This is a genomic window from Acidobacteriota bacterium, from assembly GCA_033549365.1.
Lineage (GTDB): Bacteria > Acidobacteriota > Aminicenantia > Aminicenantales > Saccharicenantaceae > JAWSUF01.
The window spans coordinates 1-230,686 of sequence record JAWSUF010000001.1 but is presented as its reverse complement, the minus strand read 5'-3'; the positions used below and the strand labels follow the sequence as shown (position 1 = coordinate 230,686).

The 230,686-nt window shown below is 58.6% G+C and carries 182 protein-coding genes, 3 tRNA genes, 1 other RNA gene and 1 pseudogene; 94 read left to right on the top strand and 93 right to left on the bottom strand.

Annotation, left to right across the window (positions count from 1 at the left end):
- Positions 1 to 87: 87 nt before the first annotated feature.
- Positions 88 to 1,356: a hypothetical protein gene (locus tag SCM96_00935; protein ID MDW7759186.1), complete on the bottom strand. Its 1,269-nt coding sequence runs from the start codon at positions 1,354 to 1,356 to the stop codon at positions 88 to 90.
- Positions 1,357 to 1,520: 164 nt separating this feature from the next.
- On the opposite strand from SCM96_00935, the gene SCM96_00930 reads away from it, so the two are divergent.
- From SCM96_00930 to SCM96_00920, 3 genes are all read left to right on the top strand, one after another.
- Positions 1,521 to 2,549, top strand: coding sequence for a deoxyguanosinetriphosphate triphosphohydrolase (locus tag SCM96_00930; protein MDW7759185.1), 1,029 nt, complete (start codon positions 1,521 to 1,523; stop codon positions 2,547 to 2,549).
- 130 nt (positions 2,550 to 2,679) lie between these two features.
- The gene (locus SCM96_00925) at positions 2,680 to 3,594 is read left to right on the top strand and encodes a class I SAM-dependent methyltransferase (GenBank protein ID MDW7759184.1); all 915 of its coding nucleotides are present in this window, start codon (positions 2,680 to 2,682) and stop codon (positions 3,592 to 3,594) included.
- A 121-nt stretch (positions 3,595 to 3,715) separates the two neighbouring features.
- On the top strand, positions 3,716 to 5,620 hold the full coding sequence (locus SCM96_00920) for a TonB family protein (GenBank protein MDW7759183.1): 1,905 nt from the start codon (positions 3,716 to 3,718) through the stop codon (positions 5,618 to 5,620).
- Between the two features lie 7 nt (positions 5,621 to 5,627).
- On the opposite strand, the gene SCM96_00915 is transcribed toward SCM96_00920, so the two are convergent.
- From SCM96_00915 to SCM96_00880, 8 genes are all read right to left on the bottom strand, one after another.
- Positions 5,628 to 6,962, bottom strand: coding sequence for a hypothetical protein (locus SCM96_00915; protein ID MDW7759182.1), 1,335 nt, complete (start codon positions 6,960 to 6,962; stop codon positions 5,628 to 5,630).
- Positions 6,959 to 8,407 (bottom strand): sodium:solute symporter, encoded by a 1,449-nt coding sequence (locus SCM96_00910; protein MDW7759181.1) that lies wholly within the window; start codon positions 8,405 to 8,407, stop codon positions 6,959 to 6,961. The genes SCM96_00915 and SCM96_00910 overlap by 4 nt, the downstream gene beginning before the upstream one ends.
- Before the next feature lie 95 nt (positions 8,408 to 8,502).
- Positions 8,503 to 10,182, bottom strand: coding sequence for a carbon starvation protein A (locus tag SCM96_00905; protein ID MDW7759180.1), 1,680 nt, complete (start codon positions 10,180 to 10,182; stop codon positions 8,503 to 8,505).
- Between the two features lie 94 nt (positions 10,183 to 10,276).
- The gene (locus SCM96_00900) at positions 10,277 to 11,227 is read right to left on the bottom strand and encodes a glycosyltransferase (protein MDW7759179.1); all 951 of its coding nucleotides are present in this window, start codon (positions 11,225 to 11,227) and stop codon (positions 10,277 to 10,279) included.
- A gap of 9 nt (positions 11,228 to 11,236) precedes the next feature.
- The gene (locus SCM96_00895) at positions 11,237 to 12,025 is read right to left on the bottom strand and encodes a sulfotransferase (protein ID MDW7759178.1); all 789 of its coding nucleotides are present in this window, start codon (positions 12,023 to 12,025) and stop codon (positions 11,237 to 11,239) included.
- Entirely contained in the window at positions 12,022 to 12,882 is an 861-nt protein-coding gene (locus SCM96_00890) for a sulfotransferase (protein MDW7759177.1), read from the bottom strand. Before SCM96_00890 ends, SCM96_00895 begins: the two co-directional genes overlap by 4 nt.
- Position 12,883: 1 nt before the next feature.
- Positions 12,884 to 14,764, bottom strand: coding sequence for an ABC transporter ATP-binding protein (locus tag SCM96_00885; GenBank protein MDW7759176.1), 1,881 nt, complete (start codon positions 14,762 to 14,764; stop codon positions 12,884 to 12,886).
- The gene (locus SCM96_00880; GenBank protein MDW7759175.1) at positions 14,698 to 16,131 is read right to left on the bottom strand and encodes a glycosyltransferase family A protein; all 1,434 of its coding nucleotides are present in this window, start codon (positions 16,129 to 16,131) and stop codon (positions 14,698 to 14,700) included. Before SCM96_00880 ends, SCM96_00885 begins: the two co-directional genes overlap by 67 nt.
- A 178-nt stretch (positions 16,132 to 16,309) precedes the next feature.
- On the opposite strand from SCM96_00880, the gene SCM96_00875 reads away from it, so the two are divergent.
- From SCM96_00875 to SCM96_00850, 6 genes are all read left to right on the top strand, one after another.
- A complete protein-coding gene (locus SCM96_00875; GenBank protein MDW7759174.1) occupies positions 16,310 to 17,101 on the top strand; it encodes an ABC transporter ATP-binding protein in 792 nt (263 codons plus the stop codon).
- Positions 17,098 to 17,892 (top strand): ABC transporter permease, encoded by a 795-nt coding sequence (locus SCM96_00870; protein ID MDW7759173.1) that lies wholly within the window; start codon positions 17,098 to 17,100, stop codon positions 17,890 to 17,892. The genes SCM96_00875 and SCM96_00870 overlap by 4 nt, the downstream gene beginning before the upstream one ends.
- Before the next feature lie 47 nt (positions 17,893 to 17,939).
- Entirely contained in the window at positions 17,940 to 19,772 is a 1,833-nt protein-coding gene (locus SCM96_00865) for a transketolase (GenBank protein ID MDW7759172.1), read from the top strand.
- Positions 19,772 to 20,620 (top strand): thermonuclease family protein, encoded by an 849-nt coding sequence (locus SCM96_00860; GenBank protein ID MDW7759171.1) that lies wholly within the window; start codon positions 19,772 to 19,774, stop codon positions 20,618 to 20,620. The genes SCM96_00865 and SCM96_00860 overlap by 1 nt, the downstream gene beginning before the upstream one ends.
- A 33-nt stretch (positions 20,621 to 20,653) precedes the next feature.
- On the top strand, positions 20,654 to 22,081 hold the full coding sequence (locus SCM96_00855; protein ID MDW7759170.1) for an FAD-binding oxidoreductase: 1,428 nt from the start codon (positions 20,654 to 20,656) through the stop codon (positions 22,079 to 22,081).
- A gap of 157 nt (positions 22,082 to 22,238) precedes the next feature.
- A complete protein-coding gene (locus SCM96_00850) occupies positions 22,239 to 22,625 on the top strand; it encodes an ACT domain-containing protein (GenBank protein ID MDW7759169.1) in 387 nt (128 codons plus the stop codon).
- Positions 22,626 to 22,635: 10 nt separating this feature from the next.
- Here the strand turns inward: SCM96_00850 and SCM96_00845 are convergent, their stop codons facing one another.
- A complete protein-coding gene (locus SCM96_00845) occupies positions 22,636 to 24,018 on the bottom strand; it encodes a hypothetical protein (protein MDW7759168.1) in 1,383 nt (460 codons plus the stop codon).
- Positions 24,019 to 24,149: 131 nt separating this feature from the next.
- On the opposite strand from SCM96_00845, the gene SCM96_00840 reads away from it, so the two are divergent.
- The 3 genes from SCM96_00840 (at position 24,150) to SCM96_00830 (ending at position 28,600) form a co-directional block, all read left to right on the top strand.
- Positions 24,150 to 25,517 (top strand): M24 family metallopeptidase, encoded by a 1,368-nt coding sequence (locus SCM96_00840; protein MDW7759167.1) that lies wholly within the window; start codon positions 24,150 to 24,152, stop codon positions 25,515 to 25,517.
- A 100-nt stretch (positions 25,518 to 25,617) separates the two neighbouring features.
- Complete coding sequence (locus SCM96_00835) at positions 25,618 to 27,123, top strand: insulinase family protein (GenBank protein ID MDW7759166.1); 1,506 nt, start codon at positions 25,618 to 25,620, stop codon at positions 27,121 to 27,123.
- 19 nt (positions 27,124 to 27,142) lie between these two features.
- Entirely contained in the window at positions 27,143 to 28,600 is a 1,458-nt protein-coding gene (locus SCM96_00830; GenBank protein ID MDW7759165.1) for a pitrilysin family protein, read from the top strand.
- A 45-nt stretch (positions 28,601 to 28,645) separates the two neighbouring features.
- On the opposite strand, the gene SCM96_00825 is transcribed toward SCM96_00830, so the two are convergent.
- On the bottom strand, positions 28,646 to 29,959 hold the full coding sequence (locus SCM96_00825) for a hypothetical protein (protein ID MDW7759164.1): 1,314 nt from the start codon (positions 29,957 to 29,959) through the stop codon (positions 28,646 to 28,648).
- 72 nt (positions 29,960 to 30,031) lie between these two features.
- On the bottom strand, positions 30,032 to 31,591 hold the full coding sequence (locus SCM96_00820) for a WD40 repeat domain-containing protein (GenBank protein ID MDW7759163.1): 1,560 nt from the start codon (positions 31,589 to 31,591) through the stop codon (positions 30,032 to 30,034).
- Between the two features lie 119 nt (positions 31,592 to 31,710).
- Between SCM96_00820 and SCM96_00815 the strand changes: the two genes are divergently transcribed.
- A complete protein-coding gene (locus tag SCM96_00815; GenBank protein ID MDW7759162.1) occupies positions 31,711 to 32,868 on the top strand; it encodes an anaerobic sulfatase maturase in 1,158 nt (385 codons plus the stop codon).
- Position 32,869: 1 nt separating this feature from the next.
- Positions 32,870 to 35,155, top strand: coding sequence for a prolyl oligopeptidase family serine peptidase (locus SCM96_00810; protein ID MDW7759161.1), 2,286 nt, complete (start codon positions 32,870 to 32,872; stop codon positions 35,153 to 35,155).
- Here SCM96_00810 and SCM96_00805 read toward each other — a convergent pair.
- From SCM96_00805 to SCM96_00795, 3 genes are all read right to left on the bottom strand, one after another.
- Positions 35,145 to 36,005 carry a dienelactone hydrolase family protein gene (locus tag SCM96_00805; protein MDW7759160.1) on the bottom strand — a complete coding sequence of 287 codons (861 nt, stop codon included), beginning with the start codon at positions 36,003 to 36,005 and terminating at the stop codon, positions 35,145 to 35,147. The genes SCM96_00810 and SCM96_00805 overlap by 11 nt on opposite strands.
- Before the next feature lie 85 nt (positions 36,006 to 36,090).
- Positions 36,091 to 38,697 carry a M14 family metallopeptidase gene (locus tag SCM96_00800; GenBank protein MDW7759159.1) on the bottom strand — a complete coding sequence of 869 codons (2,607 nt, stop codon included), beginning with the start codon at positions 38,695 to 38,697 and terminating at the stop codon, positions 36,091 to 36,093.
- A 22-nt stretch (positions 38,698 to 38,719) separates the two neighbouring features.
- Positions 38,720 to 39,403 carry a zinc metallopeptidase gene (locus SCM96_00795; GenBank protein MDW7759158.1) on the bottom strand — a complete coding sequence of 228 codons (684 nt, stop codon included), beginning with the start codon at positions 39,401 to 39,403 and terminating at the stop codon, positions 38,720 to 38,722.
- Between the two features lie 122 nt (positions 39,404 to 39,525).
- Here SCM96_00795 and SCM96_00790 point away from each other — a divergent pair, with 122 nt between their 5' ends.
- Complete coding sequence (locus tag SCM96_00790; protein MDW7759157.1) at positions 39,526 to 40,785, top strand: hypothetical protein; 1,260 nt, start codon at positions 39,526 to 39,528, stop codon at positions 40,783 to 40,785.
- Positions 40,786 to 40,834: 49 nt separating this feature from the next.
- Positions 40,835 to 41,101, top strand: an RNA gene (ffs, locus tag SCM96_00785) — signal recognition particle sRNA large type.
- A 26-nt stretch (positions 41,102 to 41,127) separates the two neighbouring features.
- On the opposite strand, the gene SCM96_00780 is transcribed toward ffs, so the two are convergent.
- The 3 genes from SCM96_00780 to SCM96_00770 are packed head-to-tail and all read right to left on the bottom strand — an operon-like array spanning position 41,128 to position 42,915.
- Positions 41,128 to 42,015 carry a dihydrodipicolinate synthase family protein gene (locus tag SCM96_00780; GenBank protein MDW7759156.1) on the bottom strand — a complete coding sequence of 296 codons (888 nt, stop codon included), beginning with the start codon at positions 42,013 to 42,015 and terminating at the stop codon, positions 41,128 to 41,130.
- Complete coding sequence (locus SCM96_00775) at positions 42,005 to 42,370, bottom strand: metallopeptidase family protein (protein ID MDW7759155.1); 366 nt, start codon at positions 42,368 to 42,370, stop codon at positions 42,005 to 42,007. The genes SCM96_00780 and SCM96_00775 overlap by 11 nt, the downstream gene beginning before the upstream one ends.
- Positions 42,367 to 42,915, bottom strand: coding sequence for a cob(I)yrinic acid a,c-diamide adenosyltransferase (locus SCM96_00770; GenBank protein MDW7759154.1), 549 nt, complete (start codon positions 42,913 to 42,915; stop codon positions 42,367 to 42,369). The genes SCM96_00775 and SCM96_00770 overlap by 4 nt, the downstream gene beginning before the upstream one ends.
- A 331-nt stretch (positions 42,916 to 43,246) precedes the next feature.
- On the opposite strand from SCM96_00770, the gene serS reads away from it, so the two are divergent.
- Entirely contained in the window at positions 43,247 to 44,530 is a 1,284-nt protein-coding gene (gene serS / locus SCM96_00765) for a serine--tRNA ligase (protein ID MDW7759153.1), read from the top strand.
- On the opposite strand, the gene SCM96_00760 is transcribed toward serS, so the two are convergent.
- Entirely contained in the window at positions 44,531 to 45,325 is a 795-nt protein-coding gene (locus tag SCM96_00760) for an NYN domain-containing protein (GenBank protein MDW7759152.1), read from the bottom strand.
- 215 nt (positions 45,326 to 45,540) lie between these two features.
- Here SCM96_00760 and SCM96_00755 point away from each other — a divergent pair.
- The 5 genes from SCM96_00755 (at position 45,541) to SCM96_00735 (ending at position 51,725) form a co-directional block, all read left to right on the top strand.
- Positions 45,541 to 45,626: transfer RNA gene (locus tag SCM96_00755), tRNA-Ser, on the top strand.
- Positions 45,627 to 45,691: 65 nt separating this feature from the next.
- A tRNA-Ser gene (locus SCM96_00750) sits at positions 45,692 to 45,785 on the top strand.
- A 26-nt stretch (positions 45,786 to 45,811) separates the two neighbouring features.
- Positions 45,812 to 48,970 (top strand): glycosyl hydrolase, encoded by a 3,159-nt coding sequence (locus tag SCM96_00745; protein MDW7759151.1) that lies wholly within the window; start codon positions 45,812 to 45,814, stop codon positions 48,968 to 48,970.
- Positions 48,967 to 50,487 carry a DUF1846 domain-containing protein gene (locus SCM96_00740; protein ID MDW7759150.1) on the top strand — a complete coding sequence of 507 codons (1,521 nt, stop codon included), beginning with the start codon at positions 48,967 to 48,969 and terminating at the stop codon, positions 50,485 to 50,487. The genes SCM96_00745 and SCM96_00740 overlap by 4 nt, the downstream gene beginning before the upstream one ends.
- A 59-nt stretch (positions 50,488 to 50,546) precedes the next feature.
- The gene (locus tag SCM96_00735) at positions 50,547 to 51,725 is read left to right on the top strand and encodes an FprA family A-type flavoprotein (GenBank protein ID MDW7759149.1); all 1,179 of its coding nucleotides are present in this window, start codon (positions 50,547 to 50,549) and stop codon (positions 51,723 to 51,725) included.
- Here the strand turns inward: SCM96_00735 and mutY are convergent.
- The 6 genes from mutY to SCM96_00705 form a co-directional block, all read right to left on the bottom strand.
- Positions 51,722 to 52,819, bottom strand: a complete 1,098-nt coding sequence (gene mutY / locus SCM96_00730) for an A/G-specific adenine glycosylase (protein ID MDW7759148.1) — start codon at positions 52,817 to 52,819, stop codon at positions 51,722 to 51,724. The genes SCM96_00735 and mutY overlap by 4 nt on opposite strands.
- A 231-nt stretch (positions 52,820 to 53,050) precedes the next feature.
- Positions 53,051 to 54,427, bottom strand: a complete 1,377-nt coding sequence (locus tag SCM96_00725; GenBank protein MDW7759147.1) for a DUF4340 domain-containing protein — start codon at positions 54,425 to 54,427, stop codon at positions 53,051 to 53,053.
- Positions 54,424 to 55,980 (bottom strand): Gldg family protein, encoded by a 1,557-nt coding sequence (locus tag SCM96_00720; protein MDW7759146.1) that lies wholly within the window; start codon positions 55,978 to 55,980, stop codon positions 54,424 to 54,426. The genes SCM96_00725 and SCM96_00720 overlap by 4 nt, the downstream gene beginning before the upstream one ends.
- Before the next feature lie 4 nt (positions 55,981 to 55,984).
- Positions 55,985 to 56,752: an ABC transporter permease subunit gene (locus tag SCM96_00715; protein MDW7759145.1), complete on the bottom strand. Its 768-nt coding sequence runs from the start codon at positions 56,750 to 56,752 to the stop codon at positions 55,985 to 55,987.
- Complete coding sequence (locus tag SCM96_00710; GenBank protein ID MDW7759144.1) at positions 56,749 to 57,675, bottom strand: ABC transporter ATP-binding protein; 927 nt, start codon at positions 57,673 to 57,675, stop codon at positions 56,749 to 56,751. The genes SCM96_00715 and SCM96_00710 overlap by 4 nt, the downstream gene beginning before the upstream one ends.
- Before the next feature lie 48 nt (positions 57,676 to 57,723).
- The gene (locus SCM96_00705; GenBank protein MDW7759143.1) at positions 57,724 to 59,661 is read right to left on the bottom strand and encodes an arginine--tRNA ligase; all 1,938 of its coding nucleotides are present in this window, start codon (positions 59,659 to 59,661) and stop codon (positions 57,724 to 57,726) included.
- Here SCM96_00705 and gcvT point away from each other — a divergent pair.
- From gcvT to glyS, 6 genes are read left to right on the top strand one after another with little or no spacing between them, the layout of a single operon-like run.
- Positions 59,660 to 60,853, top strand: coding sequence for a glycine cleavage system aminomethyltransferase GcvT (gene gcvT / locus SCM96_00700; GenBank protein MDW7759142.1), 1,194 nt, complete (start codon positions 59,660 to 59,662; stop codon positions 60,851 to 60,853). The two genes, SCM96_00705 and gcvT, sit on opposite strands and share 2 nt — an antisense overlap.
- Before the next feature lie 39 nt (positions 60,854 to 60,892).
- The gene (gcvH, locus tag SCM96_00695; protein ID MDW7759141.1) at positions 60,893 to 61,282 is read left to right on the top strand and encodes a glycine cleavage system protein GcvH; all 390 of its coding nucleotides are present in this window, start codon (positions 60,893 to 60,895) and stop codon (positions 61,280 to 61,282) included.
- 10 nt (positions 61,283 to 61,292) lie between these two features.
- Positions 61,293 to 62,639, top strand: a complete 1,347-nt coding sequence (gcvPA, locus tag SCM96_00690; GenBank protein ID MDW7759140.1) for an aminomethyl-transferring glycine dehydrogenase subunit GcvPA — start codon at positions 61,293 to 61,295, stop codon at positions 62,637 to 62,639.
- A complete protein-coding gene (gene gcvPB / locus SCM96_00685) occupies positions 62,636 to 64,093 on the top strand; it encodes an aminomethyl-transferring glycine dehydrogenase subunit GcvPB (GenBank protein ID MDW7759139.1) in 1,458 nt (485 codons plus the stop codon). The genes gcvPA and gcvPB overlap by 4 nt, the downstream gene beginning before the upstream one ends.
- A 1-nt stretch (position 64,094) precedes the next feature.
- The gene (locus tag SCM96_00680; protein ID MDW7759138.1) at positions 64,095 to 64,943 is read left to right on the top strand and encodes a glycine--tRNA ligase subunit alpha; all 849 of its coding nucleotides are present in this window, start codon (positions 64,095 to 64,097) and stop codon (positions 64,941 to 64,943) included.
- Positions 64,943 to 67,006: a glycine--tRNA ligase subunit beta gene (gene glyS, locus SCM96_00675; protein MDW7759137.1), complete on the top strand. Its 2,064-nt coding sequence runs from the start codon at positions 64,943 to 64,945 to the stop codon at positions 67,004 to 67,006. The genes SCM96_00680 and glyS overlap by 1 nt, the downstream gene beginning before the upstream one ends.
- A 29-nt stretch (positions 67,007 to 67,035) precedes the next feature.
- On the opposite strand, the gene SCM96_00670 is transcribed toward glyS, so the two are convergent.
- From SCM96_00670 to SCM96_00660, 3 genes are read right to left on the bottom strand one after another with little or no spacing between them, the layout of a single operon-like run.
- Positions 67,036 to 67,470: a PilZ domain-containing protein gene (locus SCM96_00670; GenBank protein ID MDW7759136.1), complete on the bottom strand. Its 435-nt coding sequence runs from the start codon at positions 67,468 to 67,470 to the stop codon at positions 67,036 to 67,038.
- A gap of 53 nt (positions 67,471 to 67,523) precedes the next feature.
- Complete coding sequence (locus tag SCM96_00665) at positions 67,524 to 68,609, bottom strand: hypothetical protein (GenBank protein ID MDW7759135.1); 1,086 nt, start codon at positions 68,607 to 68,609, stop codon at positions 67,524 to 67,526.
- Positions 68,599 to 69,516 (bottom strand): hypothetical protein, encoded by a 918-nt coding sequence (locus SCM96_00660; GenBank protein MDW7759134.1) that lies wholly within the window; start codon positions 69,514 to 69,516, stop codon positions 68,599 to 68,601. Before SCM96_00660 ends, SCM96_00665 begins: the two co-directional genes overlap by 11 nt.
- Before the next feature lie 225 nt (positions 69,517 to 69,741).
- Here SCM96_00660 and SCM96_00655 point away from each other — a divergent pair, with 225 nt between their 5' ends.
- Positions 69,742 to 70,674 carry a DUF6599 family protein gene (locus SCM96_00655; protein MDW7759133.1) on the top strand — a complete coding sequence of 311 codons (933 nt, stop codon included), beginning with the start codon at positions 69,742 to 69,744 and terminating at the stop codon, positions 70,672 to 70,674.
- Between the two features lie 6 nt (positions 70,675 to 70,680).
- On the opposite strand, the gene SCM96_00650 is transcribed toward SCM96_00655, so the two are convergent.
- Positions 70,681 to 71,343: a hypothetical protein gene (locus tag SCM96_00650; protein MDW7759132.1), complete on the bottom strand. Its 663-nt coding sequence runs from the start codon at positions 71,341 to 71,343 to the stop codon at positions 70,681 to 70,683.
- Positions 71,344 to 71,404: 61 nt separating this feature from the next.
- Here SCM96_00650 and SCM96_00645 point away from each other — a divergent pair, with 61 nt between their 5' ends.
- From SCM96_00645 to SCM96_00635, 3 genes are read left to right on the top strand one after another with little or no spacing between them, the layout of a single operon-like run.
- Positions 71,405 to 71,746: an STAS domain-containing protein gene (locus tag SCM96_00645; protein MDW7759131.1), complete on the top strand. Its 342-nt coding sequence runs from the start codon at positions 71,405 to 71,407 to the stop codon at positions 71,744 to 71,746.
- Positions 71,747 to 71,786: 40 nt separating this feature from the next.
- Positions 71,787 to 74,246: an MFS transporter gene (locus SCM96_00640; protein MDW7759130.1), complete on the top strand. Its 2,460-nt coding sequence runs from the start codon at positions 71,787 to 71,789 to the stop codon at positions 74,244 to 74,246.
- Between the two features lie 48 nt (positions 74,247 to 74,294).
- Positions 74,295 to 76,403 (top strand): SpoIIE family protein phosphatase, encoded by a 2,109-nt coding sequence (locus tag SCM96_00635; protein MDW7759129.1) that lies wholly within the window; start codon positions 74,295 to 74,297, stop codon positions 76,401 to 76,403.
- On the opposite strand, the gene SCM96_00630 is transcribed toward SCM96_00635, so the two are convergent.
- Genes SCM96_00630 through SCM96_00620 form a run of 3 tightly spaced genes read right to left on the bottom strand, consistent with a single transcriptional unit; the run spans position 76,397 to position 79,941 of the window.
- A complete protein-coding gene (locus SCM96_00630) occupies positions 76,397 to 77,221 on the bottom strand; it encodes a hypothetical protein (protein MDW7759128.1) in 825 nt (274 codons plus the stop codon). The genes SCM96_00635 and SCM96_00630 overlap by 7 nt on opposite strands.
- Positions 77,218 to 78,084, bottom strand: coding sequence for a hypothetical protein (locus SCM96_00625; protein ID MDW7759127.1), 867 nt, complete (start codon positions 78,082 to 78,084; stop codon positions 77,218 to 77,220). Before SCM96_00625 ends, SCM96_00630 begins: the two co-directional genes overlap by 4 nt.
- Positions 78,085 to 78,099: 15 nt before the next feature.
- Positions 78,100 to 79,941 carry a metallophosphoesterase gene (locus SCM96_00620; GenBank protein ID MDW7759126.1) on the bottom strand — a complete coding sequence of 614 codons (1,842 nt, stop codon included), beginning with the start codon at positions 79,939 to 79,941 and terminating at the stop codon, positions 78,100 to 78,102.
- An 86-nt stretch (positions 79,942 to 80,027) separates the two neighbouring features.
- Between SCM96_00620 and SCM96_00615 the strand changes: the two genes are divergently transcribed.
- From SCM96_00615 to SCM96_00605, 3 genes are all read left to right on the top strand, one after another.
- A complete protein-coding gene (locus SCM96_00615) occupies positions 80,028 to 81,356 on the top strand; it encodes a DUF1343 domain-containing protein (protein ID MDW7759125.1) in 1,329 nt (442 codons plus the stop codon).
- Between the two features lie 102 nt (positions 81,357 to 81,458).
- Positions 81,459 to 83,027 (top strand): glutamine synthetase family protein, encoded by a 1,569-nt coding sequence (locus SCM96_00610; GenBank protein MDW7759124.1) that lies wholly within the window; start codon positions 81,459 to 81,461, stop codon positions 83,025 to 83,027.
- Positions 83,028 to 83,037: 10 nt separating this feature from the next.
- Entirely contained in the window at positions 83,038 to 84,096 is a 1,059-nt protein-coding gene (locus tag SCM96_00605; protein ID MDW7759123.1) for a uroporphyrinogen decarboxylase family protein, read from the top strand.
- 15 nt (positions 84,097 to 84,111) lie between these two features.
- On the opposite strand, the gene SCM96_00600 is transcribed toward SCM96_00605, so the two are convergent.
- Genes SCM96_00600 through SCM96_00590 form a run of 3 tightly spaced genes read right to left on the bottom strand, consistent with a single transcriptional unit; the run spans position 84,112 to position 88,221 of the window.
- Positions 84,112 to 85,884, bottom strand: coding sequence for a sodium:solute symporter family protein (locus SCM96_00600; GenBank protein ID MDW7759122.1), 1,773 nt, complete (start codon positions 85,882 to 85,884; stop codon positions 84,112 to 84,114).
- A gap of 16 nt (positions 85,885 to 85,900) precedes the next feature.
- On the bottom strand, positions 85,901 to 86,767 hold the full coding sequence (locus tag SCM96_00595; protein MDW7759121.1) for a PIG-L family deacetylase: 867 nt from the start codon (positions 86,765 to 86,767) through the stop codon (positions 85,901 to 85,903).
- Positions 86,764 to 88,221 (bottom strand): ROK family protein, encoded by a 1,458-nt coding sequence (locus SCM96_00590; GenBank protein MDW7759120.1) that lies wholly within the window; start codon positions 88,219 to 88,221, stop codon positions 86,764 to 86,766. Before SCM96_00590 ends, SCM96_00595 begins: the two co-directional genes overlap by 4 nt.
- Positions 88,222 to 88,341: 120 nt before the next feature.
- Between SCM96_00590 and SCM96_00585 the strand changes: the two genes are divergently transcribed.
- The 3 genes from SCM96_00585 to SCM96_00575 are packed head-to-tail and all read left to right on the top strand — an operon-like array spanning position 88,342 to position 92,140.
- On the top strand, positions 88,342 to 89,838 hold the full coding sequence (locus tag SCM96_00585; protein MDW7759119.1) for an MFS transporter: 1,497 nt from the start codon (positions 88,342 to 88,344) through the stop codon (positions 89,836 to 89,838).
- 16 nt (positions 89,839 to 89,854) lie between these two features.
- Complete coding sequence (locus SCM96_00580) at positions 89,855 to 91,720, top strand: hypothetical protein (GenBank protein MDW7759118.1); 1,866 nt, start codon at positions 89,855 to 89,857, stop codon at positions 91,718 to 91,720.
- Positions 91,721 to 91,729: 9 nt separating this feature from the next.
- Complete coding sequence (locus tag SCM96_00575) at positions 91,730 to 92,140, top strand: DUF2177 family protein (protein MDW7759117.1); 411 nt, start codon at positions 91,730 to 91,732, stop codon at positions 92,138 to 92,140.
- A gap of 15 nt (positions 92,141 to 92,155) precedes the next feature.
- On the opposite strand, the gene SCM96_00570 is transcribed toward SCM96_00575, so the two are convergent.
- Positions 92,156 to 93,136, bottom strand: a complete 981-nt coding sequence (locus SCM96_00570) for a class 1 fructose-bisphosphatase (GenBank protein ID MDW7759116.1) — start codon at positions 93,134 to 93,136, stop codon at positions 92,156 to 92,158.
- Between the two features lie 108 nt (positions 93,137 to 93,244).
- On the opposite strand from SCM96_00570, the gene SCM96_00565 reads away from it, so the two are divergent.
- Together SCM96_00565 and SCM96_00560 are read left to right on the top strand one after the other, a co-directional pair.
- Positions 93,245 to 94,429 (top strand): MFS transporter, encoded by a 1,185-nt coding sequence (locus SCM96_00565; protein MDW7759115.1) that lies wholly within the window; start codon positions 93,245 to 93,247, stop codon positions 94,427 to 94,429.
- A gap of 24 nt (positions 94,430 to 94,453) precedes the next feature.
- Positions 94,454 to 95,056: a nitroreductase family protein gene (locus SCM96_00560; GenBank protein ID MDW7759114.1), complete on the top strand. Its 603-nt coding sequence runs from the start codon at positions 94,454 to 94,456 to the stop codon at positions 95,054 to 95,056.
- 11 nt (positions 95,057 to 95,067) lie between these two features.
- Here the strand turns inward: SCM96_00560 and SCM96_00555 are convergent, their stop codons facing one another.
- From SCM96_00555 to SCM96_00545, 3 genes are read right to left on the bottom strand one after another with little or no spacing between them, the layout of a single operon-like run.
- Positions 95,068 to 96,420, bottom strand: coding sequence for a TldD/PmbA family protein (locus tag SCM96_00555; protein MDW7759113.1), 1,353 nt, complete (start codon positions 96,418 to 96,420; stop codon positions 95,068 to 95,070).
- Entirely contained in the window at positions 96,417 to 97,850 is a 1,434-nt protein-coding gene (locus SCM96_00550; protein ID MDW7759112.1) for a TldD/PmbA family protein, read from the bottom strand. Before SCM96_00550 ends, SCM96_00555 begins: the two co-directional genes overlap by 4 nt.
- Positions 97,847 to 98,887 (bottom strand): lysylphosphatidylglycerol synthase transmembrane domain-containing protein, encoded by a 1,041-nt coding sequence (locus tag SCM96_00545; protein ID MDW7759111.1) that lies wholly within the window; start codon positions 98,885 to 98,887, stop codon positions 97,847 to 97,849. The genes SCM96_00550 and SCM96_00545 overlap by 4 nt, the downstream gene beginning before the upstream one ends.
- A 148-nt stretch (positions 98,888 to 99,035) precedes the next feature.
- Here SCM96_00545 and nadC point away from each other — a divergent pair, with 148 nt between their 5' ends.
- The 8 genes from nadC to SCM96_00505 all read left to right on the top strand — a co-directional run bounded on the left by nadC (position 99,036) and on the right by SCM96_00505 (position 110,480).
- Complete coding sequence (gene nadC, locus SCM96_00540) at positions 99,036 to 99,881, top strand: carboxylating nicotinate-nucleotide diphosphorylase (GenBank protein MDW7759110.1); 846 nt, start codon at positions 99,036 to 99,038, stop codon at positions 99,879 to 99,881.
- A complete protein-coding gene (gene nadB, locus SCM96_00535) occupies positions 99,878 to 101,461 on the top strand; it encodes an L-aspartate oxidase (protein ID MDW7759109.1) in 1,584 nt (527 codons plus the stop codon). Before nadC ends, nadB begins: the two co-directional genes overlap by 4 nt.
- Positions 101,462 to 101,588: 127 nt before the next feature.
- A complete protein-coding gene (gene ileS, locus SCM96_00530; protein ID MDW7759108.1) occupies positions 101,589 to 104,366 on the top strand; it encodes an isoleucine--tRNA ligase in 2,778 nt (925 codons plus the stop codon).
- Positions 104,363 to 104,869 carry a signal peptidase II gene (gene lspA, locus SCM96_00525; protein ID MDW7759107.1) on the top strand — a complete coding sequence of 169 codons (507 nt, stop codon included), beginning with the start codon at positions 104,363 to 104,365 and terminating at the stop codon, positions 104,867 to 104,869. Before ileS ends, lspA begins: the two co-directional genes overlap by 4 nt.
- Entirely contained in the window at positions 104,836 to 105,636 is an 801-nt protein-coding gene (gene lgt, locus SCM96_00520) for a prolipoprotein diacylglyceryl transferase (protein MDW7759106.1), read from the top strand. Before lspA ends, lgt begins: the two co-directional genes overlap by 34 nt.
- A complete protein-coding gene (locus tag SCM96_00515) occupies positions 105,629 to 106,549 on the top strand; it encodes an RluA family pseudouridine synthase (protein ID MDW7759105.1) in 921 nt (306 codons plus the stop codon). Before lgt ends, SCM96_00515 begins: the two co-directional genes overlap by 8 nt.
- Before the next feature lie 100 nt (positions 106,550 to 106,649).
- Positions 106,650 to 108,743: an elongation factor G gene (gene fusA / locus SCM96_00510; GenBank protein MDW7759104.1), complete on the top strand. Its 2,094-nt coding sequence runs from the start codon at positions 106,650 to 106,652 to the stop codon at positions 108,741 to 108,743.
- A gap of 252 nt (positions 108,744 to 108,995) precedes the next feature.
- Positions 108,996 to 110,480, top strand: a complete 1,485-nt coding sequence (locus tag SCM96_00505; GenBank protein ID MDW7759103.1) for an MFS transporter — start codon at positions 108,996 to 108,998, stop codon at positions 110,478 to 110,480.
- A 10-nt stretch (positions 110,481 to 110,490) separates the two neighbouring features.
- Here the strand turns inward: SCM96_00505 and SCM96_00500 are convergent, their stop codons facing one another.
- Positions 110,491 to 111,819, bottom strand: a complete 1,329-nt coding sequence (locus SCM96_00500; protein ID MDW7759102.1) for a pyridoxal-phosphate dependent enzyme — start codon at positions 111,817 to 111,819, stop codon at positions 110,491 to 110,493.
- 122 nt (positions 111,820 to 111,941) lie between these two features.
- On the opposite strand from SCM96_00500, the gene SCM96_00495 reads away from it, so the two are divergent.
- Positions 111,942 to 113,201 carry a ChaN family lipoprotein gene (locus tag SCM96_00495; GenBank protein MDW7759101.1) on the top strand — a complete coding sequence of 420 codons (1,260 nt, stop codon included), beginning with the start codon at positions 111,942 to 111,944 and terminating at the stop codon, positions 113,199 to 113,201.
- A complete protein-coding gene (locus tag SCM96_00490) occupies positions 113,201 to 114,901 on the top strand; it encodes a M14 family zinc carboxypeptidase (GenBank protein ID MDW7759100.1) in 1,701 nt (566 codons plus the stop codon). Before SCM96_00495 ends, SCM96_00490 begins: the two co-directional genes overlap by 1 nt.
- A 30-nt stretch (positions 114,902 to 114,931) precedes the next feature.
- Here the strand turns inward: SCM96_00490 and SCM96_00485 are convergent, their stop codons facing one another.
- Entirely contained in the window at positions 114,932 to 115,888 is a 957-nt protein-coding gene (locus tag SCM96_00485) for a hypothetical protein (GenBank protein ID MDW7759099.1), read from the bottom strand.
- Between the two features lie 237 nt (positions 115,889 to 116,125).
- On the opposite strand from SCM96_00485, the gene SCM96_00480 reads away from it, so the two are divergent.
- Complete coding sequence (locus SCM96_00480; GenBank protein ID MDW7759098.1) at positions 116,126 to 118,285, top strand: VWA domain-containing protein; 2,160 nt, start codon at positions 116,126 to 116,128, stop codon at positions 118,283 to 118,285.
- Positions 118,286 to 118,298: 13 nt separating this feature from the next.
- Here the strand turns inward: SCM96_00480 and SCM96_00475 are convergent, their stop codons facing one another.
- The 6 genes from SCM96_00475 to mdh all read right to left on the bottom strand — a co-directional run bounded on the left by SCM96_00475 (position 118,299) and on the right by mdh (position 128,131).
- Positions 118,299 to 119,672 (bottom strand): S41 family peptidase, encoded by a 1,374-nt coding sequence (locus SCM96_00475; protein ID MDW7759097.1) that lies wholly within the window; start codon positions 119,670 to 119,672, stop codon positions 118,299 to 118,301.
- A 35-nt stretch (positions 119,673 to 119,707) separates the two neighbouring features.
- Entirely contained in the window at positions 119,708 to 121,252 is a 1,545-nt protein-coding gene (locus tag SCM96_00470) for a hypothetical protein (GenBank protein MDW7759096.1), read from the bottom strand.
- Positions 121,253 to 121,303: 51 nt separating this feature from the next.
- A complete protein-coding gene (locus SCM96_00465; protein MDW7759095.1) occupies positions 121,304 to 122,896 on the bottom strand; it encodes a C69 family dipeptidase in 1,593 nt (530 codons plus the stop codon).
- A 70-nt stretch (positions 122,897 to 122,966) separates the two neighbouring features.
- On the bottom strand, positions 122,967 to 126,014 hold the full coding sequence (locus SCM96_00460) for a DUF5107 domain-containing protein (protein ID MDW7759094.1): 3,048 nt from the start codon (positions 126,012 to 126,014) through the stop codon (positions 122,967 to 122,969).
- Entirely contained in the window at positions 126,011 to 126,907 is an 897-nt protein-coding gene (locus SCM96_00455) for an MBL fold metallo-hydrolase (GenBank protein MDW7759093.1), read from the bottom strand. The genes SCM96_00460 and SCM96_00455 overlap by 4 nt, the downstream gene beginning before the upstream one ends.
- 291 nt (positions 126,908 to 127,198) lie before the next feature.
- Entirely contained in the window at positions 127,199 to 128,131 is a 933-nt protein-coding gene (gene mdh / locus SCM96_00450; GenBank protein ID MDW7759092.1) for a malate dehydrogenase, read from the bottom strand.
- A 301-nt stretch (positions 128,132 to 128,432) separates the two neighbouring features.
- Here mdh and SCM96_00445 point away from each other — a divergent pair, with 301 nt between their 5' ends.
- Genes SCM96_00445 through SCM96_00435 form a run of 3 tightly spaced genes read left to right on the top strand, consistent with a single transcriptional unit; the run spans position 128,433 to position 132,708 of the window.
- Positions 128,433 to 130,976: a bifunctional aconitate hydratase 2/2-methylisocitrate dehydratase gene (locus tag SCM96_00445; GenBank protein MDW7759091.1), complete on the top strand. Its 2,544-nt coding sequence runs from the start codon at positions 128,433 to 128,435 to the stop codon at positions 130,974 to 130,976.
- Between the two features lie 13 nt (positions 130,977 to 130,989).
- Complete coding sequence (locus SCM96_00440) at positions 130,990 to 131,751, top strand: SDR family NAD(P)-dependent oxidoreductase (protein MDW7759090.1); 762 nt, start codon at positions 130,990 to 130,992, stop codon at positions 131,749 to 131,751.
- A 57-nt stretch (positions 131,752 to 131,808) separates the two neighbouring features.
- Positions 131,809 to 132,708, top strand: coding sequence for a peptidoglycan DD-metalloendopeptidase family protein (locus SCM96_00435; GenBank protein ID MDW7759089.1), 900 nt, complete (start codon positions 131,809 to 131,811; stop codon positions 132,706 to 132,708).
- A 61-nt stretch (positions 132,709 to 132,769) separates the two neighbouring features.
- On the opposite strand, the gene SCM96_00430 is transcribed toward SCM96_00435, so the two are convergent.
- The 4 genes from SCM96_00430 to SCM96_00415 form a co-directional block, all read right to left on the bottom strand.
- Positions 132,770 to 135,223, bottom strand: coding sequence for a PKD domain-containing protein (locus SCM96_00430; protein MDW7759088.1), 2,454 nt, complete (start codon positions 135,221 to 135,223; stop codon positions 132,770 to 132,772).
- 13 nt (positions 135,224 to 135,236) lie between these two features.
- Positions 135,237 to 137,195, bottom strand: a complete 1,959-nt coding sequence (locus SCM96_00425) for a hypothetical protein (GenBank protein ID MDW7759087.1) — start codon at positions 137,193 to 137,195, stop codon at positions 135,237 to 135,239.
- Between the two features lie 176 nt (positions 137,196 to 137,371).
- On the bottom strand, positions 137,372 to 137,740 hold the full coding sequence (locus SCM96_00420; GenBank protein MDW7759086.1) for a DUF4870 domain-containing protein: 369 nt from the start codon (positions 137,738 to 137,740) through the stop codon (positions 137,372 to 137,374).
- A 377-nt stretch (positions 137,741 to 138,117) separates the two neighbouring features.
- Complete coding sequence (locus SCM96_00415) at positions 138,118 to 138,735, bottom strand: hypothetical protein (protein ID MDW7759085.1); 618 nt, start codon at positions 138,733 to 138,735, stop codon at positions 138,118 to 138,120.
- 75 nt (positions 138,736 to 138,810) lie between these two features.
- Here SCM96_00415 and SCM96_00410 point away from each other — a divergent pair, with 75 nt between their 5' ends.
- Positions 138,811 to 140,649: a hypothetical protein gene (locus SCM96_00410; GenBank protein MDW7759084.1), complete on the top strand. Its 1,839-nt coding sequence runs from the start codon at positions 138,811 to 138,813 to the stop codon at positions 140,647 to 140,649.
- Positions 140,650 to 140,674: 25 nt separating this feature from the next.
- Here the strand turns inward: SCM96_00410 and SCM96_00405 are convergent, their stop codons facing one another.
- Positions 140,675 to 140,938, bottom strand: coding sequence for a hypothetical protein (locus SCM96_00405; protein ID MDW7759083.1), 264 nt, complete (start codon positions 140,936 to 140,938; stop codon positions 140,675 to 140,677).
- A gap of 134 nt (positions 140,939 to 141,072) precedes the next feature.
- Here SCM96_00405 and SCM96_00400 point away from each other — a divergent pair, with 134 nt between their 5' ends.
- Positions 141,073 to 142,776, top strand: a complete 1,704-nt coding sequence (locus tag SCM96_00400; protein MDW7759082.1) for a D-aminoacylase — start codon at positions 141,073 to 141,075, stop codon at positions 142,774 to 142,776.
- 29 nt (positions 142,777 to 142,805) lie between these two features.
- Positions 142,806 to 143,714 (top strand): hypothetical protein, encoded by a 909-nt coding sequence (locus SCM96_00395; protein MDW7759081.1) that lies wholly within the window; start codon positions 142,806 to 142,808, stop codon positions 143,712 to 143,714.
- Here the strand turns inward: SCM96_00395 and SCM96_00390 are convergent.
- From SCM96_00390 to SCM96_00380, 3 genes are read right to left on the bottom strand one after another with little or no spacing between them, the layout of a single operon-like run.
- Positions 143,708 to 144,664: a 6-phosphogluconolactonase gene (locus tag SCM96_00390; GenBank protein MDW7759080.1), complete on the bottom strand. Its 957-nt coding sequence runs from the start codon at positions 144,662 to 144,664 to the stop codon at positions 143,708 to 143,710. The two genes, SCM96_00395 and SCM96_00390, sit on opposite strands and share 7 nt — an antisense overlap.
- Before the next feature lie 27 nt (positions 144,665 to 144,691).
- Positions 144,692 to 146,041 (bottom strand): phosphoglucosamine mutase, encoded by a 1,350-nt coding sequence (gene glmM, locus SCM96_00385; GenBank protein ID MDW7759079.1) that lies wholly within the window; start codon positions 146,039 to 146,041, stop codon positions 144,692 to 144,694.
- A 17-nt stretch (positions 146,042 to 146,058) separates the two neighbouring features.
- The gene (locus SCM96_00380; GenBank protein ID MDW7759078.1) at positions 146,059 to 147,285 is read right to left on the bottom strand and encodes a UDP-N-acetylglucosamine pyrophosphorylase; all 1,227 of its coding nucleotides are present in this window, start codon (positions 147,283 to 147,285) and stop codon (positions 146,059 to 146,061) included.
- A 194-nt stretch (positions 147,286 to 147,479) separates the two neighbouring features.
- Here SCM96_00380 and mscL point away from each other — a divergent pair.
- A pseudogene (gene mscL / locus SCM96_00375) lies at positions 147,480 to 147,605 on the top strand (large conductance mechanosensitive channel protein MscL).
- Between the two features lie 21 nt (positions 147,606 to 147,626).
- Here the strand turns inward: mscL and fmt are convergent.
- The gene (gene fmt, locus SCM96_00370; GenBank protein ID MDW7759077.1) at positions 147,627 to 148,646 is read right to left on the bottom strand and encodes a methionyl-tRNA formyltransferase; all 1,020 of its coding nucleotides are present in this window, start codon (positions 148,644 to 148,646) and stop codon (positions 147,627 to 147,629) included.
- A 7-nt stretch (positions 148,647 to 148,653) separates the two neighbouring features.
- Positions 148,654 to 149,169: a peptide deformylase gene (def, locus tag SCM96_00365; GenBank protein ID MDW7759076.1), complete on the bottom strand. Its 516-nt coding sequence runs from the start codon at positions 149,167 to 149,169 to the stop codon at positions 148,654 to 148,656.
- A 178-nt stretch (positions 149,170 to 149,347) separates the two neighbouring features.
- Between def and SCM96_00360 the strand changes: the two genes are divergently transcribed.
- Together SCM96_00360 and SCM96_00355 are read left to right on the top strand one after the other, a co-directional pair.
- The gene (locus tag SCM96_00360; GenBank protein MDW7759075.1) at positions 149,348 to 150,334 is read left to right on the top strand and encodes an esterase-like activity of phytase family protein; all 987 of its coding nucleotides are present in this window, start codon (positions 149,348 to 149,350) and stop codon (positions 150,332 to 150,334) included.
- A gap of 129 nt (positions 150,335 to 150,463) precedes the next feature.
- Positions 150,464 to 152,563 carry a DUF2961 domain-containing protein gene (locus tag SCM96_00355; GenBank protein ID MDW7759074.1) on the top strand — a complete coding sequence of 700 codons (2,100 nt, stop codon included), beginning with the start codon at positions 150,464 to 150,466 and terminating at the stop codon, positions 152,561 to 152,563.
- A gap of 451 nt (positions 152,564 to 153,014) precedes the next feature.
- On the opposite strand, the gene SCM96_00350 is transcribed toward SCM96_00355, so the two are convergent.
- Entirely contained in the window at positions 153,015 to 154,253 is a 1,239-nt protein-coding gene (locus SCM96_00350) for an Nramp family divalent metal transporter (protein MDW7759073.1), read from the bottom strand.
- Positions 154,254 to 154,399: 146 nt separating this feature from the next.
- On the opposite strand from SCM96_00350, the gene SCM96_00345 reads away from it, so the two are divergent.
- From SCM96_00345 to SCM96_00335, 3 genes are all read left to right on the top strand, one after another.
- The gene (locus tag SCM96_00345; protein MDW7759072.1) at positions 154,400 to 156,877 is read left to right on the top strand and encodes a penicillin acylase family protein; all 2,478 of its coding nucleotides are present in this window, start codon (positions 154,400 to 154,402) and stop codon (positions 156,875 to 156,877) included.
- Entirely contained in the window at positions 156,874 to 157,227 is a 354-nt protein-coding gene (locus tag SCM96_00340; GenBank protein MDW7759071.1) for a hypothetical protein, read from the top strand. Before SCM96_00345 ends, SCM96_00340 begins: the two co-directional genes overlap by 4 nt.
- Before the next feature lie 69 nt (positions 157,228 to 157,296).
- A complete protein-coding gene (locus SCM96_00335) occupies positions 157,297 to 158,982 on the top strand; it encodes an amidohydrolase family protein (protein MDW7759070.1) in 1,686 nt (561 codons plus the stop codon).
- Between the two features lie 212 nt (positions 158,983 to 159,194).
- Here SCM96_00335 and SCM96_00330 read toward each other — a convergent pair whose 3' ends face one another.
- From SCM96_00330 to SCM96_00285, 10 genes are all read right to left on the bottom strand, one after another.
- Positions 159,195 to 159,698 carry a hypothetical protein gene (locus SCM96_00330; GenBank protein ID MDW7759069.1) on the bottom strand — a complete coding sequence of 168 codons (504 nt, stop codon included), beginning with the start codon at positions 159,696 to 159,698 and terminating at the stop codon, positions 159,195 to 159,197.
- Between the two features lie 101 nt (positions 159,699 to 159,799).
- Positions 159,800 to 160,534 (bottom strand): ribonuclease III, encoded by a 735-nt coding sequence (gene rnc / locus SCM96_00325; protein MDW7759068.1) that lies wholly within the window; start codon positions 160,532 to 160,534, stop codon positions 159,800 to 159,802.
- The gene (locus SCM96_00320; GenBank protein MDW7759067.1) at positions 160,531 to 161,814 is read right to left on the bottom strand and encodes a dihydroorotase; all 1,284 of its coding nucleotides are present in this window, start codon (positions 161,812 to 161,814) and stop codon (positions 160,531 to 160,533) included. The genes rnc and SCM96_00320 overlap by 4 nt, the downstream gene beginning before the upstream one ends.
- Positions 161,815 to 161,824: 10 nt before the next feature.
- Positions 161,825 to 162,391, bottom strand: a complete 567-nt coding sequence (gene pyrR / locus SCM96_00315; protein ID MDW7759066.1) for a bifunctional pyr operon transcriptional regulator/uracil phosphoribosyltransferase PyrR — start codon at positions 162,389 to 162,391, stop codon at positions 161,825 to 161,827.
- A 32-nt stretch (positions 162,392 to 162,423) separates the two neighbouring features.
- A complete protein-coding gene (locus SCM96_00310; protein MDW7759065.1) occupies positions 162,424 to 163,362 on the bottom strand; it encodes a bifunctional riboflavin kinase/FAD synthetase in 939 nt (312 codons plus the stop codon).
- Positions 163,363 to 163,368: 6 nt separating this feature from the next.
- Positions 163,369 to 163,644, bottom strand: coding sequence for a DUF1844 domain-containing protein (locus SCM96_00305; protein ID MDW7759064.1), 276 nt, complete (start codon positions 163,642 to 163,644; stop codon positions 163,369 to 163,371).
- Positions 163,637 to 164,747 (bottom strand): peptide chain release factor 2 gene (gene prfB / locus SCM96_00300; protein MDW7759063.1). Its coding sequence is split into 2 segments (ribosomal slippage): positions 163,637 to 164,674 and positions 164,676 to 164,747, totalling 1,110 coding nucleotides; the frame shifts between segments, so codons are not numbered across the junction. Before prfB ends, SCM96_00305 begins: the two co-directional genes overlap by 8 nt.
- A gap of 18 nt (positions 164,748 to 164,765) precedes the next feature.
- Positions 164,766 to 165,368, bottom strand: a complete 603-nt coding sequence (locus SCM96_00295; GenBank protein ID MDW7759062.1) for an SPOR domain-containing protein — start codon at positions 165,366 to 165,368, stop codon at positions 164,766 to 164,768.
- On the bottom strand, positions 165,365 to 166,135 hold the full coding sequence (locus tag SCM96_00290) for a slipin family protein (protein MDW7759061.1): 771 nt from the start codon (positions 166,133 to 166,135) through the stop codon (positions 165,365 to 165,367). Before SCM96_00290 ends, SCM96_00295 begins: the two co-directional genes overlap by 4 nt.
- Before the next feature lie 43 nt (positions 166,136 to 166,178).
- Positions 166,179 to 167,456, bottom strand: coding sequence for a nodulation protein NfeD (locus SCM96_00285; protein ID MDW7759060.1), 1,278 nt, complete (start codon positions 167,454 to 167,456; stop codon positions 166,179 to 166,181).
- Between the two features lie 107 nt (positions 167,457 to 167,563).
- On the opposite strand from SCM96_00285, the gene SCM96_00280 reads away from it, so the two are divergent.
- Positions 167,564 to 167,845: an HU family DNA-binding protein gene (locus SCM96_00280; protein ID MDW7759059.1), complete on the top strand. Its 282-nt coding sequence runs from the start codon at positions 167,564 to 167,566 to the stop codon at positions 167,843 to 167,845.
- Positions 167,846 to 167,879: 34 nt separating this feature from the next.
- The gene (locus SCM96_00275) at positions 167,880 to 168,800 is read left to right on the top strand and encodes a hypothetical protein (protein ID MDW7759058.1); all 921 of its coding nucleotides are present in this window, start codon (positions 167,880 to 167,882) and stop codon (positions 168,798 to 168,800) included.
- Here the strand turns inward: SCM96_00275 and coaE are convergent.
- The 5 genes from coaE to SCM96_00250 form a co-directional block, all read right to left on the bottom strand.
- Entirely contained in the window at positions 168,757 to 169,419 is a 663-nt protein-coding gene (coaE, locus tag SCM96_00270) for a dephospho-CoA kinase (protein ID MDW7759057.1), read from the bottom strand. The genes SCM96_00275 and coaE overlap by 44 nt on opposite strands.
- Position 169,420: 1 nt before the next feature.
- On the bottom strand, positions 169,421 to 169,831 hold the full coding sequence (locus SCM96_00265) for a PilZ domain-containing protein (GenBank protein MDW7759056.1): 411 nt from the start codon (positions 169,829 to 169,831) through the stop codon (positions 169,421 to 169,423).
- A gap of 169 nt (positions 169,832 to 170,000) precedes the next feature.
- Entirely contained in the window at positions 170,001 to 170,690 is a 690-nt protein-coding gene (locus SCM96_00260) for a response regulator transcription factor (protein MDW7759055.1), read from the bottom strand.
- 83 nt (positions 170,691 to 170,773) lie between these two features.
- Positions 170,774 to 171,160, bottom strand: a complete 387-nt coding sequence (locus tag SCM96_00255) for a hypothetical protein (GenBank protein MDW7759054.1) — start codon at positions 171,158 to 171,160, stop codon at positions 170,774 to 170,776.
- Between the two features lie 123 nt (positions 171,161 to 171,283).
- Complete coding sequence (locus SCM96_00250) at positions 171,284 to 171,646, bottom strand: PilZ domain-containing protein (protein ID MDW7759053.1); 363 nt, start codon at positions 171,644 to 171,646, stop codon at positions 171,284 to 171,286.
- 196 nt (positions 171,647 to 171,842) lie between these two features.
- Here SCM96_00250 and proS point away from each other — a divergent pair, with 196 nt between their 5' ends.
- The 4 genes from proS to SCM96_00230 are packed head-to-tail and all read left to right on the top strand — an operon-like array spanning position 171,843 to position 176,337.
- Positions 171,843 to 173,291: a proline--tRNA ligase gene (proS, locus tag SCM96_00245; GenBank protein ID MDW7759052.1), complete on the top strand. Its 1,449-nt coding sequence runs from the start codon at positions 171,843 to 171,845 to the stop codon at positions 173,289 to 173,291.
- 39 nt (positions 173,292 to 173,330) lie between these two features.
- On the top strand, positions 173,331 to 173,993 hold the full coding sequence (locus tag SCM96_00240) for a protein-L-isoaspartate(D-aspartate) O-methyltransferase (GenBank protein ID MDW7759051.1): 663 nt from the start codon (positions 173,331 to 173,333) through the stop codon (positions 173,991 to 173,993).
- A complete protein-coding gene (locus tag SCM96_00235) occupies positions 173,990 to 174,487 on the top strand; it encodes a DUF192 domain-containing protein (protein ID MDW7759050.1) in 498 nt (165 codons plus the stop codon). Before SCM96_00240 ends, SCM96_00235 begins: the two co-directional genes overlap by 4 nt.
- The gene (locus tag SCM96_00230; GenBank protein MDW7759049.1) at positions 174,484 to 176,337 is read left to right on the top strand and encodes a bifunctional homocysteine S-methyltransferase/methylenetetrahydrofolate reductase; all 1,854 of its coding nucleotides are present in this window, start codon (positions 174,484 to 174,486) and stop codon (positions 176,335 to 176,337) included. Before SCM96_00235 ends, SCM96_00230 begins: the two co-directional genes overlap by 4 nt.
- A gap of 6 nt (positions 176,338 to 176,343) precedes the next feature.
- Here SCM96_00230 and lpxB read toward each other — a convergent pair whose 3' ends face one another.
- The 7 genes from lpxB to SCM96_00195 form a co-directional block, all read right to left on the bottom strand.
- Complete coding sequence (gene lpxB / locus SCM96_00225; protein MDW7759048.1) at positions 176,344 to 177,486, bottom strand: lipid-A-disaccharide synthase; 1,143 nt, start codon at positions 177,484 to 177,486, stop codon at positions 176,344 to 176,346.
- Positions 177,483 to 178,022 (bottom strand): hypothetical protein, encoded by a 540-nt coding sequence (locus tag SCM96_00220; protein MDW7759047.1) that lies wholly within the window; start codon positions 178,020 to 178,022, stop codon positions 177,483 to 177,485. Before SCM96_00220 ends, lpxB begins: the two co-directional genes overlap by 4 nt.
- On the bottom strand, positions 178,016 to 178,432 hold the full coding sequence (locus tag SCM96_00215; GenBank protein MDW7759046.1) for a prepilin-type N-terminal cleavage/methylation domain-containing protein: 417 nt from the start codon (positions 178,430 to 178,432) through the stop codon (positions 178,016 to 178,018). The genes SCM96_00220 and SCM96_00215 overlap by 7 nt, the downstream gene beginning before the upstream one ends.
- 4 nt (positions 178,433 to 178,436) lie before the next feature.
- Positions 178,437 to 178,940 carry a type II secretion system protein gene (locus SCM96_00210; protein ID MDW7759045.1) on the bottom strand — a complete coding sequence of 168 codons (504 nt, stop codon included), beginning with the start codon at positions 178,938 to 178,940 and terminating at the stop codon, positions 178,437 to 178,439.
- 14 nt (positions 178,941 to 178,954) lie between these two features.
- Positions 178,955 to 181,135, bottom strand: a complete 2,181-nt coding sequence (pnp, locus tag SCM96_00205) for a polyribonucleotide nucleotidyltransferase (GenBank protein ID MDW7759044.1) — start codon at positions 181,133 to 181,135, stop codon at positions 178,955 to 178,957.
- A gap of 18 nt (positions 181,136 to 181,153) precedes the next feature.
- Positions 181,154 to 181,420 carry a 30S ribosomal protein S15 gene (rpsO, locus tag SCM96_00200; GenBank protein ID MDW7759043.1) on the bottom strand — a complete coding sequence of 89 codons (267 nt, stop codon included), beginning with the start codon at positions 181,418 to 181,420 and terminating at the stop codon, positions 181,154 to 181,156.
- A 70-nt stretch (positions 181,421 to 181,490) separates the two neighbouring features.
- The gene (locus SCM96_00195) at positions 181,491 to 181,670 is read right to left on the bottom strand and encodes a hypothetical protein (protein MDW7759042.1); all 180 of its coding nucleotides are present in this window, start codon (positions 181,668 to 181,670) and stop codon (positions 181,491 to 181,493) included.
- Between the two features lie 189 nt (positions 181,671 to 181,859).
- Between SCM96_00195 and SCM96_00190 the strand changes: the two genes are divergently transcribed.
- Together SCM96_00190 and SCM96_00185 are read left to right on the top strand one after the other, a co-directional pair.
- Complete coding sequence (locus tag SCM96_00190) at positions 181,860 to 183,095, top strand: 3-deoxy-D-manno-octulosonic acid transferase (GenBank protein ID MDW7759041.1); 1,236 nt, start codon at positions 181,860 to 181,862, stop codon at positions 183,093 to 183,095.
- Entirely contained in the window at positions 183,092 to 183,946 is an 855-nt protein-coding gene (locus SCM96_00185) for a phosphatase PAP2 family protein (GenBank protein ID MDW7759040.1), read from the top strand. Before SCM96_00190 ends, SCM96_00185 begins: the two co-directional genes overlap by 4 nt.
- On the opposite strand, the gene SCM96_00180 is transcribed toward SCM96_00185, so the two are convergent.
- The gene (locus SCM96_00180) at positions 183,943 to 184,413 is read right to left on the bottom strand and encodes a hypothetical protein (GenBank protein MDW7759039.1); all 471 of its coding nucleotides are present in this window, start codon (positions 184,411 to 184,413) and stop codon (positions 183,943 to 183,945) included. The genes SCM96_00185 and SCM96_00180 overlap by 4 nt on opposite strands.
- A 134-nt stretch (positions 184,414 to 184,547) precedes the next feature.
- On the opposite strand from SCM96_00180, the gene SCM96_00175 reads away from it, so the two are divergent.
- The 7 genes from SCM96_00175 (at position 184,548) to SCM96_00145 (ending at position 192,008) form a co-directional block, all read left to right on the top strand.
- Positions 184,548 to 185,495 carry a M23 family metallopeptidase gene (locus SCM96_00175; protein MDW7759038.1) on the top strand — a complete coding sequence of 316 codons (948 nt, stop codon included), beginning with the start codon at positions 184,548 to 184,550 and terminating at the stop codon, positions 185,493 to 185,495.
- Positions 185,496 to 185,536: 41 nt separating this feature from the next.
- Positions 185,537 to 187,150, top strand: coding sequence for an alkaline phosphatase family protein (locus tag SCM96_00170; protein MDW7759037.1), 1,614 nt, complete (start codon positions 185,537 to 185,539; stop codon positions 187,148 to 187,150).
- 61 nt (positions 187,151 to 187,211) lie between these two features.
- Positions 187,212 to 188,123: an ABC transporter ATP-binding protein gene (locus SCM96_00165; GenBank protein ID MDW7759036.1), complete on the top strand. Its 912-nt coding sequence runs from the start codon at positions 187,212 to 187,214 to the stop codon at positions 188,121 to 188,123.
- On the top strand, positions 188,123 to 188,995 hold the full coding sequence (locus SCM96_00160; GenBank protein MDW7759035.1) for an ABC transporter permease subunit: 873 nt from the start codon (positions 188,123 to 188,125) through the stop codon (positions 188,993 to 188,995). Before SCM96_00165 ends, SCM96_00160 begins: the two co-directional genes overlap by 1 nt.
- A complete protein-coding gene (locus tag SCM96_00155) occupies positions 188,992 to 189,918 on the top strand; it encodes an ABC transporter ATP-binding protein (protein MDW7759034.1) in 927 nt (308 codons plus the stop codon). Before SCM96_00160 ends, SCM96_00155 begins: the two co-directional genes overlap by 4 nt.
- Positions 189,915 to 190,688 carry an ABC transporter permease gene (locus SCM96_00150; protein MDW7759033.1) on the top strand — a complete coding sequence of 258 codons (774 nt, stop codon included), beginning with the start codon at positions 189,915 to 189,917 and terminating at the stop codon, positions 190,686 to 190,688. Before SCM96_00155 ends, SCM96_00150 begins: the two co-directional genes overlap by 4 nt.
- An 18-nt stretch (positions 190,689 to 190,706) precedes the next feature.
- Positions 190,707 to 192,008 carry a right-handed parallel beta-helix repeat-containing protein gene (locus tag SCM96_00145; protein MDW7759032.1) on the top strand — a complete coding sequence of 434 codons (1,302 nt, stop codon included), beginning with the start codon at positions 190,707 to 190,709 and terminating at the stop codon, positions 192,006 to 192,008.
- 3 nt (positions 192,009 to 192,011) lie between these two features.
- Here SCM96_00145 and SCM96_00140 read toward each other — a convergent pair whose 3' ends face one another.
- Positions 192,012 to 193,025: a DUF3352 domain-containing protein gene (locus tag SCM96_00140; protein ID MDW7759031.1), complete on the bottom strand. Its 1,014-nt coding sequence runs from the start codon at positions 193,023 to 193,025 to the stop codon at positions 192,012 to 192,014.
- A gap of 155 nt (positions 193,026 to 193,180) precedes the next feature.
- Here SCM96_00140 and SCM96_00135 point away from each other — a divergent pair, with 155 nt between their 5' ends.
- Genes SCM96_00135 through SCM96_00125 form a run of 3 tightly spaced genes read left to right on the top strand, consistent with a single transcriptional unit; the run spans position 193,181 to position 197,009 of the window.
- Positions 193,181 to 195,250, top strand: a complete 2,070-nt coding sequence (locus SCM96_00135) for a DUF4910 domain-containing protein (GenBank protein ID MDW7759030.1) — start codon at positions 193,181 to 193,183, stop codon at positions 195,248 to 195,250.
- Positions 195,251 to 195,266: 16 nt separating this feature from the next.
- The gene (locus SCM96_00130) at positions 195,267 to 195,824 is read left to right on the top strand and encodes a nitroreductase family protein (GenBank protein MDW7759029.1); all 558 of its coding nucleotides are present in this window, start codon (positions 195,267 to 195,269) and stop codon (positions 195,822 to 195,824) included.
- Positions 195,825 to 195,854: 30 nt separating this feature from the next.
- Entirely contained in the window at positions 195,855 to 197,009 is a 1,155-nt protein-coding gene (locus SCM96_00125; GenBank protein MDW7759028.1) for a metallophosphoesterase, read from the top strand.
- A 31-nt stretch (positions 197,010 to 197,040) separates the two neighbouring features.
- On the opposite strand, the gene SCM96_00120 is transcribed toward SCM96_00125, so the two are convergent.
- Positions 197,041 to 200,232 (bottom strand): glycoside hydrolase family 2 TIM barrel-domain containing protein, encoded by a 3,192-nt coding sequence (locus SCM96_00120; protein MDW7759027.1) that lies wholly within the window; start codon positions 200,230 to 200,232, stop codon positions 197,041 to 197,043.
- A gap of 436 nt (positions 200,233 to 200,668) precedes the next feature.
- Between SCM96_00120 and SCM96_00115 the strand changes: the two genes are divergently transcribed.
- The 5 genes from SCM96_00115 to SCM96_00095 all read left to right on the top strand — a co-directional run bounded on the left by SCM96_00115 (position 200,669) and on the right by SCM96_00095 (position 206,737).
- On the top strand, positions 200,669 to 202,708 hold the full coding sequence (locus SCM96_00115) for a sulfatase-like hydrolase/transferase (GenBank protein ID MDW7759026.1): 2,040 nt from the start codon (positions 200,669 to 200,671) through the stop codon (positions 202,706 to 202,708).
- Complete coding sequence (locus tag SCM96_00110) at positions 202,705 to 203,490, top strand: arginine deiminase family protein (protein MDW7759025.1); 786 nt, start codon at positions 202,705 to 202,707, stop codon at positions 203,488 to 203,490. Before SCM96_00115 ends, SCM96_00110 begins: the two co-directional genes overlap by 4 nt.
- A 228-nt stretch (positions 203,491 to 203,718) precedes the next feature.
- Positions 203,719 to 204,573 (top strand): hypothetical protein, encoded by an 855-nt coding sequence (locus SCM96_00105; GenBank protein ID MDW7759024.1) that lies wholly within the window; start codon positions 203,719 to 203,721, stop codon positions 204,571 to 204,573.
- 23 nt (positions 204,574 to 204,596) lie between these two features.
- Complete coding sequence (locus tag SCM96_00100) at positions 204,597 to 205,235, top strand: methyltransferase domain-containing protein (protein MDW7759023.1); 639 nt, start codon at positions 204,597 to 204,599, stop codon at positions 205,233 to 205,235.
- 23 nt (positions 205,236 to 205,258) lie between these two features.
- Entirely contained in the window at positions 205,259 to 206,737 is a 1,479-nt protein-coding gene (locus SCM96_00095; protein MDW7759022.1) for an aminopeptidase P N-terminal domain-containing protein, read from the top strand.
- Here the strand turns inward: SCM96_00095 and SCM96_00090 are convergent.
- Positions 206,731 to 207,831, bottom strand: a complete 1,101-nt coding sequence (locus SCM96_00090; protein ID MDW7759021.1) for a 4Fe-4S dicluster domain-containing protein — start codon at positions 207,829 to 207,831, stop codon at positions 206,731 to 206,733. The two genes, SCM96_00095 and SCM96_00090, sit on opposite strands and share 7 nt — an antisense overlap.
- Positions 207,832 to 207,966: 135 nt before the next feature.
- On the opposite strand from SCM96_00090, the gene SCM96_00085 reads away from it, so the two are divergent.
- Positions 207,967 to 209,115 carry a hypothetical protein gene (locus SCM96_00085; GenBank protein MDW7759020.1) on the top strand — a complete coding sequence of 383 codons (1,149 nt, stop codon included), beginning with the start codon at positions 207,967 to 207,969 and terminating at the stop codon, positions 209,113 to 209,115.
- Between the two features lie 355 nt (positions 209,116 to 209,470).
- On the opposite strand, the gene SCM96_00080 is transcribed toward SCM96_00085, so the two are convergent.
- From SCM96_00080 to SCM96_00060, 5 genes are read right to left on the bottom strand one after another with little or no spacing between them, the layout of a single operon-like run.
- A complete protein-coding gene (locus SCM96_00080) occupies positions 209,471 to 210,301 on the bottom strand; it encodes a hypothetical protein (GenBank protein ID MDW7759019.1) in 831 nt (276 codons plus the stop codon).
- An 8-nt stretch (positions 210,302 to 210,309) separates the two neighbouring features.
- On the bottom strand, positions 210,310 to 210,501 hold the full coding sequence (locus SCM96_00075) for a hypothetical protein (GenBank protein MDW7759018.1): 192 nt from the start codon (positions 210,499 to 210,501) through the stop codon (positions 210,310 to 210,312).
- Positions 210,502 to 210,505: 4 nt separating this feature from the next.
- A complete protein-coding gene (locus tag SCM96_00070; GenBank protein MDW7759017.1) occupies positions 210,506 to 212,494 on the bottom strand; it encodes an alkaline phosphatase family protein in 1,989 nt (662 codons plus the stop codon).
- Entirely contained in the window at positions 212,491 to 214,626 is a 2,136-nt protein-coding gene (locus SCM96_00065; protein MDW7759016.1) for an alkaline phosphatase family protein, read from the bottom strand. Before SCM96_00065 ends, SCM96_00070 begins: the two co-directional genes overlap by 4 nt.
- Positions 214,626 to 215,921: an alkaline phosphatase family protein gene (locus SCM96_00060; GenBank protein MDW7759015.1), complete on the bottom strand. Its 1,296-nt coding sequence runs from the start codon at positions 215,919 to 215,921 to the stop codon at positions 214,626 to 214,628. The genes SCM96_00065 and SCM96_00060 overlap by 1 nt, the downstream gene beginning before the upstream one ends.
- A gap of 154 nt (positions 215,922 to 216,075) precedes the next feature.
- Between SCM96_00060 and SCM96_00055 the strand changes: the two genes are divergently transcribed.
- The gene (locus tag SCM96_00055; GenBank protein ID MDW7759014.1) at positions 216,076 to 217,500 is read left to right on the top strand and encodes an aminotransferase class III-fold pyridoxal phosphate-dependent enzyme; all 1,425 of its coding nucleotides are present in this window, start codon (positions 216,076 to 216,078) and stop codon (positions 217,498 to 217,500) included.
- Positions 217,501 to 217,508: 8 nt separating this feature from the next.
- Here the strand turns inward: SCM96_00055 and SCM96_00050 are convergent, their stop codons facing one another.
- The 4 genes from SCM96_00050 to SCM96_00035 are packed head-to-tail and all read right to left on the bottom strand — an operon-like array spanning position 217,509 to position 223,654.
- Positions 217,509 to 218,984: an HD domain-containing protein gene (locus SCM96_00050; protein MDW7759013.1), complete on the bottom strand. Its 1,476-nt coding sequence runs from the start codon at positions 218,982 to 218,984 to the stop codon at positions 217,509 to 217,511.
- On the bottom strand, positions 218,981 to 220,789 hold the full coding sequence (locus SCM96_00045; GenBank protein ID MDW7759012.1) for a HEAT repeat domain-containing protein: 1,809 nt from the start codon (positions 220,787 to 220,789) through the stop codon (positions 218,981 to 218,983). Before SCM96_00045 ends, SCM96_00050 begins: the two co-directional genes overlap by 4 nt.
- A 51-nt stretch (positions 220,790 to 220,840) precedes the next feature.
- On the bottom strand, positions 220,841 to 222,109 hold the full coding sequence (locus SCM96_00040; GenBank protein ID MDW7759011.1) for an L-rhamnose isomerase: 1,269 nt from the start codon (positions 222,107 to 222,109) through the stop codon (positions 220,841 to 220,843).
- A gap of 51 nt (positions 222,110 to 222,160) precedes the next feature.
- On the bottom strand, positions 222,161 to 223,654 hold the full coding sequence (locus tag SCM96_00035; protein MDW7759010.1) for a rhamnulokinase family protein: 1,494 nt from the start codon (positions 223,652 to 223,654) through the stop codon (positions 222,161 to 222,163).
- Positions 223,655 to 223,748: 94 nt separating this feature from the next.
- On the opposite strand from SCM96_00035, the gene SCM96_00030 reads away from it, so the two are divergent.
- The 6 genes from SCM96_00030 (at position 223,749) to SCM96_00005 (ending at position 228,956) form a co-directional block, all read left to right on the top strand.
- Positions 223,749 to 224,168, top strand: a complete 420-nt coding sequence (locus SCM96_00030) for a secondary thiamine-phosphate synthase enzyme YjbQ (GenBank protein MDW7759009.1) — start codon at positions 223,749 to 223,751, stop codon at positions 224,166 to 224,168.
- Positions 224,169 to 224,202: 34 nt separating this feature from the next.
- On the top strand, positions 224,203 to 225,519 hold the full coding sequence (locus SCM96_00025) for a ribonuclease H-like domain-containing protein (GenBank protein MDW7759008.1): 1,317 nt from the start codon (positions 224,203 to 224,205) through the stop codon (positions 225,517 to 225,519).
- A gap of 57 nt (positions 225,520 to 225,576) precedes the next feature.
- Positions 225,577 to 225,653 (top strand) — tRNA-Arg (locus SCM96_00020).
- 263 nt (positions 225,654 to 225,916) lie between these two features.
- Positions 225,917 to 226,996 carry a hypothetical protein gene (locus SCM96_00015; protein ID MDW7759007.1) on the top strand — a complete coding sequence of 360 codons (1,080 nt, stop codon included), beginning with the start codon at positions 225,917 to 225,919 and terminating at the stop codon, positions 226,994 to 226,996.
- A gap of 377 nt (positions 226,997 to 227,373) precedes the next feature.
- On the top strand, positions 227,374 to 227,589 hold the full coding sequence (locus tag SCM96_00010; protein ID MDW7759006.1) for a helix-turn-helix domain-containing protein: 216 nt from the start codon (positions 227,374 to 227,376) through the stop codon (positions 227,587 to 227,589).
- Between the two features lie 8 nt (positions 227,590 to 227,597).
- Positions 227,598 to 228,956: an AAA family ATPase gene (locus tag SCM96_00005; protein ID MDW7759005.1), complete on the top strand. Its 1,359-nt coding sequence runs from the start codon at positions 227,598 to 227,600 to the stop codon at positions 228,954 to 228,956.
- Positions 228,957 to 230,686: the final 1,730 nt, after the last annotated feature.

Genomic DNA, 230,686 nt, shown 5'->3' with positions numbered 1-230,686 from the left:
CCTCGACGCTCGATATCTTGTCACAGCCGTCTTTCGCCTCCGGCATGACTCTGTCCGGAGTCGAGCTTTGATATCCGTGAACTTTCGTCATCCGTCACTCTCCGCGAATGACTCCGCCTCCTCGACGGCGATCCTTGCCCATTCCCACAATCTTCGCGGCTCGTGATGGACGGTGCTGATGTCCTTCATGATGATCTCGACGGCCAGCCCGCGTGTCCGCTGGAGGGCATCGCGGATCTCCGCCCGCGCCCGTTCCGGGTCCCAGCGTTCCTCGGCCAGAATGGCCGGGTTGGGCTTCCAGGAGAAGACGAAGTCCGTTCCGATCGCCGCCGCCCCCTTGTCGATATCGGCCCAGGGGCTCATGGAGATTTTCCGGAGCCTCGGGATCGACTTCAGAATATCGATCTTGTTGTGCAGCGCGTCGCAGCATCCGTAGTAGTTCAGCCCGAAGCGCTCGAGCCAGCGTCTCTCATAGCGCAGGGCGAATTCCTCGTGCATGGCAGGAGAGACGTCGGAGAAAATCTGGGCCGCCGCGCATCCCCACTGGTCGATCGGCCGGACGCGCCGCGCGTCGAAACCCGGCGCCGGAAGATCGCTCGCGTAACCCAATCCACCCGAACCCACCCGGTGATTCCCCTCGCTCCAGGCGAGCAGATTCAGATTCTCCCACTGATCCAGCCGGGAAAGATACGCATCGACAAGTCGGGATACGGCTGCGTGAACAAGCTCGGGGCGTAACACGAGATCGGTCAACACCGGCTCGACACCCCACCAGGTAACGAGGATGTCCCACGGCGCGGTCCAGGCGTGAACGATGCCTCGCATCTCGGCGGGAAGACACCCGCCCAGAAGCTGTCGCGTCTTCGCCAAATCGGCTTCGCTCCTTGCGGCGTCATATTCGATTTTCGGCGTCATGATCTTTGCGATGTCCGCCTCATTGCGGAATTGGGATGTGAAGGCCCGGCTGACCACGGTGTTTTCCGGGTCCGTCTTGACGATGCGGACCTTTTCCTCGATTCCGAACCCCGAATCCGAGACGGCGGGCGGCGCGTAATAAACCGGATCGACGGCCATGTCGCCCGGCATGTGACGCCAACTGTAGATCGTCCGCCGCAGAGAAAGCTCGATGTTGCGGGCGAAGGGATCCTCACAACGGAGCGTCAATTCCCTTTCGACATCCATTTCGTTCCAGGGCACCTCGTCCATCCAGACCATGGGCTTGACCGGCCGTAAATCATTCAGAGCTCGCCACCTCTCTGCGGTCATCTTGTGGACGGGAAGCGCTGCGATTTCGGCCGTCTCCGCGGCCAGCCGCCGGATCACCTCGGCGTCTTTTAGGTTGATCGTGTCACTCATGGTCCCTTATTCATACTGGAAATCGTCCCGGCTTTCAATTCCGGGATCTTCCCGAACCTCGAACGCCGCCGCTCCGGCCGGAAGGCCGTCGATATCTTCCGGATCCAGGATGGCCTTGAAATTCCCGCCGCATCGGCCGATAATGAACCGGACCGGAGGACGGCATGACCATCAGGGAAAAACTTGAAGAGCTCGAAAAGCGGACGCTGGCGCCCCAGGCCTGCCTGAGCGCCCGGTCCCGGGGCCGCTCCCGAACCGAAACGCCCCATTCCATCCGGACGGCCTTTCAGCGCGACCGCGACCGGATCATCCATTCGAAATCCTTCCGCCGTCTCAAGCATAAAACCCAGGTTTTCCTTTCGCCCTTCGGCGACCACTACCGGACGCGCCTGACCCACACTCTCGAAGTTTCGCAGATCGCCCGGACAATCGCCCGGGCTCTGCGCCTCAACGAGGACCTGGCCGAGGCTGTCGCGCTCGGCCACGATCTGGGGCATACCCCCTTCGGGCATTCGGGAGAGGCCACTCTCAACAGCCTCGTCGAAGGCGGCTTCCGCCACGCCGAACAGAGTCTGCGGGTCGTCGAAAAGCTCGAACACGACGGCAGAGGGCTTTTCCTGACCTGGGAGGTCCGCGACGGCATCATCGGCCATTCCAAGGGTCGGGGCGAGATTCTGGGCGAAGGCGCCAAGAACATGCCGGCCACCCTCGAGGGCCAGGTCGTCCGCGTCTCCGACGTCATCGCCTATGTCAATCACGATCTTGACGACGCCATCCGGGCGGAGATCATTTCCCAGGGCGAGATCCCGCCTCACATCATCCGAATTCTCGGCAAGTGGCCGGCCACCCGGATCGACCGGCTGGTCATGGATGTCGTTGAGGCCAGCCTGTCCTGCGGCCTGGAAAGGATCGCCATGACCCCCAGGATCATGAAGACCATGACGGAACTCCGCGACTTCCTTTATGACCGGGTTTATTTCGGGGGTGGGGCGCGGGAGGAGCTGGCCAAAACGGAAAAAATCGTCCGCGAACTCTATGCCTGGGCGCTCGACCATCCCAAAGGACATGTCAAGGACTTCCCTCCGGGCGATCTGCCGGCGACGCGCGCTGCCGATTTCATCGCCGGGATGACGGACCGCTTCGCCCTCGATCTCTACGAATCGATCTTTCTCCCGCGCTCCTGGCGCGTTTAGCCCGCCGGTTCCGGATTTCGGCGTTTTCGCAGTGATCTGCGATGAATCGCATGCGCCGCGCTTGACAGTTCCTGAATCTTCATCTGTTAGGCTTTTGACATCCGTCCCCGAGAGGCGTATGATTTCTCTCATGAAAACACGTCATAACACCAGTTATCCCTCCGCGCGGGCCCGCGGCCTGCGTGCCGCAAAGGTCCCGGCTTTTGCCGCCATCCTGGTCGTGGCCCTGGGGGCGAGCCTCTTCAGTCAGTACGACGTCCCTTTCGTCCCCACGCCGCACGAAGTCGTCGATGAAATGCTCCGAATGGCCGGAGTGAAAAAGGGCGACATTCTCTACGACCTGGGCTGTGGAGACGGCCGGATCGTCATAAAGGCCGCCACAAAATTCGGGGTCAAAGGAACGGGAATCGACATCGATCCCGAGCGCATCGCCGAGAGCATCGCCAATGCGAGGGCGGCCGGGGTTTCCGACATGGTCCGGTTCCTCAACCAGGATCTCTTTGAAGCGGATTTCTCCGACGCCACTGTCGTCACGCTTTATCTTCTGACTTCGGTCAATCTCAGGCTGCGTCCCAAACTTCTCAGGGAACTCCAGCCGGGAGCGCGCGTCGTCTCCCATTACTTCGAAATGGGCGATTGGGAACCGGAGCAGTCCTCCGAAGTCAGCGCCACCTACGACGATCACGGCGTTTATTTCTGGATCATTCCGGCGAATATCACGGGTGTCTGGGACTGGACCATGGTCGGTCCGGCCGGAAGCCAAAAGACCACCCTGGATGTCAAGCAGAGGTTCCAGAAGTTTTGGGGCACGGCCGAAACATCGGGCGGCCAATTGACGCTCATGGACCCCCAACTGAAGGGTGCCGATGTGCGATTTGTCCTTCGGCACGACACTCCCGCCGGAGTCGCTCTTCACACATTTGAGGGCGTTGCCAAGGGCGATGTCATCGAAGGCACGGTCACAATTTCCGGAGTCGGAGCCAAGAGCAAACAGCCTTGGAAGGCCGTCAGGCGGCCCGATACCAAGGTCAGCATCGTCGAGTAATATCAGAGAATCGGCGCCGGGTGGACCGTCGGCCGATTTGATGATCTCCCGACAAGTCTCGGCGCGTGATCGAAGATCGGGGCTTCTGTCCGAACGGATTTGCCATTATAATAAGATCCGGATGACCATGAAGTCTGATTTTCCCCGCATTCCCGGCTACTGGATCGAGCGGGAACTGGGCCGCGGGGGAATGGGCATTGTTTATCTGGCCCACGAAGGGAAGCTGGACCGCATGGTTGCCATCAAGGTGGTCGAGCTTCTCAACATGCAGGCCGGCGAACAGGCCGAGCGTTTCATCAACGAATCGCGGACGGCGGCCCGGCTGCAGCATTCCAACATCGTCCCTATCTATGATGTCGGATTGGAGGGAAACCTCTACTACATGGCTGTGGAATACTTCCCGGGCGGCACGCTGCGCGATCTTTTGAACGCCGGGCCGATCCCCGGAGGGGCGCTTCTTGTGGTCGAGAGGCTGGCCGATGCGCTCCATTACGCTCATAGCCTGGGATTCATTCACCGCGATGTCAAACCGGAAAACATCATATTCCGCCGGGACGGCACGCCCGTGCTTTCGGATTTCGGAATTGCCCGGGCCGTGGACGCCATAACGCGGTTGACCCAGGCGGGAAAGGCAGTGGGAACGCCCCACTATATGAGCCCGGAACAGGCCCGGGGTTTGGATCTGGACGGCCGGGCGGATCTCTATTCCCTGGGCGTTGTTTTTTATGAAATGCTGACGGGGGATGTCCCCTATGAAGCCCAGGACAACATCGCCGTGGCCATCAAGCATATCCAGGAACCGATTCCCGGGCTTCCTCCCCACCTGTCCCATTTCCAGTCTCTTCTCGAGAAGATGATGGCCAAGGACCGGGAGGCGCGGGTGCAGACGGGCGAGGAGCTTTCCCGGCTCATCCAGGAGATGCAGGACAAGGAAAAGGCTTGGCCTTTTTTGACGGCGGGGCGGGAGACAACGGCGGATCCGGCAGGGGATGGCCGCCGGGCTGGACGGGCGAAAAAAGCCGGCAAAAAAAAACTCACCGGAAAAACGGCGAAGCAGGGAACCTATGGGGCGATCCTGAAAAAAATGAAGTTCCTGGTGTCGTCGCTGGCCGGCGCCCTGGTCTTTGCTCTCGTTCTGATCGTCATTCTTCTTGCCAGGGGAGGCCGGGAAGTGGCCAAGGATTCCGTCCTGCGACCTTCGGGAAGTGACGCGGTTTTGACGGAAGATTTGTCGGCCCTTTCGGATCGCGAATACCATGACTATCTTTCCAAAGCGAGGGCGTCGCTGGACAGGGGAGATTTGGAGGATGCCGGGATGAAAATCGCCTTGGCGGAAACGATCGTCAAGGGAGGCGTCGAGTCGGAATCGCTCAAAACCCTGATCGAGCAGGCTGAGACGGCCAGACGCGCAGAGAAGCGAAGGCAGGACCAGGCCCGCCGGACCGCGGATAAGCCCGTCCGCGTGGAGGAACCCAGACAAGAGGATCTTAAGGCGCATGAGGCGGACGACGCGGCCTGGAGTATGGCCGCAGCCGTCGGAACGGAAGAGTCTCTGAAAAGCTATATCGAGAACTATCCGGCCGGTCGATATGTCGCCGATGCCTGGAAAAGGATCGAAGATCTTCGGACCGCCGCCCGTGAACGGACGAAAGAAGAGGAAAGGAAGAAATCGGAGGATGCCGATCGTTCCGTCGAGGATCTTCCCGAGACCAAAGCTTCCCGCGGGGATCTCGTTCCTCTGGCGGATGTCGATACCGAACCTCTCGCGATCACATCCCCTGAGCCGGCTTATCCGGAATCCGCCCGGCGGTTCCGCATTGAAGGCGCGGTCGTCGTCGATATGCTTGTTTCCGAATCGGGAGACGTCATCGATGTGCGTACGATCAAGGGCATTGACGGTTATACCGCTTTCGAAAGAGCCGCCGAAAGTGCCGTCCGGAAATGGCGCTTTCGTCCGGCTATAAAGGACGGCGTTCCCGTCAAAGTCTGGAAATCCCAGACTTTTGTCTTTAAGACCGGTGGATAAGAGGACGTTAAATTCGGTAGAGGAGTTCGAAGCGAAGCCAGCCGGCGGATGAGGCGCCCGGCCGATAAAAGTCCCCGGGCCGGAAGTGCTCGAAAATGAGATGGCCGGTCAGGCCGGTGAAGACTTCGAAGTCGGTCCGGGCGATAACCAGAGTTCCCCGGTCCCGGCCCGTTCCGCTCAGAAACGCCGACGGCCGTCCCGGCTTGTCGGCCCACATCCTGTGAGCCGTGAGCGACAGCCGGACCTTCGGGTGCAGTGAGACGGCCAGGGTCGCATTCGGCGAGATGAAATTGCTCCAGTAGGCCACCCGGTCCTCGCGGATCATGGTGTAGATCAGCGAATCACTCCATTTCGGCCAGCGGCTGAAGACCGGGTCCCAACCCTCATGACGGTCCGTCGTTGTGTCGTCGCCGCTCAACCAGATGGCGCCCAGACTGAAGTCGACGGGTGCGGGAAGCCCTTTTTCCGCATGAAAATCGGCGAAGACATAGCCGCCGAAGGCCGAGACTCGGGCGTCCCCCCGGGTTCCGGTCTGGCAAGCGGCTTCTCCGCGGGCTTTGATCCCGGGAACCAGGGGGATCGTTGCCCGGAGTCCGCCCGTTGCAACGGCGGCCTCCGGATTCATTTCAACAGCGGCCGAGCGCTTATAAAGAAGATAGGGCTCCCAAGTCCCTTTTCCCGAAGCTGCGGTCAAGTAAAGACCGGCCCCCGTTTCCGGCTGTTCCACCATGGCCTGAGGTTTGGGATCCAGAACAGGCAGGCCGTCTGTTTCCGGTTGATGGACGACGAAGGCCGTGAGCGTCGTCCGGTCGGCAACAAGATCCCAATCGGTCCGAAGACCGTTGAAATAGACGGAACGCGAACCGTCGAGGGGCCCGCCGTCGGCGACGACAAATCCTTCGCCGAGCATCATGTTCCATCGTCCGGCCGTCAGACGGAGCGGAAGTCCCCCCGGACGGTTCCAGGCGAGATAAAGATTGTCGATGAAAATTTCGTCCGTTTGGAAGGGAATGTTTTCCGGGGCGAAATAATAACGGTTTTCGTTCGTGACCTTGACGGTGAATTCCAGCCCGGATGAAACCGCGGCCGTCAAGTTCAGGGAGGTCCGAACTCTCGTGTAGACACGGGCCTCACCGGCCGTATTATCGAGACTGACGGTGTTGTTCCAGCCTTCGATCCGGACCCGCTCCATGAACCCGAGCCGAATCCGAGGCGGGGGTTTGTCTTCGGTTTGAGCGGAGTCGGGCGGCCCGGAGGCTTCGGGTTCGGCCGGAAAGGCGCTTGCGACAATCCAACAAACCGCCAAAGAAAAAAGAAATGGGAAAACAATCCGCCGTGTCATGTGACATCTCCCGAGTGAACCTGCCGTCTTCCCGCCAGACTGACGAGCGGCGTCAGAGCAAGCGAGACCAGCATGCCGATCGTCCCGGCTTCGGGCGGGGGATAGGCGGAGAGAAAGAGACCGAGGGTCACGGTCAGGGCGCCGATCGATCCCGCCACGGCGCCGGCCCGGGTCGTTCCCTTCCAGAAAAGACCCCACAGGAACGGACCGAGAAAGGTCGCTCCGATGGCGCCCCAGGAAATGGCCAGGATGGAGACGATGGTCGCCGGCCGGACGAACGCCAACAGAACGGAGATCACCACAAAAATCGCCATCAGCACCCGCATCATCAGCGTCAACCCGCGGTCGGAGATATCGGGCTTGACGAAGCCGGCATAAATGTCGCGGGCCAGGGCTGAGCCGGCCATCAGGACAAGAGCCGCCAATGTGGACATCGAGGCCGAAAGGATGAGAAGCATGATGACCACGAGCAGGCCTTCGGGGACGATGCGGAGGAAAAGCTCCGGGATCAGGGCGTCGAAATCGGGCGTCCCGCCCGGAAAAGCGCGCGGCGTACCCTCAGGTGTGAGAAAGACGCGCGTTGTCGCCCCGATAAAGTAGGCCGTTCCCGTGACCAGGACGGCGAAGGCCGTCGAGGCGATCATGCCCAGCCGGATGGCTTTCCGATCCCGGATGGCATAGAATTTCTGGACGAGCTGGGGCATTGCAAACGGTGCGATGCTGGTCAGAAAGACAAGGGAAAAAAGCGGCCATAATCCCGGTGGTCCGACGGCCGAGGCCAAGTCCGGATCGACGGCCCGGAGGCCGGCCAGGATGGCCGCAAGTCCTCCGCCCTTGGACAAGGCGCCGTGGAGAAGGAGAAGAACGCCTCCGGTCATAACCATGCCGAAGACGACGTCGATCATGACCATCGAACGGTAGCCGCCCATGGTCAGGTAGAGGGCCGTGAACAGGCCCATGAAAATCAGCGCGGCCTCATAGGGGATGCCGAAGGTTGTCAGAAAAAGATAGGACAGGCCTATGAAGACCGCGGCCGTGTAGGGGATGAAAAAGACAAAGACGGCCGATCCCGCAAAAAACCTCAAAAAGCGGCTTTTAAAGCGTTTTTCCAGAAATTCGGCCATGGTGGCGACGCCGTAGGAGCGGGACATGTCGTGGACGCGGGGCGCAAGAAACAGCCAGACGCCGAGAACGCCGACAAGGGAGTTTCCCAGGGCGATCCACAGACCGGACAGGCCGAAAGACCAGCCGATTTTCCCGGCGAAACCGATGAACAGGACGGCCGAGAAATAGGCCGTGCCATAAGTGAAGGCGGTCATCAGGGGCCCGACTTTTCCGCCGCCGAGGAAAAAATCGGCGAACGTCCGTGTCCGGCGCAGGCCGGCCAGACCGATCCAAACGATAAGTCCGGCATAGAGGGTAAGAACAATGATTTTCAAAACCATAGCGGGCGCCTCATTCGAGGTTTTTCCGGATTCCGGGACATTAACACAGGGCGTCTTGACATGTCAAACAGCCGCCCTGAGAAATCAGCCTCGGCTCAGGCCGTCGGCTTCGGATCGCCGGGCGGAGCGGAGATTCCGAGGAGGATTTTGCGGGCATCGGCAAATATGACGGCCGCGAGAACGACCAGCACGAGGCTGATACCGCCCAACAGAAATCGTCCGGCCTTCAGAAAGCTGATCCCCTGGTAGAGAAGCGCGGCGACCGTCGTCACCAGCATGAACAGGGCGGGGTAGAGGGTTGCCTTGCGCGGCCGTTTCAAGCCGACCAGCCAGGCGGTGACCACGATCAGGGACAGGGCTGCGACGAGCTGATTCGAGGCGCCGAAGACCGGCCAGATGGCCTTATAGCCCTCCGTCGCGCCGAGGACGGCGGCGAAGACGATCATGACGATGGACGCCACCCAGCGATGGTTGAAAACGGCGGCTTTTTTCCCCAGAAGTTCCGAAAGGATAAACCGGCCCAGGCGGGCGCCCGTGTCCAGAGATGTCAGCACAAAGGCGTTCAGCATGATCATGCCGAAAAAGAGGCCCATGGTCAGGCTCATGCCGGGAAGGGAAGAGGTGATCCGGCCGTATCCCGTGGCGAAGGCCTTGACGGGATCGCCGGCTTCAGTCATCAGATATTGGAATCCGAATTGCGAGGGCGTTTTTGCAGGGTCCCAGACCAGAGCCGCGGCGGCGATCAGCACAACCAGGCCGGCCAGGGCCGCCTCGGTCAGCATGCCGCCGAAGGCGATAAGACGGCCGCTCCGCTCGTCCGGAAGCTGCTTGGCCGTCGTTCCTCCGGCGACGACGGAGTGGAAGCCGGAGATCGCGCCGCAGGCGATGATGACGAACAGCATGGGCCAGAGCGGCCCTCCGGCGCTCGAAAAGCCGGCGAAAGCCGGCGCATTGAGCTCCGGCCGGGCGACCACCAGTCCGAGATAACCGAGGCCCAGGCCGACGAAGAGAATCCACGTCGTGATGTAATCCCGGGGCTGGAGAAGGAACCAGACGGGCAGTGACGATGCGAAGTAGCTGTAAATGAGAAGCGCGAAAAACCAGATGGTCGGAGCCGGCAGGCCGAGTACGGATTCCGGAAGCGAGACGGGCAGATGGGCGCCCGCCCAGATAAGAAACGCCAGGACGGCCAGGGCCATAACGGTGCCGGGAAGGACGCCGAGACCTTTGCGATAGACGGCCCAGCCGAAGACCATGGCGACGAGAATCAGTCCGAAGGTCGGAACGACGATTTCGGGCTGGGAGACGAGGGTCTGGGAGGCGACGACGGCGAAGACGGCGATGACCAGGGTCAGGGCGAACCACAGGAACAGGGACAGAATGGTCTTGGACCGTCCGCCCAGAACACGGCCCGAGATGTCGGCGATCGAACGGCCGCTGTTTCGAACCGAGGCCATGAGAGATGTGTAGTCGTGAACGGCACCGAGGAAAACGCTGCCGAGCGCGATCCAGAGAACGGCGCCGAGCCAGCCGAAATACATGACGGCGAGAAGCGGCCCGAGGATCGGGCCGGCGCCGGCGATCGAGGAAAAGTGATGACCGAAGAGAAGCATCTTCTTGGCCGGGGAATAATCGACGTTGTCGCAGTTTTCGCAGGCCGGGGTGGCCCGAGCCGGATCCATCCGGATAATCTTTTTTTCGATGAATGCGCCGTAAATCCGGTAAGCGACAAAAAGCCAGGCTAAGAGAAGTCCCGCAATGAGCAGCGTATCCATGTCAGCCTCTCACGATGGCGATTCCGGTCTTCGGATAATATACAACAATCTCCCGGCAATTCCGAATGCGGTGGGGTTGAACGGAATCGTTCTTTCAGGATATCCGATCGACGAGATGCCGTAACTTTTCATAATAACGTCCGGCCCGGTGGATGACTTGGCCGGCGGTGATCAGGGCGATGACGTTGGGCCGGGTCCGTCCTCGGATCAAGTCCGACCAAAGCGCCCAAGGATAGAAGCGTGGACCGTTCGGCCTGATGACGACATTTTTGCGGGTGCCCGCCCGCCTAATCTTGCGGTGAAAGTGGAAGGAACCCCGGCCGTAGCGAAATTGAATGCGAAGATAATTCCAGGCGCTGGATTTTGTCTGATGATGCCAGACCCGGGCCTCCGGGCAGAAAGTTTGGCGATAGCCTGAGGCGATCAATCGAAAACTGAATTCCCGATCTTCCGAAGACAAGATGAATTTTTCGTCAAAACCGCCCAGAGACAGCCAAACATCCCGTTTGACAGCCGCATTTGCGGTCACGACAAGAATGACATTCCCTCGACTGTCGAGGCGATACCTGTAAAGAAATGCGAGGATGGAATTCCAGGCATCCCCGGCCGTGTTTCCTGGATATGGGTTCAGGGTCAGGCCGCCCGCGGCATCCCATTCTTGCGTTTGAAAGAGCCGGGCGAAACCGGTTAGCCAGTCCGGGGCCACGCGGCAATCGTCGTCGGTGAACGCCAAGTATTCGCCTCGGGCCTCGCGGGCGCCGAGGTTGCGGGCGTAGCCCGGGCCCCCGGATCGCGGGGCGTTCAAGAATCTGAGGGGGAGCCCGGCCCGGACTTCCGGAGTGATGGCTGAAAATGTCCAGCGACCGCCGTCGTTGACTAGAATGAGTTCCCACCGGTTGGCTGGGTAATCGAGCCGCAGGAAACTTTTCAGGCAGGCGCGAAGAGACTTCGGGCGGTTTTTTGTCGCGATGACGACACTGAATGTTGGATCCTCTGCAGAGAGGACGTTTCTCGTGTCGGACGGGTTTTGAGGGAATGCGCTCATTTTAGCCTGTCATGCGGTGTACCCCCAGCGCCGCATGGTTGGGCCGGCGATCTCTTCGATGGCATGGATTTGTTCCCGGGTGAGTTCATCCCGGTGTTTGCCGATGCTGGAATCGTGAATTTTTGACGTTGTGAAGCCATCAGGATCGACCCCGAGGTAACGGCCGAGGGTGCTCATTGCGGTTCGGGGATCCCGAATGAGCGATTCATAACGGAGCGTATGAACACGAGGGGCATATCGTTCCATCATATCCATGGATTTCACCCAGTGAGTTGCCACCTTCCAGGCCGTGTCGAGGCTTTTTCCAAAAGGCTTGCCCTTCCAGTCCGTGGCGGCTTTTTCGAGGGCCGATCGGGCCACATCGCGGGGGTCGCGGTAAATGATGATCCTCCGCAGATCGGAATAAGCGGCCAGTTTGTCCAGATGAAACACATACCGGGGATACTTGTCTCCGATGACGCGCGCCTCGGGAAACGCCGACTGATAAATGCCGATGACGTCTTGAAGCCGGACTATCTCAGGGGCCGCATTCTTCAGTTGGGTGGTCATGTGTTCATGAAAGTGAATTCCGGCTTCCCTGTCGGCTGACTTGTTCCCATTTGATTTTTGAAGGAAAGGCTTTTTCTTGCTCGGATCTCCGAGGCGTTTTAGGTAAATGGGAAGCGTCATATCGAGGGCGACAAAGCTTCGGTACTCGAAAGACATGACGATGTCCGGATGCGTATTGCATAGGGTGTTCAACAGTGTCGTTCCGGAGCGGGGGTGGCCGCCGATGATAACCGCCGTCGGATGGTTCATTTCGCGACTCCTCGTTTTCGGGGGGATGTTCGTACCCAGTCCATGCTGTGTTCGTAGCCCAGTTCGATCAGGAGGGTTCCGGCGACGGCCTGAAAGACCAAGGCGTCTTTTCGGGAGAAGGTGGTTTTCCAATCGCCGGCTCGGCCGCCGCGCCGGAATTTCCCCGCCCCGCCCCGATAATTCTTTGAAAAATCCGTTTTGTCTTCAATGATCTTCAGAAGCGCATCGTCGTAAGGGATGCCGCAGAAATCGAACATCTCCCGAAACTGGGATAGAGGATCATTCCTGAGAGTCTCATAACGGATTTCGAGAAAACGATCGGGTCCCAACTCCCGGCCGTAACGTTGTGCGCGCCGGACGGCATCGCCCCAAGCCTTAGCCGACGAGGCGATGGACCGGCCGAAGGACGACTTCCAAATCGGCACCCAAGATGCGGCGGCGTCCAGAACTGAGACGGCGACGTCGCGGCCGTCCCGCACGACGTGAATGAACCGGGACGCGGGAAAAATTTCCCCAATGAAGGGGATATGAAAGAGGTGGGACGGGCTCTTTTCGACGAGATAACGGTGTTCGTCCCCGACGGCGTGTCCCAGAATGGTTTCCGCGAATTCCCGGGCGTGGCGGACGAGTTCCTCCCGACGAAGCAGGCGACCCAACCCGGAAAATTTGGGCGGCCAGTGGGCTTCCGTAAAAAGGCTGCCGAGACCGTCTTTGGGCGTGAACAGCCACGATTCGAAAACCCCGGCAACCTTGGGATGGGCGTTGAAGATGTCGTAGACCCATGTTGTCCCCGACCGGGCGGCGCCGACGATGAAGATCGGGCCCGCGGCGAGCCGGGAAAGGGGAAGGTTTCTCATGTCATCCTTTCATCTGTTTCATATGAAGGTCGTAGAGTTCGGCGTAGCGACCCTTTTTCCGGATCAATTCCTCTTGGGTTCCCGTTTCTGCGATGCGTCCCTTATCGAGGACGATGATCCGGGCGGCCAGCCGCACCGTCGAGAACCGGTGTGAAATCAGGATGGCCGTCCGGCCGCGGGCCAGATTTGCGAACTGCCGAAACAGCTCGAATTCCGCCCGGGCGTCAAGCGCGGCGGTGGGTTCATCCAGGATCAAGAGCGCGGCCTGATCGCGGGCGAAGGCGCGGGCCAGGGCGATTTTCTGCCACATGCCGCCCGAAAGATCGAAGACGCCGAAACGCCGCCCCAGCATCGTTTCGTAACCCCGGGGCATGTCCTCGATGAGACGGCGGATCCCGGTTCTTTCGACGACACGGTCGACGTCCTCGACGGTCATGCCCTTGGCGATATTCCCGAACGCGATATTGTCGAAGGCCGAGGCTTCGTAACGGTTGAAGGTCTGGAGCACAAAGGCCAACTGCCGCTGAAGACATTCGGGGGAGATGCGCCGCGTGTCGATGCCGTCGATCAAAACCGCGCCTTCGGTGGGATCGTAGAGCCGGGCGAGAAGCTTAACCAATGTGGATTTTCCGGCCCCATTCTCCCCGACGAGAGCGACGGTTTCCCCCGGCTCAATCGTGAAAGAGATACCGCGGATCACGTCGCCGTCCGAACCCGGGTAGGCGAAGCGGACATCCCTGAACTCGATCTTTCCCCGGATCGCGTGTTCCAGGCTGTCATCTTTTTTCGCGATGTTCGGTTGAACGGCAAAAAACATGTTGAGATCGGCGATGTACAGGAGTTCGGCGACGGCGCCGGAGGCGGACTCGGCGACCTGGCTGAGCACCGCGCGGAGCCGGGCCGAAACCGCGATGAACAGCGTCAAATCGCCGATGGTCAGGGCTTTAGAAAAAATCTGTCCGACGATCCGCCCCATGAGGAGATACGTGACGATTCCGAGGACCATGGCATACGTCATCTCCATGATCGTCCGGCCGAGAAACAGTTTGCGGTCTTCCTTCACGAATTCCCGAAGCAGATTTCCATACTGGTCGATCAGCTTCGGCGACAATCCCAGAATCTTGACTTCCGGAGCCGAATGGCGTCCTGTCAATGTCGACGTGAAATACCCGGCCCAGCGGCGCTTGGTGGCCCGGGAATACTCCTTCTTGTAGACCTTTCGGGAATGCCGCCATTTCGAATACATGTAAGGGAGAAGGATGGGAAGCAACAGGACCAGGATCAGAGGTTCGACCGCATAGAGGATGATCACAAGAGAGAGCATCTGGACGAGGCCGGCGAAGAGATTGATCAGTCGGGACAGGAACTGCGAAAAGTGCATCGCCGGATTTTTTTGAACCCGTTCGAAAACGTCTTGAAGTTCCAGATCCTCCAATTGGCTGACATCGAGAGTTGCGGCATGTTCGAGGATGTCGCGGGACAGACGGAGAAGCAGGTTCTCTTCCAGACGATGTTTGAGGAAAGACGTGAGCGAACCGAGAATCTCCGAAGCCGCGGTGACGGCGAAGCCGAGAACAAGCCAGGGAATGACCGTCTGAATCCCGCCGGAGCCTCCGGCGATCAGACCGGCGACGGCATTGATGATTTGCTTGCCGATCCAGGCCAGGGCCGCCGGCAGCAGGTTTGTCAGGAAACTCAGAAACAGGATGCCGATCAGAAGATTCGGGCAGATAGCCCAGGTTGTTCGAACCACCCAGGCCGCCTGGGCCCGAAAGTTGCGGATTTGCCTGTTGCCGCCGGGCTTGGCTCGGGGATTCATTTCCCGTTCCTTCTCCATCGGGTTTTCAAGGCCCGCCAGGCCATGGCCATGGTTTTTAGCCACGGTCGGAATGTCCTCGGGGCCGCGCCGCAGACGATGATCCCGGCGATGCTGCCGAGAAAATCACGGATTCCGCGCTCATAGAGCTTTCTTGACGCCAGGGTCAGATAAAGGGCGGAAATGTCCGGCGATTTTCGACCTTTGAGAAACCCCGCATCCTGGAGGGACCGGTGAACTCTTTTGACGTCGGCGGGACGGGTCCACGGCGCGACGAAGATGACCGGGGCGCCCACCTCAGAAATTTCGGCCGGCGACATGCTTTTATGCGCGGCCAAGGCGGCGGCGTCACGGAAGGCCCGGTGTTGCCAGACATCCAGATGAAAGGCGAGGGAGGCTTTTGCTGATTCCCAGTCCCCGTCCTGCAGATCGGAGGCCTCGCGCATGGCCGGCCAGAGAGAACGGACGATATCTGGAGAACATCCGGCGTTCAGAGCGTGTTCGACGATCTTGATCTGCCAATCCGTGACGGTCAGTACCGAAGTCGGCCGGAAGGGTGAGACCGGATGCGATTTCCGAAGATACCGGGGAACGGCTTCAGTATGGCCGGTTTGATGAAGCCTCCAGATCAGCCACATGAGCGTATTGTAGCGTACCCGCCGCTCGATTTTCCGGATTTTCCGGGGAAGGTCCGGCCGCGAAAAAAATTTGTCCAAGACTTTGTCTAGATTGACGGCCTGTTTCATACCATCCAGAATGGCGTTTTCCCCATGCTGGCGGTAGAGAACGGTCGGCCGGTAAAGCCAACGGGCCCGGCTGCCGCCTGCGGACAGGCGCAAAATCAAATCGACGTCTTCGGCCTGGGTGAGGCTCTCGTCGAATCCTCCGGCATCGCAGACGGCCCGCCGATCCAACATCAAGGCACCGGGAAAAACCGGCTTTCGGAGCAACCATGTCTCCAGGTTAAGGTCGGGCGCGGTTTCCCAGGGCTTGATGGTCGTGAGCTCTGAGCCGTCGGCTGCAGCCAGCGTCCAGCCGCTGTGGATAATGTCAAGACGCGGGATATGAGGACGGAAGGCGTCGAAGAGAGCGAGTTGCGCCCTGAGTTTTCCGGGCAGCATGACGTCATCCGCGTCCATAAAGACCACGAACTCCCCGCGGGCTTCACGAAGGCCGAGGTTTCTTGCTGCGCAAACGCCGCGGTTCACCTGGTGGAACACTCGGATCCGCGAATCATCGAAGGACTGCAGAACATCGGGTGTCGCGTCCGTCGATCCATCGTTGACGATGAGAATCTCGAAACCGGCGGCACCCTGGTCGAGAACGCTGCGGACCGCTTCTCCAATGAAGCGTTCGGCGTTGTAGGCGGGGATGATGACGCTGATCCGGATTTCGTTTTGACGGCTCTTGAGGCCGGTTATGATCGGACTCACTCGATTCTCCCATTTAAGGCATATCAAGCGCTTAAACTCCAAGAATACTTGAGTGGTTGTTTGCGTGTCAACGAAAAAACCTTGGACTGAAGATCCGCCGGTGAGGGAATGGCGTTGAGGTTGGCGCCGAACTGGGATTCCTGTTATCATGAACAACCTCACGGCGGAGATAAGGCGCATGACTACGACAGAACGGATCTTCGATCCCGAATCGGCGGCCGATCTCTGCGCCTATTCGGGACCGGTCATCGAGGTCCGGGACCTGGTCAAGGTCTTCAATGGGAAGTACCGGGCCGTCGACGGCGTCTCCTTCGATGTCCGGCCCGGGGAAATCCTCGGTCTTCTGGGTCCCAACGGAGCGGGCAAGACGACCATGATCCATATGCTCCTGGGGCTGACGACGCCGACTTCGGGATCCATCCGGATGTTCGGGCTCGATTTCCCGGCTCATAGGGAGCGCATTCTCAGCTGCGTCAACTTTTCCTCGACCTACGTGGCCATGCCCTATTCCCTGACCGTCAACGAATGCCTTAAGGTTTTCGCCATGCTCTACGGCGTCAAAATCACCCGGGAGAAAATCGCCGAGCTTCTCGATCTTTTCGAAATGAGCGATGTCGGCGGCCGCCATGTCCGGCAGCTTTCGACGGGCCAGATGACCCGGCTCAATCTGGCCAAGGCTTTCATCAACGACCCCAAGATCCTGCTTCTCGATGAACCCACGGCCAGCCTCGATCCCGACATCGCCGACAAGACGCGCTCTCTCCTGCGCCGGACGGCGGAGACGCGCCGGATCGCCATCCTCTACACATCGCACAACATGAAGGAGATGGAGGATATCTCCCACCGCATCGTCTTCCTTGACCGGGGAAAAGCCATCGCCTCGGGGAAGCCCAGCGAAGTCGTCCGGATGTTCCAGGGAACGGATCTGGAATCCGTCTTCCTGAAGATCGCCCGGGAGGTGAAGACGTGAAGTTTTACCGGGTCCGGGCGCTTTTCCTCCGCCACATGTATCTCTACAGGCGGAGCCTTCCCCGTCTCATGGAAATATTTTACTGGCCCTTTCTCGATCTTCTCGTCTGGGGATTCGTCAGCCTCTATCTCGCCCGCATGGGCGGCGAAGGCCTGCCGAACTTCGTCGCCTTCTTTCTCGGCGCTCTCATTCTCTGGGATATTCTCTTCCGGTCCCAGCAGGGGATTTCGGTCTCTTTTCTCGAGGACGTCTGGTCGCGAAATCTCCTCAATCTCTTCGTCAGCCCTCTCCGCCCCATCGAGTACATCCTGTCGCTCATGCTGGTCAGCGCGGTCAAGATCGTTCTGGTCGGCGTCGTTCTGGCGGGTTTGGCCTGGCTGTTCTATTCCTTCAATGTCTTCGTCATCGGGATTTCCCTGATCCCCTTCATCCTGAGTCTTGTCGCCCTTGGATGGGCCATCGGCATCGTTACAACCTCCCTTATCCTTCGTTTCGGCCAGCAGGCCGAGGTTCTGGCCTGGGGCATCGCCTTTCTGTTCCAGCCGGTTTCGGCCGTATTCTATCCGGTTTCCGTCCTGCCGCCTTTCCTCCAAGCGATCGCCAAGTGTGTTCCGTCGGCTCATGTTTTTGAGGGCATGCGGGCCGTTCTCTCCGATGGTGTTTTTCCCCTGGAGCGGCTGGCTGGGGCCTTCGGACTCAATGTCATTTATCTGGTCGTGTCCTTCATCTTCTTCTACCGCGTCTTCCGAACGGTGCGGAGAAAGGGGCTTCTGGCCAAAATCGGAGAATAATGTGATATCATGGGCGCCGAATTGATAACAACGAGGAGGCAAACCCCATGACCCGAAAGGACGCACTCGAAAAGATCGCCCGGAGGCTTCGCATTCACTCCCTGACGGCGACCACGGCGGCCGGATCCGGCCACCCGACGACCTGCCTGTCCTCGGCCGATCTCATGGCCTGCCTGTTTTTCGATGTCATGCGCTTCAATCCCGGCAAACCGGGCGATCCGGCCAACGACGAACTTGTCCTGTCGAAAGGCCATGCGGCGCCCCTTCTCTGGGCGGCTTTCGCCGAGGCGGGGATCATCCCGATCCGGCGTCTTCATGATCTGAGAAAAGTCACAAGCGAGCTCGAAGGGCATCCGACTCCGCGCATGAAATGGATCAAGGCGGCGACGGGCTCTCTGGGTCAGGGCCTCTCGGTCGGCGTCGGCCTGGCTCTGGCCCGCAAGATCTCGGGTTCGCCGGCTCGAACCTATGTCCTCATGGGTGACGGCGAATGCGCGGAAGGCTCGGTCTGGGAAGCCGCCGCCGCGGCCTCCCATCTCGGCCTTGCCAATCTCTGCGCGGTCGTCGATCTCAACCGGTTGGGCCAGTCCGATCCGACCATGCACGGCCATGACACAGCCGCTCTGGCGAAAAAATTCCGGGCTTTCGGCTGGGAAACCGTGGTCGTCGACGGACATCACATCGAAAAAATCACGACGGCTTTCAGTGCCGCCGCCAAGGCGCGCAACCCGGCCGTCCTGATCGCCAAAACTCTCAAGGGAAAAGGCGTGTCTTTTCTGGAAGACAAGAACGGCTGGCACGGCAAACCCTTGAATGTGGCCGAGCTCGAGAAAGCCCTCGCTGAGATCGGCGCCATGCCCGAAGTCGATTCCCGAAAATTCGTCCGGATGCCCCGGGCCTTCAAAGCGCCCCGCCTCAAAACGAAAACGTCTTTCCCCCGGACGCCCTACAAAGACAAAACGGCAACGAGGCTGGCTTATGGCAATGCGCTGGCCGCGCTCGGCCGGGTGAACGAAGCCGCCGTGTGTGTCGACGGCGATGTCAAGAATTCAACCTATGCCGACAAATTCTTCGCCGCTTTCCCCAAACGGTCGTTCCAATCCTTTATCGCCGAGCAAAACATGGTCGGCATGGGCATGGGGCTGGCTGCCGGCGGTTACCTGCCTTTCTTGGCGACCTTCGCCGCTTTTCTGACGCGGGCTCACGACCAGATCCGCATGGCCGCCTATTCTCTCTCCAACATCAAGCTCTGCGGCTCCCATGTCGGAGTCAGCATCGGAGAGGACGGGCCCTCCCAGATGGGACTCGAGGATTTGGCCATTTTCCGGTCCATTCCGGATTGTCTGGTCCTTTATCCGAGCGACGCCGTCTCGGCCGAGGCCTGCGTCGAAACCATGGCTGCTCATAAAGGCATGGCTTACATCCGGACGACGCGGCCGGCCACTCCCATTCTTTACGGACCCGAAGAGGCGTTTCCGGCCGGAGGATCCAAAATCCTGAAGTCGAGCGCCTCGGACACCGTGGCCGTTATCGCCGCGGGAATTACGGTCCACGAGGCCCTCAAGGCCTGCGATCTTCTGGCTGCGGAAGGAATCGCGATCCGCGTCTTGGACGCCTATTCCGTCCAACCTCTGGATGTCGAAGGCCTCCGAGCCGCCGCCGCGGCGGTCGGCGGCCGGGTCGTTGTCGTCGAGGACCATTATCCCGGCGGAGGACTGGGCGAGGCCGTGGCCGCGGCCCTGGCCGGAGGAGCCGTCCTGAAACACCTATGTGTCCGCGAGCTGCCGCGTTCCGGGAAGCCCGATGAGCTTATGGAGATTTTCGGAGTCAGTGCCCGGCGCATCGTCGAAGCCGTCCGGCAAATGCTCACGGCGGCCTGATGCCGGAACGTCGCCGCTCGTCCGGCGCCTTTCAATGTGCGGCCGGCCGCAGCCCCATCCATCGAACGGCATTTGTTCTGGCTTTTGTTCTTCACCTCGCCGCAATTCCGGCGGCCGGGAATCCCGAAGCCCGGCAACGCGTCCGGCATTCCCTGGAAGAGGCCCATGAGGTCGTCGTTCGGACGGTCCTTGACGGCGACACCGTATCCGTAAGATTTTCCGACGGCAAGACCTGCCGCGTGCGTCTTCTCGGCGTGGATGCGGCCGAAATCACCGGGGGGACCGATATAACGCGTTTTCGCGGCGAGACGGCCCGCCGGTTCGCCTATCTGACCCTCTTCAACAAGACGGTCCGGCTGACTTATGATTCCGAGCGCACCGACAAATACGGCCGCATTCTCGCCTACATCTGGATGGATGACGGGACGCTCTTCAACGAACTCATCGTCCGCGAAGGCTTCGCCTCCGTGCTGCGTTGGTTTCCGTTACGGGACGATCTCATGTCCCGCCTGAGAGATGCGGAGAAAAAGGCGAGAGCCGGGAAAAGGGGATTGTGGAGGGGACCGCCGTTTCCCGCCGTTGCCGCCGGCCGGGCCGGCCGCGCGGTCGGACGCCTGGCTTCGGTGTCCTTCGTCTGCCGCGGTGTTGTCCGCCGGGGAAGCGTCACCCTGATTGAAGCCCGGGGAACCTCCTTCCAGGCCGTCATTCCGAAGAACAGACTATCCGCGTTTCCGAACTTGGAAAACCTGGCGGGCGTCCGGATCGAGGTTTTCGGACTGATCGAGGATTACAGAGGCACACCCCAGATCATGCTGTTTTCCCCGTTTCAGGTCAAAACCGCCTTTTGACAACCCGTTGCGGAAAGGATATAACCCGGGGTGATGAATCCGGCGGAAAAAAACATCGGTCCTGAAATGATCGGGGCTTTGGCTGCGATTGTCGGCGAATCCGCCGTCATCGCGGATTCCGATGCTCTGGTCGACTACGGCCATGACGAATTCTCTCTCCGGGAAATCGCTTGTGAGCCCGGGGCCGTCGTCAAGCCGGCCTCGACGGAGGAGACGGCGGCCGTTTTACGTCTGGCTGCATCCTGGAGTGTCCCCATAACCCCACGAGGCGGAGGCACCGGGCTCTGCGGCGGCTGTGTCCCCGCGCCCGGCGGACTTGTGCTTTCTCTCGAACGCATGAACCGCGTCGTCGAGATCGACACTGACAACCAGGTTGCCGTCGTTGAAGCCGGAGTCCGCCTGGGAGAATTCGCCCGGGCCGCCGAAGAGGCCGGCCTCTATTTTCCGCCCCATCCGGGTGATGAGAGCGCGATGATCGGGGGACTCATCGCCACAAATGCCGGGGGCAGCCGGGCCGTCAAGTACGGCGTCATTCGAAATTATGTCCGCGGTCTGGATGTCGTCCTGGCCGGCGGCGACGTTCTCCGTCTCGGCGGAAAATATGTCAAGAGCAGTGCCGGATACAATCTCATCCACCTCTTGATCGGATCCGAAGGAACGCTGGGCGTCATCACCCGGGCGGTCATTCAACTCATGGTCAAACCTTCTCACACAAGATCTCTCGTCATTCCTTTCGATGATTTGGCTCCGGCGCTGGAGGCCGTTCCCCAAATGCTCAACCGGGGCATCGTGCCCATGGCCGTCGAATTCATGGAAAGGGACGTCCTCGCCCTGGCTGAAGAACATCTCAACAGGCGCTGGCCGTCCGATATCGGGACGACTCATCTTCTGGTTATCCTCGATGCGCCGTCGGCCGGGGAAATGGAGAGGGTCTCCGAAGCCGTCGCCGAAGTCTGTCTCGAAAGCGGGGCGCTCGACGTTTTCGTGGCCGATACGCCCGCCCGGCAGGACAATGTTCTGGCCATCCGGTCCAGAATGTACGAGGCCGTCAAGGCGCTGACCGTTGAAATTCTCGACATCTGCCTGCCGCGGGCCGAGGTCGCCGCCCATGTCGAGAAGGTGCGGGAGCTGGCCGGCGAGCTGGATATCTGGCTGCCGACATTCGGCCATGCCGGGGACGGCAACATCCACACCCACATCATGAAGGCCCGGATCCGGGACAACCGGGTCGTTCCCATGGCGGAGGGTGAATGGCAACCCAGGGCGGAGCAGGTCCGCGAGGCGCTCTTCCGCGATTGCCGCGAAAGGGGCGGCGTTGTCTCCGGAGAGCACGGCATCGGCCTCGTCAAAAAGCCGTATCTTTATCTCACCGCGGGCGACCGTCAGATTGGGCTCATGAAGGGCATCAAAACCGTCTTCGATCCCGGCGGCCTCCTCAACCCCGGTAAAATTTTCGAATGAACCCGCCGGGCGGTTCCGCAACATTCGCTTTTTGCTTGACAGGGGTTGATATGGTATATTGCCATCATCAGGCATTAACCGCCCATGACGGAAACATTCCTTTTTGCATGGGTCTTGAAATGCGTAAAATCCTTGAACCGGAAGACAGGAGGAAGGCATGGAGAGAATCACGGAAATTTTCGTCGTCCTGGAAAACAAGCCGTCCATGCTCGGCGAGCTGTGCAGCCACCTGGCCGAGCAGGGGATCAACATCGAGGCGATCGGAGTTTTCCATGACACGGCCAAGCTCTGCGTCCAGAACCAAAACCTCAACAAGGCGCTCAAGCTTCTCAGCAAGTTGAACTACATAGCGGACGTTCGCGATGTTTTAAAGATTGATCTCGAAAACAGGCCCGGAGCATTGGCCGATCTGACGACCCGGCTGGGCGACGAGGGCATCAACATCGAATACTGCTACGGCACTCTGGCCCGCAAGGGCGACAAAGTCTCCGTGGTGATGGATGTCAGCGACATCGCCAAGGCGGAAAAAGCGCTCAAGTCCTGAATCGCCGGAATCAACGGACCGTTTCGGCCAGGGGTTCGGAAATCACCTCAGGCTCATCCGGAGTTCCGGCGGCCCGGATATCCCGGACGACCCGTCCGACGGAAAACCCGAGAATCACCGTGCCGACGGCGTATCCGGCAAGCTGGGCGACGGCCGCGGCCGTCGCTCCGACGAAGCGCAGGGGGCCGACGGTCAGCAAAAGCGTCCCCAGAACGGCCGCAATCTGGGCTGCGACGCCCCCCACAAGAGGCCATGTCCTTCCGGCCTTGACCAGGTGGCCGCGCATGAAAGCCAGAAACACCTCGGTTGCCGGAAGGATAAACAGGATTCGGAGTGGAACCAGGGCGAACCGGGCCAGTTCGGGGGACAGCCCCGAAACGTCTCTCAGCCAAACCATGGCCAGGGGCGAGTAGGCGACGAGAGCCAGGGCGCCCGCGGCACAAGCGGCCGCGATTTTGGCGAAGCGTTTCAGGCGGGCATGGTTTTCGAAATTGTCGCCCAGGAGAGCGATGACCACTTCCTGGTAGGCGATGCCCGGCGTTCGGAAAAGGAAAACCAGCGCGCCCATGACCGGAATGACGGCGAGCGATTCCAGGGGATAACGGCTCCGGCTCATAAAGAACGTGGTCATGGGATAGATGGCCAGGGCCAGAAACGACATCAAGGCCATGGGCGCATAGAATTGCCAGATTTTTCCTGAAGTCAGGTTACGCCCATAAGTGCAGAGATCGTCCGCCTGGGCCAGGAGCCTTTGGACCGGGCGGCGGGCCATGATCCAGCTGGCCGCGGCTTCCCCGAAGACACCCGCGCCCAGCGCTCCGGCGCCGACGAGAGCCCCCGGAAGCCTGAGGCCCAACCCGAGACCTAACCCCGCTGCGGCCATTGTCGCCAGGCGGATGACTGTTCCGGCCGTGACGGCCTGGGGACGGCCTTCCCGGATCAGGATGCCCTGGTAGAACCGCCTGAATCCGATGGCGCCGGGCCAGACGATCATGAAAAAAATGGCCCGGCCGGCCATCTCGGCGACATCGGGAGGGAGAGCGATCCAGCGGCGGGCGACAAGGTCGAAAACCGGTGGAACCACAAGAAGAAGCATCACGGCGGTCACGGCCACATTGAGTCTCATGGCGAAACGGCGGAGCTTCAGAAAGGCCAGTTTGTCGCGCACAAGAGCATTTGAGGCCGAAAGCATGAGAATGACGGGGGCCTCGACGATCCAGCCCAGGGACATGACGACGCCATATGCGGCCAGGTTGATCTTGGGGTCGGCCAACCGGGCGATCAGAGCCGCGAGAAACGGCCCCTCGACGGCCATCATCAACCAGGTGGCGACGAGGGGGAGGTAGAACCGCAGGAGCGTCCTGTCGGTCAAGGGTCGGCTTTGGTCGATCATTCCTGTCTCCAAGCGATGCAGGATACCATGATCCGACCGCGGAGGAAAGCGGCGGTTTGCCTTGACAGAAGAAGCCGGGACTGGGTATAACGACGGGGAGACAGACACTGTCGACTTGAAAGGAGTGGATCATGAAAAGAACCCGGATTTTCGCCGCCGCCCTGATTTTTCTTTCGGTTTTCGGAGGATCGGTCTTTGCGGCGGAGCGCAATTGGGCGTTGGCCGCAGCCCGGGACATCGAAAACATTCTTCCCGAAAGAGAACGGGCGGCCGTCGTCAACCAGATTCTTGAGTGGCGTCTGGACAACATCATCCCCGAAATCATGCGAAGCGAGGGAATCGACTTTTGGATGGTCATCAACCGGGAATACAACGAGGATCCCGTTTACATGTCCATGGTTTCCGAGCCCGCCATGAACGCCCGCAGGCTGTCCATTCTCATTTTCCACGACCGGGGCGCCGAAGGCGTCAAACGGCTGACCGCCAATTGGCACGGCGCGGGATCGAGCGGACCGCTCTATGAACCGATTTTCAAGGACCGGTCCAAGGGATGGAAGGGCCAGTTCGAGACCGTGGCCGCCTACATCCGCGAGCACAAGCCCGAAAAGATCGGCCTCAACTTTTCGGAGCACTGGGCGTTCGGCGACGGCCTGACCGTCGGCTTGATGAGGGAACTCGAAAAGGCTCTGGACCCGGCCGACCGGGAGAAGATCGTCTCGGCCGAAAAACTCTGCATCCGCTGGCTGGAAACCCGTAGCCCCGTGGAAATCCGCCTTTACCGCTATCTGAACGGCATCGCCCACGACATCATCGCCGAATTCTATTCCAACAAGGTCATCATTCCCGACGTCACCACGACGGCCGACGTCGTCTGGTGGATCCGCCAGAAATTCACGGATCTCGGGCTGCAGACGTGGTTTCAACCCTCCGTCAGCATCCGGAGATCGCCCCGGGATGAGGCCGCGTACGGCAAAGGGGACCGGACCATCCGTCGCGGCGACATTCTTCACTGTGACATCGGCATCAGTTATCTCGGTCTCAGCACGGACACCCAGCAGAACGCCTATGTCCTGAGATTGGGCGAGACGGATGCCCCGGCGGGACTCAAGGAACTTCTCCGGCGGGGGAACAGGCTCCAGGAGATCTTCATGGATGAATTCCGGGCCGGCCGGACCGGAAACGAGATTTATCTCGCCGCCCTGAAAAAAGCCAAGGCCGAAGGCATCGAGGGCATGATCTACACCCATCCGCTCGGCATCCACGGTCATGGGGCCGGGACGACCATGGGATTGACGGAAGCTCAGGCCGGCGTTCCGGTTTGGGGCGATCATTCCCTCTATGAAAACACCTGCTATGCCATCGAACTCAATGTGACGCATGCCGTTCCCGAATGGGACAACGCCCGGGTCACGATCGGCCTCGAGGACGGCGCCGCTTTCACGAAAGACGGCTGCCGGTGGCTGGACGGATATCCCCGATCGTTTTACTTGATCAAATGAGGCTTTGACATCCGGGCTCGCCCATGATCGGGAAGTCCCGATTCGAATTGACAGTCCCCCATCGGGGGTGTATATAAAAGACATCTTTCGGGAGGTGAATATGACAAGCCGCAAGAGAATGATCCGTGCGCTCGCGATAGCGCTCCTGGCCGTCCTGCCGGCGGCACCGTTTATCGCCGGCCAGAATCTTGAGGACAAAGTCCATGTCCGGACGCTGAAAAACGGGCTGACCGTCCTTCTCGTCGAACGCCACGGCGCGCCCGTCTTCAGCACGGTCTACGGTTTCAAGGTCGGATCCGTCGACGAAACGCCCGGGATCACCGGAACGGCCCATCTGTTCGAGCATATGGCCTTCAAGGGGACGCCTCGCATCGGCACGACCGATTACGAACAGGAGAAGGCGATCCTGGCCGAGGTCAACCGTGTCGGCCGGGAATGGAGTCTGGAGCTCGCCAAGGGCGACCGGGCCGACAAGGACAAGCTGGAACGCCTGAGGCGGGAGTTGACGGAACTCGAAAAAAAGCAGGCGGAATTCATCGTCAAGGACGAAATCGACGTCATTTACTCGAACGTCGGCGGCGTCGGTCTCAACGCCGGGACGGGAACGGACCAGACTTCCTACATCATCAGCCTGCCCTCGAACCAGCTCGAACTCTTCTGTCTTGTGGAGTCGGAGCGGATCCGCAACACCGTCCTCCGCGAATTTTACATCGAGCGGAGCGTCATCCAGGAGGAACGCAAGCAGACCACGGACGCCGTGCCGGCCCGTCTTCTGAACGAGATGTTCATGGGTGCGGCTTTCATCGCCCATCCTTACGGGAATCCCGTCGTCGGATGGGCCTCGGATATCGATTCCGTAACCCTGGAAGAGGCCGTCGAATTCAAGAACAAATATTACACGCCCAACAATTGCGTCCTGACCATCGTGGGCGACGTTTATCCCGATCAGGCCTGGCCGCTCATTGAAAAATATTTCGGCGACATCCCCCGGGGACCCGAACCCCCCGTTCTGCGGACCCGCGAGCCCAAGCAACTCGGCGAACGGCGGGTGCGCTTCGAATTCGAGGCCGAACCCATGCTGATGATGGGATTTCACAAACCGACATTTCCGGCCCGGGAAGACGCGGCGGCCGCCGTTTTGGCCCAGATTCTGACGTCGGGACGGACCTCCCGGCTCTACCGGGATCTCGTCCAGGACAAGCAGATCGCGGTTTCGGTGAACGCCTATTCTTCACCGGGCGTGCGTTACCCGAACCTCCTGGTCTTCAACGCCGTCCCCCGCCATCCGCACACCGTGGAGGATTTGGAAAGAGCCGTCCTCGAACATCTTGAGAAGATCAAAACCGAGCCCGTATCGGATCGCGAACTCCAGAGAGTCAAAAACGCCATCGAAGCCCAATACGTCCGGTCCATGAGTTCGAACATGGGACTGGGATTCACGCTCCTGCGCTACGAGCTTCTTTTCGGCGACTGGAAACTCTATCTCGCCTACAAGGATCTGGTGACGGGCGTCACGGCGGCCGATATCATGGAATTCGCCAAAACCTATCTGACGCCTGAAAACAGGACCGTGGCCGTCCTGGTCAGGAAATCGGCGGCATCCTGAAGACATGAGGAGACGACAGATGAAAGCCAAAACAATATTCCGCATCGCGACGGCCTGCGCCGTCCTTGCCTGTCTCGGCCTGACCGCGGCGGGGCAGAAGCATCCCCGGGATCTGGGACCGGCGCCTGACCTGGAATTCAAACTCGTCCCTCCGGTTGAGTTCACTCTGAGCAACGGCATTCGATGCCTGTTTATCGAAGATCGGGAGCTTCCGCTCGTGTCGCTCAGGGGTGTTTTCAAAGGCGGGAGTCTTTACGAACCGGCCGAAAAGTCCGGATTGGCGTCCTTGATGGGCACCGTGCTTAGAACCGGAGGCACGAAAAAGCTCACCGGCGATCAGATCAACGATGAGCTGGAGTTTATCGCCGCCTCCATCGAATCGATGGCCGGTTCGGAGACGATTTCCGTCGTCGGCAGTGCTCTCCGGAAGGATTTCGACAAACTCGTCGAACTCTATGCCGATATCGTGAGGAATCCGGAGTTTCGTCAGGACAAGATCGATCTGGCCCGCAATCAGTCTTTGGAAAGCATGCGGCGCCGGTGGGATCAGCCGATGTTGGTTGCGCGTCTCCTTTTTTCCGAGAAGCTTTACGGATCCGACACGCCGTTCGGACGAAGAGCCACGCCGGCGTCCCTGGCGTCCATTGCTCGGCAGGATCTTCTCGACTTCCATGCCGGGTTTTTCACCCCCGGCAACATGATCCTGGGAATCGTCGGCGACCTTTCCGCCGAGGAGGCCCGGGAGGCCTTCGAGAAGGCCTTCGGAACATGGCCGGCCAAGCCGGTGGTTCTTCCGGATATCCCCCGTCTCGAGGAAAGGGCGGACGGGACAATCACCCATGGTTTCCGGGATACGCCCCAAGGGAACGTCATCATGGGCCACTTGGGCGTCGAAAGGGGCCATCCTGACGAATTCAAGATTCTGGTCATGAACGATATCCTCGGCGGCGGCGGGTTCACGGCCCGTTTGATGCGGGAACTGAGATCGAACCGCGGACTGACCTACGGCATTTACGGCGGCGTTTTTGAGGGGCCGGCGGGGAATAGAGGTGTCTTCCAGATCGCCTCCCAACTCAAGGCCGACAAGTTCGTCGAAGCCCTCGAAATCGTCAAAGACATCATCCGCGACATGCAGAACAACCTTGTGACCGACGAAGAGATGGCCGTCTCCAAAAACTCGCTCATCAACAGTTTTGTCTTTCGCTTCCAGGAAAAAAGCCAGGTTCTGGCCCAGTTCATGGGGCTTAAGGTGCAGGGCTTCCCCGACGACTATTTCGACACCTATATCGACAATATCCGAGGAATCACCAAGGAGGATATCCGGGCCGCCGCGCGGAAGCACATGGATCCCGACAGAATGATCATCGTAGTCGTGGGCGACGAAAAACGGTTCGACAAACCGCTGGCCGAATATGGAAAGGTCGAGTCGATCGACATCAAAGCCCTTCAGGAGGCGGAGAAAGTCCCCGCCAAATAACGCGGGTTTTCACGTACGACCCCCGGGTCCGGAGGTGTGCGCGGGTCAGGAGAGGGAGAGGGTGCGGGATGACACCGTCAAAAACGCGGCCAGCGCGGGATCGACATCCCGGATCTTCCGCCGCCCGTTCAAGAGCGATTGAGGCAGAGTCCTTCCGGCTTTGCGGAGATAGGAGAACCGGACGGGAAAGCGCGCCTGGCAGGCGCGCAGAAAACCGCGGCTGAAATATTCCGGCCTGCGGCCGGCCGATCCGATGTTCATGAGGAAACAGGAACGCCGGATCAAAGCCGCCAAGAATTCCATACGGTCGGGGTGAAGACCGGAATTTCTCCCTAAAACCAATCGGATGTATCCTTGGAGCTTGAGGATCAGGCCATCCAGGACGCCCTGGCCGGCCGCTTCCGTAAACAATGTCCGGTGGCCGCTCCGGATATCCTCAGAGACGTCCTGGAGGTCGTCGGCCAGCTGAAGAAACGTTCCGAATCCGAAGCAGAAATCCTCTTCGGCCGGGTCAAGACGCCCGGCCGTCAGATACCCGTCGGCCAGGACGGACGTCCCGCCTTTTTCCAGGCTGATCTCCAGAATGTCGGCCCGACCCGGAGAAAACCCGTTGTGCTGTTGGGAGAGGCTTCGAACCTGCGCATTGAATATCGCCAACATGGACCGGAAGACGCCGGGAACGTCCTTTCTGTCAAACATGTTTTCGATGCGGGCGATCAACCGCCGGATCTTGTCCTCGACCGGAGTTTCCGGCGATGGATTTGAGCCCTCAAGCCAGTCCTTGATCTTGGCGACCGTCGCCGCTTTCACCGCCGGAGACGCTCTGGGATCGTCCAGAAGATTGTCCAGATAGGGATAGATCATGCTGTAACCGAAGATCGCATCGGTATGCTCGATCGAACGGTCCAGGACGAACTGCAGGGTATTCATGATCCAGACATTGCGCAGGGCCTGGTAGACTTCGGGAATTCCGAGGTCGGGATCGAAGGATCGGACCTCGGTGATGAAACTTCGGGTGGATTCCACAAATCGGGCGTTATAGACGGTTTCGAGGGGCAGATCGAGCTCACCGAGAAGGCGGCCGAACAGGGGGCGAAGCCTGTCTGCAAAGCGGTCCAGGCCGTCGGCATCCGTTTCACATTCCGGATGCGCGTGCATTTCCGCCGCGCTTGAAATCTCCCCGGCAAGCTTTGAGAATTCTTTTTCAAAGGATCGGCGTTCCCCGCCGGAATAAATCCGTTCTTTTTCTTCCGGGTCAGGCGTTGCTTCCCGCCAAAGATCCGCGTATTCGCGGACCAGGGATTCCACGCGTGGACCCAAGGGTCCGGTTTCGCCGGAAAGCGCATGGGGTCTCTTCATGGCGGAGATATTCCGTCCGAAAATTTTGGTGTCGCGATTCGCGCGGCGACCGGTCGATGCGCTACGAACCGGCTAGTCGATCGTGACTTCCCAGATTCGGACTTGTCCGTTTTCACCGGCCAGCACGACGAGTTTGCCATTGGGCTGCCAGTCTGCTCCCCGGAGAGCGCCGCCGGGATGCGTGAGAGTCATCAGGCGTTCCCGGGTTTCCACATTGTAGATGGCTCCCTGTCCGTCATGCCCGACGACGATATAGCGTCCGCTGGGATCAAATGCGGCGGCGTATCCCGGGCCTTCGTCCCACTGCCGGAACTGGCCTCCGGTTGTGTTCCAGACCCGGACCGTGCCGTCCCGGCTTCCGGTCACCATGCGGTTTCCGTCCTGAGAAAAACGGATGCTGTAGACCGCCAGGGTATGGCCGCGGAATTCCCGGACCGAGCTGCCGGTGTTGACATCCAGAATGGCGACGCGGCCGTTCGTCCCGGCAGCGGCCAGCCAGCGGTTGTTGGGGTGAAAGGCCAGGGAATTCACGGCTTCGCCGGCGAAATCGAAGTTGTTGAGTTCGCTTCTGTCGTCCGTATTCCAGATCCTGATGGTCCCATCGTTCGATCCTGTGGCGACCTGATTGCCGGACCGGCGGAATGCCGCGGACAGGACTTCGCGGGTGTGTCCGGCCAACCGCGTCTTCAGCCCGCCTCCGGGAACTTCCCAAATCCGTGTGGTGGTGTCTCCGCCGGCCGTGGCCAGAAGACGGCTGTCCGCGGAAAATGCAGCGGCGAACACATGGGCCGAATGGCCGGACAGGGTCGCGACCTCGTCTCCCTCGGGCACGCGCCAGATCTTGGCGAGCTGCTCGGCGGAAGCCGTGGCGATGAACCGGCCGTCGGGACTGAAAACGGCGTCATAGATTCGGGCGCCGTGGGCGCCGAAGGATTTCAGGAGTTTCAGAGGTTCCGCTTTCGCCGGCGGTTCAGGCGTGACCGGGGCCTTGGGATCGGACTCGATCCGGGCCTCGGTCCACACCGCCCAATCGGAATCGGCGCTGGTGCCGGCTTCGGCCGTCAGATAGATGTCTCCGGTTTTTCCCGCATAGGCGGAAATATCCAGCTCTGCCCGGTCGATGCGTCCGTTATAGCGAATGTCGAGCGCAACGAGGACTCTTGATGAGGCCTCTTCCTGCGGCGTTCGCCCCTTGATCCGGGCCAGAAGCTCCTCTCTCAAGGGCTGTGTCCTGGCCGCCTTTTCCTGTTGGGGATCGATCCAGACAACGGCCAAACGAACGCCGTCCGATTTCTGGGCGTTCTGGATGAATCCGCCGGCGATCACCAGCCGCGGCCGGCCCTCGGGGACTGTGATATTGGCCAGGCGGCCCTCGATTCGTCCCAGCGATTTCCATTGGGGATGGGTATAGAGGATTCGTCCATAAGTTTTCCCATCTTCGAGGACGACGTCGTTTTTATACATGACGCTGCCGGGTTCACCTTCCTCTTTGCCGAATGTCAAAGTCCGGCCGTCTCCATTCCGCCAGAAACCGTCCTTGGCTTTGTCGACGAGATCGATGTTTTGCGCGGTGAGGGAAACCGCGAAAAACAAAACGCACGAAATCATAAAAAAACGTTTGAGGATAACCATGGAAGCTCTCCTTCTGACTTTGTATATATAAAGATAAAGAAATGTCCCCCAACTTGTCAAGGGACTTGTCATTCTGAACATGTTTGTTAGTCCGAGCCCTTTATGGTATTTTCGAAGTCGTGACTCCGACTTCACGGGATTTCCAGGTCTTCGCCAAGCCGGTCGGAGGCGCGTGTAATCTGGCCTGCCGATATTGTTACTACCACGAAAGCCTTTCGGGAACCCCGTCTTTCCGGATGCCCGGGCACGTGCTGGAGGCCTATATCCGGCAGCACATCTCCGCCTCTCCTGAGGAAACCATCAGGTTTTCCTGGCACGGCGGCGAACCGACACTCCTGGGTTTGGAGGGCTTTCGGAAAATTATCGCCGTTCAAAAAGCTCATTGTCCGGCGGGACGGCTTATCGCCAACGGCCTGCAGACAAACGGAACCCTGATCAACGAAGACTGGGGCCGGTTTCTGGCCGACGAGGGTTTTTCCGTAGGCCTCAGTCTGGACGGCCCCCGCGAACACCATGACCGCATGCGGACGGGCGGTGACGGAGCGGGCTCTTTCGATGCGGCCATGCGCGGTTATGACATCCTTCGGCGCTTCGGCGTTCTGACGGACGTCTTGTGTGTCGTGGGTGCCTGGAATGCCGGAGATCCGGCCGCAGTCTATCGTTTTTTCCTGGACATCGGCGCGCCCTTTGTCAGTTTTCTTCCTCTTGTCGAGAGACGGCCGGATCTTCCGGACGGCCCCGGTCCAGATTCCGTACCGGCCGAAGCCTGGGGTGATTTTCTCTGCGCCGTTTTCGACATGTGGACGGCCGGCGGCATTGGAAGGATCAAGATTCAGATCTTCGAGGAAGCTCTCCGCACGGCCTTCGGACAGGACCATTCGCTCTGCATTTTCCGCCCGATTTGCGGCGATATTCCCATTATTGAAAAAAACGGCGACGTTTTTTCCTGCGACCATTTTGTCGATCCGGAACACCGCCTCGGAAACATTATGGAGACGCCGCTTGCCGATCTCCTGGACAGCCCGCGGCAGAAAGCGTTCGGGTCGGCCAAGCGGGACGATCTGCCTCGTATCTGCGCGACCTGCGAAGTCCTGGACATGTGCCATGGGGAATGCCCGAAAAACCGTTTCCTCAAGTCACCGGACGGCGAGGACGGCTGGAATTACCTGTGCCGGGGATACAAGCGTTTTTTCAACCACTGCGGGCCGTTTGTCGCCCAGGTCGCCGAGGTCTGGCGGCGGCGGACCGGAAAAGTCTTGTCTGAAAGAGAGGTTTAAAATGCGCCGTTCCATGAGAGGGATTGTCATTGCGGTCCTGATCCTGTCGGGTTTTGCCGTCCGGAGTGCGGCCCAGGGCCGCGTCATCGATTACGAACGCGCCGACGGGTTAAGGAAAAAGTTCACCGAAGCGGTGGCCGATCTTCCCGAACGGGCCGTTTGGATCGAAGACACACCCCGATTCTGGTACAGGAAAACGGTCAAAGGCGGGAACGCCTTCGTGCTCTGTGACGCGGCAACTCTGAGTGTTGGTCCGGCCTTCGATCATGACAAGCTTGCCGCCTCTCTGTCCGCGGCGTCCAAGGCGGAATACACGGCCGTGACGTTGCCCTTTAACAGAATTTCGTATGTTGAAGAAGAAAAATCCATGGAATTCGAGGCCGCGGATTTCCGATGGCGCTGCAACCTGGAAACTTATGTTTTGGAAAAGATCGGACCGGTCGAACGCCGCCGAGACGGCTGGCAGAGGGTCGGCTGGCCCAAAGCCCGGGCCGCCTCCGAGGAATCCAAAACCTCTCCCGACGGAAAATGGGAGGCGTTCATCGAGAACTTCAATGTTTTCGTCCGGTCCATGGAAACGCGGGAGAAAACCCCGCTGAGCTTTGAGGGGAGTGAGGGCGATTATTATGCCTTCGAATCCCTGGCCTGGTCTCCCGACTCGAAAAAAATCGCGGCCTATCGTATCCGGCCCGGTTTTACGCGCGTTATTTCCTATGTGGAGTCCTCGCCGGCGGACAGACTTCAACCCGTCTCCGGAACCCTCGAATACACGAAACCGGGCGACCCCCTGGATATTCCGCAACCGGTGCTTTTCGAAGTGGAAAGCCGGGTCCGCCACGAAGTCGACGACGGCCTGTTTCCCAACCCCTACAATCTCTCTCTTCCGGTCTGGCGGAAAGACGGCCGGGGCTTCACCTTCGAATACAACGCCCGCGGCCATCAGCTTTTCCGCGTCATCGAAGTCGCCGCCGGAATGGGAGAACCCCGGGCGCTCATCAGCGAGGAGACGGAGACATTTTTCAATTATTCCGGAAAAAAATTCCGCCACGATGTCGACGACGGCCGCGAAATCATCTGGATGTCGGAGCGGGACGGATGGAATCATCTGTATCTCTATGACGGCGCCTCGGGCACCGTCAAGAATCAAATCACGGCGGGGGAGTGGGTGGTGCGCGGCGTGGACAAAGTCGACGAGGAGAACCGCATTATCTGGTTCCACGCCGGCGGCATGAATCCCGGTATCGATCCTTACTTCGTCCATTATTACCGGATCGATTTCGACGGACAAAATCTCGTCGCCCTGACCGAGGGCGATGCCCACCACACGGTCAGCCTTTCTCCCGACCGGAAATTCTATGCCGAAATCCGTTCGCGCGTCGATCGGCCGCCCGTCATGCGGCTCCGGCAAACGGAGAACGGAAAGATCCTTCGGGAGCTTGAACATGTCGACATCTCCGGCCTGAAAAAGGCCGGCTGGCGGGCTCCCGAAGTTTTCAAGGCCAAAGGACGGGACGGGGCAACGGACATTTGGGGCGTCATCGTCAGGCCGACGAACTTCGACCCGAAACGGAAATATCCGGTCATCGAAAACATCTACGCCGGACCGCACAGCGCCCATGTTCCAAAGGTATTCCTGCCCTACAGCGGCATGATGGCGGTCGCCGAACTGGGTTTCATCGTCGTCCAGATCGACGGCATGGGAACCAGCCACCGTTCCAAGGCCTTTCACGATGTCTGCTGGCAAAATCTCGGCGATGCCGGTTTTCCCGACCGCATCCTCTGGCACAAGGCCGTTGCGGCGAAATACGCGCATTATGACCTGCGCCGCGTCGGAATCTATGGAACCTCGGCCGGAGCCCAGAACGCCATGGGGGCGCTTCTCTTTCACCCGGAGTTCTACCACGCCGCCTATGCCTCCTGCGGCTGCCACGACAACCGGATGGACAAAATCTGGTGGAACGAACAGTGGATGGGCTGGCCCCTGGGGCCCCACTATGCGGCGTCCTCAAATGTCGACAACGCTCACCGCCTCAAGGGCAAGCTTCTTCTTGTCGTCGGGGAAATGGACACCAACGTCGATCCCGCATCCACAATGCAGGTCGTGGATGCCCTGATCAAGGCCGGAAAATCCTTCGATCTTCTGGTCCTGCCGGGGGCCAATCACACCGGAGGCGGCGCTTACGGCGAGAGAAAGAGAAACGACTTCTTCGTCAGACACCTTCTCGGAGTCGATCCTCCCGATTGGAACAGGCTCGAACCGAAAACCCGGACGGGCCTCAGGCCTTGAGTTTTTCCTTGAAAAAGTCGAGCGTTCTCTCCCAGGCCAGCCGGGCCGCTTCCTCATTGTAACGGGCGCGATTCGCGTCGTTGAAGAAGGCGTGCTGGGCGCCCTCGTACATGAAGATCCTGTAGTCGATGCCGGCTTTTTTGAGGGCCTCCTCGAAGGCCGGAATGCCGGCGTTGATGCGCTCATCGTCCCCGGCATAGTGAAGAAGAAGCGAGGCCTGGATGCGCGGAACGTCCTCGGCGGCCGGTTGGCTTCCGTAAAAGGGGACGGCCGCGTCCAGGTCCGGAGAATGGACGGCCACCTGGTTGGTGACGGCGCCTCCCCAGCAAAAGCCCACGCAGGCGACCTTGCCGGTCGAAAGCGGATGGGTCTTCAGGTAGGCGACGGCGGCGGCGAAGTTTTTCGTCGTTTCCGAGCGGTCGAGCTTCTGCATCAGGCCGCGGGCCTCATCCACGTCTTCGGGCGTGCCTCCGAGAGGCGACAGCGCATCCGGAGCCAGGGCCTGGTAGCCCTCGAGAGCGAAGCGCCGGGCGACGTCTTTTGTGTGAGGGTTCAGGCCGCGGTTTTCATGAATGACGACAACGCCGGGGAACTTGGCCTCGTCCGCCGGCCGGGCGAGGTGGCCTTTCATTTCTCCCGATGGAGCGGGGTAAGAGATGTCCTCAACATGAAGGCGCTTGTCGTCAGCGGCGACGAATTGAATGGAAGATGCCGCGCCGACCCGAGCGGGCAGACCTGCCGCCGCCGCCGCCGTTCCTCCGGCGATGAGGACCAGTCTCGAAAGAAATTCCCGGCGGTCGATCCGGCCCTCCGAAAAAAGGTCGAACAATTCACCGACTTGCTGATTCATGGAAAGTCCCTCCTTTTTTAGCCGGGACTCTGTTCCCGGCCGTCCTATCAAGCGATCTTTACGCTTGTTTTGATTCGTCCTGCGATCAATTCGCTTGCGGATAAAGCAGGCTGTTCAACAGGAACTTGAAGGTCCCGTGGGACTGGCCGCGGTGGTGCCCGGCGATGCCGATGAGGATGATCCGCCCGTTCTTGTGGGAAACGTCGACGACGGCCGCCTTGCGGGCGATTTCCTCCTCCCCGAGCAGCCAGCCGCTGAGCAGGATGTTTCTCTCCGGGAAGGAGGCCACGACCTTGCGGTCCCATCCCATGGGCGGGACCCAGGTGTCCAGGGCCAGGCTTCCGGAAAAAACGGCGGGCGTCATTTCGGCCAGCCCGTAGCCGATCGGCGTTGTCGGATCGACGTCGAGTTTCAGGATCGACGTCGGGCAGAAGAACCGCGTCCGGTCGATCCGCTCGACGGCGTTGCGGGCCGGAACCGGGAATTCCCGAAGAATAAAATTCGAGGCCTGATTGTTGGCCACCAGAATCCCGCCCTTTTCGACAAAGGCCTTGAGGGCGTCGACACCCTCTTTTTCGATGCCGCCTTCATATTCGGGGGGCATCGGCGTCATGAAACGGGCAAATTCGCTGCCGGCGCCGGGGCGTCCGCTCTTGATGATATCGGGGTTTTCGGAGGCAAAGATGATGACGTCGTAAGAGGCCCTGAGGTCGACCTTTTTCCCCTTCTCACTTTTGAAATCGCTGTTACGGAGCGTGGTGTAAGAAACGCCCATGTCGTCGAAAATATAGCGAACCCAACCTTCGTCCATATTGGAGCGCCAGGACCGGTAGACTCCGATCCGGGGATTCTTAACCGCGGCCTTGCTCAGGCCGTCGATGGACTTCAACGCGCGGGGTTCGATGGGCCATTTTTCGAGAAGCCCGGAAAGGGCTTTCCCGATTTCCGGAGTGTTTCCGACGATGAAACTTCCCGGGGCCGCTTCGAAGCCGTCCGCCACGACGCTTCCTGCGGTCCGCCAGACTTCGGCGTTTTTCTTGAGAAGTTCGAAAACGACGGCATACGAGGCGTTGGACCGGGCGTCAAAAAGAAGGTACGGTGGGCCGTCCGGGACTTCCGGGATGTTTGCGGGCGCGGATTCGAGTTTTGTCAGCCTGGCTTCGAACGGCGTTTTGATCTCGTCGCAGGCGACGCCCATCTGGAGCGGAAGCGTCCAGCCGGCGTTGTCGTAGGGAGGGATGGGGGGGCCGCCCGGATATTCACGGAGATCGGGATATCTCTGTTTTTCGAGCAGGCTGCGGGCATAAGGCTTGAAGGGTTGAGCCATCAAAACGACAAACGAACCGGCCGGGTAGTACCGTCCGCCGGCGATGAAGGGTTCTTCGGCTTTGTGAATTTCGATGCCGCCGAACATCAGGATGCCGAGCATGCGCCGGGTGGTCGGCGTGTCGCGCTGTTCGGCCGGGATGACGAAGGCGAAGGGCTGATCCTTATCGGTCGTCTCAATGCTCAGTTTGGAGGCCAGGTAGGAGTTGTAAAGGAAGTCTTCCTTGTAGAGTGCGGCCGTCCGGACGAGGCTTTTCGTCAAGGTGAGCTCATAGTCCACGAGGTCGCGCAGCCGCCACCAGCCGCCGGGCCAGGGATCGAGGAAATGCATGCGGCGTTCGACATAGGATTGCGGCACCTCGGTGGGGTCGATATAGATCGGGGAGGCGATGCGCACCGACGCCATTTCGCTCAGGATGCCCACGGTGTTGTGAAGCCATGACGTGTCGTTGCAGGCTCCGATCCACCATCCCGTGAAATTCCGGCTGTTCTCGATCCCCTGGAAACCGGCGCTCTGAAGATCGTAGGCCATGGTCGTTCCCAGGAGGTTGATGCCCCGCCAGATGAGGGGATGGACATTCGGAAGCGGGGGGTCCTGGTAGGGCGGGATGAAGAGCCGAGCGCCCGTCGAGCCCATCTGGTGTTCGTCGATGTGGATCTGGGGAAACCATTCATGGTAGAGCACACGGGATACGGCCCGGGTTTCGGCCAGGTTGAACATGAGCCAGTCGCGGTTGTTGTTATGGCCGGCGTAGTGATGGTAGAGCCAGGGCATGTTGCCGCCTTCGAACGGCGTGCCGACATATTTGCGATACCACTCGGTGACCATTTGATGGCCGTCGGGATTGGAGGTCGGAATGAGGAGGACAATGACGTCTCGCAGGGCTTCTTCGATATCGAAAAACGCTTTTCCGGCGACGAGATCATAGGCGAATTCCATGGCCATTTGGGAGGCGGCGATCTCCGTCGCATGGAGGCTGCAGGTGATGGTCACGATGACCTTACCGTCCCGGGCCAGGCGACGGGCGTCATCGTCCGTGAGTCCCCGGGCCATTTTGAGCTTGCGGGCCGTCTCGCGATACTCATCGAGACGGGCCATATTGTCTTCGGATGTGATCACGGCCATGATCATGGGTTTGCCCAATGTGGATGTCCCGATTTCGAGCAATTTGAGCTTGGGCGATTCGCTGTCGAGGAGTCGAAAATAGGCCTTGATCTGATCGTAGTCGGCCAACTTCCGGTCGGCTCCCACGGCATGTCCGAGGAACGTCTCGGGCGGTGTCTGGGAAAAGAGCGCCGCCGGCAGAACAAGGCCGGCGATGAGAAGCGCAATTGCGGATCGACGGAGCATCGGTAGGGCGGACATGGAGACCTCCTCGCGAAAAATATTAATGCCGGGATTGGCGGAGAAGCAGCATGCGCAGAAGCTGCATGGCGGCCATCCCGGTCGATGCGACATACGTCAGGGCGGCGGCGGACAACACTTTGCGGGCGCCGGTCAATTCCTGGGGCGTGAGGAAGCTTCGCTCCCGGAGAAGCGCGAGGGCGCGGCGGGAGGCGTTGAACTCGACGGGCAGCGTAACCACGGTGAAGAGCACGGCGCCGGTGAAAAGAAGGATGCCGATGTCCATGAGGACGCTCGGGCCTTCACTGAAAATGAATCCGATGAAAAACAGGGGAAAGGCCAGGGTGGATCCCAGGTTGGCCACGGGGTAGATCAGGCTTCTGAGGTGCATGGGGGCGTAACCCGAGGCGTGCTGGATGGCATGCCCGGCCTCGTGGGCGGCGATGCCCAGGGCGGCGATGGACGAACTCGAGAAGACGCCCTCGGACAACCGCAGAGCCTTTTTTCGCGGGTCATAATGGTCGGTGAGCTGTCCCGGCGTCCTTTCGACGCGGACGTCGGAGGCTCGGCTTGTCTGGAGGATCTGGTGTGCGGCTTCGGCGCCGGAAATGCGGGAGGCGGCGAAAACCCGGCTGAACTTGGCATACGTGCTCTTGACCTTGGATTGGGCATAGAGCGCCAAAATCAAGGGAGGAATCAAAAGAAAAAACGTCGAATCCAGAAACATGATCGCATCCTTTACCGAAACAAGAATACACGAAAAAAGCCATTCTGTGAATTCCCCGCCGAAGTTAAAAATTGACAAAAGAATTGCGGAGGAATAGGATTTCTGCGACTAAAGATATGTCGATGAACTTCGAGAAAGGAATGCGAATGCGGAACACCCGTTTCTTCCGCCTCCCGTTTGCGGTCATCGTTGCGATAAGCGGTCTCTTGTTTTTGGAGGGTTTTTCCGCGGGCCAGGAGGCGGCGCGGTCCGAAATCGCTTTCGAGGAAGAGATGATCCGGGCCGAGGCGTTTTTCGAGAGAGGCGCCTATAAAGAAGCCGCCGAAAGCTATTTAAAGGCGTCCGCGATGACGACAAGCCCGATGAGCAAGTCGCGGGCCTACCTGGGACTGTCCCTCTGTGCCTATTATCAACAGGATCTTTCAGGGACCCGATTCTGGTTGGGAAAAATCCTGGAAGTCGATCCCAACAAGGAAATTTCCGCCCTGTTTTATCCGGCGGCATTCATTCGGATGTTCCAGGAAGTCCGCGACGAGGCCGGCTCGGACGTCCCGGAGCGATCCGCGCCTTCCCGCCCCGCAGTCCAACCCGCGGCCGAACCCGAAGAACCTTCGATTCAAACCGGGTCGCCGTATCGAACCCAACGGACGTTTTTTCCATTTTCGGAATGGCGCGACAGGCTGGAAATCGAAGTCCATGTTTCCTCCTGGAGCCTGAATCCCATCCTCAACATGGTCTCGGAGACTTTGAGCGACGAGGTGGGCAAGGTCGTCCGCGATGAGATCCGCAGGGAAGTGCGCCGGAAAAGGCCGGACCTGCAACCCGCATTCGATGAATCCGATGTCGTCATCGGCTCCAGCGGATCGAACACCGGTTTCGGGTTCCGCATTTATCCCCGGGGCCGCTCCGGGGCGTTCAGCGTGGGTTTTTCGCTTGAAAAAACGGTCATGAAAGCCACGGTCGATGGGGCGGTCACCCAGGTCTTCTCAAATGGATCCCGGGCCGTCGTCGATGCCCAGGCTTATGTCGAAATGCGGCCCTGGTCGACCCATATGAATTTCCGTTGGGATTTTCTGCCCTCCCGGCGAATCTCGCCCTTGATTGTCCTGGGGCTGGGGTTGGCCCGCCTCGACGGAATCGTGGGCTATTCCTATACCGGGACGTATTTCTGGGAGGGTCCGGAGGAAACGATCGGTGAATCGGACGAGAAGGACTTCAAGACCGCCGAGGAGGAAATCGGCGACAGCATTCCCAATATCCTGCCTTTCGTGCAGGCCTGCCTGGGCTTGCGGGCCGAACTCTATCGGGGGTTGTCTCTCCGCGCCGAGGCGGGATTCTGGAACGGAATCATTTTCCGGGGCGGTTTGAGCTACCGGTTCTAATCCCCGGTTTCTTCCCTTCCGCCGGAGGATGACCTATAATATGAGGCGGCCGCGCTAGACGGGGAGCTAGCGGTGCCCTGTAGCCCACAACCCGCTGCAGTGGGGTCGAATCCCCCGTCGAGGCCGGCTCTTTTTCCGGCAGCGCCGCCGCGAGCGGCGATGAAGGATCGGGCCCTGCGCAAAGGCCCTCCTGTGAACCCCGTCAGGACCGGAAGGTAGCAGCGGCAGCAGTCAGGCGTCTTGTGCGGCAGCCAGCCCGGCCGGAGCCGCGGACGGCGGTGGCGCGGGGAGAGGGCGGTCGGAACGGGGTGCGCGGCCGTTTTTCCCGACTGCGGGTTGATCTCACAACCCGAGGGATTTTAAAAGAACGTCGATCTCCGCGCGGTCTTTGTCCGTGGCGGGAAGAAGGGGGAGGCGGACCGGCCCTCCGTAGAAGCCCCTCATGTCGAGCGCCGCCTTCAATCCGGGGATGCCCCGCGCTTCCGTGGCCAATCGGTTCAGGGGAACGATGTCGAGTTGACGTTTCCGTGCCCCCTCAAAATCACCCTGGACAAAAAGCCGGTACATGTCCGCACAGACCTCCGGGACGGCGTCGGCCACGGCCAGGATGGCGCCCGAAGCTCCCATCTGGAGGGCGGGGACAACGACGCTTCCCGCGCCGAGGAGATAGGAAAAATCCTGCGGCAGACGGCGGACGACGGCGGCGAGAAGGGTCAGGTTTCCCGAACTTTCCTTGAGTCCGGCGATGTTGTCATGATCGGAGAGTTCGACGATGAGTTCGGCTTCGAGGGAAAAGCCCGTATTCTGCGGGATGTTGTAGACGATGACGGGAACGGGTGAATCATCGGCCGTCTTGAGGAAAAATGTCCGGAGCGTCTCCCGGTCCATCCTGGACTTGTAATATGACGGCGGACGGATCAGGGCGAAGTCGGCGCCGAGATCGGCAGCGCGGCGCGTCGCCTCGACGGTCGCTCGCAGGGATTCCCGGGCCGTCCCGGCGATCAGGATTTTTTCCGGTCCGGCGGCTTCCCGGGCGGTTTTGACGACGGCGGCCGATTCGTCGTCGGAGAGAAGAACGCATTCTCCCGTCGATCCGCAGACAAGGTATCCGGACAATTCCGACCTGTTGTAGAGGGCGATATTGAAGGCGAGCTTTCCGGTCGAGACCTGGTCGTTTTCGAAGGGAGTTGTCAGGGCGGGGATGATTCCCGTCAATGGTTTAGTCGTCATTTTCAATTTCTCTCAGTTCGGCCTCGTCCAGGCCGAAAAAATGTCCGATTTCGTGAAGGACGGTGTCCCGGATCTGGGTCCGGATTTCGTCCTCGGTGGAGCTGATGTTTTCGATGGGACGGCGGTAGATCACAATGACGTCGGGAGCGACATTTCCGTAATAGGGGCCGCGGTGTTCGAGAGGAACGCCGTGATAAAGGCCGAGAAGCCCGCTGCCGCGCGGAGACCGGTCCTCGACCATGATGGCGATATTTTTAAGATATTTGCGGAATCTCCGGGGGAGCCGGGCCACGGTTTCTTCGACAAGCTTCTCGAAGCGTTCCCGGCCGATCGAAACTCCGCGGCGGTTTTTCATGACTCGATTCCCCGGCGGGCCGGAACCCCCGCATCGTAATAATGCTTGAGGCTTTTCATTTCCGTCACCAGGTCGGCCCGGTCGATGATCGAAGAGGGCGCGCATCGGCCGGTCAGCACGATCTCCACACCGTCGGGCCGGCGGTCCAGAAATTCATGGACCTCGGCTTCGGTCAGAATCCGGAAATGGAGGGCCGTATGAATCTCGTCCAGGATGATCAGTTGATAACGGCCGGACAGCATGGCCCGGAGACAGGTTTGCAATCCTTTGCGGCCCCTCAGAATGTCATCCTCGGTGACTCCGTCCGGCCCGAAAATCAGTCCCTCGCGACCGAACTTTCGGACGACGATGAACGGGCGGAGTTTGGCCGCGGCCCGGATCTCTCCGGACGGCCGCTTCTTGAGGAACTGGCCGATGAAAACCCCCATCCTGTTGCCTGCAGCCCGCAGAGCCAGTCCGAAGGCGGCCGTCGTTTTTCCCTTGCCGTCGCCCGTGTAGACCTGAATCCGTCCGCGGAAGCCGGATCTCACGAAACCTTTTTTCATGTTCCTTATTGTGACCTATGACCCGCGATTTTGTCAAAGACCACTTAACCTCGTTGGGTCTCTCTTTTTCTCAGGCTAGAAATTCTTGCCGAGGCTTCCACAGGACGCAGGGTGGATCCCGGAGCAAGCCGTCGTAGGGTCGAGCGGGCACGGATCCGAAGCTGCAAGCTGAGGAGAGCGAGACCCGGAGCCGGAGCGGTCGGGACTCGCCGGGGCCCGGACGCGTCTTGTGAAGGGATCTACCCGAGTCCATAAGGTGGAAGCCGTTAGAATAATCACGAGAAAAAGAGATATCTTCACGGGAGGAAGGGGCTGTGATATAATCGCGGGCATGCTGGACCCCAAAGATATTCTGGAACATATTGATAACGTGAAAGATAGGCTCTCCATGCGGGGCCGCCTTCCGGACCTCGACGCCTTCGTCGCCCTGGCCGAACGGAAAAAGGAAATGCTCCGGAAGGTCGAAGATCTCCGCTCTCTCAAAAACAAGGCCTCGGATGAGGTCTCGCGCATGAAGATGGAAGGCCGCGACGCGTCGGTTCTGATCGCCGAAATGCGCGGCGTCGGCGACGGCCTCAAAACACTCGAAGATGAATTGCGAGCCATCGAAGAGGAAGTGAAAGCCGTTCTTTTAACCTTTCCGAACCTGCCCGATCCGTCGGTTCCGGCCGGAAGCGGTGCGGAGGACAATATCGAGGTGCGGCGGTCGGGTCCGCCTCCGTCTTTCGAATTCGAACCCAAGCCGCACTGGGAAATCGGGGAGACCCTGGGCATCCTTGATTTCGAGAGGGCGGGAAAAATCGCCGGATCCCGATTCGTCGTGTCCCTCCGGGCCGCGGCCCGGCTGGAGCGGGCTCTGATCAATTTCATGCTTGACATCCATGTCCGGGAAGGCGGGTTCACGGAAATCCTGCCTCCCTTCATCGCCAATGCCCAAAGCTTGACCGGAACGGGAAACCTGCCCAAATTCAAGGAGGATTTATTTCAGCTCGAGGGCACCGATCTCTACATGATTCCCACTGCCGAAGTTCCGCTGACCAATTATTATCGTAATGAAATCCTGGACACCGCCGACTTGCCGCGCCGATTCGCCGCCTGGACGCCGTGTTTCCGCAGCGAGGCCGGATCCTACGGCAAGGACATCCGCGGACTTGTCCGCCAGCACCAGTTCAACAAGGTCGAAATGATGATCTTCTCGGTGCCGGAGTCGTCGAACGACGAACTCGAGCGCATGACGGCCTCCGCCGAAGAAGTCCTCCGCCGGCTCGGCCTGGCCTACCGGGTGGTTCTTCTCTGCGCGGGCGACATGGGTTTTGCGAGCGCCAAGACCTATGACCTCGAGGTCTGGATGCCGGGCCGGAAAAGCTACATGGAGATCTCTTCATGCTCCAACTGCAGGGATTTTCAAGCCCGGCGGTCCAATATCCGGTTCCGGCCCGCCCCCAAGGCCAAGCCCGAATTCGTCCACACCCTGAACGGCTCCGGCCTGGCCGTGGGACGCACGGCGGCCGCCATCCTGGAAAATTATCAAATGGCGGACGGCTCGGTCGGGATTCCCGAAGCCCTTCGTCCTTACATGGGGGGATTGAAAAGAATCGCCGCCGACACGCCGTGATCAGGCTCCGGCCGATTCTCCGGCCGGCGGCTCCTTCATGCGGATATAGATGGCCGTCCCGCCGCTTTCCTCGTGAGCCTTGACGTCGAACAGCTTCCCGTGGCTGCGGATGAGCTGGGAGAGCTGCTTGTGACCGTAGGTCCGGGGATCGAAGCCCGGGTCAAGCTGGCGGAGATAAAATCCGATGGTCCCGAGGTTGGCCCACCCGTCTTCCTGGACGGCCATGTCGAACGCTCCCCGAAGGAGGGGCACAGGGTCGTATTTCCGGGATCTGTCTTCCCTGTCCTTGTCTTTTTCGGCCGACTTCTTGACGGAGCTCCGCTGCTCTCCGCGAGGCGTGTCCTTGACCACCAGGTTTTCCGTGTAAATGAAGACATTGCAGGCGTTGACGAAGGCTTTGGGGGTTTTCCGGGCGCCGATGCCCATGACGAAAAAGCCCATCTCCCGAATGCGTGTGGCCAGGCGGGTGTAGTCGCTGTCGCTCGAGACGATGCAGAAGCCGTCGACCAGGTCGCCGTGGAGAATATCCATGGCGTCGATGATCATGGCGCTGTCCGTTGCGTTCTTGCCCACGGTGTAGCGGAACTGCTGGATGGGCTGGATGGCGTTGTCGTTGAGGGTGTTTTTCCAGCCGGACATGTTGACCGTCGTCCAGTCGCCGTAAATACGGCGGATGGTCACGAGGCCGTATTTTCCGGCCTCGGTCATGATCTGGCCGATCAAGGACGGTTGGGCGTTGTCGCCGTCGATGAGAAGAGCGATTTTCTTGGTCCGCATCGCATCGAATTTTTCCATAATTGTCACCTTCCCGCACGGGAGTCTTTTCGGTTCCGGCCCCATCTTACTCTGATTGCCTCCGGACTTCAAGCGGCGCGGCCGCGGTTAGATTAACGGATTCCCCCAAGCCCAAAGAGCGAAAGCCGAAAGGGGAGTTAAAAATCATGCGATGCGCCGAAGTCCGGACACATGTTGTCAGGTTGACCGGAGGGATGTAGAATGAAGCCGTCTCCGGAGGGATGGCCGAGTGGTTGAAGGCGGCGGTCTTGAAAACCGCTACCCGGTTTCCGGGTCGGGGGTTCGAATCCCTCTCCCTCCGCTCTTTATCGCCCCGTTTCCATCAGTGGAGGATTCTGCTAGAATAGTCGGGATTCCGTTCAGCGCGGAGAGGTGCTGGAGTGGCTGAACAGGATCGCCTGCTAAGCGATTGTCTTGGGTTAAACCAGGACCGCGGGTTCGAATCCCGCCCTCTCCGCCATTTTAATCGTCCTTCGAGGAAACAACATGATCAATAAAACACTTCGCCCGGCTTTATGGATCTTTTCCGCATGGCTGGCCTTTTCATCCTGCGCGAGAGCGCCCGAACTCGAAAGCCGGAACGAAGCCCTCGCACTTTTCGAAAATCCCCCGGTCGAATACCGGAGTGTTCCCTTCTGGGTCTGGAACGACGCCATGACCCGGGAACAGATCGACGAGCAATTGACCGACTTCCGGGAGAAAGGCCTGGGCGGCGTTTTCGTTCATCCCCGGCCCGGACTTGTCACTCCCTATCTTTCGGAGAAATGGTTTTCTCTTTTCCGCTACGCTGTGGACACCGCCGCCGGTTTAGGAATGAACGTCTGGATCTATGATGAAAACTCCTACCCCTCGGGATTCGCCGGGGGCCATGTGCCGGCGCAGATGCCCGACGCCGTGCGCTCGGGACTGCGGCTGACCCGCATGACGGTTCTTCCCGATGTCTTTGAGATTGAACCCCTTCTGGTCCAGAACCTGACCCATCGGGGTTTCCAGGATGTGACGGCCGATGCCCTGGCCGGCCGCCTCGGAGATGGGGATTACTATGTCTTCGACGTCGTCCGCCAGCAACCTTCGCCCTGGCACGGCGGATTTCCCTATGTCGATCTTCTGCGGCGGGACGTCACCGAGAGATTCCTGGAAGTCACCCTGAACCCTTACCAGGAGACGGCCGGATCGGAATTCGGCCGGACCATCCCCGGCGTCTTCCAGGACGAGGCGGAAATCTCCCCGGCCGGAGGACGTTCCGCGGTGAGCTTCACTCCGGCGCTTTTTGAGGAGTTTCAAAAACGATGGGGATACAACCTCAAACCCCACTTGGCCTCCCTTTTCGAGGACGCCTTCGATTTCCAGAAAATCCGCCACAATTACCGGTCGGTGCTCCTCGATCTCTTTATCGAGAACTGGGCCAAGCCCTATTTCCAATATTGTGAAGACAACAATCTTGTGTTCACCGGCCATTACTGGGAACATGAATGGCCCGTTCCCCGCGTCTGTCCCGACAACCTGGCCCTGGCCGCCTATGCGCACATGCCCGGAATCGACATCCTGATGAACGAATATGCCACAGGACCGCATGCCCAGTTCGGAAACGCCCGGGCCGTCCGGGAGATCCGGAGCGCCGCCGTTCAGCACGGCCGGACGCGGACGCTGGCCGAAACCTACGGCGCTTCGGGCTGGGATCTGACGTTCGAGGATCAAAAACGGATCGGAGACTGGGCTTATGCGCTCGGCGTCAATTTCCTCAATCAACACCTGTCTTACGCCACGATCCGCGGGGCGCGGAAGCGCGACCATCCTCCGTCGTTTTCCTATCACGCACCCTGGTGGGGATCCTACCGCAGACTGGCCGACTACTTCGCCCGCCTCTCCGCCGTGTTGAGCCTGGGCCGGCCGGCTTCCCGAGTTCTGGTCATCGAGCCGACGACATCCGCCTGGATGTATTATACGCCGCTGATCGCAAAGGGACGGACGCAGTTCATCGGAGAGGAATTTCACAAGTTCATCAATCTCCTGGAAGCCGAACACATTGCCTACGATCTGGCCAGCGAAAAAACGCTGGCCGATTTCGGCCGGGCCCGCTTCCGGTCTCTCTTCGTGGGCCGCGAGGCCTACGATCTTGTCGTGATTCCTCCGGGAATGGAAAACATGAACTCCGAGACCGTCCGTCTTCTCAATCACTATCTTTATAAGGGCGGCAAAGTCATCTCATGGGTTGCGGGGCCGGAATACGTGGATGCCGAAAGATCGGACGATGTGCGGAAGATGGCCGGGGCTTTCGGAGACCGGTGGTTTGCGCCCGGATTGGGATTCGAGAAACTCCATGAGCTTCACCCACCGGAAATCGTTTTCAGGGGTCTGCAGAACGAGGACCGGTTTTTCCATCATCACAGGAAGCTTCGGGATGCGGACATCCTTTTTCTCGTGAACACGGCCGATGACAAAACGGTGTCGGGAACGTTCCGGGCCGCCGGCGGTTCGGTCGAGGCCTGGGATCCGTTCACGGGCCGTACGGCCGCATTTCCCTATAAAACGGAGGGGGGTGGCGAGGTGCGGGTTGAGTTCAGCCTGCCTCCTGCGGGAAGCCTTCTTCTCTGTCTCAGCGTCGAGGCCGGCGAACCGGTTCCGGGAGAGACATGGACGGAAACAGGGATTGCCGCGACGGCGCCGTCGGTGAATCGGGAATCGCTGAATGTCTTGACCCTTGACCACTGCGATCTGCGGATCGATGGTGCGATTTTCAGGAATCTGTATTTTTATGACGCCCAGACCCGCATCTTTCAGGCCCACGGTTTTGAAAGGAATCCCTGGGACCATGCCGTTCAGTTCAAGACTGACATCCTGGACAGGGATGTTTTTTCTGAAAATTCGGGATTCGAGTCCGAGTTCTCATTCGAAATTGCCGGGGGAGGACCGCACCTGGCGACGTTCCGGCTGGTCGCCGAGCGCCCGGATCTCTTCGCCGTTCAAGTCAACGGACGCGACGTTGCGGCCCTTCCCGGCGAGTGGTGGCTGGATAAAGCCTTCGGCGTTTACGACATCGGGGGCGCGGTCCGTCCGGGCCGAAACATCGTGAGGTTGAGGGTCAAACCCTTCACCCTGCACGCCGAGCTTGAATCCGTCTATGTTCTCGGCGATTTCCGGCTGGAACCGTCGGGACGGGGATTCCGGATCCTGCCCCCGCGGCGCCTTGAGCCGGGCGCCTGGAAAGATCAGGGGCTGCCGTTTTACGGCGGCACGGTCCGCTATGAGTCCGAATTCCGGATGGAGAGCCCGCCCGCCCCCGGCCGACGCATTGTTGTCCGGCTTGGTGAGTGGGCCGGATCGGATGTCCGGCTTTTTGTGAATGAACGTGATGCCGGGACGGCGGCTTTCCCTCCCTATGAATGCGACATCACCGATTTCGTCGTCGAAGGCGCGAACACCGTCGTTGTCGCCGTCACGGGCAGCTTGAAGAACACTCTCGGTCCCCATCATGGATCGCCGTTGCGCGGACGGGCCTGGCCGTCCGATTTCCGCAAGGCGCCGGAGGGCGGCCCGCCCCCGGGTTCGGCCTATGATGTTCTGCCCTACGGCTTGTTCGAGAACTTCCGGATCGTCGAACGCCGGCCCGACGCCGGTCATAGCGCCCGGACAGGGTCGTCATGACGGTCCGGAAAACCGGTTTCGACAATTCCTGGTACGTCCGCGAGCAGGCCCGCGCGATCCGGGAGAGAATGGCGCTTTTCGACGGCAAACTCTATCTCGAATTCGGCGGAAAGCTTCTCTTCGACCACCACGCCGCCCGGGTTCTTCCGGGCTACGACCCCAACGTCAAGATGGCTCTTCTGCGCGAACTCCGGGAGCAGGCCGATGTTCTGCTCTGCATTTACGCCGGCGACATCGAGCGCAAAAAGATGCGGGCCGATTTCGGCATCACTTACGACACGGACGCCATGAAAATGATCGACGGTCTCCGGGAAGGCGGGGTCGATGTCGCGGCCGTCGTCATCACCCGCTTCAACGGCCAGCCGGCGGCCCGGATTTTTCGAAACAAGCTCGAACGCCGGGATATCAAGGTTTTTACCCACGCGGCGACGAAGGGATATCCCACGGATGTCGATACCATCGTCAGCGAGGAGGGCTATGGAGCCAACGCCTCGATCGAAACGCGCCGCCGTCTGGTCATCGTGACCGGTCCGGGGCCGGGAAGCGGAAAACTTGCGACCTGCCTGTCCCAGATCCATCACGACCATCGGAAGGGGATAGCCTCAGGCTACGCCAAGTTCGAGACCTTCCCGATCTGGAACCTCCCCCTCAAGCATCCGGTGAACGTGGCCTACGAGGCGGCGACGGCCGACATCGGCGATTTCAACCTCATTGATCCGTTTCACCTCGAAGCTTACGGCAAGACGGCCGTAAACTATAACCGCGACGTCGAGGCTTTCCCCGTGGTCCGGCGGATCCTGGAGAAAATTACGGGCGATCCCTCTGTCTACAGATCTCCGACCGACATGGGCGTCAACACGGCCGGCGGAGGAATCGTCGACGACGCCGTCGTGAAGGAGGCGGCCCGGCAGGAGCTCATCCGGCGCTGGTTCCGTTACCAGTGCGAATATGCCATGGGGCTGACGGAGAAGGAAACCGTCCAGCGGGCCGAGCTGCTGATGAAGGAACTCGGCGTCAAGCCCGAGGACCGGCCGGTCGTCGGCGCCGCGCGGGATGCGGCCGTCGAGGCCAAGGAAAAGGGCAAAGGCCACAAGGGCATCCACTGCGGAGCGGCTCTCGAACTCGCCGACGGTGCGATCCTCACGGGAAAGAACTCCGCGCTGATGCATGCGGCATCCAGCCTCGTCCTCAATGCCGCAAAAACGCTGGCCGGAATTCCCGATGAGATCCACCTTCTGTCCCCGAGCATCATCGAGGCCGTCGCCAACCTCAAGCGCACGCTGGGCGGAGCCTCGTCGGTCAGCCTCGATCTCTCCGAGGTCCTGATCGGCCTGGGCATCAATGCCTCGACCAATCCGGCCGCCCACATGGCACTGGACAAGCTCAAGGGCATTCACGGCTGCGAAGTCCACATGACACACATGCCGACACCCGGCGACGAGGCCGGCTTCCGCCGCCTCGGCGTCAACCTGACCACCGACCCCAACTTCTCGGGTAAAGATTTGTTTGTGATTTGAGGTTGAAGCGTGGGCGGAAACCATATAAAATAAGTAGGGAATAAAAAAGGAGACTGCCCATGAAACCTCGCGAGATCCGCAAAAATGTCCATTGGGTCGGCGCCGTCGACTGGGACCGCCGCCTGTTCGACGCCCTGATCCCGCTGCCCGACGGCACAAGCTATAACGCTTACCTCGTCAGGGGGAGCGAAAAAACCGTTCTTCTCGATGCCGTCGATCCGACGAAGACGGACATTTTGTCCCGCCATCTTGAGGCCGTCCCGAAGATCGATTACATCGTCGCCCACCACGCCGAACAGGACCATTCCGGGGCCATCCTATTCGTTATGGAAAAATACCCCGGAGCCGTCGTCCTCTGTTCGGAAAAGGCCCGGCCCATGTTGATCGACCATCTTATTCTTCCGGAAGACCGGGTCCGCGCGGTCAAGGACGGGGAGACCGTGTCTCTAGGCGGCAAAACCCTGACCTTCGTCTATACCCCCTGGGTCCACTGGCCCGAGACCATGTCCACATATCTGGCCGAAGACAAGATCCTTTTCAGCTGCGATTTCTTCGGCTCCCACCTGGCCACGTCCGACCTGTTTGTCGCCGACGAGGAACGGGTGTATGAGCCGGCCAAGCGCTATTATGCCGAAATCATGATGCCCTTCCGCAAGATCGTCCGCGACAATCTGGAAAAGATTTCGCGCCTGGACATCGAGATCATCGCGCCGAGCCACGGCCCGCTCCACGGCCGGCCCGGCTTCATCATGGATGCCTACCGCGACTGGGCGGGTGACACGCCGAAAAACATCGCGGTCATTCCCTGGGTGTCCATGCACGGATCGACGGCCAAGATGGCCGAATATCTTGTCGAGGGGCTGGCCGAACGCGGCGTTCGCGTCCACCCCTTCAATATGGAATTCGCCGACATCGGCCAGTTGGCCATGAGCCTGGTCGACGCGGCCACGGTCATTGTCGGCACGCCCACGGTTCACGTCGGTCCCCATCCGGCCGTCGTGTCCGCCGTCTACCTGGCCAATGCCCTGCGCCCCAAGGCCCGCTTCGCCTCGGTCTTCGGATCCTACGGATGGGCCACCAAGACCGTGGACGTCATCAAGGGGATGATACCGGCCCTCAAGGTTGAGCTCATCGAGCCCGTTATCTGCCGGGGCTATCCCCGGGACGCGGACTTCCGGGGATTGGATGCCATGGCCGACGCCGTCGCCGCCAAACACGTCGAACTCGGACTTGTCTAAAGTCTGATCTCCGGTTTCCTTCTCTCCAGGAGGGCGTTGACGATCTTGACACTGCCCGAGGGCAGGGGGTACCTCTTGAGAGCACCCGGCGTGACCCAGGCGATGTCCGGCGCCGGAGCCGGCAGGGCGCCGGCCGGCCGGCAGACAAAGGCCGTCAAGTCGACCTGAAAACGGGTGTGGGCATGGCGGATCCGGGCCAGGAATTCGAGTCCTTCAATTTCAATTCCGAGTTCCTCCCTCACCTCCCGTTTCGTGGCCTGCTCGGCGGACTCGCCCGGTTCAATTTTCCCCCCCGGAAACTCCCAGAGATCTCCAAGAAGCCCGCCGGGCGGACGCCTGTGGAGGAGGATGCGCTTGCGGTGGATGATGACGGCGACCGCCGCTTCAAGTTTTTCGATCTTCAGGGTTCGAGGCGCAGGGACAACCTCCTGGAGTCCCAACCGCTCGGCCCCGCAGAACGAACGCACGGGGCAGAGCAGGCAGAAAGGATTTCGCGGCCGGCAGACCAGGGCGCCGAGCTCCATCATCGCCTGGTTGAAGGCGCCAGGTGATTTTTTGGAGATCCAAGCGTTCAACAATTCCCGCAAGACGGGGTCCCGGGGCGCCGGATGATCTGTGCCGGTGCAGATCAATCGCAAAAGCACTCGACGAACATTTCCGTCCAAAACGGGGAGGGTTTTTCCGAAGACGATGCTAAGGACGGCGGCCGTGGTATAGGCTCCGAACCCGGGAAGACGTGACAAGCTTTCGGCGTCGTCGGGAATCCGTCCTCCGTGATTGCGGACAATGGTCCGGGCCGCGGCATGGAGGTTCCGGGCGCGCTGATAATACCCGAGCCCCTGCCAGGCCTTGAGAACTTTCCGTAGAGGAGCTCCCGCCAGAGACTTGATGTCCGGAAACAGACGCATCCACCGTTCGTAATAGGGGATGACCGCCTTGACCGTTGTCTGCTGAAGCATGATTTCGGAGACCCAGACCGCATAAGGGTCGGCCGTCTTCCGCCAGGGAAGTTCCCGGCGGTTCCGGCGGTACCAGTTGAGAAGACGCCTGCGGAAAACAACGGGATCGACGGCAATAAAATTATGCGAACGCATCGTTCTTGTCCAAAATGCTAGAGATAACTTCCGCGAGGCGCAGGGGGAATCCCGGAACAAGCCGTCGGAGGGCCGAGCGGGCACGGATCCGAGACCGCAGGTCAAGGAGAGCGAGAATCGGAGCCGGAGCGGCCGGGCCTCGCCGGGGTCCGGACGCGTCTTGTGAAGGGATTCCCTCGAGCCTTAAAAGCGGAAGTTCATTTGGGCCTCGAGGGCGACAGTCATGAGAATTCACGGACGATCCGGGTCTTCCTTCGGCATCCAGTCTCCGCCCTCCTTGGGCATTTCGGCCAGGAAGGAGGAATCGACCATCATGTGGTAGTCGAGTTCGGGATTGCGGACGGCGACCCGTCCTTCCTCTTCGACTTCCAGGCCGACATGAAGAACGATCTCCCGGTGTTCGCCGCTGTAAGGTTTGACGCGGACCGTGATCACGGCGCCCGGCGGTTCGAGGCCATGGCGGACCCGCTGTCCCGGGGCGTCGACAAAGGTTAGGGCTTCGAGATACTCGACTTTCCGGATGAAGGATTCGATGAGGAACCTGTCGGCGATGCCCTCGATCCCCTCGATCTTCCATGCGGCGTCGAAGCCCTCGCCGTCCTTGAAGGCGGTGATCGTTTTGCCGTCCGCGGTGATCGAGAGCCGGTCGGCCTCCCAACTGTTGAAATCCGCGGCCTTATTTTCTCGGAAGTCCTCGAGCGGCTTTTCGAGATCCTCCAGAATCCGCGTTTCGACGGAGACGACAAGAGGTGATTTGTCCGTGGAAACATAGACATCGTCGCCCGAACGGGCCAGAAAAAAGACCATGTCCTCCTCCAAATCCGCCGCGCTCAGGGCGACCGTGTATCCCGGTTTGTCCAGGCCGAAGGCCTTGAGGTCGGCGGCGGATTTGTCTTCGGCCGCGAAAGACCGGGCCTTGAGCCCGGACAAGGTCTCGAGCAGGGACCGGATCCGGGTGTTCGAAGCCAAAGCCCGGACCGGCGAGGTCAGCCACCAACGGTCGTCCTCCTTGGAGACGTCCCAGGCCTTCGCCCCGGCCTGAACCCGCAGTTTTGAGATGTCCCCGGTCTCGAAGGCGAACACGTCCTTTTTCCGGAAATCAAAGAGTGTTTTATCAAGAGAGAACTTGAGCGTCGAAGCCAGGAGAACAATGCGCTTTTCGTCGTCCCGGCGGGCGAAGAGCGTCCCTCCGATGGGGTTTTCCATGCCGATCTGAATCCGGACGGGTTTCCCCTCGCCCTTCGCCCAGAAGAGGACGTCTCTTTCTCCGATGCCGTAGGATTCGACATCCTCCGGGTCCTCTTCGACGATGCGTTCGATCCGAAGGCGGGCGAAGTTCCGGACGAGATTGTCGACTTCATAGACGTCGGCCGGCGCCCGGAGAGGCGCGGCGATCATCCAGATTCCGGCCTCATCCCGATCGAAGACGATGACGCCGTCGCCGGCGGGAACCGACATCTTTTCGATGTCGGTCTCTTCGAATTCGGTCAGAAGGGCTTCCCGGTCCTTTCTGTCCTCCGACGACTTCGTCCGCGATTCGAAAACGAGGTAGGCCGTCAGGAGGACAACGAAGACGATGAGCAGGATCAGCGTTGTCCGGAACTTCACAGAGCCCTCCTTCTGAGCCAGACGCTCAATCCCAGAAGCAGCACGGCCAGGGGAAGCACAACGACGCTCGTGAAGAAGATCAACCGGCCCTGGGACGGCGTCAGCCGAAGGGTGCGCGGGGCTGCGGTTCGGGGCTGGATGGAGATGAGGTCGGCTTCCTCGGTCAGCCAGTTGACGGTGTTGAGGAAAAAGTTTCCGTTCCCGGAGAAGTTGAAATAGCGGTTGGTGATGAAGTCGGAGTCGCCGAAGACGGCGATGCGGCCCTCGCTGTCGGGATGCGGGAGATCGGGTTCCTCCGGCCGGAAAAGGGCTTCGGCCGATCCGGAAATCGTGCCGACGACGGCCAGGGAAATCGGACCGGGGCGGTCCTTGTCCGGATCGAACCGGACCTCTTTCTGGTCGAGCTGGCGCTCGGCCCAGGCATTGGAGCTCGTTCGGGCCAGAACCGTCAGAGAAACACCGTCCGGCAGCGGATCTTCGAGTTCGACCGACCGGGCGAAGGGGAAGAACGTGGCGTATCGGAAATTGCGGCTGATCTCGTGACTTTCGTATTCGCTGACGACGGGCATGAAATAATCGCCGCCGAGAAGACGCGAGACCGTGTCCACGATGAGGTCATCTTCGAGGCGGATTCCGAATTCATGCAGAAAAGGGATCATGTCCGGCGCGGTCTCCGGATCGATCATGAGAAACACCCGGCCGCCCCGCCCGAGATACCGGCGGATGGACACCTTCTCGTCGGGAAGGAGGTCCTTCCGCGGACCGGGAACGATCAGGAGATCGCAGTCGGCGGGAAAGGTTTCCGTAAGCGCCAGGGTCATCTTCCCGACTTCGTAACCCATTTTTTCGAGCTCGTTTTTTGCCTGCGAAAAGCCTCCGTCTCCGCTCTCCTCGATGCTCGGCTGGCCGTGACCTTCAAGGAAATAAATGGTCTTTTTGCCGTCGCGCGTGATCTTGATCAGGGTGTTGGTGATCTCCTCTTCCGTGGTCGATGTGATCCGGCTTTCCCGGTCCAGGTATTCCAGGACGGTTGTCCCGTCCTGGGTGATATCGTAGCGCTTGACCAGGCCGGGATTTTTATCCGGATCGATGAACTCATAGGAGAATTTTCCGGAGTGATAGGCATAGATTTTGAGGAGGTTTTCCATGGCGCCCCGGCCGAAGTGGATGTCCCGGAAAAAGGCTTTGGCTCGGACGTCGTGTTTCAGATTCTTGAGAACCGTCACGGACTGGTCGGACAGGCTGTGGAGCTTGGTCTCGGTGAAGTCGATGCGATAGCGCTGCTTGGCCAGAAAAACATTGACCAGAACGAGAATGGCCAGGACGATAACAACGATGAGAACCATGTTGCTCGAATAGAGGAAAGATTTCCGCTTGAAATTTTTCTTGAGGTGGGAGAGATGAAGGACAAGATAGACGATGAGTGCGGCCACGCCGAGACCGGCGATGATCAGAGCGGCCGTTTTTCGATGGGGCCAGATGCGCAGGGCCGCGAGCCCGGCGAACACGAGCGTCAGGCCGAGGGAGTTGAGATGGCTTTTTATCTTGTTCATGTCGTTATCTCCACCGCCGCGACTGGATCACGGCATGCGTCAGGAACAGACCGAAAAAGGCGAAGCTCAGATAGTAAACGACATCCGACGTGTCCAGGATGCCCCGGGTCATGTCGTCGAAGTGCTGGAAGAATGACAGATAGTTGAGAACGTCCTGCCAGATTCCTCCGGCGGCATTGGCCGCCCAGCCCATCACCCAGAACAGAAGAAGGGCGCCGAAAGTCAGGATGGCGGCGACGATCTGATTTTCGGTCAGAGAGGAAAAGAAGAGGCCGACGGCGATGAAAGCCGCCCCCATGAGGAAGAGGCCGAGATATCCGTTGAGAAGAGGCGCGATCTGGGGGTTGCCGTAGGCGAAGGTGAATATCGAGAGCAGACCGGACAACAGGAGCATGGCGGCGAGCACGGCGAGGGATGCCAGGTATTTTCCGAAAATGATCTGGTTGACGGAGACCGGGGAGGTGAAGAGAAGCTCTTCGGTCCCGATTTTCTTTTCTTCGGCGAACAGCCTCATGGTCAGGAGCGGCAGCATCAGAAGAAGAATGATGCTGATGTTGTGAAAGAGCGGGGTGAAAACCATCTGGTTGATGTTGATCTGCTGGAAATAGGTGGGATTTTGAGCCATCTGCATGGCCTGGGAGTTGAACCACCAGACGAGGCTGTAGAAAAAAAAGCCCGTCAGCAGAAGAAACACGGCGATCACAACGTAGGCGATCGGCGATGTGAAATAAGCCTGGATCTCTCTTTTGGCGATGGACAGGATATTTCTCATGATTCGAGACCTCCCGAGACGATCTTGAGATAGAGATCTTCGATGTTCATCCCCAGGGACTTCATTTCCAGAAGCCCGAGGTCCTTTTCGACGACGGTGCGGGCGACCGCTTCGCGGAGATCTCGTCCCCGGCTCCAGGCGACTTCGATTTCGGAATCCCGGATCGCCGCGGTGTCGACGCCGGGAATCGCCCGGAGCGCCGCTGTGGACTCGGGTCCGGACTTGCGAAGCTTGAGAACGACGCCGTCCGTCGATCGGGCCGAGGCCGTCAGCTCGTCGAGCGTTCCCGAGGCCATGAGCCGGCCTTCGTTGATGATGGTCACGCCGTCGCAGACCTGGGTGACTTCGGCCAGAAGATGGGTGGACAGGATGATCGTCCTTTCGCCTCTCAACGATCGGATGAGTTCCCGGATTTCGATGATCTGGGCGGGGTCGAGCCCGATCGTCGGCTCGTCGAGAATCAGGATCTGCGGGTCATGGATCAGAGCCTGGGCGATGCCGACCCGTTGCTTGAATCCACGGGAAATGTTCTTGATCAGACGCCCCCGGACCGTTTCGAGCCCGGCCGAGCGCACGGCGCGGACGACGGCCTCCTTTTTTTTCGCCTTGGGAACCTGTTTGATCGCGGCCACGAATCCCAGGTAGGAGGCCACGGTCATTTCCGGGTAGAGCGGGACGTTTTCGGGCAGATAGCCCAGGATTCTCTTGGCCGCGTCGGGGCGTTCGAAGACATCGATGCCCGCAACACGCGCGGCGCCGTCCGTGGCCGGAAGAAACCCGGTTAAAATCCGCATGGTGGTCGTTTTCCCCGCCGCATTCGGCCCGAGGAGCCCCCAGATTTTTCCCTGCGGGACCTCGAAGCTCAGCTTTTTGACGGCCGGGAAGTCGCCGTACTTCTTGACGAGATCCTGAACTTCAATCATGTTGAACCTCCATATCGACAAAACCGGAACGCGGTTCCGGTCGTTGCCTCACATCTTTTCCGGGATCGGAATGCCCATCAGGGCGAGAGCCGCGCCGAGCGTCCGGCGGGCGGCGGCTATCGTCAAAAGCCGGATGTTCCGGAGTTCGGGATCGGTTTCCGAAAGGATCGGATAGCGGTGGTAATAGGAGTTGATTTTCTGGCAGAGAGTGAACGCGAAGCGGGCCAGATGGGAAAACTCCAGGGCGGCGACGGACCGCACAACGTCCTCTTCGATGGAGGACATGACCGTCACAAGATCCCAGGTGTCCGCAAGTTCCTTTTCCGGAAGACGGGTCAGGGACGGCGGGGCGGTCTCGAGGGTGTGAAGGGCGGTCTCGGCTGTTTTGTCACGTTCCCGCAATTTCCGGAAAATGCTGTTCATCCGGACCGCCGTGTATTGCAGATAGGGACCGGTTTCCCCCTCGAAACTCAGAACCTCGTCGAAGTCGAAGACGATGAGCGAGTTCCGGGAAAACTTCAGCATGAAATACCTCAGGGCGCCGCAGGCGACATGGCGGGCGACTTCGGCCGCCGCTTCCGGATCGAGTTCGGGATTGCGGCCGGAGACTTCCGCCCGGGCCTTCTCCTCGAGCCGGTCCAAAAGGTCGTCGGCCTTGACGCCCAGGCCCTTTCGGCCGGAGACCTCGAGAAAAGCCCGGTCCTTCTCTTCGTCCGTGGCCTGATAGCCGAGTTCCTCGAGACTCTTCGGGGATAAGGCCACCATCTCGTAGGAGAAATGAATGGATTTTGCCGCCTGATTCTCATATTTCAGAGATTTCAGTCCCTGGACGACGACCTTCTGCAGATAGGCCTGCCGGGAGTCGATAACGTTGTAGACCCGGGAGCCGCGGCCGAAGGACGGGCTGTTTGGTTGGGGCGAAGGCGTGGTGATCCAGACCGTTCGGCCGGCGTCTTCGATGAACGGCTCATAATAGAAATCCCGGTCGAGAAGGCCGAATTTCCAGAGCTGGTAGGCGATGTCTTTGCCGACATAAGTCACGGTGCCGTCGGACCGGACGATGATTTTCTCCCGGTCGGGCTCGTCCTCGAGGCGCATGACCCAGCATCCGGCGTTGTCGCCGCTTCCGACGTAATGAATCGCCTGCCGTTCCTTGAGCCGTTCGAAGGCTTTTTCCCAGAAGGCCTGGCGCAGGATGGAGCTTTCGCAGGGCAGGACATCGTAGGAAATTCCGAGCCGGTTCATGGTGGCCAGGTGAGCCCTCAGAATGCGGCGCGAGACGGCGTGGGCCAGACCGGCTTCGGGATCTTCGCCGTGCTCGATTTTCTTGAGGATCCCGGCCTTGCGTTCACCGCTTTCAGGATGGGCGGCCAGGTGGGGGGATATGCGGGCATAAAGATCCCAACAATAGTAATCGAATTTCCCGGGGATACGGTCCAGTTCGGCGGGCGATGAAATTCCCTCGAGTTCCATCAGCCCGAAGACGACGTCCACCACCTGGACACCGGTGTCGTCGACATAATTCTGGACTTCGACGTTCTCGCCCCGATGCCGCTGGCAACGGGCCAGGGTGTCGCCGAGACAGGCGTTTCGGAGATGCCCGACGTGGGCCGCCTTGTTCGGATTGATGTTGGTGTGTTCGATAATGATCTTGTCTTCCTCGGGAATCGGGACTGTGCGATCGGTGTCCCTGAGAACCGCCGCAAAGAATGCCGTCCGATCGAGGAAAAGATTGATGTATCCCGCCCCGGCGATATCCAGGCGCTCGACACCATCGAGGGGGAGAAGACGTCCCGCGATTTCCGAGGCCAGAGCCCGGGGATTGGTCTTGAGCCGGCGGGCGAGCTGGAAAGGAAAGGCCAGGGCGATGTCGCCCAGGGCGGCGTTCGGCGTCGGCGTGAAATCGATGTCGCCCGGCTCCAGAGGATAGGTATCCCCGAGCCTTTCGGCGATCTGTTTTTTCAGGCGGTTTTTGAAGTCGATCATGGCCATTTATTATAGCAAAATCATGGTTTGGGACAAGAACTTGCGCGACTTTGCGGGATGTGGTATCCATGGATGTCATCATTTCCGAAAGGACGCCATCATGAAACTGACCCGTTTGAATTCTTTTCACAAGAAACTCGGCGGCCGGATGGTTGAGTTTTTCGGCTGGGAAATGCCCGTCGAATTCAAGGGAATCATCGACGAGCACATGGCCGTCCGGACCCGGGCCGGACTGTTCGATGTCGGGCATATGGGCGAAATTCATATCGAAGGCCCGGACGCCCTGCCTTTTGTTCAATACCTGACGCCCAACGACGCCTCGCGTCTCAAGGCCGGCATGGTTCAGTACACGGCCCTGACGACTCCCGAGGGGACTTTTGTCGACGATATGCTGGTTTATTTCCTGGCGGAGAACACTTATCTGCTCGTCGTCAACGCCTCGAACACCGACAAGGATTTCGCCTGGATCGTCGACCACAGGGAAAATTTCGATGTCCGCATCGAGAACAGGAGCGACGCGTATTCCCAGATCGCCGTCCAGGGACCGAAAGCCCAGGCGATTCTCTCGCCGCTGACCGATGTCGATCTCGACGGCATGAAGACCTTCCGGTCGGCTTTCGGCAAGGCGGCCGGCATCGACGCCCTCATTTCCCGCACCGGATATACGGGTGAGGACGGGTTTGAAATCTACACCACCGATCCCGATCCGGGAAAAATCTGGGAGGCCCTTCTCGAGCAGGGCCGGGAAGCCGGCGTTCTTCCCGTGGGTCTGGGCGCCCGCGACACCCTCAGACTCGAAGCCAAGCTGATGCTTTACGGAAACGACATCAGCGACAAAACGACGGTTCTCGAGGCGGATCTCAAGTGGATCGTCAAGTTTCAGAAAGGCGATTTCCTCGGCAAGGCCGCCCTGGAAAAACAGCAGGCCGAGGGTTTGAAGAGAAAGATCGCCGGTTTCGAAATCATCGACAAGGGCATCGCCCGTCCCCATTATCCCATTCTGGCGGACGGACGGCCGGTCGGCGAGGTCTGTTCCGGGACGTTTTCGCCGTTTCTCAAAAAGGCCATCGGGCTGGCCTACCTTCCCATCGACCTGACGGCTCCGGGGACGGAGATCGCGGTCGTGGTCCGGGACCGGACTCTTGCGGCCCGTGTCGTCCCGACTCCGTTTTATAAAAGAGGCGAGGCATAAATCCGCGCTCCGGCGCAGGCAAGATAAAAAAGGAGGCTTATGATGTATCCCAACGATTATTCCTATTCCAAGGACCATGAATGGATCAAGATCGAGGGCGGTGAGGCGATCATCGGCATCACCGACTACGCCCAGAAACAGCTCGGCGACATCATTTTTGTTGAGCTCCCCGCCGTAGGGAAAGCGTTGGACGCCGGACAGCCCATCGGCGTCGTCGAATCCGTGAAATCGGTCTCGGACATCTACGCCCCGATCGGAGGCGAGATCGCGGCCGTCAACGAAAAACTCACCCAGGCCGCCGACTTGATCAACAAGGATCCCCACGGCGGAGGCTGGATCGTCCGGATGAAAATTCGCGACAAGGCCGAATTGGACGGCCTGATGACTGCGTCCGATTACGAAAAACACATCGAAAGCCTCGAAAGCTGAGCCTGCCGATATGAGCTATCTCTCATTAAGCGAAAGGGACAGAAAGGAGATGCTGGAAAGGATCGGCGTCTCCTCGGTCGATGATCTTTTCTGCTGCATTCCCGAGGCCATTCATCTGAAGAAAGACCTCGATCTGCCGGGGCCGCTCTCGGAAATGGAGCTTGCGGCCGAAATCCAGGCGATCGCCGGCCGGAATGCTCCGGCCGGGATCCTCTCTTTCATGGGCGGCGGCGCTTACCCCCATTTCATCCCTTCGGTCGTCGATTATCTGAGTTCGCGGGGCGAATTCGTCAGTCCCTACACCCCCTATCAGCCCGAGGTCAGTCAGGGGACGCTTCAGGTTATCTTCGAATTCCAAACCCTGATCTGCCAATTGACCGGTCTGGACATTGCCAACGCGTCCCTTTATGAGGGAGCGACGGCCGCCGCCGAGGCCGTTCTTATGGCCCAAAGAGTGACGGGAAAGGCCAAGGTTCTGGTCGCCGCATCCCTTCATCCTCAATACCGGGAGGTCATCCGGACCTATGTCCGCAACCTCGATCTGACTGTTGAGGAGGTTCCCTTCACCGAACGGGGAACCGTGGATGCCGCGGCCCTGGACAAGGCCCTGGATGACGGCACGGCCGCCGTGCTTTTCCAGTCGCCCAACTATTTCGGTGTCTGCGAAGATGTCCGTTCGATCTCCACGGCCGCCAAAACCAAAGGCGCTCTGTCCGTCGCCATGGTCGCGGAAGCCCTGTCCCTGGCTCTTTTGGAAGCGCCGGGCAAGCTGGGGGCCGATATCGTCGCCGGCGAAGCGCAATCCTTCGGGATTCCGCTCGGATTCGGCGGCCCTTATCTCGGGTTCATGGCCGCCCGCAAGGAATACCTGAGGCAGCTTCCGGGGCGCATCTGCGGACAAACGACCGACGTCGAGGGGCAAAGAGGATACGTTCTCACGCTGTCCACCCGCGAACAACACATTCGCAGGGAAAAGGCCACGTCGAACATTTGCACGAACCAGGCCCTCTGCGCCTTGAGGGCGACGATCTACCTGGCCGCGATGGGCCGGGAAGGTCTCCGGAGGGCCGCCCGGCACAACGTCGCGAAAACAGCCTATGCCCTGGAAAAACTTCTTGCCGTCCGCGGCGTTGAAAGACGATTTTCCGGGCCTGTGTTCAACGAATTCGTCATCCAACTTCCCAAACCCTGGCTCGACGTCGACAAGGCGCTCCGGAAGAAGGGCATCCGGGGCGGGATCGGGCTGGACAAGTCGGGTCCCGGATTCGAACGCTGTGTCCTGGTCTGTATCACCGAACTCCATGCCGGAGAGGACATCGACCGCCTGGCCGCCGGACTCGAGGAGGTGCTCCGATGATCCGCGAAATCCGCGAACCGCTCCTTTTTGAAATCAGTGCCGAAGGCAAGGGATGTTCTTACCTGGCGCCTCTGGACGTTCCCGAAAGCGCCGAGACGCTTTCCGGGGTCGCTCTGAGGGAAACCATTGAGGGATTTCCCGAAGTCTCCGAAACCGAAGTCACCCGTCATTTCACGCGGTTGTCCCAAAAGAATTATTGTGTGGACATGGGCATCTACCCCCTGGGGTCCTGCACCATGAAATACAATCCGAAGATCAACGAGAAGCTTTCGTCCCTTCCGGCCTTTACGGAGTCCCATCCCCAGGCGCCGGAGGAGGACATCCAGGGAAACCTGGAAGTCCTCAAGCTGACGGAAAAGCTTCTTTCCGAAATCACGGGGATGGACGCCTTTTCCCTGCAGCCGGCCGCCGGCGCCCATGGGGAACTTGCCGGGATGATGCTCATCCGGGCCCTTCTCGAGGACAGGGGAGACCCGCGCAAATTCGTCCTCATTCCCGATTCCGCCCACGGCACCAACCCGTCTTCGGCCCATATCTGCGGATACACCGTCAAGGAAATCAAGTCCAACGCCGCCGGAATGATCGACCTCGGCAATCTGGCCGAGGCCATGTCGGACGAGGTCGCCGCCCTCATGGTGACGAATCCCAACACTCTCGGCGTTTTCGAATCGGAAATCCTCGAGGCCACCCGGATCGTTCACGACAAGGGCGGGCTGGTTTACATGGACGGCGCCAACATGAATGCTCTGACCGGGATCGTCCGGCCGGGCGACATGGGCGTCGATGTTCTCCATTTGAACCTGCATAAGACTTTTTCCACACCTCACGGCGGGGGAGGGCCGGGTTCGGGTCCGGTCGGAGTCAAGAAAATCCTCGAGCCGTATCTTCCCGTCCCGGTTGTGGTCGAAAAAGAGGGGCGGTTCGCCATCGACACCGATCGGCCCAAGTCGATCGGCCGGATGAGAAGCTTCTTCGCCAATTATCTGGTCGTCGTCCGGGCTCTCTGCTACATTTTGAGTCTTGGGCCCCGGGGGATGCGCGAAATCGCGGAGACGGCCGTCCTGAACGCCAACTACATCCGTAAAAGCCTTGAAGGCTTGTATCACCTGAAATACGACGCGCCGACTCTCCACGAATGCGTTTTTTCCGACAAGCGGCAGAAGGAGCACGGCGTTTCCAATCTGGACATCGCCAAGCGGCTGATCGATACCGGGGTTCATCCGCCGACGATGTCTTTCCCCTTGATCGTCCACGGCGCCCTGATGATCGAGCCGACGGAGACGGAAAGCCGCCGCGATCTGGATCTCTTCATCGAGGCCATGGTCAAGATCGCCGGGGAAGCCGAAAAGGACCCTGAGGTCCTTCGTTCCGCCCCCCATATCACCTATGTCCGGAGGCTGGACGAAACGGGAGCGGCCCGCAACCCCGTTCTCCGGTGGGAGAAAAACCCCTGACATGTCGCTTCAAAATCTCATCCTGAACCTGCACCATTATTGGGCGGACCGGGGTTGTTACCTGGCTCCGAGTTACGATGTCGAAGTCGGCGCCGGAACCATGACGCCGGACACCTTCTTCCGGGTGTTGGGGCCGAAACCTTGGAAAGTCGCCTACGTCCAGCCGTCCCGCCGTCCGACGGACGGCCGTTACGGCGAAAACCCCAACCGCGTCCAGAAACACCACCAGTACCAGGTCATCATCAAGCCTTCGCCCATGGACATCCAGCAACTCTACATCGACAGCCTTGTCGCCCTGGGCATACGTCTCGAAGACCACGATCTCCGCTTTGACGAGGACAACTGGGAGTCGCCGACCATCGGCGCCTGGGGCGTGGGCTGGCAGGTTCTTCTGGACGGGCTGGAAATCACGCAATTCACGTATTTCCAGCAGGCGGGCGGCATCGATCTGTCCCCCGTATCGGCCGAGATCACCTATGGTCTCGAAAGGCTCGAGATGTTCCTCGAGGAAAAGGACGATATCTACGACCTCGATTGGTCGAACGACGTCTCCTACCGCGACCTCCGACTGGACGAGGAAAAACAATTCTCCGAGTACAATTTCGAACGGGCCGATACGGCTCAACTCAGGCAGGCGTTTGACGCCGCGGAGAGAGAAGCGGCTGCGCTCATTCAACGGAATCTCCTGCTTCCCGCGTATGATATGTGCCTCAAGTGCTCCCACAATTTCAATCTCCTGGACGCGCGGCGGGCCGTCAGCGTCACCGAAAGGGTCAAAATGATCGCCCGAATCCGGGCCCTGGTGACGGACATCGCCGGCCGCACGGTTGCGCCTCGGGGAGAGGCCTGATGGAATTTCTTCTCGAAATCATGACCGAGGAAATGCCGGCGTCCCATGTGACTTCGGCCGTGGATCAGATGAAAGAGCGGATGGGGAAGGAACTGGCTGCGGCCGGAATCCAATCGGCCCGGCTGGATGTTTTCGGAACGTCGCGGCGTCTTGCCGTGGCGGTGGAAATCAAGGCCGGTCAGGAAGACGCCGAGGAATGGGTGACGGGGCCGCCCAAGTCCGTCGGCCTGCGCCCTGACGGAACTTATTCGCCGGCCGCTCTCGGTTTCGCCCGATCCCAGGGGATCGCCCCGGAAATCCTGGAAGTCACAACCACGGCCCGGGGTGAATACCTCGGCTTCAAACGCGTCAGAAAAGGCCGGTCGACAGCCGAGATCCTGCAGGATATCGTTCCTCGAATCGTGGGATCGCTGGCTTTCCCCAAAACCATGCGCTGGGCCGGCGGATCCTTCCGATTTTCGCGGCCCATTCACGGCCTGCTCGGCCTTCTGGATGGACGACACCTTCCGATTCGGCTGCCGGAGGGAACCGAGTCGAAGCCTTTCACGTCCGGTCATCGCATTTTCGACCGCCGCCGCGTCACGCCGAAGACGATCGCCGAATATTTCGATCTTCTCAAAGAGCACGGCGTCATCGTCGATCCCGACGAACGGCGGAAGATGATTCTCAATCAGATTGAAGAACACCTTTCCCCTCTGGATGCCAAAATTCATCCCGATCCCGAACTTCTCGAAAAGCTGGTCTACGGCGTCGAATATCCCTGTATGGTCATCGGGGGTTTTCCCGAAGCTTTCCTCAAGCTCCCTCTGGACGTTCTTTCCACGGCCATGAGAGAGGGACAGAACGTCTTTTCCGTCGTTCGCGGAAAGAAGCAGCTGCCCCATTTTGTCGCCGTGGCCGATGCCCTCAAGGACGGGAAAAACCTGATCCGCAAGGGCAACGAGAGAGTCCTCAAGGCGCGTTTGGAGGATGCCCGGTTTTTCTGGGAACAGGACAGGAAAGTCCCCCTGGCCCGAAGAGCCGTGGAATTGAAAAACGTTGTTTACCAGGAGAAGCTCGGGAGTTATGAGGACAAGACGCAGCGGCTGAAAAAAATCGTTGTCTACCTCTGGGACAAGGTCGGACCCGATTCCGGCCGTGATCATGTGCTTGAGGCCGCCGCTTTGTGCAAGGCCGATCTTCTGACGGAAATGGTCAAGGAATTTCCCTCGCTCCAGGGACGGATGGGAGGTCTCTATGCCCGAAACGAGGGCCGGCCCGGTCCCGTGGCCCAAGCCGTATTCGAGCATTATCAGCCGGTCGGGCCGGCCGACGAATCTCCCGCCTCGCTTCCCGGGGCCGTTCTTTCTCTGGCCGACAAGTTGGATGCCCTGGTCGGAGCGGTCGGCATCGGCGTTCAGGTCACGGGTTCGAGCGATCCTTACGGATTGAGACGGAATGCCCACGGCGTCTGCCGGATCATTCTGGATAAAAAACTCCGTTTCTCCTTCAACCGCCTTATCGATAAGGCCCTGTCGGTCTATGGAGACAGGATGACGCTCGATCGCAAGGAGATCAAGGCCCGGTGCCTGGAATTTTTTACCGGACGCCTCCGCCATCTCTTCGAACTCATGGGATACCGCTACGATCTCGTCAACGCGGCCCTGGCTCCCGGGATCGACGGGATCTATGACGCGTATCTCAGGGTCAAGGCTCTGGATGGACTGCGGTCCGGATCACAATTCGAACCGTTCATTCTCATGGTGAAAAGGATCAACAACATCCTGCGCGATCAGATTACGGCCAAACCCAATCCCGACCTGTTTTCCGAAAAGGAAGAGCGGGACCTTCAGGCGGCCTTTCTCGCCGTCTTGAACAACGCCCTCCCCATGATCGCCAAGGGAGATTACGGCCGGGCCCAGAACATCATCTTCAAGCTCCAGCCCTGTTTGACGGCCTTTTTCGACAAGGTGCTCATCATGGCCGAGGATAAAAATATCCGGCGCAACCGTCTGGGTCTACTGAAGTCCATCCGCGATCTTCTCGAAAAGGTCGCGGATTATGCGTTGATCGTTGTCGACTGAGTCGCCGCTTCGGGGGCGGCGGGAACCGGTCAGATGCCGAAGCCGCCGCCTTCCTTATAGCCGTCCATGTCGTCGGTGCTTCGATATCTTTGTTCCAGGGCGACAACCTTGACCAGGGTTCCTGGAAAATTCTGATCCTGGTCTTCCCCATAGGAGTTGAACTCCACGCCGGTCTGGTAGAGGAGCTGGTCTCCGTTCTGAGGAGAGGACCATCGCACTCGGCCTTTGAAAATCAGAGGCACGTGACCCCCGGGGATGGTGACTTTGACTTGGATCGGGGATGTGATTTCCAGTTTTTGACGGCTTATAAATCTCAGTCCGCCCCGGCTGATATCGATAAGAGGACAGGTCGTCTTTTCCGAAGACGCTTCCGGAGCCGAAGTGTTGTCGAAGTCATAAGTCAGGATGGCGCCGGGGATTTCGAAGCGCCGGGCCGTTCGCCTGAAAATATGCGCTGCGTCCATATTGAACCTCACAAATCTTTAGTCTTTCTTTATATGCGGAAATTGGAAAAATGTCAAAATCCCTGATTGCTGATTCGGGCTTTTTCCGTGTGGAGCCGGATTCCGGCCAGAACCCGGTAGACGGATGTTCCGTCTTCCCGCTGGATGAAGGTCACCGTGTGTTCGTCGGATTTCAGGTATGTCGGGCGGGAGGGAGGCAAGGGCTTTTTTCGGGTCAGATCGCCGACCGCCTTGGCGGCCGCCCCGATGGCGTCGAGAATGGAGACCCCCATGGCCATGGGATCGTCCTTGGGAGGGGGGAGATAGGGTTTCTGGCCCGGCATGGACGGACCGGGGAGCGGAAATTTCAGGGATGCGGTCCGCGGCGCCGTTTTTCGAACGATCAGGATCAGTTCATCGCCGACATAGAGGGCAAGTTCACCGGCGGCGGGCGTCAAGGATTTTTCGGCGGGGGCGTCAAAATCGGAAACCGGCGGAGTTTCCAAAGGGGTCCGGGAAAGGATATCGGCCTCGATCCGGATGGTCCGGAGAATCGTGAGGTCGCCGGTTTTGAGTTCCAAAAGATATTCGGCGGCAAATGGTACCCGAAACGGCTTGGGAAGAACGACTCTCAGAATGCGGAACCCCGGTTTCCAGAGCCCGCCGCCGCGGGCGACGCCTTCCGAGGAGATTTTGTACAAGGCTTCATTGGCGATTTCAATCCCGATTTCAAGCTCTCCCGGAGGACCGGTGTCGATTTGATCCACGGGAATGAGGAGGTGGATGTCGGTGATGAGGGGATATCGGCCGGCCCATCGTGTCCAGAAATTCAGAAAATCCCTTCGCGCGGAAGTCCCGAGAAAACCAAAAAATGGGGTGGTGTCCCCATAGGTCTCAAAAAAAGTGACAATGCCCCTGCGTTCCGATGCGGCGTCGCCCGTTTTCCAAAACAGCCAGGCTGCAAGGGCTTCCGCCGTCATCCGATCCTCTCCCTCGGTTTCCGTCAGGATGTTTTGAAGCCGGTCCAGCGCCGCGGCATGGTCTCCCGTCTCTTCCAACATCACGGCCAGCTCTGTTTTCCAATCGGCTTCCGATTCGGAAAACCCCGCCGGGGCCGTGCCGGCGATCAGGAGAATGACGAGAATCCGTTTAATTTTCATAAGTGAATAGAAACAGGGCTTCCAGATTGGCGTCCGGAAAGCCCTCCGGAAGCCGGAGGAGAGGCGAACTGAGCTTGAGAGCTTCCAGGGCCGCGATATCGAGGAAGCTCGATGAAGTTCCGCTCAGAACGTCCAGCCGGGAAATCTCTCCGCTTTTCTCGATGACGGCCGAGATGGCGACCTGACTGCGTCGAACGATCTGATGAGCCTCCGGAAGGGTCCATTTGGAAAGAATGCGGGTCATCATGGCTTCAGCCCAGGGTCCCATGTCTACGGTCTGACGGCTGATGAAGACGCTGGCTTTGCCGCGGGTCTGCCGGCGTGTGCCGGCCGCTCCGCGTCCGGCCGAACCCGTCTCGGACCGGGTTCCGGATCCCACGGCGCCGGCTCGGGCCCTCAAGTCGCCGACCGGTCCGACGGATCCCGTCCGAACGCCCGGCTTTCCGGGGGTCAGGGAAATCGTCAGCTCGGAATCCGACTTGGACGAGAGTGTGAACCTCGATGTCAGGTGACCGGCAAAGCCTTCGAAAATCTCGTCCGGAGAATACAGACCGTATGTTCCCACTTCGCCGGTTTCGGAAAGCCCTCCGATGCTTCCGATGGACGGTCCTTCCGGAGCGGCGGGAGTTTCCCGGATTCTTGCGGAAACCCGTCCGGTCCTTTCAAAAGTCCAATCCAGGATTGTCGGCGGAGGCAGTTCGGCCCAATCGACCTTCGGAGGGAGGCTGATTTTTTTTGAGGCCGGAATGACGACGGTCTGAACCTGGAAGACACGGGGCAGAGTATGAATGACGATGGTGGTCCGGGCGACAACGAAAATGAGGACGATGTGAACCGCGAGAGACAGGCCTGCCGCCAAAAGACCGGCGGTCCTGTCGGGCAAGCGGATCCTTTTTGAATCATCCACGGCGGTTTTCACTCTCTCATTATATATAAATCCGCGGCCTGAATGAACGTTGCGGTCTCTCGATTTATCCGGTGGATTGCCTGTCATGGATGTTTCCTCTATAATATTGATAAAAGAAATCAAGTGCGGCGGGATGTCTCGTACTTAACTCTTTGATATAAATATAGATGCGGACTCATGCTTGATTCGGATCCGCAAAAACCGTGAAATGAAAGGAGACAATGCATGTCGCAATGGATTTTTAAAACCGCCGCCTGTCTGGGAATGGCCGCAGCCGTCTGCGCCTCGGGTTTTTCCGGGGACGTTGCGGATCGAACGGAAAATCCCGAGACGTCCCTGATCCGGATGCTTCCGAAACCGTCGGATTGGACGTTTTCCGAGGAACCCGGCATCTTCAGGCCGGAAAGCCTTTTCGAGTACATCAACGGAGCGGCGGAAAGCTATCTCAGTTATGATTTTCTGGAGTTGGCGGTCGGCCAGTACGAGAGCGGAGACAAAAAGGCCTCCGTCACCGTGGAGATTTATGATATGGGATCGGACCTCAATGCTTTCGGCATTTACGGCGCGGAACGCTATCCGGACAATCCCCCCATCGAAATCGGGACTCTCGGCTATATCGACGGCGAGGTTCTGAACTTCATCTCCGGCCGGTACTATGTCAAATTGCTGGTCTACGGTGCCGACGACACGGAAAGCGTTCTTCAAGCTTTCGCCGCGGCAACAGCGGAGGGAATGCCGGCATCCGGGGAACTTCCCCAAGCTTTGCAGGCCTTTCCTGAAGACGGTCAGGTTCAAAACAGCGAAAAATACATCAAGAGCAATTTTCTGGGATTCGCATTCCTCGAAAACGGCTATTTGGCCGGTTACAAGGCGGAAGGTCGGGAATACGACGCCTTCCTTGTTCCGGCGGCCGGGGAAGCCGAAGCCGAAGAGATGTTCCGCGGGCTTCTCGCTTTTTATGAAAAGGACGGCGCCGAGCCGGAACCCTCCGAAGGAGGCTGGGTTCGACTGAAAAACAGATATGGACAGATCATGTTTTTAAGCCGGGTCGATCACGTTCTTTGCGGGGTGTCGAGGCTTTCGGAACAGCTTGAAGCGGCGGGAGCGAAAACCCTCGAACGCCTGATGGACAACATCCGCTCCCTGGACTGGAACTGAGCGGAATCAGCGGCCGGGACTCGAGCCGCCCCGCGGCCGGGGCGAATGGCATTCCGTGCAATCGATATTGAGATGGGTGTGAGGCGTAAACCGGAAAAAGTCCATATCGAAGATCAGGTCGTCTTCGACATCTTCGGTCGGCCGAGGTTCCGGGAATAACGAGGCCAGTTTCTCTTCGATCCGAAGAGCCGGCAGGCCCACAATGCGTCCGGATTCGCGGCCTTCGACAAGAACGATGAGCGTCGGGGTCTTTTCCACGCGCTTCGCGGCGGCTTGAAGCCCCAGGGGCTTGTTGCGGCCGGGCAGCCCCATGACCCAGGCGCTGATATTGGGATTGCCGGTTTGGTCCAGGATCTTGAAGATCCGGCCGGCCAAGGTCCGGGATTCGGTGTCGGACGTCGAGAGGAAAAGTTCGATCCGGACGGGAACGGCGGCCGATCGGAGACGGTCCAGGGGCGCCCAGAGGGGGGTATAGGCATCGATATCCCCGCGCCAGTCCGGAAAAGTTTCGAGAATCTTGTTCCGGGTCAGAGGTCCGAGGAGATCCACGGCCTCCGGAAGAACCGGGTGCAGGGCGACCGCCAAAGCCACACACACGAAAACCGCCGCATATTTTCTCACAAAATCGAGAATACCGATCGGCGTTCCTCCTGTCAAGACAGTGAACATGTTTGCGGCGTTGACATCCTCGGCGGCTTCTGATAGAAATGGGTGGAGAAAAAGACAGGATATGATTATCGAAACCCGCGAACACAACGGTGTGACCGTCTTTGACATCGAAGGCGAGATTCGGAGATCGGAAAATCAGGAATCCACTCTTCACCACCTTGTCAAAAAGCGTCTGGATCAAGGGGAAAGGGGGATCCTGTTCAACTTGGCCAAAGTGGATTTCATCGACAGTTTCGGAGTCGGCGAGATCCTGGCCAGCTATATCTCGACACAGAACATCGGGGGGTATTTCAAGATCGCCGGGCTGTCGCGGAAGATTTATGTTGTTTTCCAGGTGACCGGGCTGACCAAAGTCCTGGAAATCCATGACACGGAGGAAGAAGCTCTCCGACGGTTCCTCTGATTCCGCCCGTCCCGGTTCGACTCCTTCGACAGGTTTGCCGTTGACGGAAAATCGTTGGGTCAAGATTTTAGGCCGGGTGGTGGATGTTCGCCGCGGCGAGATCCGCCTGCTTCTTCTTTTCTCCGCATATTTTTTTCTGATCACTCTTCCCGCATATATTATCAAACCCGTCCGCGTCTCCTTGCTTCTGAGCGATCACGATCCGAGCCGTTTCGCCTATGCCTATCTCCTGTCCGCCGTTCTGATGGGGTTCGCCGGATCGCTGAACGCCGATCTCCTCAATCGCCTGCCGCGGCGCCGTTGTCTCAGCGGCAGCCTGGTGTTTTTCACGGCCGGGTTGATTGTTTTCCGAATTCTTCTGGAATTTCATTGGCCGATCCTGTCGATGCTCTATTGGTTTTGGGGAGATCTGTTCATCGTAACTCTGGTCACCCAGTTCTGGATCGGGGTCAACGATTTCTTTTTTCCTCATCAGGCCAAAAGATTGGTCGGATTCATGGTCGGAGGAGGCCTCCTGGGCGGTTTTATCGGCGCTTTGGCGGCATCTCATCTGGCCCCGGTGATCGGCACGGTCAACCTTCTCCTTGTGTGTCCGGTTGTTCTTTTGGGCACACTGGCGGTTGTCCGAACCATCTACCCCCGGGCTTTCCCGGAACCCCGGCTTGACAAGGGAGGGGAAGCCAGGGGAATGAAGGTGGCCTTTTCCGACGGTCTCCGCCTGGTCCGGGGAGACCGCTACCTTCGGAATCTGGCCGCACTCATGGCCGTCGGTGTTTTGATCGGGACATTGATCGACTTTCAATTCAATACCATTGTCCAGGAATTTTTCCCTCTGGAGGACGTCCGAACGTCCTTTCTGGGAATTTTTCTGGCCGGATTGATGGCCCTGTCTTTTGTGGGAAACCTGGCCTTGACGAGCCGCTTTCTGAGGCGATTCGGAATCGCCGCGGCGCTTCTGACCGCTCCGGTTCTTCTGATGTCCGCGTCCCTGGCCGTCATCCTGATTCCGGCCTCCGCTCTCCTGTTCTGGGCCTGTTTCGCCCGCGGGACTGAAAAAGCCCTGGACTCAACGCTCAGCCAGTCGGCCCGGGAAATCCTGTATATGCCCGTTCCTCCGGTCATCAGGGCCAAGGCCAAGATTTTTATCGACATGTTTATCGTCAGATCGGCGACCGGTGCCGCCGCGGTTCTGATCCTGGTCTTTTTTTCCGGGCTTCATATTTCCGTCCGGCAGGTCGGTTGGCTTGCTGCGGTCCTGGCGATCGGCTGGATCTTCCAGGCCCGGGCCGCGGCCTCCGGGTACTTGGACGCCGTGACCGGAGATTTGAAAAGGAAATGGCAGGACGGACGAAGACTTGTTGAAGAAAAGGTGGATGTCAATGCCACCCGCCTGGTTTTTGATACCCTCCAGAGCCGGGACAGAAGCCGCGATCTGTTTGCCATGAATATCTTTGATCTTTACAGAAGGAATCGTCTCGGTCCCGACGTTAAAAAGCTTCTGTTTCAGGAGCCCGAGGGGTGCCGGATCCGCTCCATGGATGCGATTCTTGATGCCGGAGACCGATGCGCCTTCCCGGATTTCGAAGAAGCGCTGAGCGATGAATCCCTGAATTCCGAAATCGAGGAAATTCTGGGGTTGGAATCCTACCGGAGTCTGATGACCGAATATCTGGATAAGGTGACGAATGAGAAAAGCCCGGAAATCGCCCGCATGGAGGCGGCAAAAATCGCCGGAATGATGGCGCCCGGCCCGGAAACGATCGAAGTCATCGGCCGCCTTCTCGAAGACGATTCCTCCGAGGTCCTGAACTATGCTCTGGCCGGCGCAGCTCGCCTGGGCCGGCCGGAACTGCTGCCGCGCATGATCGGGCATCTGGAAAATCCGATGGTCTGCCGGGCGGCCCAGGAAGCCCTGAAGACCTTTGGGCCGTCGGCTGTTCCCTTTCTTGGAGAGCGGCTCCAAAGGCCCGATACGCCCGTGGCTGTTAAAAAATCGCTGCCCGATGTTCTGGCGGGCATCGGAAACCGGGAGGCGGCCGATGTCCTGATGTCGGCGCTTGCCGCACAAGCGGAGGCCTATCAGGAAGACATCATTCATGCCCTTCATGAGATCCGTCTCCGGGATGGGTCCATTCCGTTTTCCCGGGAGAGGGTCATGGAGGAGATCCTGAAACAGCTCCGCCGTACGTTTCGGGAGTATCTCAAAGAGTATCATGAGTCCGGGAATGAGGCCGATCCGGACCTGAGGCCGCGCATCCGCCTGATCTTCGAATTGTTAAGCCTGATCTTTCCCGCCGAGGATATCGTCAAGGCATATCAGAACATCCTCAAGGGGACGAAAAAGTCGACCGATTTTTCGCTGGAAATGCTGGACGGCATTCTTCCCCAGGACCTCAAAAAGTCTCTCTTCGTCCTGATAGAGGATCTGGCCCCGGAAGAGCGTCTCCGGATCCTGCGCCGCCTTTCCCGAACCATGGACCGCGGAGGCATCGCGACATGATCTTGCCGAACGGGAGACAGGTCGATAGAATCACAGGGAGGCAAACACATGCCTGATCTTTATATCTATCCGAAAGCGGGGGAAGCCCATACCCTGGCGTTATCCGACAAATCCCTGGCCATCGGGCGTTCCTCGGAAAACGATATCGTGTTGTCCGATGCCTTCTGCTCCGGCCGCCACGCTCTGATTCGTCCGGTCGACAACGGCTGGGTCATTCAGGACTGTCAGAGCAAAAACGGTGTTTTTCTCAACGGAAAAAGAGTCGGAGCCCCCGTGGAACTCAAAAAGGGCGACGTCATTCTCGCCGGGGAAACCCGCATCGTTTTCGACAAGGAATACGCTTCGAACGTGGATATCGTCGATCTGCCTTTTCACACCCAGGGAGGGTCCATCATCCAGGTCAAGGAGATCCTGGGGCGTCCCGTGATCGATAAGGCGACGGCCAGGACCGTTCCTCATGAGCCGCCCACAGGTGAGAGGGAGCAGGAGATCTTGTCCGTTCTCAGCCGGGTCAGCCAGGCGCTCATCTATCACATGCCCCTGGACAACCTGATCGACCATATCATGGACCTCATTTTTCAGGCCATCCCCATGGATCGCGGCGTCCTCATTCTCAAAGAAGGTTGCCCGGAACAACTGGTGCCCAAAACCGTCCGGGTCCGTAAGGGAGTTCCGGCCGCCGAAACGCTCCGTCTCAGCCGGGGGATCCTGGATACGGCCCTGGCCAGAAACGCCTCGATTCTCATTTCCGACGTGGCATCGGATACGGCCTTCCGCAACCGGGACAGCATCATCCTCTCGAAAATCCATTCGGCCATGTGCGTTCCCCTGTGGACAAACCGCGATATCGTCGGTGTTATCTATGCCGACCGTTCCACTTACGGTACGCCCTTCGACGATTCCGATCTCCGGCTCCTGACTTTTCTCGGTAACCTGGCCGCGGTGAAAATCGAAAACGCCAGGCTGTTCGAGGAATCTCTGGAAAAGAGCCGCATGGAGAGGGAATTGGAACTGGCCGCCCAGATCCAGCGCAACCTTCTTCCGTCAGGGGCGCCGTCCTTCCCGCCGTATGATATCGCCGGCGCAACCAAGGCCAGTTTCCATGTCGGCGGCGACTATTTCGATTACATTGCGCTCGGAGAAACCGGGCTCGGCCTCGCCGTGGCCGATGTTTCAGGATCGGGCGTCAGCGCTTCGCTCCTGATGGCCTCGTTGAGGGCCTCTCTCCATGCCGAGGCTCGGCCGGGTTTCGATCCGGCGGAGGCGGCGGCCAAACTCAACCGTTTCGTTCACCGCAGTTCGGAAACCCATTGTTACATCAGTTTCTTTTTCGGAATTCTGGACGCGACCGGCATGTCTTTCATCAACGCCGGGCACAATCCCCCGATTCTGATCGAGCCTGGGGGGAAGGTTTGGCGTTTCGAAGGAACAGGTCTTTGCTTGGGCATGTTTGCCGAGGAAGTGTATACGCTGGAACGCCGTGATATCGGGCCGGGCTCGGTTCTCTGCCTGTATACGGACGGCATTACCGAAGCCAGAAACGAAAAAGGCGAGGAATTCGGTGAAGACCGCCTGATTGAACTCTTGAACGCCCAGGCCGGCGCCGAGTCGTCCCGGATTCTCGAGACGGTTTTCAAGGCCGTCGAGGATTTTGCGGATGTCAAGGATCATGACGACGACAAGACGTGCGTCATCATCTCCCGGCCGAGCGAACATCCCTCAAAAAAAACAATCCGGATCAAAGCCGACCTCAAAGCCGTGGACGAGATCCGCGATTTCATGCGCGGGGCTCTCGATGACATGCCGTTTTCCGATGACGAACGGGGGTCGATCAGCCTCGCCGTCCACGAAATCTGCGTCAATATCGCCCTCTATGCCTATCCGAATGAAAAGGGCTTCATTCGCCTGAAAACCTGGATGGACGACCACGGCATGTGGATCGAGATCCGCGATCGGGGCGTTCCCTTCGATCCCCGGAGCGCGGCCGATCCGGACATCCGGGAAAAAGTCCGGTCGGCCCGGATGGGCGGTTGGGGGATTTATCTGACGCGGTCGTTGATGGACGGCTTCGATTACCGGAGGGAGAACGACGAAAACATTCTCCTCCTTTCCAAGAAATTCCCCGAAGCTCGCCGGGATGATACCCCCGGTCAGTAAAGGACCTGGATTTCTCCATCCCGGGCGATGAGCTTTTCGATTTCGGCCAGAATCAGGTCTCTCCGGTCCAGGATCGCGGCGATCTCCACGTCTGTGATGTAACCCGCTGTTGCGGCCGCGATGCCTTCGGCATCAAGCTCCTTGAGCCGTTCGACGAAGGCCCGGGGAAGAGCGCTCATCGGCTTGTCTTTGTTGATCAGGCTTGTCCGGAACTTTTTTGTGGAGCGGAATGACCGCGAGTGGTCGATAAGAAGGATACGCCAATCCTTGGTGATGAGGATCTGGTTCTGGTGCCGGTCTTCATTGGCGATGAGGTTGTCGAAAGCCCTCAGGAGATAGGTCGCCCGGTTCCATTTGACGAGAGTGAGTCCGCCCGGCACAGGAATATTGTTGTCTTCCTTGTACTTCAGGCTCATGACGTCATCGATCCAGAGCTGGCAGGACCCCCGGTCTCCCCGGAAACGGAATTCAACCGTCGGCGGCACCATGTTCAATTCGAGATGCTTGTCCATGAGGTATGCGGCGATTTCATAACGCCAGCCCTCGATATAGCCGCCCATGCGGCCCTCGGGGTTTTTCCAGAGTCCGTTGCGGACGAGGCCGTCTTTTTCCAGAGTCAGTTTCCAGGGCTGGGTGACGGCTTCGCGCCCTCCCATCTGTTCCGCATCCGTCACGGTTGCGGCGGCCAGAAATTCCTCCCATTGCGGCCGCTGGTCGATTTCCTCCGGTGTAAACTGGGAACCGAGAGGGCCGAAACCGGCCAAACCAACCATGAGGAGCAATGCGCCGGCTCTTCTGAGGGAAAGCAGATTCGTCATTTGTCGTCTCTCCTTTCATAGAGAACTTCGGATTCGCCCCGGGCTTGGATCATGTCCTGAATCTCCTGGATTAGAAGATCGCGCCGGGCGAGAACGGCGGCGATCTCGTTTTTCTTCAAATAGGATCCAACGGCTTCGCGGATCGTGTCGAAGGTGAGCCGCTGCAGATTCTCGACGAAGTCCCGAGGCAATCGGCGGAAAAGAAAGGGGTGCCCGTCGGCCGACATCTTGAGTCCGGAGGCCCCGTACATGAGGTTCCTTTCGTGTTCGTTGCCGGATCGGAAGGACCGGGAGTGGTCGATGAGAATCGTCCGCCAGTCTTGGGTATAGAGAATGTTCTGCTGCGTCCGGTCATCGTTGGCGATGAGGCTGTCGAAGGCCCGCGACAGATACTTGGCGTCTTCGTTGTTGTCGATCGCCCATGACGGTATGGCGATGCCCTCTTCCATGACATGGAGGAGGCTTTGAACGTCATCGATCCATAATTGAAGCGATCCCGCACGCCTCCGGCATCGGCGCTCCACCGTGGGCGGAACCATGCCCAGGCCGAGAAGCTTATCCATCCGATAGGCCGCGATCTCGTAATTCCACCCCTCCTTGAATCCGTGCATCTCGCCTCTCGGATTTTTCCAGACGCCGCGCATCTCCATGCCGTTCCGGGCGAGCGTCAGTCTCAAAGGCCGAGTGACCCCTTCTCCGATCTCTTTCTCATCGACGATCTCAGCCGTTTGCAGGAAGTTTTCCTGGAATTCGCGCCGGGAGATCTCCTCGCCCGTGAACTGGCCCGCCCGAAAGCCGGCCGGGGCCGCGCTTTGGAGGCAGGCCGTCAAAAGAATCACAAAGCCGAATTGAATCCGTCGCATTGACTCCCTCATCTTTCAATTAAAAAGGACTGCGCCTTCCCCTCGCTCGGCGATCAGATTTTGAAGGTGCCGGACAAGAAGATCCCGGCGGGCGAGCAGAGCCTCGATCTCTTCCGGAGAAAGGAAGGGTTCGAGGGCATTTTTCAGAGAGGCCTTGTCAAGATTCCTGAGCGCCTGGTAAAGGCGGAAGGAACAGCGTTCGATGCCGCAGTCTTCGGGAAGCTCTTTGACCGGCGCGAAGGCATCGCCGAAGTCCACCCGGAACACCTTCCAGTTTTCCTCGACGATCAGCGTGTCGTCGGGTTCGCAGAGAGGGGTGTGAACCAGAGCTTCGAAAACCCGGTTTTCCGCAAGGGCTTTCTCGAAGGCGGCCGGATCGGGCGGCTCGATGTTTTTTCGCCTTCGGGAGGCTTCGGACATGGCGCCCGTCACATAGATCTGAAGGGAACCGGGAAGATCGTCGATCGTCCGGTAAACAACGGGGGGGACGATGTCCAGACCCAGAAGGGTGCTCAGGGCATAGGCTGCGAGCTCATACTGATAGCTCTGGGCCATCAGAGCGGGGCGTTTCCGGTCCAAATGCTTGAAAAAGGCCCGGGATTGCCGTGTTTCGTCGCTCAGCCAGACAATCCAGGGGCCGGTGCGGCCGAGGACCTCGGTGCGTTCGATGTCGACGATCTCGGCCTCCCTTAAAAAGGTTTCGATTTCCCTGCGTTCCTGGGCGGGAGTTGCGGATATGTCTTTCTTGGCTTGAATCTCTGCATAATCCGGAGGCGCCGACCAGAACGAGAACCAGTCATCTTCGATAATGAGGGCGCTCAAGGCGCCGCCGTAATAGGCCGATATTCCCGTGTCGATAATCCAGACGCGTCCCTCGAATCGGGCCAGGGCCTGAGGGGAGACGACGGGACTCAATCCGCGGCCGCCGAAGGGAGTATGAGCGATGACCATGCGGCGGGCGTCGAAGGCCTCCAGAACCCGCAGGAGTTCGTCTTCGAACTCCTCTTCGTCTTTCAGGGCGAAGTCCCGATGCCAAAGGGGGCCGTGGGACTGGTAGACAAGAGTGGGAGGGGGGAGGGTTTTGCCTCCATTCATCCCGACGCCGAGTCCTTGATAGAGTTCGAGCTCCCGGCGGGCGGTATCATTGATCTCCTCGAGTGTCCATTCGGCGTATTCCCCGCTGATTCCGCCGTGGACGAAGAGAATGTCGTTGATCCGGATCACGATGTTCTTCCGGAGGAGCCAGGGACCGTAAACGCTGAGAAAATTTTCGACATAAACGCGATGGGCTGATTGATCCGTCCGGAGAATGTGTGTCCAGAAAGCTCTTAAAAAAAGATCATTTCGGTAGTCGACGGGACGGCCGTCATACTCGGCCCGGATTTTCGGCGGCTGCGTCGCCAGAAAAGCGCGCTGCCGGTCTTGGATGTAGCTCTCCGGCAGAAACGAGAGGAACTGATCGACGTCGATATATTCGGGATAACCGAAGGCGATCCCGGTGATGTTCATTTCCTCATGGTTTCCGATCAGGACGTGGACTTTCCCGCCGGCGGCCTCGGCCTCTTGTTCCAGGCGGATCAGAAGGTCGAAGATTTTTCTGGGGTCCGGTCCCCGGTCCATGATGTCCCCCATCTGGACAAAGTGGGTTTCGCCCGCAGTCCAGCGGAGATCGCTGTCGACGAGACCCGTTTCCCGCAGAATGACGACGAAGTTGTTGTAGTCGCCGTGGATGTCGCCGACGGCGACGATGTTTCGGACTCCGGTCCACGTGCAGGGGATGGACGTCTCGTCGGCTGCGGTCGGAAGAGCCGATAGAAGAAGAGAAAAGACGAATAACCCAAACAAGGCTTTTTTCATAACTCTCTCCCCAATTCATTATATATTAACAAATTCTAAATAATAGTCAAAACGGATATGAGGAAAAAGTGTGTTAATCTATGTTCATGAAAGCCAAAAATATCCTTTATGTTCTTGTCCTGACAGGACTGTTCCCGATTCTGGCCGGTTGCCGGGGCCCTCTTGACGGAGCGGGGGACAATCTTCATTCAAAGGGCGTCAAAACCGGACTCGAGGTTTTCCTGGAAAGCCGACTCGACCTTGTCGAGGGCAAGCGCGTCGGTCTCATCACCAACCCCACCGGTCTGACCCGGGATTTCCGGCCCCTCCCCGGCCTCTTTTCCGGCGAACCGCGCATCGATCTTGTCGCTCTCTACGGACCGGAACACGGCGTCCGCGGAAATGCCCAGGCTGGGGAATATGTGCCGTTTGTCATGGACGAGGTCCTCGGCCTGCCGGTTTTCAGCCTTTACGGTCAGTCCCTCAGGCCGCCGCCGGGCATGTTCAAGGACATCGACGCTTTCATGCGGACCTTCGATACGAGCGATGAAGGCAAACTTCCGGAAGAGGGGATGATCGAGGATGTCGATGTTCTCGTATTCGACATCCAGGACGCCGGAACCCGGATCTACACCTATATCGCGACCATGGCCTATGCCATGCAGGCCGCCGCCGAAACGGGCCTCGAGTTCATCGTCCTGGACCGGCCGAATCCGCTCAATGGTTCGGTCATGGAAGGGCCGGTTCTGGATTATCCGGCCTATAGCTCCTTTGTCGGCCTCTATCCCGTTCCCGTTCGCCACGGCATGACCGCCGGGGAACTCGCCCTTTTGTTCAACGGGGAGTTTTTCGACAAAAAAACGAAACTCACGGTTGTTCCCATGAAGGGCTGGCGCCGGGGGATGGCCTACGACAAAACCGGCCTGCCCTGGGTCATGCCCTCGCCCAATATGCCGACGCTCGACACGGCGACCGTCTATCCCGGCCAGGTCTTCCTCGAAGGAGCCAACGTTTCCGAGGGCCGGGGCACGACGCGTCCTTTTGAGTTGTTCGGAGCCCCCTGGATCGACGGGCGCATTCTGGCCGACTCCCTGAACGGGCTGGGGTTGCCCGGAGTGAAGTTCCGCGAAGCCTGGTTCACGCCGACATTTTCCAAATTCCAGGGAGAGCTCTGCGGCGGGGCGCAAATCCATGTCCTGGATCGGGAAACTTTCCGTCCGTTTGCCGCAACTCTTCATATCCTCAGGGTCCTCATCGATCTCCATCCCGAACAGTTTCACTTCCATGAGGAGTATTTCGACAAGATCATGGGCACGTCCCGCGTCAGAAAAGATCTGGAAGCCGGCCGGACGGCTGAGGAGATTCTGAGAGGGCTTGAATCCGAGATCGCCGCCTTTTCCGTTCTTCGCCGGCCTTACCTACTGTATGACGAGTGATCACGGCGGGAAAGTGCCATTGGGTTGCCGAAACGGCACTTTTCCCATAAAATAGGTGTTCCGCGAATCGGAGAATACCTGAAAAACAAGGAGACCGAAGACATGTCATCCCGTGATTTCGCCTTTGCCCTGGCCAATCCGATGTCCATGATCCTGGATAAACCCGCGGCCGAATTCCAGAGAGCCGATCTTCTCAAGGTCATCGAGGACAAGGGGATCGAACGTTTGAATTTCCATTACACGGCCCTGGACGGAAAGATCAAGGAATTGAAAATCCCGTTGACCGACCGGCGACAGACCGATGCCATTCTGGCCGAGGGGGAACGGGTCGACGGCTCCTCGCTTTTCAAGGGCATGGTCGACACCGGGCTCTCCGATCTCTATGTCATTCCTGTTTACAAATCGGCGTTTCTGGATCCATTCGGAGAAAACTGTCTGCATGTCATCTGCCGCTACATCGGCGCCGACGGCGTTCCGGCCGCCTTCACCCCCGATAATATCCTGGCCGCCGCGGCGGCGCTTTTCCGGAAAAATTCAGGTTTGGAAATCCGGGCTCTTGGAGAGCTGGAATTCTTCCTTCTCCGGGAAAAGGAGATGTCGCTCTATCCCGCCCAAAAGCAGACCGGATATCATGCCGCAGCCCCGTTCATCAAGGGCGGACCGATTCTCGATGAAATTCTGAGGAACATCGCCCGGATCACCGGCGCCGTCAAGTACGGACACAGCGAGGTCGGCTATATCGAAAGCGTGCGCAGCGACATCCCGGAAATCCAGGGCCGCCAGGCGGAACAGATGGAGGTGGAGTTTCTGCCCCTTCCCGTGGAGGAAGCCGCCGACGCCCTCATCGTAGGACGGTGGCTGATCCGGAACATCGCTTTCCGAAACGGCTGCACGGCCACCTTCACGCCCAAAATCGAGGAAGGCGTGGCCGGAAACGGCCTTCATTTCCACATGGATCTCCGTAAAAACGGCCGGAATATCATCGCCGGCCCCGACGGCCGCTTGACGGAAGAAGCCCGGAAACTCATCGGCGGGCTGTGCGCCTATGCGGATTCTCTGACCGCCTTCGGGAACACCGTCTCCTCCGCCTATCTCCGGCTCGTTCCCCATCAGGAGGCTCCGACGAGCATCTGCTGGAGCGATCTCAATCGCAGCGCGCTCATCCGCGTCCCGCTGGGCTGGTCCGGAGTCGGCGACATCGCCCGCAAAGTCAATCCCCGGGAAAAGGGAGCTGCAATCGAAAAGGACAGCCGGCAGACAATCGAACTTCGAAGCCCGGACGGCAGCGCGCTCATCCATCTCGTGCTGGCCGGAATCGTCATGTCCGCCGATTGGGCGTTTCGAAATCCGCCGCTTGCCTCCGAAGGGAACGGTCCTTTGGATCTTGCCGAGCGGCTCTACGTCAAGGGCAATATTCACAAAAACAAGGAAATTCTGGCCAAGCTGCCGTCCCTGCCTTCAAGCTGCACGGCGTCGGGCCGGATTCTTCTCGAGAAGCGCAGCCTCTACGAACGCGACGGCGTTTTCCCCCCGAGCGTCATCGATTATGTCGCCCGCATGCTGGCCGCCGAGGACGACGAATTTATGAACAGCCGCCTGGCCGGCCTTCCGGCGGACGACCGTCTCCATGAATCGCGGCGCATCATGCACAAGGATCTTCACAAGCACTGATCGGAACTTCATGTCCGCCGACGCGATGAGTCCGCGCGAACGCTGGCTGGCCGTCCTGCGGCGGGAAAAGCCGGATCGCGTGCCCATGGATTACTGGGGCACGGACGAGACGACGGAGATGCTCAAGCGGCATCTTGGATGCCCCCGGCTTCGCGATCTTGTTGAAAAACTCCACATCGATCTTGTGGTCAGAGCGGAGCCGCGCTATGTCGGTCCGCCGCTCCCTTCCGGAACGGACGCTTTCGGCCGGGTTTTTCGCTATGTCGAAACCGCGGGCGGTGTCTATGAGGAGTGCGTTTTTCATCCCCTGGCGAATTTCGACTCGCCCGGGGAAATCGAAAAAAACTATACCTGGCCGAGCCCGGACTGGTGGAGTGTCGATGGTCTGGCCGAAAAGATCGAAGAGTGGGCGGAGTATCCCATCCGCGGCGGCGGCTCCGAACCGTTCCTGATCTACAAGGATCTGCGCGGTCCGGAACAGGCGTTCATCGATTTGATCGAAAATCCCGAGATTGTCCACTTCTGTCTGGACCGGCTGTTCGGCCTGTCCCTGGAAAAAAGCCGCCGCGTCTATGAGGCCCTCCCCGGGAAAATCCTGCTGAGCTATGTCGCCGAGGATATGGGAGGGCAGGAAGACCTCATGATGTCGGTCAAGCATATCCGGGAATTTCTCCTGCCGGGAATGAAGAGAGTCATCGACCAGGCCCGCGAGGCCGGCGCCTTCATTTTTCATCACAACGATGGAAATTGCCGGCGGATCCTTCCGGATATGATCGAGCTGGGCATCGATATTCTCAACCCCGTGCAGTGGCGATGTCCGGGAATGGACAGAGAGGGTTTGAAACGGGATTTCGGCTCGCGGCTGATCTTTCACGGGGGGGTCGACAATCAGTCGACTCTTCCTTTTGGGACCGTCGAGGATGTCCGGCGGGAAGTCCGGGACAATCTGCGCATCCTCGGAGAGGGGGGAGGCTATATTCTGGCCCCCTGCCACAATATTCAGGCCATGACCCCTCCCGAGAACATTGTTGCCATGTACGAAACCGGCTGCGCGGAGGGCCGGAACTGAGGCCTCTTCCGGAGATCAACCGCCGGTTTCGCTTGTCTTGAAACGCCGGAGGGTTTTCGACAAACCCCATCCGCTGAGGGCGAAGAGGACCAGCCAGACAACACCCATTCCGGGTTTCCCTGTCAGAAAACTTCCCGTTCCAAACAACCCCGAATAGACGAAGAGACAGCCGGTGAACCAGCCGAAGATGGAATGGGCCAGGCTGTCCGGCGATGGGCCGACGCCCGCGGCGGCCCGGACGGGCTTCCAACCAGGCCCGGCCGGCCGGACGATTCTGTAGAAGTTGACGAGCGTTTCCCGATCGGCCGGCTTCGTCAGGAATGTCACGGTCATCCATACCGCCGTTGTCAAGGCGATGGTCCCCAGCAGGGAAATGTGAGTCGGGACGGCCGTTCCCGTTTTCCGGAGAACGAAAAACGCCGTTGCGGCCAGAAATGAACTGGACATGGCGGCGATTTCACTCCAGGCGTTGATGCGCCACCAGAACCAGCGGAGAAGATAAATCAGTCCCGTTCCCGCTCCCACCGAAAGCATGAGATCGAAGCTTTCCTTGGCCGAATCCAGCACATAGGTCAGAAGTCCGGCCAGAATCATGAGGCTTCCGGTCGCGACGCGTCCGATGAAGACGTAGTGTTTTTCCGAAGCCCCGGGGCGGAGGAATCTGCGATAAAAGTCATGGACAAGGTAGGACGCGCCCCAGTTCAGATGGGTGACGAGGGTGGAGACGTAGGCCGCAAGAAGGCCGGCCACCATGAGACCCATAAGGCCGGCCGGGAGAAATCTCAACATGGCCGGGTAGGCCATGTCGTGTCCGATGAGCCGCTCCGAGACACCGGGGAAAGCGGCCCGGATATCGGAAAGCTCCGGATAAACCAGCAGGGAGGCCAATCCAACAAGGATCCATGGCCAGGGCCGGAGGGCGTAATGGGCGGCGTTGAAGAGCAGCGTGCCCGAAAGAGCATCCTTTTCCGTCCGGGCCGCAAGCATCCTCTGGGCGATATAGCTTCCTCCGCCGGGCTCGGCCCCGGGATACCAGACGGACCACCACTGGACGGCGATCGGAATGATGAAGATGCCGACGGCCGTTCCCCAGTCGCCGAAGTCGGGCAACAGCCGGAGAGTCTGGGGATCGAGCCTTTCCATCAGGCCAGCAAGACCGCCCACCTGAGGCTGTTTCAGGGCGAAGACGGCGGCGGCGATGGCGCCGGTCATGGCGATGCCGAACTGGATCATGTCGATGACCAGGACGCCCCACAGGCCCGAGGTCGCGGCGAAGAAAATGTTGAGGATGCCGCAGATGATGAGGGTCTGCGCCATGGGCCAGCCCAGCAGCACATTGGCGATCTTGACGGCGGCCAGATTGACGGTGGCCATGATGACGCAGTTGAAAATGAGCCCCAGGTAGATGGCCCGGAAGCCCCGGACAAACCCGGCCGGACGTCCGGAGTAACGGATCTCGTAAAACTCGAGGTCCGTCAACACTCCGGAGCGGCGCCACATCCGGGCGTAAAAGAAAACCGTCATCATACCGGTCAGAAGAAACGCCCACCAGACCCAATTGCCGGCGACGCCGTCCTGCCGGACGATGTTGGTGACCAGATTGGGAGTGTCGGTACTGAAGGTTGTGGCCACCATGGAGATGCCGATCAGCCACCACGGCACCGCCCGCCCCGAGGTGAAAAACTCTGTTGTGTTTTTTCCGGCCCTGCGGGCGAAGAAGATAGCCGGAAGGAAACAGACGGCGAGGGAAAGGGCGATGATCAGGGCGTCGATGGAAGTCAGGTTCATGAGAAGTCTCCGAAATTCATTCCGGTTTGCCGGTTGTCGTCATACGGCGGATTCTCTTGACGACATCGACCCGGAAATTTTCGATGTGACGTTCCATGAAGACGGCGATATCGAGAGAGTCGTCCTCGGCCAGAGGCGTCAGATCCATGGCGAAGATCATTTGACCCGATGCGTCGACGGCATGCGTTTGAAAATAGGTGGCGTTCGCCGTCCGACGGCCGATTGTCGCCAGATCGTATCGTTTGCCGCCGGCCACCTGGGAATCGTAAACACCGATGAGGGCCGCCCCAAGACCGGGGTGCCCGTCGACGTCCAGGGCGATCTTGTCCTCGTCGGACAGCCAGTCCAGGCCGCGCCAGACCTCGCAACCATAGACGGCGCGGGGCCGGTCGGATGGGGCAAGGCTTCGAACGGCTTCGAGCGCCACCAGACCGACCGCGACATGAGTGTCGTGCTTGTCGGCGAGGTTGTGGGTGTAGAGGATGCGGGGACGGCAGGCGGAGAGGACGGCGGCCAAATCCTTTCGAAGAGCCGTCCGGCCGTTTCCCTTGACGGCGGCGCTCGGATAGGGAAGTTGGACAAGAAGGCCGTATTCGCCGATGACCGCGGCCTTTTCCTGTTCTCGCCTTCTGACGGCGGCCATCTCTTCATCTGTAAAGTTGCGATAGAGGCCGTCGCGGGGACTGCCCCGCCCGTCGGTGCAGGTTACGCCGCCGAATCGAAGATCCGGGCTCGCGAAACATTCCAGGATCCCATGGAATGCCATGATCTCCAGATCGTCCTGGTGAGCGCCGATTCCCAGATGGGTAATCCTGGAAAACGCCGCGTCATCGGACAGCCCGTCGGGATCGAAAACTTTGGTTTCGGGCCATTGAAAAATCATGATCCGTCTCCCTTGCCGTCCGCGTCGCGGGATAGACTTGGCAGGCCGGCTGCCGCCACGGCCTGTCCGACGCGGCGGGTCTTGTCGTCAAGCAGATGAAGCCGGATATTCCGGTTTGTTTCCGGAAATTCCGCGGCCAGGATATCCCTGGCCCGGGCGAGAATGATCTCCCCGCCTTTTCCGGACATCACCCGCCCGAGAAGGAGCAGGTTCCGGAAGTCATAAAACTCCCGATAATAGGGGAGAGTATAGCCGAGATAGACGCCGATCGTCGAAAAGACCAGATCCGCCTGCTCCCCGCCTTTTTCGGCCATCTTCTGGACTTGGACCAATCTCTCCGGGAGACGCATTTCGGACGGGAAGACCAGTTCCGCACGGCGGGCCAGCCGGTCGACGGCCTGCTGGGAAAAGTAATTGACGCCGACGCCCCGGTCGCCCGACCATTCGTCCCTGGGGGCCTCGGGATTCAGATCGACCGGTGCGAAGGCCAGCTCATTGAGCCAGCCGGTCAGCCGGCCTCCGGGATCGACATAGCCGCCGGCCAGGCTGGATCCCATGGCGCAACCCAGAACGCCCGCCTCTCCCAGGGCCATGCGGCCGGCCAGGGCCGTGACTTCGCCGTCGTTGACAACGACCAGGGGAACGTTCAGGTCTCTGCGGATGTTGTGAAACATCGGGCGGATTTTATTTTCAAAATCCGCCTCGCCGACCGATCGGAAGAGGGAGGCGACGCGCGGCCGGCTGTCGATATAAATTCCGGCGGCGCTGCCGCCGACGGCATCGACCCGGGGCAGGGCCGCGGCCGCCTTTTGAAGACCCGAACGAATATGGGTTTCGTGGTAGGCCGGGTCGGACTGCTCGCCGGGATTCCAGGGAATTTCTTCGCTGAAAACGGCCTTTCCGTCCTGAACGGCGGCGATCTTGTAATCGCTCGCACCGAGGTCGAACCCGATCCGGCAGCCGTCCGTATACCCGCCGATATGAAACGGGTCGGACGTTTCCCGTGGAAAATCGTGGCTTTCGGCCGCATGGACTTCGAAGGGGCGGCTGTAGACGCGGGCCATCAGCCCTGCGTCGAAAGCGCGCGGCCCTTCCGCTGCGTAAGCCTGACCGAGAATCCCGGCGGCCGCCTGAGTCCCGTGAAAGACGATTTTCCAACCGCCCCGCGACCAGAGAAGGAACTTGGCCGTTCTTTCGACCAGCCGGCACGTGGCCTCCTTGTGGAGGTCTTCGGGAAAAACAGACCATTCGAAGACCGCGGTGAGTTCGTTTTCCCGTTCGATGGCGATTCGGGACTGGACAGTGGATCGCGAAGCGCGGACTTCCTCTCGATAGGTCCGCCAGGCGAGAACCGGAGGACGAAATCCGGGATCCAGGGGCGGGAGGATTTTCGGGACGATGTCCAGAATGTCCGGGAGGCGTCCGTTTCGTTCCGGGCATGTATCGCGCATCATGACTTGGTTCTTTGAAAACCTGCAGGGGATTATAGCACAGCAAAAAAAAGCTAGGCAGGAGATGTTTTTTTTTATAGAATGATCCCTCAATCCATCAATTTGAGCGAACGGAGGCTTTGCATGGAAAAGTCGGCGGAAATGGTCAAGGCGGTCGATAAAGCCAAAAAAATCCTCAAGGATTCGGCTCCCGCCCGGTTCACGGTCCTGGGCATGATCAGCGTGCTGATGTTCGGCACGTACTGGTTCCAGGATGCCCTCGGACCCTTGAAGGGGTTATTCGAGAGTCAGTTGGGCTTCACCAGTTCGCAGTTCGGGCTGCTCATCAGTTCGGCCACCTGGGCCAACCTGGCCCTGATGATCATCGTCGGCGGCATCGCCCTGGACCGCTGGGGCATCCGCAAGACCGGGATCGTCCTGGCCTTGATTGCCACCGTCGGCGCTTTCATGGTCGCTCTCGGCAGCATGGGCGTTTTCGGATCGACCAAGAACTCCATGCTGATCTCCATGATCGGCGGCCGGATTCTCTTCGGCGTCGGGCTCGAGACGACCTGCGTCCTGATCCAGAGGACCATCGTCAAATGGTTCAAGGGCAAGGAACTGGCCTTCGCCATGGGGTTGAACGTCGTTGTCGGCCGGCTGGGCAGCTTTTTCGCCATTTCCTTCGGTTTGGACATCGCCGGAGGCCGGATCAGCACGGCCCTCGTGACCGCGGCCTCGATCATCGGCGTGGGCACGCTTCTTTTCCTGGCTTACCTCATTTTCGACATTAAGCTGGACAAGCAGATGGGCGCGAGGGCCGAGGCCTCCGAGGAGGACAAGTTCAAGTTCAAGGACCTGGTCGAGCTGCTGACCGACCGCTCCTTCATTTTCATCTCCCTCCTTTGCGTCGCTTTCTATTCGGCCGTCTTTCCCTTCCTCCAGTATGCTCCGGATCTTCTCGTCAACAAGTTCGGCTTCACCTTCAGCATGCCGGACCTCGGCGGGATGACCCTTTGGGAAAAGATCGGCGCCTATCTCCAGAATGGGCCCAAGGTCAGCGGCCTCATCCCGCTGGGCACCATTCTTTTTACCCCGATTTTCGGGCGTCTTGTGGATAAAAAAGGGAAAGCGGCGTCGCTCATGGTCCTGGGTTCGTTTCTTCTCATCTACGCCCACATCACATTGTCCCTTCTCAACAGCGTGATTCTCGGCTACACCGGTCTCTTCGCGCTGGGCGTCGCCTTCTCGCTGGTGCCGGCAGCCATGTGGCCGTCCGTGGCCAAGATCGTGGCCGAAAAACGGTTGGGAACGGCTTATGCCACCATGTTCACGATTCAGAACTACGGCCTTTCGGCCTTTTACTGGGGAATCGGCAAGGTCCTGGATCTTTCGAATCCCGAAGTCCTGGCCAAAATCCAATCCACCCGGGAAGGCCTGATCGCCCAGGGTTTGGATGAAGTGGCCATCGCCGCGAGAATCGAAGAGATGCGGGCCATCGGAGAAATCCCGGTCTACAACTACACGGTTCCCATCCTGATGCTTGTCGGCTTGGGGGTCATTTCCATTTTCCTGGCCTTCCAGCTCAAGCGGGCCGACGTGAAACAGAATTACGGACTGGAGAGGCCGTCGGGCAGTTAGAGGCCGCCGCCGTTCCATGACAAGAGGACTTCGTCTGGCCCTGGCCTTGGCCGGAATCCTCGCGGGTGTCATCCCTCAAGTCCTTCCGTCTTCGGAAAAACCGGTCGAAAGACCGTTGGCCGTCGGTCAGGAAGCCTCGGGTCCCTGGTGGATGAGACCGACGGCTCTTTCTTCCGAGGGACATTTCCTCGGCCTGAAAAACAGGACTCTTTGGAAAAAAGCCCTGGATCTTCTTCCGGGAGAAAGCTTTTTTGTGGATGAGAGGGGAATTCCGAAAGATCGGATCCTCATCCGAAAGGAGACGGTGGCCCTCGATCCGGACGATCCGATCGAAGCCATCGTCTGGGTGATCGACGACGGCGAGGACGGCAGCCTTTCGGCAGGCGGGGATTTCCTGAATGACTGTTATGTCGTCGATTTCGACTGCGACGGCATTGTGGATCGGATCGTCGACTATATCGAGGGGGACGAAAACGGATCACCGAACGAAGTCGAAATCCGCGAATTCGAAAACGGAGCCCTGAAAAGCGTTCTTGTTCTGAGGGGCGATCTTAAGGAAGACGGGCCCTGGAGATTCTCCGGATACGATCTTGTCATCGACCGGAACGCTTCTTTTCCGGAAAACGCCGTTCTTTACCGGAATCTGTTTGACCCGGACGGCGGCCGCTGGATCGCCGCCGGGCTTTGTCCTTTGACCGCTTCGGAGATCGAGCCGGGTGCCGGACCGAGGACCGTCTATCGCATCCATGTTGACCCTGTTAAGCCGGATCCCGACAACGACCTTGACGGACAGGGAGGAGTTTCGATTCGCGACATCCAGATCGGCTTCCTTTTCGGGGAGCCGGAAAGCGGGACGTTGCAAGCGGGTTTGGCGATGTCCGGACAAACGTTATTCGAGGCCGCCGCCACGGCCGTTTTCCATCCGAAGCGGCGGCCTCCTCAGGAAACCGTCGCCATTCTTCCAGAAACGCTGGCCGAAACCTCGGCCGGATTTCCGGCCGGGGAAACCGGATTTTCCTGGCGGGAAGGGCCCGATGCCCGAGTGTCCGGGGCGGAGACGGCGTCCGGCACGATATCGGCCGAGCTCTGGGACGATCTGTTCTGGACCTGCGAACGCCGCTCCCTGAAAGGGGCCGGAATATCCCGAAGGGACTGGAATATCCGGCGGGAATGGAGCGGACGTCCGTCCGAACACAGGGAGTACTATTACAGCGGCGTCGATCGGAAAATCCATCTTGTCGGTGCCGAGGAGGGTTGGATACGGGTTGGGCATTTCGCGGGACTTGGGGATACGGGGGAAATCCGGATGTACGACACCGACGGCAATGGATTCTTCGACCGTTGGGAATTTCATCTTCCGGGACGAGCCCGCCCGATTTTTTCGGCATCCGTTCAGGATGAAAAGGTCCGGCGGCTCGGTTCCGATCTCGAAGAGGCGGTGCTTTTTTACCGGGCGGAGGCTCTTCCCGAAACGCTTGCGGAAAACGGAATCATTCTGGAGGCCATCCGGTCTTTTCGTGATTTCGATCTTCCGGTCGAATTGACGGCGGCGGCCGCCGGAGGATCGGACATCGAAAGGCGCTTGGCTCAAGATGTCCTCAGGGATCTGGCTTTTTTCCGCCTCAGGGATTTTCTCTCCACGCATTCCGCCCAGGCCCTGATCCAAGATTCCCGGGAAGGCGCCTCGGAATATTTCGAAAGGTTTCTCGGAATCCGGCCGCCCGCCCGGGGCCGGCTGCCCGGTGAATCCGGCTGGACGGGAGAACAGGCCTGGACGATCGCCGGTCTTTTGGCCCGGCTCGAAGAGGCCTATGGGCAGGGAAATTACACCGCCGCCGCCGGCTGGATCGCCCGCATCAAGGATGCGATGAGATTACAATAAGGAGATCCCATGACATTCAAGAATCTTCTTGTCCTCTATGTTTTGGCGCTGGCCGTATTTTTCGTCATCGACATGATCTGGCTGGGTTTTGCGGCCAAAGGTTTCTACCGCAATCAACTGGGTTCTCTGCTGAGTCCGAAGGTCAACTGGACGGCGGCCATCCTCTTCTATCTGCTCTTTATTGTCGGGTTGCTCGTCTTTGTCATCGAGCCGGGATTCTTTAAAAGCCCGGGAGCCGTTTTTGTCAAGGGCGCGCTGTTCGGTCTGATCGCCTATGCGACCTATGATCTGACCAACCTGGCCACGCTCAAAGACTGGCCGCTCAAGGTGACCGTTGTGGACTTGATCTGGGGAACCGTTCTGGGTGGAGCGGTTTCCGTACTGACCGTCCTCTTCGGACGCATGATTATCAAGACCTGAATATTTCGACCCGGTTCAGGATAGAATTCCGGCGATCTCCCGGACGAGGGTCTTGTTTCCGAGATAAAGGGCCGTCCTCTGGTGATGGTGGCCGGGTTGGATATCCAGAATGGACCGGCCCGTTTCATCCACGGCGTCTCCTCCGGCTTCGCAGCACATGAACGCCGCCACCGCGCCTTCGTACATCAGGCGGAGTTTGCCCTGCGGCCGGTTTTTCTTGGGGTCGGGGTGATTGACGATGGCCGGATACATGAACAACCCGCCGTTGGTCAGGATGCGGTGAAAGTCTCCGGCCAGCGCACCGAGATAGCGGAAGGCGAATCGTTTCTCGTTGGCCTCGATCCAACGGAGGATCTTCGGAGAGAAGGTGTCCCGGTTGGCTGTATTGAAGGACAGTTCCCAGGTCTTGGGGTTTTCGGGAAGCATCATCCGCGTGGGGCGGACATAGTTCATGGTTTCGTCGATGTGAAAACGCCAGCAACCGGCGTCCTTCAAAGCGATGGTGAACGTTCCGGTGGGAATGACGAACATCCCGGCGGCCCGGAATTCGTTCCCTGCGCGAAGATGGCAGTCTTCTTTTCCCTCCAGATTGCGCTTGGCGATCCCGAAAAGAAAACCGATGGGCAGGTTGTGAGGGACGTTGGATGACCCGTCCATCGGGTCGTAATAGACGAAGTAGCGCCCGCCCTCGACGTTCATCGGGATGACATCCTCGTCCTCTTCGCTTACGGCCTGGATGACGCGTCCCGACCTCCGGAGATAGTGCATCACGACTTCGTCGGCGATCTGGTCCATTTGAAGGACCTGTTCCCCCTGAACATTCACGGAACCGGCCAGGCCGAGATTGCCCCGCAGGGCGCCGGTCAGATAGTAGTGCTGGATTCTCTTGGCCGCATTGAGAATCGCATTCATGAGAATGAGAAAATGATAAGTCCGTCGATGCCGCTCCTGATGATCGAGAAGAAAATCCATGAATGTTTGATCGAATTGAAGCATCTCACCTCCTTGTGACTTCATGCTTATCACACGGGAGATGAGAGGTCAAGCGGCCGAAGATTTGACTTCCCCTTTTTACGGGGCGTACAATCCTTGTTTTAATCGATCATGACGACTCAAAACGACGGACGTGCTCAGGACTTCTGGAACAGGGATTTTCTCGTCGCCCTGGCGGGATACTTTTTTCTGTTCATGAGCGTGACGCTTTTTTTTCTCTTTCCTCTCTTTCTTGAACAGTTCCAACCGTCGAAAAGCCGGGTCGGATTGATCATGGGTGTCCACAGCGTCATGGCGATTTTGATCCGGCCCCTGTTCGGGCGCCGCATTGATGTGCGGGGAGGACGGAAGATTTCTCTTGCGGGACTGGCCTTTCTGATCCTTGTCCTTCCGATGTTCCATCTCGTGAAGGATGCCGGGTGGCTGCCCCTTCTGCTCCGGGCCGGGACAGGCTTCGGTTGGGGCATCGCCATGACGGCCACGATCTCGATCTGTTCCGACATGGCGCCCGTCGACAGGCTGGCCCGGTCCATGGGCGTCATCGGCATCGCCGGCCTCGTGGCCAGCGCCGCGGGCCCTCTGCTGGCCGAGTCCCTGATCGCCCGATTCGGGTTCGGTGCTCTGTTTAACGTCAGTCTGGTTTTTCTGGTCGCCTCTTTTCTGTGTGTCGCATTGACGCGCGACGGCCTCCGGATGGATCAAGACCGCCGGCCTTCCGACCTGCGGGGACTTCGGCGCATAGGACCGATCATCCTGATTGTTGTTGCGGCCATGCCTGTGTTTCACGGCGCCGTCCGCGGCGCCATGATCAACTTCATCGCCCTCTTCGGACGCTCGGTCGGCGTTCAGCGCATCGGTCTGTTTTTCGTGCTTTTTTCCCTGGCCGCCATCATCACACGTTTCGGCCTGTCGGATCTTTCGGATCGCTACGGCCGGAAGAAGGTGATTTTCCCGGCCGCCGTCCTGGTTGCCGCAAACCTGGTGTTTCTGTCCCAGGTCCGAAGCCCCGCCGCTTTCGCGGCGGCGGGATTTTTCGGAGGCCTCGGCCAGGGGCTCATCTTTCCGGCCTTGAGCACGTACATCATCGATTTTCTGGGCCGGAACAACAAGGGGTTGGCCATCAGCCTTTATCTGTCATTCTTTGATGTCGGGATGGGCTTGGGATCGCCGTTCTTCGGCTGGGTGTCGGACAGGGCCGGGTACAGAACCATGTACCTTGCGGCCGCCGGACTTCTCGTCCTGGCCACCGCGATCTTCATGCGGAAGGCTCCCGCAACGGAAATCAAAGAGAATTAAAAATTCATTGAAGGGAGGTCCGATATGTGCGGTGAGTCATGTCTCGACCTGATTTTCGGAAGGAGGACGATCCGCCGTTTCGAACAGGAACCGGTGTCGAAGGTCCACCTGGAGACCATTGTGAATGCCGGCCGCCTGGCGCCGTCGGCGGCCAATCTCCAGCCTCTGGAATTTGTCGCCGTGGACGGAGAAGATCTTAAACCGCGTCTGTTTTCCTGTCTGAAGTGGGCGGCCTATATCGCGCCGGCCGGAAATCCGACTCCGGGGCTCGAACCGGCGGCCTATATCGTCACCCTCGTCAACACGGCTGTCAGGGTCGATATGTTCGAATACGACGTCGGGGCGGCCGTGCAGAATATGACCTTGGCGGCTTTGTCCCTGGGCTACGGAAGCTGTTGGCTTCTGAGCATCGACAGAGACCGGATTCGGGACATCCTGGGCGTTCCACAGGATTACCGGGTGGATTCCGTCCTGGCCCTGGGCCGGCCCGGGGAGGATCCCGTCGCCGAAGAGATGACGGATTCCCCCCGCTACTGGAAAGATATCGAAGGCCGCCTCCACGTGCCGAAAAGGCGGCTCCGCGATATTTTCCACGAAAACGGGTTCCGGAAAATTCCGGACCGATAGATCTCGAAATCTCAGGGGGCGGCGCCGCCTACGGTCATCTCGCCGACCATGACGGTCGGTCCGGAAAACGGACTGAGGAAATCCAGGTCGTTCCCCACGGCCGCGAGATTTCTGAGCAAACCTTCGAGATTCCCGGCAATGGTGATCCCGGCCACCGGGTGGACGATTTCCCCTTTCTCAACCCAGAGTCCGAAAGCGCCGCGGGAGATGTCACCGGTCACCGGATTGAGTCCGTGTCCGAGGGTTCGGGTGAGGATGAGTCCCCGGTCGAGCGAAGCCGCGATGTCCCGCGGATCCCGTTTGCCGGGCTTGAGGTAAAAATTCCCCGGACTCACCCCTGAACCGTCGGAATTCCCCGTGGACGCCAGTTTGAGTTTCCGGGCCGCGTAGGTGTTGCAGAGAAAAGATTTTAAAATCCCCTTGTCCACGACGACCGTCCGCCGGCAGGGAAGGCCGTCGGCATCGAACGGCCGCGTTCCCGGACCTCCGGGTCTCAACCCGTCGTCGATCACGGTCACACGGGCGTTTCCGATGCGTGTGCCGAGCCGGTCGGAGAGAAAGCTCGCCTTCTGATAAACGGCTGTTCCCGAAACACAGGAAAAAAGAAAACCGAGAAGCCAGGATGTCTCCATCGGTTCAAAAATCACGGGCACCGAACAGGTGGGGATCTTTCGGGGATGGAGCTGGCGCAGGGTCCGTTCGACGGCGATTCGGGCCACGGTTTCGGGGGGATCGAGATCCCGGAAACGGCGGCGGGCGGAGAACCAGAAGTCTTCAACGAGGGCGTTTCCGCTCCCGGCCTGGAGTCCGACGCTCAAACTGCAAAATGTCTGCCGGAAACTTCCGGAAAAACCTCTGGAGTTGGCCAGAATCGTGGTGATGGCCTGGGTGGCGCAGCCGGCCCCGTAGGAATTGACAATCCGTTTGTCGGCCAGGGCGATCCGTTCGGTTCGACGGGCCAGTCCGATCTTTGTTTCGGCATCGAGATTCTCCACAACAGGGTCGTGAAGGTCAAGAGACGAAATGTCGATTTTCAAACCTTCACAAGGGGCGAGGCCGGAACATCCATCAGGCTCCGACAACCCGGCTCTCCGGACGGCGCCGCGGACAAGGGCCCGCAGAACATCCGGCGAAAGATCCGAGGATCCGGCCCCGGCCGTTCGCTTGTCCTTGATGACGCGAAGCCCCAGGGATGTCGAATCGGCCTCGACAAGATTCTCGATGCGCCCTCTGCGGAGATCGACCTGGAATTCACGGCCGTCGGAGATCGAAACTTCGATTTCGTCGGCGCCCCGGCTCCCGCCGTAGTCGACGAGATCCTCGGCCAACCCGGCGAGATCCTGAGGCCGGGGAGGGCGGATCATCGCCCCCCCACGGTGATCGAGGAGATTTTCAACGTCGGACAGCCGTCGGTTACGGGAACATCCTGGCCTTCCTTGCTGCAGGTTCCCGTCGGAAGTCCGAACTCGAGATCGGAACCGACCATAACGAGGCCCTTGAGCACATCGAGATTCGATCCGATGAGCGTCGCCTGCCGGACGGGGGCGCCGAGCCGGCCGTTTTCGATAAGATATCCCAGACTGACGGAAAATGTGAATTTTCCGGAATCCTCAACCTGGCCGCCCTGGATTTTATCGACATAAAAACCCCGGCCGACGGATTTCAGGATTTCCTCGGGGGCATACTCGCCGCGCTCGATGTAGGAGTTGGCCATCCGGGGCAGGGGAAAACAGCCGTAGTCCTGTCTCCGGCCGTGTCCGGTCGGCGGACGCTTCATGAGGCGGGCCGAGAGCCTGTCCTGGAGGAAACCGACGACGACGCCTTTTTCGATCAGAGTCGTCCGCCGGGGGATCGTGCCCTCGTCGTCGACGGCATAAGATCCCCGGAAAAATGGAATGGTCGGATCGTCGCGGATGGTGACGGCGGCCGGGGCGACGGATTTTCCCAGCTTGTTCCAGAAGACCGAGGTTTTCTTGCGGTTGAAGTCGGCTTCGAGGAGATGCCCGACGGCTTCGTGAATGAGAACGCCGCTGTGTCCCGGGGACAGAACGACCGGCATATCTCCGGCCGGGGCATCGACGGCGTCGAGTAGAATGAGGGCTTCCCGGGCGGCGTCACGGCCGATTCCGGCCGCCTCCCGACCGCCGGAACCGAAAGCCTCCAGCCCCATGCGCCCGCCCCCTCCGGAAAAGCCGATTTCCCGGCGGCCGTTTTTTTCCGCGATGGCCGTGCAGGTGAGTCTGACGAGCGGACGGACATCCCGGGCCTCGAGGCCTTCCGAATTGGCGATCGAAACATATTGGAGACTGTTCTGGAAGCTCACGGACACTTTTTGGATCTTGGAAGAACAGAAACGGGCGGCATCGTGGACGATCCGGACAAGCCCGATTTTAGCGCTCAGGGAGGACGCGTGGGCCGGCCGGCCGGCACCGTAGATTCCCGGTCGAGTCCGGACTCGGCGGAGGGGCGCGGGAGGACCGGGGTTGAGGCGCCCTGAAGCAACCGCAGCCGCGGTCAGGGCGGCCGCCCGGATCCGTTCCGGGGTCGGATCGTTGGTATAGCCGTATCCCGTTCGATCGCCGGAAATCACCCGGATGCCGAGGCCCCGGCTGATCGATTCCCCCGTCTCTTTGATGATGTCTTCTTCCATGTGAATGGACGTCCGGAAACGGTGTTCACAGAAGATTTCGGCGAACAGGGCGCCTTTGGACAGGGCGGTTTCCAGGATGGAAGACATGTCTTTCCGCGAAAGACCGAAATGATCCACCCAGGAAAGATGGTCCGTCCGCTTCATGTCTCTTCGGGTTTGCGGCGGGCGGATCGCCTCAGCCAGGGAAAAAGGAGGATGATCAAACTGGCGATGCCGAGGGAGTATTCGAAAACATTGGTCAGAAGATGGACGCCCAGGCCGCTGATGATGGCCAGGCCTTCGTCGATGCCCATGAGACTGAACGTCAGGGCCCAGGCGGCCTCCCAGGTGCCGAATCCGGCCAATCCTTTGACGGGAAGGACGGAGGTCAGTTCCGCGCCCGTGACGCCCAGGATGAGTTTGAAAAACCCGAATTCGGCGAAGGACACGCCGTGGGAATGGAGCAAGGCCAGGACCAGAAAAGACAGCGCCGCGTACTTGGCGCCCCGAATCAGAAACGACAGGCCGAAGAGGGGGATGTCGATGCGCCGTTTTTTCAGATCCTTGAGCGAAAGAGAGGTGGCCCGGAGCTTTTCCCGGAACATGACGGCCCAGGCCCGCGCATCGAGGCGGAATAGGGAAAGGACTTTGCCGAAAACAGATGTGAAGAGGTCGATGAATCGGGGAAGTTCGATCAGAATGATGATGAAAACGGCCGAAAAAGCCGCACCCAGCCCCGCCAGAATAGGGGAGGCCAGCGGCGAGGTGCCCAGGCCGACAACGGCTGCGGCCAGGATGACAAAAGGTCCGAGTGTGATGAAATCCAGAACAAGGGAGGCGAGAAACGCCGATGTCGCGGATTCGAAAGGAAACCCCAAGCGGCGGTTCATGATCAGGATGAACGACAGGGAACCGATGCGTGCCGGCAGAAGATCGACAAAGCTGTTTCGGATGAAGGTGACCATCAGGATGTCGGGCCAGGAGATCGTGCGCGGATGGAGGAGGATCTTATAACGCCAGGCCCGGAGGCCGGCGCCGGCCAGGGCGGCCGCAATATAGGCGGCCAGGGCCGGACGATGAATGTCCCGGATGGTCCGGACCAGATCCCGGGTTTCAATGCGGGAGATGAGGATGCCGATCAGCAGAATCGAGACAACGGCCGAAACGGCCAGCGTGATGATTTTTTTTGTTCGGGATGTCATTTCAGAACCCATTTTACTCGAAACGGCCCGTCCTGCCTACTTTTTTGGGATCCGGCCCGGCCGCGGACGGCCTTAAGGCGTCGGGTCTATCCCGCGCCGTGAGAGAGCCGCGTTGACTCATGCCGGGTGACAACCTATAATCGTCGGCGTGAAGCTCAACAACAAAGATTTCGATGCGGTGATCCGGACCGCTCTTCTGGAAGACCTGCCCCAAGGCGATGTCACCTCCGAAAGCATTGTTTCCCCGGAAGACCGGGCCGAAGCCGTTTTTCTGGCCAAGGAAGACGGTGTTCTGGCCGGTTTGGATGTGGCCCGAAGAGTCTTCGATCGGATCGATCCCGAAGTCCTGTTCACGGACCATGCGGCCGACGGCGCCGCGTTCCGGTCCGGAGACATCCTGGCCCGGGTCGACGGCCGTTCGCTGTCGCTTCTCAAAGCCGAACGAACGGCCCTGAATTTTCTCCAGAGGCTGTCCGGAATAGCCACGGAAACACGCCGCTATGTCCGCGCCGTCGAGGGGACGGGAGCGAAGATTCTGGACACACGAAAGACGACCCCGGGACTCCGGTTGCTTGAAAAATACGCCGTCCGGATGGGCGGCGGCGCCAACCACCGTTTCAGCCTGTCCGACATGGCGCTGATAAAGGACAATCATCTCCAGGTTGCCGGAAGCATTTCCGAGGCCGTCCGGCGTGTCCGGGAAAAGACGGGGCGGGATACGCGGATCGAGGTCGAAGTCACGGACCCGGCCGGAGTCCGCGAAGCTCTGGCCGCCGGTGCGGATGTCATCATGCTGGATAATATGACCCCGGAGCGCATCCGGGAGGCCGTGGAATTTGTCGCCGGACGTGTGCCGCTCGAGGTTTCCGGAAAAATAACGCCGGAAAAAGCCCGGGACGTCGCCCGGCTGGGTGTCGACTTCATCTCTGTAGGGGCCCTGACCCATTCTTATCGGTCCGTGGACATCAGCCTGGAATTCGAGGATGAGACATGAAAGACAACAGAGAAGACATCCATGCCGATGTTCTTGTGATCGGTTGCGGCATCGCCGGAGCGAGTGCGGCTTTGGAAGCCTCCCGTGCCGGTCTGAATGTCGCCGTGATCGCCAAAAACGGAGAACTCCGGGAATCCAACACCTACTATGCCCAGGGCGGCATTGTCTCTCTCGGCCTGGACGACTTCCCCGAGCTTCTACAGGAAGATATCATCGAGGCCGGCGACGGCATTAACAATCCCGATGCGGTCGCCCTTCTGGCCCGGGAAGGAAAGAAGAAAGTCGAGGACATCCTGATCGGCGAATTGGCCATTCCCTTTTCGCGGAGCGCCCCGGGCACGCTCGACTATGCCCAGGAAGCCGGTCACAGCCGCCGCCGCATTCTGCATGTCAAGGACACGACCGGTCAAACCATTGAGGAAAAGTTCATCCAGGCTCTTCGGTCAAATCCCCATGTCCGTCTTTATCCCGGCCACACCGCCGTGGATCTTCTGTCCGTTCCCCACCATTCGCAGGATCCCATTGCCTATTACCGCGATCCCGTCTGTTTGGGCGCCTATGTTCTGGAGAACGCCACCGGCCGCGTCAAGAGATTTTTCGCCCCCCGGACGGTTCTGGCCACAGGCGGATGCGGGGGTGTTTTCCTTTACACGTCCAACCCGCGATCGGCCGACGGCGGAGGGTATGCCATGGCCCTTCGGGCCGGAGCGCGCATCGTCAATATGGAATACATCCAGTTTCACCCGACATCCCTCTACCACCGCGATGTCGACGGATTTTTAATTTCCGAAACCGTCCGCGGCGAGGGAGCCCGTCTGAAAACCCGTGACGGCAAAACCTTCATGGAAAAATACACTAAGCAGAAAGAACTGGCTCCCCGCGACGAAGTCACCCGGGCCATTTACGAGGAAATGGTCAATACGGATTCGGCCTATGTCCTGCTGGATCTCCATTCCTATGCCCGGGTCGACATCCGCAAGCGGTTTCCCAATATTTACAAAACCTGCCGGAGATACGGCATCGATATCACCCGGGAACCCATTCCTGTTGTTCCGGCGGCGCACTACTGTTGCGGAGGCGTCATGGCGGATGAATGGGGGCGAACGTCGCTGGCCGGCCTTTACGCCGTCGGTGAGGTTTCCTGCACTGGTCTCCACGGCGCCAACCGCCTGGCCTCGACGTCTCTTCTTGAAGGTCTGGTCTGGGGCATCCGGGCCGGACGCCACATCGCGGAAAACAGCCCGGCCGCGCTTCCCGTCAAGCCTTCAGGCATTCATCGCTGGTACTATCCGAAAAAAGAGGAGGAGGTCGATCCCGCTTTGGTCAACCAGGATTGGCTGACCATCCGTTCCACCATGTGGAACTATGCCGGCATCATCCGAACCCGGAAGCGGCTCGACAGAGCCCGGGCCGACCTCGAGTACCTGCGTCACAGGATTGAGAAATTTTACCGTCAAGCCCGCATGGAACCGTCCGTCGTCGGACTCAAGCACGGCATCCAGGTCGCCCTCATGGTCACCCATGCCGCATTGAGCAATCCGGTCAGCCGGGGATCGCACTATATCGTCAACGGATCGTAGAGTTCCGGGCATTCCCCGGTAACTCATGGAAGCCTGATCGGGAATTGGGATTGAGGATCCTTGTCGTTTGGTGTAAATGGGGAACCTGGTCTATAATACCGGGATAATTTATAGTCCGGAGAAACCGATGTCCGAGAAGACCGCAATGAAGGCGACGCTCAACCTGCCGCAGACCCCCTTCGCCATGAAGGCTTCGCTGGCCCAGAAGGAACCTGCCATGATCCGCAAGTGGGAAGAGGCCGGTCTTTACAAGAAAATTGTCGCCGCCCGCGAGGGCCGTCCGCTTTTTATTCTCCACGACGGTCCGCCTTATGCCAACGGCCATATCCATTTGGGGACGGCCCTGAACAAGATCCTGAAAGATTTCATTGTCCGTTCGCGTTCCATGGAGGGGTTCCTGGCGCCCTATGTGCCCGGTTGGGATTGCCACGGGCTTCCCATAGAAATCCATGTCGACAAGCAGCTCGGTCCGAAGAAGAAAACCATGAGCGTCACGGACATCCGCGGCGAATGCCGCGCCTATGCCCTGAAGTTCATCGACATTCAGAGGGAGGAATTCAAGCGTCTGGGCGTCATGGGGGACTGGGACAATCCCTACCTGACCATGGATCCGTCCTATGAAGCCGGGGTCCTCAGGGCCTTGGCCGCCTTTTTTGAATCGGGTGAAGTCTACCTCGGGAAGCGCCCCGTCCACTGGTGCATGAGTTGCCGCACGGCCTTGGCCGAAGCCGAGATCGAATACCGCGACAAAACGTCGCCGTCGATCTATGTCAAGTTTCCTCTGTCCTCCGACTTGACGGAAAAGGCGCCTGCTCTGGCGGGAAAGCGGGTCTCGGTTCTCATCTGGACGACGACGCCCTGGACGCTGCCGGGCAACCTGGCCATCGCGCTCCATCCCGAAGCGGAATATGCGGCCGTCGAAATCGGTGAGGAAGTCGTCCTCCTGGCCCGGAAACTTCTTCCGGCGGTTGCCGCCGAACTGGGCTGGGGCGAGCCCGAGATCCTGGCGGTGTTGACCGGCCGCGAACTGGAAAATCTGGAAACCCGCCACCCCTTCATCGACCGCACCTCCCGCCTGGTTCTGGCCGAATACGTCACCCTCGAGGATGGAACGGGATGTGTGCACACGGCGCCCGGACATGGTCATGACGACTATCTGACGGGTCTGGCTTACGGATTCGATATCTACACCCCCGTCGACGATGACGGCCGTTTTATCGCCGAAGTTCCCCGATATGCAGGTCTGAGCGTCTTCGAGGCCAATCCTTTGATCACGGCGGATATGGCTCGGGACGGAACCCTTCTGAGGGAAGCTGCCGTCACCCACAGTTATCCCCACTGCTGGCGCTGCAAAAAGCCGGTCATTTTCCGGGCCACGGAACAATGGTTTATTTCCATGGAAAATCAGGGGTTGAGAGACCGCGCTCTGGAACAGATCGGCCGCGTCCGCTGGATTCCTTCCTGGGGGGAAGAGCGCATTTCCGGCATGGTCGCCAACCGTCCCGACTGGTGCATTTCCCGCCAGAGATCCTGGGGCGTTCCGATTCCGGCCTTCCGTTGCCGGGAGTGCGGCACTCCGCTCGTCAGCGCCGATGTCGTCCGCCGGACGGCGGATGTTTTTGCGGCTGAAGGTTCGAACGCCTGGTACACCCGGAACGAAAGCGATTTTCTGCCTCCGGACACGGCCTGCGGCGGATGCGGCGGCCGGGATTTTGCCAGGACCTTCGATATTCTCGACGTCTGGTTCGAATCGGGAGCCAGCCACGCCATCCTTAAGGACCGGCCCCTTCACCGCTGGCCGGCCGATGTCTATATCGAGGGTCATGACCAATATCGCGGCTGGTTCAACAGTTCACTGTTCATCGGCACGGGCGCCGACGGCGCGTCCCCCTTCAAAACCTGCATCACCCACGGGTTCGTTCTCGACGAACAGGGCCGGGCGATGTCCAAATCCCTCGGCAATGTCATCGAGCCGAACGCCATTATCCAGAGAAGCGGGGCGGAGATCCTGAGGCTTTGGGCGGCCATGCTGAATTACCGGGAAGACGCGCGTTTCGGAAAAGAAACGGAGCAGCGGCTTGTCGACGCCTATCGCAAGATTCGCAATACCTGGCGGTTTCTTCTCGGCAACCTGTTCGATTTCGATCCGGACCGCGATGCCGTTCCGGGCGAAAACCTTCAGTTTCTCGACCGCTGGATTCTCCAGAAAGCGGAAGACGTGAAAAAAAAGGTCCTGGCGGCTTACCGGGACTTCGAATTCCATATCGTTTTCCATACCCTTTTCCAGTTCTTCACCGTCGATTTGAGCGCCCTCTATCTCGATGTCGTCAAAGACAGATCTTATTGTTCGGCCGCCGACGACCCCATCCGGCGCTCGGCTCAAACGGCCATGTTCCGGATCCTCAGGGACAGCTTGATTCTCATGGCTCCCATCCTGCCCTTTACGGCCGATGAAGCCTGGGAGGCCGTCCCCGCGTCCGCGGACAAGGCGCCGTCCGTTCATCTCGGCGAGTTTCCGAAAGAACAGCGAACCTGGCTGTCCGAAGAGGAGGGCCGGGATGCCGGCGAACTGTTCGATATCCGTGAGATCGTCCTCAAGGAAATCGAAAAGGCCCGCGAGGCCAAAGACATCGGAAATTCGCTCGAGGCCCGGGCGGTTCTCAAGGTTTCCGGCACCCGGGCCGGGCTGCTCGACAGGCGGGCCGGCCTGCTGAGGGAGATGTTCATCGTTTCGGATGTCGCCGTCGAACCTGGGGAGAACGGGGAATTTTCCGTTCGCATCGAGCGTGCCCCCGGGGCAAAATGTGAACGGTGCTGGAATTACTCCCCGCATGTCGGCCTGCGGGAAGCCGCCCCGACCCTGTGCCCCCGCTGTGCGGATGCCGTCGGAAGTTGTGCCCCATGAAGGATACCTGGCCTTATCTAGCCCTGGCCGCCGTCTGTCTGGCTGCGGACCAGATCACCAAACACATCGTCGATCGAACGGTCGCTCTTTATGATTCGATCACCGTCATCCCGGGATTTTTCAATATTTCGCGTATTCACAACAAGGGCGCGATTTTCGGATTTCTGGGCCGCTCGGACAATCCCCTGGTCTTTCTTCTGCTCAAGGCGGCTTCGATTGCGGCCCTGATTTTCGTCGTCGTCTATTTTCTTAAAACGCCGCCGTCCGAAAAAGGAACACGGATCAGTTTGTCCCTGATTGCGGCCGGGGCGTTGGGAAATCAGATCGACAGATGGTTCCGGGGATATGTCATCGATTTTCTGGACTTTCATATCCGGGGCCGCCACTGGCCGTTTTTCAATGTCGCCGATTCCTGCATCACGGTGGGCGCCCTGCTTCTCGTTTGGATTTATCTCAGGAGGAGACCCGAATGTTCCCCATCCTCGTCCGCATCGGACCGCTGACCGTCCACACCTACGGCCTTCTGCTGGCCGTCGGCGTCGGACTGGGATTGTGGTTTCTCTATGTTCAAGCCCGCAAACAGGGCCTCGACGCTCCCAGAATCATGGATGCCGCTTTTTACACGATCATCGTTTCTCTGATCGGCGCCAAGCTCATTCTGTTCTTCGGCAGCCTGTCGTTTTATCTCGAGAATCCCCGCGAACTCTTCAGTCTGGCCCGGTCCGGCGGCGTTTTTCAGGGAGGCCTCACCTTCGGCGTGGTCTTCGCTCTCTGGTATTTTTACAAAAAGAAAATCCCCACCTGGCGAACGGCGGATATCATCGGACCGGCGCTGGCCCTCGGTCACGGTTTCGGCCGGATCGGATGCTTCAGCGCGGGGTGCTGTTACGGAACCGAATGCGCTCTTCCCTGGGGAACGGTTTTCAACAACGCCTACGGCCATCAATTGACGGGAATTCCCCTCAACATTCCCCTGCACCCGGTGCAACTCTACGAGGCGGCCCTGAATTTTCTGAATTTCGGCATCTTGTTCTGGGCGTTGAAACGAAAAACCTACCACGGCCAGGTCTTCGTTCTCTATATCATCAATTATTCCATCATCCGTTTTGTCACCGAGTTTTTCCGCGGCGACCATCCGGACAAGGCCTACCTCATTCATGGTGCGTCGGCGTTGACGAGCCTGTCTTACTCCCAGGTGTTCTCGATCGTCGGTTTGGCCGGGGGGCTGATCCTGTCTCTTTTCCTGAAAAAAAACAGGGTGGATGCCTGAGAAGGAGTTTCGGGTCGAGGCCGGGCCGGACATCCCGGCCCGGGTCGATGTTTTTCTGGCCGGAAAGCTTCCGGAATTATCCCGATCCCAAATCCACGAGATGGCCGCAGCCGGACGGGTTCGGGTGAATGATCGGCCCGTTCGCCCGGCCCGGCGGGTCCGGTCCGGGGACAGAGTGTCCCTGTTCTGGTGCGATGAACCGGAAAGCGGCCTTTGTCCGCAGGATGTCGATTTCGGGATCAGTCACTCCGACGATTGGATCCTTGTTGTCGAAAAACCTTCCGGTCTGGTCGTCCACCCGGGAGCGGGCGTCAAGGATGGGACTCTGGCCAACGGACTTCTCAACAGGTATCCCGAGCTGGCCGGAGTGGGGGATCCGGACCGGCCGGGCATCGTCCACCGCCTCGATAAGGAGACCTCGGGTCTGCTGGTCGTCGCCCGAACCCGGGAGGCGTATCTGTCTCTTCAGGCCCAGTTTAGAAATCGTCAGGTTCACAAGATTTACCTGGCGCTCGTCATGGGCCGCATGCCGGAGTGCGGCGGTGTCATCGATCGGCCTCTCGGACGGCACTGGAAGGACGGGAAGCGCATGTCCGTGAAAACCCGAAAGCCCCGGTCCGCCGAGACGCGCTTTGTCGTTCTCGAGGAGTTTCAGGAGACAAGCCTTCTCGAGATCGCTCCGGTCACGGGCCGGACCCACCAGATCCGCGTTCATATGTCTTCCATCGGCCATCCTATCGCAGGTGACGTTCATTACGGACGACGCAAAGCACCGGGGCGGCGCCATCGGCTTTTTCTCCATGCCCACAGGCTGTCGTTCGTCCATCCCGGCTCGGGAGAGACCATGACCTTCATCTCGGAACTCCCCGCCGATCTGGAACAAATCCTGAGGGAAGAACGCCATTTGTCTTGAGCCCGGAGCCGTTTTTTATTATGATATACCTCTTTCCTCCTCTCCAAGAACGACGGTCCTGGAGGACGAAAACACATTTTCCGCATCAGGAGGCGCAGAGATGAATGAGACCGTGACGGACAAGATCAGGAACCTGGCCCTTATCGGGCACGGATCGTCGGGGAAAACGTCGCTGGCGGCGGCCTTTCTCTTCGATACCGGCGTCACCAACAGGTTGACCAAGGTCGACAAGGGAAACACGCTCACCGACTTCGAGCCCGAGGAAATCGACCGCAAGATCTCCATCAGCAGTGCTCTTTGCGGGATCGAATGGAACGACCTCAGGATCAATGTCGTGGATACCCCCGGATACAGCAATTTCCTCTGGGACGCCCGGACGGCCCTCCGCGCCGTCGATGCCGCCGCGGTTTTGGTCTGCGGAGTCGCCGGGGTCGAAGTCGGCACGGAAAAGGTCTGGGACATGGTCGCGGAACTCGATCTGCCGCGTATCCTGGTCATCAACAAACTCGATCGGGAGAATGCCGGTTTCGAGAGGACCCTCGAGTCCGTCCAGCAGTTTTTCGGCCGTGAAGCCGTGCCGGTCCAGTTGCCCATCGGGGAAGAAAAAGATTTTCGAGGCGTCGTCGATCTCATTTCAGGGAAAGCGTTCCTTTTCGAGCGTGACGAAAACGGGAAATTCCAGGAACAGGATATTCCCGATGCACTCCGCGAGGCCGCGGAACGCCGGCGCAAGGAGCTCGTCGAAATGGTGGCCGAAAGCGACGAGACGCTCATGGAAACCTATTTTGAAAAAGGGGAGCTTTCCTCCGAGGAGCTTCTTTCGGGGCTTCGGACGGGTGTTCTCCGCCGCCAGCTGTTTCCCGTCTTCGCCGCCTCGGCCACGGCCAATATCGGTATCCAACCGCTTCTCGACGGAATCGTCCGGTTCCTTCCTTCTCCCGTGGAAAGAGGAGATATCCCGGTTCGGATCAAAAATGAGGACAAGAGCCTGGCTCCTTCGGTCGACCAACCCTTCGCGGCGCTTGTCTTCAAGACCATTTCCGACCCCTATACGGGGCGCATCACCCTGATGCGCGTTTTTTCCGGGAAGACAGCAGGTGACGCTCTGATCTCCAATAGCTCGAAGGACGTCGATGAAAAACTAGGCGGGTTCTTTTTTCTCCAGGGCAAGGATCAGACGCCGGTCGCCCAGGCCAAAGCGGGGGACATCATCGCCACGGCCAAACTCAAGGCGACGGCCACCGGTGAAACTCTGGCCGCCAAGGGATCCGGCGTCGTTCTTCCGGCCATCACGTTTCCCGAACCGTCCATCTCTTTCGCCATCGAACCCAAGACTCGGGCGGACGAGGACCGCATCTCCCAGGCCACCCACCGCATCACGGAGGAAGACCCGACGGTGCGGATCGAGCGCGATCCGGATACGGCCCAGCTCCTGATCTCGGGAAACGGCGAACTCCACGTCCGGATCATCACCGACAAACTCAAGAAACGTTACAACGTCGATGTCGATCTCAAGCCGCCCAAAATTTCCTACAAGGAAACCATCAAAGGGCGGGCCGATGTCCAGGGTCGCCACAAGAAACAGACGGGCGGCCGGGGCCAGTTCGGCGACGTCTGGATCAAGATGGAACCGTTGCCGCGGGGCAAGGACTTCGAATTCGAAGACAAGATTTTCGGAGGCGCCATTCCCAAGAATTTCATCCCTTCGGTCGAAAAGGGGGTTCTGGAGGCCCGGAAGAAGGGCGTTCTGGCCGGTTATCCGGCGGTCGATTTCAAGGTCATTCTCTATGATGGATCCTACCACGATGTCGACTCTTCCGACATCGCCTTCAAAATCGCCGCATCCAAGGCTTTCAAGCTGGCCATGAAGGACGCCCGGCCGACCATCCTCGAGCCGATCATGTCGGTTGAGGTTTACACTCCGGAAGCCTACATGGGCGATATCATGGGCAACCTCAACGGCCGTCGCGGCCGGGTGTCGGGAATGGAACAGAAAGGCACCATGCGTATCCTGAAGGCTCAGGTTCCCATGTCCGAAATGCTGGACTTTGAACCCACCCTGACCTCGATTACCGGAGGCCGCGGGTCGTTCCTGATGGAATTCTCCAGTTATGAAGAAGCCCCGGCCCACATTCAGCAGAAAATCATCGCCGACGCCGTCAAGGAAGGCCGCATCCGTCCTGAGGAGGAATAGAATTCCCCTGGGAATCCCGGCCATGCTCCGATAGGGCAACCCGAGGCGTTCGGGGGCCGTGATGGCCTATCCGATGAGCGAAGCCTCCACGACGATCCCAATATCGCAGGAGTTTTCAGGCGATCCACTGAAATTATACAAATAGATCGGTGTTGCTGAACCGCGCCGAAATCATCCGCTTGCAGTGCACCCGGAAATCGTGTATATACCCGCTCTAAGACGAAATTCCTCTCTGGGGAAGGAGACTCTTGAATGGGCAAAGTCAATGTTTTCAAGGATTTTCCTAGAACGTTCTGGGTGGCCAATGTCCTTGAGTTGTTCGAACGCGGGGCCTATTATGGAATGAACTCCGTTCTCGCCGTCTATCTCGCCGACAGTGTTCAGAGCGGCGGATTGGGATTCACCCGTGAGGCGATCGGTCTTCTTCAGAGCGTCGTCTATGCCATGACGTATATCCTTCCCATTCTGGGCGGTGCCCTGGCCGACCGCTACGGTTATCGCCGTGTGCTGATGGTGGCCTTGTCGCTGCTTTCGGCCGGGTATTTTGCGGCCGGCCATATGTCCACCTACGGACTGGTTTTCCTGGCTTTGCTCGTCATGGCCACGGGGGCGGGTCTTTTCAAGCCCATTATCTCCGGCACGGTGGCCCGAACGACGGATGAAAAGACGTCGGCTTTCGGGTTCGGCATCTATTACTGGATGATCAACCTCGGCGCGTTCCTGTCTCCGCTGGTAGTCAGTGTTCTCAAGGGCTTTGCCTGGAAATACGTTTTCATCGCCTCGGCGCTCTACACGGGCGCCATGCTTGTTCCCACGGCCTTTTTCTATCGTGAGCCGCCGCGTCCCAAGAGTACCAAGTCTCTCTCGGAAACCCTCAAGGGAGCGGCCGAAGTCCTCGGCGATGCCCGGTTCATGCTCATGGTCATGGTTTACTCGGTTTTCTGGATCCTCTATTTCCAGACCTTTGGATCGGTTCTCTGGTATCTTCGGGATTTCATTGACCGGGAACCGGTCAGCGCCGCCGGCAACTCACTGCTGATCGCGATCGGTCTGAAATGGACATTCACATTCGATATCGAACATGTCACGGCGATCAACGCCGGAACCATTATCCTTCTCCAGGTCGTTGTCAGCCGCATCGTTGCCGCCCGGAAAGCTCTGCCGACCATGATGGTCGGGATGATGCTCGGCGGCGCCGGCTTCATCCTTCTCGCCCTATCAAAAAGCGCCTGGATCTACATTCTTGGAATCGCGGTCTTTTCCATCGGAGAGATGACCGCCCATCCCAAGTACTATTCGTTTATCGGCCTGGTCGCCCCCCAGGACCGCAAGGCGGTTTACATGGGTTACGCCTTTCTCTATGGCGTGGTGGGATCTCTGTTGGGGTCTTCGATCGGTGCCATGCTTTATGACCGGATGCTGGCGCCTGTTGTCGGGACACCCCAGGCCGCCGGCCGGGCGACTCTTTTTTGGGGACTCTTCGCCATCCTCGACATGTTCGCCATTCTTGCCCTGTATCTTTTTGCAAGACGCTTTACGGAAAACACTCCCGAAACCCGGCTGAAGGCCCGGTCGATCATGGTCTGGGTCTATATGTTTATCGTCGTTCTGGGCGGCGGATATATTTTCCTGGCGGTCTCAGGTCCCGTGGTCAAGTACCGCGTCTTTGTCCAGGCCCTGATTTTTGTGGCTTTGGGAATCGGAGGATTTCTGATCAACCGTCGCCCACGCGAATAGGAGAGCGGATTTACAGGAACCGGGAGACGTTTTCCCAGAGTTCCTTTTCGTAAGCCTTGCGGTCCATCAGCGGGCAGGCATCAAGCGAGGCGACGGGGGACGAGGCGGCAACCAGTCTTTTCATGAACTCGGGAGCCCGGCGGATGCCTTCGCCGATATTCAGGAGGACGACGTCTCCGTTTCGGATGAGTCCGGAGGCCAGGGTCTTGAGAAAGCCGCCGACGGCGACGGCGGCGGCCGGCCCCATGCGGACGGCCGATTCGAAAGCCGTCAGCCGAGTGACGGCAAGGGCGCCCTTTTCGGAAAACGCCAGGATCTCTCCGCCGCTCCGGCGGACAAGCGGGGCGAGCACGGGATAGGTCTTGGGGTAGCCCGTGGCCAGGGTGGGAATGGACGTCCGGGGATTGTGGTAAATCGGATAGTTTCGTTCCCAGCCTTCAGGAAATCCTTGGGCTTTGGCCTTTTTCCAGGCTTCGGCCATGGGCGGACATTTGTCGCTCTGGACGAGAAGGAACCGGGGAAGGGTCAAACTCAGGCCGGCCGCGTCAAACTCTCTGAACGCCTTGGCGACGGCCAGGGGTCCCGTGCCTCCGCTCAGGGCCTGGATGTAGACCGTCGGGAATTCCGGCATCAGGCGCAGCCATTCGTAGGCCATGGTCTTCTTGGCCTCAATTCTCATCGGGTCGAAATTTCCGGCGGCGAGGACCATCCCGTGCTCGGCGGCGAACGATGCGGCGAACTCCTTGGCTTTCTGGTAATCGCCGTCGACGCGGAAAGCCTTTTGCCCGAAACAGGATATCTCGGCTTCCTGGGTGACCGATGAATTTCTGGGAATGAACGCATAGAGGGTCGTGCCGGCCCCGGCCAGGTAGCGAGCATAGGCGACGCCCACATTGCCGGTCGAGGCGACGACATAGTCGGGAATGCCGGATTCCTTGAGAACACTGGCGACGACCGAACCGGCCAGGTCCTTGAATGTTCCGGTGGCATAGTTGTTGTCGTGGCGGTGGGCGTAGACACGACAGCGGATTCCGAAAACCTCCTTGGCCGTTCTTTCAAAAAACCGCCACCGGTCGATGGGCACGACGCCTTCGCCCGCGGAGACGATATTCCGCTTGTCGTTGATCGGAAGCACATCGATGTAGCGCCACAGTCCGGGCATGGCCACCGTGTGATTGTGAAGAATCTTTTGGAGAGTTCTTCCGTTCCGGGGATAGATCACGTCGGCCTGCCCGCCGCCGCATTTCGGGCATTGCTGGCCGTGGCGAAACCAGGCCTGGAAGGAGTCCGTTCGGGCTTGACAGAAAAGGCATTGAAGATGGAATTTCGCGGATTTCATTGGCCTCGTAGTCTATCATTTTTCGGTGAAAAGAAAAAATAAAGATCCGTCGAACTCCTCAGCGTGTTGACAGGCGGAGAAAAGGGTGGATATCATGGCGGCATGCTCATTTGGAGGTGGCCATGAACCGTATCGCCGTTGTTGCTTTCATCATCTTCGTCATCATCCCGGTTTTCTCGGATGCTGTGCCCGCTGGACAGCAAGATCCCGGGAAGCCGGGAGAAGACCCGATTCTGACGCTGGAGTTGGGCGATCCCATGTTTCGAGGACAGTTCGTCTCCGCAGCCCCAGGAGAGATCATCTCGGCGAAGGCCGGGGGAGCCGTGGATTTCGATAGCATGATCCGGGACATGGCGGACAGCCGGTTCGTCCACGTCGGCGAAACGCATAACAGCCTGCCCATGCACGAAGTCCAGCTCCGTGTTCTTCAGGGGCTTTATGCTCAGGATCCTCATATCGCCTTGGGACTGGAAATGTTCCCATCCACGCTTCAGCCAGTTCTCGACCGTTTCAACGCGGGCGAATTCGACCTGGAGGAGTTTGTACGGGCCGTCCGCTGGTACGAGACCTGGAACTTCAATTTCGGTTACTACCGGGATATCTTCGCATTCGCCCTGGAGAAGGGGATTCCCGTCCACGGGATCAACACGCCCCGGGAAATCATCAGCCGGATCCGGATGAAAGGCTGGGCCTCCCTCGAAGATGAAGAAAAAGCCCTTGTTCCGGAACCCGATCTTTCGAACGAAGATCACAGAACTCTCGTCCGGGCGATCTTCGAGTCCCTGGATCTGCCGCCGCAAATGAAGGGCGGGGGACTGGACATGGTGTTCGAGGGCCTCTACCGGTCCCAGGCGGCCTGGGATGAGGTCATGGCCACCGCCGCCGTCCGGGCCGCGGAAAAGGACGGCCGGAGAATGGTCGTTCTGGCCGGGTCGGGCCATCTCCTCTACAATCTCGGCCTCAATCGAAGAGCTTTCGAAAAAACAGGACAACCCTTCTTAACGGTGGTGTGTGTCCCCGTGCCGGATGGACAGCCGTCTGTGCGGGTCGCCCGGGGACTGGCCGATTTCATCTGGGGAATCGCCGCCGAGAAAAGACCGGCGTATCCCGATGTGGGTTTGACCCTTCGGAAAATCGACGGCCTCGACAACTTGGTCGTCGATCCCCAACCGTCCTCGGGAGTCGCCCGGGGCGCGGCTTTTGTGAAGGGCGATGTCATCCTCGACGCCGACGGACTGACTTTCAACGACATCAACGAGTTGCGGATCTACCTGGCCCGTTTCGACTGGGGTGAGGAGGCGCATTTCCGCGTTCTCCGGAATGCCCGGGTGGAAAATGTGACACTGCATTTTGAAATGCCTGTCGAAAAGGAGGAGGAGTGATGTCAAGGAACAAGTTTATTGGGGTTGCTCTTGTATTGCTGATTTCAGGCGGGCTCTCAAATGCCGCACCGTCGCCGCAAACCCTCCCGACGCCGGCCGAAGAGGCGCGCTATACGCGCTACAGCCAGAGCGAGGATGTCGCCAGTTTCCTGAGCCTTCTGGCCGACGCGTCTCCCGCTCTCAAAGTCGTCTATGCCGGCCGGACGCGGGATGTTCGCGGATATGAGGGTGAGGATATCCCGCTCTGCATTTTGACGGAAAACGGCGCGGCAACACCGGAAAAAATCGACAGGACCCGCTTGACCGTCCTTCTCATCGCCGCGCAGCACGGCAACGAGCAGTCCGCCAAGGAAGCCGTTCTCAGGTTCATCCGGGATGTCGCGACGGGTGAACTCCGGCCGTTTCTTGCGAAAGTCAATCTTCTCGTTCTTCCTCAGGTCAACCCTCACGGCAACCGCCTCGACAGGCGCGTGAACGAGGACGGGCTGGACATGAACCGCGACCACATCAAGCTCGAATCGCTGGGCGTCAGGACCATCCACCGCGTTTTCCGGACCTGGATGCCGGAAGTGACGATGGACATCCATGAAAAAGGCGACGACTATTATCGTGTCTCGATCGGCTGCGTCTCGAACATCAACATCCATCCGGAGATCGAAACTTTTTCGCGGCGTGTCATCCTGGCCGAGGTCGAGGCCGTCTTGAAGCGGAAAAACATCCCCTTCCATGAATATCTCGTGACCTCGGAGATCGGGCGGGATACATCTGCGGGCGCCGTCTACGGCCGGGAAGAGGCCCGACCCCGGGAGATGATGAAACGGTTTTCGACGGCCGACATCAACGACGGAAGGAACAGCCTGGGGATCTATGAAACGCTGTCCTTCATCCAGGAGGGCGCATCGCGCCACGACCTCGAAACGCTCGAGGCCCGGACGGATTGGCAGTACTACGGGATCCGGTCATTCGTCGATGCGACGGCCGCTCATGGCCCGAAAATCCTGAAAATGATCCGGGAGGCCCGAACGAATCTTGTGGATAAAGCCCGGACATTCGATAAGGACGATCTCGTCCATCTGCAAATCGCCTATGCCCGCGATCCGGCTCAGCCTGAACTCGTCATCCAGGCTTTCGAAAGAGCGGAATCGCCTGTTCGCGGCATCCTCAAAACAGACAAGAAGGCGGGGGAGGCCCTGACAGCCGCCGACGTCGCCCCCTATCCCTTGCCGCCGGACCTCAAAATCACGACCGAAGTCGTCAAGAACTGGTTTCCCCGTGTCGAGTCGCAGCTTTCCGTCCCTCGGCCGCTCGGCTATATCATTCCCTCCGAACGGTCCGATATCGCCGAAGCCCTTCTCGCCCGCCGGATCGAAATCGGCATGTTCACAAAGGACGCCGAAGTCGATGTCGAATATTACAGGGCTGTGGCCGTGATCCCGTCTGAGGCCGATTACCTGGCTCCGGAGAAGATCGAGGTCGAAAAAAAGGCTCGGCAGACGCTTGTCCGCCGGGGCGACTTCTATGTCTCTTGCGCCCAGGACGGGGCCAACCTCATCCCCCTGCTTCTCGAGCCGCAGTCGGAGTTCGGACTCATCCGCTATTGGAAATACAGGCTGGTCCCCAAGCCCGGTGATGTTTTCACCATTTTCCGCGTCGTCGAGCCCCGGAGTCTAGCTCTGGCGCCTTATAAAAAATGGTATTGAAGACCGCCAGCGACGCCGGGAGGTCCTGAATCAGGGAGTGAATTTAACCTCGACTCCAACCGTGAAAAACTTGTAGTCCCGGTAGTCGAATTCCGTCTCTTCCAGGGGGATGGTGATCTCCCTGCCGTCGATAAGGAATTCCCGGATGAACTGGCGGCTCGGAAAGCGGATGCCGTTCTGCTCCACGCCGTAGGTCACCGTCCATGTCACGCGATAGCTGTATCCCGGCGGAGCGGTGTCTCTGTAGCCCTGGATCGAACTCGGCTCCCATTCGATCTGGAGAATGGTCCCATCCCGGGCATCCACCCAGATGCGGCCCGTGTTGTCGTTGTCGCCTCCGCGGATCCGGGGTTCGCAATGGATGATGAGGGCCTCATGATCGTCCAGAATTTCCCGGCCCACGATTTTGTATCGGAACCGATCCTGCCAGGATTTGGCCAGAAAGCCGACCGGGCCCATGACGAGATAGCGGCTGGTGAAACGGATATCCTTGGGTGACGGCAGGTCCTGGTTTTTTTTGCGGCCGTTCTCTTGGAGCAAAGTCCACTGCTCGGCCAGCTCCCCATCCTTGTTGATGAGCTGATAGTCGTAGAGGTGACGATTTCGGGCCCGGCCGCGCGGATCGAACTTGATCTGCGACGTACCGGCGGGAAGCTTGTCCGGCACCTCTCCTCCGGTTCCCACATCCCCCCCGGATCCCGCCGGTCTGCCCCACGCGGTGGGTTGAACCTGCCGAGTTTTGTATTTATATTGAACGGCATTCAAATGCACCTGACAGACATAGAAAAGGGCGATTTTCTTGACCCTTTCACAATAGGCCGCACTCTTTTCAAGAATAGCCTCCAGGGTGATGTCCTCGGTCATCCCTGATGCCGCTTTTAGGGGACGCGGAATGCCGAAGGTTCCGGGTGAGGTTTCCCCGCGGGCCGGGGGGCCAGAAGCCAAAAAACCGAAGACCAGGCACGGCAAAATGACGGCGATTCTCATCTCAACCTCTTTGAATAAGATTCAACACATGAAACAACCTTGCAAGAAGTGTGCCCATTCGATATGGAGAAATCAAGAAGCCCCTCGAAATCTCCGTCCATAGGAAGAGACACGTGTCCTAAATTGAGGACGCAAGTTTCAATTTGTGGTATTCCGGATCATTGTTGATCGTATGAACGAATTGGCATAAAGGTTGCATTAGAAACAAAATATGAGATGATTTTTCGGGAGGTTGATATGAGAGTTGAAAGACCGGCCCGGTTGCGGCGAAGATCTCGATCCGCGGGCGCTGCGGCCGCGTTTGTGGTCCTGTGGATGATCCTGACTCTCCCGGCCGGCGGGGGGGGCGGTTTTCCGCAGGACAAGGGGCTTCAACATCAGGTCGATGTGAGTTTCAAGCTCATCCACGTTTACGTCACACATCGAAATGGGGAACCCGTGGACGACTTGACGATCGAGGATTTCGAACTCCGGGACAACGGCCGGCTCCAGAAGATCGTTCATTTCGAAAAGCATTTTCGAGAAATCCAAAGGCCTTCCGCCGGTGTTCCGGCCGTTCTGCCGACGAATAGGAAGTTTTTCCTGGTGTTCGATTTTGCGTTCATGGATCCGAGGGGCGTTTTCAAAGCCAGGGACGCCGCTCTCAAGTTTCTCGACACCGAAATGCGCCCGACCGACGAGATCGGCATGGTCACCTATACGGCGACGCGCGGCCTCGTTCTTCGTGAATATCTGACCACGGATCATGACCATATCCGCCGTCTGGTCGAATCCATCGGTCTGAGCTATCACACCGGCCGGGCCGAAAGTCTGACGGATTTCATTTACTACACCGATATCGACGACATGGAGAGGGAGAAGAAGCCGAGCGACGGGTCTTCAGGCGCTCCTCCGAAGATGCCCGATACAGAATTTTATCTAAAACAGGCCATCCGTCAGACCAGCCAAACTCTTCAGGACGGCCGCCGGGAAAGTTACGTCAACAGGGCCCGGGAATTCATCCTGTCCCTGCGCGAGCTGGCCAGGGTCTTCCGCCTGATTCCCGGATTCAAAAATATAATTCTTTTTTCCGGAGGTTTTCACAGTCAGCTCATCTTCGGCAAACGGGGCGGCGCCGTGGTTGGACATTGGAAGACGCCCGAGCAGTTTGCCGCCGAGTTGAGCGCCTATGACGCAGCTCAGGCGGACACCGGACTTCAAACCGATTATTCGGAGATGCTCCAGGATTTCGCGGCCGCCAACGCTCCGGTTTTCGCAGTCGACGCCACCCGGGCGATCCGGAACTCGGACATCTCCTCGCCGGAAGGGTTCGATCCGACGGCACGGGAGTTCGAAGGCGCGGATTCCCTGAAACAGTTTGCCTCGGCGACGGGAGGCAAATTCTTTGCGAACACCGTCGAGAACCAGAGGATCGCCTCGGACATCCAAACATTGACCGGCGCCTACTATGTGCTGGGCTATGATGTGGACAACGCATGGGACGGCAAATATCACAAAATTCGGGTCAACGTGAAGAGGAAAGGCCTCCGCGTGGTGTCGCAGGGAGGGTATTTCGCATCCAGGCCTTTCCTAGATTATTCGGCTTTCGAAAAACTTCTTCATGTCGTTGATCTGGCCCTGAGCGATATCCCTCAGGTCCAGGTCCCCTTCGAGATCCCGGTCGCCGGGATTCCGGTTCTCAGCGAGGGGCGGCTGCAACTCCTGGTTTTCGGCCGGCTCGATCGCGACGCCGCCGAGGAAGTCCTGGGCGGCAACTCCGAAGCCTATCTTCTCATTTTCAATGAGGACGGCGGCTTTTCCAATATTGAGAAGTTCAAGCTGGCCGTTCCCGGGCCCGGCGCGAAAACCCTGTATCCGTCTTTTCTGATGACGGTCAAGCCCGCCTCCGCCGGCTGCCGCCTGGTCATCAGGAACCAGGAAACCGGGCGGGGAGCCAGGGGTGTTGTTCCCCTGATTGTCCCCGACTCAGGCTCCTCCGGATTTGTTATGGATGCGCCCTTCCTCCTCATTCCGTCCGCCGATTCCCTGGAAATGGCGGCAACCCCCGGGTCATCGCCGTCCGAAATTTTCGGGTACGACCGGAACCTTTATGCTCCATTGCTGGGAGATATTCCGGAAGATGTGGATACGCTTTATGCGGTCGTTCGCCTGTCGGGGCTTTCGTCGGCGGCCAACCTCGAGATCGACGTTTCGCGCGGCGACCCGGTGTCCTATGAGTGGACGGATCTCCCTGTTTCCGTCGTCAAAAAGAAACAGGACGAGCGCGGAGTGGATCTCCTTGTCGAGATCGCACTGGAAGGGAGTCCGCACTCAGGACGATATATCCTGGAATTCCTGGCCTTGGACAAACACACGGGAGACACGGCTTCCGTCTCGGTCGATATTGTCAGAAAATAATCCCGTTCGGCACCTATCGCTTTTTGTCGGGATAGGGCGGGTGTTTGGGGACTTCGACGGGGTCCTTGGCGATAAGTTCTCGGAGATGTTGGATTGCGGCTTCGAGCTGGGCGTCGCGGCCCTTGAACGTGTCGTGGGGCGGATTGTCGACGATAATATCGGGGTCGACGCCGTGGCCCTCGATGAGCCATTCGCCCTCCGGGCCGTAGACGCCGGTCTCGGCCGCAGAAGCCAGCCCCCGGTCGACGAGCACATTGGATGAGCTCAGCCAGATCTCGCCGCCCCAGGTCCGCGTTCCGATAATCTCCCCCAGCCCCAGGCGGCGGAATCCCTCGGCGAAGGCCTCGCCGTCCGAGGCCGTGTATTCGTTGCACAGGACGACCATGTGCCCCCGGAAGGCGTACTGCATGTTCCAGGTGGGGTTTCCGACCCGCGGCTGCCAGTAGAACCAAGCCCGCCGCAGGAGCTTGCCGAGAATCCAGGAGTCGATATTGCCGCCGCGATTGTGGCGGACATCGATGATCAGCCCCTTGCGGTTGAAAACGGGGTAGAAATTCTTGACCCATTCCGTGTAGTTTCCGCCGCCCATGGCTCTGAGGTGGACATATCCGATATCCCCGCCTCCCGCCTTTTCGACTTCGAGGCGCCGCGTATATTCCCAATCGGCGTAACGAAGGTCGGATTCGGCGCCCGGCGTGATGGGCCGGACGACGGCCTTGAAATCCGGTCCGCCCGCGGCCGGGCGGATTTCGAGAAGTACCTGGGTCTCCGCCGTGTTGCGGAGGAGGACGGCCGGATCGGAGACATCGAGTGTGGGCGTACCGTTGACGGACGTGATGATGTCGCCCTCACGGATTCCCAACAAGGGGGCGGCCAGGGGAGAGCTTCGTTCGGGATACTCGGGATCGGACCGGTAGATCCGCTCGATCCGGAAACCGCCGCGGGCGTCGTCCCGGACGAGGCGGGCGCCCAGGGAACCGGGCGAGATATTGTCCGCGCCCCGGCGCAGGTCACCGCCCCGGACAAAGGTGTGAAGGGCGGACAACTCGCCGACGAGGTGGGCGATGAGATCGTTCAGTTCCGAACGGTCGCTGACACGGTCGAGAAACGGACTGTAACGGGCCCTGAGCCTGTCGTAGTCGACGCTGTGGAGATTGCGGTCATAGAAATAATCGCGCTCCATCCGCCAGGCGTCGACGAACATCTGACGCCATTCCGCGCGCGGATCGACGGAAAACGTCCACTTGGAGAGGTCGATTTTCCGCTCGGTCAGCATCGCCGGAGCGGGCGGGGCCGTTGCGGCATCGATGACGAAGAGATCCCGGTCCTTGCGGACCAGAATCTTGCTTCCGTCGAGGGACAGCTCGAAATCCCTGACATCCTCCATGACGGTTCGGGCCTCGATGCGGGTGTTTTTGATCTCTACGGCCTTGAGCTTGGCCTGTCCGGCGGCCCGGCTCTCCCGGTCGATGAAAAAGAGGACCTTGTCGCCGGCGGCCAGGCCGGAGAATAGGAATCCACGCGGTCGTTCGTGAGTTCCGTAATCTCCCCGGTTTCGATCTGGAGAAGCATGATCTGGGAGTATTGGTTGCCGGCGGACCGGACGAAGGCAAGCCAGCGGCTGTCCGGTGACCAGACCAAGTCGCGGAACATGCCGTTCGGAGAAAAGGCCGCTTTGTCCAGGCGCTTGGAGGCGATGTCGAAAACCCAGAGCTGCTGGTCCTTGTCGGCGAAGGCCAGGCGGCGTCCGTCGGGCGAGGGAAGACCGTCGAATCTGAGAACTTCGGCGCCCGAAGTGAGTTGTTCCGTTTGTCCCACGCCGTCGGCCGGAGCGCGGTGGAATTCCCACTCTCCGGATTGGTCGGAGAGAACGATCAGGGTTTTCCCATCCGGGAAGAACCGGGCGCTGCGGGCCCGGATGCCGTCCGAACGGGTGACACGGACGAAGCGGCCGTCCCCGACCGGAGCCGTGAAAACATGGCCGCGCGAGACCAGGGCCACCCGGTCTCCGGTGGGCGAAAGCCGGGCCGATGTCAGATAGTCCAGGGGATTCGCGACCCAGCGCTCCCGCATCTGGTCGAAATCGGAGGGGAGGACGACCTCGATTTCCCGGTCCGTCCGGGAGGAGATGTCGTAGACATGGAGGTCGGAGACGAGCTGATAGACGATCCGTCCGTCGTGGAGGGACGGGGAGCTGACGTCGAATTCCTTGTGAAAGGTCAGTTGTTCGGGATTTTCGCCGCCTCGATCCATCGACCAGAGATTCATGATGCCGTCGCGGTCCGTTGCGAAATAAATCCGCCCGTTCCAGACCATGGGATTCTTGCTGGTGCCGGGATAGTCGGATGTCAGGGGAACGGCTTCGTTCCCCGCATCGAATTTCCAGAGATTCTGGACCGTTCCACCCTGGTATCGCTTGGTATAACTTCCCTGGAAGGGGAGGCGCGTGAAATAGAGCGGCCCCTCCGGTGTTTCGAAGGATCCGTCTGCCGCCTGATCGAGGGGGACGATGGTCTCGGCGTTCGTCTTCGGGTTGAGGATGACGAGCCGGGTGTTGGGCAGAGTCGAATATCGCTGCGTCGCGTAGAGGATTTTGCCGTCCGGAGTCCACCCGACTACGGTCGATGACTGGCCGCCGAATGTGTGCCGGACGGGAAGACCCCCGGCCAGGGGCATGGTATAGACTTCGGTCGGCCCTTCATACTGGGCGGAGAAGGCCAGTGTGGCGCCGTCGGGAGAAACGGCGGGATGGGATTCCAGGCCGTGGTGGGTGGTCAGGCGGCGGGCCGCTCCGCCCTGAATGTCGACGGACCAGAGATCGCCCTCCGAGACGAAGACGACGGTGTTCTTGTGCACGGCGGGGTATCGGTAATAGCCGTTCCGGCCTCCGGCGGAATCCGCCGCGGCGGGGATCAGAAGGCTTCCTCCGAACATGGCGATGAATGTGATTACGAGAATTTTTTTCATGATCGTCTCCTGTTTTGCCCGGGCGCCGGCCATCAGGCTGTGATCGCGGGATTAAAACCTTCCCGAATATTTAAGCATGAGGTCGCCGGAGAGTTTCCAATAGGCGGCGACGGCCTTTTCGGCCTGGTCTTGGGAGTATCGCGTGAGAAGCTCGCGGGCTTTTTTCGGGTCCTTTTTGTAGAGGTCCAGAGCCTTCTCTTCGAAGGCGGCCTGGCCGGCGTACGCGGCATCCTCGATCTCCCGCCAGACTTTTTCAATATCCTTGGACATTTCCTGGTATCGGAAAAGGGCCAGCTTGCTTACGGTCCGGAAGGCCCACCAGGCGCACTTCCGGTTGTACTCCCACCGGCCGTCGACCATGTAAGATGCGGGCATTTGGGAAATCCCGATGTAAAACGGCGTGTGCGGTGTCGTCGCCGGATTGTCGTAACCGATCCAGACCACGCCTCCGATCGGGTCCGGCAGCCATTCCCGGGACTGAGTGATCTGGAGATAGGTCGCGGCCGGCGAACAGATCGTCCGCTCCCGGCGGACTCGGAGAAGCTCACGCAGGTCGTTGTTCATGAAGGGAGAGGCGACCGGACTCGTGACGGTTTCGCCCTTGCGGTTGACGGCCGTCAGGGTCCGGGTCATGTCGTAGTCGGTCCCGCCGTAGGTGTCGCGGAAAATCGCCCGAAGGTCGGCGACGCCGACTTTTTTTTCGGGCTTGACGGAGAAGGGGTAATTTTCGGATTCAGGGTGGAGCTTGAGCGAGGGGGCAAGCAGGCTCAAAACCCGCCACTCGCGGCGGCGGCAGGCCAGGCTTGTCCGGGAATCCGGGGCGTAGGCGTAACAGAACTCGAACGGTTCGCCGCTGTTCTTGGACCAGAACCCCAACTCCTCGGCCAGGGAAAAGACATTGTCCGAGGCCATGAAAAATTCCGGGTTCGAAAGGTCGATCTGCCGGATTCTTGCGGCGTTTGCGGACATGCCGATCTCGTCGTCCGGAACGCGTTGGGCCGCCCAGACGGCGCCTTTTTTGAATCGCCCCGGTCCGAAGATTTCGAAGTGCCAGACCTCCCGGGTGTCGGCGAATGTGAAGCATTCCCCCCAGTCGTTGTAGCCGAAAGTCTTGGTCAGTTCGTCGGCGATACGGATGGCCTCGCGGGCCGTCTTAGCCCGCTCGAGAATCAGGCGGTAGAGTTCAGGGGCGTCGATGATCCCTTCGGTGCTTACGAGCTCACGGCGTCCTCCGATCGTTGTTTCCCCGATCGCAAGCTGGTGTTCGTTCATGATGGGGTAGGCCGCGTCCAGAAAAGCATAGGTTTCCTGAACCTGGGGAATTTCTCCGGCGACGACGCGGTCGGGGTCGTCGGGACGCTTGGTCCGCTTGGGATCCGCATAAAGCTTGGCCACGGATCCCGCTTTGTGTTTCATGTTGGGGACGATGGCCATCCAGGTCCGGTCCGTCCCGGAATCGCAGGAATGGGAGGTCATGGTTGAGCCGTCGACGGAAGCGAGACGACCAACCAGGATGCTGGTGCATGATTCGGATTCGAAGGAGCGGCCCTCATGGACATCCGCATCCGGAGCGCCCTGAAGGAACGACAGGACCAATACGGTCGCTGCCGCGAAGAGGAAAAGAGGGAGTCTCATTCGACGCATGGCAGGTCTCCTTTTACTTAATTATATTATAATCAATAATATCCAGCAGCCAGAGCAGCGGAGCAGCGCGCTAAAAGAGGCGGAGGACGGACAGGATGTCGGCGGACGGCGGGGAACGGCGGGGAAGGGCCGCGGCATTTTCGCTTTCTCCGTAATATTCGAGAACAAGGGCCCCGAAATAATTGTGGGTTGTCTGATCGTGACCCCGGGCGAGGGTGTATTCATAAACGGCGCGTCGCCTTTCCTCGGCTTTGTCCTTCAAGCCCATCCTGTCGAAACACAGGGCGGCCAGATAATCCTGAAGCCGGACATCGGGATGGAAAGGCGCACCTGTTCCCAAACGCTCCGGGTATTCCTTGGAGGCATCCAGGCGCTCGACCGCCTCCGCCCATCGGCCGGACCGCATGGCTGCGAGACCCAACTGGATATAGGTGCGGACATAAAGGCTGTGAACTTCGCGGGCGCCCTCGTATGGCAGGATGTGGAGGGTTTCAAGAACTCCGGCGGCCTCGCCGTAGCGGCCCAAATTCATGAGCGACTTGACGAGTTCAGCCTGAAGAGGGGATACGCCGGGAAACCGCTCGACGGCGGTTCGGGCGGCTTCCAGAGCGTCCCTGTGACGCCCGAATGACCGGAGGTGATGAATGAGGGCCTGCCGGTTGCGCCAGGCCCCCTCGTCCAGTTTCACGGCTTTTTCGAAGTCGGCCAGAGCCCGGGCGGGATCCGTATCGGCCCGCAACTGGCCACGGGATACAAAAAGCGGTGCGTAATCCGAGGCATCACAGAGATCGAACAGGCGCGAGGCCTCTTCGAGACGGTCTTTTCCCCAGAGAATGAGACCGAGATAATAACGCGGCTTCCAGTCGTCCGGCCGGCGTTCGGCCGCCCATTCGAAGACGGGAATGGACTCTTCGCGGAAAGGAAAGACGAGTTGAGGGGAAAGGGAAAAGGCTTTTTCAAGAAGAACGGCGCTTTGCGCCGAATCCGTATCCCTGAGAAGCCAGGACAGCCACACAAGGAGGGTGGGGTGTCTCGGCGCCAGTTTAAGAAGAGTGACGGCGTCTTCGGGACAGCCCATGTCCGTGTATTGGACAGCCATTTCCAGGTAGGTTTCATGGGGGAATTCGTTCCGGATCATGTCCCGGAATTCCTCGAGCCGGCTCTCCCGGGGATCGATTAAATAACGCTCGAAACGGGCCTGGTGATTGAGAGGTTCGATTTCGAGCAGACGGCGCTGGGCGCGGCGCGCCCCGTCAATATCGGCCGCTTTCCGGCGCCCTGCGGCCAGAATCTCCCAGGCGGCGCTGTTATGGGCGTTGGATTCGATGGCCCGCTCCGCGTATTCCCGGGACAGATCCAAATTTCTTTCGAGAAGCGAGATGGCGGCCAGCCGGCTGTAGGCGGCCGAGCGATATTCCATCGATCGGGCCGCCCATCCGTAGGTTTCCTTGGCGTCAATGATGTGTCCGACGCGCCGGGAGATCGTCCCATAGGCGAAATTGGCCGCCGGATCATACATGCTGATTTCGAGCGCCTTCGACGCGTAGCCGAGCGCCTTTTCGTATTCCCCTCTTCGGCAGAAAATTTCGGCAATCCGGGTCAAAGCGGGCACATGATGGGGTTCCCGATCGAGACAGGAGAGATAGGCGTTTAGAGCGCCGGCCGGGTCCCGCTCTTTTTCAAGGCGCGTCCCCTCCATGAATCGGGATTCGGCCGTAACGCCGCCGGGAAGGCTGAATTTCAGCGGGCGGCCGATATCCAATGCCGCCGGATCGCCGTGGAAGACCAGCTTGTCGCCCAGCGAGACGACCGTATCCGTGCCGAAGTCGCCGGACACGGTTTTCATCCAGGTTTCCGCCGTCTTCAAACGGACGCGTTCCCGGTGGACGGTGCGGCCGCTTTTGGTGACGACGAGATCCTCATTGACCGCCTGAAGGGCGAAAAGTCCGAGATGAAGGCCGCCGGCCCGGGCCTCAACGGAAAGAACGGCATGCGGCGAGGCTTTGGCCAGGGGACCGATGCCCCGGTAGGGAAACCAGATTTCACGCCAGCGGTCGGCGACCAGAGGTTTGAAGAATTCATGGTCGGACTGGTTGAGCAGGCGGCCGGATTGAGGCTCGGTATACTGTCCGTCGCTGTCGGTCAGGAGATCGACCCAGATCTCTCCCGACGGCGAATGATCCCAGATCCAGATTTTTTTCCCCGGCATATCATTGTAAAGCGCCCAGCGGCCGAAGCCGAAATCCGAATTTTCATACCAGCCCCCGAAGAAGTCTTCGTAGGTGCCGACGGTGAAGTAACTCTTGGGGCCGCCGAAAGCGTTGTTCCGGTACCAGGACAGGTCGCGGCCTTCCCGATCGACGGGCCAGGGTTCGAGAGGAACGTCATAGTCGTGTCCAATGTGCCGGCGGCCGGGAAAAACGTATTTCAGGTCGTCGGCCGTGCGGACGGCGGCGCACATCCAGGCGTAATACGACTGGTTGTAGGGCGTGGGGTTGAACCACGAGGAGCGGGTTTCGAAATACGCCTTATCCGGAGGAAGAGAGATGGTGACGCTCCAGCGGGTGCGGGATGGGAGATCCATGGTTCCGACCACGCAGGATACTCCTCCGTCGGGCTCCCGACGGAGGAGATAGTCCACCGGGGTCGCCGTCGACGGAGCGTGGCCGACGATACCGAAGTTGAATTCGATGCCGCCCGATGTCCAGGGGCCGCGGAGGGCGATTTCGCGGAATTTCACGACATGATTGGTGTAGAGAAATTCGAGTCCCGTTTTTTTATCCACGGCGCCCCGGACCTTGCCCCCGATTTCGGGGAGAACGGAGACCGCAATATGGGGATTTTCCAGGCGGACGACCGTCCATGGGGAATCCGTAGCGGTTCCGGTGAACGTGTTGAAAAAGAAATAGGGATAGAGCCGGGCGCCCCGCCCCCACATCGGCGAACGGGCGAAGATGGGAACGGGATCGGGATCGGCGAAAGGATAGGTCCGGATGGTTTCGCGCCGTTCCGAAATATGGGCGGTTCCCGTGTCTCCGAAATCCCGGCAGGCGGAAGAAGTGAGAGCGGAAGAGATCAAAACCGCGGCGAGGAAGACCTTGGGAAAGGCGGCGTTCACTTTTCCGTCAGCTCGAGATAAATGGTTTCGACCAGGCTCGGCCAGCGGCGTCCGGGCGCTTCTTCGATGCCGAAGGCGGTCTTGACTTCGTTGAGGCTCCGTCCCTCATCGACCAGGGCTTTCACCTTGGCCTGCTTCTCTTCCATGGCGGAAATGAGGCCTACAACATCCGTTCGCCCCAGAGGATCGGCGTGTCCCGAAAGAAAGATCTCAACCGTCGGGGAGAGATCGAGCAGGGCCCGAAGGGTCTTGACGTAGCCGAAGGAATTTCCGTTTTTGTGCCTGTGGATGAGAGGATCGCGGCCGACAAACAGCAGGTCGCCGACGAAGACGGCCTCTTCCCGGGGAAACCAGACGACGAGATCTCCGCTTGTATGGGCCGGTCCGAAATAGGCCAGGTCGATCCGCCCGTCTTCCTCTTGATAGAGGGTCAGGAGATCCTGATCGACGGTGATATTCGGGATATAATCCCTGAGGGCCGGGAGATCTGCGGCGGCCTTTTCCATATCAGCCCTGCAGATTTCATGAGCGATGATGTCCAGTCCCTTGGGAAATCCGGGCAATCCGTTGATGTGATCGCCGTCGCTGTGGGTGATGATGACGGTCGTCAGCGGAGCGGAAGTCAGCTCGGCGATCTCGGCCAGCATCGCGGCCGCCGAATCCGCGGTCATCTTTGCGTCGACGGCGAAAACGGCCGTCTTCGTGATGTAAAAAGCGGTATTGGCTCCGGACCCCCCTCTGACAAGATAGAGACCGTCCCGGATCTGTTCCGCGGCGACCGGCGGCATCTGCGGCCTTTCCTGACCGGCCTGCATTTGAGATACGATTCCAAATGCGACGGCGATTAAAAGAACCGCGGCCGCAAGGGTCCATGCGGTCAAACGGATTTTCATTTCCAGACCTCCTTGACAAGATTCAGGATTGGATATTCGGGGCGTGGACCCCGATAAAGGAAAGATCGGATCGGGAAGAGAAAGCATCAGGGACGATGGAACCGGCGTATCGACGGACCAGACAGGCATCGCTGAAGATTATGCCTTTTGAACACGCCGGCTGTCAATGCAACCGGTGTCATCCCGCGAAATCCGAAGTGCCGTGCGGGAGCGGTAAAGACCGCTCATAAGACAGAGGCGGAAAGGCGAAAAAACGGGGTTCCCCGGTTCAGGCCGGGGAACCCCTCTGTCTTAAAGATTGGTTTCCGCGACGGTCTTGGTGACGACGTTGACCGTCTTTTCGAGCATGGCCTTTTCTTCATCGGTCAGCTTGATCTCGTAGATCTTCTCCATGCCCTTGGCCGAGATCAAGGCCGGTACGCCGATGAACAGGCCCTTGACTCCGTATTCGCCTTCGCAAAGGACTGCGCAGGGGAGAATGCGTTTTTTGTCCTTGAGGTAGGACTCGGCGATGACGATGGCGCTCCAGGCAGGACTGAAGAATGCGGAGCCCTTGCCGAAGAGCTTGACGATTTCGGTTCCGGCCTCGCGAGTCCGGGTGACGAGCTTGTCGATCTGCTCCTGGGTTGCGATCTCGTTGAGCGGGACGCCGCCGACGGTCGTCAGCCGGGGCAGGGGAACCATGTCGGGTCCGTGGCCGCCGAGCACCGTGCCGGCGATGTCGCAGACCGACACTCCAAGCTCCATTCCGATGAAGGCGCGCCAGCGGGCCGTGTCCAGCGTTCCAGCCATGCCGATGACCTGGTGGCGGGGGAACCCGGTCAGCTTGGAGAAAGCGTAGACCATGGCATCGAGAGGATTGGTGAGGACGATGCAGAAAGCTTTGGGGGCGTGTTCTTTGACGCCTGCGGCCACCGTCTTGATGATGTCCAGGTTGACGGCCAAAAGATCCTCACGGGTCATTCCAGCCTGACGAGGTTTCCCCGCCGTCACAATGACGACATCGGCCCCTGCGACGTCCTTGTAGTCGGATGTGCCGACGATGTTGGCGTCATAGTTGCCGTGGGGGGCCATTTCCATCAGGTCAAGGGCCTTGCCCTTGGCAGGATTTTCAAATTCGGGAATCTCGAGAACGACGATGTCTCCGAGTTCCTTCTGGGCGGCCAGCATGGCCAGAATCTGGCCGATCTGTCCTCCGCCGATGAGAGCGATTTTCTTTCTCATGCGTGAACCTCCTTCGTGGGATTTGTTGCCGTTGTTTTGGAAAACTTATTCTATAACGAACCCCATCTCGAAATCAACTCCGGGGTTTTACGTGATAACGCCGGTGTTGTGAAAAGGGAGGCATAAAAAGTGTTGTCACGTACAACCCCGGAGCCTGAGTTTTTGACAAATCGGGAAGATGGGTTTATACAGAGAAGTGTCCACAGAGGACGAAATTTCCGGTTCGGCGCCGTGGTCCGGCCGGAGCCGGAGAGTTTCCGGCTCAGAATTGCCCGGCGTCCGGCCTTCAAAGGAGATCATGATGCTGGATGCCTATTTTCAACATGAAGCCGAACGCCTCCGTCAGGGAATCCCCCCCCTTCCCCTGAACCCGGAACAGACGGCTGAAGTTTGCCGCGGGCTCGAAAAACCCGAACCGGCAAGTGAACGTCTTCTCCTCGGTCTTTTGCGGGACAGGATCCCTCCCGGAGTGGATCCGGCGGCACAGGTCAAGGCCGAATGGCTGGCTGCCGTGGCCCGCGGGAAAAAGAACTCGCCCGCGGTCTCGAAAAAGGAGGCCGTTTTTCTGCTCGGGACCATGCTCGGCGGCACAAACGTCGAACCACTTGTCACCCTTCTCGACGATGAAGAGCTTGGAGAGGATGCGGCCGCGGCCCTGAAAAACGTCGTTCTCGTCTACGGAGCCTTCGACGCCGTCGTCGAAAAATCCCGGACGAACCCGCGGGCGAAAAGCGTTCTCCAATCCTGGGCGGATGGAGAGTGGTTTCTTTCGCGTCCGGCTCTTCCCGATCAAATCGAAGGCCGGATCTTCAAAGTCGAAGGCGAAATCAACACCGATGATTTTTCTCCGGCCAGGCATGCCTGGAGCCGCCCGGATATCCCGCTTCATGCCCTCTCCATGGGCGAGACGCGTTTTCCCGAAGGGATCGAAACCATCCGCAAGTTCCGTGAGGAAGGGCATCGCGTCATTTTTGCCGGAGATGTCGTGGGGACCGGGTCCTCGCGAAAATCCGCCTGCAACTCCCTGATGTGGCATATCGGTGAAGACATCCCCTTTGTCCCGAACAAGAGGAGGGGAGGCGTTGTTCTGGGCGGCCTGATCGCCCCCATCTTTTTCAATACGACGGAGGATTCCGGCGGTCTGCCCCTGATGTGCAAGGCCGGGGGGTTGAAAACGGGAGACGCCGTTGTCGTCGACACCCATGCGAGAGTGATTCGCGATGCCGCCGGGGCGGAGCGGGCGCAATTTGAAATCAAACCCGCAACCCTGCCCGATGAGTTCCGGGCCGGCGGCCGGCTCAACCTCATCATCGGGCGCCGGCTGACGAACGAGGCCCGCAAAGCGCTGGGTCTCGATCCCTCGGATATCTTCATTCCCGTCGACAACCCCCGTCCCGCATCCGGACAGGGCTACAGCCTTGCCCAAAAGATTGTCGGCCGGGCCTGTGGTCTCGAAGGCGTCCTTCCCGGAACGGCCTGCGAACCCAGGATGACGACCGTGGGATCCCAGGACACGACCGGGCCCATGACCGCCGATGAACTCAAGGAACTGGCCTGTCTCGAATTTCAGGCGGACCTGTTCATGCAGTCTTTCTGCCATACGGCGGCCTATCCCAAACCGGCCGATGTCCGGATGCACGGCCATCTCGCGGCTTTTGTGATCGAGAGAAAAGGCGTCGCCCTCAAACCGGGAGACGGGGTCATTCACTCCTGGCTCAACCGCCTGATTCTTCCCGACACGCTCGGGACGGGCGGCGATTCCCATACACGTTTCCCGATGGGCCTCAGCTTCCCGGCCGGGTCCGGGCTGGTCGCCTTCGCCGGCGCCCTGGGATTCATGCCGCTCGACATGCCGGAGTCGGTGCTCGTCCGATTCAAGGGCCGCCTCAACCCCGGGATCACCCTTCGCGATGTCGTGAACGCCATCCCCTGGTTTGCGATACAAAAGGGTTTGCTCACGGTCGCCAAAAAAGGCAAGACCAACATTTTCAACGGCCGTGTTCTCGAGATGGAAGGTCTGGAAGACCTGACCGTCGAGCAGACCTATGAGTTGACCGATGCCACGGCCGAGAGATCCGCCGCAGGGGGCACAATTGCGCTTTCGGAAGCGCGAACGGCCGAGTTTCTGCGGAGTAACATCGCTCTCATGGAACGGATGATTGCGGAGGGCTACCGTGACGCCGGAACGCTCCGGCGCCGGATCGAAGCCTGCCTCCGCTGGTTGGAGGCACCGTCCCTTCTCCGGCGGGACAACAGCGCCTCCTACGCCGCTGTTTTGGACATCGACCTGGCCGACATCCGGGAACCCATCCTGGCCTGTCCGAACGATCCGGACGACGTCAAACTTCTGTCCGAAGTCGCCGGAAACAAGGTCGACGAGGTCTTTATCGGTTCATGCATGACCAACATCGGACACTTCAGGGCGGCCGCCCGGATTTTCGACAGGGCCGGATATCTCCCGGTCAATCTCTGGATCACGCCGCCGACCAAGATGGACGCCGCGCAGCTCATGCGCGAAGGCCTCTATTCCGTATTTTCCGCGGCCGGAGCCCGGACGGAAATCCCGGGCTGCTCTCTCTGCATGGGCAACCAGGCGCGCGTCCGCCCGAAAACGACCGTGGTTTCGACTTCGACCCGGAATTTCGACGACAGGATGGGCGACGGGGCCGGGGTTTATCTGGGATCGGCGGAAGTGGCCGCCGTGGCCGCCCTCAAGGGCGTTCTGCCGACTCCGGAGGAATACTTCGCCGTCATGCGGGAAAAAATACAGCCGCATGAGGCCGAAATCTATCAGTATCTATCGTTCGACAAAATGGGCGATTTCAACCTCGGCTATATCCCGTGAAGGAGAACAGGTCATGATTCGACTTGACGATCGCAAAGTCCTGATCACCGGCGGCTCACGGGGCATCGGGCGTTCGGCGGCCCGATTTTTCGCCGCGGCGGGTTGCGACGTGGCCCTGACATACCTCCGGGACCAGGAGGCTGCGGAGAGCGTTCTCCGGGATATCGAAAAGACCGGACGCCGGGGTCTCGTTTTCAAAGCCGATACCGCATCCCGAACCGAACTGGAAGGTGCGGTCGCAGGAACGCTTGAATCCTGGGGGGGACTGGATATCCTGGTCAACAACGCCGGCATCTGGACGTATCTTGAAATGGGAGATATGGACGAAGCGGTTTACCGTGAGACCATGGCCGCGAACCTCGACGGCGTTTTCTATGCCGTGAACGCCGTCGTTCCGTCCATGAAAAAGGCCCGCCGCGGCGCCATCATCAATGTCACCTCGACGGCCGGTGTCCGGGGAGAGGCGTTCCACTCCCATTATGCGGCTTCCAAAGGCGCCCTCCATGCCTTGACGAAATCTCTGGCCGTGGAACTGGCCCCTCACGGCATCCGGGTCAACTGCGTCGCTCCGGGCTGGGTGGACACCGATATGAGCGCCGGCGTCTTCTCCGATCATGATTTCCGCGAAAAAGTCCGTCTCTCCATTCCTCTGCGCCGTATTCCTGATCCGGATGATATTGCAGGGCCCATTCTGTTTCTGGCATCCGATCTGGCCGTCCATATAACGGGCGAGATCCTGAACGTCAACGGAGGATCCGTCCTCTGCGGCGGTTGAGGCGGGAAAAAAGAGCTTGACATCTTTTTTCCGCTTGTGTTAGTAATTGAAGAGATTATGCCTGGAAACAAACACCTTTCTATCATTATCGTTCCTCATACGAAAACGAACTGCCGGACTCTGGCTTTTTCCAGAAGACGGCTGAGAGTGTTGATCGGCGCCTCGATTCTCTTCGGTGTGGTCTTATCCGCCGTCTTGATCGACTATTTTTCCATGTCGTCTCTCAGAAACCGACACAAGCAGTTGAATATCGAAATGGCCGAGCAGAGCGACCGGCTGGAAAGTTACGAAAGCTACGTCAAGAACCTCAAGGGGACCATTGCCAGCTACGAAAACTATGCCAAAAAACTGAATATCATGGCCGGTCTGAAATCCCCCGACATCATCGGTGATGAGGCCGGTCTGGGGGGCGGCGGCCCCGATTCCCTCGGCGAACCCGACCCCGTTCCGGCGCAGAATCTTTCGCTGGCCGCCGTCCAGAATCTGGCGCAGAAAGCCTCGAGCGTCGAAAACAATCTCGGGACACTGGTCAACTTTTTTGAAAGCCAGGCCGCAAGGCTGGCATCCACCCCGACCATCTGGCCCACCGCCGGGTGGCTCTCTTCGCCCTTTGGATACCGCGCCGATCCGTTCACGGGCAAACGCACATTTCACTACGGAATCGATATCGCCACCAATCACGGCAATCCCGTTGTGGCGACCGCCGACGGCATCGTCGTCCGGGCGGCTTTTGACAAGATGTTGGGGAACAATGTCGTCCTCAGCCACACGGGCGGCATCACAACGACCTACGGACACCTCAGCCGGATGAATGTCAAAGCCGGGCAAAAAGTCAAAAGAGGCGATCTGATCGGTGCGATAGGGAAGACGGGCAAAGCTCTCGGCCCCCATGTCCATTACGAAGTCAAGGTGGACGGACGAGCCGTCAACCCCTACAACTACATCCTCGAGGAATAGTCCTCGATTCGGAATTCTTCAAGACCAACACAACGTGCATCGGACTCTTTTGTCTCAGGAGTTATTTGTCCAACGGCACGATTTTGATCTCCCGGATGGATAAAATTCGGGCCGGACTTGAGGAAATATCATAAAGCGTCAGAAAAACCGATTTGGCTGTTCCGGAGCCGTTGAAAACGGACGACTCGAAAGATCTTTGTTCTCCGGACTTCAAGTCCTTCAGAAGCTTCTGATCGATCAACTCTTCTTCCAGATGAACCCGCAGGAGAGCAAAAGCGATGTCGGCGGGGTCGTCGTTTCGGACGGTTCCCTGCAACAGGAGATGCTCCGCCGCCGGCGCGTCGATGCGTCCCGCATCCGCAGGGAGGAGTTCTCCGTCCAGTTTTCTGGCGCCGGACAGGGACAATTCGATTTCCGGGGGTTTGATGGAGGCGGGATCGACCGTGACGAAATAGCGGATGGCCGGAATCTCAAATTCGACTTCGGGCTGAAAAATGGCCAGAGTGACCTCGTGAAGTCCCGGGAGAAAAGCGGGCAGCCCGGGAATCGGCCCGGAATCGATGGTGATGGACTCAGCGAACGACAGGGCTTGTGAGACCGCTCGAAACGGCGCACCGTTGATAAGCCATTGGGCGATCAGAATGCCTGTTCCCTCATATTTGATTTCGGCGAAGGCCTGAAGTCCCAGGTCATTCTTGGGGACGACCTTGTAGGGCTTGCCGTCGGAAAAACGCAGACTGATGAAGGAAATCTTAAAAAGAGATCTCGGTCCTTCGCGCGGAAACACGGTCAGGGGGACGGTGGTCTCCACGATCACGCCGCGCCGGGAATCGGAGGCCGCAACCCGGATGGGTCCTTCCCGGTTGAATGTATGGATAATTTCGTGTCCTGCCTCGAAAGGGAGCGTCCCGTCTCCCAAATCCCAGAGGACTCGTGGAGAAATGAAATTGACCGCACGGAGAATTGTGGGTTCCCCCACCCGCGGTTGAGGCGGAGAAACGGCGATCATGCGGGCGGGAAGGATCTGAACCGGCAGGGAAGCCGTCTCTTCGGATCCCCCGCCGTCATAGGCACGGACAAAGTAGGTCCCAGGATTCCGATAGGTGTGGGCGATTTCCGGCGGTTGCATGTCATTCACGATGGTTCCGTCCCCGAAGTCCCATCGGATCAGGATTGTCGAAAAAAAGTTGATTGCCCGGAAGGTCACGGGCTCATCCGGCCTTGGGTCTTCGGGATGAAAAGCCAGGGATGCCGGCGGATGGACGCGAACGGAGATCGAGGCGGTTACGGTTCGTCTGTCGCCGTCATAAGCCTGGACGAAATATTGTCCGGCGTTTTGGTAAGTATGGGTGACTGAGGGCGTGGGGGCCGTTTGGATCGTGCCGTCGCCGAAATCCCAGCGGATCGACGCCGAAATGAATCCCTGGGCATGGAAGGTGACCGGTTTTCCAGCGCGCGGCATCTCGGGATCGAAGCTCAGCGAGGCCGGAAGATGGACACGAAGACTGATTGAAGCCGTCAGGGCCGCACCGCCGTCGTCGTAGGCTCGGACAAGATAGGTTCCGGGGTTTCTATAGACATGAGTCATCGTGGGCGGTGGTCCGCTTTGGATCGTGCCGTCGCCGAAATCCCAGCGGATGGTCGTTTTGGAAAAAAATTCGTGGGCTTGAAAAGTCACCAGTTCCCCGGTTCGGGGATTTTCCGGTTCGTAGCCGATGCTCGGCGGCCCGTAAACCCGGATTTGGACGGAGGCCGTCACGGTCGTCCCGCCGTCGTCATAGGCCCGAACAAGATAGGTTCCGGGATTTTGATAAGCGTGAGTGATCGAAGCGGGCGGAGCGCTTTGGACCGTGCCGTCGCCGAAATCCCAGCGGATGGTCGTTTTCGACTGGAAATTCACCGCTTGAAAAGTCACGTTTTCCTTGATGCGGGGTTGGGCCGGCGTGTAGGTGATGGTCGTCGCAGGCATTTGAACCTGGACTTGGGCATAGAAGGTGTGGTTGGAGTTTCCTCCAAAATCCACCGCTCTGACAGTATAGAGACCCGGCGATGAGTATGTGTGAGTGTCCAATTTGGATCCGATGCGGATCGTACCGTCGCCGAAATCCCACCGGACCTGAGTCCCAAGAAAGTTCACCGCCTGAAAGTTCACGGATGCTCCGGCCAGGGGACTGGATGGGGAAAACTCGACCCTCCGTCTTTCCTGGACGGTTACCGTTGTTTGAACGGACTCGAATTCTTGCGTACTGGCCACAACCGTATAGGTGCCTGCCTGTGTGTAGGCATAGACAACCGGCGTGTAGGATTCCATGAAGTCACCGTTTCCAAAAGACCAATAGACTTTTGGACTCGTTGTGTAAGAGACATAAGTGAATGTGATGTTTTCCTCGACGTTGGGATTTGTCGGGAGATGACTGATGCTTTGAGCTTGAGCTGAGATGATGATCAGAAGGCCGGCCAGGAAAATGACGCTGACTCGCTGGCCGATTCGCACGAATTTTTGATTGTTCTTCATCTTGGTTTTCCGCCTAAAAGGAAAAATCGCATTTGAGGGCGGCGGCTTTCGTCGTTTGCGTCATCCCCCCCATGCCCATTTGTCCATAGCTGCCTTGTCCCGATAGGACAAGATTTCCGATGCGGATCAGTTTCCGGAGATTCAGGTTTAAAAAGCCGGAGACGTTGATGTTTTCCGAGACTCCGAATCCGCCCGTCTCTGTCCGTGAATAGGACCCGGAGACCGCCGTCGACAGGATTTCGCGGATGATCTGGACATCCATGAGAACGAATGACCCCAGCATGTGCATGTCATTTCCCGAATACGGACTTTGGGAATGCGTGTAGCTGACGGTGGGATTGAGCGTCAAGACCTGACCTCCCCGGAACATTCCGCCCAGATTGATGGCCCGGCTGGTCATGGCCGCCGAAGGGTTGTGGCGGCTGGACTGTTCGGTTTCCGAAGCCTGGAAGGTCAGGACCATGGACGATCCCAGGGTTAGGTTGAGCCCTCCGGAAAAGGCGTTCATCCGGCTGTCCTGCTGAAAAAGGACGAAGCCGTCATCCCGCCGGGTGTCCTGGCTGTTCATCTGGTAACCGAGAGTCATGGACAACCAGCGGAACGGCGTCCAGTTGATATTGACATTGCCGGCCTGAATTCCCGTCGTATCGGCTTGCGGATTCCTGTCGACGTTGTCTCTCATGACCGAGAAGGATCCGAAGAGGTTCAAACGCCCCAGAGTCGCGGACAACGTGGTGTCATGGCCGAGCCGGTCCTTTGTGAAGAACTGCTGGCCGATGGGCTGAAATTCCTTCCCGATGCGGCGGACGGTGCTTTGAACCTGGACTTTACCGAAATTCATGCCTCCACCGAGTCGCCAGGCGTGATCGGAGCGTGCCGGCTCTTCGTCGGACAAATCCCCGTCGAATTCGCTGAAGGCGATTTCTCCGCCCAAGGTCATTTTGTTCTGAAGCAACCGCGCTTCCGGGGACAGGGACACGACCCGGCCCTTTCGGGCCGTGGCATTGAAGTAGGAAGCGCCGACATTGGCTCCAAGCCGCGGATCGTCCTTGCCGTCGACGAATACGGCTTTCATGGACAGGCGATCCCGCCAGAATCGGAAACCCAGGGATCCCCCGATCAGTCCGACTCCGGCCTTCGGAATGCCGAACCCGTCAAAACCTTTGACTTGTTGTGACTGGACGCTGAAAAAACTAAAAGTAATCTTCCGGTTGTCGAATCCGTAGGAGACGCCCCGCCGCCCGAGACCCGTGGCCGTGAACTCTGTTTCCTGGATGAACAGGTCTCCGGCCTTGAGCGAGTGATGGTTGGAGGCCAGTGACACCAGCATGTTGGACAGGTTGAACGGGTTTTCTCCCGGCATGGGCTGGTTGGAATAGCTTGTATTCGCGGAAATGACATAACTGTTGGGATCGCGGCCAAGACGCAGATCCAGGGCGAGATTGCCGGCACTCTGCATGGCGGGATCGGCCACGGGTCCGTCCTCCCAGACGGGATAATCCGTGCTGCCCGTGAAATTCAAGGGCCATTCAATTTTTGTTTTCTGCGCTTGCGGGTCGGGGAGATTCTCGGGGACTTCGGGGATTTCGTCCAGGCTTTGGCCCTCGACCTGAAAGCAGGATTTCGGGGCGTCGACCGGCAACAGAAACGTTTCGCCGCCGATGCCGGCTTCGAGATAATATTCCAGGGTCAAATGCGGAAGGTCGGCCGTTTCAAGGTGAAAAACATATCCGGCTCCCATTGTTCTGTCCATCGGGCGTACCTGGAATTCCTCAATTCCGTGATGGCGAAAGAGCAATCGGACATATTCGGCTTCCCCTTCGATCAGAAGGGAAAATGGAATCTTTTCACCGTGGGTGAAAGATTCGACAGGCACATGGAGAAGAGGCGAGGACGGCACTTCTTCTTGGGCGGCGAAGAGGAGTCCCGGAGAAAGACTGAGAGCCCCCAAGAGGATAGCCACGGAAGCCATGCGCTTAACAGGAACATCCGCCGACAATGAATAAATCCGCTTGTTCATAAGGCTCGGCAGGACCCGGATGTCGCTATGGGACCCCTCCCTTCACATGCCTATTATTAAAAGAATATTATCTCCATTGTCAAGAGATATGACCAAGCCGTCGTCGGATCTCGGCAAGGAGACCAAACTCAGCGCAGGAACTGGATGGATAGCGGATACCGGAAATCTTCCCCGTTGCTGGTCTTGATCGCGGCGAGAATGATCATCACCAGAGCGAAGATTCCGACGGCGATCATCAAGGGGATTCCGATCAGGACAAAAATCAGAAGCGCGGAAATCACCATATAGATCAAGATCGAGATCTGGAAATTGAGGGATTTCTTTCCTTCGGCGTCGACCAGAGGAGAGGCATCTTTCTTAATGAGCCAGACAATCAGAGGACCGAGAATGTTGCCGAGGGGAATGAGAAATCCGCTCAGGGCGGCAAGATGACAAAACATGGCCCAGTTCTTTTCTTCGGCGGGCGACATAGCCTGTCCGGACGGCAATTCGGTCATTTTGGCTTCCTCCTTCAAACGTGTTCTTGGTCTTCAATGTGTCTGAAATCTTCAGAGTTGCTCCTTAATCCCGAGCTGGGGGCCGCAACTCGACGGAAAAGCGGGTGCGGGTTTTTTCTCCGGCTGAGCGGTTGGCCGGAGACATGTTCCAGCAATAATGGGTTGCCGGCGTGTCCGAGGCGTTTCTCTGGACATGCTCGATCCGTATGGGTGTATCCCGGGCGCGGCCATATCCCCGCATCGCCGCCGCCCATTCCGAAAAGGAAGTTTCTTCTTGATAGGGGACTCATCACTCGGAAAGAGAAATAACACGGAAGCCGATTCCTGTCAAGCTGTGTTGACTTCGCTCGGATGCGTGCACTAACATAATTCCCATGTCAAGATCGTCCCCGGTGGGTGAGTTGTCGGATGCTTCTTGCCAAACTCGTTCTCTTCGGAAGATGGTACCGTTTGGTATTGTCCTGTGCGTCGGTGCAGCGATCCGTTTGGCGCACATCAACACAATCATGTTTTTCGGCGATGAGCCTCTGAATCAAGTCAGAATCTGTTTTCAGCCCCTTTCCTTTGTATGGCATCACCAGACAGGCTCTTTGTTGTTTTCCGTTCTCAATCACTTTCTCCTTCCGCTGGGCGATCTTGAACTCATGTCCCGCCTCCCCTCGGTTTTCGCAGGAGTTCTGACCATCGTTGCAGTCTATCTTCTTGGGTGCGAGCTTTTCTCCAGGCAGTCGGGCCTTTTCGCGGCGGGATTCACCGCACTTTCGCCGCTCCTCATTTTTTATTCTCAACACAGTCGGGCCTATGCCGTTTTCCTCCTGCTTTGGGTTCTGATGACCCTTTCTTTTTTTCGCGGACTTCATTCGGGCAAGACAAAGCCGTGGGCCGCATTTTTCGTTCTGGCCGCGGCGGCGACGTTCACGCACTCCGCAGCGTTTCTTTCCTTGGCGGCCCTGATGATTTACCTTGCGGCGGAATGGATCAAAGGCAGGTTTCATCTCTCTCATAAACTTGGAAAAGCCCTCGTTTGGACGGGTTCTGCGGCCGGGGTCGCATTCTTGTTGAATATGACGGTGCCTCATTTCCGGTCGTATATTCTTGGAAGAGCCCGTCTTGGCGATCCCGATGTGACCGTCACCTTTTCAGCGATCGACGATCTTCTTCGAACACAACTCGTTTGGGGATCGCAGTCCGGAATATTCTATATCGTCATTCTTGTTCTTGCGGCCGTCGGCGCGGCTGCAGGTTTGAAGAAATCCCTCCAGGGAACGCTTCTCCTCCTGTGTCATGCGATTGTCCCTTATGGGATTTTTATCCTGATGCGCCCGAGTGAAAATTATGCCCTTTCGGCTTATCGATATCTCATTTTCCTTCTGCCGATTGTTTATCTGCTTGCGGCCCAAGGCATTGGCTTTGCGGCGTTCGTCCTCACTTTCCGGAAATCGAGCAGGACGGATATCAATCCGCATTCCTTAGCCGTCCGAAAAAAGTTTGCCCTTCTGGGAGCTCTCGTCATGGCGGTCGGCATCGGATCTTTTTTCAGGGATTATTATGTCGAATATTGGAGACTGGGTGTTTTTAAACCCGACAAAGGCATGCGAAAATTTTTGAAGCTCCATGTGAAAAGCGATGCCCTGATCTATTTCGATGTCTTTCCCGCATCGCACCTGATATCCATCATTAATCCTCTCGACAAGCGCTTGAGACCGGAGGAGATGGCCCTGCCGATCCGCACGGATTTCCGGATTGGGGACGGCGAACATGAGTATCTTCTGTACCGCGTCTTCAAGCTGGATTACGATCATCATGTTGCTGTTCATCATGCGGATGTTTGGGCTGTTTTCCCCGTTCAGGGAGTCCATCCGGATCAACTTCTCAAGAAAGCCGAGGAGGCAGGCGGGAGTGACATCTTTCGCCTTGAAAGATGGACCGTTCTTCGTCTCAACGCGCCCGAAATGAACGTTCGGGAGAAAATGGCCCGCTTAACCGAATGGCTTGTCGATCTTCCCGTCGAACCGTGTCGCAAGAGGCATTATCACCTTTTGGCCGCAAAAGCGTTTCTCAGTGTCTATGATGCCGAAGATGCCTATCAGCAGCTTGACAAGTTCCGGGATATTCGCGTCGAGAGCGACGAGGAGGAATGCGACCGGCGTCACCTTGTCAACAGATTTTTCGATGCCGTGTTCGGTCTCCAAACCAAGGATTATCGGGCGGCCGGAGAATCCGAAATTCTGGCGGATATCCAAAGCCTGATTTTCCGTTTCGGAAATCACTACGGCGACACCGGCGAAATGGAAAAAGCTCTAGAAGCCTATGAGCGGTGTTTTCAAATGGGAGATGCCTTCACCGAACGGATCGTCAACAGAATCCTGGGATTCGCTTCGAAAGCGGCGGCCGATGGATACTTTGAGCACTCCGTCCGCCTCCGGGAAAGCGCAATCCATTTCGATCCCCAACGAAAAGACATCCGCCTGCTTTTAGCCGAGGCCTACAGAAGGGATGGGCGAAAGCAGGAAGCCGAAGACATGTATCGAGCCGCTTTATATGATATGGAAATTCCGGAAGGTTTTTTTGAAGCGATCGAGAACGAACAGAATGCGGTTATCGTTTGGGAAACCCGAACGGGCCGGCATGTTCTCCTTCTGGGAAGAGGGGAAGCGACAGATCCGGACACCCATTTTCGTGTCCGTTTTGAGTCGCAGCAAAAAATCCGTGATGTCCAAAGCCTTGCCCTCACCCGGGACGATATTCTTTCGTATGCCGGGACACGAGGGATCCTGGAAGCAAAGGTCATGCCCGGGCATGCCAAAGCCCTGAGCCTTGCGATTCCCGTTAAAAGCCGGTTGACTTGGGATATCCGGGTCTATGGACGACGCGGCCCATCCTCAATTTTTCATTTTAAGAACCGGTAGAAAAAATCCTGTATGGACGGGCTCGTCAGAATTGCGTCGACAGGGCGCTCATGCCTCCGATGATGACGACGATCACGAGGATGTAAAACACGACGGCGATGGCCACGAACACCAGGGTGGCCTTGGCCCAATTGGCCTTGGACGGCTTGGCGTTCGAACCGAAAGCCCAGACGAACAGCATGATGATCCCGACGATGGGAATGGCCGTCAAAATCAAGGTGATCAGCCATTCTCCGACGCCGACGATACCCGAATTTCCGGATACGGTTTGGGGTTGCGCGTATTCCATGACGCCCTCCTTATGCGGGATAGTATATCCATGCTATGGATTATTCCGGGTCGTGTCAAGGCCGGTCGGTTTGTTCCCCGGGAGGTTTTTCCTGTATAGTGAGACGGACGAAGAAAGGCAAGGAGGATATCGGGATGAACAAGGCCATCAGTCGGCGGAACTTTCTTGGGAAAGCTCTGAAAGGCGGGGCTCTGGCCGCGGCCGGGAGCTGCGGTGTTCTTCTTCAAGGTTGCGACTCGAAAAAAGATTACGATCTGGTTGTCACCGGCGGACTTCTCGTGGACGGCCGAGGGGGGCCGGCCTATCCGGCCGACCTCGGAATCGTCGGCCGAACGATCCGATCCATCGGCAAGATCGAGGCAAAGAGGGGCCGTTCCGTGATCGAGGCCTCCGGACGGGTCGTCGCTCCGGGTTTTATTGATCTTCACGACCACTCCGACACAGGTCTTCTGGTCAATCCCCGGGCTGAGAGCCACGTGCGCCAGGGGATCACGACGCTGATCAGCGGCAACTGCGGGTCTTCGCCGTTCCCCGTGGCCGAGGCGATCCGGGATGAAATGCAGGCCGGCCTTATGGAAGAGTTCGGACTTGAACTCGACTGGATGGATATCCGGGGTTTTCTCGCCCGACTCGAAACATCAGGCCTGGCCGTCAATTATGCCACCCTGGTCGGACATGGAACGATTCGAGGTGCGGCCATGGGGTTCAACGACCGCGATCCCTCACCGGAAGAAATATCGGCCATGAAGCGCATGGCCGAGGATCACATGCGCCGGGGGGCGTTCGGGATTTCCACCGGTCTGGAGTATACACCGGGAAGCTTCGCCCGCATCGAGGAGTTGACCGAGCTCTGCCGTGTCGCGGCCGCTTTCGGCGGCGTCCATGCCACGCACATAAGAGACGAGGGTGACCGTCTTATCGAGTCCCTGGAGGAGGTGATCGAGGTTTCCCGCAGATCCGGAGTCAGCCTGCAGATCTCTCACTTCAAGGTGGCCTACCCGGCCAATTGGAACAAAATCGATGACGCGCTGGCCGCGATCGAGGCTGCGGAAAAAGAGGGACTTGCCCTGTATTGCGACAGGTATCCTTATACGGCGGGAGCCACGGGTCTGAGCTTCAATTTCCCTCTCTGGGCCAGAGAGGGAACGACGGATGAGTTCCTGACCCGGCTCCGCGATCCTTCCCTCGAAGCCTCGATAACCGACCACCTTGCCGAACGAGAAAAAAATCTGGGGTCCTGGGATCAAGTCCTGATTTCTTCGGTCGTTTCGCAAAAGAACAAATGGGTCGAAGGGTTGAGCGTCCTCGAGGCCGCCAAAAAATCCGAACGCTCGCCATACGCTTTGATGAGAGATCTCATCATCGAGGAACGCAACCGCGTGGGCATGATCCTGTTCATGATGACGGAAGAAAACCTGGCCCGCATCCTGGCTCACCCGCTTGTCGGAGTCGGCTGCGACGCCTCCGTTCGCGCACCTTACGGCCTGCTGGCCCAGGGCAAACCCCATCCCCGGAATTACGGGACATTTCCGAGAGTGCTGGGACACTATGTCCGCGAAAAAAAGATTGTTCCGCTGGAGGAAATGATCATGAAAATGACCTCGATCCCGGCCCGGAAATTCGGACTGGGACGGCGCGGCGTTCTCGAAACCGGATCCGTCGCCGATATCGTCGTGTTCGATCCCGACCGCGTGTCCGACAGGGCGACCTGGACCGATCCCCACGTTTATCCGGAAGGGATCGCCGACGTCATCGTCGGCGGGGAAGCGGTCATCGCGGGCGGAGAACACACCGGACGTCTTCCGGGGTCCGTCCTGAGGAAACACACGGACGGCTGATCGGTTGTCTCGATAGTCCGGAGCGGGGCATGACGGAACACACCGTTGTCGACTGGCTTCGGGAGAACGGTCCGGCCACGGGGGCGCGTTTGATCGAAAGCCTCCGCTGCGCGCCCCTTCCGCTCTGGCGCATCTGCCGGCGGTCGGATCGGATCCGCATGATGAGCGTCGCCCGGCGGTTTCTCCGTCTTGACCGGGCGGTCGAGGGCTTTGCCCGCCTCTCACCGTCGATCCGGCGGGAATTTCTGACCTACACGATCCTGGGCCTGGAGGAACACGGCTCCCGCCCGGCCGAAGCCGCCGCGGAACTCCGGCGCGAGACCGCAACCGTCAGCCGGGAAAAAATCGCCCTGGCCCGCCGGGTCGCCGCCGAGGTTTTCATCGAATCCGGGGCGGCGGATCTTCTGACCGATCGGGCGTGTTTTTTCATTGCGGGCGACGTCGTCTACGACATGGGACATCGCGTCAAACGGCCGGAAAGAAGTACGGGCGGAATGGTGCGGGGATCGGATCTCGACATGGTGGCCGTCGTCGAGAGCGATCTTCCCTCCTCGGTCGTTGCGGCGCTCGACAAGGCGATTTATCATAAAAAACACTACCTTCTCGTCCACCCCGATTATCGCGAAGAGATCGACTATCTGATCAAGACTCTGGACAGGGTTCGTATCCAGGCGGCCTTCGATGTCTTCGAGTCCCAGGTGGCCTGCAAAATCATGGTCGAAGGACGGTTTCTTCACGGCCGGCTTTCTCTTTTCGAAAAAATCAAGTCGATTCTTCAGGATCGCGGCATCCCCGACCTTCTGGCGCGGCTGGAAACCCGGGCCGTCGCAAGCCGACACGAGGCGGAAAACGGACTCCTGAAGATGACGGACTCCGACACCGATGAGGCCTATCAACATCTGTTCTTTACCCGGGAAGAGGGAGAGGAAATTTATTGAGCTTCGACGATGACGCCGCGGGAGCGGATTTCGTCCAGACGCTGAAGGACGTCCGCCGCGGCCTCCCGGTCGATCACATAGAGAAGATCGCCGCCGCGGTCGGAATAGATCTGTCCATAGGAAATGGGGACGTCGTCGGTTGGATGTTCGGCCAGGGAGAGGGCGACGGGTTTTGCCTTCCGCGAACCCATGGCTAAAAGCAGGACCCGGCGCGCCCTGTAGATCAGCTCGGCGCCCATGGTGACGGCAAAGCGCGGCACCTCTTCGCGGCGTGAGAAATGGCCGTCGGCGACGGCGTTTCCAACGGTATTATCGTCAAGCCTGACCAGAAGGACACGGCTGTTTTCGAAGGGGATTCCCGATTCGTGAAAGCCCACATGGCCGCGGCCTCCGACACCAACGACTTGGAGATCGATGCCGCCCGCCCGTTCGATTTTCTTTGCATAGGCCTCCAGCACGGCTTCGCGAATCCAGCGCAAATACGAGGATGTCGCGTCCGGACGGATGAGAACGGCCCGCCCGCAGCGTTTTCCCGATTCGGTCCAGTCTTGGGGATGAGCGCGGAGTTCTTCCTCCATCTTTTCTTTTTCGATGAGGTGGGCGCCCGGAAAATGAACCTCGCGGAATTTTTTGTCCAAAAGTTCGAAGAGTTCCCGAAACATGAAGGATTCATAGCTTTGGGGATGGCGACTCCGTTCTTTTGCGGTTCGGCCCGGCAGGCCGATATATTCATCCAGGTTGTAACTGGAGAGACGGGAACTGTCGATCCGGCCTTCCCGGGCGGCCCGGGCCAGATGCTGATAGAAACCCATAGGAGATTTCCCCGTCGCCAAACCAAGAAGGCAGGTCCAATGGCCGGCCAAAATGTTCCGAATCTCTTCGGCGGCGTGTATTGCGGCGATTTCACTCGCCTGGTCGTAGTCACGGGCGATGATGACGCGGATGGGCACGGCGAGACCTCCTGTCCGGCGGCGGCCTCAGCCGATGGCCTCGGTGACGGCGGCGGCCAGCCCACGGGCCAGCCGATCCGTGATCTCTTCGGTCGGCCCTTCGACCATGACCCGGCACATGGCCTGGGTTCCGGAATAGCGGATCAGGACGCGGCCGCGGGCGCCCAACTCGGCCTCGGCCGTCCGGACAATTTCTTGGAGAACCGGGAGATCCTCGAGCGGCGGCTTGGACTTGACGTCGACGTTGATGATCTTCTGCGGAGACATTGCGACCAGCCGGCTGAGTTCGGAGAGCGGTTTTCCGTAAAGCTTCATGGCCGCAATCAATTGCAGCGCGGAAATGAGGCCGTCTCCCGTCGTGTGGTGGTTCAGGAAGATGATGTGCCCGGACGCCTCTCCGCCGAGAACGGCGCCCTTCTCCTGCATCATTTCAAGCACATAGCGGTCGCCGACTTTGGCGGCGGCATGATCGATCCCCAGCTCCCGGAGAGCGATCAGAAAACCGAAATTGCTCATGACCGTGGAGACGACCAGGTTGCTCTTCAAAAGACCTCGTTCCTTGAACATTTTTCCGCAGACGGCCAGAATGTGGTCTCCGGTGATCTCCCGGCCGTTTTCATCGATGGCGATCAACCGGTCGCCGTCCCCGTCGAAGGCCAGGCCGATCTCGGCGCCCTGTTCGCGCACGGCCGCGGATAAATCCTCGGTGTGCTGCGACCCGCAGCGGTCGTTGATGTTGATGCCGTTCGGCTCGCAGTGAAGGGCCGTGACCCGGGCGCCCAACTCCTCGAAAATCGTCGGGGCGATGCGGTAGGTGGCTCCGTTGGCGCAGTCGAGAACGATCTTCATGCCCTCGATGCTGAGGTCCTCGGGGAAGGTGTCCTTGCAGAAGACGATGTAGCGTCCGTCGGCGTCGTTGATGCGCCGGACCTTTCCGATCTCCTCGGCCGAGGGACGGATGTTTCGGATTTCGCCCGAGGTGATCAGGCCTTCGATGCGATCCTCTTCGGAGTCGGGCAATTTGTAACCGTCGCGGGAAAAAATCTTGATGCCGTTATCCTGGTAGGGATTATGGGAGGCCGAGATCACGATTCCGGCGTCCGCCCGCATGCTGCGGGTGATGAAGGCGATCCCGGGGGTGGGCATGGGCCCGACCAGAAGGACATCCGCGCCCATCGAACAGATCCCGGCCGTGATGGCGGTTTCCAGCATGTAGCCGCTGACCCGGGTGTCTTTGCCGATGACGATCCGTCGCCGGCCGTCCCGTCTGGCACAGACATGGGCCGCGGCCCGCCCGATGTCGAGGGCCGTTTCCGCCGTCATCGGGGGCTCGTTGGCGACACCCCGAATTCCGTCCGTTCCGAACATTCTGCCCATGTCGTCTTCTCCTGAAGTTAATCCGATTTCCAGGCCGCTACGGTTTCGTCCACCACGGCTTGCAGCCAGGCGGAGCCTGCTTTTTTGGTTTCCGGATCCAACATCCCGATCACCCGGATATGGCCGGGCGAAAGATCGGATTTCTCCAGGGTCTCGAGAAATCGATCTCGATCGGCCGCTCCCGCTCCGTCCGATGGTCCATTCCGGATGCGCTCCGCGATTCCCGGCCAGGCGGCCATGAACGCCTTCTGGTCGGCTTCCTGTTCCGGAGTCAGCGCCGAGGCGGCGTCCGTCCGGGACAGCTCGATCGATCGTTCCATCCGCCCGGCCAGATCGTCGAGCCGTTTGATGCGCTCGTCGAGAGCTCCATCGATCAAGGCGAGAGTCCCTTGCCGGCAGAATTCGGCGAACATGTCGTCGCCCATCGTGAGGTTTCGAACATGCCGGTACCAGAGCTTCAGGGCCTGAAGGTTGCCGATATAAACGAGGTTGTTGACGACGATGCGGCGCACGGTCCGGTAGGCGCCGACAAGAAACGGCCGGGCCCGGCCGCCGCGGACGGATGGGGGGTTGTAGAGCTGATTGGGTTCAAAAACATCGCGCCGGCAGATGACGCCGGCCGGAATCACCGTCCCGTACTCGATCCGAACGGGACCGACAAGGCCGCCCTGTCCACCCAGGAAAATCGGCGGCTGATCCAGCATGACGCCCCTTGGAACATCTCCGATGAGCGATGCCGTGGCCTTGTCCTGGTGGGGAGTGAAGTTGAAATGGATGTAGGAAGATCCGATTTCGCTGTGATCGCGGCGGCTTGTGCCGCCCGCCATGAGGGCGTCGCAAAAATTGATCAGGCTTCCGGCTGTGGCGAAAGACAGGAAAATGGTCTGTTTGAAACCGACGGCATGTCCTCCCGAGGCTTCCTCTTCGAGGAGTGTCCCCGGACGCACATGGGCGCTGCTTCCCATTCCGGCTTTATCCAGAAAAACGGCGCCCGAAAACGTGCCGCCCTTCAATTCGACATTGTGGCCGAGGTTGCAGTTTTCAACGGTCGTTGGGGCTTCCTCGCCGATCCGGCAGCCCGGTCCGATGGATGTCGCCGCGCCCCGAAGCCGGGTTCCGGGATGGAGAATCGAGCCGGCCGCCACGCGGTCGGGAGAAACAGTCTCATCCACCTCGACGGATTCGGGACAGATGATTCGGACCCCTCGGCGGATCAGGACTTCGACGGTTTGGGTCACGGGCATGGGCCTTTCCACTCCTTGTTGGCTTCGGTTCCTTTTGGAGCTTGTTCTGCGACTGTATATCATATTCCGATTCGGGAATGCAATCGGATTTTTCGGCTTTCCGAATCGGCATGAATGTTTTCCGTGGGTCGGCCCGCTATTCCTAAATTCCGAAAGGAGGGTTTGTCATGAGCATGATGAAGGAATTCAGGGAGTTCGCCGTCAAGGGTCTGAACAAGCTGAAACGGAAACAGGCGGAAGCGCCCGCAGCGCCGCCTGCGCCGTCCAAGGAGGAAATCCTGCCGGCCGAGATCCGGGATCTGCTCCGGGAAAGACGGTAAACGATTTATCGAATAATCCGGCTATCCGTGCGGGTCGGGATTTCCCAGAGATGAGCCCGGCGCGATCCTGGCGCCGATGGCATAGGCGTAGGCGGCCATGGCCGTCCGGCCCTCGGGTTGAACGATCTCGATGAGATAGGCCGAGCCGCCGCCGCAGGAGACGGCGAGTCCGTCTTTTTCGATCGAGAGGATTGATCCGGCGGGCGGCGTTTGCGAGTCCGGGGGGAATGCCGGATCATGGAATGCCCGGGCGGCCGGGCCATGTGATGTTTCAACGGATGGAGCTATGGAGATGCGCCCGCTTCGGACGACGATCCGCGTGGGGCCGAGAAACGTGAAGGCCGTCGGCCAGGGCTGAAAAGCCCGGACCTTGCGTTCCACGGACTCCGCCGAAGTCGTCCAATCGATGAGTCCGTCGCTCTTGGCGATCTTCGGCGCATATGTCGCCTCGGTGTGGTTTTGAGGTTGGCGCACAACCGATCCTCTGGAGATACCCTCAAGTGTTTTCACAAGCAGAGCGGCCCCGATGTCGGCCAGTCGCGCCTCCAGCATTCCCGCTGTTTCATTGGGGCCGATCTCCGTCCCTTCGGCGGCCAGCATGTCGCCTTCGTCCATTTTATCGTTGAGTTCGATGATGGTGACCCCCGTCATGATCTCTCCATTCAAAACAGCCCACTGAACAGGGGATGCGCCACGGTATTTCGGCAAGAGCGAAAAATGGACGTTCAGTGTCTTCCAGCGGGGAAGATAGAGAATCGGATCGGGAATGATCCGGCCGTAGGCGATGACGACGTGGATGTCCGGACGGGCCTCCCGAAGCCTGTCCAAAACGGTTTCATCCTTGCGGATGCGTTCCGGCTGGATCACAGAAAAGCCCTGCTCGGCGGCGAAGGCCTTGACCGGACAGGCCGCTGTTTTCCGGCCCCTTCCGGCCGGCTTGTCCGGTTGGGTGACAATCAGGGGGATTTCGTGGCCGGCTTCGATGAGAGCCTGAAGAGAAGGGAGGGCCGCCTCGGGACTGCCGAAGAAAACGATTCTCATGGAGTCGTCAAGGGCGGCTTTCTTTGGCCGCGGCCTTCCGGAATTTTCTCTTGATCAGGGACCGCTTGAGAGGGGACAGGAGATCGACGAAGAGCTTGCCGTCGAGGTGATCGATTTCGTGACAGAAGGCGCGGGCCAGGAGATCCCGGGCCTCGATCCGGACCGGCCGGCCTTCAAGATCGAGTGCCGTCACCACGACTCTTTCAGGGCGTTCGACCTCCTCGTAGATTTCAGGGACGGACAGGCAGCCTTCCTCGCCCAGACAATGGCCTTCGGACTCCGCGATTTCGGGGTTGATCAGGATATGGAGGGCCTCGCGATCCATGCCGACGGAGAGGTCGACGACGATCAGGCGCCGGCCGAAATCGACCTGGGGTGCGGCCAAACCGATTCCGGGCTTGGCGTGCATGGTCTCGACCATATCCTCGGCCAGCCTGCGAACATCGTCGTCGACGGTCTCGATGGGCAAGGCCTTTTCCGCCAGGGTCGGGTGCCCGATGATGAGTATGGGTCGAACGGCCATATTCGTATTATATCGCAGATTCAGAACGGATCAACCGTCCTTCTGAGCCGACGGTTTCCGATCCGGGCTTCAGAAATTTCAGGATTTGCCTGGAAAACGGCCTATTCAAAATGATTGACAGAGGGCGTCTGAGCCGGGTATCCTCTTTAGGAGAAACTGACACGGAATCAAAGCCTTGATGCGTTCTGACGGCACTCGGATCCACAAAACGGCGTCTGTAGCCCTGGCGCTTTTTCTTGCGGCGGTTGCCTCGTCGGGAGTCGCCGCCTGTTCGCAAAACACGGATCCTCGACTTGTCACGGATCTTCCGGTTCCTCCGGGCAAAGCCGACATTCTTCCGATGGCCTGCCTGCCCGATCTTCCGCCGCTGGAGCCTTCGGGGTTGACGAAGTTCGAGGGCCGGCTTCTCTTTGTCAGCGACAACCGCCAGGATGTCGCCATCTATGAGGTCTTTCCCGGTGAAAAAGAAGAGAAGGGGTGCCGAAGCGCCGTCTTCATTCCTTTGAATTTGGAGGATCTCGCGGGAATTCCCAAGCGCCATGCCCTTGACCTTGAAGGCATCGAATTCTGGGACGGGAATTTCTATGTCGTGGACGAACGCGACCGGTTCATTTACCGCGTCGATCTGAACGGCGGCGTCGAGCAGGTGCGCCACGACATTCCCGAATACAATTTGAAGCACGGCATCGCGTTTTCCAAGGATCCGAATGCAGCCTTCGAGGGCATTGCGATCGATCCGGCCCAAGGGATTGTTTACATCGCCAACGAACGGGAAGACCCCATAATCTACGTGCTCCACCAAACTTCGGACGCGCTTGTTCTTGAAACCGAGCGCCATGTCCCGATGAAGGATGTCCTCGGCGGCCGGAGTCCCGACATTTCCGACCTCTGTTTCGACGGCGGCGCCCTCTATGTCCTTCACCGGATCGCAAACCGCATCCTCCGTCTGGATCCCGGAAACATGACGGTGACCGGGGTTTTCGATTTTTCTTCCGAAGTCGCCGGGCTTTACACATCGCGGCACGGCTATGGATTCGCCGAGGGGCTGCATCTTACGGAAGACCGTATCTACTTACTTCTGGATTCCAACGGAACGCCCATGGCGCACGGCGCCATCGGTTTCAGCGGCGCCCTGGTCATTCTGGACCGGCCTGCGGATTTCTAACCGGATCCTCACACAATTGACGATTGTGATGACAGCCGCTTTTCGGCCGGGCGAAATGTCAAGCTGGAGAAATTGACAACATTCCGTCCCTGAATTATTCTCCGTGTTGATGGAAGGAGGATCTTCGATATGATCAAGATGCGCATCCGATATGGCTTGCCGGCCGCTTTGCCGGTTCTTCTGCTTCTTTCCGGCGCCTGCCAAACGGCCCCGCCGATAACCTTCGGGACCCTGCTCGACGAAATCGTCGAGCGTGACGAGCGGGCCCTCTATCCCGAGCCATACTACACGACACGCCAGTTCAGCAGCTATGACCGGGCTTCCGTCGCTCCGGGAGACCCCTCCTGGTTCGCCAATTGGGACCGGTCCATGTTCATTCGCGAGGAGGAGCGTGACGGTCGCCGGGAATATGTCATGATGGACGTCGAGGGGCCGGGCGCCGTTGTCCGGTTCTGGATGACCTTCGCCGGAGAAAATGCAGGGGAGGGGATTCTGCGGATTTACTTTGACCGGGAAGATACGCCTTCCTTCGAGGGCACGGCGCTCGACATTTTAAGCGGCGGGATGCTGACCGGAGAGCCCCTTTCGTCCTCGGTTTCCCCCGAAACGGACTATAAGATGCGCGGGCACAACCTCTATCTTCCGCTCCCCTTCGCCGCACACTGCAAGATCACGTACGAGAGCGAATTCATACGCGACGCCGGAGCCAAGACCGGAGGCGAGGCCGTTTACTACAACATCAATTATCGGGAATACGGTAAAAACGCGAAAGTTCAAACATTCACTCTTGACGATCTCCAAAAGCACCGGACCCGGCTCGATGAAATTCAAAACAAATTGGCCCTGAGAGACAAGGATTCCGAAATGCGGGATCGCATCGACACGGTGACACCGTTCGAAGGCGCCATCGCTCCCGGGGAATCGCTCTCCCTGTCCGTCGAGGGAAGCCGGGCCATCCGGCGCATCGGCCTCAAGCTCGCATCAAAGAATCTCGAACAGGCCCTGCGGTCGACGATTTTGAAAATTTCATTCGACGGCCGGGAAACGGTCTGGTGTCCGGTCGGCGATTTCTTTGGAACCGGCTATCAAATCCGTCCTTCGGACACCTGGTATACGACGGTGGGGGAGGACGGGGTGATGGCGGCCTATTGGGTGATGCCATTCAAAACCCGGGCCGAAATCGCCCTCATCAACCTGGGCGAAGCGACTGTCGAGATCATGGACGGGGAAGTCCGTGCAGGCGGTTGGACATGGGACAAGCGGTCCATGCATTTCGGCGCCTCCTGGCATCAATATACCGACATCGACACCGGCGAGCGCAAAACCAACGAAGGCGGCGGTAATCCCTACGATGTCCACTATACCCATCTTGAGGGCGCCGGGGTTTACATCGGCGACGTCCTCACGCTCTTTAATACAACCTATGCCTGGTGGGGCGAAGGGGACGAGAAGATCTATATCGACGGCGAGGATTTCCCCTCCCACTTCGGGACGGGAACCGAGGACTACTACGGCTATGCCTGGTGCCGCCCCGAAGTCTTCACCAACCATCCCTTCATCTCCCAGCCGGACGGAAGCGGCAATTTCTGGCCGGGATACACGGTCAATATGAGATTCCGCGGGCTCGACGACATTCCCTTCCGGACCGAACTCCGGGTGGACATGGAGATGTGGCACTGGGGAACGACCCGCATCAACTTCGCGCCGACCGCGTTCTTCTACCTCAAACCCGGCGCCCGCTGCACCCTGGAAAAAGACGAGACAGGCGCCCGTCAGCCGGTTGCTCTCGAACGAAGACACATCATCTCCGACCGGATCGAGAGCGGCCTGATGGAAGGCGAAAACATGGTTCTGGAGTCCGAATCCGGAGGCCGCATCAGCTACCAGTACGGGGAGGACTGGAGTGGAGGTCTTCAGCTCTGGTGGCGCGACGGAAAACCCGGAGACGTCCTGGTCAAAACATTCGAGGCCCCCGAGGCCGGAACGTTCGACGTCACGGCTCGCCTGACCCGGGCTCCGGATTACGGGCGGGTATCCATGACCTTGAACGGACGCCCCTTTATCCCGGTCTTTGACGGACTGGACCAAGCCGGGGTTTCGACGACGGACGTCAGGGCCGGACGTCATGCGCTTCTTGCGGGCAAAAACGTTTTGCGCATCACGATCACCGGAAAAAGCCCCGTCGAGGACAGGGCCTTTTTCGGTCTCGATTACCTGAAGTTCGAGTGACACGCCCGGTGTCGTCAACCGGCTTTGCGCCGAGCGGTCTGACCGGATCGCGGCGGCGGCCTGTCTGTCCGGCTTTCAGGGATTCGGCGATGCCGTTTCGGCCATACCGCCTGTTCTTGTGATCGCCGCGGAACTTGATCCCTTGGCTGCCCCGTCTCGAATTGAGCCTCCGGCCGCAAAGGCGGCCGAGCGCGGGCTTCCGGTCACCTACCGGAGGGTTTCGGGATACGGCCACACCCTTGTCGTCGCCCGGGAGTTACCAACCATTTTGGAATGGCTCTTGGCGCACGCCCAGATGCCTGGGCCGAGCCGGGGCGGAAATACACCGGGGGTTTTTTGTGCCGGCGATGATGGAACGGTCGCGACAGTGTTATTCCACCGGCATCTTCAACGAGAATAACGGCTGGGGAAATGAACCGGTGGAAGTCACCAATACGGCTTTTCAAATCCGTCAGATCAGTCGCAGCACGTGAAGCAGGCTTCGCAGGCCGAGCATCATGGTGATAAGAAGCACGAAAGCGCCTGCCAGGTTGGCCGCCCACGTGTTGGAGCGCGGTCCCATGATCGCCGCCCGGTTCATCACCCAAAGAAGGTAGACGACGACGAGAGGCAGGAGAATCCCATTCGCCGCCTGGGCGAAGAGGATGGCCTGGACCGGACTCGAACCCGCTTGGGAAAAGAACATGCCGATCGCGATGATGCCCATCCAGACCATTCGGAAGCGCGGATCCTTGCGTCCGGCCTTCCAGCCCAGAATGCCGTCCGCGGCATAGGCGGCGGCCAGGGGAGCGGTCACGGCCGATGTGATTCCGGCGGCGAAAAGCCCGAGGGACAGGAAGATCCGGGCCCAGGCTCCCATCAGCGGTTCGAGTTGAACGGCCATGTCGGCCGCGCCCCCGATTTCGGCAGGGGCGCCATAAAAGGATGCGGCCGAGGTGACGACGATGGCCATGGACACGATCCCGCCCAGGGGAATGGCGATTCCGATATCCAGCCGGGCCGCCCGGATGTCCCGGGGATCCTTCCAGCGTTCCCGAACCGCCGAGGCATGAAGGAACAGGTTGTAGGGGACAACAGTCGTTCCGATCAATCCGACGAGGGTCAGAAGAGAACCCGGCGGAAGAGACGGTACGGCCAAACCATTTAAAAGCTCACCGGGTTTCGGGCCGACCATGACCGCCGTGGTCAGAAAAGCAAGGCTCATAAGAACGACCAGAGCGACAAGAGACCGTTCGATTGTCCGGTAGTTTCCCCAGAGAAGAAGTCCGAACGCGGCCGCGCCGATGATCAGGGCCCAGGCGTTGACGTCGAATCCGCCGACGGGAAATCCCCTCCAGCCCGAAAGAGTTTCCAGTCCCATGGCGCCCCCGAGGACATTTCCCGTTTCGTAGGCCGCATTGCCGGCGACGATGGCCGACAGGACGAGAATGACGGCCGGGAGGCGGGCCCAGCGGCTTCGGGCCGATTCCCGGATGGCCTCGCCCAGGCTGCGGCGTCCGATGATGCCCAGGCGGGCCGACATGTCCTGGAGAACGACGGTGGCGATGACGGAGAAGAGGAGACCCCATAAAAGAGCAGTGCCGAATTTTGCTCCGGCCAGCGTGCAGGTTGTCACGGTTCCGGGGCCGATGAAGGCCGCCGTCACAAGCGCCGCGGGGCCGATATTGCGCAGGCGGTCGCGGATGGTCATGCGGCGCCCATCCTAATGCAGGCGGTGCCGGGAGTCAAGATGTGTCGGGGAAAAGCTTGACGGGGGAGTGGACCTGGACTATCCTCATCCCGATTGCGGCCGTACCGATTCCAACGGTTTGCGTTCGGATCTCTAAGGAGGGCGAAATGAAGATCATCCGTGCGGCGGTTTCGCTTCTTGTCGCCGCCTTCATATTCTGGGGTCTCAACAATTCCCACGGCCGAATTCCTCCGCTCGGCAAGCTCCTGAACCCCTTTGCCGGATTCTGGCAGAACGGCGAACGGATGGATGCGCTGCCCGAAGAACTCGTTCTCGACGGTCTGGATGGAGAGGTTCGGATTCTCTGGGATATGCGTCGTGTCCCCCATATCTTCGCTGATAACGACACCGACCTCTATTTCGCGCAAGGCTATGTCGCGGCTCTTCTCCGGCTCTGGCAGATGGAATTCCAGGTCCTTTATACAGGAGGCCGGCTGGCGGAGATCATCGGGCCTTCGGCACTCCCCCTGGATCGTTTTCATCGCCGGTTCGGCATGCTCGGGGCGGCCGAGAAAATGGACCGGGTCTTCGCGGATGACTCCGAGACACGGCGGATCATCGATGCTTATGCCGCCGGCGTCAATGCCCATATCGACGGGCTGAAAACGAAAGACCTGCCGCTCGAATATAAGATTCTCGATTATCGACCGGAACCCTGGAGCGGCGTCAAGACCGGCCTTTTTCTTATGTCCATGTCCTACACTTTGGCCGGCGGGTCCATGGACCCGGCCATGACCGCCCTTCGCGATTCTTTGGGGGAGGACGCCGTCGATCTTCTCTTTCCCTATCATTCTCCTTTGGCCGATCCGGTCATTCCTCCCGGAATGCCGTGGGATTTCGAGCCCGTCCCGATTCCCCGGATTCCTGAAAACGGCCGGCCGAATGCGCCGACCTCGGAAATAAGCGCGGATGCCGCCGCCTCCGCGGCGCAGACGCTGAGGCCTTTCGGCACACTCCCGGGTCCCGGTATCGGGAGTAACAACTGGGCCGTTTTGGGCCGCCTGACGAAAAGCGGATTTCCCCTCCTCTGCAACGACATGCATCTCGGTTTGTCCCTGCCGGCTGTCTGGTATGAGTTGCAGCTCAGCGCCCCGGGTGTCCGGGTCCGCGGCGTGTCTTTTCCGGGCTCTCCGGCGGTCGTTGCCGGTTTCAATGAAAATCTCGCTTGGGGCTACACAAACGCCGGATCGGATGTTCTCGACTGGTATGCCGTCACCTTCAGGGACGAAAGCCGCTCGGAATATCTCTACGGCGGGCAGTGGCGGAAAACCATCGTCCGCGAAGAAGAGATCAAAGTCCGCGGGGCTCAACCCGTCGTCGAACGGGTCCTCTACACCCACCACGGGCCTGTCGTTCGCCTCCAGGGCGAGCCGGCGTTCGATGTTGCCGATGTGCCGCCGGATGCCGCACTCCGCTGGCTGGCCCACGATCCTTCCAACTTGATCCTGGCGTTTCATCGCTTCAACCGGGCGGAAAGTTATGAGGACTTCATGAAAGCCCAGGAACCCTGGATCCATCCGGCCCAGAATATCGTCTATGCCGATGCCGCGGGGCAAATCGCCATCGTGCATGCCGGAGCCTTCCCGCTGCGCTGGAAGGGCCAGGGCCGATATATTCTCGACGGGGCGGACCCGTCCCACGATTGGGCCGGCTGGATTCCGACGGAACATTTGCCCCGTATCACAAATCCGGAGCGGGGATTCGTCAGTTCGGCCAACCAGGCGCCCGCCGGACCGGATTATCCCTATTATCTTGGGTGGAACTATGTCTCTTTCGAGAGAGGGGCCCGGATCAATGAGATTCTTGCCGAATCAGCGGACATCACACCTGAGGACATGATCCGGATGCAGAACGATGTCCTCGGACTGAGGCCCCGCAAGGTTTTGCCCGTTTTGCTCGGTTTTCTTGAGAATGAACAAGGATCGGACCTCGAAGTCTGGTGTTTGGAAAAGCTCCAGGAATGGAACTTTGAATACCTTTCGGATTCGCCGGCACCGACGATCTTCAGGGAATTCTGGAATTCCCTCAACCGGCTGATCTGGGATAACAAAAAGCCGGACGGCACGGACCGGATGCCGCATCCGGCGAGCGATGTCACGATCGATCTCATTCTCAATCGCCCGGAGTCGGGATTTTTCGATGACAAGACGACTCCGGAAAAGGAAACGCTTCCGGATATCGCGCGCCGCGCATTCCGGGATGCCGCCGGCAAACTCGAAGAGAGGCGGGGACCTCCCGGAGAGGCCTGGCAATGGGGAAGGGCGAAAGGAACCCGGATCGGACACTTGGCCCGCATCCCGGGCCTCAGCCGGGAAAACCTCATTGTTGATGGGGACTCAACCGCGGTCCGTGCGGTCGGCTCGAACTGGGGCCCGTCGTGGACCATGGTCGTCGAAATGGGGCCTGAGATCAGGGCCTGGGGGATTTATCCGGGCGGCCAATCCGGAAATCCGGGCTCCCGGCATTATGACGATTTCATCGGCGACTGGATGGACGGGAAGCCCTATGAGCTTCTCTTTCTGAAATCCGCGGACGACGGCCATCCCCAAATCGTGAAGCGAACCGTGTTGAGAGGCGCAAAATGACGGCGATTCTTATCTGCCTGTCCGTGATCCTTGTTCTTCAACTCCTGACGCCTTTTTGGTGGTGGGTGATGATCGTTCCCTTTGTCTTCGGCGCTTCTTCGGCGCGCTCCGGATGGGCGGCTTTCCGGACAGGATTCGCGGCGGCCGGATTGCTGTGGCTCGGGGCGGCGGGTTTCCATTATCTTTTCGGAAGCCGGATCATCGCCGGGCGGATGGCCGAAATGATCGGTCTCGGGAAAGCGGGTTTCATGATGGCCGCAACGGCCCTCGTCGCGGCCGGCGCCGCCGGAGCGGCCGCTTTGGCGGGATATGCCGTCCGGACGCTTTTCCGAAGAGAAAGGAGTGACTAAAACGCCGCCGGCCGGAAATCGGTTGAAAAAATCGACGGATCAAAAAACAGAAGGGTAAAGGAGGAGGGGATGGCATCGAAAAAAGGGGGAATGCGAAGATCGTTTCTTGCGGTTGCGGCCTGCGTTCTTTTTTCGCTCGCCGCGGCATTCGATTCGGCAAAAGAACGCGACGCGTGCGATATTCTTTTCACCGGGGGAACGATCATGGACGGATCGGGAAATCCCGGTTATCACGGCGATGTCGCGGTTCGGGACGGCCGGATCGTCGCCGTTGGAAAACTCGCCGGGCGCCTTGCGGCCGGCCGGACCGTGGATGTCCGAGGCCTGGTCATCGCCCCGGGATTCATCGACATCCACACCCACGCTTATGACGCCGTCACCCGCGAAGGGATCTGGACCGGCGAAAACGAGGCCCGTTTCGGAGCCCCCAATTACCTCAGCCAGGGCGTGACGCTCGTCGTCTCCAATTCCTGCGGCTACGGCCCTGTCGAAATCGGAGTTCAAAGACACATCCTGGAAGACAAGGGAACCGGACCCCATGTCGTTCTTCTCATCGGACACAACGCCGTCCGCAGGGAGGTTATGAAAAGAGATTTCCGAAGACCGGCCTCTGCGGAGGAAATCCGTTCCATGGCCGGGCTTGTGCGGCGGGCCCTGGAAGACGGCGCCCTCGGCATGTCCTCGGGTCTCGAATATGTTCCGGCCCGATGGAGCACCACGGAAGAAATCAGCGCACTGGTTCGGGAGCTTGTTCCTTTCGATGCGGTCTACATGGCCCATGAACGCTCCGCCGGTCTGACGCCGATGTGGTACACGCCCAGCCAGGACCCGCCCGGTCCTCCGACCATGATCGAAAACATTCAGGAACTCATCGAAGTCGCGGGGGCCACGGGCGCCCGTGTCGTCGCCTCCCACATCAAGGCGAGGGGCGCGGATTTCTGGGGCGCGAGCACAATTCTCATTCGTCTCATCAACGAGGCCCGGGCCCGGGGTCTCGACATCTGGGCCGACTGCTATCCCTACAACACATCAGGGAGCGACGGCAGCATCGTTCTCATCCCTCAGTGGGCTCTTGGCACAAGTCCGCGCCGGGGGCTTCAGTCCGTTCTCAATGATCCGAAGCGCGTTGCCGCGCTCGAAATGGATATCCGGGCGGCCCTCAACTGGCGGGGCGGCGTCGAAAACATCGTCGTTATGGATCATCCGGAGCCGAGCCTGATCGGGAAAACTCTGGCGGACCTGGCCGCGGGCTGGGGCCTTGACGAGGTCGGGACCGTCCTTCGGCTTCAGCTTGAAGGCTACGAGGATCGTCCCGGCGGCGCCCGCCTCAGAGGCTTCTCTCTCTCCGAGGTCGATATTGAAGCCTTCTATGCCCAACCCTGGGTGGCCACGGCCTCTGACGGCTCGATCGCCCTTCCCGCGGACGGCCCGGTCCATGCTCGTTTCTATGGGACGTTTCCCAGAAAAATCCGCCGCTATGCCATGGAGCGGGGCGTTCTGTCCGTGGAAAACGCCGTGCGCTCGTCCACGTCGCTTCCAGCCGTCATTCTCGGGCTTCGGGACCGGGGCATGGTCCGCGAGGGTTTTCATGCGGACATCGTCGTCTTCGACCCGAAAACCGTTCGGGACACGGCCACATTTTTCGAACCCCACCGCCATTCCGAGGGTATCATTCACGTCCTGGTCGGGGGCGAATTCGCCGTCGAGAACGGTGCGATCACGGGCCGCCGGGCCGGCCGCGTCATTACGAGATAGCCCTTGATCATCGCAATCAACCCGATACGGGTTGAAAGTATCGTTGTCGGAGAAAGGTCGGGCGATGATATCCGCAACGACCATGGGAGGGTTAACCTTCATGAGCCGTTTCGGAAGGGACCCCGGATTTTGGGCGCCGATGAACGGCGTGGAAAACCCGAGCGCGAACAAGGTCATCCCGGTCGGCCTCAAATATGGAAAGCCGAGAGTTTTCAGATCTGAGGATCTTTGAGGCGGTCCATCCGGTCGGCGAGAAAATCGAGAAAAGCCCGTCCATCTCTCCGGCCTTTGGAGAGATGACGGCCGCCCTGAAGCAGGAACTTCAGGCAGAGAATCTTGTCCTCCCGGCTGTACCCCTCGCCTTCGGTCTCCAGGATCACCGACTTCGAGAACCAGCAGGCCTCGACGGCATCGAGAAGGGCTTGTCCGGCCGGATCGACAGGACCATCGAACTCCCCCGGAAGAAGAACCAGGCGACGGTCTTTACCGGTTTCCGCCAAAGCCCACTCAAGGGCCTGGATTGCCGCTCCGTCGGCGAAAGAAAGGTCGCCCGCAGCGACTTGATGCAGAGCGGTTTCGATGTGAAAGACCAGCCACATCAGGCGATCGTCCTGGAGAACGCGATCGGCATCCTCGAAAGATTCCGCAGGGCGGGCTTTGGCATCTTGGTAGGGCGTGTGCTTCCGGAAATGATCACAGTCTTCGGGACAGGGCACTTTTTTCCCCCGCAAGGTCCCGCAACAGAGTTGGCAGATGCGATCCCTCAGGGCCGGACACGACCGCTTGGCTTTTCGTTTTCCGCAGTGTGAACAGAGCGTCATGATTTGATGAGGAAGGCGCCCGGCGAGAGGACCTTCATTTTTCTTCCGAGAATCTTTTTCAAAGCGGCTTGCGCGGCATTCTGTTCGGCGCATTTTTTTGAGAATCCCTTGGCTTTGGCCAGGGGCCGTCCGTCATGGCAGACTTCGACGACGAAAACCTTTTGATGATCCGGGCCTTTTTCGGTGAGCGTTCGATACACAGGAGGGGGCAGATTGTCTTTTTGAAAATGTTCCTGGAGAGCGGACTTGCTGTTGTTGATCCCGACATGTCCGGTTCTCAGGCGCTTCAGAGAATCCTGGAACAATTGATCGAGGATGGGCTTGGCCGCGTCACGACCTCCGTCCAGATACACGGCCCCCATGAGCGCTTCAAAGACTCCGGCCAGGATGGAGGCTTTCTTCCGCCCGCCGCACCGTTCTTCGCCGCGGCCGAGAAGAACGGCCTTGTCCAACCGGATGATTTCGGAGAAGCGGGCCAGGGCCACCGTGCTCGTGACGGACGCCTTGATTTTTGAAAGCTCGCCTTCGTCGAGGTCCGGACGGGCGAAGAAGAGAAACTCGGCCGCGGCGATCCCCACCACGGAATCGCCGAGAAATTCCAGCTGTTCGTTGTCCCGGGATTGGGCATCACGGTTTTCATAGGCATAGGAGCTGTGTGTCAGTGCCTGGATCAGAAGGTCCCGGTTTTTGAAGATGTAGCCGATTTTTTTTTCGAGTCGCGTGGCTTTCATGGCTCAAAAGGGAAAACGATCCGGCCTCCGACGACGGTCATCACCGGACATCCTCGAAGCGTCCAGCCGTGGAAAGGCGTGTTCCGGCTTTTGGACTCCATGGCGGCGGCGTCGACAACGATCTCGGCGGACGTGTCGATCAAGGTCAGATCGGCGGCTGCGCCCACGGCGATGCAACCCGCACCTTCCAATCCGAGAAGTCGGGCCGGGTTCCAAGAGAGCAGTTCGACAAGTCTCATCATCGGAAAAACATTCTTGTGGACGAACCGGTCAAGAAGAATGGAGACGGCCGTTTCAAGCCCGATGACGCCGAAGGGCGCCTCGTCGAAATCCGCGGCTTTTTCCCCGGGGGCATGGGGAGCATGGTCTGTGGCTACGGCGTCGACGACACCGGAGCGGACGGCCTCGACAAGCGCGTCCACGTCCTCCCGGCCGCGGAGCGGAGGATTCATCTTGAGATTCGGATCCGGCCTCTCCAGCGCCTCATCGGTCAGAACAAGGTGGTGTGGCGTCGCTTCCGCCGAGACGCGGACGCCTTCGGCCTTGGCCTCGCGAACGGCCTCGACCGCGCCCTTGACGCTCAAATGGGCGATATGGACCCGCGATCGGGTTTCGCGGGCCAGGGCGATATCCCTGCGGACCGGCCCGGCCTCCGATTCCGACGGGATGCCCTTGAGGCCCAGGCGCCGGTTTTGCGAGCCTTCATGCATGGCGCCGCCGGCGGCAAGAGCGAGATCTTCGCAATGATCGATGACCAGGCGGTTGAGGGAATCGGCCCATTCCAGGGCCCGGCGCATGACTCCGGAATCGCCGACGTGCCGGCCGTCGTCGGAAAAGGCGACGGCCCCGGCGTCAGCCAGAGCGGCCATATCCGTGAGTTCGAGACCTTTCATGCCCCGTGTCACGGAGGCAATGGGATGAATGCGGACGGAGGAAGATCGCATCGCCTCGTCCAGAATGAAGGACGTCACCTCCACGCTGTCGTTGACCGGTTGGGTGTTGGACATGCAGCAGATCGTCGTGAAACCCCCGCGGGCCGCGGCCCGGGAACCTGTTCGGATGGTTTCCTTGTGTTCATATCCGGGCTCCCGCAGATGAACATGCATGTCGATGAATCCGGGGCAGACGGCCCATCCGGAGGCGTCGACGGTCCGATCGGCCCGGCAATCCAGTCGGGATCCCATCCCGGCGATCCTGCCCTCGGCGATAAGAATGTCCAGAACGGCCTCTGTCCGGGACGCGGGATCGACGATCCGCCCGTTTTGAATCAGGAGTTTCACGGTCTTCCCGTCACTTGGATTTGAGTTTTTTCCCGATCGGTTCCGTGATCAGAACTTCATCGCTTCCATCGGCCTCCTTGAACTTCACCTGGACAAGTTCCCGCTTTGAAGTGGGAAGCACCTTGCCGACATAATCGGGCCGAATGGGCAGTTCCCGGTGTCCCCGATCGATCAGAACGAGAAGCTGGACGGTTTGGGGCCGGCCAAGGCCGAACACGCCGTCCATGGCCGCCCGGATGGTCCGCCCGGTCATCAGGACATCATCCACCAGGATGACGTCTTTTTTGGCGAGGGGAAAATGGATTTTGGTTTTTTCGGCCATGTTCTGGTTTTCAAGTGAGGAAAAATCGTCGCGATAGGGGGTGATATCCAGAACGCCGACGGGAATCTTGATGTTTTCGAGTTCGCGGACGGCCGCCGCGATTCTGCGGCCGACGAAAATGCCGCGGGTGCGGATTCCCACGATCACGAGGTTCTTGAGATTGCGATTGCGCTCGATGATTTCGGTCGCCATCCGGTTGACCGCGCGCCGGATCTTGGCGGCGTCCATGACCTTGGCTTTGATCTTGTCGCTCATACGGTTCTGTCCTCCTGGTATCGAAAATGCCATCACGCCGTCCGAATGTCAAGCCGGCGGAAATGTTGCAAAGCGTCCTTTCTGTCTCGATCGAGCCGTTTGCGCAGAGCCTCGGCATTCGGGAATGTTCTCTGGGAACGGATCTTCTCAAGAAATCGAATTCGAAGGAACGTCTCGTAAAGATTTCCCGAAAACCCGAAAAGATGGGTTTCGATGGAAAGGGAGGCGCCCCCGAACGTCGGGCAGGTGCCGATGCTCGTCATGGACGGCAACGTGCGACGGCCGGCGAGAACTTGGGACACAAAGACGCCTTTCGGAAGAATTTCATTGTCGGAAAGAATGTTGGCTGTGGGAAATCCCAGTCCGGATCCCCGTCCGCAGCCGTGAACGACGCGTCCGGTGATCTCGTAAGGACGGCCGAGCCAGGCGGCGGCTCGGGCGACTTGGCCCTGTCCGAGAGCATCCCGAATGATCGTGGAGCTGACGATGCGACCCTGCCGGATGACGGGAGGCACGACGACGACGGACGCATCGCTTCCCCGGGCGTATCGTGTGAGATCGGCTGCGCCGCCCGTGCGGCTGCGGCCGAAACGGAAACCGCGGCCGACGACGACGGCCCGGGCCCGAAGCCTGCGGATCAGGATATCGTCCACGAATTCTTTCGGAGAGAGCGCGGGCAGCGATGACTCGAACGGCACGATGAGGACGGCTTGGATGCCCAGGGATTTCAATCCTTCCAGGCGCTGGGGGAGAGTCTGAATCAAACGGAAATTTTTTCGATGGCCGAAAACCCGCGCCGGGTGGGGATCGAAGGTCAGGACAAGCGATCGCCAACCTCCTTGAGCGGCTGCGGATTTCAGACGCTCCAGGATCTTGACATGGCCCGGATGAAGCCCGTCGAAATTGCCGATGGCCGCGGCCGCAGGGGAAGGGCGCGCGGGGTAGGCGTCAAACCCGCGATAGACGCGCATGACGGCTTACATCTTCAGACGTTCGACGCTCTGGAGATAATGAATTTTCAGCTGGGACAGACAGGCTTCGAGGAATTTTTCCTCGTCCTCCTCCAGATTGCCCTTGGTCCTGTCCCTGAGAAGATCCAGAAGATCGATGAGCCGTTTGGCCAGTTCCGGGTTGGCGGCGAATTCGCCGTTTGCGGGGACCTCCATGGCGCCGAGCTTGATCAAGGCCTGGGTATAAAACGGGAACACCAGAGAACTGAACTCGAGGGGAGGCAGAAATTCTTTCTCATCCATGTTGCGTCCTTCTCAAAATCAAAACCGCCTTGATGAAATCGTCGAGATCGCCGTCCAGGACGGACTCGGTGTCGCCCGTTTCGCATTTGGTCCGGGTGTCCTTGACCATGCGGTAAGGATGGAGGACGTAGGACCGGATCTGGTTACCCCAGGCGATCTCGGACTTCGAATCTTCCAGTTTTTCGAGTTTGGAATTCTTTTTCCGTCGTTCGATTTCATAGAGCTGGGCCGTGAGGACTTTCATGGCCGCCGCTTTGTTTTTGTGCTGCGATCTTTCGCTCTGGCATTGAACGACGATGTTGGTCGGAATGTGCGTGATGCGGACGGCCGAATCCGTGGTGTTGACGTGCTGGCCGCCTTTTCCCGAGGACCGGTAGGTGTCGATGCGCAGATCATCGGGATTGATCTCCAACTCGACGTCCTCGTCGACTTCCGGATAGACGAAAACGGCGGCGAAAGATGTGTGGCGTCTCTTGTTGGCGTCAAAGGGAGAAATCCGGACCAACCGGTGGACGCCCGACTCACCCGCCAGGTTGCCGAAAGCGAAATCTCCCTGGATGCGGAAAGTTGCGCTCTTGAGCCCGGCTTCCTCTCCCGGCAGTTGGTCGAGAATCTCCGTGCGGTATCCCTTGCGTTCCGCATAGCGCAGGTACATCCGGAAAAGCATCTGGGCCCAATCCTGGGATTCCGTTCCCCCCGCGCCGGGATGAATGGTCATGAGAGCGTTGCGAATGTCGTCTTCTTCGAAATAGAGCCCCTGAAGTTCCGCCTCGTCGAGTCCCGAAGACAATTTTTCCGCCGTGGACTGGATGTCTTGTTCGACCTGTTCGCCCTCGCCGGCAAGTTCCGCAAGCACTTCCAAATCGTCCTTGAGAGTGCCGAGGCGCCGGAAAACGGTCAGATCGCGCTCGATTCTTTTCTTTTTCTGCAGGAGAGACTGGGCGTTTTTTCGATCCCGCCACGACTCGGGGGCGTTCAGCTCCTCGATGACGGTGTTCAGAGTCGTGGTTTTGGCATCCAGGTCAAAGAAAACCTCGAAGGTCCTCGAATCGTTTCAGGCTGGATGTGATGAGGGATTGGATTTCGGGGTTGAGTTCTGGCATCGGTTCTTCCGTAATGTTTTACTCTCGGTCGTCCTTGACGAGGTAATAGTCCGTCTTTCTTTTTTCCGCTGTGTTCAATCCGTCCAGAGCCGCCTGGGCGGTCTCCCGGTTTTGATAACCTCTCAGCCAGACCCGAAAATAGGGCTTTCTGTCGGAGCGGAAAGGTTCGAGAACAACGGCCGTATAGCCTCGCTTTGTGAAACGATCGGCGACTTGCCGGGCCGAAACCCGGTCATCGTAGGCGCCGACCTGGATGGCGAAGGCGTTCTTGGCCGCCGGTTTGGGCGAAGTTTCAACCTTGGGTTTCGTTGTCGGAGGGGCCGCGGTTTCCGCCGCCGGGGGAGCCGCTTCTGTTTTCTCTGCAGGCTTGGGCGCGGGCTCCCCCGGTTTCACGTCCCGGGGTTTTTCCCCGGCGGTTACGACGGGAATGGGCGTTTCCTTGGGAAGAACCTCCGTGACGGTATGGGACGGCGTGTCCGTCTCGACCATGATCCGGGACTGGCTTTTACCGACGGAAATGCCGAGAAGGAAAATCACGACGCCGAGAGCCAGAACACCCAGAAAGATGAACACCAGAAGCGAGCTTGAGATCTGTATTTCCCGGAAATCTCTGGTTTTCATGAACGGGGTTTGGTCTCCGCCGCGGGAGTTCCAGCCAACGCTTTAAGCAATTCGATGGGAACGGGGAAGACGATGGTCGAGTTCTTCTCCGAAGCGATTTCGCTCAGCGTGCCGAGATAGCGGAGCTGCAGAGCTTGGGGATTGCGGGAGATAATGTCGGCGGCTTGGGTCAGTTTGTCGGAAGCTTCGAGTTCGCCGGCGGCGTGGATGACCTTGGCCCGCCGTTCTCTTTCGGCTTCGGCCTGGCGGGCGATGGCCCGGACCATGTTTTCGGGGAGATCGACATGTTTCACTTCCACGATCTGGACCTTTATTCCCCACGGATCCGTGTGCATGTCGATGATTTCCTGGAGGCGGGTGTTGAGTTTCTCTCTCTCCGAGAGGAGTTCGTCGAGGTCACCTTGTCCGAGAACGCTTCGAAGCGTTGTCTGGGCCAGTTGAGACGTGGCGTAAAGGAAATCCTGGACCTCGAGAATGGCCTTCAAGGGGGCGACGACCCGAAAATACAGAACGGCATTGACCTTGACCGAAACATTGTCTTTGGTGATCACATCCTGGGGCGGCACATCCATGGTCACAAGCCTCAGGCTTACTTTAACCATGCGGTCAATGGGCGCAAAAACAAGAATGATACCGGGTCCTTTTTCCTTGGGTAAAACGCGGCCGAGACGAAAGATGACGCCTCTCTCATATTCTCTCAGGACCTTGATGGAATTGAGAATATAGAGGACGACGAGTCCGATGACGATGACGGGAAACGTGATCATATGCCCCTCCTTTCAAGGCGCAGGTCCGCGGCTCGGCGCCGCCTCAGACCTTCGTGACTTTTATCTTCAAACCTTCGGCGAATGCGACGACGCGGATCCGCGATCCTTTCGGAACGGACTCTTGGGCTTCGGCGTCCCAGATTTCGCCGTGAACGAAAACCTTCCCCTCGGGGGCGAGATCGGTCATGGCCCGCCCGGTTTCACCAATCATGCCCTCCACTCCGGTTACGGCCCGGCGGGCATGGGCGCGGATGATCAGGGTAAGGAGAAAAATGATGATCAGGGAGATGCTCACCGCAACGGGAATGACGATTTTCAGACTGGGCCGAAGCTCGGGGATGGGCGCGTCGATCAGCATCAGGGATCCAATGACCATGGCCACAATTCCTCCTACAGATAAAATGCCGTAACTCTGGACCTTGAGCTCCAGGATAAACAACCCGGCCGCCAGAAGAATCAGAAGAAGTCCCACGTAATTGATGGGCAGAATCTGGAAGGCGAAGATGGCCAGGAGAAGGGAAATGCCCCCCAGGACGCCCGGAAGAATGGCGCCCGGATTGGAGAATTCGAAATACAATCCCAAAAGACCGAGCATGAAGAGAAGATAAGCCAGGTTGGGGTTGGAAATGGTCAAAAGAAACTTTTGACGGCTCGTCATCGGATAGGGGACGATCGACTCCCCTTCGAGAAGAAGAGTTTCCATTTCCCCTCCGAAACGGCGCAGTTCGCGGCCGTGGAGATGGACCAAGATATCCTGCTCGGATGCGGCGACGAGATCGATCAGGCCGCCTTTCAATGCCTCCGTTTCCGTATAGGAGTGGGCTTTTCGGACGGCGTCTTCAGCCATTTGGACGTTGCGGCCTCTTTTCTCAGCCAGGGTTTTGATATAGGATGCGGCGTCATGGGTGACCTTGTCCTCCATGGTTTTGTCCATGGCCTGGCCGGTGATGCTGACGCCGACCGGACTGGCGGCTCCGGTGTTGGTGCCCGGCGCCATAACGAAAACATCGCAGGCGACGCCGATGAAAAATCCCGCCGATGCCGCCCGGGCGCCTCCCGGGCTGACATAAGCGGCGACGGGAACGCGCGAGTTGACGATTTTCTCGATGATCTCGCGCATGGAGGAGTCCAGTCCGCCCGGCGTGTTCATGTTCAAAATAACCAGGCGGTATCCTTCGGCCTCGGCTTTCTCGAGAGCCTTGACGATATATTCGGACGTCACGGGATGAATCGGGGCGTCGATCCGGAGCGTTAAGATGGAGGCCGAGGCCAGGGCCGGAGCGATCGCTCCCGCCATCAACAAGGACAGGATCTTTTTCATGTTGTTCCCATTATAGGAACTCGAACGGGTCAAGTCAACTGAGGGTCTTGACTTTTCCGACCCATTAAACTAATTATTATCTATTCGTAACGTCTAAGGAGCCGACGATGATCAAGAACGACATAGGCCTCGAGATCGAAAAGCGATCCGAATTGACACGGGCCAGATCCTTGGTCATCGTCGAGGCCGTTTTGGATGCCCTGAAGGACGCGCTGGCCCGGAAGGAAAAAGTGGAGATCCGGGGGTTCGGCAGTTTCAAGGTCGTCTCCAAGAAAACCGGATACGGACGGGATATCCGAAGGAAAAAACAGATTCCGATCGAACAGGGAAGCCGGATCAAGTTCCGGGCCGGACAGGAATTGAAAAACCTGACCTCGGGAAAATCCTGACGCTCCCCGCCGTTTCGACCCGCCGAACGCATTCATGAAGACCGTCAAACGATATTCGCTTCTTTCCAGACCCGCCAAGGTCCAAGTCTCTCAATTTGCCAAGACGGTGCCGGGCGGGTCGTCCATGACGGATTTTATCAAGTCCCTGCCGGGATTTCTGGCCGCCGCGGATTTCAAGGAATTGCTGGTCAGGATGAGGACGTCCCGGAAAGAGAAAAAACCCATCCTCTTCGCCTGCGGCGCCCATATCATCAAGACGGGGCTTTCCCCCGTTTTCATCGACCTGATGCGCGAGGGTTGGATCTCGGGTTTGGCCCTGAACGGCGCCGGGATCATCCATGACTTCGAAGTTGCGTTCTGCGGCCGGACCTCCGAAGAGGTTGAGTCGCAGATCCGCACGGGACGTTTCGGGATGGTCCGGGAAACGGGCGATGAGCTCAACCGGGCCGTTCATGACGCCGCGGCGGACGGCCGGGGATTGGGCGAGTCGGTCGGGCGCATGCTGTCGAAGTCCCGGTTTCCTTACAAACGTCTGAGTCTGTGCGCGACGGCCTTTGATTTGGGAATTCCCGTAACGGTTCATGTCGCTCTGGGCACGGATATCATCCATTCTCATCCCGGAACCAGCGGGGAAGCCCTGGGCGGAGCCTCGCTCCGGGATTTTCAAATATTCTGTCGGCTGGTCGAGGGACTGGATGGGGGAGGGGTCTTCGTGACCGTCGGTTCCGCCGTCATTTTACCCGAGGTTTTTCTCAAAGCCGTTTCCGCGGCCAGAAACCGCGGCTTCAAGCTTGAAACCTTCACGTCGGCCGTATTCGACTTTCAGAAGCTTTACCGGCCGGATCAGAATGTTGTCCGCCGCCCGTTGGGACAAAAAAGCCGCGGCTTCTATTTCGTCGGACATCACGAAATCATGATTCCGCTGCTTGCGGCGGCTTTGAAATGCCGGTCCTGAGGGCCTCCCGCATATCGGCTTCGGCCGAAAGTTGGGCATAAAGTCTTTCCGACTGATCCAAGGTGTCTTCCGGCCTGCCGGAAGCATCGATCAGGTAGTCGGCCCGGCCGATTTTTTCCTTCTGGGGAAGTTGAGCGCGGATTCTCGACAGAGCCTCCCTGCGTCCGATGCCGTCTCTCGACATCAGCCGGCGGATCTGTTCGCTTTCGGAGCAGAAAACGACAACGATGCGGTCGAAAAGATCGGGCAGACCGGCTTCGTAGAGAAGCGCGGATTCGGAAACATAAATGCGGGTCCGGCCTTCGTTCCTCAGGCGGGTCATTTGGATCTTCATACGGGTCAGGACGCGGGGATGGATGAGTTTTTCGACCCAGGCCCGCTGGCCGGCGTCATGGAAGACGATCCGGCCCAGAGCGGCGCGGTCGACGGCACCGTCCGGCCGGAGGATGCCGGCGCCGAATCGATCGACCAGGGCGTTGGTGACGGGACTTCGCCGCCGCATGAGATTGCGGGCGGCCCGGTCGGCCGAGCGGACGAAACATCCCGGCTTCGAGGCCAGGACGGCGGCGACCAAAGACTTTCCACAGGCGATTCCGCCCGTCAAGCCGACGGTGAACACGCTATCGGTTTTCTCCGGTTTTGAAGTACCGGACCGTTCTCATGAATCGCAGGGCGACACCTTGTTTTTTGGACGTTGAGTCGGGTTTCGCCAAACGGGTTACGACGCCGCCGAGTTCAAGTTGAGCGCTCTTGTTTTCCGTGAGCTTTTTCGGGAGATCGATGAGGAGTTTGATTTTGGATCCGATCACGATCGCCGCATCCAGGAGAAAAAAAGCTCCCGTGGACGAAATGTTGTCCAGCATCGTCTTTTCGGAAAAGGGCGTGCCGTCGGGTGAACACCCTTCGACAACGGCCGACAAGGGGAGGCCAAACCGTTTTTCGCGGCGCCGGTTGATGACCAGATCCAAGCCGGTTCGGCGGGCCGGTTTTCGGCTTTTCGATGCGGCCGCGGGCTTGTTCGATTTCGCCATGATCGATATCATTCCTCCCGTCGGCCGTTCGCTAGCCTGATCTATGCATAAGAATGCCGATGTGTTACATAACTCATGTGATATCCGTAAGATCTTCAGCTTGTCGACTTTTCATCGGATTCCCGGAAGCTGTTCCCGTAAATACCGGCATTCTTATGCATAGATCAGGCTAGAAAAGCGCCGAGTTTATGGCATAGAGCGCCAACTGCAGACGGCTGTGGGTGTCGAGCTTCGAATAGATGCTTTTAATATGGGATCGGACGGTGTTCTTGCTGATGAACATCATTTTGGCGATTTCATCGTTGCTTTTTCCCTGTCCGATCAGCCTCAGGACCTGAAACTCCGTCGGCGTCAGATGCTCGAGAGTCTTTTCCTTCATATCCCGGCCGACAACGGAGATGATCCTGTCCATGATGCTGGACATCTTGTCGCGGGGAAGCCAGATCTCCCCCTTATGGACGGCCCGGACGGCTTCGGCGAGTTGTCCCGATGTGTCATTGAGATCGAAATATCCCCGGGCGCCCGTGTTGATGAGGTTGACGGTTTCTTCCTGGGAAGGAATGTTGCCCATCAACAGGAGCTTCGAGGTCCGTTTGTCACCGGCCGCCTCTCGAACCGCCTTGCAGATTTCCCGGAGATTGGGCATGGCGTCAAGATTGACGAAAAGGATGACATGCGGCCGGAGTTTCCGGACCGAAGCCATGAAAGTTTCCAGGGTGTTTTTTTCAACATTGACGATTTCGAGGTCCGAATCCGATTCCAAAGCCCGGATGATGCCTCCCAAAATAATGTCCGAAGGACAAAAAACAAGAACGGAAACCCGTTTATTGTCGGAAAGCATTGCGGCTTTCTTTTTCATGTCCTGTTTGCCTTTCCGGATATCCCAAACACCATATGACTTATCTATCTATATGTCATCATGTTCGGGATTGTCAAGAGAAATCAGGAAGGGGATTTCATCTCCGCCGGCTGGAGACGGAAACGGCCGAAGAGTTTGATTCGGACGGAACGGCCGGATTGGATCTGTTTTCGGCGCGGGGTTGCGGAGATTTCTCCGGCAAGGAATAGCTTCAGAGGCGGGCCGAGAAGCAGGGTTCCGGGGACATCCAGGGAAAGCCGGACGGCCGTTCCCACGGGAACCCGGGCCTTGAGTCCGCACTGCGCTTCACAGGCATTGATGGCCGTGATCCGGGTCTCTTCATGGAACATCCGGCCCCGATCGTCCATACCGGATACGGCGGCGGGAAGAGAGAGCGAGAAAATGCGCTCATTCCGAGAATTGTCGGATAGGGTGCGGCCGGACATGACGTCTTTATTTTCATCGCGCATGACGGCTGCCACCATCCCTTTTGCCGATGAAAACCGGGGTGATTTTTACGGCGGCAACATCACCGAAGGGGGCGATGCCGAAACCCCTGTGTCCGGGTTGCCGGAGCAGACGGGGATTCCGATTCAGGATGAAGGGGATATGATGTACCGGGACTCCAGGTTCAGGAAGACCCGCTGCAGTTTTTTATTCTCGGGAGACGACTCGACCAGGAAAATGTCGCCGCGAACGGCCAGCTTCAAATCGTCTCCCTCCGAAAGCCGGGGAGGAAGCGCCACGATGAGTTTGAGTTTCGTGCCCGCGAGGACAGGCGCTTTGAGGTCGAAGGAGGCCATCTTATGGCTCATGAAAGATAACAGGGTCTCTTCTTTGAACTCGGTGCCGAGGGCGTCCGTGCCCTCCACAACCATGGGGAGAGACATGTTGAATCCGTTTTCATGTCGGGTTTGGCCCGGTTGGGACGTCCGAAAAGAGCCTTTATCTTCCATAATCCCTTCCTTTTCCTATTAGGCGCGATCAAGATTATTATTAACACCGGAAACGGTCAATCACCCCTAAAGATGAAATGGCAGGGGATTTTTCCTCACCCCGTTTATGACCGGACTCCACCCGGCCGCGCTTTTCTTGACAAATGGAAGGACGGGCGATAAAATGGCCGAAGTCTTTAAAATTCAAGGAGATAGTGTGAGCGAACGAGAACGGAATGTGACACGGATAACCCCCAAAAGCGAGGATTTCTCCAGGTGGTATATCGAGCTCATCCGCCGCGCCGAACTGGCTGATTACGCGCCTATGAAAGGAATGATGGTCATCCGTCCTTACGGCTATGCCGTCTGGGAAAACATCCAGGCCGGACTCGATGCGCGATTCAAGGCCTCCGGGCATGCCAATGCCTATTTTCCGCTTTTCATTCCCGAAAGCGCCTTGAAAAAAGAGGCAGAGCATGTCAAGGGATTCGCTCCCGAAGTGGCCTGGGTCACGCACGGCGGCAACGATCCTCTTGAAGAGCGTTTGGCCGTCCGGCCGACTTCGGAAGCGGTCATCGGGCCCATGTATGCCAAGTGGATCAAATCTTACCGGGATCTTCCGGTCTTGATCAATCAGTGGTGCAACGTCGTCCGCTGGGAAAAGGTCACCCGTCCGTTTCTCCGCACGACGGAGTTTCTCTGGCAGGAGGGCCACACGGTTCACGAGACGGCGGAGGACGCCCAGGAAGAAACCCTGAAGATTCTCGGAATCTACAAGGAGTTTGTGGAAACGGAACTGGCGATTCCGGTACTGGCCGGCCGCAAGAGCGAAAGCGAAAAGTTCGCCGGCGCCGAGATGACCTACGCCATCGAAGGCCTGATGTCGGACGGAAAGGCTCTGCAAATGGGAACGTCCCACAACCTCGGGCAGCATTTCGCGAAGGTTTTCAATATTCGTTACGAAGACAGAACCCAGAATCTTCAATTCGGCTGGCAGACCTCCTGGGGCGTGTCCACGCGCCTGATCGGCGCCGTGGTCATGTGCCACGGCGACGAAAACGGGCTGGTCTTTCCCCCGCGCATCGCCCCCCTTCAGGTCGTCATCGTTCCCATCGCCGTCGGCGATTGGAAACAGACCGTTCTTCCCCGGGCGAAGAAAATCCGCGATGAGCTCGAAGCGGCCGGAATCCGGGTGCGGCTTGACGACCGCGAGGAATTCACGCCCGGCTGGAAATTCGCCGAGTGGGAGATGAGAGGCGTACCCTTGAGAGTGGAGATCGGCCCCCGGGATATCAAACAGGGACAGGTGGTTTTCGTCCGCAGGGACGGGGCCGGAAAGCAGGCTGTTCCGGCGGAGGGGCTGGCCGAAAACGTGAAAAACGTTCTCGATGACATTCAAAATACGCTCTTCACTCGAGCTCTCGAGTTCCGCAAGGCCGAAACCCGCGAAGCCGGCTCTTACGAGGAACTTGTCTCCATCGTGGAGAATATGCGGGGTTTCGTCCTGGCCGCCTGGTGCGGAGCCGAAGCCTGCGAAGATAAAATCAAGAAGGAAACCATGGCCACGATCCGGGTCATTCCCGCTGAAGAGGAAAACCGCGAAGGCCGGTGCGTTGTCTGCGGGCATGAATCCTGCGTTCGGGCCTATTTCGCGCGGGCCTATTGACGGGAAAGCCCGAGAACAGAGAAACGGGAAAAGGGCGGCATGGGGAATGACAGCGAAGAACGGCGCCTGATGGTGGAACATCAGATCCGGGCCAGGGGCGTCCGAGACGACTGCGTCCTGCGGGCCATGGAAAAAATTCCCCGCCATCTTTTCGTTCCCGAAGAGGCCCGATCTTCCGCTTACGCCGATGAACCGCTGCCCATCGGACTCGGCCAGACAATCTCCCAACCTTATATCGTCGCCTTCATGACCGAGGCTCTTGGACTGAAAGGCGACGAGCGTGTTCTGGAAATCGGGACGGGATCCGGATATCAGGCGGCCGTTCTGGCCGAATGCGCCGCCCGGATCTATACCGTCGAGGTCATCGAAAGCCTGTCCCGCCGGGCCCGCCGCATTCTTCAGGACCTCGGTTATCGCAATATTGAATACCGTGTCGGTGACGGATCCGAAGGCTGGCCCGACGAGGCTCCTTTTGATGCCGTGATCGTCACCGCAGCCGCCGCCCGGATTCCGGAAAAGCTGGAAAACCAGTTGAAACCCGGAGGACGCATGATCATCCCCGTCGGAGGCGGATATCACCAGGATCTCCGGCGGATCGCCCGGACGGACACGGGATTCCGGAGAGACAATCTGTTGGCCGTACGCTTTGTGCCTTTAGTCTCGCCGGAGCCTGGAAAGCCACGGACGGAGGATGATCCATGAACCCAACGTTTTTCCGATTCGCAGCGGTTTTTCTTCTTCCGGGTCTTTTTCTGATGCCGGCCGTTCAGGCCGGTTGTGCTCCGTCGGTCCGGGATCAATTTGTTAAAATCATCCTTCCGGACGGAGAATCCATTCGGGCCGAACTCGCCGTCAGCGACCGGGAAAGGCAGCGGGGATTGATGTTTCGGGAGTCCCTGGACGAGGACCAGGGCATGCTTTTTGTCTTCGAGGAGGAGGCTTTCTATTCCTTCTGGATGAAAAACACATGGATCCCTCTGGATATTCTCTGGCTGGACCGGGGGAAACGTATCGTCCATATCGAAACCGATGTCCCGCCCTGCCGCGAAGAACCCTGTCCTTCCTACGGACCCCGGATTCCGGCTCTCTATGTGCTGGAGCTTAAAGCCGGCAGTGTGGAAACCCGGGGCCTGAAGATGTTCGACCGCCTGGAATTCATTCTCCCCGACTGGGTGAAACAACGGGTCCGCGAATGAAGCTCACAAAAGCGGCATTTGCCGAAAGGTTGCGAAACGGCGTTCTGCTTTGCGACGGGGGCATGGGAACCATGCTCTACGCCAAGGGCATCTATCTCCAAACCTGTTTTGACGGGCTGAATATCTTCCAGCCGGAAATCATTCGGGACGTGCACCGCGAATACATCGCCGCCGGAGCGGAACTCATCGAAACCAACACCTTCGGCGCCAACCGCTTCAAGCTGAAAAAACATGGTCTGTCCGATAAGGTTTCCGTGATCAACGCGGCTGCGGCGGCGATCGCCCGACGGGAATCGGGAGAGGACATCCTGGTGGCCGGGGCCGTCGGGCCTTTGGGCTTGAAAATCGAACCCTGGGGACCGACTTCGGCCGAAGAGTCCGTTCAGGCATTCTCCGAACAGATCGAGGCCCTGGCCGGCGCGGGAGTGGACCTCTTCATCCTGGAAACATTCGCCGACATCAACGAGATCCGGCAGGCCCTGAAGGCCGCGGCTCAGGCGGCTCCAAATCACCCCGTCATGGCTCTGATGACCATCGGCGAAGACGGCAACAGTCTGTATGGGACAACCCCGGAGGTTTTCGGCGTCAAGCTGGCCGAGTGGGGCGCCGACGCCGTGGGAGTCAATTGCAGCGTGGGCCCCGCGGTGATGCTGACTTGTATCGAGCGATTGATCCGTGTGACCGGGCAGACGCCTCTTTGCGCCATGCCCAACGCAGGCGTGCCCCGCGAGGTCGATGGACGGAATATCTATCTCTGTTCTCCCGATTATCTGGGCGAATACACAAAGCTTTTTATCCAGAACGGAGTCAGGATCGTCGGAGGGTGTTGCGGCACGACGCCGACCCACACCCGGGCCATGAAACGCGCCGTCCGGGCCCTTCAGCCGCCCCAACCGGCCTCCTCCGCCGTCCGTGAAGGCCTCGAAAACGGATGGGAAACCCCGGCCGTCCCCCGGAGCGAGAAATCCAACATGGGACGTATGCTTGAAGAGGGACGTTTTATTGTCAGCCTGGAAATTGTTCCACCGAGGGGTTACGATTGCATCCAGGCTCTCGAAAGCGTCCGGAAACTCCGCGACAGGGGGATCGCCTTCGTCAATATTCCCGACGGTCCCCGGGCCAGCGCCAGAATGAGCTCCCTGGCCTTGGCCGCCCTGATCCGGCGGGAGTCGGAGATCGAGCCCGTGCTTCATTACACCTGCCGGGACCGGAATCTCCTGGGCATCCAATCCGACCTCATCGGCCTCCATGCCCTCGGGGTGAAAAACATCCTCGCCGTCACCGGCGATCCGCCGAAACTCGGCGATTATCCCGATGCGACGGCCGTCTTCGACGTTGACTCCATCGGATTGACGAACGTCCTGAACGCACTCAATTCCGGGCGGGATATCGGCGGCCGAAGGCTGGATCGCCCGACGGCTTTCCTGATCGGTGTCGGCGCCAATCCAGCCGCCGTCGATCTGGGTTACGAATTGTCACGGTTCGAATGGAAGGTGAAGGCCGGAGCCGAATTCGCAATCACCCAGCCGGTCTTCGATGTCCGGGTTCTCAAAGATTTTCTTGAGAAAATCCGCCATTGCCGAATTCCCGTTTTGGCGGGGATCTGGCCTCTGTCCAGCCTCCGGAATGCCGAGTTCATGCACAACGAGGTTCCCGGTGTGAGCGTCCCTGATGAGGTCATGGAGCGGATGAGAAAGGCCCAGGACAAGGGTCCTGAAGCGGCCCGAAAAGAAGGCCTGGCCATCGCCCAAGAGATTCTGAACGCCGTCAAAAATTTGGTGCAGGGTGTGCAGATCAGCCCCGCATTCGGACGAACCGATATCGCCCTCGAAATCCTGAAAGTCCTATAGCCTGGATCAGCCCGGCGGATTCAGGAGATCCGCCAGTTCACGGGCGGCCCGCTGCGACGGGTTGTCCACGTGGATCATCTTCCGGATGCGGTCGAAATGGGCTTTCATGCGGGTCCGGTCCGGTTCCGAATCAAGAAGAGCCGTGGCTTGGGCCGTCAGCTTTTCCGATGTGAAATCGTGCTGGATGAGTTCGGGAACGACAAGCTCTCCGGCCAGAATATTGACAATGCTGACGCTTTTGAGGGTGATCATTCTTTTGGCTAGTGCATAGGTCAAGGGTGAGATCTTATAGAAAGCGATGAAGGGTGTTCCGAGCAGAGCCGTCTCCAGGTTGGCCGTGCCACAAGAAGACAGAACAAGGTCGGACCAGGCCATGGCGTTGTATCCGTCCTCCGATGCGGACAGAACGCGAAAGGCATGATTGTGCCCCGGAGGAGCCCTCAAAACATCGGCTTCCAGATTGGCCGCCCGGACAAAAAGGCACTGGCAATCCCGAATCTTCTCGAGATGAGTTGCGGTTTCCCATAAAACCGGAAGATGGCGATGGACTTCGCCGGCCCGGCTTCCCGGAAGAACGGCGACCACGGATTTTGTCGGATCCAGTCCGTGAATTCTGAAAAAATCCGCCTTGATCCGGCTCGTTCGGATTTTATCCTGAAGCGGATGGCCGACATAGGCGTGAGGAATGCCAGCCTTGCGATAGATTTCTTCCTCGAAGGGAAAAATCAGCAACATGCGCTCGATTCGGGCCTTGATCGTTTTCAGACGGCGGTGACGCCAGGCCCAGACCGTCGGGCTGACATAATAAAGAACGGGAATCCCCGCCCTTTTTAACGAACGGGCCAGGCGAAGGTTGAAATCGGGAGCGTCGATGAGGACGGCGGCCCGAGGTTTTTTCTCCCGGGCGGTGCCGGTCAGGGATTTCAGGATCCGGCGGATTCGGGGAATGTGGATCAGCACTTCGGTCAAACCGACCACCGCCAAATCGTTCATCGGATGAAGGATGTCCACGCCCGCCGCGGCCATTTCCGGGCCGCCGATTCCGAAAAAAGAGGCGGAAGGATCCAGGGATCGGTATTCCCGGACGAGCGCGGCGCCGTATTTTTCTCCGCTGGACTCTCCGGCGACGATCAGAACGGAGGATTTCAAGGACGGTCCTTTGTTTCTCCGTGGCGGATGATTCGGGGGGGATTTTCGGGATCGTGGCCGTAATAAAAAAGCCAGGCGTCGTAAGTTTCCTTTTCGTTGAGGACACGGAAGGCTTTTTTGGTCGATGTGCTGACAACGCCGAGAATTCTCGGATTGGAAATCGAATCCAAGGCGGATTCAGGAGCGATGAGGATGGTTTGTCCGGTTTCGCCTTCCGGCACGGAAGCGGAAAGGCTCTCGGATTGAAGAATGATATCCCAGGCGCCGCTTTCGGTCATGGGGTCGGGATAAGCCCGGCGCAGAAATCCGTTTTCCTCAAGTTCCTTGAAACTGGCGGGAAATCGTCCGGGGTTTTTCCGCGTGAAAACCCGGACCGCCTCAACATATTGACGGCCCCGAAAGATCAGTTCTTCTTCCTTTTCCCTCTGGATCTGAGTTTGCCATACGGGCACGGCGACAAGAAGACCGATCGAAAGGACAAAGACGACCATCATCAGCATGATCAGCATGTAGCCGTCCGGCGCGGATTTCACCATGTGTTGTAAAGCGTCCCATTCAGGCCGGTGCGCTCTGAACCCGATTTGACGTCCCATATGCCCGGAAGGGGAGATGCGGCCGGCTCATCCGGCGCGGGGAAATAGGGGATAGGGATCCAGGTGTCGGCGGACTGGGTGATCGGATCGACGGGGATGGTTCTCAAGTATCCGTCTTCGACCAGTGTGTTGAGGGACGGGGGGTAGCGGCCCTTGTCCTGATAATACTGGTCAAGGAGCTTTCTCATAATGAATAGGTTTTCCTTCAGAACGGCCTCGCGCGCCCGCTGAGTGGCTGTTCGATATTGCGGAAGTCCGAGGCCGACAAGGATGCCGATCAGGGCGAAGACGACAATCAACTCGATGAGGGTGAACCCCGGAGAGGCGTGCCATTTGCAAAATCGGCGGATCATTGGGTCACCACTCCCTGTATCGACTGCCGTCCAAAGCCTTGGCCGTGCTTCGGGTATAGACATCGAAGACGTTTTCGCCTCCCCAGGAATCGGAACCCGGATCGTCCTGGAAGGAGCGAAGCCCCCAGTCCGGGGATTCCGTCATGGGGTCGCGGGGAATCCGGCGAAGGAAACGAAAGATTTTTTTTTCGCTGGAAGCGCCTTCGGATTTATCGACGATTTCGACACCTTCGACCAGGGTTTTCAGGTCGGGAGGATAGCCCTCGCTGTCGGCTTCGACGGAGAACAGGTTTTCGTCGGCCATATTTTTGTAGACATCGATGGCTTCGCGGAGAATCCTCAGGTTCCGTCTCAATTCGATCTCTTTTTCCCTTTGGATCGCGGTCCGGGCCAACGGCACGGCGGCCCCGGCCAGAACGGCCACAATGGAAAGCGTGACGAGCATCTCCACCAGGGTGAAGCCGCCGCGCCCTTTTAAGATTCCCGCTGTTTTCCGCGGTGTTGTCATCACCTCGCCGGGGATCAGAATCTGTTCCTGTTGTGCCGACGGGGAGGGCGGTTCGAATCCCGCTGCTGTCCGGAATAGGTGTTTCCGGACGATGGCGTCGATTCCCCGTCGGAAGATTCCGATTCTTCGAGTGCCTTCTTGCTCACGCGGACCTTGTTGTCGTCGTCGATACTGATCACTTTGACGGTCAGCATCTGTCCCATTTTGATGTGGTCCCGGATGCTGTTGATCCGGTAATTGGCGACCTCGGAAATATGGAGAAGTCCGTAAATATTGGGCAGGATTTCAACGAAAGCGCCGTAATCCTCCAGACGGACGACTTTTCCCGTGTAGGTTTTTCCGACTTCGGCCTCGATCGTGATCTCGTGGATCATCTCCTTGGCTCTCTCGGCCGCTTCCACATCGGTTGAGGCGATGATGATTTTTCCGTTCTCCTCGACATCGATCTTGACGCCCGTCGCCGCCGTGATTCTCTTGATGACTTTGCCGGCCGGACCGATGACGTCTCCGACTTTCTCGGGATTGATGAAGAGCGTCAGGATCCTCGGCGCGTAAATGGAGATTTCGGGACGCGGCTGGGCGATCGCGGCCTTCATTTTGTTCAGAATCTCGATCCGGGCGTTCCGGGCCTGCTCAAGAGCTTCGCTGAGGATCTGACGCGTCACATGGGAAATCTTCAGATCCATCTGAATGGCGGTGATGCCTTTTTCGCTGCCGATGACCTTGAAGTCCATATCTCCGAAATGATCCTCGACACCGGCGATATCCGTCAGAACGGCGTATCGATCGCCGTCCTTGACGAGACCCATGGCGATTCCGGACACGACCCGTGTCAGGGGAACTCCGGCGTCCATCAGGGCCAGGGCGCCGGCGCAGGCCGTCGCCATGGAGGAGGAGCCGTTCGATTCCAGGATGTCGGCGACGATGCGGACGGTATAGGGAAACGCCTCGGAATCGGGAATGCCGGGCACAAGGCCTTTTTCGGCCAGGGCTCCATGGCCGATCTCGCGGCGGCCCGGACCCCGGAGAAAACCCACTTCGCCGACGCAGAAAGGCATGAAATTGTAATGGAGCATGAACCGTTTTTCCGATTCCGCGCCGATTCCGTCGAGCCTCTGGATGTCGCTCACCGTCCCCAGGGTGACGGTCGCCTGGCATTGGGTTTCCCCGCGGGTAAAAAGAGCCGAACCGTGGGTTCTCGGAAGAAACCCGACCTCGATCTTGATGGGCCGGATTTCGTCGAATCGCCGGCCGTCGGTCCGGGCCCGATTGTTCAGGATGAACTCGCGGGCCAGGCGCTCCTGGAGAATATAGAAATGCCGCTGCACGTGGGCGATCTCTTTTTCATTTCCTTCCGGAACCCGGTCGACCAGGAACTGCCGGATCTTGACGACGGCCTGTTCGCCGGCCTTCTTATTGGGAATTTGAAGGGCTTTGAGAAGCGCGTCACCGATTTCCTCTTTCAGGCGGGTCAGAAGATCTTCATCGGTTTCGGCAGGGGTGAATTCGCGTTTTTGGATGCCGGACCGGGCGTAGGCGTCCTTTTGGGCCTGGACGATCCGCTTGATCTGTTCCATGGCCAGGTCGATGGCTTCGATGACCGTGTTCTCGTCGACTTCGACGGCGGCGGCCTCGATCATCACGACGCCGTGTTCGGTGCCGACGACAACCATATTGAGGAGGCTGCCCTCGAGTTCGGAGGTCTTGGGATTGATCACAAACCGGCCGTCGACGAGGCCGATCTTGACGGCGCCGATGGGCGTCGTGAACGGAATGTCGGAAAAATAAAGGGCGGCCGAAGCCCCGATGATCCCCAGGGTATCCGGGTCATTTTCCAAATCGGCGGAAAGAAGAAGTCCGACGACCTGAGTGTCAAAAAAGTAGCCCTCGGGGAAAAGGCTGCGGACCGGACGGTCGATCATACGGGCGATGAGGATTTCCCTTTCCGTCATCCGGCCTTCGCGTTTGAAAAAGCCGCCGGGGATTTTGCCTGCGGCGTAGGTGTTCTCGCGGTAGTCGATGATCAGGGGAAGGAACGGCTTGGTTTCCTTCATGTCTTTTTTGGATGTCGCCGTCACAAGCATGACGGTATCCCCGTATCGGATCAGGGCGGATCCATCGGCTTGGCGCGCCACCTTGCCGATATCGATGGATAGGGTGCGTCCTTGGATATCAAGACTAATGCTGTTGGACATTTTTTTCCTCGACCCGGACTACTTTCTGAGGCCCAGGCGTTTGATGGTTTTTTCGTAGCGGCCGACGTCTTTCTTCTTGAGATACTCAAGAAGACGTTTCCGCTGTCCGACAAGTTTCAACAGCCCGGTTCGGGAGTGGTGGTCTTTCTTGTGGGTGTTGAAATGTCCGATGAGCAGATTGATGCGTTCCGTCATCAGGGCGATTTGAACCTCGGGCGAACCCGAATCGGTCGCATGGACCTGGCTCTCCCGGATAATACGGGTTTTGTTTTCTGTGTCTAGCACTCGATGTGTCTCCTTATGGTTTTCCGCTACATCATATCCCAAAACGGGCGGAAATGTAAATGTCTTGTTATCAGGAAGTCAGGGCTTTTTTTCTGTCCAGAAGATGGCGGGCGTAACGGGACCTCCATCCTCCCTGGGATGTCTTGAGTTCAGCCAGGCGGGTCTCTATGTCCTTAAGGGTCAAGTCTTTGACTTTCTTTCTGCGGGGTTCTTTTTCAGCGGCTGTTTCTTTCTTGGCGTCGTCTGCCATTTTACGTTCCTTTCGGGATTATATCCAGACAATTTCAGCCGACATCTTAACAGATTTTCCCGATTCATGCAACGCCCGGATCTTGCACGAATGCCGCAATTTCGATATAGTCTAACGGCCGTGTATGTATTGTATACCTTTTTTCTCTTTGTCGCGTTGGCTCTGTATTGTCCCTACTATGCCGTTCGTATGAAAATCCTGAGGCGGGAGCGTCTCTATCTGAAGGAGCGCCTGGGCTTCGATCCGATATCCCGGGATCCGGCCAGACCCGGCATATGGATTCATGCCGTCAGTGTCGGGGAGGTCCTCTCCGTTCAAAACTTCGTGGAGCGGCTTCGGGCGCGCCATCCCGAATGGGACATCTTCGTTTCGACCCACACCAATTCCGGGATGCGCATCGCCCGGGAAAAGCTGGTTTCCGCGGACAAAATCTTTTTCGTTCCCCTGGACATTCCCTGGGTCGTCAGACGGATCTTCCGGGCCGTCGATCCCCGCGTCCTCGTTCTGGCCGAATCGGAATTCTGGCCGAATCTTCTCCGCGAAGCGGCTCGGCGGGGAACACGCGTTCTCGTCGTCAACGGCCGCATCTCGAAAAATTCTCATAAGAATTACAGCAAAATCCGGCCGCTGATCCGGAAAATATTCCGAAATGTCGACCGGTTTCTGGTCCAGACCGACCTCGACCGAATCCGGCTCGAGGAACTGGGAGTTCCCGGGGACAAAATCGGTGTGGCCGGTAATCTCAAGTCGGAAGTCCACATCGCGCCTCTGGCGCCCGATCAGCGCGCATTTCTGCGTGAAAGCCTGGGCATTCCGGAACATGGCCGTGTCGTCGTCGCCGGAAGCACCCGTAAAGGCGAAGAGGAGATCATTCTAAGAGCCTTCCGGACCGAACGACGTCCGGACGGCCTTCTCCGTTTGATTTTGGCGCCGCGCCAAATCGAGAGAGCCGGGGAATTGGCCAAAGCGGCCCGGGAAGACGGATTGACGGCATTCTGCCGAACCGAAATGCTTCAAGATCGTCTTCCGGCCCGCGCTTGGGATGTCCTGATCCTGGATACGCTCGGAGAATTGGCCCGGTTCTACGCCCTGTCGGATTCCGCGTTTGTCGGCGGAAGCCTGGTGGAGTGGGGCGGACACAATATTCTGGAACCCGCATTCCATGCCAAGCCGGTTTATTTCGGTCCGCACATGGGCAATTTCGCCCATTTGGCGGAATGTTTCCTGAAGGGCGGCGGAGCCAGGGTGGTTCGAAACGAGGAGGACTTGTCCGCCATGTTCCGATCGGCGGGAAGTCCGAATTCCGCCGAGATGGGCGGGCGGGCCAGAGCGTGTTTGGACGCTTTGCCCGGGGCCACGGACAGAACGATCGGCGACGTCGAAAGGCTCGTCAACGGTTTTGCGGATCACACCCACCGGACATGACCCGTTCTATTCAACCCGCGCGCGCGACATCCAAGTGCTTTGCCGCTTTCCTCGTTTTTGCCGTTTTGCCGGTTTTGATCCCGGTCGAGGCGCTTCGTGCCGAAGACTTTCGGGCTGCCGATACCCTGGGACGGGATTATTTGAAGCAGATCGGAAGGGACCTGGGTGCCGTGGCTCAATCCCCGCTGAAGTGGAAGGGGAGGGATCTCGCATTTTTCGGCGCCGCAGCCGGTGCCGGAATTTTCCTATTCTCCGTCGACGAGGATATCCGGATAGCGGTCCATAATAACCGGACCTCGGGAACGAAGGATGCCGCCGCCTTTTTTGATCATTTCGGCGATGGTGCGGTGCTTACGGCGCTCATGGCCGGAGTTTACACCACCGGGCTGATCGCGGACAAACCGGGCTGGCGGCGGACCGCGCTTCTCGGTTTTGAGAGTTATGTCATTTCCAGCCTGTTTACCACAGGCATCAAGACGATTGCCGGGCGGTCACGTCCTCCGGCGGAGGAAGGACATCTGCGTTTCCGTCCGTTTTCCACGGCTTCCCGCCGAACCTCTTTTCCTTCGGGGCATACGTCGGCGGCCTGGGCTGTCGCGGCAGCCGTGGCCGATGGATCGGAAAGTCCTGTTGTCGATGTGATCTGTTATTCGACGGCCGCGATGGTTTCCCTGGCCCGCATCCATAAGGACAAGCATTGGGCTTCGGACGTTTTTTTCGGAGCTGTTTTGGGTTATGCATCGGCGAAAATGATAGGCCGCAGGAATCGGGCGGGAGATGGGACCGAGACGTCCGCCGGACTGACTCTTGTTGCGGGGAGCCCCGCATTTTTCTTTTCTTTAAGTTTTTAGAAATGATATCCGAACTTAAGCCCGGCCCAAAACGGCTCCAAGCCCCACCCGATACCGTCCGTCAATAACAGAGCGGCCTCGAAGGCAAAAGTGAATCCATCGCGGCTCAAATACTGCATTCCGAAAGGTACATAGAGGCCTGGATTCCACTCCCCCCCACCGAACAGTTTGAGTTCAGGCAGGAACGTCACTTTGACTCCCAGATAAGGACTCCAGTTGGATTGACTCAAGTGGATCTTGACTCCGGAATAAAGTCCGACCAACCCGGCTCCGGCTTCGAAATTGATTGCGGGAGTGAGGAAATAATCGACTTGGGCGGAACAAATCAAGGTTGGGCCGCCCAACTGAATCCCGACTCCTAATCGGCGGTTCACCCGGGGATTGCCGGATGTGTTTTCAAGGGCGATCAGAGGAAAAGCGAAAAAGAGAAAGACGGCCATCAAAAAAATGCTCAGATGTTTTTTCATAGTCCGCGCATCATACGCAAAGGAGCCCCATGGGTCAAGACAAATCCTTTAAGAAAATGGTATGGTCATCTGACGGGTTGTTCGCTATACTGTTTCATCCGTGCCGTGCAAACGGCGCATTATGGGAGGAAACGATGATCGACACGGATGTCTCGAACAAAACCGGATATTTCCGGAAGCGAAGACGATCCCGGATTTTTCTCGGATTGGGTTTTCTCATCGCCATCCTTGTTTTGCCGGGAACACCCGCACCGCGAGATACTCATGTTTTGACGACGCTTTCGGGTGTTGCCGTGGAAGCTTCGGCCCGCGCTTTTGTGCAGGGCGAGGCCGTGGTGTTCACCGTCCGGGAGGCTCCCGAGAAAACACGCATCGTTGTTTCTTTTCTCGATAAAACGCTGGAACTGAACAAACCCGCAACGGAAAAAACCATCGGCTTTCTGGGCATCGATCTTGCGGCGAAACCCGGAATTTATCCCTGGACGATCAGGACCGAGAATGAATCGGGGCATTGGGAAGAGACCCGGATGGGGGTCATGGTGGAAGCCGGGAATTTTTCCGTTCGGCGACTCCGCGTGGCCCAGGAATTTGTGACGCCGCCGGCCTCGGTTCAGGAGAGAATCCGCCGGGAAGCCGATCTTCTGGCCGCCATCTATTCCATGCCGTCTCCCGTCTGGATGGGCGACGGCGCCTTTATTCTCCCTCATGGCGGGAGGTCGGCCGACAATTTCGGCGAACGACGCATTTTCAACGACGTTCCCCGTTCGCCTCATACGGGTCTGGACATTGCGGCTCCGATGGGGGATCCGGTCCGGGCCTCGAATGCCGGCCGTGTCGTCATGGCCAGCAATCTCTATTTTTCCGGAAAGACCGTCATCATCGATCATGGTCTGGGCGTCTTCAGCCTCTACTGCCATTTCTCAAAGCTTCTGGTCAAGCGGACGCAGATGGTCGCCAAAGGAGAAGCCATCGGCCTGATCGGCTCGACCGGGCGTTCGACCGGCCCGCATCTTCACTGGGGTTTTCGCATTTATGACAGCCGCGTCGATCCCATTTCCATGACGGCGTTGCCTTTGGACTGACCGGCGGCTTTCCGAATGTTATCCAAAATTCAGGTGGTCCAATGAAAAAGAAGGCGTCCTCTCAATTGACATCGATGCCCGATGCGATCCGGGCGGCCTATCGGTCCGGCCAGGAAGACGAGGCCCTCGAGCCCATGGTTCTCGTGGATGAGACCGGCGAGCCCGCCGGCCGCATCCGATCCGGCGATGCCGTGATTTTCTACGATGTCCGCGGCGAGCGGGAGGTCGAGCTCACCCGCTGTCTGACCGAGCCGGATTTTCTGCATTTTCCCGTCGTTCCGGGCCTGAATCCGGATTTCGTCACGTTGATCGAATATGCCTCCGGCTTGAACGTTCAGGTGGCCTTTCCTCCTCTGGAAAGACTCAAGAACACCCTGTCCGAAGCTTTGGGATCGGGAGGATTCCGCGTCCTCAAGGTGGCCGAATCCGAAAAAGCCATTCATGTCGATTATTTTTTCAATGGGAGAAATGAGGACCGCCGGCCATGGGAAGAGCGCCTTGTCGTGGATTCTCCCGCCGTCGAAGATTATTCCACAACGCCGGCCATGAGCGCCGACGCGGTGGCCGTGGCCGCCGTCCGCGCCCTCGAAGGAACCGGAAATCGGGTTGTCATCGCCAATCTGGCCAATGTCGATGTCGTCGGGCATATCGAGAACAAATCGTCCGTCGTCGCGGCCGTCGAAGCTGTGGATATCGCGCTGGGGCGCATCGTCGAAGGCGCGCGCCGGGCCGGGGCCGCGCTTGTCGTCACGGCCGATCACGGAACGGTGGAGGAATGGTTCTACCCCGACGGGACGCCCAATACCGGGCATACCGCCAACCCCGTGCCTTTCATTCTGGCCGATTTTTCCGCGGCGGCGGCCGGTTCATCCTCCGGCGCTCTGATGAAAACCGGCGAGCTGGCCGACGTGGCTCCGACCGTTCTTCAACTGGCCGGATTTCCGGTTCCGGTCGAAATGACCGGAAAAAGCCTCATTGACGAAAGGGATGCGGCGCCGTGCGATCGGATTTTGCTTCTTATCTTGGACGGTTGGGGCCTTCGGGCAGAGGCTTGGGGCAATCTTATCGGAGAGGCCTCGACGCCTCACTTTGACAGCCTTTCGACCGGCTATCCCATGGCCCTTCTCACGGCTCATGGCGAGGCGGTGGGCATGCCGCCGGGTTCCGTTGGAAACTCCGAGGCCGGCCATCTCCATATGGGCGCCGGCCGGCGCGTCCCCCTCGACCGAGTGAGGATTGACCAGGCCATTGAGGACGGAAGTTTCGGCCGCAATGCCGTCCTGCTGGACGTCATGCGCCGCGCCATGGGGGCCGGACGAACGCTTCATCTCATGGGAATTGTTTCCCATTACAGTTCTCACGGCACCCTCAACCACCTGTTTGCCTTGATGAGAATGGCCCGTAACGTTGGGCTTTCCAACATCGAAATCCACGCCTTTATCGGCCGGCGGGGTGAAAGACCGGAAAGCGGCGCCGTCTATGTCGAGAGCGTTGAGGAAATGTGCCGGGAGCTCGGCGCGGGCCGGGTGGCCACCGTCATGGGGCGGTTCTGGTCGCTCGACCGCGAGGAGCACTGGGACAGAATCGAGAAAACATACGGAGCGTTGGTTCGCGGAATCGGCACCCCTGTGGCGGTACCGAAAAAGTCAGAATGATGTCGAGGAACTTTTTTCAGGTCGGGACGTATCTTTTATTCAGGAGTCATCAGAATCGCGCATGAGCATCGAAATCCGGGACGTCCACTTCAGTTACGGGAAGGTCAAGGCCCTCGACGGTGTCAACCTGAGCCTGGACGGGGGGGCGGCGGGACTCCTGGGGCCGAACGGAGCCGGAAAAAGCACGCTCCTCCGTATTCTTCTCGGTTTTTTGAAACCGGAAAGGGGGGAAGGGAAAGTTCTCGGTTACGACATCCTCAAGGATCAGGACTCCATTCGCCGGGCCATCGGCTATATGCCCGAAGATGACTGTTTCGTGGCCGGACTGGATGCCGTATCCTTCACGGCCTATTTCGGCGAGCTTTCGGGGATGCCTCGGGCCGAGGCCATGAAGCGGGCGCATGAGGTTCTCTTTTATGTCGGACTCGGGGAATCCCGCTACCGGCTTCTCGACACCTATTCCGCAGGCATGAAACAACGCCTCAAGCTGGCCCAGGCTCTTGTCCATGATCCCAAACTTCTTTTTCTCGACGAACCGACCACGAACCTCGATCCCCACGGCCGCCGGGACATTCTCGAGCTCATTCGGGATATCGCTTCCGACAAGGACATCCAGGTTCTCGTTTCGTCCCATATCCTGTCGGACATCGAGACGGTTTGTTCTTCCGTAGTGATTCTCAACAGAGGTGCCGTGGCCGCCCAGGGCCGGATGAAGGACCTCAAATCCGTCCGCTACAGCCTCTTTGAAATCCGGATCAAAGGCGACCGAAGCGCCTTCGCCGCGGCGCTTGAACCCACGGGATGCCGCATCGAGGAGACGCCTGACGGTCTGATGAGGCTCTACATGCCCCCGGAGCGGGATGCGAATGATGTCTTTCGGGCCGCTGTGGAGGCCCAGGTCCAAATCCGCCATTTCATCAAGAGCCGCACGTCTCTCGAAGACCTGTTCGCCGGCGTTGTGGGGGTCGACTGATGGCCACGGTCAGGGATAAGGGCTATCATCACTGGGACGGGCGGCTCGAGGAACTCCGATTCCCCTGGTGGCCGGTCATGCGGAACGGCATCCGGTTGTCGTTTCAGAGAAAGCATTTCAAATTCCTGGTCGCCTTTTCCTACCTGCCCGCGTTTTTCTTTCTGGTCGGCATCTACATCAGCGAACGGCTGGAAGATTTCCGGTTCATGGCTCAGGGTTCCGAGACCTTCCTGGCCATCAACCCGAAATACTTCCAGACCTATTTCACGGCGGATTTCGTGCTCTTCATGTTGATCATGATCCTCGTTTTCGCCGGAGCGGGCCTCATCGCCGACGACATGAAACACAATGCGCTGCAGCTCTATTTCTCCCGGCCGCTTCGGAAGCGCGACTACCTGTTCGGAAAAGCGGCCGTCGTCTTCTTTTTCGTTCTGGCCCTGACGTTTGTCCCGGGCATGATTCTGCTCTTTATGAAACTCGTCTTTTCGGGGAGTTTCGCCCTTCTGGTTCAGTCTCCCTGGCTTCCTCTCTCCATCATGGCCTGTTCCGTTCTCTACGCGGTTGTTTTCGCCTCCTATACGCTTCTTCTTTCGGCGCTCAGCCGAAACCGCAGATATGTCACAATCCTCATATTCGCCGTTTATTTGTTCTCGGATATCCTCTTCGGCATCTTTTACGGGACATTTCGGAATCCTCATTTCGCTCTTCTGTCCCTCAAGGCCAATCTCCAGCAGGCGGGAGCGGCGATTTTCGGACAGTCGACGCCCTTCGCTTTTCCCTGGCCGCTGTCTTTGCTGGTTCTGGCCGGAATCTGCGTTCTTGCGGTTGCCGTTCTTTTGCGCCGGGTTCGGGAAGTCGAGGTTGTCCGATGACGGCCGTCATCCGCACGAACAGCCTGTCACGGTGGTACGGAAACGTCCTCGGTTTGAATGACGTCAGCCTGGACATTGAGCCGGGAATTACGGGTCTTCTCGGACCCAACGGTGCGGGAAAATCGACATTCATGAAACTGGTCACGGGGCAAATGAAACCGAGCTCAGGCCGTGCGTCCGTTTTCGGGGAGCGGGTCTGGAACAACCCTCCGATTTTCCGCCGCATCGGATTCTGCCCGGAACAGGATGCCTTCCATGAAGGCTTGACCGGTTGGGAATTCGTCAAAGGCCTTCTGGATCTCCAGGGTTTTTCGAGCCGGGAGGCGGCCGATCGGGCCACCCGGGCTCTTGAATTCGTCGAGATGATGTCCGACAAGGACAGGCGGATCCGGAGCTACAGCCGCGGCATGCGCCAGCGGGTGAAGATCGCTCAGTCTCTCGCTCACGATCCCGACCTCCTGATCCTGGACGAACCTCTGAACGGACTCGATCCGCTGGGCAAGAGGAAGATCATCCGCCTGATCAAGGATTTTCCGAAGGCCGGGCGGACCGTCTTGGTTTCGAGCCATGTCCTTCCCGAAATCGAGGCCATGACCTCGAGGATCGTTCTCATTCATCAAGGCCGGATTTTGGCCGAGGGCGATATCCACTATATCCGCGATCTCATTGAAGCCCATCCTCATGTCATATCCGTGGAATGCAGCGATCCCCGGCGCCTGGCCGGGATTCTCGTCCGTGAGGTAGATATCACCCGCCTCCAGTTCGGCACCGACGGCCGAACCGTCGTTTTCGAGACGCATGCCCGGGACAAGGTCTTTTCCCGCCTCCCGCGTCTGTTCGTCGAAAACGGCATCGCCGTCGAGTCCATCACGTCTCCCGACGACAATCTCCAGTCGGTCTTCGATTATCTGGTGGGAAAATGAGTCGAACGTTTCGTTCCGTCTTCGGTTTTTACCTGCTGCCGGCCGTTCGGGCCCCGCGGGCCAGAGCCTTTGCCCTGCTGACCTTCCTCCCCGCAGTACTGGCCGTGGTCTTCCGCTTGAGTTTCCCAACCCGCTCGGTCGAGGTCCTGGGTGTTTTTTCCGACATCCTGGTCGTTTTCTATCTCCAGTTCCTTTTGATCATCCTGGCGCTTTTTTACGGGACATCGGTCTGTTCCGAAGAAATCGAGGGAAAGACGCTGGTGTATCTGACGACGCGTCCTCTATCCAAATCCGGCATCATCCTGGGAAAAACCGCCGCTTATGCGCTTTTATCCGCGGCCATTGTCCTGATCAGCCTGGCGTTGTCTTTCTTTGTCATGAATGCCGGGCGCCTTTCGGCCGGGGAGGCGGCGGGGATATACCTGAGATACGGCGGTGTCCTCCTCCTGGGAATTGCGGCTTATACGGCTTTTTTCGCTTTTCTGGGCGTCCTCTTGAGGAAAGCGGTCATTATCGGCCTGGCCTTCGGTTTCGGCTGGGAATCGATTCTTCAATATTTCCCGGGTTCGACCCAGCGATTCTCGATCGCCCATTACCTCAAATCGCTCCTGCCATTCACCCCCAAGGCCCAGGGCTTTTCGCTTCTGACGTTCCGCCTGGAACCCACATCGGACGGGATGTCCCTGGTCGCTCTTGTTCTGATCACCGCCGTCTTTCTGGCCCTGGCCTGCCTGGTTTTCCGTTTCAAGGAATACATCTCCGAAGAATAGACCGATTAAGGAGGACTCATGAGATTATCGAAAATCATGGCTGCGGGCCTCTGCGGCGCGATGCTGGTTCTGGCCGCGGGTCAGGTTCAGGGTGCGATCTACGTTTCGAAGGCTCAGGGCAGCAATCAGAATTCGGGGGCCAAGGAGAGCCCGGTCCAGGAAATCGACAGGGCCATCGCTCTGGCCAAGCCGGGTGATGAGATTTTCATCGCCGGGGGCGTCTATTCCGGGACGTTCGGCATCGGATTCCTGGAGAGCGACAAACCGCTGAAAATCTACGGCAGCTACGACGAAGGTTTTTCAAAACGGGATATCGTCAATACGCCGACCGTTTTTCAGCCGGATAATTCCGCCGGGGGAAAGGCCCGCAAGGCCTTTCTCAAATTCACCAAGGCCGTCGACGGCTCGGTCGTGGACGGCCTGGTCTTCGACATGGGATTCCGCAATGCCTACAGTCCGAAAGAAGGCGTCGTGAAGGGTTTGGGGACGGAAGGCCGTCTGCTCCGATCCACGGAAAAACCGGCAACGGGAAACAGCACGGTCGAGGAGCCCATCATTCAGGTTGTGAGCGCCGCCCAGGGAGGGGACATCACGATCCAGAACTGCGTGTTCGTCAACGGGGCCAGCTTCGGCATCCAGGGCGGCCATCGCTCGGGCACATTCCGGATTCTCAACAACGTGTTCGTGGCCAACCGGATGGCGGCCGTTGAAATTTTCGGCACGTGCGCGAGCACCGGCGGACCCGGAACGATGTCCAACTGCGGGAAAGTGGAAATCGCCTACAACACCATTCTTTTCACCTGGAGCCGCCTGAAAGATCTTCGGGATATGGGCTACGGCATCCGCGTGATGACCAAGGCCGAATACCACATCCACCACAATATCATCGGCGGATCCGTCCTGGCCGGCATCGACCACACACGTTTCAACAAAGACGAATGGCTGAAGATCGAGGACAACATCTTTTTCGTCAACAAGCAGGCCGACCTGGAGTACAGTCCGGCCAGCAACACCAAGCTCAATCTGGCCGTCGAGCAATTCGGCGATCTGATGTTTGCCTCGGTCAAGGGGAATAAGAGAGAAATCCCCGCAAAAATAGCCGTGAACGCCGATTATCTTGAGGGTTTCCTGAACGCCGGCTATACGGAACAGGTCGATTTCAATCCCGATTCCCCGGCCAACCTCTGGCGCGAGGCCATGGGGCTGAACAAGCAGGGCAAAATCACTTCCCAAGCCTCGATGTTCATGAACCGGTATCCCTGGAAGGAAACCCTTAAACTGTTCGGCGCCGTCAAAGGATACGGGGCTCAGCCGTTTTAATGTTTAGAAATCGTATTCGTCGTCGTCTTTAGGAGCGGTCAGGGCGCCGACTTTTTCCTGGGCCGACTTGCTGAGCTTGTCCATGAGCTCATCGGGAATGGCGGCGGCGATCCTGATGAAGTCGGCTCCCGAGCTGATTTCGATGGCATTCAGAAGCTCGGGGATTCCGGGCTCCGCGGAGGCGCCCATCCCGATCATGGCCTTGAAACCGCCGAGCATGTCGGCCAGTTGCCTGTTCTGGTCGGCCGTTCCGCCCATGGCCTTGATTTCGGCGTTCATGGCCTTGTTCTGATAATCGAAATGCAGGCTGAGGGACTTGATGCCCTCGAGAGAGGCCAGCATGGGGTTGCCCTCTGTCGCGTCTTCCATGGCCTCTGCCGGAATGAGGAATGCGCTCCAGAGAAGAGCGTTTTTGTTCACGGTTTTGATGACGGCTGTGAGCTCGGCGTTTTTCGAGAGAGATTCGGCTTTTTTCCTGGAGACGTCGATCACGGACTTGACGCCGGATTCGCTGCCGATCACAATGTGGTTTTCATCAAGAATAGCGCCGAAGGCCGGCTTCCCGTCGCCTTCCTTTTCAGTCCAGGAGTAGAGGGCGATGCCTTCATAAGATGTTTCCCGGAGTTCCGCAACTTCTTCACGGAGTTTGCTTAGGATCTTGTCCCGGTCGAACCTCATGTCGATGACGGCGGCCCCTTCCATGTCATCGGCGGACAGGGGGCCCATCACGGCAAAAGCAAGGGCGAAAATGTCCTCCTTGGGATCGATGCCGGTCATGGCGACGAATTCCGCGTATTTATCGGCGGCATCGTCTTCGATCAGGGCTTTGCGGACGACATCCAGGGCCATGCCCCGATGGATGTCGGCAACGACAACGCCCTGGGATTCCCGGGGCAGAAGATTGAGCAGGGCTTCGGCGCGGGCCGGGCCGGCTTCGGGTCCGACGGCTTTTTTACAGGCGATCGGTCCGGTGAAGGCCAAAAAAACCACAAGGGCGATAAGAATGCTTTTTTTCATAGGATCTCCTTCCGAATTTAGGATCGACACTGGAATATACGAAAATTCATCCCACAGTGTTTCCTGTCAATCCAATATATCGGAAAAAACAGGTTGATTTCAAGCCGGAGTTCGTTTTAAGGTGGTATCTTGAATTCCGGCTTGGAGGTAAACGCATGGTGACACATCACTCATGGATCCGCAAAACGGCCGTGGCCGGCCTGGTTTTTTCAATGGCCTTCGCCGGAGCCGCGGCCCAGGAAAAACCCCTGGCGGGGGAGGCCCTCATTCGGGCTCTGGTCCAGGAAGTTTCCGGAGAAATCGCCTACCGTTACACGGACGGAATCTCGAAGTTCGACCGCGTCCAGGCTTCCGAAGGCTGGCGTGCGGCCGCCGAATGGATCCGGGATGAATTGGCGTCACTCGGCTATGCCGACGTCGAGATCGAAGGCTGGCCTTCGGATGGGACGATCCGCTACGGATCCTACCGGAGCGTCATCGGGTGGCGTGTTCAAAAAGCCGAATTATGGCTGGTGTCTCCACGGCGGGAGCGACTGTGTTCGTTCGAAGAAATTCCTCTGACCCTGGTCAAGCATTCGAATGCCGCCGACGTCGAAGCCGAACTGATCGATGTCGGAACGGGAATCGGCGAGGAATCCTATCGAGGCCGGGATGTCCGCGGGAAAGTCGTCCTGGCCACGGCGGCCACGGCCCAGGTCATGCAGGAAGCCGTGGTCAAACGCGGCGCTCTCGGTGTTTTGACATACTTTCCCTTGGAAGTCCGGCCGGGTTTCCCCAACATGATCCGCTACACCGCCCTCTGGCCGCGTTGGGAAGACCGCGAATCGATGGGCTTCGGATTCAATATCACCAAACTCCAGGGCGCCGTGCTCAAGCGCATGCTGGAGGAAGGTCAAAAAGTCATCGTCAGGGCGGATGTCGACGCCGAGTACGTCAAAACGAAACTCGAAACCCTGACGGCTTCTTTTCCCGGAACGGAAAAACCGGAGGAAGAAATCCTCATCGTCGGACACCTCTGCCACCCGATGCCGAGCGCCAACGACAACGCCAGCGGCAGCGGCGGCATGCTGGAGATGGCGAGGGCCCTGAAGCGGATGACGGAGGCCGGGCTTGTCGCGCCGCCGAAGCGGACCATCCGGTTTCTTTGGGTGCCCGAATTCAACGGCCTTATGCCCTATATCCTGGCCCATCTGGACCGGACAAAAAGAACCCTGGCCGCCGTCAATTGCGACATGATCGGAGAAGACCTCCATAAAACCGGGGGGACATTCGCCGTGTTCAGCACGCCCCATTCCAATCCCAGTTTTCTCAACGACGTCATGGGCAATTTCGCGGGACTTGTCGAAAGCCTGGACCTGACAAGCCTCAACGGCAGCCGCCACCCCTTCGTCTGGAAAGTCGCTCCTTACAGCGGCGGAAGCGATCATGTCGTTTTCAACGACGGGTCTCTCAAAGTTCCGTCCGTGATGCTGAATCACGGCGACACCTTCCACCACACAAGCCTCGACACCATGGACAAGGTCGATGCCACGCAGCTCCGTCGGGTCGCCGCCCTGACTCTGGGGGCCGCCTATTATATGGCCACGGCCGGGAGCGGAGAGGCCGAAGCCATGGCCCGGCTGACGGCCCGAAACGGTCTTGTCCGAATGGCCCGCGATTATTACGATGCCTTGGAAGACCTCTATGCGCCCGGCGACGCCGAAGCCCTCTATCGGGCTTACCGTCATGTTCTGAATGTCGTCTCCCATTCCGGAAAGCGGGAGAGCCGGGCGGTTCTCTCCGCCGCGGTCTTTATGGACGGGGGCGGGCCGTCCGCGCTGAAACCCTATACATCCCAGATTGAGGCGCTTCAACTGGCTTTTCCCAAAGAAGCTCATACGATCTATCGAGCCCTCTGCGCCCGGGCCGGCCTACCGCCCCGGGCTCTGGCCATGACCGATACGGAGCGCCGTCTGTCGCGCCTTGTTCCTGTTCGTGCCGAGACCTTCATCGGACCCTTGCAGATGGATTTTCTGATCGAAAAGGCGGGTCCGGAGGCTGCCGCACAGGTCCGCGTCCGGGGAAATTCCGCCTACGAGGCCCTCAATCATGTCGACGGCCGGATGAGCGTCCACGACATCGCCCAGGCTGTTTCGGCGTCTTACGGCCCCTTGGAGACTCAGGATGTCCACGACTTTTTCACGGTTCTGGAGAAGGCCGGGCTGATTGTTCTCAAAAAAAAATAAAACTGCGGGAGTGAACATGGATGATAAACATTTCCTGAAGCTTGTCGGAAATCGCCGGAGCATCCGCAGATATCTTCCGGATCCCGTGGACCGGGACAAGATTTTCACGTGTCTCGAGGCGGCCCGCCTGGCTCCTTCCGCCGACAATGTCCAGCCCTGGAGATTTCTGGTCGTGGACGACCCGGAGACCAAGGATCGGGTGGCCAAAGCCGCGTTTTCCGGAGTTTATGCCATTTCGAAGTTTTCCGCCCAGGCTCCCGTTCTGGTCGTCCTTCTGGCCCGGCCGGATCTCTTCGCCAATAAAATCGCCAAGTGGATCCAGGGAACCCAGTTCTACCTCCTGGACATGGGAATCGCGGGCGAACATTTTGTTCTTCAGGCCGAGGAGCTGGGCCTTTCGACGTGCTGGATCGGCTGGTTCAACGCCTCAGGCGTCGCCAAGGTCCTGGACATTCCGAAAAAATACAAGCCTGTGGCCATGATGCCCCTGGGTTATGCAGCCAGCCGTCCTCCCAAGGATACAAAACGAAAGCCCATGGAGGAGATCGCCTGGTTCAATAGAGTGGAAGGGTAGAGGGCCGGCTTCGCGATGAGGCGCTCGGAAATGCTGATGTTCCTTCTCACCGTTCTGCTTGTCTATGGATCGGTCAACGCCTATCTTCTCCGCCGGGGCTGGCAGGCGTTTTCCGAAAGACCGGCTCTGCGAGGCGTTCTGATGGCAACGGCCGGAGTTCTCATCCTGGCTTATCCGTTGGGAAGGATTTTTGAGGGATCGGGTCGCCACGGTGCGGCTCTGCCTTTTCTGCTTATAGGTTCGCTTTATATAGCCCTGATGCTCTATCTCTTTTTTTTCACCCTGGGGATCGATCTTCTGAGGCTCGGCCATGCCCTCTTCCGCTGGTTTCCGGCCGCGATCGTTCGTCATCCGGGCAAGGCCGGTGAAATCGCCGGGTTTTTTGTCCTGGGAGCGGCCATTCTCATCGTGGCCGGCGGCGCGGTGAACGCCGCCCGACCGGCGGCTCGGACCCTGGATATCACCGTCGACAAGACGGCACCAGGAGTGGAATCTCTGAATATCGTTCTGGCTTCCGATATCCATCTCGGGCTGATCAACCGCTGCGGTCGGCTGTCCCGGCTTGTCGAAATCATCAACGGCCTGAATCCCGACATTTTGGTTCTTCCGGGCGACATCGTCGATGAAAGCGTTCCCGAGGATCAGGAAGAGCGGATGATCGATATCCTGCGGGCCGTTCGGGCGCCGCTCGGGATCTATGCGGTTCTCGGAAACCACGAATACTACAGCGGTTTGGAGAAAAGCCTGGATTATCTGGGCCGGGCGGGAGTGATCGTGCTTCAGGACGAGGCGGTTATCGTGGGGGGGGCTTTTGCCGTGATCGGACGCAAGGACCCCACGGCCGTCCGCATGGGGGACAAACGTCTTCCGATCGGCGAGATCCTGGAGACGTCCGGGATATCAACGGATCTCCCGCTCATTCTTCTCGACCATCAGCCGCTCCGCCTGGAAGAGGCGGAAGAGGCCGGAATCGATCTTCAGCTTTCCGGTCATACGCACGCCGGGCAGCTTTTTCCCCTGAGCCTTCTCAACAGAAGAATCTACGAACAATCCTGGGGATATCACAGGAGAGGGAAGACCCAGTTTTACATCTCGAGCGGTGCGGGAACCTGGGGTCCGCCGGTGCGAACCGGCAGCCGGTCCGAAGTTGTTGCAATCCGCGTGACATTCAAGAGCCCGGACTAAATCGAGGGGTGGGGGTGCGCCGGCTTCGAGTTTAGAAGTCGGGGTTCGGGATCCGGGCCGTGCGCGAAGGATCATCTCCCGGCTTGAGCGGCCGGATCAGGAAGGAATAGTCATAGGCCTTTTCCGTCAGGCGGTATTGCGGGTGGGTCCAGGCGCCCCAACTGTTGTCGCCGCCGACGCCCATCTGCTTGAAATCGATGTTCACGGATGTCAGGTTGCGGGGTTTGACGTCGGTCGTATGGCGGTTGACGACTTTCGAACGGTCGGCGTGTTGGCCGTCCGTCCTCTCGGGCGATTCGAAGTCCTCCATGATGTTGTGGTGGGCGCTCACGGAAAGTAGAGGGTGACCCTTGAAAAGCAGTCCCCATCCCTCGGCATCGGTGACGGCGACCCAGCGGACATCCGTCTTGTTGCCGTTTTCCTGAGGGCGGATATAGGGCCAATATTGATCGGCCACACGTCCGGAATAGAGCCCGACGAAAGCGCCCGTTTTGCGGTCTTCGTAATTCTCGTGCGGACCGCGTCCCAGCCAGGCCATGCGGTCGAACGATCGGGGCATGACGAGGTTCATGCCGAAACGGACGATTTCCGGAAGACCGTCGCGGGTCATTCGAAACCGGTTGTCCACCCGGATGTCGCCTGATCCGAATATCGTGTATACGGTTGTCATCAGAGCGACGGACTCGCCGGTTTCATCGATGAGATCGTAGGTTATGGCCGCCCGCGCCGCATCCGGCGACAGGAGTTCGACAATCGTGTCCCGGATGCGGCGGTTCTCTCCGGCCTTGCGCCACACGCGGCTTCGGACATGGAGGTTGCTACCGAAATCGTTGTCCGTCGGCGCCCGCCAGAAATTCGGAATGAAGCCCCGGTGGATGAATTCCACACCGTCATATTGAAAGCTTGTCATCATGGCCGCGTCCGTATAGAAGAAAACCGCGAAATCCTCGCCGGTGACAGCGAAGAGATCTTCGGTCCGGTGAAGGGAGATGGGAGGCATTGACGGAGTCGCGGCGGCCGGGACTCGGAAAAGAAACGGAAGTTCAAACTGGTCTTCCGCCGCGATCCAACCGGCCTCGATCAGACCCCGGGTTTCCTTGAGACGGGCCCGGAGATTCAGGAAATACTCCGTTCCCGGTTCCGGTTCAAAGTCCGGATAGGGGACATCGACCGATACGGAGCCTCCGGGCGGGGCGGACACATCGGACAGCATGCCGGCGGAGATGGTCCGGCCGTCCCCGGTCAATTCCCACTCGAATTGAAAATCCGACAGGTCGATGAAAGCGTACTTGTTCCGAATCGCAAAGTGTCCGGCGGACGGGTTCTCGGGAAGAAAGGCGATGTGCTGATAGACTTTTTTGACTTTGTGCAGAGCCGGCTTGATGCCCCGGTCGGGGTTGACGATGCCGTTGATGCAGAAGTTTCCGTCCGACGGGACATCCTCGGGTCCGAAGTCCCCGCCGTAGGCCCAGAATTTTTCTCCCTCCGGCGTTTCGGAAAGCAATCCCTGGTCCACCCAGTCCCAGATAAATCCTCCCTGGAGAGCGTCGTATTTCTCTATGACATCCCAGTAATCCTGGAGGTTGCCGACGCTGTTGCCCATGGCGTGGGCGTATTCGCACAGGATCAGAGGACGCGACGGTGATGTCAGGGCGTACTTTTCCAGGGCTTCGATGCGGGCATACATCGGACAGTAGATGTCCGTGTTGGGTTCGAGGAGCGCGCGTTCATACTGAACGGGCCGGGTCGGATCGACGCCTTTCAGATAATCATAGGCGGCATGGAAATTGACGCCGTTTCCGGCCTCGTTGCCCATGGACCAGATGATCACGGACGGCTGGTTCTTGTCCCGTTCGTACATATTGCGGATCCGGAACAGGTGGGCGTCTTTCCAGGAGGGGTCCTTGGCCGGGGATTTTTCCCCGTAACCCATGCCGTGGGATTCGATATTGGCCTCGTCGACAAGATAGAGCCCGTATGTGTTGCAGAGTTTGTACCACAACTCCGGTTGGGGGTAATGCGCCGTGCGGACGGCGTTGAGATTGTGGGTCTTCATGAGGCGGATGTCGCGGATCATCGTGTCTTCATCGACGACGTGTCCCGTAACGTCGTGGTGCTCATGCAGATTGACGCCCTTGAGATAGACGTAGCGTCCGTTGATCAGAAGATGTCCGTCACGAATCTCGACGGTCCGGAATCCCACATCCTGTTTCAAAATTTCCAGAATTTCGCCTTCGCCGGAGAGGAGAGTGATGAACAAGTCGTAGAGTTCGGGCGTTTCGGCCGACCACAGGGCAACGCCGGGCAGAGTCGCCGCGAAAGACACCCGGGCCGGCCCGCTCTTGATGTCGACGGCACGGGAAAACGATTCCACGGTCCGTCCGTGCCGCTCGAGGCGGGCTTCGACATGGAGAGAGGCGGGTTGGCCGCCGGGGTTGGCCAGTTCGATGTCCAAATCGAAAAGGCCGTTTCGGTAATCCGGATCGAGTCCCGAGATAACGCGGAAATCGCGGATATGCTGAGGAGCGCGGGCCTGCAGGAAAATGTCGCGGGTGATGCCGCTCATGCGCCAGAAGTCCTGGTCTTCCAGGTAGGAGCCCGAGGACCAGCGGAAAACCTCGACGGCGATCGTGTTTTTTCCTTTGCGGAGCGCATCCGTGATGCGGAATTCGGCGGGGGTCTTGCTGTCCTCGCTGTAGCCGACATAGCGTTCGTTGACCCAGACGTTGAGGGCCGAACCGGCCGCCCCGAAGTGAAGATAGATTTCCTTGCCGCGCCATGTTTTCGGAATTCGAAACGTCCGTTTGTAGGAACCGACGGGGTTGTCGTGGTCCTGGATGCGCGGCGGGGTGACCTCGTGGGGATAGCGAATGTTGAGATAGATGGGATAGCTATAGCCGTGAAGCTCCCAGTTTGCGGGAACGGGGATGTCATCCCACCCGCGGGTGTCGAAATCGTCCTTGAAGAACCAATAGGGACGATCGGCGGGCTTGTCGGCGAGGTAAAATTTCCAGAGACCGTTCAGAGAGAGGAGAAAGGGAGACGTCCATTTGGCGTCCTCACGGGCCTGATCATCCGTCGCGTAGGGAATGAAGTGGGCCCGGGCGGGTTCCCGGTTGATTTCGACGATGGTCTGGGTTTGCCAGGCGGGCGTGTCGGTTTTCTCGAACGGCACACCGGTATAGTCCGACATCCGGCTACAGGAGGAGGAAATCAGGATCATCAACGACGAAATCCAAAAGACCGCCCGATTATAAAATATCCCAGGCTCGGTCCCCGTCGTCATAGGGTTCAAGGTCTCCGTCTTTTTTCCCGGAGAATTTATACATTTTTTCCGCGGGCAATGTCAATAAAATCCGCGGTGCGGGCCAGGCCGTCCTTGATTTTTTCGATCTCCGGACCGAAACCGATTTTGAGGTATCCGCCCATATCGAAGTGATTGCCCGGAACGATAAGAACGCCATTATTCCGGAGATGTTTTCGATGAGGGCGGTGGAGTTTGAAAAGAAATGGAAGAATAAATTCCGAATCACGTCCAATTAAACGAAAGATTAAAAAAGCCGTATGATAAGTCATCTAGGTTCTTAATGGCAAGAAGGTCATATATCGTTGTATTTGCGGCAACGGCCGTTTTAGTAACCGGTGCGGTTTTCCTCTTGATGAAAAGCGGGAACGGCCGTGACGTTTCCCGCCGCGAAGGCCGGAATGTTCTTCTCGTAACCCTGGATACGACCCGGGCCGACCGGCTGGGTTGCTACGGCTACGGCGGCGCCGAGACCCCGAACATCGATCGCCTGGCCTCCGGCGGGGTTCTTTTTCGAAACGCCTACGCGCCGACTCCGCTGACCCTTCCCTCCCATGCCTCGATCATGACCGGATTGAATCCCTTCCGGCACGGCGTCCACAACAACGGAACCTATGTTCTGACGCCTGATCAAACCACCCTGGCGGAAATTCTGAAGGCCAAGGGATACACAACGGCCGCTTTCACGGCATCGTTTTCCGTCGATTCCCGTTTTGGATTGGACCAGGGATTCGACGTCTATGACGACGATTTGGAGGGCGGCGCCCTCTTCAAGCAGGTCCATGCCGAACGCCGGGCCGAAGAGGTCTTTCAGGTTTTTTCGACTTGGCTGGACAATCAGGCGGCCGAACCGTTTTTCGCCTGGATCCATTTCTTCGATCCCCATCTGCCCTATGATCCGCCGCCGGAGTATCGCGAAAAATTCCCGGGAAGGCCTTATGACGGGGAGATCGCCTATATGGACAAGTTTGTCGGCGAGGCGATCGACCGTCTTCAAGCCGGGAACAGGCTGCAAAACACGTTAGTCGTTGTGGCCGGCGATCACGGTGAAGCGTTCGGCGAAAAAGTCGAACAAGGCCATGGGATCTTCCTCTACGAGATGGTCGTTCGGGTGCCGCTGATTTTCCATTCTTTCGACAGCCTTCCCGAAGGAAAGTTCGTGGAGGCTCCGGCCGGATTGATCGATATCATGCCCACCGTTCTCGATCTTCTGAAAATCGAAACTCCCGGCGAACTTTGCGGTCAAAGCCTGGTGCCGGTCATCAACGGGAAAAAAGTGAAGCCGGCCGATCTTTACCTGGAAACGTTTTATCCGCGGGAGAACTGGGGCTGGTCCGAGCTGGTCGGACTTGTCTCGGGGGGCTGGAAATACATTCAGGCGCCGCGGCCCGAGCTCTACGACCTGAACTCGGATCCGGATGAGGAGCGCAATCTTTTAGATGCCCAAGGACCTCGGGCGCGGGAACTGAAAGCCCGTCTGGAAAAGATGCTGGCGGCTTCGACAGGCGCCGGGACCGGCAAGCGGACGATGTCTCCGGCCGAGCAGGAAAGGCTGCGTTCCCTCGGATATGTTCAATTTTCCGGAGGCCCCGCCGATTCCTATCCGGATCCCAAGGATCGGCTGCAGGATTTGAAACGTTTTCAGCAGGCGACCATTCTCGAAGCTGAGGGGCGATACGAAGAAGCCGAACGGATTTACCGGGAACTTATCGGGGAATCCCCCGATGTCGCCGACAACTACATCAACCTCGCTTTGGCCCAGGGCCATCAAAAAAAATATGGGGACGCGGCGGAGACGCTCAGGCAGGGTTTGGCGGCCGTGCCGGATTCCGAGATCCTTCTTGTCCGGCTGGGACACACGTATCTCGTCATGCAAAAGCTTCCCGATGCCCTGGAAGCCATGCAGAAGGCCTTGGCTCTCAATGCCTCGAATTTCGATGCTCTTGTGGTTTCGGCTCTGGCTCACGAAAGTCGGGGCGAAATCGTCGACGCCCTCGGATTCCTGCAGAAGGCCTTGGACATCGAACCCGGAAATGAATCGCTGAGGTTGAGCTACGCCCGCAACCTGGGACGGAGCGGCCGAACCGACGAGGCCATCCGGGCCTTTACGGCGCTGGCCCGCGATTATCCCGAAGACGGGACCTATTTCTACAACCTCGGCGTCGCCTACGGCATCAAAAAAGACTTCGGCCGGGCCATCGAAAACCTGGAAACCGCCCTGCGTTTGAGTCCGTCGCCGAGAATCCATCTGAGCCTTGCGGCGGCCTACCTGGCCGCGGGCCTTGAGGACAAAGCCGTCCGCGCCCTGGAAGCCTTCCTGGCCGATCCGGGAGATGAAGACCCCGCGACAATCCGGGGAGTCAGGGAAGAACTGGCCCGGCTCAAGACCGGATGACTCATCCCCGCATCACCCGGGCCCTCGTTCGACAACCCGCATCCACCCTGGCTCAAGGGTTGACCACACAGTCTCACCTCGGACGTCCGGATCCGGGTGTCACTTTGAAGCAACATGAGGCTTATTGCGATGCTCTCCGATCGTGCGGCCTGGAGGTGGCCGTTCTGCCTCCGGACGAACGGTTTCCGGACGGACATTTTGTTGAGGATGCGGCCGTCGTCTTCCGGGACCTGGCCTTCATCTGCCGGTCCGGAGCGCCCGCGCGCGAACCGGAAGGACGGGAGATCGCGGAGTTTTTGAAACATCTCCACGTGAAGGGAATCCAAGGTGAAACGGGCCGGCTGGACGGAGGCGATGTTCTGTTTTGTGCCGACCGTGTTCTTATCGGGTTGTCCGAACGGACAAATAGGGAGGGCGCCGAACAACTGGCCTCTTCGCTTCGTGACGTTCAGGACGGACTCCGCGCCGATTTTGTGCATTTCCGGGGGATGCTCCACCTGAAATCGGGATTAAGTGAAATCGTGCCGGGTGTCTTGGTGCTTGCCCCGGCCCTTCAAATGGAACAGGATCTCGATTTCGCTGAGATCCTGATCTTGGCTCCCGAAGACACGTATGCCGCCAATCTCGTCAGGATCAATGAAACCCTGCTGATCGCCGCCGGTTTTCCCCGGGTATCGGAAATTGCCGAAAGATATTACGGGGTCGATAATATCATCGTTTTGGATATGCATGAATTCCGGAAGATGGACGGCGGGCTCAGCTGCCTCTCGCTCCGTCATTAGAGACAGAGAAGCCGTTTGCATTAAAATCGCAATAGTCTTTTAATGAGGACGCTGTTTACTCCAGGGGACAAAGAGTCCTCCCGAAAAAGCAACATCGAGCTTTGGAGATAGAGCGATTGCATGGTATGTTATTTGCAGCGGGTTGAAAAATGGGCAAATCCAACCCGCGGAGAGAAAGCGGGGCTCCGGATCCTGATTGGATGAGGTTCTGAAGGAAGGACGCCGGGAATGAGGAAAAAAGCCGTAGTCATATCCGGGATGATGATGATCAGCATTTTGATGGCCTCGCAAACCTTGCCGCAAGAGATGTCGAAGGCGCAGGAACCCGCAATCACCGTCCTTCTCGATCGGTTGGCGGATACCTGCAGCCTTTTGTCCCGGGCTCTTCTCGATTTTATTTGCCGAGAACGGATCCGGCAAAGTTATTACTCTCTCCGTCAGGACATCCGCAGGGTTGATATTTCCGATCGCCGTCCGATTCTTTTCATAAACAGCTGGGTTTATGACTATCAACTCATCCGTGAACCTTCGGGCCTCATCCGGGAAAGGAGAATCCTTCTCAAGAGGGGAAATATCAATGTCCGGGTGGAGGATGCGGAGCTGGAAACTCATATCGTCCGGTTCGGCCATGTCATCATGGGGCCGCTGGATCTTTTAAGTTGGATCCATCAGGATTCTCACGACTATGCGGTGATCGGAGAAGAAAAGATCGGCGGACAAATTGCAACGGTCATCGAGGCCGTTCCGAAGGAAGGCGTGATCCTGGGCCATCTCTACGGAAAGATCTGGGTGAGGACGGAGGACGCCGGAATTCTCAAAATTGAATGGAATCCCCGATCCGTCGGGAACTATGCCCAGGTTAAAGAGACCGGACGGAAACTCGATATGACACCCTCGATCACCATCTCCTCGGAATTCGCCTACGAAAAAAACCGTATCCGTTTCCCCAGCCGTCTCGTCTATAAGGAGGAATATCTCGGAAAAAAACACAGTTTTCTCAGGGCCGTAACCGAAGTCGTTTATGATCAGTACAAGTTTTTTGTGGTCGATACGGATGCGGTGATCAAGGAACCGGATTCCTGACAATTCCTGCACCCGAGATCGGCATGAAGACGACCATGTTCTATCTTCCGGGCCGGCTGTATGACATCGTCCTCGGTCTGCCGCTTCGGGGAGTCCGACGGAAAATCGCAGCCTGGATAGCCCGGGAGAACCTTTTTCCCTGTCTCGATGTGTGTTGCGGCACGGGAAGCCAGGTTCGTGCCTTTGACGGCCACCTCAAGGCCGCCGTCATCGGGCTCGACATCCATCCGGGTATGCTCCGGTATGCCGCCGCCCGAACACCCGGCGCACCCTTTGTCCAAGGGGATGCCCGGCGGCTGCCCTTCCGAAATGGAGTCTTCCGGGCTGTCTCGATATCTTTCGGTCTTCACGAAAAAACGCCGGAAGACAGGCTGGAGATCGTGAAGGAAGCCCACAGGGTCATGACGCCGGACGGAAAATTGATTTGTGTCGACTTTGAAAACCCCTGGAATCGAACATCCCGGTTCGGAGCCTTCGGCGTCGATCTGATCGAGCGGATTGCCGGCGGGGACCACTATCGAAACAGCCGCCGTTTTCTCGAACTCGGCGGTTTGAGGTCCTTCCTTCGTGAGGCGGGACTTCGGGAAGTCGCGCGCCGCGATATCGAAACGGGGTCTTTGAGCATCGTCGCCGCTTTGGGCTATACTGAGAGTCCGAAATAGAAATCCAAGGAGACAAACCCTCGATGAAAGCGTTCAGACTCATCACCTTCGGCCTCATTCTCTGCGCCGGGGCGAGCCTTTTCGGAATCTCCGGGGCCTGCCGACCCGGGCCGGAAATTTCCTCCACGCTGCCGCACGAATTCATTTCCCGGTTGGAACCCCCGGCTTTCGACGTCCGGATCTTCGAAACAAGAAGACAGCACCTTCTCGAAAAGATGTCGGGGCAGGCCGCGGTCATCACCGCGGCGGCAGGAAACGATTTTCTTTATCTGACGGGATTGACGGGCGAGCGGCAGGCCGCTGCCGTTCTCGTTCATGGGGCGGAACATCCCTTCGTTCTTTTTGTCTTTCCCCGAAGACCCATGGCGACGCTGTGGGACGGGGAAAGACCCGGAGTTGAGGGGGCTGTCGAAACATTCGGCGCCGATGCCGCTTACCCCGCCGGGGAATTCGAAAAAATGCTGCCCGGGATATTGGCGGGCCGGCGATCGGTTTCCTATCATGACGGAGACAGAAGGGTCGCCGATGTCCTGGAAACCTGGGCCGGCGGGAATCGGGATCGGACGATTCAGGCCGACCTTGCGCCGATTCTCCACGAAATGCGGGTCGTCAAGGATACCTGGGAGATCGCCCAGCTTGAGAAAGCCGTAGAGGTCACCGCCCTGGCCCACCGACGCGTGCTTCAAACCGCGGCGCCGGGGAAGATGGAATACGATATCCAGGCGGAAATCGAGTATGTCTTTCGAAAAAACGGGCTTCCGGTCGGCTTCTCATCCATCGTGGGCTCCGGACCCAACGCCGCCGTCCTCCACTATCCCGGAAATACCCGCAGGCTTGAAGACGGCGACCTTTTGCTCATGGACATTGGCGCCTCTTGCCGGGGCTATATCGCCGACGTTACGAGAACCATTCCGGTCAACGGCCGGTTCAGCGGGCCGCAAAGGGAGCTTTATGACCTGGTCCTCAGGGCCCAGGAAGAGGCCATCGCGCTGATGGTTCCCGGAAACCGGATTCTCGACCCTCATCACCGGGCGACTCAGATCATCGTTTCTGGGCTTCACGAGATGGGGTTGATTACCGATTCCGAATCCTGGTGGCAAAAGCGGTTCTATATTCACTACCGCAACAACCATTACATCGGCCTGAATGTCCACGACGTGGGAAGCTACGGCGATCTGGAGCCGGCCGATCGGGATTCCTACATTCTTGACCCCAAGGTGCGCGGACGGGAAATCGTCCCGGGGATGGTCATGACCATCGAACCCGGCGTCTATCTTCTGGCCGACCGATTGGATCATCTGCACGAATTGTTCGGAGACATGGCTTCGGCGGAGGAGCTGGATGTGTTTGCCGCAAAGGTCAGACCGGTCTATGAGAAGTACGCCGGAATCGGCATCCGCATCGAAGACGATGTTCTCATTACGGAGACCGGAAACAGGGTGCTATCCAACACGGCTCCAAAAACCGTCGCCGACATCGAAGCGGCGATGAAGCGTCAATAGCGAACCTTCGTCCAAACGGGCGCTTCGGCCGGACGGGGTTTCCGGCCGTAAAACACGTCGTCGAGCCGGACGGCCGCTCTTCGGAAAAGACCCGAACGCCGGATGCCCCAGCGCACGGCATTGTGAAAGACGTTGTCGGGGTGGGAATAAGGACAGACGGCCAGACATCGCGCACAGTCCGTTCCGATGACATTCCAGTATCGGAAACAGGCATCGCCGTCGATCGCCCAGCGGAGAACGCCGTCTTTTTCCACCCGGCCGCCTGAGGGAATGGCCCGGGCCGGACAGTTGACGGCGCATTTCAGGCACCGGGCGCAGAAATCGATCACTGTTTCGTCCCGTGTCGGCCGGTCGGGAACCAGTTCGAGCGGCGTCGTCACGACGCCGATCCGAACACGGGGACCGAGACGCTGCGTCATGAGAAGACCCATCCTTCCGATCTCTCCAAGTCCCGCATCGCGGGCGACAAGCGGGGCGATGACCCGGTAGTTGCCGTCGATATGCGCCCGGGCGGGATGTCCCAGGCTGCGCAGGGCGGCGGCCAGAGACACGGCGATGCGGGCGGCCTCGACATACTGTCGTGCCGATTCCATGATTGACGGGGCATGAGGCGCCGCAGCCGTCATCCGCCGGTTCATGACCACGGTGAAAACGATGGCAAAACCAGGCTCGAAGGGGATGAGTTCGCCGTAACGTTGGAAATCCCGTCCGACATGGGAATAGACATGATAAGGGCGGATTCCCGCGATTCCGACGTCCCGGGCGCCGTAATAAATCGCCAGGGATTTCAGGTACTTCGTCATCGCCTCGGGTCCGGAATTCCGGATCGTTCCCGAAACCGGGCCGTCCACGCCGTCGCGCAGGGCTTCGGTCAGGAAAAAGCTCCCTTCCGGCGAAGCGAAAAGAAAGGGATCGGCGAAAGAGGCATGAGGAGAGAGAAGTCCCGGAAGCGCACGGATTTCGTCGTCGACGATTTTTTTCTCCGGGCGCATGGCGTAATAAGCCCGGTATTCGGGACTTCCGGGCCGCAGCCGGATGCGCGAGAATGGGATGTCCCTCTCGTCGTATCGACCGTGCGGGATATCCGAACTCATTTCGATCTCCTTCGGGCGGAATACTATATCAAATCCTTCGTGACATCAAAAGTTCGACATCGCGGATCTCGGATTTGACAGGACCGTCGGGCCGCCGATATAGTGGAATTCCCAATCCCCGGAAGGAGGCGTGTCATGGCCGGACTTTCACAACAGGATCTTGTCAAGCTTGTTCAATCCGTTTTTCCCAGATTCGAGGACGATCGCGTCCTGGGGATACTTGTCGATGTGCCGCGAACGCCCGATCGGGACAACCCCGATTGGAAGATACGGAGAGCCATGGCCGTTGATTGGCACCGCCGATTTCAGTCCGGTGTCAGCGACATTCCTCTTGAGGCCGTCCGGCTCCTGGCCTATCCCGATGTCGGATCCAACAACGCCGATCTTCCGGACGAACTGATCGTTGTCACAGGCGAACTCCCGCCTTCGGCTGAGCGATTGGGCGCAGCCGGAGAGCGAAAAACCACATCCACAATTTTCTCTGAAACCCAGATCTTCCTTGCACCCACGGAATATTCGACAACGGCGCCGCTCAAAAACGCCGCGGCCCGTTACGGATTCCGGGCGGCCACGATGCCCGGCTTTTCCGAAGTCATGATTCCGGCCCTTCGCATCGATTACGGCGAAGTCGGCCGGCGCGTCGCTCTGCTCAAGAAGAAACTCGACCGGGCGGAAAGCGCTGCCGTCGAGTTCGATGTCGAAGGGGCGGGATCGTGTCACGTTCTTTTCGATCTGCGTTTCCGCAACGCCCATATGAGTTCGGGCCGTTTTCCGGAAAAGGGCACTGCGGGAAATCTCCCGAGCGGCGAAACCTATATTGTTCCCTATGAGGGCGAACACGGAGAGGCCAGCCGGACCTCGGGAGTCCTGCCCGTCGAAATCGGCGGCGAAATCGTTGATTTCACGATTGAAAACAACAGAGCCATGGACGCGGAAGGCGCAGGACCCGCCGCCAGGGAGGAACAGGATCGTTTGACCCGGGAACCCGCCTACGGCAATATGGCCGAACTCGGCTTTGGTGTCCTGGGCGATTTCGGAATCAAACCCGTCGGGGAAATTCTTTTGGATGAGAAGCTGGGTCTGCACATCGCCTTCGGAAGAAGCGATCATTTCGGCGGCCGGATCGGCCCCAAAGATTTCTCTTCGCCCTCGGAGGTTGTCCACCTCGATAGGATCTATATCCCCGCCGTCCAGCCCCGGGTCCGGGTCCGCTCCATCGTCCTGTTTTATCCCGAAGGCCCGGCCGAAACCGTCATGCAGGACGGCCGCTACCTCGTGTTTTGAAATACCTCAGGACTTAAATTTCAGGGATCTGTAAAGGAAAAATCGAGGAGAGCGAGAACCGAGAACCGGGACTGTGCGCAGGCCGAGGTGGCCGTTCCGGCAAGGATGCAGTTTGTGAAGGCGTAGTTCAGCTACGTCGAACAGGCTGGGACGAAGCCGGAATGGTGAGATCGACTTGCCCGAAGGGTGAAAACTCCAGATAAGTAGAAAGAAAAAAATCTTGGAGTTTTCACGCACAGTTTCGGAGCTGGGGTGGACGGGTGGTGCCGGGGCCCGGACACGTCTTGTGAAGGGATTCACCCGAGCCCGAAGAGCGGAAGCCGATTCGACGACACAAGCTTTCGGATGTGAGTATTTAAATTTCGACTTTGAAAGGCCCCTTCAGGGCAAAGCCGAAAATCAACGATAAGACGAAATAGGGAATGATCCAGTGCATGTTCCAGCCGAAAAGGTTCATTCGGGCCGCCGGATAGGCGATCTCGACGCGGCGGACGGGTGACGCACGATCCAGGGGAGGATCTCCCGGATAAAGAAACTGGTCGAGAATGGATTTTCTCATCTTTCGCGGGAAAATACCCGAGAGGGGAGAGACGCCCGCGGCCAGGGACTTTTCGATGGAGGCCGAACCCGCCCGAACCGTGATCGCTGATTTTCCGGGTTTGCCGGCCTTCAGGCGCCAGACGACTTCCCGTTCGTCGTCGATCCGCACGGGAGGTGTCTCAACGACAACCCCTTCCGGAACATCGAGGCGAAGATCCATGGCGGACGGCAACGCGGTCGTCTCCGCCGTCAGAACCTTGATAAGAAAGGGCTCGCCGGTTTCAAGCGCCTCGTAGCCGAACCGGGTGTTCAGGTGGGCCAGGATGAAGACCAGGGGAATGATCATGACGGCCAGGGGCCGCATATTGTGACCCATGTATTTCAGATTGGCCAGAAGAATCCGGCCCTGAGCCCGGAAAATGACTGCCGGCTGTTCCTTGTAGAGCCGCATCTCGAGAAGGTGGGCCTTGATCCGGTTTTTGGCCGCCTTGACGCCGGCTTGATTGGATGTCCAGCGGAAAATGAAAAGCATGAAAACGGCGGTCAGTAGAGCCGCGGCCGCCAGTCCGGCCCAGGGAGACAATTTCAGAAATGGCCGAAAGGCGAAATCGAAGATGGAAACCGCGGCCGCGTTGATCATCTGCATGGCCGGCCTCAGGAGATGTAACCCAATCCCTTGAGTTTCTTCTTGATCTCTTCCTCGGATTCGGCCTCTTCGATTTTGCCGATTTCCTTCTCCAGACAATGCCGGATGAATTCCTCGGGAGACGAGTAGCCGGACATTTCCGCGTAGGTTTTCACCTTGTTGAAAAGGTCCTTGTCGATTTTGATTTTCGCCATGCCCATGCGATCACTCCTTGTGAAAAACGGACCGGCCCGTCATGTCCTCGTCGGGACCGATCCCGTAGAGATCCAAAATGGAGACCGTGACATCCTTGAGCTTCGGGGCCTCGGCCGGAATCGGGCGGTTCATCGCCAGGATGCCGGGGATGACCTCGGGCGAAGACATATGATCGCCGCTCCATTTTTCCCGGTTGTCCGTGAGAACCTCTTCCGGGAAACCGCCGAGAGGGGATTCCCAGGCGATCCGGTAACCCTGATTGAATCCGACGACGATGTCCGGCGCCGAATCCAAGTGCTTCCCCGTATAGACGTCCCGCGACACATAGGCCCGAAGGATGGGCCGTTCTCCCGTGGCGGGATCCACGATGGATTCGAGACGGTCCGCGATCTCGCGGATGAGCCGGTCTTTATCGGCGCCCGGCGCAACCGTTCCTTCCCGTTCCCGGCCCTTTTCGTTGATGTAAAGGCTGTTGAGACCGACGCCGTAGGCCTGCGTTCTCGACCAATCCGTGTCCATGAACAGCGAGGTTTCAGCACGCTTGCGGGAGTCGGTCAACCGGTGATACCCGCTATCGAGGAGCCAGCTGTTTAGGTTAAAGCCGCGGCGGAAGGGGTTGAAACCGTGGTCCGACATGACCATGACCACAGTGTCCTTGTCCGCTTTGCGCAGAGCCGTGTCGACGGCCCGATCCATCTGAACATAGGTATCGGCGATAACGTCGTGGTATCGTTCCGCAAGGTCCGGATCATAGGAGGGGTGATTCCTGTCGAGGAATCTCCAGAACATGTGCTGCCTCTGATCGGCGTTCGAAAAATAATAGAAAAAGAGACCCTCGTTGAACCGATTGAGCTCATACTCGAAGAGTTCCAGGCTTTCCCTGAGGATATCCTCGTCCTGTTCGAGAAACTCGGTTTCGTCCAGAACGCCGTTTTCGAGGGCGCTCGTGTCGGCCGGAAGGCCTTTGGTGAAGAAAGACCCGAACTGATCGGACAACTCGCGGGCATAGGACGGCGGCGTCGAAAGGGGGAGGGCCGGCCGGGCCGGGTCGATATGGACGGGGCTGACGTAAAGCTTGAATTTCGGCCTCAATTCCTTGAGATAGAAACGGCAGATGCCGCTCACGCTCTGGGTCGGGATGAGGTCGAAGTTCACCCGGATCCAGCCGCTCCATTCCTTTTCCTTCAGGATGAATTCCTGCCCCTGGACGGCGATTTTGGCGACGGGATGGTCGCGGTCGATGAAGACCCGGAAATCCGCCCGGGCTTCCGGAGCGTCTTTGAGAAAGGTGTTGACCGGACCCGGGATTGAGGCTTCCACGCGGTTGCCGATGACGTAAACTTCATGAACCCGGCCGCCTCCGCCGGCCTCGCGGTCGAGTTCCCGGTAGGCGTTGGTGTAATAATTGAAGATGCCGTAGGATCCCTTGATGTCGGGGGTCCCCATGCCGGAAAAGGTCCTCTGGCGCGTCGGAACGGGCGGATAATTCGAAGGCATGCGGACGATCACGGCCGGCACGCCGTGGTCTTCCAGCACCTGCCAGAAGGCCCGTCCGTCGCGCATGTTGACCACCTGTCCTCCCGAAAGCGGGAAGACGTATTTTCCAAGTCGGAATGTACGACCTCCGCCCTGGGTTTCCGTGGCCGAGAAAATCGGCATATAAGTTTGGGGATCCCTGTGGATGAAATCGTAGATGCCGTGGCCCCCGGGGCCCATGCCGGCGATGAAATCCGACCAGGCCACCGGGCTCTGCGGTGGAAGACTCGTTCCCAGACGGCGCATGCCGCCCGAGGCGACCAGTTTTTGCAGCGCCGGAAGGCGGCCCTGCTTCATCCAGACTTGAGTGAGATGAGGGTCGAGACCGTCGATCCCGATCACCAGGGTTTTCGGCCGCCGCCCGGCTTTCCCGGGTTTTCCGGCGGCGAGAGCGGGAATGTCGCCCGCGGCCAGCGCGGCCGCGGCGCCCATCCCGATATGAATGAACTCGCGTCGTTTCATTGGGGTTGTCCTTTGTCTGTCGTCTCCGATTCCGGGCCGTCCGCGATGATGGGGCGGCCGTCCATATGAGCGGGCACGGGAACGCCGAAAAGCCGGAGGACGGAGGGGGCGATGTCCATGATGGACGGTTGGTCCGACGTCAATCCGAGATTCGAAAAGAAAACGCCGGGGACTTGGGCCGGATCGATGCAGTGGTCACCGCTCCAGGCCTTGATATTGTCTTCGAAAACGGCGGCGCCGATCTTTCCCGTCACGGAATCCCAGGACACGCGGTAGCCCCTGTTGTAGCCGACGAGAAGATCGGGGGCGTTGTCTTTATAGGGGCCGGAGTAAATAACGTCGCGGTCGAAGACCCGGTTGACGGCGGGAGACGGGCCGTCATTCAGGGCTTCGAGTCCCGAGATGATCGCGGCCTTGACCTTCCGGGCTTCCTCTCCCGGAGCCACAAGGCCCTGCGCTTCACGGCCTTTCATATTGATGAAGATCCCTCCCAGCCCCACACCGTAAGCCCGGGTCCGATCCCAGTCGACGTCCTTGAACCATTCGCCGGATCCGTCCCGTCCGTCCTTCAACGCCAGGAATCCGTTCTGATGAAGCCAGGTGTTGATGTTGACGCCTCTGCGGAAAGGCGCGAATCCGTGATCGGACATGACGAAAAAGGCGCTTTTTCCGTCAAGCTTTTCCCTGACGCGGCCGACCAGGCCATCCATGCGGACATAGAGATCCTCGATGACGCGGGCACTCATCCGGTTTTCCCCGCGTTTGCGGGCCGGGTGTTTGGCGTCCAGATATTTCCAGAACATGTGCTGGATGCTGTCCGTCGTTTCGAAAACGGAGATGACGACGCCCTTGCGCGTTTTCTCCAGGGCATTGAAAAGCATGGCCTCCCACTCCTCGTGGTGGGCATAGGTCAGATCGAGAAACGGCTGTTCGGCGAGAGCCCCCTCGTTGAGAGCCCAGGTGTCGTTGGCTTCTCCCAGGGTGACATAGCTGCCCAGGAGTTTGCCGAGGTAGATCGAGTAGACGAAAGGATGGGAAATGGGAAGCGCGGGTTTTTCGGGGTCGATGTTCAAGGGCGTGACGTACATCGAGAAGCCGCCGCGGTCCATCCGGGAAATGTAGAAGCGGCAGACGGCCCGGATTTTCATGCCGAGCCCCGGACGGAAAGACAGGCGGATCCAGGGGGAGAATCGCCCGGCGGGAAGCTCGATTTTCTGATCGGAAACCTCGATCACGGCCGGTCCGTTGCCGTCGGACGGCGTGATGGTCATGGGCAGGCGGATCTCCTCGGGCGTCTTCAGAAGGGTGTTTTCCGGTCCGGAGATATACGTTGTGATGAGGCCGTTCTTGATTTCCACGGGGATGACCAGTCCGCCCTCGGGATTTTCAGCGGCCGTTTTCGCCGACGAGTAGAAGGAAAACGTTCCCTGACTGCCCTTGAGGTCGGGGGCACACATCCCCGAAAGAAGATGGCCGCGGAATTTCTCGGGCGGAAAGGTGATGGGAACCCGGATCACGGTCGAGAAAATGCCGCGATCGCCCAGGATTTTCCAAAAGGGAATGCTCCGGCGCATGCCGCGGATCTCGGGTTTTGAAAGAGGGATCCTGTATTTCCCGATGGACAAGGTGCGTTTCGGCCCGCCGATTCTGGCCGAGGACAGGTCCGGAAGATAGGTCCTCGGGTCCCGGCTCAGAAAATCGAAGATGTTGTGCTTGGAGGGTTCCGAGCCGGTCATGAACGACGACCAGGCCACGGGCGAGATGGCCGGCGTCGTGGTTTGCAGCCTGGCGTAACCTCCCTCTTTTTTCAGGCGCGAGAGATGGGGCATTTTTCCCTCGGCCATGAATTTTTCGGCCAGGGAGGGCTCCATTCCGTCCAATCCCAGAATGACGACGCGGTTGACCCGGCCGCCTTTATAGGCTTTTTGACCTTTCAGGAGGCGCCAGATAAACCGAAACGGCCAGGACAGAAAGGAGAAAAGAGCCAGAAAAAATGTCAGGAAAAGCACCAGAAAAGAAGACAGAAATGCAAAGCCGGCGCCCGGGCCGATATAGCCCTCGCAAAGAGGTGCGATGGCCAGCAGGAGCAATGCAGCAGTGATCGCACGCGCTTTTTTGTCAAAACCGTTCATTAAAATCTCTTGAGGATGATCCCGGCCAGATCTTCGATGGCCAGATCGTCTCCATGATCGTTCACAGACCAGAAAAAGGCATCGTCCCAGGTGTGCATGCCCTGGAGGCCCGACTTCCCGAAAATTTCGGTCTTTTTGACCGAACCTTTCATGTCGAAACCCCTCTCTCCGAGAACGATCAGGTCGGGTCCCTGGGCGGTCAGAGGACCGGAGTAGATGTCCCGGGCCGGAAAGGCCTTGCGCACGACCTTGCGGCCGTTCCACTCCAATTTCGCCAGGCGGCCGGCGATCTCCTGGATCAAGGCTTTCCTTTCCGAGGCGGCAACGGATCCCCGGGGAAATTTCTTCTCGAGATGGAGATAAATCCGATTCGGGTCAAGGGCGAAAGCCCGGCTTTCCATGGCGATATCGTTCAGGCTGTCCGGGTTCGGCTTGGAAAAAGACAGATACCCTTCGCGTTCCAACCAGACATTGAGATAAACTTCGGTTTCAATCCCGCAGAAACCATGGTCCGACATCAGATAGAGACCGTCATACCCTCCCGTGGATTTCCGGAAGGAGACGGCGATCTTATCGATCAACTGGTCGATCCGTCTGTAGTATTCCAAAAACGACCTGTGATGGGGATGGTCGGGATCGGCGCCGGCGTTCCAGAGATAGTGATGCAGCCGGTCGGTTCCGGTGATGACGAACTCAAAATAATCCCACTCTTCCTTCCAGAAGAGATTCAGGGCTTTTTGCCGGCCGGACAAAGTTTTCGACAGGTCGCGCCAGAAAAACTCCGTATTTTCGCGGGATTTAACCGTATCGATATCGATGCGATATCCGGCCCGCTCCAGGGGTTGGAGTAAACTTCGAGGAGTGACGGCCCGAGCCAGATCAAGCGCGACGAATCCGGAAACGAGGATGCCGTTCATTTCCCGGGCCGGGTAGGTGGCCGGCTGGTTGATGACGATGGAGCGGCGGCCTTTTTCTCCAAGAATATCCCAGAGGGGTTTCGCCTTCAGGTCGGAATAATTGGGGAACCGGATGTCGTAGCTTCCGGGCTTGAAGTCCGTGAAACCGAAAATGCCGTGCGTTCCGGGGTTGGTTCCCGTCATGAAGCTCGACCAGGAGACGGACGATATTTCGGGAAGACTGGCCTTCATCCGGTGAAGCCGGCCTCCGTCCATGAGACGACGGGTCGCGGACATCACGCCCCGATCCATAAAATCCCGGAGGAGTCCGTAAGGAACGCCGTCCAGCCCGATGACGCAGGCGCGGTTGTCGAGCTTTTTTTTCTTGAATAGGCTCATGGCGGTGAAGAAGCATTTTACCCGGTTGACGGTCCGAAAGCAACCGAGCCGCCCCGAGCCCGATTGACTTTCCGGGCTTCGGGCTGTTAAATAAGGGCCTTACGGAAAACCAGGAACGTGCGCTTCCCGGAATCGCCGGGCTCAGGGGAATGGCATGAAGACATCAGACCGACGGATCATGCGTATCGAACGGTTGCGCTCTCATTTGGAAGACCTTTACCGCAAAAAAACGCCCGGAAGTTTTAAACTCTACCGGCGGGCCGGACAAAGCCTGGTCCACGGCGGCAGCCACACCATGCGACTCTGGCGCCCCTACCCGGTTTTTCCGGTTTCGGCCTCGGGGGCGGAAGTTGAAGACGTCGACGGCAACGTCTATCTGGATTACTGGCAGGGCCATTACGCCAATATCCTGGGCCACAACCCGCCGGTCATTTTGAAGGCCATGCGGCGTCTCCTCGAAAGCGGCGGTCTGCACACGGGATTCGAAGGCCGCGTGCAGATCGATCTGGCGGAAATTCTCCTTCGGCAGGCCGGATGGCCGGGCGACAAGGTCCGCTTCACGACCTCGGGAACTTTGGCGGCCATGTATGCCGTCATGATGGCCAAGGCCTTCTCCGGGCGGGATCATATTCTCAAAATCGGAGGCGGCTGGCACGGCGCCTCCCCCTATCTCCTCAAGGGAGTCCGCCATCATCGGACGCGAAAATTCGGTTCTGCGGAGTCTGCGGGAGTGGCCGACGATCTTCTCCGCCGGACTCATGTCACCCGCTTCAACGATCCTGACGATCTGGAGCATGTCTTTAAAACCCGGGGCGACAAACTGGCCTGTTTTATTGTCGAACCCTTCCTCGGCGTCGGCGGCTTCATGCCCGCGGAACGGGACTATCTGCAGGCGGCGCGCCGATTGACCGAGCGCCACGGCGTCGTTCTGATTTTCGATGAGGTCATTTCGGGGTTCCGCTTCGGACCTTCGGGCGTCCAGAGCTTCTACGATGTCCGGCCCGACCTGTCGCTTTTCGGGAAGCTCATCGGCGGCGGCCATGCCGTGGCCGCCGTCATCGGACGTTCGGAGATCATGGAGTGGTGCGACGACAGGCCTGCTCCCGGAGGCCGCCGCGTCCTTTTCGAAGGCGGAACATTCTCGGGCCACACGTCCTATCTCAAGGCCGGAGCCGTGATGCTCGGCCACCTGGCCGGACATGCCGAGCGTATCTACGGACGCCTGTCCGGCAAGGGGGATTCTTTGCGGACGGGAATCGAAAAAGCCTTTGCGGATGAGGGATTCGATGTCCGGTGCACGGGATGGGGGAACGCCGTCGTTCCGGGAAGCTCCCTGTTCATGGTCCATTTTCCAAGGGATGGAAAAACGATGAAAAGCCCGGATGACCTTTTGAACGATGCCGTTGTGGACGTCCGTCTCCGCGAGGAGATCCTCAAGCTGGCGCTCCTCATCCAGGACGTCCATATCGTCCATGGCGGCGGCGCCGTCTCCACGGCTCATGGAAACGGACAAATCCGGAAAACCGTCGAGGCCTATGCCGGTGCCGCGGCGTTGTTCAGGAAATTTCTTCTGGATTGAGCGGCTTTTCAATTTTGGGCGAGGGCCAGGAAATAGTCCGGAACCCGAATCCCGTATTTGTCGGGATCGAGGTCCATGAGAATGGTTCGCAGGTATCGGCCGGTCCCGGGATCTTTTTCGGACAGGTCGGCAATCGGCCCGTCGATTTTGTTGCCGTCGGAATCGGCGATGATTTTCACCCGGGGACGAAGGATATACGGCTTTTCCATGTTGAGGTCGAAGACGATCCCGATTTCCCCCGTATCCAGAGAAACGAGGGATCCCACGGGATAAGTGCCCATCATGGTGATAAAGGTCTTCAGGATGAGAGGATGAAACTCCGCGCCGGAGAGCTCGGCCATGTTGCTCAAGGCTTCCGCGCGGGTGAACACCTTGCTCCGGTAAACCCTCTTGGTGGTGATGGCGTCGAAATAATCCACGACCTTGACGATCTTGCTGAACAGATTCACGTTGTTTTTCTGGAAGTATCGGGGATAGCCTCCGCGGTCCTCCCGGATATGGTGTTCCAGGGCGACATGAAAGGCTTTGAGCGGCAGATTTTGAAATCGCTGCAGATGCATGAGCTTTTCCACACCCTGGAAGGAATGGCGTTCCATGATCTCTCTTTCCCTGTCGTCCAGGCGGGCCGGCTTGTTGAGAATCTCGATCGGCGTGGCCATCTTGCCGATGTCGTGAAAAAACGCGGAGATCCCGAGATCGACGATTTCCGGCTTGGACAGACCGAGCCGCCGGCCCAGGGCGATGGACAGCATGCAGACATTCACCGAGTGGTTCAGGGTGTATTCGTCGTGATTCTTGATGTTGGTGAGTCCGAGGATGAAGGCTTCGGTGTTGGCCACATTGTTGCAGATGGCCTGAATCAGCCTTCGCGTGGTGTTGACGCTGAAAGGCTCGTCTCGTTCCCTGCCGGAGAACGCTTCCTTGAGGTGGATAAGGCTCAGGAAAAAGACTCGGACGGCGGCTTTTTCGGAGTGGCCCTCGGAATCGTCCGGTGAAAGCCTCTCGAGCAGAGTGTGTTCCAGGCCGGCCTCAACGATTTTGCGCAGGGTGTCCTCATAGGGAATGCGGTCTTTTTTCCCTTGTTCGGCCAGGACGGTGCCCAGGATTTCAAGTTCACCGACCGTCAGGCCTCTTTGAAAACCCAGAACACCGATTTCCCGGCTGCGGAAGAGGTCCACGGCGAACTTGAAAATCGGATAGCCGGACAGCACGAAACGGATCCGGTGGCCGTTGAAGAACAGCATGTTCCGGCGCAGGCGGAAAACGGCGTTTTCGCCTGTTTGCAGAACGGAGGAGATGGCCTTGAACAGGTCCCAGAGCTGCTCGCGAAAGACGATATTGTTGTGATGATAGAGCCTGGCGGTTTTGATCAGGGAATGGAAATGAAAGAGAATCTCAATGCCCTTCCGGTTGTATTTTTGGGAATCCCCGGACGGGCGTGCCGAACCTTTCATGGCGTTGGCGGCATGTTCGTCCCGGGTCATGACCGCTCCTCTCGAGCATCCAGAGCGCGACGGCAGGCCTCCCGGATTTTCCGATGCCCGGATTCGGCGAATGTCTCCAGGATTTCGACGGCCTCCGGCGCCGGCGAGTTTCCCAAGGCTTCGATGGCGGTCAAACGGATTTCCATCTGTCGGGGGGAGCGAAAAAACCTTCTTTTCCTGACAAGCTTCCGAAGGGTTTCCAGGCATTCCCGGGTTCCGGTCCGGCCGAGCAGAGCCAGGACGGCCGTTTTTTCTTCCGGACTCACAAGGCGGAAAGGCTTGGATTTCACAAGACCGAGAATTTTTTCCAGGCGGATCGGATCGGAAAGAGAGGCCATTTTCCAGGCGGCCAGAACTCGGACGCCTTCGTCGGCATCATTGAGAAAACCCGCCAGAATCTTTTCCGCCAGTTCGTCGTCGATCTCTCCCAGCGCTTTGACGGCGTCACGTTTGATTTCGCTGTTTTGAAAACCGAGGAAAAGCGCAAATTGGGGAATGGCCCGTTTGTCGGGCTGGCGTCCCAGGAGACGAATCACCTCCCGGGAATATTCCGGCCGGCGGTCATTGGCCAGGGCGACCAGGGTTCCCAGGTCTCGTGAAGCCGATGTCATGAAATAGTTTTCCAGCCGCCAGCGGACCTCCTCGGAGGCGATCGATTCATAGAAATCCGCGGCCAGAGGGAGGGCGTCAGCTCCGAGAATGATCATGTAGTTGATGAAGGCATCCAGGGAGGAGTCGAGGACTCGGCGGTCGACCAGATCCTTCATGGCCGCCACGGTTTTTTCCGAGGTGATCTTTCTTAAAAAATCATTCAGTCGGGCCGTTTTTTCGGGAGCCCGGTCGGCCAGATTGTCGAAAAGACTCCGGATTTTTCGGATGAGAAGAATCGCGGCCTGAAAATTGCGTTTCTGAATCTGTTCGAGGTTGAATCGGACCAGGGAGTCGAGGGCGGATTGAAACTCCTGGGGATCCGTCTGCATATGGAGAAGTTCCATCATGAGTTCGATGAATTCCTCGTCTTGGCTTTCCGTCCGGTTTTCTCGGAGGAGCTGTTCGACGGCATGCTGCTCCTCATCATCCCAATCGGCGTCCGAATCGGGAATCGAGTCGACTTCGTCGGCATCGGTTTCCGCGCCCGTGCGCACATCCAGGTCCGGAAGTTCGGTGAATTCCTCACGACCGTCGGGGTGGTATTCCGCCCGTCTTCTGTCCTCGTCCGTCATTTCGATCCGCCCCTCCGTCATTCGGGCCGTGTCGATCTTGGGTTCGAGGAGTTCCTTGGCCGACGGTCCTTCGAGAGGCCGGGCCTGTTTCTCGAGGATTTTCGCTTCCAGAAAATCGTCGGGTGCATAGAACTGAATGTTGACGAAATCCCTTTCCCACATGGCCGCGACGACGTCCGCATCCTCGGGCGGCTTGATAAATTCTTCACGGATCATTTCGATGAAGCTCTGGATTTCCTCGCGATCGAGACCCTCATAAAAAAAAAGCGTCTGAAGGCCGTCTTTGAAAAAGAAAAACGGCAGGCTCTTGATGACGGTGGTGTCCCGGTAAACGGATTTTCCCGCAAAGACAAAGGAAAATTCCTTGACGGCGATGTCAAGTTGATGGTGGTCTTTGAGATAAGCGGTCATTTTACGGGTCAGATCCTGGATGAACTGTTTGACCGTCTGGTGATCCATCGGGAAGACCTTCAGGGAAGACACCGCGTTGGACAGGCAGAGAACGACCTCCCTGACTTTTTCAAATTGGCGGGGGGAAACCGGTTCCTGGACGACGGGATCGGGTTGTGACGCTTCAGTCATACGAATAGAATTAATGGAAATCACGGCCGGAGTCAACTCCGGTCTCCATGGTCATGCCCGATCGGCGAGAATGCGTTTTTCGTAGGCCGCGATGTCTGGAATCCAACGATCGCCGGGAGGAACGCCGTGCTTCCGGCAATGACGGTCCCAGACCGCCGCGAAAGGCAGGCTCTTCGATTCCTCCCGAAGGGCCAGCCGGAGAAAATTATCGCCCGCTTGTTCCGCTTCCAGGATCCGGTCCCGGGGGAGAAGGAGCGCGGACAAGACGGCTTTCAGCACCGCGCGGGCTCCCAGGACCCAGGCCCCGATACGGTTCATGGTTCCGTCGAAATAATCCAAGGCCAGATGGACTCTGTCCAGTCCCGGGCCGCCGACGATCTCTTCGGCCAGCGATCGAACCGCGTCGTCGAAGATGACGACATGATCGCTGTCCCAGCGGATGCCCCGGCTGACATGGATCAGCAATTCATGTGTGTATTGAAGGATAGCGGAGATTTTATCGGCGACGGATTCGGTCGGATGAAAATGCCCGAGATCGAGGCAGATCATTTTTCCCGCCGTCAAGGCGTAACCGAGATAAAATTCGTGGGAACCGACGACGAACGATTCGCTGCCGATGCCGAACAGCTTGCTTTCCAGAGCGTCTTTGATCTGGGACAAACTATGTTCCACGGAGAAAATGTCGTCCAGGGCGTTTTTCAGGAGGACGCGGGATTTCCAGCGATCGGCCGGGATGTCGCGGCAGCCGTCGGGTATCCAGAGATTGTGAATGCAGGGGGACTGAAGTTCCCGGCCGATGGAGGCGGCGATTTTCCGGGAACACTTGACGTGCTCGATCCAGAATTTTCGGACGGTCTTGTCGGGATGGCTCAGGGTGAACCCCGATTCGGCGAGAGGATGGGCGAAACAGGTGGCGTTGAAATCGATTTTCAGGTTTTCGTGTTTGGCCCATTCCACCCAGCTTCGAAAATGGGACGGTTCGATCGCGTTGCGTTCGATGGAACGGCCGTTGGTATCGGCATAGATGGCGTGAAGATTCAACCGATGATGTCCCGGAATCAGGGCGTAGGCGGCTTGGAGATCCCGGCGGAGTTCATCGATGGTTCGGGGTTTGCCGGGGAACCCGCCTGAGACATGCAATCCCGAATTTGCCGGCCCGGACGGATCCTGTTCGAATCCCCGGACGTCGTCTCCCTGCCAGCAGTGGATGGAGAGGGCGACCGTATCGAGGATTTTAAGCGCCTTTTCCGTATCGACGCCGAATTCCGCGTAACGGTCCTTGGAAACAAGATAAGCGCGGTCGTCTTTATCACTTGTCATTTTTCAACCCCTACAAAGCAAGCTATCTTATCTCAGAAACACGCTCTTCTGTCAAGCCGGCCGTTTCGGCGACATCGCCGTAATCTCCAGAAAATCGGCGTAGGCGATGCTCCAGGAGGATTTCTCAACGGGTTCATGGAGATTGCAGGCGAAGGAGTTCCGGACGATGGAACGAAGCGTTTCAAGACCGTCGATATGTCCCAAGGCCATGGCTTGGCAGAGAAGATTCCCGATCGCCGCGGCCTCGACGGGACCGGAAACAACGGGAATTCCGGCGGCCGAAGCCGTGAATCGGCCGAGAAGACTGTTTTTCGCGCCCCCGCCGATCATGTGAATTCTTTCGATCGGACGACCGGTGACCCGGGTTATCTGCTCGAGAACGAACCTTGATTTGAAGGCCAGGCTTTCCAGGATGCCGCGAACGGTCGGACCGATGCCTTCTGGAACGCGTTGTTCCGTGCGGCGGCAGAAGGCGGCGATGGCCTGGGGCATGTCCGGAGGATTCATGAACTCAGGGCTGTCCGGATCCACAAAAAAAGGAAAGGGAATCGATGCTTCGGCCAGGCGATCCAGTTCTTCATAGGAAAGGGCGTTCTCTCCGCCCCAGCTTTCCCGGCACTTCTGGAGCAACCATAGCCCTGTCACATTTTTCAGGAACCGGATTTTTCCTCCGAGGCCCGCTTCATTCGTGAAATTTTCTGAAAGAGCTTGAGAAGAAACGACCGGTTCGGGAAGTTCGATGCCGACGAGCGACCATGTTCCCGAGCTGATGTAGGCCCAACCGTCTCCCTCTGCCGGGACGGCGGCGACGGCGGCCGCCGTGTCATGGCCGGCGGTTGCGATGACGGATGCATTCCGCAACCCCGTTTCCGCGGCAATATCCCGGGAGAGCGGACCGAGATCGGTTCCGGACGGGATGATTTCAGGCAGGATTTTCCGTGAATATCCCATGGCCTGGAAAAGTCCGGGAATCCACATTTTTGTCCGGGGATCGAGCATCTGGGAGGTCGAGGCGATGGTGGGCTCGGTCGCCTTTTTTCCCGTAAAAAGGTAGTTGAAAAGATCGGGCATGAACAACAGGTCGGAGGCCTTTCCCAGGAGGGGAGACCGGGAGCGGACCATGGCGTAGATCTGGAAGAGGCTGTTGAAGGGCAGGAACTGGATGCCTGTTTTTTCATAGAGGATGTCCCTGGGAACCAGCCGGAAATAGTCCTCCATGGCGCCTTCCGTCCTTTTATCCCGGTAACAGAAAGGAAGGCCGAGGAGGCTTCCGTCTTCGGCCAACAGACCGAAATCCACCCCCCATGTGTCAATGCCCAGGCTTGACACGGGAAGGGAGTCGTCCTCAGCACAGACACGCATGGCTCGTTTCATTTCGTCGAAGGTCCGGAAAACATCCCAGTGGATATGCCCCTGTTTTTCAAGGGGCGTGTTGAGAAACCGGTGGATCTCCCGGATTTTGAGGCGCTCCCGGTCCAGGCGGCCGTAGACGGCCCGGCCGCTGCCGGCGCCGAGGTCGAAAGCCAGATATCCGGAACTGCTCATTCGGAAGACCATTATCGGGCAAAGTCCGCCCGTCGGCAACCCGGTCTTTGAAAAAACCGGGGTTTTGACTTATGATGGCCGGGGAGATGCGAGCATGACCATAAAAGCCGACACATTGAGCTTCGCCACTCGCGGAAACGGCGATATGAAGGATATCACCGGTCTTGTGCAGGAGAGCCTCGAGCGGTCCGGATTGAAAGACGGCATCGTCGTTGTTTTCGCCACGGGATCGACCGCGGCCGTGACCACCATCGAGTATGAGCCGGGTCTGGAGTCTGATTTCGCCCGGCTGATGGAACGGCTCGCTCCGGCCGGCGCCTCATACGAACACGACAAAAGATGGGGGGACGGCAACGGGTTTTCCCATGTCCGGGCTTCTCTGGTGGGACCGTCGTTGACCGTGCCTTTCACCGGCGGGCGGCTCCGTCTTGGAACGTGGCAGCAGATCGTCTGTGTCGATTTCGACAACCGGTCCCGCACGCGGACCGTGGCCCTGCAATTCATGGGGGAATAAGCGGGAGACGAAAGGCGGAAACGGAGCAGGAGACATGAAGGCCGAAGACAAACTGAATTGGCTCCGGAACCGGCGTTCGGGACGCAATCGGTCCCAGGTCATTGAGGAAACCTGGAAAAAAATCGGGCGGGATGAAGATCTGTCCGTCAAGGAAAAGCTCGAACGGCTTGTCACCCTGACCCGAAAAGACGGAGGAAAAGCCGTCCGGCCCCGCGAGTCGGCGCCTTTGGCGGCCGGACGCGAGCCTCTTCGGGTCATCGAGAATCCCTATCGTCTGGAAACCAGCTACGGAAAAATCCCCCTGGCTTTGAGCCTCCAGGTCCCCGGTGAGATTCTGAGTTTCCTCAGCCGAGATCCGGAATTCGGCGGGTTGGATCTTTCGACATCCGTCATGATCGACCTGGAAACGACCGGCCTTTCCGGAGGAACGGGCACGGTTCCCTTTCTTGTCGGGCTGGGATATTTTCGTGACGGGGGGTTCAAGGTCCGTCAATATTTCCTTGGAGACATTGGCGAGGAAGGCCGGATGATCAGGGAACTCGGCGAATTCTTCGGCGACATGGGCTTCCGTTCCGTCGTGAGTTATAACGGCAAGGCCTTCGATCTTCCGATCCTGGAAACCCGTTTCGCGCTTCAGAGAACGTCCTGCCGTCTCAACGGGCTGCCTCATCTCGACTTTCTCATTTCGGCCCGCCAGCTCTGGAAACATAAGTATGAAAACTGCCGCCTCTGTCACCTGGCCCGAGAGATCGTTCAGGCCGGCCGGGATGAAGACATCCCCTCGGCGGAAATCCCCGGGCGATATTTTCAGTATTTGAGAACGGGCGACTCTTCCCTGATTGAGCCCATCATTTATCACAACGAGGAGGACATTCTCTCGCTTCTGGGCCTTCTTGTCGCCGGGGCGGTTCTGGTGTCTCGGGCGGGGGAGGACGGCGCGGAGGACGCCGACGCCATGGATGTTTTCGGCGTGGCCCGGATGCTCGGCAGGGCGGGCGAAAAAGGACGTTCGGCCCAACTTTTGGAAAAAGCTCTGGCCGGACGGCTGTCTCCGGATGTCTCGCTTCTGGCCCGGAAATATCTCTCGAATCATTTCAAGAAAATGCGGTCTTGGGACAAGGCCCTGCCGCTCTGGCAGGAAGCGGTTGCGGCCGATGATATCTCCGGATTCCGGGAGCTGTCCATGCATTTCGAGCACCGGGAAAAGAATTACGAAGACGCTCTCCGCATCGCGGAGGAGGGGTGGGCCCTGGCCATCGAGAAGGGCTCCGAAGCCTGGCGCAGGGACTTTGAGCGGCGGGTCGCCCGCATCCGCGGCAAGATGAAAAAAGCCGGAAAACCGGGCCGTTGAAAATTGTTCGGGGATAAGCTATATTAAGCCTGAATTCGGCGGGCTTTTCCGCCGGGCGCGCCCGTAGCTCAGTTGGATAGAGCGCCTGACTACGAATCAGAAGGTCGCACGTTCAAGTCGTGCCGGGCGCGCCACCCATATTCCCCAAGAAAATCAGCGACTTAGGGCTGGTCTCTGTCTATTCCCACTTTCAACCGGAATCCCTAGATTTCCGCATAATTCAACCTAATAGTGGACATTTTAGTGGACAGTTGGAAAGTGAGCTTGACAGGCTAGCATCTCCGGCTTACGTTGTCATCGATAGATAAACCCGGGTCTAGGGTAGCTCCCGAAAAGCGGAATCCCTACCGCCTGGCCCGGATCTTTCTTTCAGGGCATCTACACCAGGGAGGTAGATATGAGGACCAAGAAAGCGCCGCCGCCCGACGCAGCCATCCAACGGATCGAAGAATACAAGGCGCGCACAGATCCATATAGCCCATCAGAGCAGCAGGCTGAATTACTGAAGCGCAAAAACGATTTTCTCGAAGAGCTTGAGGGAATCAAGAATAGGTTGGGGGATGGATTTTTCAGCGTGTGTAATGAAGAAGAAATCATCGAGCTTCCTGAAATTAAATTTTTAGATCCACAGCGTGATATGAGTATTTACAAGCCTAGCCTCAAGGTTGCAGAAAAAGAATCTGCCATATTTTCTCGCTTAAAGAAAGCTTATCCGCCTTTCAACATTATTGATGATTATAATGATAATAGACAGATGAGATGTAATATCCGGCGCAATTATGATGGGCGATGTAAAAAGAATGAGTGTGATGTCTGTATGATTGAAAGGGATTCATATTTTTTTTCGGAGCCCGACCTTAATACTGTTCTTGTTCCCGATGATGTAGATTGCGAGGCTGAAGAAATTTTATTGCAGATGCACATCTTTGTATACAAAAGATATGAAAAAAAATGGACTGAGTTCTGCCGAAAATGGCACTTACAACCGTCATGGAATGGGAAACTAGATAATTTTAAAAAACATCTTGATCCTCCGGTGAAATTGATTCAGGATCGAATCGGCTTTCGATTACTCCGTGACCCTGCTTTCCCGATCTATATCTGCATCGGACCATGGACTAGGAAGAACGACATCGCCAAGGTTTGGGATGAAGTCGAAGAAATGCAGAAGAACATCTACGAAAAGCAGCCTGAGAAATTCAAGACCTTTGCTCGAGATTTGTGCTGGTATGATCTCAAGGCCGCTGGATTGAGTCCGGGGAAGATCGCCAAGATATGGGAAGAACTCTTTCCAGAAATGATTGACGAGCTTTCAAGAAAGCCGAATAATCCCCCCGAATTTTTTGAAGCTGATCGAGAAGCATATTTAGCTGGCGATCATTCGCCATTCAAAGATCTGATTAAAAAATCCATTCGGAACATTGACAGAAAAATCAAAGCTCTCGGTGCCCGTCGGCAACCCTTGAAACCCACCTAAAAAAGGGGGAAATTAAACGCCTCCTTGGTTTTCCCTAGGGAAAACACATCTCAGCTTTACTTTCATCATTACAGACAATTCTTTTCTATCCTATCCTGTCTTCAGAGCATCAGAAAAATTAATAATGTCCTGAGGTAAAAATGAGAAAGAAAAATCGGTTGCGGGAAGCAAGATTATTTGCGAGTAAAACTCAATGTCGGTTACGGCCTGAGGCTGGCATCCATTACAGTTCAATCAGCCGCATTGAGTGTGGATATCAGCGGCCTTCAAAAGAGCAATCTGAGCGCTTGGCGCACGCGCTGGAGGTAGAAGAGTATTGGCTTATCCCAAGTATGCAGGACGACCTATGAACGAAAGGGAAAATTAAGGAGGTGATCATGGGCATTGAAAGAAGATGGCTCACGGCATCGGAGGCGGCCTCATATCTCAACCTCAACAAGAAGAGCATATACAGGTCTTGCCATCAACGGAAGCTACCCCACGCTAAGGTTGCCGGCATAGGCCTACGGATCGACAAGCGGGCGCTCGATGCACTTCTTGAGCGCGAGAGCATCGGGCCAAGGGAGTATGGACAGCGTCTCGAGGGGAAATAGGTCATCCGATGAATACCGACCTCGAGCTTGCTGTACTTGGCGCCCTGGTGATTCAACCGACACTCATTGAAAGCTGCGATCTCACGGATTCCGATTTTCCGGCTGGCCGCCTCCGCTCAACCTTCCAGGCGATCAGCGAGCTGTGGGAAGAAGGTCGACCCAAGGAAATCGACCCGCTTCTACTCGCCCGAAGGCTAGGGGGGAAGGATGGAGATTCCTCATTCGTTTCGAGTCTTTACAGTGGACAGATCAAGCTCGATGCCGGAGATTTCTGCCGGCGCGTGTTTGACATGCGGAAACACCAAATCACGCTCAGGATCTTCATGGAGATCAATGATCAGGCAAAGAGTGGGGTGCTTGATATTAATGAGATCTTGCCGGATCTTGATAAATACGACGCCATCCAACACGGCCACGTGCTAGATCCTTCCGATGTTCTCATTCCAGGATCCACCCTTCAGTCAATCGAAACAAAGGTTGAATGGACGGCCGAGAAGTTGATTCCACGAAGGGCACTGACGCTGCTCCATGGTCCCGGCGGCCTGGGGAAAACATGGCTTGCTTTGTGTCTTGCCAAGGCCGTCTCCGGGGGTGTTCCGTTTCTCGGCCTCACCACCATGCAGCGCCGGGTTATCTATGTCGACTTCGAGAATCCCTGGCCGCAACTCATTGAGCGCGTTAAGAAGCTCAACATCCGGGATGTGCTATTCTGGCATCTCAGTTTCAACCCACGGCCGCCTAAGCTCGACTCGCGAGATTGGGAGCTCTACAAGAAGCTCCCAGCGGAAAGCCTTCTCATCTTCGACACAACACGGGCAGCGCACGACGGCGACGAGAACAGCTCTCAAGATGTGAGCCTGTTTATGGGGCGCCTCAAGGAGATCCGGGAGCTTGATAACGACGTACTCCTGCTTCACCACACCACCAAACTAAACGAGCGAGCCTCCAAGGGCAGCACGGCCTGGAGTGACCTGGCCGATCACGTTCTCAGCTTCTACAAAGTCAAGAAGTGCACCCTCGAGGAGATTGAGGATGGCTGCTTTGACCCGCACGCGCTCCTGAGCCTAGGCACCGGCAAGAAGACGCGGTACGAGCCTTTCCGCATGTTCCTGACACTCGACCCCGACGCGGGCGGCTTCACCATCGCGGAAGATCCCAACGTTTCAGCCATCGACGCCATCGCCAAATTTATTGCCGGGGATGGCGCCGGCAAGAATCAGAGCGAGATCATAGAATGGGCCAAGGCCACCGGCATCGGGCCGAAGATGCGCGGATCATTCATCACGCTTCTCAATCGCGGCGAAGGGAAGTGGTGGCGATCACACAAAGGATTTAAGGGAGCACGATTTTATGAGCCGATCAGTTGACCGTGATCCTGTACCTGTTCTCTCTTATAGAGAGAGAGAACAGAACAGGTTACATCACCGTTGTTCTAGAACAGATAGAACAACTCAAGAATAGCAAAAACAGGTCAAGGTTTTCCCCAGGTGGACCTGTTCTAGGGGCTTAGAACAGGATAGCCGAAAAGGCACCTTTTTAGGGGTGCTGAAGGGGTCGACCTATTCTAGACGTTTAGAACAGCTCAGGGCCGGAAAAGTACTCACAGATTTCGACCCACAGGGGCCCGAGATGCTGTCCAATTCCTGCCCCGGCCTTTTGATTGGGAGTCAGATGCTCTATATGGGGAAAACCGTTCCGGCCAGTGGCGAAATGTCCACTAAAATATCCAACTTTACTTCTGGCAGAAAGCGGTCATTGTTCAGACACAATGTAATGTGTTCCAGAAGGTCAAAGGAAAATGAGTAAACCAATATGTGCGCGGTGTACGGAGCGCTGTAAACAGCCACCCTGGGCGATAGTGATCCGCTGCCCCTCATTCCGGGCCCTGATGCACGAGAGCAGCGCTGGGAGCGCCCAGGACGGCAAAACGGACGAGGGTGGCACAATGGGCATTAGGAAGCTTATGTTGGCCGGCAGAAGCAGTAATTCAGGAAAGCGACTTGATGGATTGAGCGGAATCCTTAGCAATGATAAAAAGTGATTGGCGACAAGAGTTTAAGCCATGCCCGGGAGATCGTTTTCAACATACCGGGCGATTATTTCATCGCAAATCGCAAGCGCTGTATTCATTTCGATTTCTTCGCATGCCATGATGACGTCCAGGGCGACTCTTAAGCCCCGGCTTTCCTTAATCGCGGCCCTTCGCCTTTCTGGATCAATAGCGTGACGGGTGCTCATTAGCTTCTTGCCTTCTTATCCCGATCTCCGATGACTGCTTTCATCCTCGCTTTGCCTTGGGCGATATCCCGCGGTTGCTCTCTGAGTAGGAATTATTATTGCAATAGTGGGGGATTATGACAAGCGGAATCCGTGAAAGATCCGCAAGAGAAATAGAATCGTATCCTTTCACTGTCTGACTTGATTAGACCTGGTCCGCCATGTCGTCGGCATCAGGCCTTGTTCCGCGAAACTGTAATAGCCATTTTTCCCCAGGATGATATGATCGAGGAAATCAAGGCCCAGGACTTGGGCGCCATCGTAGACCGTCCTTGTAATCTCGGAGTCGGCCGGACTTGGTCCGGGATCTCCGCTCGGGTGATTGTGAACACAGATAAACCGATCTGCTCCCCGATGCAGCAGGGACCGGAAAACCTCCCGGAGAAACACGCTGGCGCTGCTTGAGTCGCCGATTGTGTGGGCTTCAATGTCAAGGATATCGTTCTTGCTGTTCAAATGAACGATAAGGAATAATTCCCTCCCGGCCCGGACAATCGGCTTGAGTACGGCCGCGACATCCTCCGCTTTGGTCATTCTCGGATAAATGACCGAAGGGGTCGGCGCTTCATTAATGCGGATTGAAAGAGAAATACCGCCGCTCATTCGATCCCTCTTTCTGCTTTTTCGATCGCCCGGCCGGCCTGCGCTTTCACAGCTGCCGGAATGAAGGCCTCGCCCTTTTCAACGGCCTCAAACCCGACTTTCGCCATTATTCTATGAGCCTCCTATAACTTAAGCAAAATCAGGAACATACGCAGACGCCAGCGTAGCACCTAACTCTAAGTTGTGGCATATTGATACTAACAACAATATATTGTGG

Coding starts and splice junctions, on each gene's coding strand:
- fmt (MDW7759077.1), bottom strand. CDS start 148,646: ATGAGAATCGTTTTCTTCGGCAGTCCCGAGGCGGCCCTCCCTTCTCTT.
- SCM96_00210 (MDW7759045.1), bottom strand. CDS start 178,940: ATGACAACACCGCGGAAAACAGCGGGAATCTTAAAAGGGCGCGGCGGC.
- SCM96_00820 (MDW7759163.1), bottom strand. CDS start 31,591: ATGGTTATCCTCAAACGTTTTTTTATGATTTCGTGCGTTTTGTTTTTC.
- SCM96_00595 (MDW7759121.1), bottom strand. CDS start 86,767: ATGATTTTTCAATGGCCCGAAACCAAAGTTTTCGATCCCGACGGGCTG.
- SCM96_00115 (MDW7759026.1), top strand. CDS start 200,669: ATGAAAAGCGGGAACGGCCGTGACGTTTCCCGCCGCGAAGGCCGGAAT.
- SCM96_00025 (MDW7759008.1), top strand. CDS start 224,203: ATGAAGGCCGAAGACAAACTGAATTGGCTCCGGAACCGGCGTTCGGGA.
- rnc (MDW7759068.1), bottom strand. CDS start 160,534: ATGAAAGCCACGCGACTCGAAAAAAAAATCGGCTACATCTTCAAAAAC.
- SCM96_00175 (MDW7759038.1), top strand. CDS start 184,548: ATGATCGACACGGATGTCTCGAACAAAACCGGATATTTCCGGAAGCGA.
- SCM96_00840 (MDW7759167.1), top strand. CDS start 24,150: ATGAAAAGAACCCGGATTTTCGCCGCCGCCCTGATTTTTCTTTCGGTT.
- SCM96_00600 (MDW7759122.1), bottom strand. CDS start 85,884: ATGAACCTGACTTCCATCGACGCCCTGATCATCGCCCTTTCCCTCGCC.
- SCM96_00890 (MDW7759177.1), bottom strand. CDS start 12,882: ATGAGAAACCTTCCCCTTTCCCGGCTCGCCGCGGGCCCGATCTTCATC.
- SCM96_00135 (MDW7759030.1), top strand. CDS start 193,181: ATGGTGACACATCACTCATGGATCCGCAAAACGGCCGTGGCCGGCCTG.
- SCM96_00290 (MDW7759061.1), bottom strand. CDS start 166,135: ATGATCACGTTTCCCGTCATCGTCATCGGACTCGTCGTCCTCTATATT.
- SCM96_00850 (MDW7759169.1), top strand. CDS start 22,239: ATGGAGAGAATCACGGAAATTTTCGTCGTCCTGGAAAACAAGCCGTCC.
- SCM96_00800 (MDW7759159.1), bottom strand. CDS start 38,697: ATGTCCGCCCTACCGATGCTCCGTCGATCCGCAATTGCGCTTCTCATC.
- SCM96_00470 (MDW7759096.1), bottom strand. CDS start 121,252: ATGAAAAAAATTCTCGTAATCACATTCATCGCCATGTTCGGAGGAAGC.
- SCM96_00830 (MDW7759165.1), top strand. CDS start 27,143: ATGAAAGCCAAAACAATATTCCGCATCGCGACGGCCTGCGCCGTCCTT.
- SCM96_00705 (MDW7759143.1), bottom strand. CDS start 59,661: ATGATCGACTTCAAAAACCGCCTGAAAAAACAGATCGCCGAAAGGCTC.
- SCM96_00145 (MDW7759032.1), top strand. CDS start 190,707: ATGAGATTATCGAAAATCATGGCTGCGGGCCTCTGCGGCGCGATGCTG.
- SCM96_00100 (MDW7759023.1), top strand. CDS start 204,597: ATGAAGACGACCATGTTCTATCTTCCGGGCCGGCTGTATGACATCGTC.
- SCM96_00085 (MDW7759020.1), top strand. CDS start 207,967: ATGGCCGGACTTTCACAACAGGATCTTGTCAAGCTTGTTCAATCCGTT.
- SCM96_00605 (MDW7759123.1), top strand. CDS start 83,038: ATGTCCGCCGACGCGATGAGTCCGCGCGAACGCTGGCTGGCCGTCCTG.
- SCM96_00310 (MDW7759065.1), bottom strand. CDS start 163,362: ATGCGCGTCTATCGCGGGTTTGACGCCTACCCCGCGCGCCCTTCCCCT.
- gcvPB (MDW7759139.1), top strand. CDS start 62,636: ATGATCCGCGAAATCCGCGAACCGCTCCTTTTTGAAATCAGTGCCGAA.
- SCM96_00090 (MDW7759021.1), bottom strand. CDS start 207,831: ATGAGTTCGGATATCCCGCACGGTCGATACGACGAGAGGGACATCCCA.
- SCM96_00610 (MDW7759124.1), top strand. CDS start 81,459: ATGTCATCCCGTGATTTCGCCTTTGCCCTGGCCAATCCGATGTCCATG.
- SCM96_00625 (MDW7759127.1), bottom strand. CDS start 78,084: ATGCGACGGATTCAATTCGGCTTTGTGATTCTTTTGACGGCCTGCCTC.
- SCM96_00380 (MDW7759078.1), bottom strand. CDS start 147,285: ATGCCCGTGACCCAAACCGTCGAAGTCCTGATCCGCCGAGGGGTCCGA.
- SCM96_00180 (MDW7759039.1), bottom strand. CDS start 184,413: ATGAAAAAACATCTGAGCATTTTTTTGATGGCCGTCTTTCTCTTTTTC.
- SCM96_00265 (MDW7759056.1), bottom strand. CDS start 169,831: ATGGCGAAATCGAACAAGCCCGCGGCCGCATCGAAAAGCCGAAAACCG.
- SCM96_00040 (MDW7759011.1), bottom strand. CDS start 222,109: ATGACAAGTGATAAAGACGACCGCGCTTATCTTGTTTCCAAGGACCGT.
- SCM96_00275 (MDW7759058.1), top strand. CDS start 167,880: ATGAAGACCGTCAAACGATATTCGCTTCTTTCCAGACCCGCCAAGGTC.
- SCM96_00810 (MDW7759161.1), top strand. CDS start 32,870: ATGCGCCGTTCCATGAGAGGGATTGTCATTGCGGTCCTGATCCTGTCG.
- SCM96_00515 (MDW7759105.1), top strand. CDS start 105,629: ATGCCTGAGAAGGAGTTTCGGGTCGAGGCCGGGCCGGACATCCCGGCC.
- SCM96_00780 (MDW7759156.1), bottom strand. CDS start 42,015: ATGACGACTAAACCATTGACGGGAATCATCCCCGCCCTGACAACTCCC.
- SCM96_00060 (MDW7759015.1), bottom strand. CDS start 215,921: ATGAGCCTATTCAAGAAAAAAAAGCTCGACAACCGCGCCTGCGTCATC.
- serS (MDW7759153.1), top strand. CDS start 43,247: ATGCTGGACCCCAAAGATATTCTGGAACATATTGATAACGTGAAAGAT.
- SCM96_00215 (MDW7759046.1), bottom strand. CDS start 178,432: ATGATCCGCCGATTTTGCAAATGGCACGCCTCTCCGGGGTTCACCCTC.
- fusA (MDW7759104.1), top strand. CDS start 106,650: ATGAATGAGACCGTGACGGACAAGATCAGGAACCTGGCCCTTATCGGG.
- SCM96_00075 (MDW7759018.1), bottom strand. CDS start 210,501: ATGGGCATGGCGAAAATCAAAATCGACAAGGACCTTTTCAACAAGGTG.
- SCM96_00010 (MDW7759006.1), top strand. CDS start 227,374: ATGGGCATTGAAAGAAGATGGCTCACGGCATCGGAGGCGGCCTCATAT.
- SCM96_00435 (MDW7759089.1), top strand. CDS start 131,809: ATGCCTGGAAACAAACACCTTTCTATCATTATCGTTCCTCATACGAAA.
- SCM96_00505 (MDW7759103.1), top strand. CDS start 108,996: ATGGGCAAAGTCAATGTTTTCAAGGATTTTCCTAGAACGTTCTGGGTG.
- SCM96_00555 (MDW7759113.1), bottom strand. CDS start 96,420: ATGATCCGCCCTCCCCGGCCTCAGGATCTCGCCGGGTTGGCCGAGGAT.
- gcvPA (MDW7759140.1), top strand. CDS start 61,293: ATGAGCTATCTCTCATTAAGCGAAAGGGACAGAAAGGAGATGCTGGAA.
- SCM96_00140 (MDW7759031.1), bottom strand. CDS start 193,025: ATGAAAAAAAGCATTCTTATCGCCCTTGTGGTTTTTTTGGCCTTCACC.
- SCM96_00590 (MDW7759120.1), bottom strand. CDS start 88,221: ATGATGCGCGATACATGCCCGGAACGAAACGGACGCCTCCCGGACATT.
- SCM96_00895 (MDW7759178.1), bottom strand. CDS start 12,025: ATGAACCATCCGACGGCGGTTATCATCGGCGGCCACCCCCGCTCCGGA.
- SCM96_00235 (MDW7759050.1), top strand. CDS start 173,990: ATGAACCCAACGTTTTTCCGATTCGCAGCGGTTTTTCTTCTTCCGGGT.
- SCM96_00740 (MDW7759150.1), top strand. CDS start 48,967: ATGACGGTCCGGAAAACCGGTTTCGACAATTCCTGGTACGTCCGCGAG.
- SCM96_00080 (MDW7759019.1), bottom strand. CDS start 210,301: ATGCAGATGATCAACGCGGCCGCGGTTTCCATCTTCGATTTCGCCTTT.
- SCM96_00825 (MDW7759164.1), bottom strand. CDS start 29,959: ATGAAGAGACCCCATGCGCTTTCCGGCGAAACCGGACCCTTGGGTCCA.
- SCM96_00360 (MDW7759075.1), top strand. CDS start 149,348: ATGCGTTCTGACGGCACTCGGATCCACAAAACGGCGTCTGTAGCCCTG.
- SCM96_00845 (MDW7759168.1), bottom strand. CDS start 24,018: ATGATCGACCAAAGCCGACCCTTGACCGACAGGACGCTCCTGCGGTTC.
- SCM96_00120 (MDW7759027.1), bottom strand. CDS start 200,232: ATGATCCTGATTTCCTCCTCCTGTAGCCGGATGTCGGACTATACCGGT.
- SCM96_00155 (MDW7759034.1), top strand. CDS start 188,992: ATGACGGCCGTCATCCGCACGAACAGCCTGTCACGGTGGTACGGAAAC.
- SCM96_00445 (MDW7759091.1), top strand. CDS start 128,433: ATGCTGGATGCCTATTTTCAACATGAAGCCGAACGCCTCCGTCAGGGA.
- SCM96_00915 (MDW7759182.1), bottom strand. CDS start 6,962: ATGACACGGCGGATTGTTTTCCCATTTCTTTTTTCTTTGGCGGTTTGT.
- SCM96_00720 (MDW7759146.1), bottom strand. CDS start 55,980: ATGAACAAGATAAAAAGCCATCTCAACTCCCTCGGCCTGACGCTCGTG.
- SCM96_00930 (MDW7759185.1), top strand. CDS start 1,521: ATGACCATCAGGGAAAAACTTGAAGAGCTCGAAAAGCGGACGCTGGCG.
- SCM96_00565 (MDW7759115.1), top strand. CDS start 93,245: ATGACGACTCAAAACGACGGACGTGCTCAGGACTTCTGGAACAGGGAT.
- SCM96_00745 (MDW7759151.1), top strand. CDS start 45,812: ATGATCAATAAAACACTTCGCCCGGCTTTATGGATCTTTTCCGCATGG.
- SCM96_00190 (MDW7759041.1), top strand. CDS start 181,860: ATGAAAATCCTGAGGCGGGAGCGTCTCTATCTGAAGGAGCGCCTGGGC.
- glyS (MDW7759137.1), top strand. CDS start 64,943: ATGGAATTTCTTCTCGAAATCATGACCGAGGAAATGCCGGCGTCCCAT.
- SCM96_00635 (MDW7759129.1), top strand. CDS start 74,295: ATGCCTGATCTTTATATCTATCCGAAAGCGGGGGAAGCCCATACCCTG.
- SCM96_00130 (MDW7759029.1), top strand. CDS start 195,267: ATGGATGATAAACATTTCCTGAAGCTTGTCGGAAATCGCCGGAGCATC.
- SCM96_00340 (MDW7759071.1), top strand. CDS start 156,874: ATGACGGCGATTCTTATCTGCCTGTCCGTGATCCTTGTTCTTCAACTC.
- SCM96_00860 (MDW7759171.1), top strand. CDS start 19,772: ATGCCGGAACGTCGCCGCTCGTCCGGCGCCTTTCAATGTGCGGCCGGC.
- SCM96_00295 (MDW7759062.1), bottom strand. CDS start 165,368: ATGAAAACCAGAGATTTCCGGGAAATACAGATCTCAAGCTCGCTTCTG.
- SCM96_00575 (MDW7759117.1), top strand. CDS start 91,730: ATGACATTCAAGAATCTTCTTGTCCTCTATGTTTTGGCGCTGGCCGTA.
- SCM96_00875 (MDW7759174.1), top strand. CDS start 16,310: ATGACTACGACAGAACGGATCTTCGATCCCGAATCGGCGGCCGATCTC.
- lspA (MDW7759107.1), top strand. CDS start 104,363: ATGAAGGATACCTGGCCTTATCTAGCCCTGGCCGCCGTCTGTCTGGCT.
- SCM96_00485 (MDW7759099.1), bottom strand. CDS start 115,888: ATGAGAATCGCCGTCATTTTGCCGTGCCTGGTCTTCGGTTTTTTGGCT.
- SCM96_00770 (MDW7759154.1), bottom strand. CDS start 42,915: ATGAAAAAAGGTTTCGTGAGATCCGGCTTCCGCGGACGGATTCAGGTC.
- SCM96_00305 (MDW7759064.1), bottom strand. CDS start 163,644: ATGGATGAGAAAGAATTTCTGCCTCCCCTCGAGTTCAGTTCTCTGGTG.
- SCM96_00185 (MDW7759040.1), top strand. CDS start 183,092: ATGACCCGTTCTATTCAACCCGCGCGCGCGACATCCAAGTGCTTTGCC.
- SCM96_00395 (MDW7759081.1), top strand. CDS start 142,806: ATGACGGAACACACCGTTGTCGACTGGCTTCGGGAGAACGGTCCGGCC.
- SCM96_00055 (MDW7759014.1), top strand. CDS start 216,076: ATGAAGACATCAGACCGACGGATCATGCGTATCGAACGGTTGCGCTCT.
- SCM96_00440 (MDW7759090.1), top strand. CDS start 130,990: ATGATTCGACTTGACGATCGCAAAGTCCTGATCACCGGCGGCTCACGG.
- SCM96_00645 (MDW7759131.1), top strand. CDS start 71,405: ATGATTATCGAAACCCGCGAACACAACGGTGTGACCGTCTTTGACATC.
- SCM96_00110 (MDW7759025.1), top strand. CDS start 202,705: ATGACTCATCCCCGCATCACCCGGGCCCTCGTTCGACAACCCGCATCC.
- SCM96_00165 (MDW7759036.1), top strand. CDS start 187,212: ATGAGCATCGAAATCCGGGACGTCCACTTCAGTTACGGGAAGGTCAAG.
- SCM96_00490 (MDW7759100.1), top strand. CDS start 113,201: ATGTCAAGGAACAAGTTTATTGGGGTTGCTCTTGTATTGCTGATTTCA.
- SCM96_00420 (MDW7759086.1), bottom strand. CDS start 137,740: ATGACCGAATTGCCGTCCGGACAGGCTATGTCGCCCGCCGAAGAAAAG.
- SCM96_00920 (MDW7759183.1), top strand. CDS start 3,716: ATGACCATGAAGTCTGATTTTCCCCGCATTCCCGGCTACTGGATCGAG.
- SCM96_00615 (MDW7759125.1), top strand. CDS start 80,028: ATGAAAGCCAAAAATATCCTTTATGTTCTTGTCCTGACAGGACTGTTC.
- SCM96_00015 (MDW7759007.1), top strand. CDS start 225,917: ATGAGGACCAAGAAAGCGCCGCCGCCCGACGCAGCCATCCAACGGATC.
- SCM96_00415 (MDW7759085.1), bottom strand. CDS start 138,735: ATGAAACCTGCCTTTGATCCATTCCGCCGCAAGGTAAATCATCAGGGC.
- gcvH (MDW7759141.1), top strand. CDS start 60,893: ATGATGTATCCCAACGATTATTCCTATTCCAAGGACCATGAATGGATC.
- lgt (MDW7759106.1), top strand. CDS start 104,836: ATGTTCCCCATCCTCGTCCGCATCGGACCGCTGACCGTCCACACCTAC.
- SCM96_00150 (MDW7759033.1), top strand. CDS start 189,915: ATGAGTCGAACGTTTCGTTCCGTCTTCGGTTTTTACCTGCTGCCGGCC.
- SCM96_00545 (MDW7759111.1), bottom strand. CDS start 98,887: ATGACATCCCGAACAAAAAAAATCATCACGCTGGCCGTTTCGGCCGTT.
- SCM96_00910 (MDW7759181.1), bottom strand. CDS start 8,407: ATGGTTTTGAAAATCATTGTTCTTACCCTCTATGCCGGACTTATCGTT.
- SCM96_00905 (MDW7759180.1), bottom strand. CDS start 10,182: ATGGATACGCTGCTCATTGCGGGACTTCTCTTAGCCTGGCTTTTTGTC.
- SCM96_00250 (MDW7759053.1), bottom strand. CDS start 171,646: ATGGAAGATAAAGGCTCTTTTCGGACGTCCCAACCGGGCCAAACCCGA.
- SCM96_00030 (MDW7759009.1), top strand. CDS start 223,749: ATGACCATAAAAGCCGACACATTGAGCTTCGCCACTCGCGGAAACGGC.
- gcvT (MDW7759142.1), top strand. CDS start 59,660: ATGGCCATTTATTATAGCAAAATCATGGTTTGGGACAAGAACTTGCGC.
- ileS (MDW7759108.1), top strand. CDS start 101,589: ATGTCCGAGAAGACCGCAATGAAGGCGACGCTCAACCTGCCGCAGACC.
- SCM96_00925 (MDW7759184.1), top strand. CDS start 2,680: ATGAAAACACGTCATAACACCAGTTATCCCTCCGCGCGGGCCCGCGGC.
- SCM96_00425 (MDW7759087.1), bottom strand. CDS start 137,195: ATGGCTTCCGTGGCTATCCTCTTGGGGGCTCTCAGTCTTTCTCCGGGA.
- SCM96_00255 (MDW7759054.1), bottom strand. CDS start 171,160: ATGCGCGATGAAAATAAAGACGTCATGTCCGGCCGCACCCTATCCGAC.
- SCM96_00900 (MDW7759179.1), bottom strand. CDS start 11,227: ATGAGCGCATTCCCTCAAAACCCGTCCGACACGAGAAACGTCCTCTCT.
- SCM96_00735 (MDW7759149.1), top strand. CDS start 50,547: ATGAAACCTCGCGAGATCCGCAAAAATGTCCATTGGGTCGGCGCCGTC.
- SCM96_00760 (MDW7759152.1), bottom strand. CDS start 45,325: ATGGAAAAATTCGATGCGATGCGGACCAAGAAAATCGCTCTTCTCATC.
- SCM96_00480 (MDW7759098.1), top strand. CDS start 116,126: ATGAGAGTTGAAAGACCGGCCCGGTTGCGGCGAAGATCTCGATCCGCG.
- SCM96_00475 (MDW7759097.1), bottom strand. CDS start 119,672: ATGGAGGATGTCAGGGATTTCGAGCTGTCCCTCGACGGAAGCAAGATT.
- nadB (MDW7759109.1), top strand. CDS start 99,878: ATGAAAGACAACAGAGAAGACATCCATGCCGATGTTCTTGTGATCGGT.
- SCM96_00585 (MDW7759119.1), top strand. CDS start 88,342: ATGGAAAAGTCGGCGGAAATGGTCAAGGCGGTCGATAAAGCCAAAAAA.
- SCM96_00195 (MDW7759042.1), bottom strand. CDS start 181,670: ATGGCAGACGACGCCAAGAAAGAAACAGCCGCTGAAAAAGAACCCCGC.
- SCM96_00710 (MDW7759144.1), bottom strand. CDS start 57,675: ATGATTGAAGTTCAGGATCTCGTCAAGAAGTACGGCGACTTCCCGGCC.
- SCM96_00160 (MDW7759035.1), top strand. CDS start 188,123: ATGGCCACGGTCAGGGATAAGGGCTATCATCACTGGGACGGGCGGCTC.
- SCM96_00345 (MDW7759072.1), top strand. CDS start 154,400: ATGAAGATCATCCGTGCGGCGGTTTCGCTTCTTGTCGCCGCCTTCATA.
- SCM96_00105 (MDW7759024.1), top strand. CDS start 203,719: ATGAGGAAAAAAGCCGTAGTCATATCCGGGATGATGATGATCAGCATT.
- SCM96_00430 (MDW7759088.1), bottom strand. CDS start 135,223: ATGAAGAACAATCAAAAATTCGTGCGAATCGGCCAGCGAGTCAGCGTC.
- mdh (MDW7759092.1), bottom strand. CDS start 128,131: ATGAGAAAGAAAATCGCTCTCATCGGCGGAGGACAGATCGGCCAGATT.
- SCM96_00630 (MDW7759128.1), bottom strand. CDS start 77,221: ATGACGAATCTGCTTTCCCTCAGAAGAGCCGGCGCATTGCTCCTCATG.
- SCM96_00670 (MDW7759136.1), bottom strand. CDS start 67,470: ATGGACGCAGCGCATATTTTCAGGCGAACGGCCCGGCGCTTCGAAATC.
- SCM96_00715 (MDW7759145.1), bottom strand. CDS start 56,752: ATGAGAAATATCCTGTCCATCGCCAAAAGAGAGATCCAGGCTTATTTC.
- SCM96_00795 (MDW7759158.1), bottom strand. CDS start 39,403: ATGTTTCTGGATTCGACGTTTTTTCTTTTGATTCCTCCCTTGATTTTG.
- SCM96_00405 (MDW7759083.1), bottom strand. CDS start 140,938: ATGGAATACGCGCAACCCCAAACCGTATCCGGAAATTCGGGTATCGTC.
- SCM96_00125 (MDW7759028.1), top strand. CDS start 195,855: ATGCTGATGTTCCTTCTCACCGTTCTGCTTGTCTATGGATCGGTCAAC.
- mutY (MDW7759148.1), bottom strand. CDS start 52,819: ATGCGTTCGCATAATTTTATTGCCGTCGATCCCGTTGTTTTCCGCAGG.
- SCM96_00095 (MDW7759022.1), top strand. CDS start 205,259: ATGAAAGCGTTCAGACTCATCACCTTCGGCCTCATTCTCTGCGCCGGG.
- SCM96_00400 (MDW7759082.1), top strand. CDS start 141,073: ATGAACAAGGCCATCAGTCGGCGGAACTTTCTTGGGAAAGCTCTGAAA.
- SCM96_00455 (MDW7759093.1), bottom strand. CDS start 126,907: ATGAAAATCCGTTTGACCGCATGGACCCTTGCGGCCGCGGTTCTTTTA.
- SCM96_00580 (MDW7759118.1), top strand. CDS start 89,855: ATGACAAGAGGACTTCGTCTGGCCCTGGCCTTGGCCGGAATCCTCGCG.
- SCM96_00495 (MDW7759101.1), top strand. CDS start 111,942: ATGAACCGTATCGCCGTTGTTGCTTTCATCATCTTCGTCATCATCCCG.
- SCM96_00465 (MDW7759095.1), bottom strand. CDS start 122,896: ATGCGTCGAATGAGACTCCCTCTTTTCCTCTTCGCGGCAGCGACCGTA.
- SCM96_00790 (MDW7759157.1), top strand. CDS start 39,526: ATGAACTTCGAGAAAGGAATGCGAATGCGGAACACCCGTTTCTTCCGC.
- SCM96_00655 (MDW7759133.1), top strand. CDS start 69,742: ATGTCGCAATGGATTTTTAAAACCGCCGCCTGTCTGGGAATGGCCGCA.
- SCM96_00050 (MDW7759013.1), bottom strand. CDS start 218,984: ATGACCCGGGACGAACATGCCGCCAACGCCATGAAAGGTTCGGCACGC.
- SCM96_00865 (MDW7759172.1), top strand. CDS start 17,940: ATGACCCGAAAGGACGCACTCGAAAAGATCGCCCGGAGGCTTCGCATT.
- SCM96_00680 (MDW7759138.1), top strand. CDS start 64,095: ATGTCGCTTCAAAATCTCATCCTGAACCTGCACCATTATTGGGCGGAC.
- SCM96_00045 (MDW7759012.1), bottom strand. CDS start 220,789: ATGACTGAAGCGTCACAACCCGATCCCGTCGTCCAGGAACCGGTTTCC.
- SCM96_00170 (MDW7759037.1), top strand. CDS start 185,537: ATGAAAAAGAAGGCGTCCTCTCAATTGACATCGATGCCCGATGCGATC.
- SCM96_00500 (MDW7759102.1), bottom strand. CDS start 111,819: ATGAAATCCGCGAAATTCCATCTTCAATGCCTTTTCTGTCAAGCCCGA.
- SCM96_00835 (MDW7759166.1), top strand. CDS start 25,618: ATGACAAGCCGCAAGAGAATGATCCGTGCGCTCGCGATAGCGCTCCTG.
- SCM96_00805 (MDW7759160.1), bottom strand. CDS start 36,005: ATGAATCAGCAAGTCGGTGAATTGTTCGACCTTTTTTCGGAGGGCCGG.
- SCM96_00335 (MDW7759070.1), top strand. CDS start 157,297: ATGGCATCGAAAAAAGGGGGAATGCGAAGATCGTTTCTTGCGGTTGCG.
- SCM96_00650 (MDW7759132.1), bottom strand. CDS start 71,343: ATGTTCACTGTCTTGACAGGAGGAACGCCGATCGGTATTCTCGATTTT.
- SCM96_00570 (MDW7759116.1), bottom strand. CDS start 93,136: ATGCTTCAATTCGATCAAACATTCATGGATTTTCTTCTCGATCATCAG.
- SCM96_00560 (MDW7759114.1), top strand. CDS start 94,454: ATGTGCGGTGAGTCATGTCTCGACCTGATTTTCGGAAGGAGGACGATC.
- SCM96_00285 (MDW7759060.1), bottom strand. CDS start 167,456: ATGAAAAAGATCCTGTCCTTGTTGATGGCGGGAGCGATCGCTCCGGCC.
- pyrR (MDW7759066.1), bottom strand. CDS start 162,391: ATGAGCGACAAGATCAAAGCCAAGGTCATGGACGCCGCCAAGATCCGG.
- SCM96_00230 (MDW7759049.1), top strand. CDS start 174,484: ATGAAGCTCACAAAAGCGGCATTTGCCGAAAGGTTGCGAAACGGCGTT.
- def (MDW7759076.1), bottom strand. CDS start 149,169: ATGGCCGTTCGACCCATACTCATCATCGGGCACCCGACCCTGGCGGAA.
- SCM96_00350 (MDW7759073.1), bottom strand. CDS start 154,253: ATGACCATCCGCGACCGCCTGCGCAATATCGGCCCCGCGGCGCTTGTG.
- glmM (MDW7759079.1), bottom strand. CDS start 146,041: ATGGGCAGAATGTTCGGAACGGACGGAATTCGGGGTGTCGCCAACGAG.
- pnp (MDW7759044.1), bottom strand. CDS start 181,135: ATGTCCAACAGCATTAGTCTTGATATCCAAGGACGCACCCTATCCATC.
- SCM96_00280 (MDW7759059.1), top strand. CDS start 167,564: ATGATCAAGAACGACATAGGCCTCGAGATCGAAAAGCGATCCGAATTG.
- SCM96_00665 (MDW7759135.1), bottom strand. CDS start 68,609: ATGAAAATTAAACGGATTCTCGTCATTCTCCTGATCGCCGGCACGGCC.
- SCM96_00775 (MDW7759155.1), bottom strand. CDS start 42,370: ATGAAAAACCGCCGCGGAGTTTCGATCGGCCGGGAACGCTTCGAGAAG.
- SCM96_00005 (MDW7759005.1), top strand. CDS start 227,598: ATGAATACCGACCTCGAGCTTGCTGTACTTGGCGCCCTGGTGATTCAA.
- SCM96_00240 (MDW7759051.1), top strand. CDS start 173,331: ATGGGGAATGACAGCGAAGAACGGCGCCTGATGGTGGAACATCAGATC.
- SCM96_00855 (MDW7759170.1), top strand. CDS start 20,654: ATGAATCCGGCGGAAAAAAACATCGGTCCTGAAATGATCGGGGCTTTG.
- SCM96_00550 (MDW7759112.1), bottom strand. CDS start 97,850: ATGAAGCGGACGGACCATCTTTCCTGGGTGGATCATTTCGGTCTTTCG.
- SCM96_00220 (MDW7759047.1), bottom strand. CDS start 178,022: ATGGTGAAATCCGCGCCGGACGGCTACATGCTGATCATGCTGATGATG.
- SCM96_00620 (MDW7759126.1), bottom strand. CDS start 79,941: ATGAAAAAAGCCTTGTTTGGGTTATTCGTCTTTTCTCTTCTTCTATCG.
- SCM96_00935 (MDW7759186.1), bottom strand. CDS start 1,356: ATGAGTGACACGATCAACCTAAAAGACGCCGAGGTGATCCGGCGGCTG.
- SCM96_00260 (MDW7759055.1), bottom strand. CDS start 170,690: ATGAAAAAGAAAGCCGCAATGCTTTCCGACAATAAACGGGTTTCCGTT.
- SCM96_00070 (MDW7759017.1), bottom strand. CDS start 212,494: ATGAAACGACGCGAGTTCATTCATATCGGGATGGGCGCCGCGGCCGCG.
- SCM96_00065 (MDW7759016.1), bottom strand. CDS start 214,626: ATGAACGGTTTTGACAAAAAAGCGCGTGCGATCACTGCTGCATTGCTC.
- SCM96_00035 (MDW7759010.1), bottom strand. CDS start 223,654: ATGAGCAGTTCCGGATATCTGGCTTTCGACCTCGGCGCCGGCAGCGGC.
- SCM96_00355 (MDW7759074.1), top strand. CDS start 150,464: ATGATCAAGATGCGCATCCGATATGGCTTGCCGGCCGCTTTGCCGGTT.